Source organism: Vibrio porteresiae DSM 19223 (assembly GCF_024347055.1).
Taxonomy (GTDB): domain Bacteria; phylum Pseudomonadota; class Gammaproteobacteria; order Enterobacterales; family Vibrionaceae; genus Vibrio; species Vibrio porteresiae.
This window is the reverse complement of record NZ_AP024896.1, coordinates 461,372-692,057: the sequence shown is the minus strand read 5'-3', so window position 1 is coordinate 692,057 and position 230,686 is coordinate 461,372. Positions and strand designations below refer to the sequence as shown.

At 46.0% G+C, this 230,686-nt stretch carries 196 protein-coding genes and 5 tRNA genes (2 of these 201 cut by a window edge); 67 read left to right on the top strand and 134 right to left on the bottom strand.

What is annotated here, in order from left to right; all coding sequences use genetic code 11:
• Nucleotides 1–1,035, bottom strand: the 5' portion of a protein-coding gene (locus tag OCV11_RS19685) for a microcin C ABC transporter permease YejB (protein ID WP_261897716.1). It extends 48 nt beyond the left edge of the window; the window shows 1,035 of its 1,083 coding nt (coding positions 1–1,035); the start codon lies at nucleotides 1,033–1,035; the stop codon falls past the left edge of the window.
• An 8-nt stretch (nucleotides 1,036–1,043) separates the two neighbouring features.
• Nucleotides 1,044–2,861, bottom strand: coding sequence for an extracellular solute-binding protein (locus OCV11_RS19680; RefSeq protein ID WP_261897715.1), 1,818 nt, complete (start codon nucleotides 2,859–2,861; stop codon nucleotides 1,044–1,046).
• Nucleotides 2,862–3,134: 273 nt separating this feature from the next.
• Here OCV11_RS19680 and OCV11_RS19675 point away from each other — a divergent pair, with 273 nt between their 5' ends.
• The gene (locus OCV11_RS19675) at nucleotides 3,135–3,923 is read left to right on the top strand and encodes a siderophore-interacting protein (protein WP_261897714.1); all 789 of its coding nucleotides are present in this window, start codon (nucleotides 3,135–3,137) and stop codon (nucleotides 3,921–3,923) included.
• Nucleotides 3,924–4,000: 77 nt separating this feature from the next.
• On the opposite strand, the gene OCV11_RS19670 is transcribed toward OCV11_RS19675, so the two are convergent.
• Together OCV11_RS19670 and yjjG are read right to left on the bottom strand one after the other, a co-directional pair.
• On the bottom strand, nucleotides 4,001–4,684 hold the full coding sequence (locus tag OCV11_RS19670) for a UTRA domain-containing protein (protein WP_261897713.1): 684 nt from the start codon (nucleotides 4,682–4,684) through the stop codon (nucleotides 4,001–4,003).
• A gap of 45 nt (nucleotides 4,685–4,729) precedes the next feature.
• Nucleotides 4,730–5,404, bottom strand: a complete 675-nt coding sequence (yjjG, locus tag OCV11_RS19665) for a pyrimidine 5'-nucleotidase (protein WP_261897712.1) — start codon at nucleotides 5,402–5,404, stop codon at nucleotides 4,730–4,732.
• A gap of 230 nt (nucleotides 5,405–5,634) precedes the next feature.
• On the opposite strand from yjjG, the gene OCV11_RS19660 reads away from it, so the two are divergent.
• A complete protein-coding gene (locus tag OCV11_RS19660; RefSeq protein ID WP_261897711.1) occupies nucleotides 5,635–6,555 on the top strand; it encodes a LysR family transcriptional regulator in 921 nt (306 codons plus the stop codon).
• On the opposite strand, the gene OCV11_RS19655 is transcribed toward OCV11_RS19660, so the two are convergent.
• Nucleotides 6,548–7,510 (bottom strand): transposase, encoded by a 963-nt coding sequence (locus OCV11_RS19655; RefSeq protein ID WP_261897710.1) that lies wholly within the window; start codon nucleotides 7,508–7,510, stop codon nucleotides 6,548–6,550. The two genes, OCV11_RS19660 and OCV11_RS19655, sit on opposite strands and share 8 nt — an antisense overlap.
• A 268-nt stretch (nucleotides 7,511–7,778) precedes the next feature.
• Between OCV11_RS19655 and OCV11_RS19650 the strand changes: the two genes are divergently transcribed.
• The 6 genes from OCV11_RS19650 to eutC all read left to right on the top strand — a co-directional run bounded on the left by OCV11_RS19650 (nucleotide 7,779) and on the right by eutC (nucleotide 14,741).
• Nucleotides 7,779–7,955 (top strand): hypothetical protein, encoded by a 177-nt coding sequence (locus OCV11_RS19650; RefSeq protein ID WP_261897709.1) that lies wholly within the window; start codon nucleotides 7,779–7,781, stop codon nucleotides 7,953–7,955.
• Between the two features lie 30 nt (nucleotides 7,956–7,985).
• Nucleotides 7,986–8,636 (top strand): isoprenoid biosynthesis glyoxalase ElbB, encoded by a 651-nt coding sequence (gene elbB / locus OCV11_RS19645; protein ID WP_261897708.1) that lies wholly within the window; start codon nucleotides 7,986–7,988, stop codon nucleotides 8,634–8,636.
• A 326-nt stretch (nucleotides 8,637–8,962) separates the two neighbouring features.
• On the top strand, nucleotides 8,963–10,111 hold the full coding sequence (gene yiaY / locus OCV11_RS19640; RefSeq protein ID WP_261897707.1) for an L-threonine dehydrogenase: 1,149 nt from the start codon (nucleotides 8,963–8,965) through the stop codon (nucleotides 10,109–10,111).
• Nucleotides 10,112–10,380: 269 nt separating this feature from the next.
• Nucleotides 10,381–12,129, top strand: a complete 1,749-nt coding sequence (locus tag OCV11_RS19635; protein ID WP_261897706.1) for a formate--tetrahydrofolate ligase — start codon at nucleotides 10,381–10,383, stop codon at nucleotides 12,127–12,129.
• A 336-nt stretch (nucleotides 12,130–12,465) separates the two neighbouring features.
• The gene (locus OCV11_RS19630; RefSeq protein WP_261897705.1) at nucleotides 12,466–13,869 is read left to right on the top strand and encodes an ethanolamine ammonia-lyase subunit EutB; all 1,404 of its coding nucleotides are present in this window, start codon (nucleotides 12,466–12,468) and stop codon (nucleotides 13,867–13,869) included.
• Nucleotides 13,866–14,741 carry an ethanolamine ammonia-lyase subunit EutC gene (eutC, locus tag OCV11_RS19625; RefSeq protein ID WP_261897704.1) on the top strand — a complete coding sequence of 292 codons (876 nt, stop codon included), beginning with the start codon at nucleotides 13,866–13,868 and terminating at the stop codon, nucleotides 14,739–14,741. Before OCV11_RS19630 ends, eutC begins: the two co-directional genes overlap by 4 nt.
• Nucleotides 14,742–14,914: 173 nt before the next feature.
• Here eutC and folE read toward each other — a convergent pair whose 3' ends face one another.
• The gene (folE, locus tag OCV11_RS19620; RefSeq protein ID WP_261897703.1) at nucleotides 14,915–15,568 is read right to left on the bottom strand and encodes a GTP cyclohydrolase I FolE; all 654 of its coding nucleotides are present in this window, start codon (nucleotides 15,566–15,568) and stop codon (nucleotides 14,915–14,917) included.
• 191 nt (nucleotides 15,569–15,759) lie between these two features.
• Between folE and moeA the strand changes: the two genes are divergently transcribed.
• The 3 genes from moeA (at nucleotide 15,760) to OCV11_RS19605 (ending at nucleotide 18,696) form a co-directional block, all read left to right on the top strand.
• Nucleotides 15,760–16,992, top strand: a complete 1,233-nt coding sequence (moeA, locus tag OCV11_RS19615) for a molybdopterin molybdotransferase MoeA (RefSeq protein WP_261897702.1) — start codon at nucleotides 15,760–15,762, stop codon at nucleotides 16,990–16,992.
• A gap of 17 nt (nucleotides 16,993–17,009) precedes the next feature.
• Nucleotides 17,010–17,762 (top strand): molybdopterin-synthase adenylyltransferase MoeB, encoded by a 753-nt coding sequence (gene moeB / locus OCV11_RS19610; RefSeq protein WP_261897701.1) that lies wholly within the window; start codon nucleotides 17,010–17,012, stop codon nucleotides 17,760–17,762.
• 100 nt (nucleotides 17,763–17,862) lie between these two features.
• Nucleotides 17,863–18,696, top strand: a complete 834-nt coding sequence (locus OCV11_RS19605; RefSeq protein WP_261897966.1) for a sulfurtransferase — start codon at nucleotides 17,863–17,865, stop codon at nucleotides 18,694–18,696.
• A gap of 84 nt (nucleotides 18,697–18,780) precedes the next feature.
• Here the strand turns inward: OCV11_RS19605 and OCV11_RS19600 are convergent, their stop codons facing one another.
• Nucleotides 18,781–19,776 carry a sugar-binding transcriptional regulator gene (locus tag OCV11_RS19600; protein WP_261897965.1) on the bottom strand — a complete coding sequence of 332 codons (996 nt, stop codon included), beginning with the start codon at nucleotides 19,774–19,776 and terminating at the stop codon, nucleotides 18,781–18,783.
• 461 nt (nucleotides 19,777–20,237) lie between these two features.
• On the opposite strand from OCV11_RS19600, the gene tal reads away from it, so the two are divergent.
• Nucleotides 20,238–21,188: a transaldolase gene (gene tal / locus OCV11_RS19595; RefSeq protein ID WP_261897700.1), complete on the top strand. Its 951-nt coding sequence runs from the start codon at nucleotides 20,238–20,240 to the stop codon at nucleotides 21,186–21,188.
• A 75-nt stretch (nucleotides 21,189–21,263) separates the two neighbouring features.
• On the top strand, nucleotides 21,264–23,303 hold the full coding sequence (gene tkt / locus OCV11_RS19590) for a transketolase (RefSeq protein ID WP_261897699.1): 2,040 nt from the start codon (nucleotides 21,264–21,266) through the stop codon (nucleotides 23,301–23,303).
• An 85-nt stretch (nucleotides 23,304–23,388) separates the two neighbouring features.
• On the opposite strand, the gene OCV11_RS19585 is transcribed toward tkt, so the two are convergent.
• A complete protein-coding gene (locus OCV11_RS19585; RefSeq protein WP_261897698.1) occupies nucleotides 23,389–24,315 on the bottom strand; it encodes a ketopantoate reductase family protein in 927 nt (308 codons plus the stop codon).
• A gap of 348 nt (nucleotides 24,316–24,663) precedes the next feature.
• Here OCV11_RS19585 and OCV11_RS19580 point away from each other — a divergent pair, with 348 nt between their 5' ends.
• Nucleotides 24,664–25,389, top strand: coding sequence for a helix-turn-helix domain-containing protein (locus tag OCV11_RS19580; RefSeq protein ID WP_261897697.1), 726 nt, complete (start codon nucleotides 24,664–24,666; stop codon nucleotides 25,387–25,389).
• Between the two features lie 185 nt (nucleotides 25,390–25,574).
• On the opposite strand, the gene OCV11_RS19575 is transcribed toward OCV11_RS19580, so the two are convergent.
• Nucleotides 25,575–27,017: a carbohydrate porin gene (locus OCV11_RS19575; RefSeq protein ID WP_261897696.1), complete on the bottom strand. Its 1,443-nt coding sequence runs from the start codon at nucleotides 27,015–27,017 to the stop codon at nucleotides 25,575–25,577.
• A gap of 647 nt (nucleotides 27,018–27,664) precedes the next feature.
• Between OCV11_RS19575 and OCV11_RS19570 the strand changes: the two genes are divergently transcribed.
• Nucleotides 27,665–28,342 (top strand): tRNA (adenine(22)-N(1))-methyltransferase, encoded by a 678-nt coding sequence (locus tag OCV11_RS19570; protein ID WP_261897695.1) that lies wholly within the window; start codon nucleotides 27,665–27,667, stop codon nucleotides 28,340–28,342.
• Nucleotides 28,343–28,458: 116 nt separating this feature from the next.
• On the opposite strand, the gene OCV11_RS19565 is transcribed toward OCV11_RS19570, so the two are convergent.
• From OCV11_RS19565 to OCV11_RS19545, 5 genes are all read right to left on the bottom strand, one after another.
• Nucleotides 28,459–29,262, bottom strand: coding sequence for a DODA-type extradiol aromatic ring-opening family dioxygenase (locus OCV11_RS19565; protein WP_261897694.1), 804 nt, complete (start codon nucleotides 29,260–29,262; stop codon nucleotides 28,459–28,461).
• A 311-nt stretch (nucleotides 29,263–29,573) separates the two neighbouring features.
• Entirely contained in the window at nucleotides 29,574–29,771 is a 198-nt protein-coding gene (locus OCV11_RS19560) for a hypothetical protein (protein ID WP_261897693.1), read from the bottom strand.
• Between the two features lie 102 nt (nucleotides 29,772–29,873).
• Nucleotides 29,874–30,986, bottom strand: a complete 1,113-nt coding sequence (locus tag OCV11_RS19555; RefSeq protein WP_261897692.1) for a hypothetical protein — start codon at nucleotides 30,984–30,986, stop codon at nucleotides 29,874–29,876.
• 218 nt (nucleotides 30,987–31,204) lie between these two features.
• A complete protein-coding gene (locus OCV11_RS19550) occupies nucleotides 31,205–31,648 on the bottom strand; it encodes a DUF2798 domain-containing protein (protein WP_261897691.1) in 444 nt (147 codons plus the stop codon).
• Between the two features lie 222 nt (nucleotides 31,649–31,870).
• A complete protein-coding gene (locus OCV11_RS19545) occupies nucleotides 31,871–32,950 on the bottom strand; it encodes a PTS transporter subunit IIC (protein ID WP_261897690.1) in 1,080 nt (359 codons plus the stop codon).
• A gap of 200 nt (nucleotides 32,951–33,150) precedes the next feature.
• Here OCV11_RS19545 and OCV11_RS19540 point away from each other — a divergent pair, with 200 nt between their 5' ends.
• The gene (locus OCV11_RS19540) at nucleotides 33,151–35,058 is read left to right on the top strand and encodes a RecQ family ATP-dependent DNA helicase (RefSeq protein ID WP_261897964.1); all 1,908 of its coding nucleotides are present in this window, start codon (nucleotides 33,151–33,153) and stop codon (nucleotides 35,056–35,058) included.
• A gap of 82 nt (nucleotides 35,059–35,140) precedes the next feature.
• Here OCV11_RS19540 and OCV11_RS19535 read toward each other — a convergent pair whose 3' ends face one another.
• A complete protein-coding gene (locus OCV11_RS19535) occupies nucleotides 35,141–35,344 on the bottom strand; it encodes a hypothetical protein (protein WP_261897689.1) in 204 nt (67 codons plus the stop codon).
• A gap of 162 nt (nucleotides 35,345–35,506) precedes the next feature.
• Between OCV11_RS19535 and OCV11_RS19530 the strand changes: the two genes are divergently transcribed.
• A complete protein-coding gene (locus tag OCV11_RS19530; protein WP_261897688.1) occupies nucleotides 35,507–35,815 on the top strand; it encodes a hypothetical protein in 309 nt (102 codons plus the stop codon).
• Between the two features lie 6 nt (nucleotides 35,816–35,821).
• On the opposite strand, the gene OCV11_RS19525 is transcribed toward OCV11_RS19530, so the two are convergent.
• Nucleotides 35,822–36,568, bottom strand: coding sequence for a mechanosensitive ion channel family protein (locus OCV11_RS19525; RefSeq protein WP_315972764.1), 747 nt, complete (start codon nucleotides 36,566–36,568; stop codon nucleotides 35,822–35,824).
• A gap of 270 nt (nucleotides 36,569–36,838) precedes the next feature.
• Here OCV11_RS19525 and OCV11_RS19520 point away from each other — a divergent pair, with 270 nt between their 5' ends.
• Complete coding sequence (locus tag OCV11_RS19520; RefSeq protein WP_261897686.1) at nucleotides 36,839–37,054, top strand: hypothetical protein; 216 nt, start codon at nucleotides 36,839–36,841, stop codon at nucleotides 37,052–37,054.
• A 475-nt stretch (nucleotides 37,055–37,529) separates the two neighbouring features.
• Nucleotides 37,530–38,642, top strand: a complete 1,113-nt coding sequence (locus tag OCV11_RS19515) for an iron-containing alcohol dehydrogenase family protein (RefSeq protein ID WP_261897685.1) — start codon at nucleotides 37,530–37,532, stop codon at nucleotides 38,640–38,642.
• Between the two features lie 157 nt (nucleotides 38,643–38,799).
• On the opposite strand, the gene OCV11_RS19510 is transcribed toward OCV11_RS19515, so the two are convergent.
• From OCV11_RS19510 to OCV11_RS19480, 7 genes are all read right to left on the bottom strand, one after another.
• Nucleotides 38,800–41,772 (bottom strand): ligand-binding sensor domain-containing protein, encoded by a 2,973-nt coding sequence (locus OCV11_RS19510; protein ID WP_261897684.1) that lies wholly within the window; start codon nucleotides 41,770–41,772, stop codon nucleotides 38,800–38,802.
• Between the two features lie 250 nt (nucleotides 41,773–42,022).
• The gene (locus tag OCV11_RS19505) at nucleotides 42,023–42,820 is read right to left on the bottom strand and encodes a PhzF family phenazine biosynthesis protein (protein WP_261897683.1); all 798 of its coding nucleotides are present in this window, start codon (nucleotides 42,818–42,820) and stop codon (nucleotides 42,023–42,025) included.
• Nucleotides 42,821–42,847: 27 nt separating this feature from the next.
• Nucleotides 42,848–43,246: a GNAT family N-acetyltransferase gene (locus OCV11_RS19500; RefSeq protein ID WP_261897682.1), complete on the bottom strand. Its 399-nt coding sequence runs from the start codon at nucleotides 43,244–43,246 to the stop codon at nucleotides 42,848–42,850.
• Between the two features lie 108 nt (nucleotides 43,247–43,354).
• Nucleotides 43,355–43,894 carry an MOSC domain-containing protein gene (locus tag OCV11_RS19495; RefSeq protein ID WP_261897681.1) on the bottom strand — a complete coding sequence of 180 codons (540 nt, stop codon included), beginning with the start codon at nucleotides 43,892–43,894 and terminating at the stop codon, nucleotides 43,355–43,357.
• A gap of 172 nt (nucleotides 43,895–44,066) precedes the next feature.
• Nucleotides 44,067–44,669 (bottom strand): histidine phosphatase family protein, encoded by a 603-nt coding sequence (locus OCV11_RS19490; protein ID WP_261897680.1) that lies wholly within the window; start codon nucleotides 44,667–44,669, stop codon nucleotides 44,067–44,069.
• Nucleotides 44,670–44,826: 157 nt separating this feature from the next.
• On the bottom strand, nucleotides 44,827–46,224 hold the full coding sequence (locus tag OCV11_RS19485; protein ID WP_261897679.1) for an APC family permease: 1,398 nt from the start codon (nucleotides 46,222–46,224) through the stop codon (nucleotides 44,827–44,829).
• A gap of 166 nt (nucleotides 46,225–46,390) precedes the next feature.
• On the bottom strand, nucleotides 46,391–47,530 hold the full coding sequence (locus OCV11_RS19480; RefSeq protein ID WP_261897678.1) for a tyramine oxidase subunit B: 1,140 nt from the start codon (nucleotides 47,528–47,530) through the stop codon (nucleotides 46,391–46,393).
• Nucleotides 47,531–47,797: 267 nt separating this feature from the next.
• Between OCV11_RS19480 and OCV11_RS19475 the strand changes: the two genes are divergently transcribed.
• Nucleotides 47,798–48,631: an AraC family transcriptional regulator gene (locus OCV11_RS19475; protein ID WP_261897677.1), complete on the top strand. Its 834-nt coding sequence runs from the start codon at nucleotides 47,798–47,800 to the stop codon at nucleotides 48,629–48,631.
• Between the two features lie 116 nt (nucleotides 48,632–48,747).
• Here OCV11_RS19475 and OCV11_RS19470 read toward each other — a convergent pair whose 3' ends face one another.
• The 19 genes from OCV11_RS19470 to OCV11_RS19380 form a co-directional block, all read right to left on the bottom strand.
• Entirely contained in the window at nucleotides 48,748–50,244 is a 1,497-nt protein-coding gene (locus tag OCV11_RS19470; RefSeq protein ID WP_261897676.1) for a DHA2 family efflux MFS transporter permease subunit, read from the bottom strand.
• 12 nt (nucleotides 50,245–50,256) lie between these two features.
• Nucleotides 50,257–51,462: an efflux RND transporter periplasmic adaptor subunit gene (locus OCV11_RS19465; protein ID WP_261897675.1), complete on the bottom strand. Its 1,206-nt coding sequence runs from the start codon at nucleotides 51,460–51,462 to the stop codon at nucleotides 50,257–50,259.
• A gap of 22 nt (nucleotides 51,463–51,484) precedes the next feature.
• The gene (locus tag OCV11_RS19460) at nucleotides 51,485–52,945 is read right to left on the bottom strand and encodes an efflux transporter outer membrane subunit (RefSeq protein ID WP_261897674.1); all 1,461 of its coding nucleotides are present in this window, start codon (nucleotides 52,943–52,945) and stop codon (nucleotides 51,485–51,487) included.
• Nucleotides 52,942–53,445 carry a MarR family winged helix-turn-helix transcriptional regulator gene (locus OCV11_RS19455; protein WP_261897673.1) on the bottom strand — a complete coding sequence of 168 codons (504 nt, stop codon included), beginning with the start codon at nucleotides 53,443–53,445 and terminating at the stop codon, nucleotides 52,942–52,944. The genes OCV11_RS19460 and OCV11_RS19455 overlap by 4 nt, the downstream gene beginning before the upstream one ends.
• A gap of 346 nt (nucleotides 53,446–53,791) precedes the next feature.
• Nucleotides 53,792–54,160 carry a DUF1294 domain-containing protein gene (locus OCV11_RS19450; RefSeq protein WP_261897672.1) on the bottom strand — a complete coding sequence of 123 codons (369 nt, stop codon included), beginning with the start codon at nucleotides 54,158–54,160 and terminating at the stop codon, nucleotides 53,792–53,794.
• A gap of 175 nt (nucleotides 54,161–54,335) precedes the next feature.
• Nucleotides 54,336–54,704 carry a hypothetical protein gene (locus tag OCV11_RS19445; RefSeq protein WP_261897671.1) on the bottom strand — a complete coding sequence of 123 codons (369 nt, stop codon included), beginning with the start codon at nucleotides 54,702–54,704 and terminating at the stop codon, nucleotides 54,336–54,338.
• A gap of 301 nt (nucleotides 54,705–55,005) precedes the next feature.
• Complete coding sequence (locus OCV11_RS19440) at nucleotides 55,006–55,425, bottom strand: YbaN family protein (RefSeq protein WP_261897670.1); 420 nt, start codon at nucleotides 55,423–55,425, stop codon at nucleotides 55,006–55,008.
• Complete coding sequence (locus OCV11_RS19435; protein WP_261897669.1) at nucleotides 55,406–55,972, bottom strand: hypothetical protein; 567 nt, start codon at nucleotides 55,970–55,972, stop codon at nucleotides 55,406–55,408. Before OCV11_RS19435 ends, OCV11_RS19440 begins: the two co-directional genes overlap by 20 nt.
• Nucleotides 55,969–56,499 (bottom strand): TadE/TadG family type IV pilus assembly protein, encoded by a 531-nt coding sequence (locus tag OCV11_RS19430; RefSeq protein ID WP_261897668.1) that lies wholly within the window; start codon nucleotides 56,497–56,499, stop codon nucleotides 55,969–55,971. The genes OCV11_RS19435 and OCV11_RS19430 overlap by 4 nt, the downstream gene beginning before the upstream one ends.
• The gene (locus OCV11_RS19425; RefSeq protein ID WP_261897667.1) at nucleotides 56,499–57,341 is read right to left on the bottom strand and encodes a tetratricopeptide repeat protein; all 843 of its coding nucleotides are present in this window, start codon (nucleotides 57,339–57,341) and stop codon (nucleotides 56,499–56,501) included. The genes OCV11_RS19430 and OCV11_RS19425 overlap by 1 nt, the downstream gene beginning before the upstream one ends.
• 11 nt (nucleotides 57,342–57,352) lie before the next feature.
• A complete protein-coding gene (locus tag OCV11_RS19420; protein WP_261897666.1) occupies nucleotides 57,353–58,297 on the bottom strand; it encodes a type II secretion system F family protein in 945 nt (314 codons plus the stop codon).
• The gene (locus tag OCV11_RS19415) at nucleotides 58,294–59,274 is read right to left on the bottom strand and encodes a type II secretion system F family protein (RefSeq protein WP_261897665.1); all 981 of its coding nucleotides are present in this window, start codon (nucleotides 59,272–59,274) and stop codon (nucleotides 58,294–58,296) included. The genes OCV11_RS19420 and OCV11_RS19415 overlap by 4 nt, the downstream gene beginning before the upstream one ends.
• Nucleotides 59,274–60,638 carry a CpaF family protein gene (locus tag OCV11_RS19410; RefSeq protein WP_261897664.1) on the bottom strand — a complete coding sequence of 455 codons (1,365 nt, stop codon included), beginning with the start codon at nucleotides 60,636–60,638 and terminating at the stop codon, nucleotides 59,274–59,276. The genes OCV11_RS19415 and OCV11_RS19410 overlap by 1 nt, the downstream gene beginning before the upstream one ends.
• The gene (locus OCV11_RS19405) at nucleotides 60,635–61,846 is read right to left on the bottom strand and encodes a hypothetical protein (protein ID WP_261897663.1); all 1,212 of its coding nucleotides are present in this window, start codon (nucleotides 61,844–61,846) and stop codon (nucleotides 60,635–60,637) included. The genes OCV11_RS19410 and OCV11_RS19405 overlap by 4 nt, the downstream gene beginning before the upstream one ends.
• A gap of 16 nt (nucleotides 61,847–61,862) precedes the next feature.
• On the bottom strand, nucleotides 61,863–62,504 hold the full coding sequence (locus OCV11_RS19400) for a CpaD family pilus assembly protein (protein ID WP_261897662.1): 642 nt from the start codon (nucleotides 62,502–62,504) through the stop codon (nucleotides 61,863–61,865).
• Between the two features lie 18 nt (nucleotides 62,505–62,522).
• Nucleotides 62,523–63,950 carry a type II and III secretion system protein family protein gene (locus OCV11_RS19395; RefSeq protein WP_261897661.1) on the bottom strand — a complete coding sequence of 476 codons (1,428 nt, stop codon included), beginning with the start codon at nucleotides 63,948–63,950 and terminating at the stop codon, nucleotides 62,523–62,525.
• A 56-nt stretch (nucleotides 63,951–64,006) separates the two neighbouring features.
• Entirely contained in the window at nucleotides 64,007–64,918 is a 912-nt protein-coding gene (gene cpaB, locus OCV11_RS19390) for a Flp pilus assembly protein CpaB (RefSeq protein ID WP_261897660.1), read from the bottom strand.
• Between the two features lie 14 nt (nucleotides 64,919–64,932).
• Nucleotides 64,933–65,496, bottom strand: coding sequence for an A24 family peptidase (locus OCV11_RS19385; RefSeq protein WP_261897659.1), 564 nt, complete (start codon nucleotides 65,494–65,496; stop codon nucleotides 64,933–64,935).
• A 19-nt stretch (nucleotides 65,497–65,515) separates the two neighbouring features.
• Entirely contained in the window at nucleotides 65,516–65,713 is a 198-nt protein-coding gene (locus tag OCV11_RS19380; RefSeq protein ID WP_068718075.1) for a Flp family type IVb pilin, read from the bottom strand.
• Nucleotides 65,714–66,043: 330 nt separating this feature from the next.
• Here OCV11_RS19380 and OCV11_RS19375 point away from each other — a divergent pair, with 330 nt between their 5' ends.
• The 3 genes from OCV11_RS19375 to OCV11_RS19365 all read left to right on the top strand — a co-directional run bounded on the left by OCV11_RS19375 (nucleotide 66,044) and on the right by OCV11_RS19365 (nucleotide 69,487).
• A complete protein-coding gene (locus OCV11_RS19375; protein WP_261897658.1) occupies nucleotides 66,044–66,712 on the top strand; it encodes a response regulator transcription factor in 669 nt (222 codons plus the stop codon).
• 9 nt (nucleotides 66,713–66,721) lie between these two features.
• A complete protein-coding gene (locus OCV11_RS19370) occupies nucleotides 66,722–68,098 on the top strand; it encodes a HAMP domain-containing sensor histidine kinase (RefSeq protein WP_261897657.1) in 1,377 nt (458 codons plus the stop codon).
• 150 nt (nucleotides 68,099–68,248) lie between these two features.
• Complete coding sequence (locus OCV11_RS19365; protein ID WP_261897656.1) at nucleotides 68,249–69,487, top strand: ankyrin repeat domain-containing protein; 1,239 nt, start codon at nucleotides 68,249–68,251, stop codon at nucleotides 69,485–69,487.
• Nucleotides 69,488–70,157: 670 nt separating this feature from the next.
• On the opposite strand, the gene OCV11_RS19360 is transcribed toward OCV11_RS19365, so the two are convergent.
• Nucleotides 70,158–71,255, bottom strand: coding sequence for a Fic family protein (locus tag OCV11_RS19360; RefSeq protein WP_261897655.1), 1,098 nt, complete (start codon nucleotides 71,253–71,255; stop codon nucleotides 70,158–70,160).
• A gap of 638 nt (nucleotides 71,256–71,893) precedes the next feature.
• On the opposite strand from OCV11_RS19360, the gene OCV11_RS19355 reads away from it, so the two are divergent.
• Entirely contained in the window at nucleotides 71,894–73,270 is a 1,377-nt protein-coding gene (locus tag OCV11_RS19355) for an IS4 family transposase (RefSeq protein WP_261892255.1), read from the top strand.
• A 194-nt stretch (nucleotides 73,271–73,464) separates the two neighbouring features.
• On the opposite strand, the gene OCV11_RS19350 is transcribed toward OCV11_RS19355, so the two are convergent.
• The 8 genes from OCV11_RS19350 to hutX form a co-directional block, all read right to left on the bottom strand.
• The gene (locus OCV11_RS19350) at nucleotides 73,465–75,579 is read right to left on the bottom strand and encodes an HlyD family efflux transporter periplasmic adaptor subunit (protein WP_261897654.1); all 2,115 of its coding nucleotides are present in this window, start codon (nucleotides 75,577–75,579) and stop codon (nucleotides 73,465–73,467) included.
• A complete protein-coding gene (locus tag OCV11_RS19345; protein WP_261897653.1) occupies nucleotides 75,576–77,051 on the bottom strand; it encodes an efflux RND transporter periplasmic adaptor subunit in 1,476 nt (491 codons plus the stop codon). The genes OCV11_RS19350 and OCV11_RS19345 overlap by 4 nt, the downstream gene beginning before the upstream one ends.
• 12 nt (nucleotides 77,052–77,063) lie before the next feature.
• Nucleotides 77,064–77,870, bottom strand: coding sequence for an efflux RND transporter periplasmic adaptor subunit (locus OCV11_RS19340; RefSeq protein ID WP_261897652.1), 807 nt, complete (start codon nucleotides 77,868–77,870; stop codon nucleotides 77,064–77,066).
• On the bottom strand, nucleotides 77,860–79,581 hold the full coding sequence (locus tag OCV11_RS19335) for a TolC family protein (RefSeq protein WP_261897651.1): 1,722 nt from the start codon (nucleotides 79,579–79,581) through the stop codon (nucleotides 77,860–77,862). The genes OCV11_RS19340 and OCV11_RS19335 overlap by 11 nt, the downstream gene beginning before the upstream one ends.
• Nucleotides 79,582–79,709: 128 nt before the next feature.
• Nucleotides 79,710–84,890, bottom strand: a complete 5,181-nt coding sequence (locus OCV11_RS19330) for a beta-propeller fold lactonase family protein (RefSeq protein WP_261897650.1) — start codon at nucleotides 84,888–84,890, stop codon at nucleotides 79,710–79,712.
• Nucleotides 84,891–84,908: 18 nt separating this feature from the next.
• Entirely contained in the window at nucleotides 84,909–86,498 is a 1,590-nt protein-coding gene (locus tag OCV11_RS19325) for a Tad domain-containing protein (protein WP_261897649.1), read from the bottom strand.
• A 227-nt stretch (nucleotides 86,499–86,725) separates the two neighbouring features.
• On the bottom strand, nucleotides 86,726–87,283 hold the full coding sequence (gene hutZ / locus OCV11_RS19320; protein WP_261897648.1) for a heme utilization protein HutZ: 558 nt from the start codon (nucleotides 87,281–87,283) through the stop codon (nucleotides 86,726–86,728).
• A 10-nt stretch (nucleotides 87,284–87,293) separates the two neighbouring features.
• Nucleotides 87,294–87,800: a heme utilization cystosolic carrier protein HutX gene (hutX, locus tag OCV11_RS19315; RefSeq protein WP_261897647.1), complete on the bottom strand. Its 507-nt coding sequence runs from the start codon at nucleotides 87,798–87,800 to the stop codon at nucleotides 87,294–87,296.
• A gap of 485 nt (nucleotides 87,801–88,285) precedes the next feature.
• On the opposite strand from hutX, the gene OCV11_RS19310 reads away from it, so the two are divergent.
• Complete coding sequence (locus tag OCV11_RS19310; protein WP_261897646.1) at nucleotides 88,286–89,701, top strand: alanine/glycine:cation symporter family protein; 1,416 nt, start codon at nucleotides 88,286–88,288, stop codon at nucleotides 89,699–89,701.
• A gap of 115 nt (nucleotides 89,702–89,816) precedes the next feature.
• Here the strand turns inward: OCV11_RS19310 and OCV11_RS19305 are convergent, their stop codons facing one another.
• The 4 genes from OCV11_RS19305 to OCV11_RS19290 form a co-directional block, all read right to left on the bottom strand.
• The gene (locus OCV11_RS19305; RefSeq protein WP_261897645.1) at nucleotides 89,817–90,893 is read right to left on the bottom strand and encodes a hypothetical protein; all 1,077 of its coding nucleotides are present in this window, start codon (nucleotides 90,891–90,893) and stop codon (nucleotides 89,817–89,819) included.
• A gap of 64 nt (nucleotides 90,894–90,957) precedes the next feature.
• The gene (locus tag OCV11_RS19300) at nucleotides 90,958–92,064 is read right to left on the bottom strand and encodes an extracellular catalytic domain type 2 short-chain-length polyhydroxyalkanoate depolymerase (protein WP_261897644.1); all 1,107 of its coding nucleotides are present in this window, start codon (nucleotides 92,062–92,064) and stop codon (nucleotides 90,958–90,960) included.
• A 625-nt stretch (nucleotides 92,065–92,689) separates the two neighbouring features.
• Entirely contained in the window at nucleotides 92,690–94,255 is a 1,566-nt protein-coding gene (locus tag OCV11_RS19295; RefSeq protein ID WP_261897643.1) for a methyl-accepting chemotaxis protein, read from the bottom strand.
• A 223-nt stretch (nucleotides 94,256–94,478) separates the two neighbouring features.
• The gene (locus OCV11_RS19290; protein ID WP_261897642.1) at nucleotides 94,479–95,087 is read right to left on the bottom strand and encodes an OmpA family protein; all 609 of its coding nucleotides are present in this window, start codon (nucleotides 95,085–95,087) and stop codon (nucleotides 94,479–94,481) included.
• A 213-nt stretch (nucleotides 95,088–95,300) separates the two neighbouring features.
• Here OCV11_RS19290 and OCV11_RS19285 point away from each other — a divergent pair, with 213 nt between their 5' ends.
• Entirely contained in the window at nucleotides 95,301–95,774 is a 474-nt protein-coding gene (locus tag OCV11_RS19285; RefSeq protein ID WP_261897641.1) for an FKBP-type peptidyl-prolyl cis-trans isomerase, read from the top strand.
• 81 nt (nucleotides 95,775–95,855) lie between these two features.
• On the opposite strand, the gene OCV11_RS19280 is transcribed toward OCV11_RS19285, so the two are convergent.
• The 8 genes from OCV11_RS19280 to OCV11_RS19245 form a co-directional block, all read right to left on the bottom strand.
• On the bottom strand, nucleotides 95,856–96,458 hold the full coding sequence (locus OCV11_RS19280; RefSeq protein ID WP_261897640.1) for a beta-phosphoglucomutase family hydrolase: 603 nt from the start codon (nucleotides 96,456–96,458) through the stop codon (nucleotides 95,856–95,858).
• A 220-nt stretch (nucleotides 96,459–96,678) separates the two neighbouring features.
• Nucleotides 96,679–97,209, bottom strand: coding sequence for a GNAT family N-acetyltransferase (locus OCV11_RS19275; protein ID WP_261897639.1), 531 nt, complete (start codon nucleotides 97,207–97,209; stop codon nucleotides 96,679–96,681).
• Between the two features lie 378 nt (nucleotides 97,210–97,587).
• Nucleotides 97,588–98,220 carry a response regulator gene (locus OCV11_RS19270; protein WP_261897638.1) on the bottom strand — a complete coding sequence of 211 codons (633 nt, stop codon included), beginning with the start codon at nucleotides 98,218–98,220 and terminating at the stop codon, nucleotides 97,588–97,590.
• Nucleotides 98,207–99,937: a nitrate/nitrite two-component system sensor histidine kinase NarQ gene (gene narQ, locus OCV11_RS19265; protein WP_261897637.1), complete on the bottom strand. Its 1,731-nt coding sequence runs from the start codon at nucleotides 99,935–99,937 to the stop codon at nucleotides 98,207–98,209. Before narQ ends, OCV11_RS19270 begins: the two co-directional genes overlap by 14 nt.
• Before the next feature lie 340 nt (nucleotides 99,938–100,277).
• Nucleotides 100,278–101,177, bottom strand: a complete 900-nt coding sequence (gene secF, locus OCV11_RS19260; RefSeq protein WP_261897636.1) for a protein translocase subunit SecF — start codon at nucleotides 101,175–101,177, stop codon at nucleotides 100,278–100,280.
• Nucleotides 101,178–101,179: 2 nt separating this feature from the next.
• On the bottom strand, nucleotides 101,180–103,006 hold the full coding sequence (gene secD, locus OCV11_RS19255) for a protein translocase subunit SecD (RefSeq protein WP_261897635.1): 1,827 nt from the start codon (nucleotides 103,004–103,006) through the stop codon (nucleotides 101,180–101,182).
• Between the two features lie 96 nt (nucleotides 103,007–103,102).
• Nucleotides 103,103–103,573: a hypothetical protein gene (locus OCV11_RS19250; RefSeq protein WP_261897634.1), complete on the bottom strand. Its 471-nt coding sequence runs from the start codon at nucleotides 103,571–103,573 to the stop codon at nucleotides 103,103–103,105.
• A 69-nt stretch (nucleotides 103,574–103,642) separates the two neighbouring features.
• Nucleotides 103,643–104,338, bottom strand: a complete 696-nt coding sequence (locus OCV11_RS19245) for an SH3 domain-containing protein (protein WP_261897633.1) — start codon at nucleotides 104,336–104,338, stop codon at nucleotides 103,643–103,645.
• Nucleotides 104,339–104,791: 453 nt separating this feature from the next.
• Here OCV11_RS19245 and OCV11_RS19240 point away from each other — a divergent pair, with 453 nt between their 5' ends.
• Nucleotides 104,792–106,708, top strand: coding sequence for a sensor domain-containing diguanylate cyclase (locus OCV11_RS19240; protein WP_261897632.1), 1,917 nt, complete (start codon nucleotides 104,792–104,794; stop codon nucleotides 106,706–106,708).
• 104 nt (nucleotides 106,709–106,812) lie between these two features.
• Here the strand turns inward: OCV11_RS19240 and OCV11_RS19235 are convergent, their stop codons facing one another.
• From OCV11_RS19235 to OCV11_RS19220, 4 genes are all read right to left on the bottom strand, one after another.
• Entirely contained in the window at nucleotides 106,813–107,790 is a 978-nt protein-coding gene (locus OCV11_RS19235) for a 2-hydroxyacid dehydrogenase (protein ID WP_261897631.1), read from the bottom strand.
• A gap of 223 nt (nucleotides 107,791–108,013) precedes the next feature.
• On the bottom strand, nucleotides 108,014–109,015 hold the full coding sequence (locus tag OCV11_RS19230) for a LacI family DNA-binding transcriptional regulator (protein WP_261897630.1): 1,002 nt from the start codon (nucleotides 109,013–109,015) through the stop codon (nucleotides 108,014–108,016).
• A 73-nt stretch (nucleotides 109,016–109,088) separates the two neighbouring features.
• A complete protein-coding gene (locus OCV11_RS19225; protein WP_261897629.1) occupies nucleotides 109,089–110,528 on the bottom strand; it encodes a 6-phospho-beta-glucosidase in 1,440 nt (479 codons plus the stop codon).
• An 8-nt stretch (nucleotides 110,529–110,536) separates the two neighbouring features.
• Nucleotides 110,537–112,438 (bottom strand): glucose PTS transporter subunit IIA, encoded by a 1,902-nt coding sequence (locus tag OCV11_RS19220; RefSeq protein ID WP_261897628.1) that lies wholly within the window; start codon nucleotides 112,436–112,438, stop codon nucleotides 110,537–110,539.
• 647 nt (nucleotides 112,439–113,085) lie between these two features.
• On the opposite strand from OCV11_RS19220, the gene glgC reads away from it, so the two are divergent.
• Nucleotides 113,086–114,300 (top strand): glucose-1-phosphate adenylyltransferase, encoded by a 1,215-nt coding sequence (gene glgC / locus OCV11_RS19215; RefSeq protein WP_261897627.1) that lies wholly within the window; start codon nucleotides 113,086–113,088, stop codon nucleotides 114,298–114,300.
• A gap of 191 nt (nucleotides 114,301–114,491) precedes the next feature.
• Here the strand turns inward: glgC and OCV11_RS19210 are convergent, their stop codons facing one another.
• On the bottom strand, nucleotides 114,492–115,394 hold the full coding sequence (locus OCV11_RS19210) for an AraC family transcriptional regulator (protein WP_261897626.1): 903 nt from the start codon (nucleotides 115,392–115,394) through the stop codon (nucleotides 114,492–114,494).
• Nucleotides 115,395–115,586: 192 nt separating this feature from the next.
• Here OCV11_RS19210 and OCV11_RS19205 point away from each other — a divergent pair, with 192 nt between their 5' ends.
• Nucleotides 115,587–116,735 carry an iron-containing alcohol dehydrogenase gene (locus OCV11_RS19205; RefSeq protein WP_261897625.1) on the top strand — a complete coding sequence of 383 codons (1,149 nt, stop codon included), beginning with the start codon at nucleotides 115,587–115,589 and terminating at the stop codon, nucleotides 116,733–116,735.
• A 265-nt stretch (nucleotides 116,736–117,000) separates the two neighbouring features.
• A complete protein-coding gene (locus OCV11_RS19200; protein WP_261897624.1) occupies nucleotides 117,001–117,456 on the top strand; it encodes a methylglyoxal synthase in 456 nt (151 codons plus the stop codon).
• Between the two features lie 94 nt (nucleotides 117,457–117,550).
• Here OCV11_RS19200 and OCV11_RS19195 read toward each other — a convergent pair whose 3' ends face one another.
• From OCV11_RS19195 to helD, 5 genes are all read right to left on the bottom strand, one after another.
• Nucleotides 117,551–119,137, bottom strand: a complete 1,587-nt coding sequence (locus tag OCV11_RS19195; RefSeq protein ID WP_261897623.1) for an RICIN domain-containing protein — start codon at nucleotides 119,135–119,137, stop codon at nucleotides 117,551–117,553.
• A 291-nt stretch (nucleotides 119,138–119,428) separates the two neighbouring features.
• A complete protein-coding gene (gene pncA, locus OCV11_RS19190; RefSeq protein WP_261897622.1) occupies nucleotides 119,429–120,052 on the bottom strand; it encodes a bifunctional nicotinamidase/pyrazinamidase in 624 nt (207 codons plus the stop codon).
• Between the two features lie 139 nt (nucleotides 120,053–120,191).
• Complete coding sequence (locus OCV11_RS19185; protein ID WP_261897621.1) at nucleotides 120,192–121,460, bottom strand: GGDEF domain-containing protein; 1,269 nt, start codon at nucleotides 121,458–121,460, stop codon at nucleotides 120,192–120,194.
• A gap of 51 nt (nucleotides 121,461–121,511) precedes the next feature.
• Nucleotides 121,512–122,876 carry a GGDEF domain-containing protein gene (locus OCV11_RS19180; RefSeq protein ID WP_261897620.1) on the bottom strand — a complete coding sequence of 455 codons (1,365 nt, stop codon included), beginning with the start codon at nucleotides 122,874–122,876 and terminating at the stop codon, nucleotides 121,512–121,514.
• 184 nt (nucleotides 122,877–123,060) lie between these two features.
• A complete protein-coding gene (helD, locus tag OCV11_RS19175) occupies nucleotides 123,061–125,124 on the bottom strand; it encodes a DNA helicase IV (RefSeq protein WP_261897963.1) in 2,064 nt (687 codons plus the stop codon).
• Between the two features lie 187 nt (nucleotides 125,125–125,311).
• Here helD and yccS point away from each other — a divergent pair, with 187 nt between their 5' ends.
• The 4 genes from yccS (at nucleotide 125,312) to OCV11_RS19155 (ending at nucleotide 129,843) form a co-directional block, all read left to right on the top strand.
• Nucleotides 125,312–127,468, top strand: a complete 2,157-nt coding sequence (gene yccS, locus OCV11_RS19170) for a YccS family putative transporter (protein ID WP_261897619.1) — start codon at nucleotides 125,312–125,314, stop codon at nucleotides 127,466–127,468.
• Between the two features lie 338 nt (nucleotides 127,469–127,806).
• On the top strand, nucleotides 127,807–127,968 hold the full coding sequence (locus OCV11_RS19165) for a hypothetical protein (RefSeq protein WP_261897618.1): 162 nt from the start codon (nucleotides 127,807–127,809) through the stop codon (nucleotides 127,966–127,968).
• A gap of 127 nt (nucleotides 127,969–128,095) precedes the next feature.
• Nucleotides 128,096–128,413 carry a hypothetical protein gene (locus tag OCV11_RS19160; protein ID WP_261897617.1) on the top strand — a complete coding sequence of 106 codons (318 nt, stop codon included), beginning with the start codon at nucleotides 128,096–128,098 and terminating at the stop codon, nucleotides 128,411–128,413.
• Nucleotides 128,414–128,619: 206 nt separating this feature from the next.
• Nucleotides 128,620–129,843 carry a hydroxymethylglutaryl-CoA reductase gene (locus tag OCV11_RS19155; protein ID WP_261897962.1) on the top strand — a complete coding sequence of 408 codons (1,224 nt, stop codon included), beginning with the start codon at nucleotides 128,620–128,622 and terminating at the stop codon, nucleotides 129,841–129,843.
• 111 nt (nucleotides 129,844–129,954) lie between these two features.
• On the opposite strand, the gene modC is transcribed toward OCV11_RS19155, so the two are convergent.
• Genes modC through modA form a run of 3 tightly spaced genes read right to left on the bottom strand, consistent with a single transcriptional unit; the run spans nucleotide 129,955 to nucleotide 132,537 of the window.
• The gene (gene modC / locus OCV11_RS19150) at nucleotides 129,955–131,061 is read right to left on the bottom strand and encodes a molybdenum ABC transporter ATP-binding protein ModC (RefSeq protein ID WP_261897616.1); all 1,107 of its coding nucleotides are present in this window, start codon (nucleotides 131,059–131,061) and stop codon (nucleotides 129,955–129,957) included.
• Nucleotides 131,058–131,768, bottom strand: a complete 711-nt coding sequence (gene modB / locus OCV11_RS19145) for a molybdate ABC transporter permease subunit (protein WP_373332848.1) — start codon at nucleotides 131,766–131,768, stop codon at nucleotides 131,058–131,060. Before modB ends, modC begins: the two co-directional genes overlap by 4 nt.
• Entirely contained in the window at nucleotides 131,758–132,537 is a 780-nt protein-coding gene (gene modA, locus OCV11_RS19140) for a molybdate ABC transporter substrate-binding protein (protein ID WP_261897615.1), read from the bottom strand. Before modA ends, modB begins: the two co-directional genes overlap by 11 nt.
• A 733-nt stretch (nucleotides 132,538–133,270) precedes the next feature.
• On the opposite strand from modA, the gene OCV11_RS19135 reads away from it, so the two are divergent.
• Nucleotides 133,271–133,639: a YgiW/YdeI family stress tolerance OB fold protein gene (locus OCV11_RS19135; RefSeq protein WP_261897614.1), complete on the top strand. Its 369-nt coding sequence runs from the start codon at nucleotides 133,271–133,273 to the stop codon at nucleotides 133,637–133,639.
• 150 nt (nucleotides 133,640–133,789) lie between these two features.
• Nucleotides 133,790–134,314, top strand: a complete 525-nt coding sequence (locus OCV11_RS19130; protein WP_261897613.1) for a hypothetical protein — start codon at nucleotides 133,790–133,792, stop codon at nucleotides 134,312–134,314.
• A 13-nt stretch (nucleotides 134,315–134,327) separates the two neighbouring features.
• Here OCV11_RS19130 and luxQ read toward each other — a convergent pair whose 3' ends face one another.
• From luxQ to OCV11_RS19100, 6 genes are all read right to left on the bottom strand, one after another.
• Nucleotides 134,328–136,892: a quorum-sensing autoinducer 2 sensor kinase/phosphatase LuxQ gene (gene luxQ, locus OCV11_RS19125; protein ID WP_261897612.1), complete on the bottom strand. Its 2,565-nt coding sequence runs from the start codon at nucleotides 136,890–136,892 to the stop codon at nucleotides 134,328–134,330.
• 14 nt (nucleotides 136,893–136,906) lie between these two features.
• Nucleotides 136,907–138,004 carry an autoinducer 2-binding periplasmic protein LuxP gene (locus OCV11_RS19120; RefSeq protein WP_373332847.1) on the bottom strand — a complete coding sequence of 366 codons (1,098 nt, stop codon included), beginning with the start codon at nucleotides 138,002–138,004 and terminating at the stop codon, nucleotides 136,907–136,909.
• Nucleotides 138,005–138,234: 230 nt separating this feature from the next.
• Nucleotides 138,235–139,383, bottom strand: coding sequence for a conjugal transfer protein TraF (locus OCV11_RS19115; protein WP_261897610.1), 1,149 nt, complete (start codon nucleotides 139,381–139,383; stop codon nucleotides 138,235–138,237).
• Between the two features lie 88 nt (nucleotides 139,384–139,471).
• The gene (locus OCV11_RS19110) at nucleotides 139,472–139,780 is read right to left on the bottom strand and encodes a GIY-YIG nuclease family protein (protein ID WP_261897609.1); all 309 of its coding nucleotides are present in this window, start codon (nucleotides 139,778–139,780) and stop codon (nucleotides 139,472–139,474) included.
• A 3-nt stretch (nucleotides 139,781–139,783) separates the two neighbouring features.
• Nucleotides 139,784–140,440 (bottom strand): YceH family protein, encoded by a 657-nt coding sequence (locus tag OCV11_RS19105; RefSeq protein WP_261897608.1) that lies wholly within the window; start codon nucleotides 140,438–140,440, stop codon nucleotides 139,784–139,786.
• Between the two features lie 21 nt (nucleotides 140,441–140,461).
• Nucleotides 140,462–140,668 (bottom strand): hypothetical protein, encoded by a 207-nt coding sequence (locus OCV11_RS19100; protein ID WP_261897607.1) that lies wholly within the window; start codon nucleotides 140,666–140,668, stop codon nucleotides 140,462–140,464.
• A 188-nt stretch (nucleotides 140,669–140,856) separates the two neighbouring features.
• Here OCV11_RS19100 and OCV11_RS19095 point away from each other — a divergent pair, with 188 nt between their 5' ends.
• Complete coding sequence (locus tag OCV11_RS19095) at nucleotides 140,857–141,171, top strand: DUF496 family protein (RefSeq protein ID WP_261897606.1); 315 nt, start codon at nucleotides 140,857–140,859, stop codon at nucleotides 141,169–141,171.
• Between the two features lie 383 nt (nucleotides 141,172–141,554).
• Nucleotides 141,555–141,803, top strand: a complete 249-nt coding sequence (locus OCV11_RS19090; protein ID WP_261897605.1) for a YgjV family protein — start codon at nucleotides 141,555–141,557, stop codon at nucleotides 141,801–141,803.
• Between the two features lie 164 nt (nucleotides 141,804–141,967).
• Here OCV11_RS19090 and tnpA read toward each other — a convergent pair whose 3' ends face one another.
• The 3 genes from tnpA to OCV11_RS19075 all read right to left on the bottom strand — a co-directional run bounded on the left by tnpA (nucleotide 141,968) and on the right by OCV11_RS19075 (nucleotide 145,147).
• Nucleotides 141,968–142,429, bottom strand: coding sequence for an IS200/IS605 family transposase (gene tnpA, locus OCV11_RS19085; protein WP_261893050.1), 462 nt, complete (start codon nucleotides 142,427–142,429; stop codon nucleotides 141,968–141,970).
• Between the two features lie 238 nt (nucleotides 142,430–142,667).
• The gene (gene glpK, locus OCV11_RS19080) at nucleotides 142,668–144,188 is read right to left on the bottom strand and encodes a glycerol kinase GlpK (protein ID WP_261897604.1); all 1,521 of its coding nucleotides are present in this window, start codon (nucleotides 144,186–144,188) and stop codon (nucleotides 142,668–142,670) included.
• 104 nt (nucleotides 144,189–144,292) lie between these two features.
• Entirely contained in the window at nucleotides 144,293–145,147 is an 855-nt protein-coding gene (locus tag OCV11_RS19075; RefSeq protein WP_261897603.1) for an MIP/aquaporin family protein, read from the bottom strand.
• Nucleotides 145,148–145,663: 516 nt separating this feature from the next.
• Between OCV11_RS19075 and glpA the strand changes: the two genes are divergently transcribed.
• Genes glpA through glpC form a run of 3 tightly spaced genes read left to right on the top strand, consistent with a single transcriptional unit; the run spans nucleotide 145,664 to nucleotide 149,837 of the window.
• On the top strand, nucleotides 145,664–147,313 hold the full coding sequence (glpA, locus tag OCV11_RS19070; RefSeq protein ID WP_261897602.1) for an anaerobic glycerol-3-phosphate dehydrogenase subunit A: 1,650 nt from the start codon (nucleotides 145,664–145,666) through the stop codon (nucleotides 147,311–147,313).
• Nucleotides 147,313–148,614 carry a glycerol-3-phosphate dehydrogenase subunit GlpB gene (gene glpB, locus OCV11_RS19065; protein WP_261897601.1) on the top strand — a complete coding sequence of 434 codons (1,302 nt, stop codon included), beginning with the start codon at nucleotides 147,313–147,315 and terminating at the stop codon, nucleotides 148,612–148,614. Before glpA ends, glpB begins: the two co-directional genes overlap by 1 nt.
• Nucleotides 148,611–149,837 (top strand): anaerobic glycerol-3-phosphate dehydrogenase subunit GlpC, encoded by a 1,227-nt coding sequence (gene glpC, locus OCV11_RS19060; protein ID WP_261897600.1) that lies wholly within the window; start codon nucleotides 148,611–148,613, stop codon nucleotides 149,835–149,837. Before glpB ends, glpC begins: the two co-directional genes overlap by 4 nt.
• A gap of 73 nt (nucleotides 149,838–149,910) precedes the next feature.
• Here glpC and OCV11_RS19055 read toward each other — a convergent pair whose 3' ends face one another.
• The gene (locus tag OCV11_RS19055) at nucleotides 149,911–151,008 is read right to left on the bottom strand and encodes a ketoacyl-ACP synthase III (RefSeq protein ID WP_261897599.1); all 1,098 of its coding nucleotides are present in this window, start codon (nucleotides 151,006–151,008) and stop codon (nucleotides 149,911–149,913) included.
• A 297-nt stretch (nucleotides 151,009–151,305) separates the two neighbouring features.
• Between OCV11_RS19055 and trxC the strand changes: the two genes are divergently transcribed.
• The 3 genes from trxC to OCV11_RS19040 all read left to right on the top strand — a co-directional run bounded on the left by trxC (nucleotide 151,306) and on the right by OCV11_RS19040 (nucleotide 155,004).
• Nucleotides 151,306–151,740, top strand: a complete 435-nt coding sequence (gene trxC, locus OCV11_RS19050) for a thioredoxin TrxC (protein WP_261897598.1) — start codon at nucleotides 151,306–151,308, stop codon at nucleotides 151,738–151,740.
• A gap of 184 nt (nucleotides 151,741–151,924) precedes the next feature.
• Nucleotides 151,925–153,085, top strand: a complete 1,161-nt coding sequence (locus OCV11_RS19045; protein WP_261897597.1) for an MFS transporter — start codon at nucleotides 151,925–151,927, stop codon at nucleotides 153,083–153,085.
• A gap of 326 nt (nucleotides 153,086–153,411) precedes the next feature.
• Nucleotides 153,412–155,004: a BCCT family transporter gene (locus OCV11_RS19040; protein ID WP_261897960.1), complete on the top strand. Its 1,593-nt coding sequence runs from the start codon at nucleotides 153,412–153,414 to the stop codon at nucleotides 155,002–155,004.
• A 138-nt stretch (nucleotides 155,005–155,142) separates the two neighbouring features.
• On the opposite strand, the gene OCV11_RS19035 is transcribed toward OCV11_RS19040, so the two are convergent.
• Both OCV11_RS19035 and katG read right to left on the bottom strand, forming a co-directional pair.
• Entirely contained in the window at nucleotides 155,143–155,556 is a 414-nt protein-coding gene (locus tag OCV11_RS19035; RefSeq protein WP_261897596.1) for a GNAT family N-acetyltransferase, read from the bottom strand.
• 162 nt (nucleotides 155,557–155,718) lie between these two features.
• A complete protein-coding gene (gene katG / locus OCV11_RS19030; RefSeq protein WP_373332846.1) occupies nucleotides 155,719–157,830 on the bottom strand; it encodes a catalase/peroxidase HPI in 2,112 nt (703 codons plus the stop codon).
• A 427-nt stretch (nucleotides 157,831–158,257) separates the two neighbouring features.
• On the opposite strand from katG, the gene acuI reads away from it, so the two are divergent.
• The gene (gene acuI, locus OCV11_RS19025) at nucleotides 158,258–159,244 is read left to right on the top strand and encodes an acrylyl-CoA reductase (NADPH) (protein WP_261897594.1); all 987 of its coding nucleotides are present in this window, start codon (nucleotides 158,258–158,260) and stop codon (nucleotides 159,242–159,244) included.
• 63 nt (nucleotides 159,245–159,307) lie between these two features.
• Here the strand turns inward: acuI and acuR are convergent, their stop codons facing one another.
• Both acuR and OCV11_RS19015 read right to left on the bottom strand, forming a co-directional pair.
• A complete protein-coding gene (acuR, locus tag OCV11_RS19020; RefSeq protein ID WP_261897593.1) occupies nucleotides 159,308–159,955 on the bottom strand; it encodes an acrylate utilization transcriptional regulator AcuR in 648 nt (215 codons plus the stop codon).
• A 123-nt stretch (nucleotides 159,956–160,078) separates the two neighbouring features.
• Nucleotides 160,079–161,239, bottom strand: coding sequence for a mandelate racemase family protein (locus OCV11_RS19015; RefSeq protein WP_261897592.1), 1,161 nt, complete (start codon nucleotides 161,237–161,239; stop codon nucleotides 160,079–160,081).
• A 161-nt stretch (nucleotides 161,240–161,400) separates the two neighbouring features.
• On the opposite strand from OCV11_RS19015, the gene OCV11_RS19010 reads away from it, so the two are divergent.
• The 3 genes from OCV11_RS19010 to OCV11_RS19000 all read left to right on the top strand — a co-directional run bounded on the left by OCV11_RS19010 (nucleotide 161,401) and on the right by OCV11_RS19000 (nucleotide 165,610).
• Nucleotides 161,401–162,114: a FadR/GntR family transcriptional regulator gene (locus OCV11_RS19010; RefSeq protein ID WP_261897591.1), complete on the top strand. Its 714-nt coding sequence runs from the start codon at nucleotides 161,401–161,403 to the stop codon at nucleotides 162,112–162,114.
• 144 nt (nucleotides 162,115–162,258) lie between these two features.
• Complete coding sequence (gene ercA, locus OCV11_RS19005; protein ID WP_261897590.1) at nucleotides 162,259–163,416, top strand: alcohol dehydrogenase-like regulatory protein ErcA; 1,158 nt, start codon at nucleotides 162,259–162,261, stop codon at nucleotides 163,414–163,416.
• Nucleotides 163,403–165,610 (top strand): sensor domain-containing protein, encoded by a 2,208-nt coding sequence (locus OCV11_RS19000; RefSeq protein WP_261897589.1) that lies wholly within the window; start codon nucleotides 163,403–163,405, stop codon nucleotides 165,608–165,610. The genes ercA and OCV11_RS19000 overlap by 14 nt, the downstream gene beginning before the upstream one ends.
• 27 nt (nucleotides 165,611–165,637) lie before the next feature.
• Here the strand turns inward: OCV11_RS19000 and OCV11_RS18995 are convergent.
• From OCV11_RS18995 to OCV11_RS18975, 5 genes are all read right to left on the bottom strand, one after another.
• Nucleotides 165,638–165,711: transfer RNA gene (locus OCV11_RS18995), tRNA-Cys, on the bottom strand.
• A gap of 12 nt (nucleotides 165,712–165,723) precedes the next feature.
• A tRNA-Leu gene (locus tag OCV11_RS18990) sits at nucleotides 165,724–165,810 on the bottom strand.
• A gap of 265 nt (nucleotides 165,811–166,075) precedes the next feature.
• The gene (locus OCV11_RS18985) at nucleotides 166,076–167,185 is read right to left on the bottom strand and encodes an ABC transporter permease (RefSeq protein WP_261897588.1); all 1,110 of its coding nucleotides are present in this window, start codon (nucleotides 167,183–167,185) and stop codon (nucleotides 166,076–166,078) included.
• Nucleotides 167,182–168,111, bottom strand: a complete 930-nt coding sequence (locus tag OCV11_RS18980; protein WP_261897587.1) for an ABC transporter ATP-binding protein — start codon at nucleotides 168,109–168,111, stop codon at nucleotides 167,182–167,184. The genes OCV11_RS18985 and OCV11_RS18980 overlap by 4 nt, the downstream gene beginning before the upstream one ends.
• Nucleotides 168,104–169,057, bottom strand: coding sequence for an HlyD family secretion protein (locus OCV11_RS18975; RefSeq protein WP_261897586.1), 954 nt, complete (start codon nucleotides 169,055–169,057; stop codon nucleotides 168,104–168,106). The genes OCV11_RS18980 and OCV11_RS18975 overlap by 8 nt, the downstream gene beginning before the upstream one ends.
• A 184-nt stretch (nucleotides 169,058–169,241) precedes the next feature.
• Between OCV11_RS18975 and OCV11_RS18970 the strand changes: the two genes are divergently transcribed.
• Nucleotides 169,242–169,907 carry a TetR/AcrR family transcriptional regulator gene (locus OCV11_RS18970; protein WP_261897585.1) on the top strand — a complete coding sequence of 222 codons (666 nt, stop codon included), beginning with the start codon at nucleotides 169,242–169,244 and terminating at the stop codon, nucleotides 169,905–169,907.
• A gap of 17 nt (nucleotides 169,908–169,924) precedes the next feature.
• On the opposite strand, the gene OCV11_RS18965 is transcribed toward OCV11_RS18970, so the two are convergent.
• Entirely contained in the window at nucleotides 169,925–170,260 is a 336-nt protein-coding gene (locus OCV11_RS18965; RefSeq protein WP_261897584.1) for a GrlR family regulatory protein, read from the bottom strand.
• A 197-nt stretch (nucleotides 170,261–170,457) separates the two neighbouring features.
• Between OCV11_RS18965 and OCV11_RS18960 the strand changes: the two genes are divergently transcribed.
• On the top strand, nucleotides 170,458–171,321 hold the full coding sequence (locus OCV11_RS18960; protein WP_261897583.1) for an oxidoreductase: 864 nt from the start codon (nucleotides 170,458–170,460) through the stop codon (nucleotides 171,319–171,321).
• Between the two features lie 79 nt (nucleotides 171,322–171,400).
• Here OCV11_RS18960 and OCV11_RS18955 read toward each other — a convergent pair whose 3' ends face one another.
• Nucleotides 171,401–172,690 carry a right-handed parallel beta-helix repeat-containing protein gene (locus OCV11_RS18955; RefSeq protein ID WP_261897582.1) on the bottom strand — a complete coding sequence of 430 codons (1,290 nt, stop codon included), beginning with the start codon at nucleotides 172,688–172,690 and terminating at the stop codon, nucleotides 171,401–171,403.
• 155 nt (nucleotides 172,691–172,845) lie between these two features.
• Nucleotides 172,846–173,487, bottom strand: coding sequence for a hypothetical protein (locus OCV11_RS18950; RefSeq protein ID WP_261897581.1), 642 nt, complete (start codon nucleotides 173,485–173,487; stop codon nucleotides 172,846–172,848).
• 560 nt (nucleotides 173,488–174,047) lie between these two features.
• Here OCV11_RS18950 and OCV11_RS18945 point away from each other — a divergent pair.
• Together OCV11_RS18945 and OCV11_RS18940 are read left to right on the top strand one after the other, a co-directional pair.
• Nucleotides 174,048–175,196, top strand: a complete 1,149-nt coding sequence (locus OCV11_RS18945; protein WP_261897580.1) for a S1 family peptidase — start codon at nucleotides 174,048–174,050, stop codon at nucleotides 175,194–175,196.
• A gap of 90 nt (nucleotides 175,197–175,286) precedes the next feature.
• A tRNA-Gly gene (locus OCV11_RS18940) sits at nucleotides 175,287–175,361 on the top strand.
• A gap of 1 nt (nucleotide 175,362) precedes the next feature.
• Here the strand turns inward: OCV11_RS18940 and OCV11_RS18935 are convergent.
• From OCV11_RS18935 to OCV11_RS18925, 3 genes are read right to left on the bottom strand one after another with little or no spacing between them, the layout of a single operon-like run.
• Nucleotides 175,363–175,686: a DUF3861 domain-containing protein gene (locus tag OCV11_RS18935; RefSeq protein WP_261897579.1), complete on the bottom strand. Its 324-nt coding sequence runs from the start codon at nucleotides 175,684–175,686 to the stop codon at nucleotides 175,363–175,365.
• 17 nt (nucleotides 175,687–175,703) lie between these two features.
• Nucleotides 175,704–176,432, bottom strand: a complete 729-nt coding sequence (locus OCV11_RS18930) for an SDR family oxidoreductase (protein WP_261897578.1) — start codon at nucleotides 176,430–176,432, stop codon at nucleotides 175,704–175,706.
• 10 nt (nucleotides 176,433–176,442) lie between these two features.
• Nucleotides 176,443–176,865, bottom strand: coding sequence for a GlcG/HbpS family heme-binding protein (locus tag OCV11_RS18925; RefSeq protein ID WP_261897577.1), 423 nt, complete (start codon nucleotides 176,863–176,865; stop codon nucleotides 176,443–176,445).
• Between the two features lie 208 nt (nucleotides 176,866–177,073).
• Here OCV11_RS18925 and OCV11_RS18920 point away from each other — a divergent pair, with 208 nt between their 5' ends.
• On the top strand, nucleotides 177,074–177,694 hold the full coding sequence (locus tag OCV11_RS18920) for a TetR/AcrR family transcriptional regulator (protein WP_261897576.1): 621 nt from the start codon (nucleotides 177,074–177,076) through the stop codon (nucleotides 177,692–177,694).
• Nucleotides 177,695–177,981: 287 nt separating this feature from the next.
• Nucleotides 177,982–178,494, top strand: coding sequence for a cytochrome b/b6 domain-containing protein (locus OCV11_RS18915; protein ID WP_261897575.1), 513 nt, complete (start codon nucleotides 177,982–177,984; stop codon nucleotides 178,492–178,494).
• A gap of 80 nt (nucleotides 178,495–178,574) precedes the next feature.
• On the opposite strand, the gene OCV11_RS18910 is transcribed toward OCV11_RS18915, so the two are convergent.
• Together OCV11_RS18910 and OCV11_RS18905 are read right to left on the bottom strand one after the other, a co-directional pair.
• On the bottom strand, nucleotides 178,575–180,143 hold the full coding sequence (locus tag OCV11_RS18910) for a putative bifunctional diguanylate cyclase/phosphodiesterase (protein ID WP_261897574.1): 1,569 nt from the start codon (nucleotides 180,141–180,143) through the stop codon (nucleotides 178,575–178,577).
• A gap of 187 nt (nucleotides 180,144–180,330) precedes the next feature.
• Nucleotides 180,331–180,753: an MAPEG family protein gene (locus OCV11_RS18905; RefSeq protein ID WP_261897573.1), complete on the bottom strand. Its 423-nt coding sequence runs from the start codon at nucleotides 180,751–180,753 to the stop codon at nucleotides 180,331–180,333.
• A 387-nt stretch (nucleotides 180,754–181,140) separates the two neighbouring features.
• On the opposite strand from OCV11_RS18905, the gene OCV11_RS18900 reads away from it, so the two are divergent.
• Nucleotides 181,141–181,707 (top strand): porin family protein, encoded by a 567-nt coding sequence (locus tag OCV11_RS18900; protein WP_261897572.1) that lies wholly within the window; start codon nucleotides 181,141–181,143, stop codon nucleotides 181,705–181,707.
• Nucleotides 181,708–181,774: 67 nt separating this feature from the next.
• On the opposite strand, the gene maeA is transcribed toward OCV11_RS18900, so the two are convergent.
• On the bottom strand, nucleotides 181,775–183,364 hold the full coding sequence (maeA, locus tag OCV11_RS18895) for an oxaloacetate-decarboxylating malate dehydrogenase (RefSeq protein WP_261897571.1): 1,590 nt from the start codon (nucleotides 183,362–183,364) through the stop codon (nucleotides 181,775–181,777).
• A gap of 13 nt (nucleotides 183,365–183,377) precedes the next feature.
• Nucleotides 183,378–184,661 carry a 2-hydroxycarboxylate transporter family protein gene (locus tag OCV11_RS18890; protein ID WP_261897570.1) on the bottom strand — a complete coding sequence of 428 codons (1,284 nt, stop codon included), beginning with the start codon at nucleotides 184,659–184,661 and terminating at the stop codon, nucleotides 183,378–183,380.
• A gap of 247 nt (nucleotides 184,662–184,908) precedes the next feature.
• Between OCV11_RS18890 and OCV11_RS18885 the strand changes: the two genes are divergently transcribed.
• Nucleotides 184,909–186,513 (top strand): ATP-binding protein, encoded by a 1,605-nt coding sequence (locus tag OCV11_RS18885; RefSeq protein WP_261897569.1) that lies wholly within the window; start codon nucleotides 184,909–184,911, stop codon nucleotides 186,511–186,513.
• Nucleotides 186,506–187,186 carry a response regulator gene (locus OCV11_RS18880; RefSeq protein ID WP_261897568.1) on the top strand — a complete coding sequence of 227 codons (681 nt, stop codon included), beginning with the start codon at nucleotides 186,506–186,508 and terminating at the stop codon, nucleotides 187,184–187,186. Before OCV11_RS18885 ends, OCV11_RS18880 begins: the two co-directional genes overlap by 8 nt.
• A 60-nt stretch (nucleotides 187,187–187,246) precedes the next feature.
• Here the strand turns inward: OCV11_RS18880 and OCV11_RS18875 are convergent, their stop codons facing one another.
• Nucleotides 187,247–188,374: a hybrid-cluster NAD(P)-dependent oxidoreductase gene (locus OCV11_RS18875; protein ID WP_261897567.1), complete on the bottom strand. Its 1,128-nt coding sequence runs from the start codon at nucleotides 188,372–188,374 to the stop codon at nucleotides 187,247–187,249.
• 308 nt (nucleotides 188,375–188,682) lie between these two features.
• Here OCV11_RS18875 and OCV11_RS18870 point away from each other — a divergent pair, with 308 nt between their 5' ends.
• On the top strand, nucleotides 188,683–189,942 hold the full coding sequence (locus OCV11_RS18870; protein ID WP_315972763.1) for an aromatic ring-hydroxylating oxygenase subunit alpha: 1,260 nt from the start codon (nucleotides 188,683–188,685) through the stop codon (nucleotides 189,940–189,942).
• Between the two features lie 169 nt (nucleotides 189,943–190,111).
• Here OCV11_RS18870 and OCV11_RS18865 read toward each other — a convergent pair whose 3' ends face one another.
• The 21 genes from OCV11_RS18865 to OCV11_RS18760 all read right to left on the bottom strand — a co-directional run bounded on the left by OCV11_RS18865 (nucleotide 190,112) and on the right by OCV11_RS18760 (nucleotide 215,296).
• On the bottom strand, nucleotides 190,112–190,351 hold the full coding sequence (locus OCV11_RS18865) for a hypothetical protein (protein WP_261897566.1): 240 nt from the start codon (nucleotides 190,349–190,351) through the stop codon (nucleotides 190,112–190,114).
• 72 nt (nucleotides 190,352–190,423) lie between these two features.
• Nucleotides 190,424–192,025 carry a BCCT family transporter gene (locus tag OCV11_RS18860; RefSeq protein ID WP_261897565.1) on the bottom strand — a complete coding sequence of 534 codons (1,602 nt, stop codon included), beginning with the start codon at nucleotides 192,023–192,025 and terminating at the stop codon, nucleotides 190,424–190,426.
• 101 nt (nucleotides 192,026–192,126) lie between these two features.
• Nucleotides 192,127–192,918, bottom strand: coding sequence for an electron transfer flavoprotein subunit beta (gene etfB / locus OCV11_RS18855; protein WP_261897564.1), 792 nt, complete (start codon nucleotides 192,916–192,918; stop codon nucleotides 192,127–192,129).
• Nucleotides 192,908–194,146, bottom strand: a complete 1,239-nt coding sequence (etfA, locus tag OCV11_RS18850; protein WP_261897563.1) for an electron transfer flavoprotein subunit alpha — start codon at nucleotides 194,144–194,146, stop codon at nucleotides 192,908–192,910. Before etfA ends, etfB begins: the two co-directional genes overlap by 11 nt.
• A gap of 9 nt (nucleotides 194,147–194,155) precedes the next feature.
• The gene (locus OCV11_RS18845) at nucleotides 194,156–196,120 is read right to left on the bottom strand and encodes a (Fe-S)-binding protein (RefSeq protein WP_315972762.1); all 1,965 of its coding nucleotides are present in this window, start codon (nucleotides 196,118–196,120) and stop codon (nucleotides 194,156–194,158) included.
• Between the two features lie 11 nt (nucleotides 196,121–196,131).
• Entirely contained in the window at nucleotides 196,132–198,195 is a 2,064-nt protein-coding gene (locus tag OCV11_RS18840; protein ID WP_261897562.1) for an NADH:flavin oxidoreductase, read from the bottom strand.
• 97 nt (nucleotides 198,196–198,292) lie between these two features.
• The gene (locus tag OCV11_RS18835) at nucleotides 198,293–198,823 is read right to left on the bottom strand and encodes a DUF5943 domain-containing protein (protein WP_261897561.1); all 531 of its coding nucleotides are present in this window, start codon (nucleotides 198,821–198,823) and stop codon (nucleotides 198,293–198,295) included.
• 55 nt (nucleotides 198,824–198,878) lie between these two features.
• Nucleotides 198,879–199,856 carry a dipeptidase gene (locus OCV11_RS18830; RefSeq protein WP_261897560.1) on the bottom strand — a complete coding sequence of 326 codons (978 nt, stop codon included), beginning with the start codon at nucleotides 199,854–199,856 and terminating at the stop codon, nucleotides 198,879–198,881.
• A gap of 170 nt (nucleotides 199,857–200,026) precedes the next feature.
• Complete coding sequence (gene gbdR / locus OCV11_RS18825) at nucleotides 200,027–201,163, bottom strand: choline metabolism transcriptional regulator GbdR (protein WP_261897559.1); 1,137 nt, start codon at nucleotides 201,161–201,163, stop codon at nucleotides 200,027–200,029.
• A gap of 340 nt (nucleotides 201,164–201,503) precedes the next feature.
• Nucleotides 201,504–202,883, bottom strand: coding sequence for an L-serine ammonia-lyase (locus OCV11_RS18820; RefSeq protein WP_261897558.1), 1,380 nt, complete (start codon nucleotides 202,881–202,883; stop codon nucleotides 201,504–201,506).
• Between the two features lie 174 nt (nucleotides 202,884–203,057).
• On the bottom strand, nucleotides 203,058–203,927 hold the full coding sequence (gene purU, locus OCV11_RS18815; protein WP_261897557.1) for a formyltetrahydrofolate deformylase: 870 nt from the start codon (nucleotides 203,925–203,927) through the stop codon (nucleotides 203,058–203,060).
• A 47-nt stretch (nucleotides 203,928–203,974) separates the two neighbouring features.
• On the bottom strand, nucleotides 203,975–204,643 hold the full coding sequence (locus OCV11_RS18810; protein WP_261897556.1) for a sarcosine oxidase subunit gamma: 669 nt from the start codon (nucleotides 204,641–204,643) through the stop codon (nucleotides 203,975–203,977).
• Entirely contained in the window at nucleotides 204,636–207,653 is a 3,018-nt protein-coding gene (locus OCV11_RS18805; protein WP_261897555.1) for a sarcosine oxidase subunit alpha, read from the bottom strand. Before OCV11_RS18805 ends, OCV11_RS18810 begins: the two co-directional genes overlap by 8 nt.
• On the bottom strand, nucleotides 207,650–207,955 hold the full coding sequence (locus tag OCV11_RS18800) for a sarcosine oxidase subunit delta (protein ID WP_261897554.1): 306 nt from the start codon (nucleotides 207,953–207,955) through the stop codon (nucleotides 207,650–207,652). The genes OCV11_RS18805 and OCV11_RS18800 overlap by 4 nt, the downstream gene beginning before the upstream one ends.
• 15 nt (nucleotides 207,956–207,970) lie before the next feature.
• Nucleotides 207,971–209,224, bottom strand: coding sequence for a sarcosine oxidase subunit beta family protein (locus OCV11_RS18795; RefSeq protein WP_261897553.1), 1,254 nt, complete (start codon nucleotides 209,222–209,224; stop codon nucleotides 207,971–207,973).
• Between the two features lie 28 nt (nucleotides 209,225–209,252).
• On the bottom strand, nucleotides 209,253–210,518 hold the full coding sequence (glyA, locus tag OCV11_RS18790) for a serine hydroxymethyltransferase (protein ID WP_261897552.1): 1,266 nt from the start codon (nucleotides 210,516–210,518) through the stop codon (nucleotides 209,253–209,255).
• 326 nt (nucleotides 210,519–210,844) lie between these two features.
• A tRNA-Cys gene (locus OCV11_RS18785) sits at nucleotides 210,845–210,918 on the bottom strand.
• 200 nt (nucleotides 210,919–211,118) lie between these two features.
• Nucleotides 211,119–212,198: an extracellular catalytic domain type 2 short-chain-length polyhydroxyalkanoate depolymerase gene (locus OCV11_RS18780; RefSeq protein ID WP_261897551.1), complete on the bottom strand. Its 1,080-nt coding sequence runs from the start codon at nucleotides 212,196–212,198 to the stop codon at nucleotides 211,119–211,121.
• A gap of 247 nt (nucleotides 212,199–212,445) precedes the next feature.
• Nucleotides 212,446–212,859: a GFA family protein gene (locus OCV11_RS18775; RefSeq protein ID WP_261897550.1), complete on the bottom strand. Its 414-nt coding sequence runs from the start codon at nucleotides 212,857–212,859 to the stop codon at nucleotides 212,446–212,448.
• A gap of 133 nt (nucleotides 212,860–212,992) precedes the next feature.
• The gene (locus tag OCV11_RS25005; protein ID WP_315972761.1) at nucleotides 212,993–214,360 is read right to left on the bottom strand and encodes a family 43 glycosylhydrolase; all 1,368 of its coding nucleotides are present in this window, start codon (nucleotides 214,358–214,360) and stop codon (nucleotides 212,993–212,995) included.
• Nucleotides 214,361–214,738: 378 nt separating this feature from the next.
• Nucleotides 214,739–215,296, bottom strand: coding sequence for a DJ-1/PfpI family protein (locus tag OCV11_RS18760; protein ID WP_261897549.1), 558 nt, complete (start codon nucleotides 215,294–215,296; stop codon nucleotides 214,739–214,741).
• 494 nt (nucleotides 215,297–215,790) lie between these two features.
• Here OCV11_RS18760 and OCV11_RS18755 point away from each other — a divergent pair, with 494 nt between their 5' ends.
• The gene (locus OCV11_RS18755; protein ID WP_261897548.1) at nucleotides 215,791–216,213 is read left to right on the top strand and encodes a winged helix-turn-helix transcriptional regulator; all 423 of its coding nucleotides are present in this window, start codon (nucleotides 215,791–215,793) and stop codon (nucleotides 216,211–216,213) included.
• Nucleotides 216,214–216,478: 265 nt separating this feature from the next.
• Complete coding sequence (locus OCV11_RS18750; protein WP_261897547.1) at nucleotides 216,479–217,792, top strand: DUF4990 domain-containing protein; 1,314 nt, start codon at nucleotides 216,479–216,481, stop codon at nucleotides 217,790–217,792.
• 74 nt (nucleotides 217,793–217,866) lie between these two features.
• On the opposite strand, the gene OCV11_RS18745 is transcribed toward OCV11_RS18750, so the two are convergent.
• Nucleotides 217,867–218,628 carry a transporter substrate-binding domain-containing protein gene (locus OCV11_RS18745; RefSeq protein WP_261897546.1) on the bottom strand — a complete coding sequence of 254 codons (762 nt, stop codon included), beginning with the start codon at nucleotides 218,626–218,628 and terminating at the stop codon, nucleotides 217,867–217,869.
• A 124-nt stretch (nucleotides 218,629–218,752) separates the two neighbouring features.
• Nucleotides 218,753–219,646, bottom strand: coding sequence for a LysR family transcriptional regulator (locus OCV11_RS18740; protein ID WP_261897545.1), 894 nt, complete (start codon nucleotides 219,644–219,646; stop codon nucleotides 218,753–218,755).
• Between the two features lie 210 nt (nucleotides 219,647–219,856).
• Here OCV11_RS18740 and OCV11_RS18735 point away from each other — a divergent pair, with 210 nt between their 5' ends.
• From OCV11_RS18735 to OCV11_RS18725, 3 genes are all read left to right on the top strand, one after another.
• On the top strand, nucleotides 219,857–221,272 hold the full coding sequence (locus OCV11_RS18735; protein WP_261897544.1) for a coniferyl aldehyde dehydrogenase: 1,416 nt from the start codon (nucleotides 219,857–219,859) through the stop codon (nucleotides 221,270–221,272).
• Nucleotides 221,273–221,363: 91 nt separating this feature from the next.
• Nucleotides 221,364–222,041, top strand: coding sequence for a type 1 glutamine amidotransferase domain-containing protein (locus OCV11_RS18730; RefSeq protein ID WP_261897543.1), 678 nt, complete (start codon nucleotides 221,364–221,366; stop codon nucleotides 222,039–222,041).
• A gap of 389 nt (nucleotides 222,042–222,430) precedes the next feature.
• Entirely contained in the window at nucleotides 222,431–223,420 is a 990-nt protein-coding gene (locus OCV11_RS18725) for an LLM class flavin-dependent oxidoreductase (RefSeq protein WP_261897542.1), read from the top strand.
• Nucleotides 223,421–223,534: 114 nt separating this feature from the next.
• Here the strand turns inward: OCV11_RS18725 and hxpB are convergent, their stop codons facing one another.
• A complete protein-coding gene (gene hxpB / locus OCV11_RS18720; protein WP_261897541.1) occupies nucleotides 223,535–224,200 on the bottom strand; it encodes a hexitol phosphatase HxpB in 666 nt (221 codons plus the stop codon).
• A 116-nt stretch (nucleotides 224,201–224,316) separates the two neighbouring features.
• Nucleotides 224,317–225,684, bottom strand: a complete 1,368-nt coding sequence (dalD, locus tag OCV11_RS18715; RefSeq protein WP_261897540.1) for a D-arabinitol 4-dehydrogenase — start codon at nucleotides 225,682–225,684, stop codon at nucleotides 224,317–224,319.
• A 223-nt stretch (nucleotides 225,685–225,907) separates the two neighbouring features.
• On the opposite strand from dalD, the gene OCV11_RS18710 reads away from it, so the two are divergent.
• The 4 genes from OCV11_RS18710 (at nucleotide 225,908) to OCV11_RS18695 (ending at nucleotide 228,770) form a co-directional block, all read left to right on the top strand.
• Nucleotides 225,908–226,861 (top strand): sugar-binding transcriptional regulator, encoded by a 954-nt coding sequence (locus tag OCV11_RS18710; protein WP_261897539.1) that lies wholly within the window; start codon nucleotides 225,908–225,910, stop codon nucleotides 226,859–226,861.
• Between the two features lie 237 nt (nucleotides 226,862–227,098).
• Nucleotides 227,099–227,485 (top strand): beta-galactosidase, encoded by a 387-nt coding sequence (locus tag OCV11_RS18705; RefSeq protein WP_261897538.1) that lies wholly within the window; start codon nucleotides 227,099–227,101, stop codon nucleotides 227,483–227,485.
• Nucleotides 227,486–227,532: 47 nt separating this feature from the next.
• A complete protein-coding gene (locus OCV11_RS18700) occupies nucleotides 227,533–228,249 on the top strand; it encodes a DUF554 domain-containing protein (protein WP_261897537.1) in 717 nt (238 codons plus the stop codon).
• Between the two features lie 26 nt (nucleotides 228,250–228,275).
• Entirely contained in the window at nucleotides 228,276–228,770 is a 495-nt protein-coding gene (locus OCV11_RS18695) for a GNAT family N-acetyltransferase (protein ID WP_261897536.1), read from the top strand.
• Nucleotides 228,771–228,775: 5 nt separating this feature from the next.
• On the opposite strand, the gene OCV11_RS18690 is transcribed toward OCV11_RS18695, so the two are convergent.
• From OCV11_RS18690 to OCV11_RS18680, 3 genes are all read right to left on the bottom strand, one after another.
• Nucleotides 228,776–228,849 (bottom strand) — tRNA-Cys (locus OCV11_RS18690).
• Between the two features lie 169 nt (nucleotides 228,850–229,018).
• Nucleotides 229,019–230,464, bottom strand: a complete 1,446-nt coding sequence (gene viaA, locus OCV11_RS18685; RefSeq protein ID WP_261897535.1) for an ATPase RavA stimulator ViaA — start codon at nucleotides 230,462–230,464, stop codon at nucleotides 229,019–229,021.
• A gap of 9 nt (nucleotides 230,465–230,473) precedes the next feature.
• Nucleotides 230,474–230,686, bottom strand: the final stretch of a protein-coding gene (locus OCV11_RS18680; protein WP_261897534.1) for an ATPase RavA domain-containing protein. Its footprint extends 1,431 nt past the window's final position; only the last 213 of its 1,644 coding nucleotides appear in the window; its start codon lies off the right edge, out of view; the stop codon is at nucleotides 230,474–230,476.

The following is a 230,686-nucleotide window of genomic DNA, read 5'->3' as shown; positions in this document are numbered from 1 at the left end:
GTCCGAAATAATGCTGAGTATCAAACCCAATAAAGTCATGATGTAGAGCGAGCTAAATACCAGTGGATAATCACGTTGAATGGTCGCCTCAAATCCCAGTAGACCAATGCCATCAAGGGAGAACATCACTTCAATCAGCATTGAACCGGTAAAGAAAATACTGATAAACGCCGCTGGGAAACCCGCGATGATGATCAACATGGCATTACGAAACACATGCTTGTATAAAATAGCACCTTCATCCAACCCTTTAGCACGAGCGGTGACCACATACTGCTTATTGATTTCGTCCAAAAATGAGTTTTTGGTCAGCATGCTTAACGTGGCAAAACCGCCAATGACCATCGCCACAATCGGCAGGGCCATATGCCAGAAATAGTCACCTATTTTCTGATACCAGGTCATTTGAGCGAAATTATCCGAAACCAGACCGCGCAGTGGGAACCAATCGAAATAGTTACCGCTGGCAAACAGAATGATCAAAATGATGGCGAATAAGAAACCAGGGATTGCATAGCCAACGATCACCAAGGCGCTCGACCAAACATCGAATCGCGAGCCGTGATGAATCGCTTTGGTGATCCCCAAAGGAATCGACACAAAATAGATGATTAACGTGCTCCATAGCCCCAAAGAAATAGAGACAGGTAAGCGCTCTTTAATCAAATCAATCACGTTGCCACCACGAAACAGACTCTCACCAAAATGAAACGTCACGTAGTTTTTGAGCATGTCGGTATAGCGCTCTAAAATCGGCTTATCAAAACCAAATTGCTTTTTGATTGACTCAACCACTTCAGGGTCTAAACCGCGTGAGCCTTTGTAACCCGATGGTTTGGCTTCATTACTTGGAGCAACTTCCTGACCACCGCCAGTAAAGCGCTCCATTGTACCGTTACTTTGCCCTTGGATTTGTGCAATGGCTTGTTCTACTGGGCCCCCCGGAGCAACTTGAATGATAAAAAAGTTAATGGTGATGATCGCCCACAATGTTGGGATCACCAGCAATAAACGACGAAAAATATACGCAGCCATGAGTTCCCCTATTGACGTTTCGCAGGCAGTTTTTCAGCCTTAGCTTTATCTACCCACCAAGTATCGATAGCCAAAGAGTATTTCGGCATCGTTTTTGGACGATCAAACTTATCCCAAACCGCAACACGATATTCGCTCACATGCCACTGCGGGATAATAAAGAAATTCCATTGCAACACCCGATCAAGCGCACGCCCTAGCGATAATAGCTTCTCAGGATTTTCTTGATTCTTAACGATGCTATCAGTCAGTTCATCAATAGCAGGGTCTGCAACACCGGCCCAATTGTACGTAGAATCTATATAGTGAGAGTTCCAAGGGAACAGCAGACCAGAGCTAGGATAGGCATTGGCATAATAAGTAGATAACACCATATCAAAATCACGATCACGCAGGCGCTTAGTGTACTGGGTTGTGTCGATGGAACGAATACGCATATCGATACCTAACCGTTTCAAATTGCGTTGCAACGGAATCGACATGGTCTCCTGCACTGGGCTATAAATCATGATCGAAAACGTAAAGGGTTCACCCGTTTTCTCATTGACCATCACGCCATCACGTACCACCCACCCTGCTTCTTTAAACAGTTCAAAGGCTTTACGCATTTGAGGGCGGATGTAGCCTGAACCATCGGTGACCGGGGGCTGATATTCTTCAGTAAAAACCCGCGCTGGAATTTTGTCTTTGTAAGGTGCTAGCACTTCCAGCTCTTGCTTTGAAGGTAAACCTTTGGCTTCATAATCGGTATTGGAGAAGAAACTGCGCGTACGGGTGTATTGACCGTAAAACAAGTTTTTGTTCATCCACTGGAAATCTAACGCATAGTTGATGGCTTCTCTTACGCGAACATCTCGAAACATCGGACGCTGTGTATTAAACACATAGGCTTGAGTCGCGGCTGGCGCTTGATGCGGTATCTCTTCTTTGACGATATAGCCTTTGTCGAAATTAGGACCGTTGTAGGCGTTCGCCCACAGCCGAGCTTGCCCCTCTTGACGATAATCAAATTCCCCAGCTTTGAAGGCTTCGAGCATCACAGTGTCATCGCGGTAATAGTCGTACTGAATCTTAGCGAAGTTGTTACGTCCAACATTGACCGGCAATTTAGCGGCCCAATAGTTAGGATCCAGCTCATAAGTAATACGCTGGCCCATCTTGTAGCTAGCGATTTTGTAAGGACCACTGCCAATTGGCGCTTCTAGCAAGGGTTCAGCAAGATTTTTCTCTTTCCAATAGTGCTCTGGCAAGACTTGGGTCGATTCAGCAAAGGCAAACAACTTATCGCGATTGGGCTCAGCCATTTCAATGCGCACCGTGAGAGGCTTAATCGCTTTGACTGATTTGATGTCTTTGTAATAGACCCGAAATTGTGGCACACCTTCGGTCATGAATTTGCTGAAGGTAAATTCCACGTCTTTGGCGGTGATGGGAGTGCCATCTTGAAAACGCGCTTTGGGATTAATATCGATTTCCATCCAAGTGTAATCGTCAGAATAACGAACACGCTCGGCAATCAAAGGATAGTAAGAGTCAATCTCGTCATCTGAACCTTTAAAAAGAGAATCATACAGTTGGCTGGTATCTGCCGCGGCGACACCACGAGAAGCAAAACGGTTAAAGTTATCAAATGTGCCGATTTTACCAAAAGTCACTTTACCGTATTTAGGCGCATTGGGATTGACGTAATCGAAATGGGTGAAATTATCAGGATATTTCGCGAAACCGAAACCAACTAGATGTTGACTTTCAATCACTTTGGCGTGAGCTGACTGAGCGGCGGTGGCAAGCAATACTGTAAGCAATACTGGAGCAAATTTCCCCATTACGCCGTCCTTGAGATTTGATTGGAATAACAATTCATTCTATTTACAATGTGTTAAGGTAATATCCAAGTATAGAGGCTAATCTGGTCTCTTAAGCAACTCGACACACTGGATATTGCCAAGTTTTGTCTTTAAATCCCAGTTTTGCGATCTACACTAATGAAATATCACATTTTCAAGTAAATGAATGCAAATAACAATGATTATCATTGTTATATATGTAATTAAACGTTACTGTGTTTGACGCACAAGAAGTAATAATAACAGGTAATTATGCAAGCGAAATCGACTCAACGACCTAAATATGAACTTACAGTCACTGCGACTGAGCAATTGTCCGCTAACTACCAACGTGTCACTCTTCAAGGTGATAGCATCGCCCACTTCGGAGCCGACTGCGCTGGCGATTACATCAAACTTCTCTTTACCCCCGAAGGCAGCACCGATCTATCGACCTTGCCACAAGACGCTCGTCCCGTCATGCGCACTTACACCATTCGTCAATTTGATGCAGAAACCAACAGTATGGACGTCGATTTTGTACGCCATATTGTCAGCGACATGAGTTGTGGTTTTGCTGCTCGTTGGGCGATGGAGTGTCAAGTGGGTGATACCATTTCCATCGCTGGACCTGGTAAAAAACAAGGCATTAACGAATACGCCGACTGGTTCTTCTGTGCAGCAGATATGACCGCTCTTCCCGCTCTTGCCAACACGCTAGCTCAACTTCCTCTAGAAGCCAAAGGCTATGCCGTGATTGATATTCTCGATAAAGACGATCGCCAAGAGATCGATGCTCCCGATGGCATTAATGTGATTTGGAATATTCAGCATCCTGAGCACACTCTAGTTGATGTAGTGAAATCTCAGCCTTGGCTTGATGGCCAATGTGCAGTGTGGTGTGCTTGCGAGTTTGATTCAATGAAAGCACTACGCCAATATTTCCGTGATGAACACGACATCGATCGAGAGTACATCTACCTCAGCAGCTATTGGAAAAATGGCGTGAGTGAAGATGGGCACAAAATGCTAAAACGCAAAGACATGGACGAGCATAACTGATTCAGCTTTGCTCTAGTTCGATATAAAAAAATGGCCTGCGGGCCATTTTTTATTCTCAATAATGCGATGAAAGAGACTTATCCTTCAATCGTCACCACATCGTGACGCCAATATTCAACATCCGCTCGAATAACGCGCTGCTGTTTATCGATAAAGCGACGTTCGATAACCAAACACGGCGTACCTTCCGTCGCTCTAAGCAGTTGAGCAATGTTGCCTTGCAATGATTTCACCGCCAAACGAAACGTCACTGTGGCTAACAGCAAAGGCAATTGGCTTTCCAACTGAGCAAGCGGTGATTCCTCGTCATTGCCCGCAGCAGCCCCCACAAATTCAGGTAAAACATAGCTATTGAGATAACAAACAGGTCGACGTTCAAGATAGCGAACCTGTTCTATGGTTTGAGCTTCACTAAAAGGCGCTAACGCGAGTAAACGGGTGGCCGTCTTCGTGGCTAAACTTTTTTTGACTGACAAGGTTTGCCAGCTGCCTTCCCGATGCTGCGCTTGCGCCATTTGCATAAAAGAGAGCCCAATCGTTGGGTTGTAACTCAGTGGCTCAGGTGCAATAAACCAGCCGCGGCGATCTTCTCGATAAATCGCGCCTTCCGACTCAAGCAATGATAGAGCTTCACGAAGTGTGACTCGCGTGGTCGAAAACGCTTCGGCCAATTGACGCTCAGAGGGCAGCTTTTGCCGCGCGGACAACGTTCCAGCGTCAATCTGATCTAAAATCGCTTGCTTAATTTTTACGTATTGCACTATTTGCTCTCTTTAGTTGGAACCCGATTATGAGCAGAAAACCGATTAAGCCAGTAGCAACGCTTGTAACTCGTCGAGTGAACTCACTTGATAGTGAGGCTGAATATCCTTCGGGGTGTCAGCTCCATGGAGATTTAACCAACAGGTTTCCACGCCAATATTGAGACCACCAAGAATATCCGATTGAGGATTATCTCCAACCATCAATACCCGTTTTTTATCCGGATTGCCCATTTTCTCTAACGCATGGGCAAAAATACGTGGATCCGGTTTCGCAATACCCACCTCTTCAGAGATGATGATATGTTCAAAGTGAGGAGCAAGACCGGTACGTTCTAGGCGAACCATCTGCAAATCAGCAAAACCATTGGTAATAATCCCCATGCGCACCTTCCCTTTCAGAGCATCGATTAGTGCTTGAGCTCCCGGGAGTAAACTACAAATATCCGCCATCGCCTGCATGTAACTGCGATTGAGCTCTGCTGGGGTGGTTGCAAGTTTTTCAGCCCAGTCCACAAAGCGAGTATGTTTGAGTTCATCTGCAGTAATATCACCGTTTTGGTAAGCAACCCAAAGCGGATGATTCACCTTTTGATACGCTTGAAAAGCCTCATCCGTCAGCTCCATGCCTTTACGCTCTAACATCAGGGTTAATCCGCGACGACTATCGAAGTGAAATAGTGTTTCGTCTGCATCAAAAAGTATCCAATCGTACTGCATGTGTCTCTCCTCTCTAAGTATGGCTTAGTTTATACTGTTTCCTACAAACACTTAAGTCATTGTCTGAGAAACTTTTTGTTTCCACATAATCAACAATAACCACTAACACCCATTCAAAGATTACCGCTACACTCCCTTAACTGGACACACACCGTATTAACCGGACACACACCATATCCAAAACGTTATGGTGTGTGTCCACTTAACAATTCGTCAAACAGGAGCTACTGATGTACAACAACTTTCCAACGATTCCACTCTTTGTCGCTGTCGTGGAAAGTGGCAGCTACTCACGTGCAGCCGAAAAGCTGAATATCACAAAATCAGCCGTCAGCAAACGCATTAGCCAATTAGAAGACGAACTCGGAATTCGTTTGATTCAAAGGACAACTCGACATATCAGCCTAACCGAAGCTGGCGAGCGTTATTATGAGTACGTATCTCAAGCATTATCCTTTGCCCAACAAGGTGTTGACGCTGTTTCAGAGCTGCAGGGAGAACCGCGTGGTAAACTCAAAATAACCGCACCAATGTCTTTCGGTGTTCGTCATATAGCGCCTTTTCTTACTGAGTTTTTACAGCGCTACCCTCATATTGAGCTTGATCTTCAATTCGAAGATCGCATGGTGGATTTGGTTGCTGAAGGATATGATCTTGCGATAAGGATCGGCCATCTCTCTGATTCAAATTTGATTGCTAAGCGATTGGTCACCTGTCACAGCATACTATGTGCATCGCCAGACTATCTAGCTGCGCATCCAGTGCCGTCTGAACCTGAACATTTAAGCCAACACAATTGCATTAAATACTCGTATTTTCGTGGTGGAAACGAATGGACTTTTTGTAAAAATCAACAGGAATTCAAGGTATTGCCAAAAGGAAATATGTCGGTAAATAACAGTGAAGCGATACGCAGAGTTCTGCTCTCTGGATTAGGAATAGGGCAACTGCCCACGTTTATCGTCGGTAAAGATGTCCAAGAAAAACGCTTGGTGCCAATCATGTCACCTTATGCATTGCCAGTACATGCTGTATATGCTGTCTACCCAGAGCGCAAACATCTCCCACAAAAAGTGAGTTTGTTTATCGCGTTTTTAAGTGAGAAATATGGACAGGCTCTACCTTACTGGGATGAAGGTGTTTTTAGCTAATTTGAAAACCCGTTATTCGCTGTTTATTTAGCGTTTTCTTCGCGTGCTCAAGCTTATGCGCAGCACCAACCCAAATGTTGGTTTCCTGCTCCAGTCTTGTACACAGAGTCAAACACTGATAATCACAAAATGCTAATCGAGTCAGGATATTCGGGGTCGAAGCAGCAATATAGCCCGCCGAAGATTCTCGCGCATGCCGACCAACCCAATCAACCAGTTCTAAATAATCCAGCAATCGAAAGGGAATACCGCTTGTGTTATCTGCTTCTAGATTTCCTACAAAATTAGCGAGGCCTTGTACCTGTGTTTTGCCCTGCTCTAACGCATCTAACCTTGCTCGAAGAGAGGTATGTTTTGCCTCTTCTGGCGTGCTCACCATCTCGGCTCGCACAGGGTTGAGCTCCACATATGCCATCGCACTTAATAACGCCTTCTCATCAAGTAACGCCTGAGATTTAAAGCGACCTTCCCAAAAACGGCCCGTGCAGTCATCCTCTTTGTTCGCTTGGACTGCAATCCCATAGTTTAGCTCTTTCATAAACCAACTCAGAGAACAAAGACGTTCACGCCACTCTGTTATCGTTTCGTCGCACCATGTTTTCTGAGCGTCAGTGAGTAACTCCCCCGCTAGCCAATTTTTGATCATCAAAGGCATTTTATGCTCGACACACCAACGTTCAACCACGTCGCGATCACTTAAGGCCAGCGCTTGCTGCTGGTTTAAGCTGACCACCAAATGGTAGTGATTACTCATCACCGCATAAGCATATACATCAACACAATAATAGGTAGCTAGAGTCAAAATACGTTGCTCAATCCAATCTCGACGATGCTCGAATGAACGACCAGTTAAAGCATCTTCACCACAAAGAAATGAACGGCGCACACAGCGAGATACGCAATGATAATAAGGTGTGACGTCTGGACAAACCAAACGAGATCTTGCCGTAGCCATAGACATTACCTTAATAGAGATAGGATTTACCCACTTTCCCGACAAAGCGCGTCAACACCAATCGCCTTGAAATAGTTTTGCGAGACATTTCAAAAGATAAAGGCTTAGTTGTGGTGCCTGTCCGCTTAAAAAGGTGTCTGTCCGTTTAAAAAAGTGTGTGTCCAGCTAACAGAAAAACGATTTGGTATTTACTGATGTAAGACAAGGCGGGACTAAGCATATGATTTTATAAAGGGAGGATTGAATTGTGGATACTCTAAGGACAGCTATGAAACACTTTCTACCCTCATCTGCTATATTGACCGCATTTACTATGCAACGCTATTCGAGTGTCGATGAATATTTGGCAGCTCAAGAGCAATCTGAACAAAAATCTCAAGCTCAGCAAACATCTCAAACTTCCACCAGCCAAACTAAAATCAAAGATGAACACGAACCCAACTAATCCACTTAACTAATAAAGAGGAGCGACTCAATGAAAAAAGTAGCAGTGATACTCAGCGGATGCGGTGTATTCGACGGTGCAGAGATCCACGAGTCAGTATTGACCCTACTCGCCATCGAGCGCAATGGGGCCACTTGGCACTGCTTCGCCCCTAATATAAATCAGCATCATGTGCTTAATCATATTACTGGCGAAGAGATGGCTGAAACACGTAACGTCTTAGTCGAATCGGCTCGCATCTCCCGTGGCAAAATTGACGATGTGGCCCATCTCAAAGCGCAGGACTTTGATGCTCTGATCATCCCTGGTGGATTTGGCGCCGCAAAGAACCTATCTGATTTTGCGCTAAAAGGCGCCGCCTGTGAGCTCAATATCGATGTGGCAAAGGCATGTCGCTCATTTGCAAAAGCGGGGAAACCTGCCGCCTACTTATGCATCGCTCCTCATCTTATTCCGAAAATCTACGAATCAGGGGTAGAGGGAACCATAGGTAACGATAAAGAGACTGCTGCAGCATTTAATAAAATGGGTGGACAACACGTCAATTGCCCAGTGGATGACTTCGTCTACGACCAAGAACATAACGTACTATCGACCCCCGCCTATATGCTTGCTGAGAATATTTCTCAAGCAGCCTCCGGAATTGATCGTCTTGTAACAAAATTAATCTCGCTTTCGTGATAAATTTTGTGTGCCAAAGCCTTACACCACGGGGCTTTGGCGTTAATTTTTGTGTCTAAATTACCCCATTTGTGAAATGTAAAATTACTGCATTAGTTATTCCAATTTCGTAAAAATTCATGGGGTGAACATCTGTGTACAAAATTCCATCAGCCCAACCTATAAGTCACTATAATCAATACGGTTATTAATGTGATCCAGCTCAAGAATGAGCATCAATTTGAACGTGCTTCAAAGATTTTTGCGCCAGATCAAACACCCTCTGTGACAAACTGTGCAACTCTAAAGCCAGATATTTTGAACATAATTATTATTGGAGTTAACTCATGGCGAGTGCATTTTTTATTCCTACAGTAAACCTAATGGGCGCAGATTGTCTTGTTGATGCAGCGGATGCGATCAAATCTAAAGGCTTTACCAAAGGTCTGATTGTAAGTGACGCAATTCTGAACAAAATCGGCGTAGTTAAACAAGTTGCTGACCTACTGACTGAACGTGGCGTAGCAACAGTGGTTTATGATGGTACTCATCCAAACCCAACTGTGACCAACGTAAACGAAGGTCTGGCAATTCTTAAAGAAAACCAATGTGATTTCGTTGTTTCTCTAGGTGGCGGTTCACCACACGACTGTGCAAAAGGTATCGCTCTTCTTGCTTCTAACGGTGGCAAAATTGCTGACTACGAAGGCGTTGACCGTTCTCCAAAACCAATGCTTCCACTGATCGCAATCAACACCACTGCAGGTACTGCGTCTGAAATGACACGTTTCTGCATCATCACTGACGAAGTTCGTCACATCAAAATGGCCATCGTAGACAAACACACTACTCCACTGATGTCTGTTAACGATCCTAAACTGATGCTTGCTAAACCAGCTTCTCTAACTGCAGCAACTGGTATGGACGCACTGACTCACGCAATCGAAGCTTACGTTTCTATCGCTGCAACACCTATCACTGATGCTGTTGCAATCAAAGCAATTGAAATGATTCAAGCGAACCTACGTGAAGCGGTTAAAAACGGTCAAAACCTAGAAGCTCGTGAAGCAATGGCATACGCACAATTCATGGCGGGTATGGCATTCAACAATGCTTCTCTAGGCTACGTACACGCAATGGCTCACCAACTAGGTGGTTTCTACAACCTACCTCACGGTGTATGTAACGCAGTACTTCTTCCACATGTACAACGTTACAATGCAACTGTTGCTGCAGACCGTCTACGTGACGTTGCTAAAGCAATGGGTGTTGATGTTGAAAACCTATCTGCAGAACAAGGCGCGGCAGCAGCTATCGACGCTATCGTATCTCTATCTAAAGAAATCGGTATCCCAGCTGGTCTAACTGAACTTGGTGCTAAAGAAGAAGATATCCCAACTCTAGCAACCAACGCTCTGAAAGATGCTTGTGCTATCACTAACCCACGCCAAGGTACACACGCTGAAGTTTGTGAAATCTTCAAATCTGCATTCTAATTGCTGATTTGCTTAGACTTTGATAAAAAGGTGCTCTCGGAGCACCTTTTTTTATGCTAATAGGTCATCTATCGACTCTTTAAAATTCAACTAGTTGAATAATAAAAAGAGGATAAATAGCCGCTTAAGTTTGATTCATCGCAGTAAAAACGACAAAAGTTCTATGGTTTTCTCTCACTGTGGGAGTTTTGCTTTACATGCGAAAAATAAAGGTTATTATCCGACGCAAACGTTTTCCTCACCACTTTCATAACTATGATGAGGGTTTTATGCAGTCAGATATCGAAATTTGCCGCACAACACCACTACAACCCATTGATGACATCGCCCATCAAGCAGGCTTACAAACCAACGAGTTTCAAAGCCAAGGCCGCTACAAGGCCAAAGTCTCTCTAGATGCCCTACACCGTTTAAAAGATCGCCCGACAGGCAAACTTGTGGTTGTCACTGCCATGACACCAACCCCGCTTGGCGAAGGAAAAACAGTGACAACGATTGGACTGGCGCAAGGTTTAGCCAAAATCAACCAATCGGTCTTTGCTTGTATTCGTCAGCCTTCCATGGGACCAATTTTTGGTGTCAAAGGTGGTGCTGCAGGTGGTGGCTATGCGCAAGTTGCGCCAATGGAAGAGCTGAATTTACACCTTACTGGTGACATTCATGCAGTTACTGCAGCGCATAACCTTGCGGCGGCGGCAATTGATGCACGTATCTATCATGAACAGCGTAACGGTTATGCAGACTTCACTGCTCGTACTGGTCTAAAAGCACTGCGGATTGATCCAAGCCATGTGACTTGGAAGCGTGTGATGGACCATAACGATCGCGCGCTACGTATGATCACCATTGGTCGTAATGAAGATGGGAAAGCGGTCAACGGCTTTGAACGTGAAGATGGCTTTGATATCTCAGCTGCGTCAGAGCTGATGGCGATTTTGGCGCTTTCTACTGATTTAAACGATTTACGTCAGCGCATCGGTCGCATTGTTGTCGCTTATGACCTTGATGGGCAGCCCATCACCACTGAAGATCTGCAAGTGGCAGGTGCAATGACAGTTACCATGAAGGACACCATCCAACCAACGCTAATGCAAACACTCGAAGGTGTTCCCACACTGGTTCACGCAGGTCCTTTTGCCAATATTGCCCATGGCAACTCTTCAATTATTGCCGATAACATCGCGACTCGACTGGCGGATTTTACCGTTACCGAAGGTGGCTTTGGTTCTGATATGGGCTTTGAAAAAGCCTGTAACATCAAAGCAAAAGCAGCGCATAAACATCCTGACTGTGCAGTGATTGTCGCTACCTTACGAGGCATCAAAGCCAACTCAGGTCGTTACGATTTACGTCCAGGTCAAGCGATTCCTGATAGCCTATTTGCACCAGATTCTGCCGCGCTCACTGCCGGTTTTGCCAATTTGCAATGGCATATCGACAACGTGACCCAATATGGTGTCCCCGCAGTGGTAGCGATTAACCGCTTCCCGCAAGACAGCGAGGAAGAGCTACAACAATTAATGGCTATGATCAAAGCCCTACCACAAGGTGTTGAAGTGGCGATCAGCGAAGCGTTTAGTCGCGGCGGTCTAGGCGCTACACAATTGGCGCATTGCGTCATGAAACAGTGCGAAAAAACAGTCCAGTTCACGCCACTTTACCAGAGCGAAGACTCTCTGGATGATAAGTTGCATGCCGTGGCGCTAAAAGGTTATGGCGCTGGCTCAATCACCTACTCAGAGAAAGCCACAGCCCAGCTTAAGCGCTTTAACGAGCTAGGTTACGGTCACCTTTCGGTGTGCATGGCGAAAACCCCGCTTTCGATCACCACAAATTCGGCCATTAAAGGCGCTCCATCAGGCTTTGATGTCACTATCCGTGAACTCAAGTTGTGCTCCGGCGCCGGATTTATCTATGCCCTCTGTGGCAGCGTAATGACGATGCCAGGACTGCCAGACAAACCCGCCTTTATGTCGTTAGACATTGACGAGCAAGGTAATATTGTCGGATTAAGTTAATCACTAAGTACAATACCAAGTGCAGTAGAACCTCATCTACTGCACTCTCTTCTCAATGTCACACGCCCTCTCCTCTTGAATCCTTTGAGTGCAGATATTATCTATCTACCGCCACATGCCCAAATAGAGTGCAGCCGCTTCCCTAATATGTAGCAAGGCTCGTATTCGACTGAATACCTATCTTATTAAATAACAAATAACCACATTTAACCTGTTGGTTTTTATTATAAAAATTCTTTTTCATTGCAGCCTTGAAACAGGGACATTTTTTGCATAATGAAGATCAACAGTGCAAAGGCACTCGCCAAATAATCAAACCGAATTTGCGAGGGATGTATGAGTTCGGAATATCGTTATCAATTGGGTAGTAAAACGTTTCGTTTTCGCTCCTTAAAAGAAGTGATGGCTAAAGCCTCACCTCTGCGTTCAGGAGACCAGCTCGCTGGCGTTTGCGCCGCGTCTGCAGAGGAGCGTGTCGTTGCTCAAATGGTATTGGCTGATCTGCCTCTTAAAACTTTTCTAAATGACTTGGTGATCCCGTACGAAAAAGATGAAATCTCGCGGCTGATCATTGACGAACACAATGCTAAAGCATTCATGGAAATTGCCCATCTCACGGTAGGTGATTTTCGCAATTGGTTATTACAAGAATCCACCACTTGTGTTGAACTAACGCGTGTTGCTCCGGGGATTACGCCAGAAATGGCAGCAGCGGTCAGTAAGATCATGCGTAACCAAGATCTGATTTTGGTCGCGAAAAAGTGCCAAGTGACTACTGCATTTCGCAACACCATCGGTTTGGCTGGGCATATGTCGACTCGACTTCAACCTAACCACCCGACTGATGATATGAACGGTATTGCCGCATCTATTTTCGATGGGCTTATGTATGGTAATGGTGATGCCGTCATTGGTATCAATCCAGCAACAGACAGCGTCAGCCAAGCAATTAAGCTTATGAAGCTGATGGATGAAGTGATTCAACACTACGAGATCCCAACGCAATCGTGCGTATTAACTCACGTCACCAACACAATTGAGTGTATTGAACAAGGTGCGCCAGTGGATTTGGTGTTCCAATCGATTGGTGGAACAGAAGGCACCAACAAAGGGTTTGGTGTCAGCATCGATGTGCTGCAACAAGCTTATGATGCGGCGAACAGCCTACAACGTGGCACGGTTGGCAACAACTTTATGTACTTTGAAACCGGCCAAGGTAGCGCGCTTTCTTCAAATGCGAACCATGATGTTGACCAACAAACGTGTGAAACCCGCGCTTATGCGCTCGCTCGTAAGTTCAAACCTTTATTGGTTAATACCGTTGTCGGTTTTATTGGCCCTGAGTATCTGTTTGATGGAAAACAAATTATCCGCGCAGGCTTAGAAGATCACTTCTGTGGCAAGCTGCTTGGTCTACCAATGGGCTGCGATATTTGCTACACCAACCATGCCTATGCCGATCAAAACGACATGGACAACTTGTTGACCTTGCTTGGCGTGGCCAACTGCAACTTCATTATGGGCATCCCGGGTTCTGATGACATTATGTTGAACTATCAGACCACCTCGTTCCATGATGCCTTATATGCACGCCAAGTGCTTGGATTAAAACCTGCCCCTGAATTTGAAGCTTGGCTACGTAAAATGCAGATTTTCAGTCAAGATGGTCGAACTCAGCTTAGTGATCATATGGCACCCGCATTTAAACAGCCGCTTAGCCTGCTGCAGGAGGCGGTATGAACTTAGACAAAATGATAAGTGGTAAATTGTCCGCTGAGCACTCATCACCAGAATTAGTACACCATGACCCGTGGGATACACTGCGTCAATTTACCCAAGCGCGGATTGGTTTAGGTCGCGTGGGCACCAGTATTCCGACCAGTGAACTGCTGCGTTTTCAACTCTCTCATGCGCAAGCTATTGATGCCGTGCATGTACCGCTGGATGAAGATGCCTTAGTGACTCGTTTGGCTGACAAAGAAAACTTGCGCCCTTTACTACCTGCTTTTCATTTGCACAGTGAGGCAAGCGACAGAGTCACTTACCTACAGCGCCCAGATTTGGGCCGTAAGCTGAGCGAACAAGGCATCACTGAGTTAAAAGAGCACAGTGATTCACGAGCTAAGCCTTACGATTTAGCGATTGTGATTGCCGACGGTCTGTCGTCTTACGCCATTGCCAATCATGCAGCACCGTTTTTGGATGCACTGTTAAATCAGTTAAATGCCGACACCAAACAAGCATGGGACGTCGCCCCGTTTGTGATTGTTCAACAAGGCCGCGTTGCCGTTGGTGACGATGTATGTGCTGCGATTAACGCCAATGAAGTGCTGATTTTGGTAGGCGAACGTCCTGGGCTCAGTTCCCCAGACAGTTTAGGTTTGTATTTAACCTGGAACGCCTATCGCGGCATTGAAGAGTCGCTACGCAACTGTATTTCGAATGTGCGCCCAGAAGGTTTACGTTACGACGCAGCGGCACACAAATGTTTCTATCTTCTTTCAGAGTCTCGTCGTCGTCATATCACGGGCATTGGTTTAAAAGACCGCTCCGACGACCATACCATCGAGCATAAAGCTGAAAGACAGTTTTCTCTCGTTTCTCCGTCCTAAAATATGAAACGATAGAAACCAAAAGCGCCTTCCTTACGGTCGGCGCTTTTTTCTTGATTCGTATAAAACTGAATTGGTTGCAGATGAGGCTCGGACAATCTATCAACAGAACCTGTTTACAGAAGAACCTAACCATAGAACCAATGCAAAGCTCTACTCGCTTTGCATGAGCATTAACGCAGCCCGTGGAGAAATTCTGAACGAGTCGCAGGGTTGCTCTTAAAAATGCCACCTAATGCTGTGGTGGTGGTTTCGCTGGTGGCGTCCATCACACCGCGAGATTTTACGCAGTAGTGAGTTGCATCCATGGTCACAGCAACATCATCGGTTTCAAGCAAGGTTTGCAGTGCCACCAGAATTTGCTGGGTCATACGTTCTTGAACTTGTGGACGTTGCGCAAAGAAACGCACGATACGGTTGATTTTAGATAAGCCGATAATTTTGCCACGTGGAATGTAAGCCACCGCCGCTTTACCATCGATAGTCACAAGGTGATGTTCGCAAGTGCTGGTCACAGTGATGTCTTTCACTCGTACCATTTCGCTGACACGCATCTTATTCTCAATGACGGTGATTTTCGGAAAGTTCTTATATTCCAAACCAGAAAAGATCTCATCAACGTACATTTTTGCAATACGTTGTGGCGTTTCTTCTAAGCTATCGTCTGTCAGATCCAATCCGAGAATATTGAGTATTTCACGCATGTGATGCTCAATTTTTTCTTTTTTCTCTTCACGCCCCATATCATTAGGCGTCATCGGAGTCTCAAGACCACGACGGGCAAGCGCTTCTTTAACCAACTTCGCTGAATCGCTCAGATCAGACATTACAATACCTCTTAGATAACCCCTTTCGGATGGCTGACAAGGATACTCGGATTTTTTAATAATTACACCCATATTTTATAACGGGTATTGTACAAACCAATGATTTAGCGATTACCGACGCTCTTGCTTCTCTCTGCGCTTTTTTATGTGTTAAAGTGCACGACACAAAAATAACACCATAGGATTCAATCATGGGATGTTGTGACGCACCGGGCTTAATGCCAATCGAAGACGCATTGAATAAGATGCTTTCCCTCGTATCACCTATTGACGTTACCGTCGATTTACCTTTGCCAGATGCGCTCGGTTTTGTGTTAGCGCACGATCTGTTATCACCAATTAATGTACCGCCTTTTGCCAACTCGGCGATGGATGGCTACGCGATTCGCACCGCAGAGCTTAATGGTCAACCCTTGCCAGTAGCGGGCAAATCCTTTGCTGGTACCCCATTTACGGGTGAGTGGCCAGCTAATACTTGCATTCGCATTATGACTGGCGCTCAAGCTCCTGAACGCGCTGATGCAGTCATCATGCAAGAGCTCGCGCAAGTCAGCGAACAAGGTGTGCTGTTTACGGTCAGTGAAGTGAAACCGGGGTCGAACATTCGTCCTATTGGTGATGATATTTTGCAAGGGCAAGTGGTGCTAGCAAAAGGCACTCGCCTTACCCCACGTGATATTCCTATGATCGCCTCTCTCGGTATCGCGACTGTTACTGTGCTACGCAAACCTAAAGTCGCGTTTTTCTCGACAGGGGATGAACTAAAACCTCTGGGCAGTGAACTGGAAGCGGGTCAAATCTACGACAGCAACCGTTACGGCATCAAACCACTGATTGAACATTTTGGTTGTGAAGCAATTGATCTTGGCATCATTCCTGATTGCCCTGACAAGCTCAAAGCGACCTTTGAAGAGGCACAAGAGCTTGCGGATGTCGTCATGACCTCTGGTGGTGTCAGCGTCGGTGAAGCCGACTACACCAAAGATATTTTAGAAGAGCTTGGCGAAATCGGATTTTGGAAACTGGCAATAAAACCGGGCAAACCTTTCGCTTTTGGTCAATTACCTCAAGCCTTGTTCTGTGGACTGCCTGGCAACCCTGTATCAGCATTCATCACCTGTTATATCTTGGTGCAGCCGATGCTGGCGAAATTAGCCGGACACACAGAGTGGCGACCACAACCTTCAATTCCCGCGACAACGCGTTCAGCCTTTAAAAAGCAGCCAGGTCGCACCGATTATCAGCGCGGTATCTATTCCATAGAAAACGGTCAATTTGTGGTCGAAAGCACAGGTAACCAAAGCTCAGGTGCGTTTCGCTCAATGAGCCTTGCGAACTGCTTTGTGGTTCTAGAGAGTGAACGCGGACGTGTTGAGGTAGGCGAAACCGTCAATATCGAACTGTTCAACTCTACCCTTTACTGACATTAAGGATCATTACGATGGATATTCTCAGTGATGAGGAGATGCTGCGCTATAACCGCCAGATCATCTTAAAGCAGTTTGATTTCGATGGACAAGAAGCCCTCAAACAGAGTTCAGTATTAATCATTGGCGCAGGCGGTCTCGGCTGTGCCAGCAGCCAATATTTGGCGGCGGCCGGTGTTGGAAAAATCACGTTAGTGGATTTTGATAAAGTCGAACTATCGAATTTGCAGCGCCAAGTTTTGCATCACGACAGTGATATTGGTCGCTTTAAAGTGGAATCGGCTGCCGATGCGCTCAATGAGATCAACCCACACATTAAAATTCAAACCATTGCCCGCTGTGTCGAAGACCAAGAACTGGAAACCTTAATCCATCACCACACGGTAGTGTTGGATGCCAGTGACAATGTCGCAACCCGCAATCAACTCAATCGTCTCTGCTATGCCAGCAAAACACCGTTGATTTCTGGTGCGGCGATACGCATGGAGGGTCAAGTGAGCGTCTTTACCTATCAAAATGAAGACGAGCCTTGTTACCAATGCTTAAGCGGACTGTTTGGAGAAAATGCACTCACCTGTGTTGAAGCGGGCATTATGTCCCCAGTGGTTGGCATCATCGGTGCAGTGCAAGCGATGGAAGCGATCAAAGTCATCGCGCATCTTGGCACGCCACTGACCGGTAAAATTTTGATGCTGGATGCGATGTCGATGTCATGGCGTGAAATGAAATTAATGAAACTGCCTACCTGCCCCGTTTGTCATCACTAAACTTGTAAACAGTCACTGAACTTAGCTGACACTTAGTTCTGTCACTAGTGAAATTGGATAATCATCAATAAGGATTTACTCAACCATGGATCGTGAACAAATGAGCCCCCTTGTTTCCGCCGCTTGGCTTAAAGATCACCATTACGATGCCAATGTCGTCATTTTGGATGCCAGTATCGAGTTTCAGATTCCTGGGGAAAGTGCTAAAGACACTTTTAATATCATTACTCGCGCACGTCGCTTCGATTACGACACGGTATTTTGTGATAAAAACAGCGCACTTTCGCACATGATGCCCTCTGAGCAACGTTTCAATATTTTGGCACAAGACTTAGGCATCAACCAAAACTCGGTGATTGTGGTCTACGACAACAGTGGTACGTTCGCAGCGCCTCGTGCGTGGTGGATGTTTCGTGCGATGGGACATGAGCAAGTCTATGTTCTGGACGGTGGACTCACCGAATGGAAAGCGATTGGTGGTGATACCACCCAGCAGTATGAGCCTGTAGCGACTCAAGGTAACTTTCGTGGTCAACTGCAGTCTGGTTATTTCGTTGATGCTGACTATGTGCTGAAACAGATTGCCAATGACGCGAGCTTAACAGTCGATGCCCGTGGTAAAGCACGTTTTCATGGTGAAGTAACCGAACCTCGCCCTGGTGTACGCAGTGGTCATATTCCAAGTGCCGTGAATTTGCCCTTTACGGAGCTAATGAATGGTCATCGCTTCAAGCCGGTTGAAGAACTTAAACCCTTAGTGGCGGCGGTCTTAACCGCGAATAAAGAAGAGTATCTTTTCAGTTGTGGTTCCGGTGTCACTGCTTGCATCGTATTGCTTGCGGCAGCCCTATGCGGCTATGAGCATTTGGCCGTATACGATGGTTCATGGACAGAATGGGGCCAACGCCAAGATCTACCGCTAGAAACTCTCTGACCCATTTCTAAGCGGTATGCTACAAAGCGCCACTGTCAATGTCATTCACAGTTTGGCGCTTTGTCTTAGCCCTGTTTAAGTGACTCAATCTCCCATCAAACGTGCGCTGTGCATCTGCTCAGCTAAGTTCAATACAGTTAACGCATTACTCACACTGGTCGCGACCACATCCACAGCTCCCGTACGCAGCGCACCTAATAGCGCCAATGGTTTACTGTTTTCCGCCGCAATCGCAATCACTTCAGAAATCGGACGAAACTCTTCGATGCTCATTCCAATGACTCGATCACTCATGACCGTTTTAGCGATACGTCCCTGCACATCAAAAAAATCGTGCCCTGCAAAATCGCCCACCACACCTTGATGTAAGCGTGCTTGTACCACTTCATCGGGGGTAAACCACCCCAAATCTACCATGTAGCTGTTTTCGCTCATATCGCCAATACCCACTAGGGCCATGTCGGCTTTACGCGCTAAATCAAGGGTTTGCTTTACAGTACTGTTTTGCATAAACACCATCTTTTGCTCAAGGTTCTCAGCATAAGCAGGCGCATAAAGAGTCTCGGAAGTACCGCCATATTTTTTGGCTAACTGGCGACATATATGGTCTGCGTTAAACGTACTCCCACGGGGGTGAATACCACCAATCCCACTAACAAAGGTACAGTCACGGGGAGTAATAACCCCCATATGGTGAGCGACGGCAGATACGTTTCGTCCCTGCCCAACGGTCACCACCATGCCGCTTTTAAGCGTTTGGGAAAGATAGTTAGAGACCAAACCGGCCACTTGTTGGCGTTGCAGCTCTTCCGTTGGCTGATCAAGAGCAATCAAAGCACGCTTAATCCCGAAGCGTTCCATCAAACGTTGCTCAATTTTGGCACTGAATACCGGATGGTATTTCACGGTAATCTCCACGATACCTTCATCTCGGGCTTGTTTTAACAAGCGCCCAACTTTGGCGCGTGAAATGGAATACTTCTTGGAAATGTCTTCCTGCGTTGCACCGTCTTGATAATAGGCCACGGAAATTTCAGTGAGCAGATCACTGTCTTCTACTGATATCTCCGGTTTGGACATGTTCATTTCTTCTCTTATCCTTAGTGCATCACTGCAGCAAATTTGATGAGCAAATGTAATCGCTTCAGACAAAAGTAACAAACATTTATTACCAAAACATTTGCTCACTTGCGTTACATTTTCTCACGCGAGCTTTGTCTGCACAGTGCTAGCTAATTGTTAACAAACAGAAACAATCGTCAAGCACTGATTAGCATAGCGTCAGGGAAAGAATAAATAGGTGACCAATGTCGTCAAATCGACGAAATCTCGATTGACTTTCACTATGGATGGGTTAAATATGGAGGCATCATTTACTCAGCAATCGATCATATGTTCATGAGCATCTGTTATCGGTTGATACAAGAGAGCAGTGAATTACGCAATGCGGCGTCATTACTGCGTAACGAATAACGAACATGCTTGCAAATGCCCAGCTCAGTGCTGTGGCGGCCCTAGCCTAACGATAAAGGACGAAAGAAATGAGCAACAAATTAGAGCAACTTCGTAAATTGACTACTGTCGTGGCAGATACTGGTGAAATCGATGCAATCAAAAAATACCAACCAGAAGACGCAACCACTAACCCTTCTCTGATTCTTAAAGCCGCTCAAATCGCTGAATATGCACCTCTTATCGACCAAGCAGTGAAAGCAGCAAAAGAACTCAGCTCTGACAAAGCACAACAGCTTGAAGATGCTTGTGACATGCTGGCTGTGAACATCGGTAAAGAGATCCTGAAAACTATCCCAGGTCGTATCTCTACAGAAGTAGATGCACGTCTTTCTTACAACACTGAAGCAAGTGTTATCAAAGCGCGCAAACTGATCAAACTGTACAACGATGCTGGCATCAGCAACGACCGCATCTTGATCAAACTGGCTTCAACTTGGGAAGGTATCCGCGCAGCAGAAATCCTAGAAAAAGAGGGCATCAACTGTAACCTGACTCTTCTATTCTCATTTGCGCAAGCACGTGCTTGTGCTGAAGCTGGCGTATTCCTAATTTCTCCATTCGTTGGTCGTATCATGGACTGGTACAAAGCGAAAGAAGGCCGTGACTTTACTCCTTCAGAAGATCCAGGCGTACTGTCTGTAACTAAAATCTACAACTACTACAAAGAGCACGGTTACAAAACTGTGGTTATGGGTGCAAGCTTCCGTAACATCGGTGAGATTTTGGAATTGGCAGGTTGTGACCGCCTAACTATCGCTCCTTCTCTACTTAAAGAACTTGAAGAGTCTGAAGGCGTGGTTGAAGAAAAACTAAAAGATTCAAATGGCAATGCAGCGCGTCCTGCAGCAATGAATCATGCTGAATTCCTATGGGATCACAACCAAGACCCTATGGCTGTTGAAAAATTAGCTGAAGGTATTCGCAATTTTGCGATCGACCAGGGTAAATTGGAAACTATGATCCAAGCTAAACTGTAATAGCGAACGGAGCGAGGCGTAGCCTCGCTTTATTTTTGTTAGGTTTAGCCTCAAACAAAGATTCTGAAGAGCCGCGTGTCATTAGAGACGGCTCTACCTAACCTACTTAAATCGAGACATCACATGAATCGTAAACAACTTGCAAATGCTATTCGTGCCCTGAGTATGGACGGGGTACAAAAAGCCAAATCTGGTCACCCAGGTGCACCAATGGGTATGGCTGATATCGCGGAAGTACTGTGGCGTAGCCACCTAAATCACAACCCACAAAATCCAAAATGGGCTGATCGCGACCGTTTCGTACTTTCTAACGGTCACGGCTCAATGCTGATTTACTCTCTACTTCACCTCACTGGTTATGACCTATCTATTGACGATCTGAAAAACTTCCGTCAACTGCACTCAAAAACTCCAGGTCACCCAGAATACGGTTATGCACCAGGCATTGAAACCACAACTGGCCCTCTAGGTCAGGGGATTACGAATGCTGTTGGTATGGCGATTGCTGAAAAAGCCTTGGCTGCACAATTTAATAAAGACGGTCATGAAATCGTAAACCACCACACCTACGCCTTTATGGGCGACGGCTGTATGATGGAAGGCATTTCTCATGAAGCTTGCTCTCTAGCTGGTACTCTTGGCCTTGGCAAACTTATTGCGTTTTGGGATGACAACGGCATTTCTATCGATGGTGAAGTTGAAGGTTGGTTTGCTGACGATACACCAAAACGTTTCGAAGCGTACGGCTGGCAAGTTATTCCAGCAGTCGATGGTCATGATGCAAATGCTATCAATGCCGCCATCGAAGCGGCAAAAGCAGATACCACTCGCCCTACTCTGATCTGCTGCAAAACCATCATCGGTTACGGTTCACCAAACAAATCAGGTTCACATGACTGCCACGGCGCACCTCTAGGTGACGACGAAATCAAAGCAGCACGTGAATACCTAGGCTGGAACTACGCTCCATTTGAAATCCCTGCTGACATTTATGCAGAATGGGATGCAAAAGAAGCGGGTGCAGCGAAAGAATCACAATGGAACGACAAGTTTGCTGCTTACGCTAAAGCGTACCCAGAATTGGCAGCAGAATTTAAACGTCGTATGGAAGGTAAACTACCAGAAGGCTTCGAAAAAGCAGCGAATGAGGTGATTGCCAACCTGCAAGCGAATCCTGCAAAAATCGCTTCCCGCAAAGCATCACAAAATGCTCTGGAAGCTTTCGGCAAACTACTCCCTGAGTTTATGGGCGGCTCTGCAGACCTTGCGCCATCTAACCTAACCATGTGGTCTGGTTCTAAATCACTGACTCACGAAGATGCATCAGGTAACTACATTCACTACGGTGTGCGTGAATTTGGTATGACTGCGATCATCAACGGAATTGCTCTACATGGTGGTTTCATTCCTTACGGTGCAACCTTCCTGATGTTTATGGAATACGCTCGTAACGCAATGCGCATGGCAGCACTGATGAAAGTGCAAAATATCCAAGTGTACACTCACGACTCGATTGGTTTGGGTGAAGATGGTCCAACTCACCAACCGGTTGAACAGATCGCTTCATTGCGTCTAACGCCAAACATGAGCACATGGCGTCCATGTGACCAAGTTGAGTCTGCAATGGCTTGGAAACTCGCGATTGAACGCAAAGATGCGCCATCTGCACTGATTTTCTCGCGTCAAAACCTAGCACAGCAACCACGTACCGCTGAGCAAGTAGCCAATATCGCGAAAGGTGGCTACATCCTAAAAGACAGCGCAGGTACACCTGACCTTATCTTGATTGCCACCGGTTCAGAAGTTGAACTTGCTGTAAATGCGGCGGCTGAGCTAGAAAAAGAAGGCAAAGCGGTACGCGTCGTCTCTATGCCATCAACAGATGCATTCGACAAACAAGATGCAGCTTATCGTGAAGCCGTGCTTCCTGCTGCAGTGACGGCTCGTGTTGCTATCGAAGCTGGCATCGCTGACTTCTGGTACAAATATGTTGGCTTGAATGGCCGTATCGTCGGTATGACCACCTTCGGTGAATCTGCACCAGCAGAGCAACTGTTTGAACAGTTCGGCTTTACTGTGGCAAACGTGGTAGCGAAAGCAAAAGAAACACTGTAATCGACTAGCACATAAAAATGCTAAGGCCCGCACTGTTTGCGGGCCTTTTTTTTATATTTCTGATTATCTGGATATAAAATCAGACTTAGTCGTACAGCTCGTACGCTCCTTCGATGGAATGAATCAGAGCAACAATCAACGTGTTGTAAGGCGTTGGTACACCATACAGTTTTGCTTGCTCGACAATCGCACCATTGATGGCATCGATTTCCATTTTGACGCGATGCTTACGATCTTGATACATCGAAGAGTAACCATCACCGGCAATTTCACACACCGATTTCACCATATCGAGCGCTTCACGGCGATCAAAATAGGTTCCATCCGCTTCGGCAACTTCAATCGCTTCATAGATTAGTCGCTTAGCAAAATCCCATGCGTGCTGGTTTTTCACCATATAACCGATAGGCGTTTCAGTAATCGCGGTAAAGGTGTTGATCGAAAGATTGACCAGCAGCTTACTCCAAATGATGCGTTGAATATCATCTGCCACCACTACCGCAAACCCAGCCTCCGCGAGGGCTTTCTCCGCTACACTCACATTGCCTGTAGCGTTATGGTTACTACCGATGGTGGTATCCCCTTTCGCCGGGTGCTTAATACGACCTTGACCCAGATTCACTGCATTGTGTTTACTGGTGCCAATAATGATATTTTCAGGTTTCACGTATTGGGCGATTTTGCGATCGTTACCGGCACCATTTTGCAGAGTCATCACTAATGTCGACTCACCAAACAGCGCACTGTTTTGCTCTAATGCCACATCGGTATAAGTAGACTTAACAAAAACAATCACCAAATCCACTGCATCTTGATACTCACCGGAAACCGCTGCGGTCACATTGGGAAAGTTAACACTTTCACCATTGGCTTCATCGAGCGTAATCCCTTGCGCTTTAATCGCTTCAACTTGTGAAACCGACGTATCAATCATCACTACATCGTGTGAACGACTTAAATACGCACCATATAGGCAGCCCATTGCCCCTGCGCCAATGACAGCAATCTTCATGTAACTCTCCTTGCCGTTAACCTTTGTTAACGCCTCAACCAATCCTAATCTCCCCATCATTCAATTGATTAGGGAGTGGGGTAGCTTCACCAGTGTGAATTGAAGCGGAGTATACAAACGAGCGTGGCGTTTCACCAAATGGCAAAAGTTTCGTTTAACGAAACTTTATTGTGGTTAATTCTCTTATAAATAGAATTATCGGCACTATTTTGCTACATTCAGCCTCAATGTGATGAAAGTCGCAAATAAAACAGGGAAATAGACCGTAATACGAACCTCTAGAGGTAAGTAAAAGGGTTTGAGATTGAACTTAAGCGTAACGCTCTTACGCAAGGACAGTTAACCGACATGGATGAACACCTGAACATTAATCGCCACGTAGGCAGTCGTATTCGCAACTATCGCAAAACACGTGGGCTCACTATCGCCCAACTGGCCGAACGAATCCACAAGAGCCGTGCGACAGTTTCCAAGTATGAAACCGGCGAAATCTCTCTGGATATGCCAACGCTGTTTTCACTGGCGGGCGCGCTCAACATTACCCCCAATCAACTGATTGATTATCGTGTCACAGCAAACATAGAGACAGTGAAGCCTCACTCCACCATGACCACGTTTCATAATGCGGATCAACTCTACTTCTATTTTTATGATGGCCGCTATAACCGTGTTAAAGATGGCGTTATCAAAATTCTGCCAGACAAAGAAGGCAATCAGCATACCGCGACCCTAACGATCAGTGTGGTGACTCCCAATGGCCGCAGCAGCGAAATCTACTACATTGGCAGTGTCACCTACAGTGACCGACTGATTCGCTTCTCTTTCATCAACCAATACAACACATTAGAAGAGTGCTTGTTGTACATTTTTAACCCACTTGAACTGCGTGACAGCACCTATGGGCTTTTGTGCGGCATCTCCTCATCCGATATGCGACCATGCGCGATTAAATCATTTGTGACATTGTCACCACAAACCTACTCCGAAGAACTCAAAGAAGCTTTGCTCCTGACCAAAGCCGAACTCAAAGCCTCCAGCAAACTGAATATGCTGGTCGTCGACAATCTGCTGTGATCCCCCTTAACCGGACACACACCATAACTTGTGATTCCCTTAACTGGACACACACCGTAAGTTTTTCTATAGATCAGTGAGTTAAATAAAACACCGCTTAACAGGACACGTGCTTAAAAGGACACACACCGATAAGGTGTGTGTCCATCTTACGTCTTCATACGCTCGGGTGATAAAACGAATCGCTAGAACCAAGTCTCCATCTGTACGGCAAACACGGTTTCACTATTTTCACCCATGCCACAATCGACACCGTTAATATAATAAGAGCCTTCAAACTTGTCACTCCAGTTAATATAACTCACGGCAAAACGAATTTGAGGACGGTCAAAGAATCCAGCGACATTGGAAATTTTAAACGTCGGAGCAATCGTTGCTTTATACACATTCCCAGTCATATGCTTTGATGTATTATCCAAATCCAAATACTGATATGTTCCTTCATAAGCAATTTCAAAATTTGGATTAAACTCTTGCGCTAAACGAACGTTGAACACAGCCCATTTATATTCATCACCTTTTAAATAACGATCTTTTGTCCATTCTGACAATAATGATGGTGCTATACGCCAATTATCAAATATCGGTGTAGCGCCAACAGTATAAAAACGGACAGAGTTAGCATCTTTTAATAAGTGGTTATCTTCACCGATACTTTTTGTTTCTGCCCCCATGGCATGACCATACATCATACCAGTACGTGACCAACCCTCTTTCAAGCCATAAAAACTATCAGTTTTATAGCCAATCATGGTATGTAAACCATACTGAGCAACATCATTACGGTTAACGGCACTGTCGAGAGATGCACGCTGATCATTCTTATTTGCCGCAATCGCGTTAAACATGATCTCCCAGTGGTCATCGATTAAGTTATTCCAAGTAAAGGTGTACCCTTCTAAGTCATAACTGGTGCCACTATCCGCATCAAACTGATTACCTATAAGAGAAAAGTTAGAACGCCAATTATCGCCCATTTTTACATCGTAGATACCTACCCCAGTCCCAGTCAAAAAGATAACGTGCGTATCAATAAAATCGATATCAAAGTTCTCACGGTCGTACCGTTTACCGGCCCAAAGTGTCGAACCAGCAAAAGCGTCGCTGTCTTTAAATGCGGCAATATCAGACATTTCCAGATACAGTTGACGGACGTTAAGGCTGCTAGAACTGGCGCTTACCCAGTCGGTTTCCGTTTCATCACCCGCAGAAAGCATGACTTGATACATAGATTTTGTACCATCTTCTGCTTGTTGATAGTGAGTCAATCGAGAATCGACATAGTTGTCATCTTCTAAGCCCAGACGACCGAAATAAGCACCTAAGCCAGAAGCGATCGACATTTGGGGGCCAATGGTATTACTTCTGCCGCCATGAGCGCCTTGGAAGTTTTGGTTAATATTTAATCCTGCACGAGCATAGCCATGAAATTCAAAACTTGACGCTTTATCGTTCGCTTCTTTGGCCACTTGTTCGTTTTGATTTACTTTTTCCTGTGTCGCCTTTAATTGCGCTTCTAATTCACTCACTCGTTGTTCTAGTGTTTGATTATCGGCAGCCGATGCTTGCTGCAAGGGAAATAAAGCACAGCTAATAGCCAAAGCAAGTGATATTTTATTATTCTTCATCCTAACACTCCAAATATAACCACTGATTTTATTTTTACTATCCAGCCATGCAGTATAAACCTTGAAATAAGGTCAGAATTAAACCTCAACATCACAGGACTTATCACTGCAAGCGATCTTTGAATAATAAAAACTCCTTATTTTGATTAATTATACTTAAATGTCATTCAACAAAGATTTATTCATCACTTTGAAATAAATAAAACATTGGTTCGATCACGCCAAGTGATTAATTAACGTTCATAAACACAACATTAGGCGCAATTAATAAAGATATTCTCTTCTTGTTAGTTCTTCTGGAATGAATTAAGCATCAGCGTCATTCTATTATTTAAAATCCATATAACTTACCTAGCATTTAATAGATTTTCATAACATTGGTAGTGAGCTTGGTCGACCTAACAAGTCTTAGCGCTTGTCTCTTCACGTATGCCTCTTAACTGGACACACACCATAAGCATTATCGTTAATCGGACACACACGACACTAAGGTGTGTGTCCGATTAAGAAAATACGGTGTGTGTCCAGTTAAGAACTATCCGGTTAAGAAAAATCGCACTCGCCATCGACTAGGCTATGAAAATCCGTACAATGCCGAAGAGAAAAAACTGGCCACTTCCGCCGATAAACCATAGGTAACCGTATCCGTGAAATTGAGTAAACGACTGCAGCAGATTGAAGCACTTATCGCCCCTCGTTATGACCATATTTGGGATTGTTGCTGCGACCACGGTTTTCTTGGCGCGGCATTACTGAAGAAGCATCTACACGCTAACGTACATTTTGTGGATATTGTTCCAGACCTAATGGCTACCCTGCATAATCGGCTGCTGCATTTTTTCGGTGATGATACTCACCGCTGGCATACCCACTGTTTGGATGTCGCACAGCTACCTTTAGACCAATTTTCAGGTCGTCACTTAGTCATCATTGCAGGAGTCGGTGGCGACTTAATGATGGAATTTATTGAGGCACTACAAGCAAGGTATGCGGATATCTCTTTTGACTACTTACTCTGCCCGGTTCACCATCAGTACGCGCTGCGCCAAGCTCTGATTAAGCAAAGCTTTAGCCTACATGCAGAATGTTTGGTGGAAGAGAATCACCGCTTTTATGAGATGCTGTTGGTGTCAAACCACACAGAGCAAGGTGAGGCGATTCATCCCGTTGGCAAGCATATTTGGCAAGCTCAATCTCCAGAGCAACAGGCATCGATTAAACGCTATTTAGAGAAAACTCTTCAGCATTATTCACGTATCACTCAAGGTCTAAATCAACCGGGAATGGATACGCTAGCAGCCTACCAAGCTATTGAATTAAAATGAATTGAATTAAAATGAATTGAATTAAAGTGATGACAATACTTACCGCTGGCGAGTAAGTAACAAAAAAGCACGAGGCTTCAGGACGCTCGTGCTTTTTTTGAATTCAGCAATCAGGGTTAGTCTTGCCAGTAATACATACTCGCTTTTTTGCCTAAAATCGTCAGCTCATAAAAACGGTCAGCTGGTTTTTGCGCCATACCGTAACAAACATGCAGTGGCAGTAAATGTTCTTCACGAGGTTGGCAAAAACGCGCTGCTGGTGCTTTAGCCCATTCCACCAAACGTTGTGTGCGATCCGCTTCACTTAGCTCTGGATTAGTACAGGTATCGATAAGCCAATTTTCAAAGGCTTGGTTAGCTTCACGAATCTCTGGCATATCAGGCGCAAAGAAAGCACGCATGTTATGGAATGAGAAACCCGAGCCAATAACCAGTAAGTTTTCACAATCCAATTCACGTAACGCAGCACCCAAATCTAGGTGGCTTACCACATCTAGGTTACTCAGCTGTGAAACTTGAATACAAGGAATGTCGGCGTCCGGGTACATCACTTTTAGCGGCACGAACAGACCATGGTCATAGCCTCGCTTTTCGTCCAATTTAGACTCAATACCAAATTGGCTTAACTTTTCTTGGACTTGTTTGGCCAAAGCGGGATTACCTGGCGCTGGGTAAGTAATACTGTAACTCTCTTCTGGAAATCCATAGTAGTCGTAGATAAGCGCGGGATTTGCACCAGAGGTGATCGTGACCACTTTCTCTTCCCAGTGAGCGCTGACCACTAAGATAGCGTCAGGTTTTGGAATCGATTGAGCAATCGCTCGTAGTGTATCGACCATTTCTTGGTGACCTTCATCTCCCAATAAAGGCATCGGGCCACCGCCGTGAGATAGGTATAAATATTGACGTGTTTGAGTCATAGTAAATTCCTTTAAGTGAGAGGTGAATAGCCCTCTGAAGTATGGGCTTATGCTACCGCCACTTATCCTAATAACACAACCAATATAAACATCGAAATATTAGACCTAATCGTTCTAAAAACAAGACTTTACTTAGTATATAGCGAGAAATGTTCGGCGAAGGTCCATCACAAAATATAACTTAAAAATTGACTAATTTATTTATAACAAAGTTAAGCAAATAAAAACCATACCTAAATACAGGCAGACAATAACCACATATCGTTCGATAAATAAAAATTATAAACTTAATAAAAAAGAGAAACTAATGACTACTTATTCGTAGGAAATAAATAATTAAAGCCTTTTACTAATTGCCAATAGATCATCTGAGACATCCCAGCAAGTGCTGTAATCACGACACTATCCATAGTTTCATCGAATAAAAACAATAAGTAAGCGATACCACTCATCCAAGCAACTGCACCATAGCAATCAAAAGAAAACCATTTATTATGACTGTCTTGCATTATGACCCCTTATCTTTGCCAACATGATAGTTATAAAAACAAAGAGATGAGAACAGCAACATCCATCACAAATAAAAATGAGCGTATGGATGTTGAATCATTCTAAGCACAATTATGGATCATTTTTTCGATATATTTTGTGGCACCGTCAAAATAATAAGTAATTTCTCGTTCACCAAAGAACTGATTCCAACGGGTCTGTATCACATTTCGCCTTTGTTCATCGGTTGCCAAATCAACCACGCGTATTTTGGCATTCTTACGTGTCATCCGTGACAACAGTTGGCGCATTTCAAAATCGGCACTAGGCAGAGAATAACCGATAAAAACCAGTTCACTCGCCTCTGCTATCTCAATCCCCGCATTTTGCCAAATGACTTTATATTGCGGATTATTCAAATCCTTAATAAAGGTCGGCATGATCAAATTGGCGAACAGTTTGTGATTACCACGTTCTTCTGGGAAGTTCTCATCGCAATGACGGCATGACTCAGCATTAGCCCAGTAACTACTTAAATCATCGTTAGTAAATTTAGCGTACAGACGCATGCAACGTGGGCACTGTTTCCAGTTCAGTGAACCATGGGGTTTAAGCAGTTTAATGTTATAGCCACCGCGCCCAAGGACTTCTAAACCGGGTTTAATCGAAGAATCATCATCATCGTGAGCACTAATATAGCAGCAATAATCCACTACACCATCAGTCTGGTTTTGTTGAATCGCTTGATATAAGGCGTTATCTAAAAGAGCGTCCCAGTTCGTGCTGATCACGCTAACTGGATCGGCAAAGCGGTACTGGTTATGAGCGCGAATTTCACACGCTTTTACTAAATACGCGGCAAAATCATCGATGTACTGGCGTGCTGCCGGATTTGCCTCGCGAATCACCGATTGAATCGTTTGACCAATGACATAAAACGCCGCTTTGCGCACATCAGAAAGCTGTTTGACACTGATACCACGAAACTGTGAGTTTTCCGATAAACAGCGATCAAGTGGCGTAAAAACATCCTCTAAGTCGACAAATTTATGGTTGTTATCATGGATGTGCAGTTGGGTAGTCAAAAATTCTTTAAACAGCATGAACATACGTTGATCGCGAAAATGCTCATGACTTTGGGCTTGTAAACGAAATGCCTCTGAGATGATTTTCTTCTGGGTTGGTGCGCCTGCTTCAGCGGAAAAACCAGCTCCCAATATATAAACCGTTTTCATCTAACCACTTTCCTTGCTTCATTACTGCTCTTTTAATGGTGTAATCAGACTCTTATTTATGCAAATAACTTGATGTTATAACCAAATAGTTCTTTCAATTGCGAGAGATTTTCTTATCTTCAAACTGACTGTTGAGAAAAGTTGCAAAAAAAAGATGACCTCATTGTAAGTCATCTTGTTTATAAATTGATGGTACATAAGTGGTTTAAACCACTTTTTTACAACGCTGCTAATGCACGCTGAATACGGGGTTTGACGAAAAAGACCATCGTCATGGCAATCACGTACCCGAGCGGAAGTGCTTTGACTAGGGTAAGCGCCCAGATGGATAAGAATTGACCAACGCTGCTGGCGTGCATTGTCGATAAGGTGGTGATCGCAGCCAAAATGGCTTCAAGAGTGATCGCGATACCCGCACATTGCAGCAGTTTCTGCTGTAATAAAGACCAATGTCCGTAGCGCTTCTCAACGATACGTCCGATGTTCATGATCAAAATACCCGCTATAGGTAAAATCACTAAGATAGAAAATACCCAAGCATGCCCCCAAAGTTGGAAAAAGTCTTCATGATAGCCGTGGTTAATATAGGTCATGAATAAGGATAGTAGCGATACGATCAGTATCGGAGCGGGCAAAGTGATAGCCAATTTCTTAAAGTTCATTTTGTCACACAAATAATTAGTTGATAATGTCAACCTTATCCAAATTAGATGACAATATCAACCATATTAATCGCAATGATACTCTGTATCTGAGCAAGGTCGGGCTACCACAACAAGGAGGTCGTTACTGATAAGTGGAGGGAAATGAGCCAAATAAACCCAATAACATATTGAATAACTGGACTTATTTGGCTTTAAGAGAATTTAGTCACTGGTGAGGAGTTAATCGAGTTTTAAATCGCCAACTTTAACCCACCCGATTTTCTTCAAGATCTGATTTACCGCTAAAGCAATCACCGCCGGGAGAACAACACAGATGAGTCCAAGGGAGATCCAATCCATACTGGTGATGGCCTCTTTTTGCCCGTTCGCAATGTCAGTCAGCCAACCTGAATAGACACCAATTGGACCAACTAGACCGCATGTTCCCATGCCAGATGCTACCGCTGGACCATTCATTTTCAGTTGGAATAACGTGGTTGCTAGTGGCCCAGTGATTGCCGATGCCACAATAGGTGCAATCCAAATACGCGGATTTTTCACAATATTCGCCATCTGCAGCATCGAGGTGCCAACGCCTTGAGAGACGACGCCACCCCAGCCATTTTCTCGATAGCTAATTACAGCAAAACCGACCATCTGTGCGCAACAACCTGCCAACGCTGCCCCACCAGCTAGACCAGTAATACCAAGTGCCGCACAAATCGCCGCACTACTGATAGGCAGAGTTAAGGCAATACCGATGATCACTGAAACCACAATGCCCATCAAGATTGGCTGTAGTTCGGTCGCCCACATGATGAGTTGCCCAACAGAGCTCGCGGCTTTACCAATCGAAGGCGCTAACAGAAGAGCCAAGATCGCACCAACAAAGATAGTAATAAAAGGTGTGGCGATAATATCGACTTTTGTTTCGCGAGAAATCATTTTCCCCGCTTCAGCTGCACCGATCGTAATTAGCAACACGGCGAGTGGACCACCAGCCCCTCCCAGTGCATTCGCAGCACCACCAACCGCAACCAAAGAGAAAAGCACCAAAGGTGGCGATTTCAAGGCATAACCGATCGCAACGGCCATCGCAGGCCCTGTCGCTGCTGCTGCATAGCCGCCGACAGTCACTAGAATATCGATTCCCAATTTCGCACCAATCGTTTTCATGATGGTGCCAATCAATAGTGACGCAAACAGCCCGTGTGCCATCGCGCCTAAGGCATCGATAGCGTATCGTTTGACTGAAAATTCGATCTCTTTTCTCTTTAGAAATTGATTAAAGCGAGACACAGTTTCCTTGTTCTCAAGCATGATGACTCCCGAAAAATAACGTAATCCTATGTGGAATAAGCAATCGAGTTAGTAACATTATGTTATTAACAATGCGTTTGTAACATAATGTTATAAACAAGAACAGCAAAATTTACGACTTAGACGGTTTTTCTCACATTGGAAAATCTATGCATTTTAGCGTAAGGTCTCGCGTAGTTATTTTTCCGTTAGGGCTTGTCTTGATGCTGCAAACACTGAAAACGTATTTTGGATTTGATTCTCTTCGCCCCGGCCAAGAAGAAGTCATCAATAACGTGATTAAAGGCCAATCCGCTGCCGCTATTTTTCCAACAGGTTCGGGTAAATCGCTCTGTTATCAGCTCCCTGCGTTACATCTCCCCCATCTTACTTTGGTGATCTCGCCGCTATTGGCGCTCATTAAAGACCAGTTGGCGTTTTTACATAGCAAAGGAATTGCCGCTGCGAGCATCGATTCCACCCAAGATCACCACACCACGCAACAGATCATGCAACAAGCTCGCCGTGGTGAACTGAAGATTTTGATGATTTCCGTTGAACGGTTGAAAAACGAACGTTTTCGTCAGTTCATTTCTCAAGTGCCGATCTCAATGCTCGTGGTGGACGAAGCGCACTGTATCTCTGAATGGGGCCATAATTTTCGCCCTGATTATCTGAAACTACCCCACTACCGTCAGCAGCTAAACATTCCTCAAGTCTTACTGCTAACCGCCACCGCAACACCGCAAGTGATTGCCGATATGAGCAGTAAATTTGGCATTGCACCAGGCAATATCACAGTGACTGGGTTCTATCGTTCTAACCTGCATTTGCATGTATTGCCGTGTCGAGAAGAGGAAAAATTCAACCAATTACACTCTCTGATGCAGCGTTCACCGCAAGCACCCACCATTATTTATGTGACGTTGCAAAAAACCGCTCAAGAGGTAGCTGAACGTTTAACCCGACAGGGTATCGCCGCGACGGCTTACCATGCAGGCCTGGGGCATGAACTGCGCGAAGCGATTCAACTGCAATTTATGCAGGGTAAATCGACCTGCATCGTGGCAACCATCGCCTTTGGTATGGGGATCGACAAAGCCGACGTGCGTCAAGTGATTCACTACGATATGCCCAAGTCGATAGAGAACTACTCTCAAGAAATCGGCCGTGCTGGTCGTGATGGTCAACCGTCAAACTGCGTGATTCTTGCCAATACCGACAACCTCAACGTACTGGAAAACTTTGTCTACGGCGACACACCGGACAAATCTGCCATTGCTTACGTACTGGACGATATTTTAGCGGCAAAAGGCAACTGGGAAGTGATGATTTCACGCCTATCTAGTGATGCCAACATCCGCCAATTGCCGCTTAAAACCTTGCTGGTTTATTTGGAACTTAACCAAATTATCGAATCCCAATACACCTACTTCGCGACGTATCGTTTTAAACTGATTCGTCCTATCGCGGAGATCGTGGGGACTTTCCAAGGTGAACGACAGACGTTTGTACAAGCCATCTTCGATTGTTCTGTGATGGCAAAAACTTGGTACAGCATTGATTTTGAAGCTCTTTGGCAAAGTTACCACGCGGATCGCCAACGGGTCATCGCAGCAGTGGATTACTTTCATGAGAAGGGTTGGATCGATCTTGAAAGCACCTTAGTGACGGATGTCTACAAAGTGCTCACCAAACCATCGGATAAACAGCGAGTGGTGGACGAACTGTACCAGCTGTTCGCTAAGAAAGAACAGGGCGAGATTCAGCGTATTAAAGAGATGATCGCTTTTTTCGAAAGCTCCGACTGCTTAAGCCATCGCCTTGCGACCTACTTTGCCGATCATAACGCGCCCACGCATTGTCAGCACTGCTCAGTGTGTGAAGGTCATGTTGCACACCTTAGTGGGCGAGCGCTTGCCCCACTGGATCCTGACAAGATCAAACGCTGGATAGCGCCATTTCAACAAGCCACCAGCCAACCTCTTTCAAGCGCCGCACTGAGTCGCTTTTTATGTGGTATCGCAACGCCGCTCACAACCAAAGTAAAGGCGAGCAAAATGGAAGGATTTGGCCAACTCGAACACTATCCGTTTGCAGAGGTACGCCAGCAAATTGAGCACCTTTAGCTCAGACAACAGCGAGCGTTATCCAATAAAGCTATCGAAAAAAAGTGATAGAAAAGCAAAGGGAGGCAACGCCTCCCTTTTCTTATGAATGTGATTTTTTCTTCGGTATCAGAGATTCAAATACCACATCGTAATCATCAAAATAGTAATCACGGCTGTTGTAGATAATCCCCCCTTCAGCGTCGAGCGGTAAGCATCTGTATCCTTCAGAACACTCTTCCATCACAACAAAGCGGCGGGATTGATCTGTCAATTTAACAACGATATCTCGTACTAATGCTTTCATGGTGGCACCTCCTCGGCAGTTACTTACATAATAGTCAAAGAGCGTGAAATTGGGGCTCAGTTCTCATCCAATGAGAAATAAAATGTCATAAATAGAGAATATACAAACTATCAAGGTGTTATCGCTTATACTTCAAGAAAACCAATTGATTGGAGACCACCGATGTCTGATGCTGATTTGCTTACTCAATGGCTAAAAGAACATACCAAACTCTCTTGGCAGTTGACCGATAAACCGGCACTTACTGCCAGCCACGATTCAGAAATGCTAGACCGCAATAATGGCGTACAGATGCGTGATTTTATCCTCAGTTATTATCAACGTTGCCAACTGCCCCATTCTCCCAAAAACTACGCACGTTCTCTGACCAAAATAATGGACTTTGGCTCTGATCAGAAAGTCGCCAAACAAGCCTTAATGGATCATTTGGTCGACTTACTGAAAAAAGAAAAACGCGCAGCCGACAAATAAACGTGATTATCGTTTGATGTAGATGTCCTGTTGTGGGAACGGAATGGTGAGTCCCATTTCGTCCTGTTTAGGTTTAATACGCTTTTGGATATCCCAATACACATCCCAGTACTTCTCTGATGGACACCACACTCGTAGCTGCAGATTGACTGAATTATCCGCCAATGCGTGAACAAGAAGCTGTCGTTCAGGCTCTGCCAATATATACTGCGTGTTATCTGCTATATCATTGAGTAGCGTAAAACCATCGGCTATCGAATCTTTATAAGCAATACGAATCGTGACATCCAAACGACGTTTGGCATTACGATTAAAGTTCTTGATGGTCGAACCCCAAATATTACTGTTTGGGCTAGAAATATACACCCCATCCGCCGTTTCAAATATTGAGGTAAATAGGCCAATATCCACCACAGTGGCAGAGTATTTATCAAACTCGATAAACTCACCTTTTTTCATCGGTTTTAAAAACAGCAGCATAATTCCCGCAGCGATATTACTTAAGGTATCTTTCAGTGCTAAACCAATCGCGATCCCCGCCGCACCAAGTAAAGCAACCAAACTTGAGGTGTTGATACCAAACACACTCAAAACCATCACGATAGCAAACACATACAGCGAGTAGGCCATCACGTTGGCAATCAAGCGGGCGACAATCTCATCGTTATTACTGATCTTTAGCATCCCACGATACACGCCTCGTTTAATAAGGCGAGAGCACAACGCGACAACAATCACAATAGCCAAAGACATGGCCACTTTTTCCAATATTAACAACAGATATTCTTGATGAACCGTAAAAAATTTCAGCACAGTTTCCATTATTTTTTGCCACTGACCAACAAGACAGATCCTAAGTATAGTTGGCGCAATTCACCCACTCTGGTTATTACTTAATAAATATCTATCCATCGATAAATAAAATAATTAAATCGAAGTTATTCATATAAAAAATAATAACTATTTAGCAATAAACCAGCTATACATAGGTTATCGCTGCCATTTTATACAGGAGATCGATTCATGAGCGATCCGAAAGGCTTAGACCCAACTTATGCCAACATTCTTGCTAACTACCATAGCTGTAATGACCTTGATAAACGCCTTAAAGAGACCTGCGCAGCCTTAACGCTGATACAGCATACCTTTCAAGCAGATTCTGGAGGTGATCTCAATACCCTGAAAAAGCAGATTCCAGAGATAGCGGAAGGTATTCGAGACGCACTGGATCGTAACTAAAGCAGGATGGTAACTAAAGCAGGCTGGTAACTGAAGCAGTCTGTTAACGAAAGCTGGAAAGTTTCCCAAGCCAAACAAACGATATTTCAGATGAGGGAGGTGTGATAGTTTCCCCCCTCTTTTCTGTTCACATGACAAAAATGACAATCTTTTCTGAATATTAAACTTTATGCGTATTTAAACGGTATTTGCTCATTTCTCAGATTTTCTCGCTACTAATTCCCCGTTTTACTTAGCTAACCATCTAAACGACATTAAACACAATAGCAATAATAATCATATAGTTAAAGCGATATTTAACTCTGTCACTCTTTTCATTTGCATAAGAACAAGGTAGTGTCAAAGCAGCCCACAATGCAAAATGACAAACAGGGACACTCCGCTACTTTCATCGCTCATGAAGAGCTGCACGCCGTTTGTGAAAAAGGAACGTAGTGAAGAAATTAGAAGAAAAGAACGGGAAAAGGATCATTTCATGTCAAATCAAACCATCTATCTGCCTAATTACACCGTCGGTGAAGATGCCTATCAAAAAGTCAGCGCCATGACAGCCCCTTACGGCCACAAAGCCGTGGTGATCGGCGGCAAAACGGCCATGGAGAAAGCCAAACCAGCACTACTTAATGCCATTGAAAACTCAGACACCGTGTTACTTGATTTTCTCTGGTACGGCGGCGATGCCACCATGGAGAGCGTCCACCAGCTACAAGACCACCCTAAGGTTCAAGAAGCACAAATGCTGTTTGCGGTCGGTGGCGGTCGCGCTTGTGACACTGTCAAAACATTAGGTGCATTAACCGGTAAACCGGTCTTCACCTTCCCAACCTTGGCTTCTAACTGCGCAGCATGCACGTCACTTAGCGTGATGTACCACCAAGATGGTTCGTTTGCAGAATACTTCTACCAAAGTCACCCACCAGTCCATACCTTTATCAACACGCAAGTCATTGCAGAATCTCCCGAAGCCATGTTCTGGGCGGGGATTGGCGATGCACTCAGTAAAGAGTACGAAGTGGAATATTGCTGTCGTGACAAAACCCTAACTCACCTACCAGCGCTGGGTTTGGGCATTGCCAAAACCTGTACCGACCCGCTACTCAAACACGGACAAAAAGCACTGGAAGATTGCCGACACAACCGAGTGTCTGCCGAGCTTGAAGAAGTGGTCTTAACCATAGTGATGCTAACGGGCATCGTCTCTAACTGTGCAGTTCACATCAGCGAAGATATTGCGCCCAAAGATCAGTATTACTACAACAGTTCACTGGCGCACTGCGTTTACTACGGAAGCTCATTACTCCCAGCGTGTGAATCCCATTTACACGGTGAGATCGTTGCCTTTGGTGTGCTTTGCCTACTCAAATACGACAATAATGACGCAGAATTTGATCGCATCCTCGCTTTCAATAAAGCGCTAGGATTACCGATCACCATGGCAGAAATCGGCATGACCGCAGCCGACCTACCTATCGTTGCAGACAAAGCCGCGTCAGTAATTGAATGGCAGTCTTGCCCTGGCACCCCAAGTAAAGAGCGGTTTATTGAAGCTATTTTGGCGGCCGATAAAATTGGTCAACAACGGCTATAATCTCCGTTATTTCGAGCCATCTCCTACCTGTTACTTGGCACAGTATTGGTCGGGCTTGGCTGGGGATTTCAAAAAATCACCCAAGCACGTCAGTCAGAGCAGAGTGATAAGGGAAACGAGTCTAAAACGCAATAAGAGAGGCGAGGCTAACCGCGGGTTAGCCTACTGTCTCTCCTTCAGACACCACCGCTTGGAGGTGTGTCTGATGAAATATCACTTGATTACGTCTATCACATTTGGCTTTTAGTAACGCCTCATCGGCCAAAATGACCAGCGAAGAATAGTGGTTTACATCATCACTACTAGCAACCCCAATACTGACCGTGACGCCTAAGCCAACGCAGACATCAGAAAAATCTGCTCTGGCGACTTTACCGCGAAGCTGTTCGAAAAACACGGCTGCTTCTTGCTCATTTCCTTTAAATAAGACGGTAAACTCTTCGCCGCCCCAGCGAGCGACCAACTCAGGTGATTGTGCGTATTCAGATAATAAACTTGCCACCCGCGCTAACACTTGGTCACCACGCAAATGGTTATAGGTATCGTTAATTGCTTTAAAATGGTCGATATCAATGATGGCAAGGAAAATGGATTGATGGACACTTTTGGCATGCTTAAAGCGTTTTTCAATCTGGATGTTAAAGGCGCGGCGGTTATAAAGTCCGGTTAAGGCATCCTCGTTAGATAGCTTTTTAAACCGTTCCGCTTGCTCACGCAATTCCGCTGTTTTTTCTTCAACCAAATGGATGAGGTTCTCTTCGCTGCGTTTTAGCTGATTCACACGCCAACGCATCAGGCTATAAACAGCAAGGATGAGTAGCAGACCCAAGCCAATTTTCACACTGGTACGCTGCCAAAGAAGCGGCTCAATATCGAAAGCGTAAACGGCTGTTTCGTTATTCCACTCTTGATAAGGATAGCGAGCGCGCACCATAAACTCATAATGCCCCGGCGGCAAATTGGTGTATTCGGTATAGGTATCACGGCCACGATGTGTCCACTGCTTTTCAAAACCGACCAGTTTGGTTTGATATTCAAGGGAGCTGGCGCTCACAAACGATAAACCAATGTAGGAAAAACTCATCCTGTTGGTGCCAGCCGCGATGGTATGTTGCACATCAGGGTTAAAAATCTGCCCATCGGCTGCCACATTTTCAATCACGACAGGCAAGGTTTTAACCGACATCGATTGTTCTAGAGCATGCAGAGAAATAAAACTGAGCCCATTGGCTGTCGCAACATAAAAACCCTCCCCGCTCACTGCTGAAGCAGGATTTGATCCCCCGTTGGCTTGAGTGCTGCCCATACCGTCAGTGACATCAAAATGTTGATAATCAAGGTGCTTTGCTTTGCCATCTGCAATCGCAACCACTTGTTGATAACTTAGTAGCCACACGCCCATATTGCTGGTTAGCCAAACTTTATCGCCTTGTCTTTTAAACTGGAAAAACTTATCAATCGGTAAACCATTAGCACGGCCAATATTGGCAAGCGTGCCGTCTTGTTGACGATAACGAATAATGCCGCGATCCGTTGCCATCCACACAAAACCATGTTCAACATAAAAATCAAATACATATTGGGCTTCATCTAACGGTGTTAAATCCAGTGAATGAACGACACCTTTATCGATATATGCCCCACCCACACCGGTACCGACCCAAATTTTGCCGGTTTCATCTTCGGCCAATGCCATAATGAAATTGCCCGGTAACCCCTGCGCTTTGGTGTAAATAGTCACTGTGCCATCGGGGCTGCGTTTAGCCAAACCACGCATGGTTCCAATCCATAAATTGCCCAGTGAATCAGGCAATATCGATCGAACTTCTTCTGAAGGGAGCCCTTGAGCTAAGCTCATATACGGGCTGAGCTGGTTATCTTTCCAGTGCATCACACCGTGAGCATGGGTGCCCACCCAGACACCACCCTGGTTATCTTTGGCTAATGCTAGTACGGACAATTTATCTTGGAAACTTGGTTTAACGGCATCACTCGCTTTACCTCTACTTACCAGACTTAACCCTGTTGCCGAGCCGACAAGTAACTGGTGATCATCTAAGGCCAATGCAGTTCGCAGATAATTCCCAATTAGACCATTTGAGCTATCGATATTGATAAAGGGTGCATGGCGAATATTGGCTAAACCATTAGCCGTTCCAACCCAAATATTATCGTCCTGGTCTTGAAACCACGAAAGAATGCGGTGGTGAGATAAAAAACTGGAAGCAGGGAAAGATTCTAATGAACGCCCTACTTGCTTACGCAATAGGCCATGATTGACGGTACCAATCCAAAACGCACCATCGTTGTCTTGTTTTACCAAAGTTAAATCATACTGCGCGAGTTGAGGATCAATGTTTATCCAATGAACACCATTCCAAATCCAAGCACCATTATCACTGGCAACAAACAGTTGGTTATTTTTACTGGAAACACTGTTCGCGTGTTTAAACGGTTGGTTAGGCAGTAATCCAACCTTTCCATCGCGATAGAGATAAACGCCCGCATCAGTAGCACTGTAAATATCGCCGTTATCCGCCTCGACAATACCGTAGGCATTGGTGTCTTCAATCACCATCTGTTCCGGTTGATATTGTCCATGCGCGATAAAGTGGCGAACATAAACCCCTTTACCAATGATGCTAAGCCAAAGGCTATGGTGCCTATCCACCAACATCCCCGTCACTAAGCTTGCACTAGAGGGTTGCCCAATCCATTCAAACCCTAAACGCTCAGCCACACTGCCTCGCGCTCCACCTACCCATAAGCGATTATTATTGCTAGCAAATAGAGAGCGACTTGCTGAATCTGCCATATGTGTTTTGGGTGAGCGATTAAACAGATCAAAATCTTTACCGTTAAAACGAACTACCCCTTCCCATGTAGCAAACCACATATACCCGTCGGTAGTTTGGGCGATATCGTTAATACTATTGTGCGGTAGCCCATTGCTGGTGGTCCAAACGGAGGTGTAATAATCACTGAGCCGTTTAGCTGTATGCGCCGAAACCAAGGTCGAAAACAATGGCAATAAACAGAATAAAAAGGAGCGAAAAACGATGGAAAATCTAAAGAAGTCATGACAAGAAAAACGCCTTGTCTCTAAAGTCCATTGCTGCGCTAGGTGCATAGAATAATGTCTCAATAAAAAAAGCTAACACGTTCCAATTCAGACACATTTTCAGCTCAGCCATGAGACCTATGCATCCTTGCTTTCAAAACGTCATACCGTTTTATAATAAATGAACTACTGCATGATTTCATTAGAAAAATGACACTCAATGATTCATCATCCATTGATATAATTATCCAAAAAACGGCCTAACTTAAGTCCATTTATTCGTTATTTTTACCTAGAAAAGTTGAAAAGATGGCTCCCCTTATCCAGCAACAAAGAGTCTCCCTTTCATATACAACACCCCATTTCCAGATACCACTACGCGGTCGTCACATAACTTGCAATGGAGTACGCCACCGCGACGCGATGCTTGATACGCTCGAAATACGCTCTTATTCAATTGCTTTGCCCAATAAGTCGTGAGTCCCGCATGAATAGAGCCGGTTACCGGGTCTTCATCGCCCCCGTTGGCAGGCCAAAAGTAGCGCGATACAAAATCATAATCATCGCCCGCCGCCGTCACCACCACATCATACGGTGCTAACGTTTTTAGCAGCGCGGAATCGTATTGAACCTCGCGAACGTCTCGCTCGTTTGCTAATACCACGACATAGGCTTGACGATTTTTCAACACACTGATCGGTCGACAAGATAGCCCGTCAAATAATGCTTGCGGTACATCTGCCACCGGTTCTGGATTTTGTACGGGAAAGCTCATCTCTATTTGCTGAGCGACATTCAAACGCACCACCAAAGTTCCGACTTTGCTGGTCACAAACTCGATAGTCTCTGTCACCCCTAGATGATGAAATAACACATAGGAGGATGCGAGCGTGGCATGGCCACAGAAATCAATCTCAGTGATGGGAGAAAACCATCGAATTGCATAGCGGTTATCTTCTAACGGTTTGATAAATGCGGTTTCGGAAAGGTTGTTTTCAATGGCAATGTTTTGCATTAATTCCACCGCCGGCCAATCACTCACGGGCACGACGGCGGCAGAGTTGCCCTTAAACTGTTGGTCAGTGAACGCATCCACATAATAAATGTCCATTTCCATCGATAAATTCTCCATGCCACGCAGCACTTAATTAGGGATTAGCCACTTTTGATGGCTGATTTTAGGTAGGCTAACATGCTCATATCCTAATGATAAATAGAATTTTTCTGCGCTGGATGTATCAGTAAAGAGCACTAGCTTTGCAAAGTGATGCTGACTGTGCTGCTCGATCTCGGCCATCATTTGGCCGCCAATACCAAGATGACGATAGCGATTGGCAACATACAGATGACGAACTCTTCCCACCATGCCTTTGCTATCAGGTTGAATGTTAACACCACCAATACCGACCAACGCTCCTTGATATGTGGTGGCAAACAGCGCCTCCCCCGCACAACAAAAGCGATTTTCTCCGTTTTGGAAGTGATTCACTAAGCGTCTTAAAAAGCGATAACCTTGCTGCTCACTTTCAACCACTAATGTCATTAGTGAATCCGGGAGCTCCGTTATTCGTTCAATCTTCACATTATCATCCATACAACAGTGGCACTCCAAGCCATAACACCAGACTAAGCGGAAAATAGGCAAAATGTATCAGACCCTTTCCAGCTTTTCGTGAGGCTTATGAGGGTAGATAATCTCAATCACATCACCTTGATTTATCTTACCGCCTTGGGTCACTATCCCCATTACGCCCGCTTTACGTACAATCTCTCCATCGCTATCTCGCCCTAACACCGCGCGCAGCAAGCCTGTTTGGAATGCCTCAATTTGTGGGCAGGGATTACGCAGCCCTGTTATCGTGACCACTGCTTGACTAGGAAACACCAATTGGGTTCCTTTGGGAAGTGAAAGCAGATCAATCCCGCGCGTTGTGATGTTTTCACCAAGATCAGCTGCTGCCACATCAAACCCTTGCTCTTTTAACTCCTCAAACAATTCACTATGAATGAGGTGAACTTGACGCAAATTGGGTTGGGTTGGATCAGCCTTAACTCGGGAACGATGCTGAACTGTTTTCCCACAATGGGCATCGCCCTCCACCCCATCGCCAGCAATCAGAGTAATACTGTGCAGTACCTGCTTTGAAAAAGTATGTTCATCACTTTTACTGACTGAAATAACTGTCGCCATAGCTTCTCCTTTCTATGTAATCCATACCCCAGCATCAACACGCTTAGGTAGACATGCCAACTGTGCCCACCTGAGTTTTCGCAGCGATTTCATCCTGCCTGTTTGGTTTTGCTGATGATCCCTTTGCACTTTTCAATTTTGTATTCATTGAACATCATCGTGAAGGGTGAACTTAATTGATCACATCATCGCTAAAGCAATCAACTCGAGTGAGCGCGCCGTTTTGCACCATAAAGAAAGCATCTTGCGGTATCTCTTGGCGCCACATCTCGTCATAACTTAAATTGGCCAGCATCGCACGCAGCGTTAATCCGGTTAAACCATGACTCACCACCACAATATCTTTATCGGCCGGTAACTCATTGAGCCAAGAGGTCAGGCGCTGCTGAACATCCGCTAAGGTTTCACCGTTGGGCGTTTTTACCAACCAATCACGTTGTTGTAAGAATTCAGGATAACGCTCAGTTAAGCTGTGAATGGATTGCTGTTCCCAATCCCCCAAGAAATACTCTTTGATTCGCGGTTCTTTGATAATGGCTGAATAGGGAATTTCTAATGCATCACAAACGATTTGCGCGGTTTGAATGGTTCGTCCGAGTGGACTGGCATAAACATAGAATTGATCTGGGGAAAGATACGTTTTTAGGGTAGCGCTAACGTCTTCAACTTGAGTAATGCCATGGGGTGTTAATGGCGAATCGCAATGGCCTTGCAGTTTTCGCTGTGAGTTAAATACCGTTTGCCCGTGCCTGAGTATAAATATCCGTTTATTCATCTGCTTACCTGCTAGGTGTGAGGATCTTTATGTTACCTGACACCTTGTATAACAGCAATCGCAAGCCAAACTCATCTTCGCTTTAGACAACAAACCCGCATGAAGCGGGCTTGTTATCCATTGCTTGTTGTCTATCAATGCTTCGTCACAACAGCACTTAATCCATATCAGGCGTGAACAGCCCACGCTTCATGTAAAATTTCACCCACACGACAGTGATCGCGCTAATTAACGCTAAGATACCGCCAGTAATCGCAAACACCAGATGAGTCATTTCAGGAGATGGCGAATTGTTCAGAGCGACATACGCCATAGCGATAATGCCAACGATTTGTGGTATCGGATAAAATGGCGTGCGATAAGGGCGATGTTGTTCAGGTAAGCGACTGCGCAATACCATTACATCAATGTGCGCGATGATGTAAGCCAATAGCCAACTGGTTGTCGCCGCGATAACCAAGACAATCAGTGAGTCCATATCCACCAAAAGGAACGGAATCGAAGTGCATACAGCGATGGTAACAATACCTACCCAAGGTGCGTTAAATCGGTTGACGGCTTTAAAGATCGGAAATGCCTGCTTCTCTTCTGCCATACCATGCATCATTTTCGGAATAGACGCTAAGATGGTATTCACCGTACTACACGTTGCGGCTAAGCCCATCAGGGTGGCTATCGCAAGTCCCGCTTTACCGAACACGGCATGAACATAATCAAGATAAGGAATCGGACCATCGACCAGTTCGTGAACGTTGAGATATTGGCTCGCACCATAAGAGAAGGCCAAAAAGATCAGAAAGATCAGCAACAATGACCAATGCATCGCCCGAGGAATGTTCTTCATTGGGGATCTAACTTCATTGACCATCGGACAGATAAATTCCACTCCCACCATTAACCACATGGCTAACGCGATAAGACCAATAAAGCTACCATCGGCGATCCCATCAAAACTCCAAGTCACCGTCTCCCCGGTAAGATGAGGATGAGGCTCGCTCGCCCCAGTTACAGCGCAGATGCCAACCAACACCAATGCGGCGACTAAGATAAAAGCCAATGAGTTTTGCACTTTAGCAAACACATTCGCGCCAATAAGATTGGTCACACACAGAACACCCAATATCACCAAAGGCACCACTTTGGCGGGAAAGACCCCAGGCATCAATTTATCCAGCATGGCATCGACCAGAATCATTTCCACAGGCAGAGCCAACACCGCCACCACAACGTAACCTGCGAACACAGAAACAATCGCAGGGAAATGACCAATCGCCTTTTTGGTGTAGGTTGCTAAAGTCCCCTCTTGAGGAAACATCAAAGAGAGTTCAGCAAAACTCATCGCATTAAACTGCGCCAAAACAAAGGCGCAGATCAATGCAGCAATAAACCCCAAACCACCGAGACCAATGCCTTGAATGGCGGAAATCATGGCGCCTTGCACAATCACCAGACCAATACAGATCCCCATCATGGTGAATATCCCCATTTTGCTTGGCGTTTTGCTGGGGCTTACTTCAAACATAGTCAGCTTGGCTGACGAGACAGCTTTATTCATGTTACGCATCCTTTTGTAACAAACCGCCCTGCTTAAGGCCTATGTTTTGCCACTACATCCTATAGGTCAGCAAAACATTGCAACACGTTGGCCCAATACAGGTAACGGTCTATTGAATAGATAAATTGAAAACGACTCAAGATATGGTGTGATACAACACACGCGATCAGTTAAGGGCGGGTGTCTCCCAAAGGTTAAGCGATACACCGATGCCTTTTTCTAAGGCGTTACGATAGATTTTGGTGCCCCACGCAACGTCCTCAACTGGCATGCCACCGACTGACATGATGATGATCTCCTCATCACTAATGCGTCCTGGTGCGTCACCTGCGACGATTTTGCCAATGTCTTCTAGGTCATCGAGGGTAATGGTGCCTTCAGCAATCATGTCCATAAAACGCACGCCTATGATGGGAATATGATGATGGGCAGGTTTTGGCGCTTCTTCATACCACGCTTGGTAAAGCCCTGTATTGTCGAGAACTTTACGGATATCGTTTTGTTCCATTCCCGCGTCTAAACGGCAGTAAGCTGGCATCGCGAGAAAGGCTCCCGGCTTAACCCATTCGCGTTTCACTTCGGGATAAGTGCTTGGGTCACCCGTTTCGCCTGAATTGCAATACGTGACAATGTCACTACCACGCACCAACTCTTCGATGGTATCAACGACTTGCACTGTGGTGACTTGTGGGTAGGTTGCCGCCAACCACGTCATGAAACTGTCTAAGCTTTTTTGCCCACGCCCTTTGATCTTAATCGTATCAACGAGCGGACATTCAGAGATAAACGCTGCAACGGCGGTTTTGCCCATCACACCTGGGCCAAGTAGACCAATGACCTTGCTATCTTTACGTGCTAAGTGACGCGCACCCACACCTGGGACAGCGCCAGTTCGGTAAGCAGAAAGTAAGTTTGCAGACATGTACGCGAGCGGCGCACCAGTCACGACGTCATTTAAAATGAACATCAGAATCGATCTTGGCAGACCTTTTTCACGGTTAGCGATGTTAGAGCCGTACCATTTCACGCCGCAAGTTTGAAACTCGCCGCCAAGGTAAGCAGGCATCGCCATCAGACGACGGTCAGCGGTTGGTTTTGGCATCAAAGGAAAAGGGGATTCTTCTGGGAACGTAATCATCGCCCCGTGGGAGTCGTTATTTGCGCCCGCCATGCGATAGTCGCCTTTATAAAGCAATTCAAACATCTCTTCCATTGCATCAATGCATTGCGGCATGTTGGTCACACCCGCTTTGATCATGTCTGGTTCAGAAAGATAAATAAAATCGATATGAGTATTTGCTGACATACATCCACCTTGTTCGTCATTAATCAATACCAAGATGCCTCATCCTCAGTGTGCTGTGTTCACTTGATAACAGGGGGTGATATTGCAGCACAGACATCTTTCGAGTCCTGAGTGTGACAAGGGAATATCAAGCTGTATTGAATTTTTGCGACATGACGAATTTGTTTTGAACAGGTCGCGATCTGGCGTGTTGTTTGCTTAGTGAGATGTTAAATGGAACAAACAAGAGCCGAAATTTGGCTTAAGTAAGAGCAAAGGAAATGCATTATGGCGGAATTTGTCACGCGCGAACATGTGGCGGGGATTCACTCAAAACAGCCTTGGTTTGTCTTAAGTGCCGAGCAATTTTTTGCTCATAAACCGCTAAATAATCCGTACGTTTCGCATTTTTACAGTTTCAAAATTGGTAACGAGTTGGGCAAAACCATCGCCATTCCCGATGGCTGTATTGACCTATTGTTCGACTGTGATGGAGACTCCCCTATCGGCCTCGTTTGTGGCACAACGCTGCAAGCTCGTGAAGTCACCTTTACACCACATCATCACTACTTTGGCGTGCGCTTTATTCCCGGCATGGTGCCAGATTTTCTTAATGTTTCCGCCCCTGAATTGATTGAGCATCAGTCACGCTTTGTGGATGTGGTCAGCGACAGCCAATTCATTTGCGAACAAGTGATTCGCGCCCAGAGTTTCTTAGAGCGGGTCGAGTTAATTAATGGCTTTCTGGCTCTAAAGCAGTTGCACTCTCCCTCACGACTCACTTCGCAGATTGTCGCTAAAATCTGCCAAGAGAAAGGCAATATTCAAGTGCAAGATCTCGAGCGTTATTCTGGGTATACCCGGAGAACGTTAGAGCGCCAATTCCAACAAGATATTGGCCTAACGCCTAAGACATTTATTCGCGCCATTCGCTGTCAATCTGCGGTCTATAGCATCAATCATCTTGATACCCTCACCTTTTCCGATTTGGCCTCTGGTTTAGGCTTTAGCGACCAAGCGCATTTTCTTAGAGAGTTTAAAAAGCTGGTTCACGTTACACCATTGGTTTACCAGCAGCAGGTGCGACAAAATACCTATCTTGAACATTTGCAGGTGTGCTAACTATTGGTGCATGCGCACCAGCTTTGGTCAGCATAAAGAGCCAAAAAACAATAAAAAAGCCCAACCTTTGAAGTGAACTGACTCCATAAAGTTGGGCTTTGCTTGTTTAAGCAGATTTAGTGACCGGCAGCTGCCTTCTTGGTAAAGAAGATAAATGGAACCAGCACAATAAACAGCCCCATTAGCAGCGTAAAGAGGTCGATGGTCGACATCATGTAAGACTGCGTGGTAATGGTGCCATTCATTCGTTCAAGGTACGACAAACCACCCTGCTGAAGATCGCCCGACACCAATGGATTGTATACCGAGATGTGTTCTGACATCACCGAGTGGTGCAAGCTGGCGTTATGGGACCAATACCAAGTAGTTAGTGACGAAGCGAAACTCGCACCTATGGTACGAATAAAGGTCGATAACGACGCCGCATCCGCGATATCAGGGCCATTCAAATCCGACAGCAAAATCGTGGTCATTGGCATAAAGAACAGCGAAATCCCAATCCCCATAAAGAGCTGAATGATCGCAATCGAGCCAAAGTCGACTTCCGTATTAAACCGAGCACGGGCGTAACAGCTGATCGCAATCACCACAAACGAACCTGCCGCTAGCATCCGCATGTCCATCTTATGACCAAAGCGTCCCAGCACTGGGGTCAAGAAGAGTGGAATCACCCCCATCGGCGCACAAGCCAACCCCGCCCAAAGTGCGGTGTAACCCATTTGACTTTGTAACCACTGTGGCAAAATCAAGTTGATACTAAAGAAGCCTGCATAACCTAAGGTCAGCAGAATAGTACCAATACAGAAGTTTCGGTTCTTAAACAGTTTCAGGTTGATGATTGGGTTATCGTCAGTCAGCTCCCAAATCACCATGAAGATCAACATGATGACGGCAAAAATAGAGCCACCGATGATCCATGAATTGGAGAACCAATCCAAGTCGTTACCTTTATCTAGCACCACTTGTAATACGCCAACACCCAGCGCCATGGTCGCCAAACCAATCACATCCAGTTTTACTTTCTCTGGTTTGTGTGGGCGGTCTTTGAGCTGCTTCAACACTACCATGACGGTGAAAACACCAATCGGTAAGTTGATAAAGAAGATCCACGGCCAGCTATAGTCGTAAGTTAACCAACCACCGAGGATAGGACCTAGAATCGGCCCGACCACTGCCACCATACCAATCAGGGCAAGCGCCATATGTCGTTTATCTTTGGGGAAAATCGACATCAACAGCACTTGGCTCATCGGAAACAGCGGCGCTGCCACCAAACCTTGCAGGGTACGAAATACCACCAACTCGCCCATGGACTGGGAGATACCGCAAAGGAAAGACATCAAACTAAAGAGCACCAAAGCACCCACATACAGATGCACTTCCCCCACACGGCGACTTAACCATGCAGTGATTGGCAAGCCAATCGCATTACTCACAGTAAATGAGGTAATAACCCAAGTACCTTGGCTTAAACTCACCCCCATATTACCGGCTATGGTCGGCAACGACACGTTCGCGATAGTCGAGTCGAGTACCTGCATAAACACGCCCAGTGAAATGGCGAAGACACACAACGCCATGTTCGCTGGTCGAAATTGTTGCTGCTCACTCATCGCAGATCCTTATTACTCTTTGGCCAAGTAGTTTTTATCGCTGGCATCATTTTCAGCAATGATGCGGTCGATAAGTGGGTCCACACCAGCAAGCGATTGGCTGTAAACATTGGTGCTGTACAGCGCTTTGTCTGGCGTATTTTGTGATAGCAATGGACCAGAGGTATCAGAGGTATTTACTTCAGCAATCATTGACAGACCAATACGCAATGGATGTGCAGTCAGTTCTTCATCATCCAATTTGATACGCACTGGCAGACGTTGAACCACTTTGATCCAGTTACCGGTTGCGTTTTGTGCTGGTAATACCGAGAACGCGCTACCCGTACCGATACCTAAGCTTTCGACTTCACCGTGGAACACCACATCGTCGCCATACAGGTCAGAAATCAGATCCACTTTTTGACCAATGCGCATATCTTGCAATTGCGTTTCTTTAAAGTTCGCATCCACCCACACATCATTCAGTGGCACCACCGCCATCAAATCAGAGTTTTGAGAAATACGTTGACCTACTTGAACATTACGTTTTGCTACGTAACCCGATACTGGCGCAACAAGTACGGTACGCTGTTGTTCCAAATAGGTTTTCTTCACTTGAGCAATCGCTGCTTTCACCATAGGGTGTGATTCCACCGTGGTGTTGTGCACCGCTGCTTCACGAGCTTGCAATTGTTGTTTTGCCGCCGCCAAATCTTGATCAGCAGAGTTCATCACATCGCGAGCATGGCTTAATTCTTCACGAGATAAACCGCCCGCTTTCACCATATTTTTACGACGATCGTAGTCGCTTTGCGCTTGTTCTAACGCGATGGTTTTGGTCTTAACAACCGCTTTGGCTTGTTCAAGGTCGTTAAACAGCGCACGTACTTGGCGTACTGTTTGCGCAAGGTTTGCTTCAGCACTTTCAAAAGCAATTTTGGCATCCGCATCATCGAGGTAAACCAGTGGCTGACCTTGTTTTACGTAGTCACCATCTTCCACATCGATACGTGTCACTGTACCGGTGATTTCCGGGGTGATCTGTACTAAGTTACCGTTTACATAGGCATCTTCAGTGCTCTGCTCTCCCACTACATAATTAAAGTAGTAAAAGCCTGAACAAGCGGCCGCGACGAGTAATACGCCACCAAAAATGGCGAGACTTTTTTTGCGTTTGCTTTTGTTGGACAAAGACACGTTGTCTGCAGACGCGTTTTCACTGTTATTCTGTTGCATATCTAATTAAACCTCAGAAAGCTTATTTGGTTGTGGTCGCTTGGTCATTCTGTTGGGATGGATTGGCTTGCGCGTCATAGAAACCGCCGCCCAATACATTCACCAAGGTCACTTGTTTTTCTTGTTGCTGGTTTTGCAAAGTGGTTAGCGCTGATTCTGCTTGTAGCAATTGGCTTTCCGCCATCAACACTTCCAACTGACTGCCCATACCAGACTGATAACGTTTTTCGGTAATGTGGTAGCTTTTCGTTGCTAAGCGCACACTCTCTTTCGCGTCGTTTAGCTGCTGCTCAGCCGACTTAAGTGCCAACACAGTATCGGCGACATCACCCAGAGCATTGACCAAGGTTTGATTGTACTGAGCAACTGCAGCATCATAATCTGCTGTATTTTCAATCAAGTTGGCTTTCAAATCGCGCGTAAAAATCGGCAGTGAAATGGCTGGGGCAACGCGCCACTGACGGCTGACATCTTCAAACATGGCATCGCCTAGCACCGCTCTAAACCCTGCCATCGCGCTCAAATTCAAGTTCGGATAGAACTTGGTTTTCGCTGATGCAATGTTTTTGCTCGCCGCTTCAACGCGCCATTTTGCCGCCACAATGTCTGGACGGTGAGCGAGCAAATTGGCTGGCAATTCGGTCGGTAGCGTCAAAGCGGTATTGAGTAAAGCACTTGGGCGCTCAATCGTATTGGCTAAATCAGGACCTTCACCAACCATGGTCGCTAACGCATTCTTAAGCTGTTTGATAGCCAGTAAACGCTGTTTAACCGTTTGTTGTGAGGTCGCCGCATTACTTTGTGCGGTATACAGGCGATCTTCCGACGTTAAGCCATTATCCAGCAAACGTTGCGTAATGGTCACAATACCTTGAGTACGCTCTTGGTCTTGCTGAGCGATGTCCAATAAACGGTAAGCATTAGCAAGCTGAATGTAGGTACTGGCAATGCCACTAGAGAGTGAAATACGCGCGGCTTGATGATCCACTTGCGCAGCACGTTGTGCATCGACACTGGCTTCCCAAGCATCACGCTCACCGCCCCACAAATCGACGTTATAACTGCCGCTTAAACCGAGGTTATATACCGTACCGTATTGATTCCCTTGGTAACTGTAATCTTCAGAACGAGACAAACGCGAACGGGTAGCACCTGCGTTTGCTGCTAACTGAGGATCAAACTGCGCATCCGCCGCCATTACCGCTGCCGACGCTTTATTGAGATTAGCGTTAGCAAGTTGCAACGTTGGGCTATTTTTCAATGCACGTTGGATAAGTTCGTTGAGCTGAGTATCGCTTAACACTGTCCACCAATCACTTTGTGGCCAGGTCGCTGCGGATAGATCAGTAGACGCGAGGCTTTTGCTGTGTTCCAACACACTCTTATCGTTGAGCTGATTGGTCGGTTTAATGTCGCTTGGCGCGGCACAACCGTAGAGCATGGCAACAGAAATCACAGCAGCCAGAGGCGTTAATTTGTTCATTTTGTTCCTTTTAATAATTGCGCCAGACACTCTTCATCCATATAGGAGGTGACGATTTTCTTTAAACAATGACGAAGCTGAGCTTTTTCTTCTTCATTTAATGCTTGCTCAAGTTCATCTAATGCATTCATCGCCAGTGGCATGGCTTCGGCTACGAGTGCTCGCCCCTTGTCGGTGAGATACAGCAAAAACGAACGGCGATCTTCAGGATCAGGCTGACGTTGAATCAGGTCTTTCTTCTCCAAGCGATCCACCATACGGGTGATGCTGCTTTTATCGACATTCAACATCTTGCCGATGTCTGAAGGGCGGTAACTTTGAAACTTATAAATTTGAAACAGTACTTTCGCTTGAGTTGACGTTAAATCTTCCGACAAAGCGGGATACGCCAAATATTGGTCAAGCAAGCGATCTTTAACATGACAAGATTTTGCGAGCAAAAAACCAATATTATCAAGGATTAATGGAAAGCACTCTGGTTGTTCAGACGTTGTTGACATTGCTCATCACCATTTAGTTGTCATCCCAATAGTTGCTACTGCAACCAAATATAGTGATTTGGTTCATATAAGTCAATTAGCATTTTGTGATATTTGCACAACAAATTGTGATACTAAACAGAACACATAAGGTTAACGTCATGGCAATGTGCGAAGCGGATAAAATCATTGGGGGCAGCCGCCAATGAGGGGCTAACTATTTAGGAAAATCACAGGAACAGACAGTGCGAAATGAAATCGTGGCAAAAGACAATAACAAGATAATTCGTAAGCAGCTTGGCGTATATTGAGTCAGAAACTGGCTAAGCTAAATGCTGCTTACTTAATGAAAACAATAGACAAATGTCTACAAGTAACTTGCCAGCCACTCTCTGCCCATCGGCGTCGCCAATACGACATAGCACCCGATATTAACGATGACAGTGAACCAAAGAATACTTTTAAACGGCTGCTTTTGCGTCTTGTGGCGAAACACTTGTTGCCCTAATAACGCGCCCGGCCAACCACCTAGAAGCGCCAACAAGTGCAGTGTTTTTTCTTGAACCCGCCAGTCGTCGCGTTTAGCTGCCCTTTTGTCTTTGAAGTAACAGAAAAACGTGATCACACTGAGCACCGCATAACCCAGTAAAACCCAGTAAGGCTGCTCAAACCAATAGGTCACCGCACCAACCAAAACGAAAAACAGAAGGCTCACTAAGCCATTAAACGAGAACATGAGGACCAAACCTAACCTTATTTATTCTGGCAGGCAATGTAGCTTGTTTTGAAAGATGAGGCAATGACGGCCGAGATTGGAAATAGGATGAGAATTTTTACATAATAAATCGCTTTTGAATAACACCAGAAATAGCTTCTGGCATTATTTCATCGAACACAGATTTAGCTTTTATTTATACTCTTTTGAGAAAGTTAACTTGCTCCACAACTCTAATCAATTCGCCTTTATCATTAGATTTGCATAATCCCGATTCGACTGCTCCTATTTCATGGTTATCACACAAGGTCACTCTCAGCTCGTATTTCTTCGTTAACAAATAGCTTAATAAAAAGAATACCGGAACAGCAACTAAGGCACTGAGTGGATAAATCATAAAGAATGAAAAACCAAATACGACAGCAATCAATAAGGCTCGTTTCATCTTCCGTAAGCTGTTGTACTCAACAACACGGATGTCCATAACCCTTTCAATCTTAAGCGGTATCGATGAATGCTTACAATAAATAGCTTCTGAATCAATCCACACTAATTGCCCAGACATAATCTCTCCCAGCACCATAACTCATTCGCAATAAGTTCAGTCACATTAGCCTGTTCGCGTATTGCTTATATTTTTTGAAGAAATTCATTTTAGGCGTGAATAGTTGATTTATGTAATAGCGTAAATTGCAAAGTTACTTTACTTATTTATCGCTATAAAACACCGACGCTTAACAATTAACTAGTCAGTACTCATTATTGGGATTTTTAAAATGAAAAGTAGAACACAACCATATTAATATTAGCTATAACTTTATTAATTACTACTTATTTTCTATCAAGCTTAATAATTTTGTAAATCATTATTTATCCCGAGTCACTAATGGTCGAGTCTCTGGGCGACGCCAAATAAAAAATGCGCCAATTCCCATTCCGAGCGCCGCAACCGCAAGCCACGAATAAGCAACTTCCATGACCACCAGCAACGTAAAACACGCTAGCATAGAAAGAGCGGAATGCACTTTATTGCGTCTTGAAATAACTCCCCCATGTCGCCAGTTATCGATGATGCGGCGAAAGTACGGCACTGACATAATCCACTGATGAATGGTCGGCGACCCTTTGGCTGCCGCCCAAGCCGCCAGAATAACAAACTCCGTTGCAGGTAATCCCGGCAGCAAAATTCCCAACACCGCCATGGCAAGACTGGCAAGGGCCAAAAGCTTATACAGCCACATGGAGAGCGCTGAACGCTTATTAACTTCAACTGTCATCGTCTTCATCGATTCCTAACTCCCCTGCCAGAACCTTATCCACTTCAATGGTTTTTTCTCGTGCTCGGTTTGATGCCACCACTTGAATGGTTTTAGGTGACAATATTGACGCAAAAGGTGTTAACCCCTCAGACTGACGACAAAGCTGCACCACGATCACTGCGTTTTGGGCATCTTCGCTATCCTCTTCTGGCATGTCAGCACTGAACTTTCCACCAGCACTAAGCTCAGGACAAATACCGTCTAACGATCCACGTTTTAACGGGAGCCACGCCATACTGCGATCCAACTTCACATTGTAGATATAGAGTTCATACTCGCCGATATCCGCTTCTGGCATGTTTCGCGTAATCAATAAATTCAAGTCCTTAGCACTGATATAACGTTGGATAGAGATAATAGAAGCTAAGTTGTGAGACATTCGGTCATAGTGACTACGCAGTTGGCTGACCGTATAAAGATCGCCAATAATCGCCGCCGATCCCACGAACATGCCCATCATCAGCGTCAATTCAATCAGCGCCAGTCCTTTGGCTTTACGTAAACTGCCTCTCATGATTCATCCTCATCGTCATCAATGACCAAATCACCTAATACTTGTTGGAATTCATGCTGATAAGATGTTCCCAAATTGAACAGCGAAGGCAATGGAGTGATAAACGTTTGGTGCAACGTCAAGGTCAGGTTTAACACCGGCGAATTGGTATAGTCTGGCGTTTCCTCACTATCACTGCTGTCATCACTGCTTTGAGTTGATGAGCCTGAAAACTCACCCAAATTGGAAAACGTGTGCACTTCTAACGAGATGTTCTCTTCATTCACCAAGCCATACGACTGGTTCACGATCTTATCGGTAATCAGCTGGTTAAGCTGATTTTGATTAAGGGCGTAAAAGTTGTCCTCAAAGCGCAGTTGTTGTACCGACCGTTCCAGTGACGTGTTCACGGCGATGATCACCAGCGCAATTCTGGCTAACTCAAAAAACATCACCAAAATAAACAGCAGCACTGGGAAAATCAGCGCGGCTTCAACCGACACGATTCCCCTTTGTTTGCGCTCAAACACACGCAGCGACCTTGCCATCAATGTTCCTCCGCCAAATTCACTGGCGTTTGACTGAGTGCAGCAATTTCTATGCTGAGCGGTGTGCCTTGCTCGACACGCTGGCGCAGCTGTTCAAATTGGGCAATGGCTCGTTCAGTTTGCGCCGTCGGCAATTCACTGCTTAACACTTGGCGTGCTTTATCGGTTCGCTCACCCAAAATGTAAGCCAATGCTAAATTTAACTTACCCGACAATGGCAAGGTATTTTGCCGTGCTTGCAGCAATTCAATGGTGCGATGAATATCGCCACTGACCATATAGGTCATAGCAAGATTATTGAGAACCATAGGATTATTGGCATCGACCTTCATCGCACGTTGCAAATAAGCCAACGCATCAGATGTGCGCCCTTGATAATTGGCAATCACACTTAACCCATTTAACGCCGTTGCGTTATTGGGATTATGACTTAGCACCAGCTCAAAGTGACGCTGCGCCTCTTCTCGTTGTGCCAATTGCAAATAAGCTCGACCCAAGCCAAGTTCAATCGCTTCACTTTGCTGCGGTTGAATGTTCTTTCCTAGCGCTTGTTGCGCTCGTTGGTAAAGATGAACCGCCGTTTCCGGTGGAACCACTAACGCTGCCACTGAGGCGTATTCCAGTAAATACGCATCACTCAGTTCGTGCTTATCATCCATCTTTTGATACACCTCATAAGAGGCTTTATAACGGCCGTTATCACGCAGTAAATGCGCCAGAGTCAACGCCTCTTGCGCTTCCCCCTGCAAAGGTTTAGACGCCGCATTGAGGTTGGCGGGTTGAGTTGCGCAGCCGCTCAGTAGTGCCAATACAAGGCCAGTTAATACCAGTTTAGTGTTCATTGTTATGTTCCTTAATTGGCCAAAATCCGCACGATACGCACCATTGCAGGCGCCCCCATCATCGCGATCACTGGTGGCAAAATCAGGGTCATTAGCGGCACACTTAACTGAGCCGGTAACTTACCGGTTTTCTCTTCCAGCTCTAGCACCAAGGCTTTGCGACTCTCTTCAGAAATGGTTTTCAACGCTTGAGATAATGGTGTGCCGTAACGTTCCGCTTGTACTAATGTCGCCACCATGGCGGAAATGTTGTCAACGCCACAACGCTCAGCCAGATTCGTTAGCGCTTTACGGCGATCGGTCAGAATCTGCATTTCCATGTAGGTGTAACCCAATTCTTGCGCCACTTCAGGGGCAGAGAACATCAACTCTTTGGAAATCACTTTCAGAATACGCGCGAGCGGCAGGCCGGCCTCAGCACAAATCACCATCAGATCAAGGGCATCAGGCAAGTCATTTGATAGGCGTTCACCACGGCGTGCGGCGCGCACTTTTAGCCACAACTCAATGAAAAAGCCACTAAGGAACATCAGCATCAAGCTCCCCGCAAGACCTGTTAGCGTAAGGCGATGCCCCACATCCAAGCCAAAGAGCAAAAACGACATCACCAACACCACACCAGTGGCGTATTTACTGGACGTGAGCAGACCAATAAAGCGGCGGTCTTGAAAGCCTGCCATCGCTAATAGGCGGTAGGTTTTCATCCGGTCAGATTGGGTGCCCGCCAAACTCTCACCGGCTTTAGCAAAACCGAGCAAAAAAGGGAAACGTTCAAAAAGCGGTTGATTCACTGCGCGTTGCAGATCTTCATCTTTGCTTTGTTCTTGTGACGCAGTGGTGTTTAAACGTTCTGACAAAGTGACCTGCTTAGAAAAATGGTAGATGCCCATCAGCACTAGCCCTACCGCTAAACAGATCAATCCCAAGCCAAGAAACAACACGTTAGATTCCATCATCGCAGCACTCGCTTAATCATAAAGTGAGTAATACCCAACCCAAGAGCCACGCTGCAGACCGCGTAGATCAAGACACTATTGCCGGTGGGATCATTAATTAAAAATTCAAAATCTTTAGGGGAGTTAAACGCCATGTACGCCAAAGAGAGCGGTGCAAGTAACGCCACAATGGTCGCAGAAGCACGAACTTCCGATGTTTTGGCTTTGATTTTTAGCGCTAACTCTTGGCGATCGCGCAGGGTTTCACTCAGCTTTTCCAAAGTGTCACTGAGCTTGCCGCCCGTTTCTTGGTTAATCACCAAAATCACCACGAAAAAGCGATATTCGTTTAAAGGCACGCGCGCAGCAGAGTCACGCATCGCTTCACGCAGCGGAACCCCGACTTTGAGCCAGTTATCAATCAACATAAATTCGGTGGCTAACGGGCCAGGTAAGTTGCTCGCCACCATAGCAAAGGTATTGGTGACAGGCACGCCCGCACGGGCAGCGCGAATAATCGCATCAATCGCTTGGGGCAAATTTTGCTTAAATTCATGAAGATGGCGTTTCATCGCACGAAAATAGGCAAACCACACTAGTGTGACAAAGAAAATTACCGTTAATCCCAACGCCAGCAGTAAAGGTGACGTAGAAGATTTCGCTACAAAGATGGCAACCATAAACGATGGCGCCAGCAGCATCATTGCCCGTTTTTTCCAGGCGTCTTGCCAGCCCAAAAGCGACAAATCCATCCAAAACCGCTGCGCTGCTTTGCCAATCAAAGGCCAAGAAGAAAAACGATCCGCTTCGATAAAACGTCGGATTTCATCTTCTTGTTCACTCTTCTCTTCTGTCTGCGGGCCAATGACTTTCTCCCTCAATTGCGAGAAAAAGGCAGTGCGCGATTTCTTCTCGTTGTGCGCTACCACAGCGTAACGCACACTTAAAATCGAACTGAAGATCAGCACAAACAGGGCTAATGTGATGAGATCCCACATTATTCATACTCCCTAAAATAGTGAGCATGTGAGCTGTAAAAACTGGGCTGCAAACCCGATGAGACATAGTTACCAATCACTTTGCCGTGACGATCGATTTCATGAGTGGTAAAACCAAACAGCTCTTGCGTTTGAATCACATCGTCTTCCATGCCGCACACTTCAGTAATCGACACCACGCGACGACCACCATCACTCATGCGCTCAACTTGGACGATCAAATCCACCGCGCTGGCAATTTGGCGACGAATCGCCTCAAGCGGCAGTTGCATGTTGGCCATCATCACCATGTTTTCCAAACGCATGATCGCATCTCTGGGTGTATTGGCGTGCACAGTACAGAGTGAACCATCATGACCGGTGTTCATGGCTTGCAACATATCGAAGCTCTCTCCACCACGTACCTCACCCAAAATAATCCGGTCAGGACGCATACGCAGTGCATTTCGCACCAAATCGCGCTGGTCGACTTTACCTGCCCCTTCGGCGCTCACTGGGCGCGTTTCTAAACGCACCACGTGGATTTGTTGCAGTTGCAGCTCAGCGGCATCTTCAATAGTGATAATGCGATCTTCATTACTGATATTTTGCGATAACGCATTGAGCAGCGTGGTTTTACCCGCACCAGTACCACCAGAAATAATCACGTTTAAACGCGCTTTCATCGCACGTTTTAAGATAGTGATCATTTCCTCGTTCATCGCACCTTTGTCGGCCAAAATTTCGAGTGACATATTGCGTCGCATGAATTTACGAATCGAAATAGTGGTGCCATCAAGCGCCAAAGGATGGGTAATGATGTTCACACGGCTGCCATCTTCTAAACGCGCATCCACCATCGGATGGGTTTCATCGATACGACGCCCTACTCGCGCAGCAATACGCTGGGCAATGTTGAACACATGCTCTTCATCGATAAAATGAATCGGTGTCAGCACCAATTTGCCAAAGCGCTCAACAAAGACCTGTCCCGCACCGTTGACCAAAATATCGTTGACTGAATCGTCGGCCAACAGAGGTTGAATCGGCCCAATACCGATCATCTCGTTGAACATGGTCTGGCTAATGTGGCGCTCTTCTTCTGCAGAAAATTGCAAGCGATGGGTATCGCAAATCGAGCGGATCAAATCGTTGATCTGCTGCTGCAATTTTTCTGGCTTCATCGACGCCACTTTCATCGGGTCGATCTGCTCGTAAAGATAATCGCGCACCACACGTAAGTGGGCATTGGCTGCGGCAGACTCGTTACTCGCTTGCTGCGAAGTACGCTCTACCTTCGTCAGCCCACTCTCTTGCGCAGGCTGGCTTGACTCACTTTCTGGTACAGGTTCGCGCACTCTATTACGCGGCATTTTCAACATCATGATGCTTTCCTCTCAAACACAGTTGAGAAGAGCGCTAAGAGATTACGCTTCTCTTTTTTCACGCTTGGACGACCACACGCCAAATCCACCAAATGTGCTAATGCCGAGCTGAATTCACCTAACTCAGAAACCTTTAACGGGCCTTTAAGCAGCTGCTGTTCCAATACCTTACCCGCAGTTGGCAATTGAAGATCGATACGGCGACCGATGAATTTTTCAAACTCTTCACGGCTGATCGATTGTGACGTTTCTTGACGTAGATTCGCCACGATAACAATGCGCTGACCGTCCGTTTCATCGCCGATATTTTCCAACAGGCGCAAGGTATTACGCGCTGCAGTCACAGTGTAATCGACCACGATAATGCGGCTTTGCGCGCAGTTAAGTACCTCAAGCGCACCTTGCGGTTGGCTAGCAGGCAAATCCCACACCACTTGATTAAACATTTGGCACAAGGTTGCGCCGAGTGTCAGTACGTGGTCGTCAGCTAATCGCTCCTCCGCCACTTGATAGTTTGGCGCTTGGTTAAGCAGCGACAATTTATCCGACACTTGGGTCATCGAACGGTGCAAATAGCGCACGTCCAGATTGTCTGATTTGAGAACGCCATCCAAACCGCCGTCTTGATTGATGCCCGCCAGCAGACCTAAACAGCCATTGGTACGGTCATAATCGACCAGCGCCGTTGAAATACGTGACTGATTAGCCAACATTTGCGCAATACCAAACGCGATCGTTGACGTTCCTAAGCCCCCTTTCACGCCAGTAACAGCAATTGTTCGACCAATCAATTGCTCTTCAAGTACGCCTTTTTTCATGCTGCTTAATGTCGCGGCGAGGCGATCTAAGGTGACTGGCTTTAGCAGGTAGTCAAAGATGCCTTGAGCCAACATATTGCGATACAAATCGAGGTTAACCTGCGAGCCTAAGGCGACGATTTTGCACGTTGGGCCAGTCACTTCAATTAAGCTGGCTAAGCTCTCTAATGGGTAGTGCTCCTGATCGATATCAACAAACATCGCCATTGGGATTGCGTTGTCTTTGACCCATTGTGTAGCCTTTTCAACATTGCCGAGAAACACATTTTCTGGCGCACAGTTAAGGCGTTGAAAATCCTCGGCGTACAAGGCCACCTGATCTTTTTGAGTCGTAAACAGGACAATCGAACCGAGCTCATCTGCTGTGTATTGGAGTTGTTGTTCACTCATGATGCTCACCTCGTGGTTAATCTTCGTTGAAATCGATATCGAGCAATTCTTTTAGCTCATCTTCTTGGTAACGCTTAACTGCTTGTAAAGCGGCTTCGCCATCGGCAGGCCCAAGTTCCTTGGCACGTAATAAATCGGCCGGATCGCTGACCATGCGTGCTAGGTTAGCGCGCGTTGCGCAGCCTAAAGGGCCAACCGCTTCATAGGGTTTTGTCGTCCATGTGCTGGCATCGTGAATCCGGCAATCTGGCACGGTAACCACCAATGCCTGCGACTGTACGCGCAAGTCCCACTGCGCCTTATCGGCTTGATAGGTCATCGGCAAAATACGCACATCAATTGCGCCAGCCTGTTGCAGTGCGGCATGCAATTTGTTGGCAAACTGCTGGCCATCATTGGAATAAGGTTGAATCGTGAGTTGCTGCTTGGACAATCTGCCCTGATTGGTCAGCAACGAGTTGAGATTTTGCATCGATTCAGGGCTTAATCCCTTGTGTTCAGTGAGTTGCAAAGAGACGGCTGATACCGTTGGTGCGACTTTAATCGGGTAGTTTTTCCCGGTCGCAACGGTTTCATCACCTTCACGCCAATGGTTGATGGTCTGCTCACATCCGGTCAGCAGAACACATGCAATCGCTAAAGAAATGGTTAAACGCATAATGTCACTCCCAGATGATTAAAATAGGTAGCCAGCAGAGGCTTTTTCAGGAATCGAGTTATCCAGCGGTTTAATGCCTTTACCCGGAGTTTGCAGCTCACCCGCTTGAGTTGGGCTGACCACATACGCGGTGGCGATGATCACCAGCTCAGTCTCTTCTTTTTCGTTAGATTCCGATTCAAAAAGACGGCCTAGCATCGGGATATTGCGCAAGCCAGGGACACCATCAACAGTTTGGTTGGCGTTAGAACGCAGCATGCCTGCCAGAGCAAAGCTCTGTCCGCTCGCCAGTTCAACGGTGGTATCCGCACGGCGCACTTTAAACGCAGGGATAACATTACCCGCCAATTGCACAGCCCCATCATCAGAGAGATCGCTCACTTCTGGGGCAATGTGCAAACTAATGCGATTTGGCGACAGCAGGGTTGGTGTCATCCGCATGATCACCCCGTACTGTTTGTAATCGATAGTGATGTTGTTGTTGGTCATGATGATGATAGGCACTTCACCCCCCGCCGCAAAGCCAGCGGTTTCACCGGACATGGCTGTTAAGTTCGGCTCAGCCAAAATGCTCGCCATACCATTCGAAGAGAGCGCCGTTAATACGCCTGCCAATTTGCCGCTATGAGAAACACCACCTGCCATTGCGTTGGTGACTGTGCTACCGGAAAAGACGCCCGTTGTGGCATCAAACAGAGAGGTACCGGTATTGCGGATAAAGCTGTTGCCGTTATCGAGCAAGGCTTCCCAACTAAAGCCCAATTGTGAGCTCAAGCTACGCGCCACTTCGACAATACGAACGCTAATATTGATTTGCGCCGACAGTTCCACTTTCAATTGGTTGACCACGCGCACCGCAGTCCCTTGACCGCCAGGCGCCCCTTGGCCACCTTGACCACCGCCGCTTTTATTATCGGATGAACCACCAGTAAAAGCAGTAATCGCGTCAATCACTTGCTTTGATTGTTGGGGAGTTTGTACTGAGCCGCGAACAATGATGCCGTTTTCAGTCGAACGCATCAGCTTAACGTTGGCACCTTCGATTTCGGTATTGATCTGTTTGGTTAACGCTGGCAAATCAAAATCTGCTTGAATCGCGGCAGCGAGAACCACTTTGTCCTCATCGTTAAGCGCATATAAGGTGGTGGTGCCTGCGCTTTCTGCATAAACAAAAATGGTATTGGTAGATGGCGTATGAAAACTGGCCACTTTTGGATCAGCAATAAGAACGCGTGTCACCTTTTCAGGCAAGGTCAGCAACGTGCCATGTTTTACGGTCAAGGTAATCTTGTCCGTTACTTTGGCTTGCGAAAAAGCCTGAGCTGATGACATGGTCTGCGGCGTGGTTTGACCCGCAGAAGCTGCTTGTGCCACAGTCATTCCGTAGCATGCGTTGAGCAGCACAAAAGCCGTAAAGAGTTTTCTCGAAGAGTGAAAAGTCTTCATTAACGTTATTTCCTTTTATTCACAAGGCTGTGATAGAGATGGGTAGACTAAGCAATCTAGTTAGAGACTTGGGCTGCTTTCATGACTGAACCTTGATATTGAATGACGGTAGGCGCTGGACTCTGTAATTGTTTATAAACATCGGTCGTATCACTTAAGGTCGTCACATCGCTTGCCGCGAGTTCGACGGTGGAAGCCTCTTCCGTCGCTGAATCGTTCACAGCGCGAATCACCAATTGCAACTTGCCAAGCTCACGCGCAACCGTCAGACGTTCTGCTTGTTTTGGCGTCACTTCTAACGTCACTGTTTCTGGATAAACTGCTTTTTCTTTGGTCTTCTCTTTATCTTCTTTCATGCGCAGAGCACTGCGCTCTTTGTTATTGAGCGCCAATACTCGCACGTTAGTGACTAACGTTTGAGAAGCAACGAGAGGAAAGCTCACTGACGCATTGTCTTGACCAGAATTTTTTCCGCTTTGCTTATCCTCAAGCCCCAAAATCACATCGACATGATCTCCAGCTTGCACAAGACCAGAGCTACTCGAAACCGCATCAGTCGGTATCGCAACCGCACGTTTTCCTGGTGTTAATACCGATGCAATAAAGCCCGGCTGACCTGGTTTTACCACCACGTCATACGAGAGCAGTTCACCTTTTGGCACCAGGTGATTGACAGTCGAACCATAAATTTCAGTGAGGCCACCCGACTCTTTTTTGAAATAAAATTCACCCGGATATTCTCGGTCAACTTGCTTCCAGTACACATCGTTTGCACCAATAAAATCACCTGGGTGAAGGTCGCGACCTGCCGTTAACACAGGGGTATAAATCGGAGCTGGCTCAGAGGCGATATCCACTTTAGGATGAACTGGCTTGGCCGGAGTAACGGTCATTCCTCGGACGATAAACGCGCCACCTAGGGCGAATACCAGTGCACCAGAAACAAACAACACTGATGAAATTTTCATAGAAAAAACAATCTCTAATGAGTTAAAGGAGTAGTTAGGGAGACAATAGCTCCAGCGGCTATAGCTAAGCCGTAAGGCAAACCGGCGGTATTGGGTCGTGTATACGCGGCTTGTGGCACTGGAATTCGTAGCCAAGGCATCATGGTGGAGAGTTGCAAAATCCACTTCGCCCCCGCCATTTCGATGATGCGGATAAAGGGCATGAGCAATGCCAACACCCCACCAGCGAGCGCTGTGATGAGCAAAAATGCGACCTGATTATTGCCACCGACCAAAAGGCACAGTACCGCCATCAACTTGACGTCCCCTGCGCCCATTTGCCCAATGGCAAATAAGCCAAAACCGATGCACAACACAGCCACTGCACCAACGAGCGACCAACCAAACTGCGCTGCGGCATGCGCCAGCGAAAGCGAGGCATAACTGCCCAGTCCAACGAAAAACAGCACGCCATTACCAAGCGCCAACAACAAAAGAAACAAAATTAAGTGGTTATGGATTTTGCGATAAAACAGGTCACTAAAAACGACCACGCCTAATGGAATTAATAAGCTTTGCAGCACCAATAAATTATTCATAACCACGTTTGCCTAGAACTTATTTGCCATCGGTGGTTGCGGTATCGGTAATTTGGTCTGCAATTGAGGCGAAACGCTCTTTCAATGCCGTCACAAATACACCATCAGAACCAAAAATAACGCCGATGGCTGCCGCCATTGCTGCGGCCAAAATGCCATATTCAATCGCCGTTACACCACTTTCATCAGCGATAAATTTTTTCAGTTGAGCTTTCATGTTTTCACTTCCTATTTACAAATGACAGGGAGAAGCCCCATTGTGTGGGTATCTCTCTTTTCTCGTATTAAGAGTTATTCTCATTTGCATTTCAACACGGCAAACATTAAGAATGCTTAATAATGGAAGTAACAGTCTTTTCTAATACTCTGTTTTTGCTTAAGTTATTACTCTAATAATGGCTTAATAGTGGACATTTCAAGCCCTTAGATCCCAATACCAAAAATAATTAAAATCGTTATACAATAACAGTTGATATTGAGAATGGTTATCATTAATATTGTTCGCGTTTTGTAAATCTGTGTAAGTTTTGTCAACTAAGGAAAAACCATGCGTGTTCTCATCGTTGAAGATGAAATCCCTGTCAGTCATTGGATCAGCAGTAAACTGCAATCTAACGGGCACACATGTAAGCTCTCTGATAACGGAGCGCAAGCGTTAGCATTAATTCAAAACGAAGTGTTTGATGTGGTGGTATTGGATAATATGCTGCCTGAAATGACTGGGATTGAAGTATTAAATAATTTGCAAAATACCCCTCACCCACCGGTATTAATTCTCTCGGCAAATGATCAAACATCCGACCGAATATTAGGTCTCAAATCGGGCGCAGATGATTATTTGGGCAAACCTTTCGACTTCACTGAATTATTGCTCAGACTCGAACGACTCTACCATCGTTCGCAAAAAATCACCTCGCAGCACACCACGCAAATTGGCAGTGTGAATATCGATGTAGAACAGCAAAAGGTGACAAGAAACGGCAAAAATGTATTGCTCACCAGCAAAGAATTCAAACTGTTGCAAGTGCTGCTGGAACATCGTGGCAAAACGGTGACCCGCAACATGCTGCTTGAACGTGTGTGGGGCTATAACTTTGATCCACAAACCAATATTTTGGATGTGCATCTCTCCAAATTGCGTAATAAGTTAAATAGCAATGAGGATGCTGAGCCACTTATTCGTACTATTCGTTCGAAAGGTTATTCACTAGGATAAACGTTCTCTATGCCTGTTCGTTTAATTATTCATAGTAGCAGTTTTCGTCAAGCTGCTTATGTCGCTTTCTTTTGTCTGATTATTTCATCAGCTTCTATTTTATTAAGCGACAAATTATTAAAAAATGTGATGCATGATCATGTGCAAAATATGATCTTAGATGACATTAAAAATAAGCAAAATATGAATCTCTTCAGTAGCAGCCAGAAACTGGCTGACTACTTAAATCAACGTGAATTGACCAATCAATACGATGAACTCATCACCTACGCCTTTAATCCCATTGGCGACCTACTCTATGGTGACGCGCAGATTCTCACCGTCGATGAACTAAAGAGCATTCTCACTCGTCAACAAGCGCACATCTCAACGCTCAGTTTTCATAAACCACAGAAAGAGCTGTATGGTATGGTGATTCCCATTGCCGATGGTGGCTCATACTATGCCTCCTACAATATGTCGCCGATGCTTAATAGCACGCGCATTATTCCTCTGATGACGGGCGCGGTATTATTTACGGTATTACTCTCTATTTTATTGATTAGTTTACCTTTTAGTATCAAAAACTTGCTGCGCGTGAACCGTATTTTGAAAGTGATGGGCGAATACGCCAAAGGCGATCACCATGTGCGTATTACCGATGCGGGTTATAACGACGAATTTGGACGGCTCAGCAGTGAGACCAACTTGCTACTAAGCCGTACGCAACTGCTGATGGAGCAAGTGAAAACCGCCAACAGCCACATCGCCCATGAGCTAAAAACGCCCTTAACGCGTCTCAAACATCGCCTCATTAATACCTCTGAAATGGTCGATGGCTCTGCCCTTGATGAGCTGGATGCAGCAGGTTTGGAAATCGACCGCATCCTCTATCTGTTTCGCGCCATCATGCAGTTGTCTGAAATTGAAAATGGCCAACTGTCACTGCAACGAGAGTCGATTGACGCGCAACATTTGCTGTCTGAAGTGCGCGATTACTATGAGCCGTTATTGGAAGATAAAGGCATCGAACTGAAAATTAAAGTGGCGCACAAGGCTGTGTTTTACGCCGACTACGCCTTGATTTTTCAAGCAGTGGCGAACCTTTTGGATAACGCCATCAAGTACGCGCCACAAAGCTCGATGATCAAACTGCAAGTTGAGCAGCAGCTCGAAACCACCTATATCCATGTGATTGACGAAGGCCCGGGGATTCCAGACGACCAACTAAGTTTGGTGCTCAAACGCTTTCATCGCCTTGAGCGAGTAAAAAGTATCGAAGGTTTTGGTCTCGGCCTACCCTTTGTTCAAGCGGTCGCCGAACGACATCAAGGTCGCTTTACCCTAGTGAATGGTCAAACTGGACTGATTGCCACCATCAGTTGCCGTGCGATGCCGATGGCTTAGTGGGTGTCGCCGATAATCGATTTGTCGCATCAATGAACTAACTTCACTGGTGATGGTCAATGTCACTGGGCTGTGCAAAATATACAACAAGATTAATATATTATAGCCCAATAAATTACTCTAATCATCACTGACAATAAGGTGTTATTCATGGGGCTCAACATCCGGTTTTTTATTACAGTTATTATTTCAGGGGCGATTGGTTATGGTGTTTCCGCCAGTCTGCACACAGCCCCAGACACGACTGCGCCGCCACATAATAGTCCTTCTGATATTGCCCAAAACAGCGTGACCGATAGCAGCGGATTAACACTTGCCGATATAGCTCAATTTCATTGCCGCATTCCCCTGCCGCAAGAGAAAATAGAGCAGCAAGATTCTCTCGCGAAAAAAGCTGCAGTAACGTCAGAAGAAAACTCATCAGCAGAACATCACTTGCGCGGAATGGACATCATTACATCAGCTCTGAGCCAATATGGCTATCGCGCCGAATCACTGACACCACAGCAATGGCGCAATTTCGTTGCTGAGCAGTCAACAGATTATTGGACTACCGCACTTGATGCGGGGTCCGAGCTACTCAATCTCGCGGTTATCAAGCAGAACACCGCCATGATCAAACGGTTACTTGCCGACCATGTCGACGTAGAGTCAACAACGTTGCTCGGCGCATCCCCATTTCAAACAGCAGCAAAATACGCCAACCTCGACGATTTCAAATTGATGGTAGGCAAAGTTAAGAATTTAAATGACGAGCGCTACGACCGGCTCATTAAATGGATTAAAAAAGAGAATCAACCCAGCTTGGCTCAAGCAAAAATTGAGTATTTGTTTAACCAAGGCTATGTGTTCGACAATATGAATTTGCAAGTGCTGCCACTACTCAGCTACAGCGAGAATTTAACAACGCCCGAGTTAGTTAACGCATTATCCAACATCAATCCTAATGCCCCGATATTCAATGGCAGAAACGTGATGCTCACAAAAATGATTGTCGAAGGTGCCAATGATGATACCGTCACCTCCCTTCTGCCCTACTTTGACGCGGAAAATTTATCGAGAGAGGTTTCCGCGAGCCTATTAATTTCTTCCGTGTTATCAAACCGAATTCAACACAGCTCCACTATTCGTGCTCTGATTGCTAAAGGCGTTGATGTGAATGCCTACAATTATGGGCCACCAAGTATTCTTATGAGCAGCATATTGGCCGTTCAAAGAGCAAAAAGTGACGCCGAATTTGAGATGCAAAAACAGAAAATCGCCGCCCTCATTCAAGCCGGTGCTGACCGAAAGTACATCGATAATCAAGGCAACAGCGCCCTCTCGATTTTGGGAAAAATCACTGCCAAACCGGAGTATAAGCAGCAAATAAGGGCATTATTGGATTAGGTGTGGTGGTATTCAGAACGAGGCAGAATTTGATAAAACAACCTATTCAAATCACATTATGATGCGAATAGAATCTGTATTCGTATCATTGGGGCGAATTAAACGGGACACACACTTTTATATTGTTGTTAATCTGACTTTTAACGCTTAACAACTGGTCAAACATCGATTCGAGATACACGATACTTCGGCGCACATTCTTTGGCTTCCCCCCTCTAACTCCCCCCTGGTCTAGCCGCATCGTTTAACGGTACTTTTATGCAGGGGGGAGAACTGTAGGATGCTCGTGGATATATCGCATATAACAACAGATAAATCATGATGGTGAACTCATAAATCATAGCGTACTCGATCCGATTCTCTCCCTTGGTTTTAGGGGGAGAACTGTAGGGTGCTCGTCGATATATCGCATACAACAACAGCTAAATCATGATGTTGAACTCATCAATCACAGCGCGCTCGATCTAGTTCTCCCCCCTTGGTTTTTAAGGGGGGAGTTAGAGGGGGGATTATGCGCAGAAGTCTATTTTTACCTCGTAAGACAATGAATTTAAATACATTTATTAAACCACCATTTAAAAACCAGCCGTCATTCTTCAGTTTCTCCACGCACCAAACCGAGGACATACTTTACCAAAGTAGCGGCCGAGTTCGTTTATTATCAACGTCGTTATGTCGGCAGCTGATAGCGCGTACTGCGACCGCCACCAGTTTGAACTAAGCAGCCCTGCTCGACTAACGCCGAAAGATGACGTGTCGCCGTCGGTTTACTCACTTTAGCCACACTCGCGTATTGAGACGTATTGATCCCATCAGCAAAATCACCATCAAGCAGTCGGTTAAGTACTTTGACTTGTTCTTGAGTCAACTGAGTTTGATCAATACGTCGCCAGTAATTGGTTTTAAATACCGTTTGGTCAATCTCTTTTAGCACATCATCAAAGGTTTGATTAAGCGTATCAAAGAACCATCTCAGCCAAGCGGTGATATCCACACCGCCTTTTTGCGTTTGTTCCAAGATGTCGTAATAGCTTTTGCGATTGGCTAAGATACCCACCGACATAGCGTAAAAACGCACTGACTGATGCTCCGCTTGGGCTAACGCCAAATCGGTTAATAGCCGTGTAATACGACCATTACCATCATCTAATGGGTGCAAAGTAACAAACCACAGGTGCGTGATTGCCGCGCGAAGCAAAGGATCCAATGAGGTATCGGTTTTCGAAGCGTTGAACCATTGAATAAATTGGCTTAGCTCATCATCTAAGATGTCGCGACTCGGTGCTTCAAAATGAACAACTGGTCTATCGATACGCCCTGATACCACTTGCATTGGTACATCACCTCGCAGCTGTCCACCAATTACAGGATTAAACAGCGTGTACCCTTCTGGAAACAATCGTTCATGCCAATGCAGAATCCGTTCTAACGTTAGCGGCTCATCAAGGTTATTAACCGCATCTAGCATGATCTCTGCCAGCCCATCGGTTTGCTGCGTGGTTGGAAATGGACGCTCTTCTGTTAGTCCGAGTTTGTTAGCAAGGGATGAGCGCACGGAAAAGGCATTGAGTTTTTCCCCTTCAATCGCGCTCGAGTGAACGATATTCGCTAATAAAGTATCGAGCATACTTTCTTGTTGATCTTGCGCCTGACTCAGCATTTTCCCCAGCAGAATCCCTTGGTTAAGACGAGTTCGTCTCACCATCGGGTCTATTTGGGCTGTATCCCATTGAAAGTTGGGCCAGTTAGCCTGTTGCCAGATCCACATAAGAGCACCTTGATTTGAAAAAATAGATTATTCAAATCACATTATGATGTGAATAAGTCGCTTAATCAAATCATATTATGATGCGAATAGAGTCTGTATTCGTATCATTAGGGAAAATTAAACGCACGAATTAAACGGGACACACACTTTTATATTATTGTTAACCTGGCTTTTTACGTTTAATAACTGGTCAAGCATCGATTCGAGATACACGATACTTCGGCGCACATTCTTGGGCTTCCCCTCTAACTCCCCCCTGGTCTGACTGCATCGTATAACGGTACTTTTATGCAGGGGGGAGAACTGTAGGGTGATCGTGGATATATCGCATATAACAACAGATAAATCATGATGGTGAACTCATAGATCATAGCGTACTCGATCCGATTCTCTCCCTTGGTTTTAGGGAAAAAACTGTATGGCGCTCATAGATATATCACGCATACCAACAGATAAATCATGATGTTGAACTCGAAAATAACAGCGCACTCGATCTGGTTCTCCCCCCTTGGTTTTTAAGGGGGGAGTTAGAGGCTGACTTTCCTACACAAATCCCTCGATAAAAATTGAGGGATTTTTTTGAACTTTTATCTCACTGATTGATCTCAACAAAAACTGACAAGTTGAGGTAGGTTACTATGTTTTCAGCAGATACAGAGCAATGGGCCAGAGATACCTTTCACCACTCCGAGTTAGGCGATCGCCGTCGCTCCAAGCGCCTAGTACAACTTGCCTCTTCTTTGGCTAATCATTTAGGACAATCACTTGTGCAATCTTTGAAATCTCCCGCTGATATTGAAGCTGCTTATCGCTTTACTCGCAATCAAGCCATTGACCCTCAAGCCATTGCCGAGGCTGGTTTTGCCGCAACGGTCGAAAATACGAAGCACTATGAGTGCTTACTGGCGTTGGAAGATACCACTTCACTTGAATTTTCCCATTCAACTGTCCGGGGAGACATGGGGCATACGACCTCGAATAATTACTCCCGAGGGATGTTCGCCCACTCCGTCCTTCTTTTTGCACCACACGAGCAGCATGTCGTTGGTCTTATTGAACAAGAGCGCTGGACTCGAAATATCAAAGATTACGGCAAGAGTCAGAATCATGCGAAAAGACCGTATCTTGAAAAAGAGAGCTACAAATGGGAACGCGCATCTCGAGCTATGGAAACTCGCCTTGGCGAAGGGATGAGCAAGATTATCTCCGTGTGTGACCGAGAAGCCGACCTTATTGAATATTTGGCTTACAAAACATCTAATCAACAACGTTTTGTCGTTCGTTCGATGCAAAGTCGCTGCATATTGGAGAGTGAAGATAAACTTTATCAGTACAGCGCGTCCTTAACTGATGCAGGTATGAGAACAGTTCAGGTCAGACAAAAAGGCGGCCGTAAGGCACGACGAGCTGTGTGTGAAGTTCGCTACGCCCCCATTACAGTGAAGGTTCCATCCAACAAAAAGGGAGAACCTGTAGAGCTTTATTATGTAGGCTGTCAGGAGCGTGAACAGGAAAAAGGTCTCAACTGGCATATTCTCACATCAGAGCCAGTCCGCTCAAAAGAAGAGGCCGAACGAATATTAGATTATTACGAAAAGCGGTGGCTAATTGAGGAGTTCCACAAAGCGTGGAAGAGTGGTGGAACTCAGGTTGAAAACTTACGAATGCAAAGCAAAGAAAACTTGGAGCGAATGGTTGTCATACTGGCTTTCATTGCCGTTCGGTTGCACCAACTTCGTTATCTTGGGCTGAACAAAGAAGAAGCCGAGAAACAGAGTTGTGAAATGATATTGAGTCCTCAAAGCTGGAAGATCCTGTGGTCAAAACAGGAAAAGAGAAAGCCGCCAAAGAAAGCACCGAGTCTCTATTGGGCATACATTAATCTTGGGAAATTAGCCGGTTGGTATGATTCTAAACGCAACGGGCGAGTTGGCTGGGAACGGCTTTGGGAAGGATGGTTTATTTTGCAAACCATCCTTGAAGGTTACTTGCTTGCCAAGTCTCTAGATCTTTGAGATGTGATCAAGAGACAGGAGTTAGAGGGGGGATTATGCACAGAAGCCTATTTTTACCTCGTAACACACTGAATTAAAATACATTTACCAAACCACCATTTAAAAACCAGCAGTCATTCTTCAGTTTCTCCACGCACCAAACCGAGCACATACTTTACACAAAGCCTATCATTACGAGCGGTATCACTGGCACCTTACATAACCGACTCGCGGATTAGGACTTTCATGATGGCTTGCCACACACGGCTGAGAATACTTTGTCCTTCTCCTTCGATGGTGACTTGGCCGCGCATTTGAAATGCAGGGGCATTAGTGTCTTGGACTTGCAGCGTCGCTAGGTAAAGGGCTTGCTTGGGTATCGGTTGATGGGTTTTCCGATCAATGGTTGCAGCAATGGGGCCAAGATAAGGAGAGCTGAGTTCAGGGTGAGCGCTGAGGTTATCAATCGTGCCAAGTGATAGTTTGGATAGCTGCAGTGCAACTGGCGGTTGATTGAGATTTTCAGCCATAAACACGGCAGTTGCACCAGCGTTTAGACGCGCGTATTGATGTTCATCGATATAGGCATCAACGCGGCTCTCTTGATTGCTGATGAGTGTCGCTAATACTTGCCCTGTCGCAAGCCAATCCCCTGCCAGCAGGTAGGGATTCACATCGACGACTTGCCCTGCAAATGGCGCACGCACGGTTAATTCGTCCAGTAATGTTTGCTGCTGAGCCAGTCGCTGAGTAATAACCACCAGCTCATCGCGGATGATGGCTAAATCCGCTGAAGCTTTTTTATCAAAAGGATAGGATTGCAGTTGTTTGAGCAAACTCTGCTGGCGATAGGTCAGCTCGGTGATGCTCTGCAAAAGTACAGGAGAGCTTAGCCGAAACAGCACCTCACCCGCTTGCACTTGCTGGCCCGATTGAATCTCGATGGTTTGCAGTTGGGCATCTTGCGCCACAAACAGTGTTTGCTGTTTGGCTAACCACATGGCAGGTGCGCTGATAGTTTGATGCCACGGCACAACTAAGCCAATCAGTAACAGTAGACTCGTGATAAGTGTCAGTTTGGTATTGAGATTAAAGGTCATTTTTTGTTTTTGGCTCAACCAATAGCGAATTTCATAAACACAAGGACGAACCAGCAGATACGCGATCTCGACCATAAATAGCACCACACCTAAGGCTTTGAACACCAAGTGATAAATCCCAAGGGCAATGCCAAAATAGAGGGTTAAACGATACAGCCACATGGCAAAGGCATAGCTGATAACTAACCGTTGGCGCGCCTTGCGCATTGGTTCTGGTGCTGCATCCTGCCATCCCCACAACCATGACCGAATTTTCCATTGCGCCATTTTGGTTGCGCGCTGCTGCAAATTTGGCATCTCTAACCAATCAGAGAAAATAAAGTAGCCATCAAAGCGCATTAAAGGGCTGAGGTTAACCGACAACGACAACAATAGCGATGTGGTAGCAAGGGTGAGTAACACGCTGCGCGCGATCCCCGGATCAAAAAAGTTCCACAGTAGTAGCGCCCATGCAGCAATCACTGCCTCGGTGAGCATGCCAGCAGCGCTGATCAGCAGACGCGGGCGCTGCTGTTTTAGCCGCCATGCTGTAGTGACATCGGTATAAAGCACTGGCCAAAACAGAATGAAGTTCACCCCCATGGTTGCCACTCGCCCATGGTACTTTTTGCAGACAAACGCGTGTCCCAATTCGTGCAGCACCTTCACGACAATCACCGTAGTAACGGAAAGCACGATGCCAGAAAAAGAAAACAGATACGAAAACCCAGCGCTAAACTCTTGCCACTGATGAGACGCTAACCACAGCCCTATCACCCCAACGAGTGCACTGAGTTGAATAAACTGACGGGACAATAAAGGCCGCACCCAAGGCAATGCTTGGGTTAACCACGCATCCGGTGAGCAGAGCGGCACGCGAAACGACAGATGACGTTGAAACAGCCATTGCCACCATTTTTGAGCACTTCGCCGCTGTTTATCTTGTTCGATAAGATCTTCACTATCAGCCTGCACCAATTGGTTGTGTTGCAGAAAACGAATAAACGCCCCAAGCTGAGTGGCATTGGGGCTTAAGGTCGTGGTTTGGCAAATGCGTTTAAGCAGATCCTCTGCCGATGACTGCCAATGAGCTAGAAACTCGGTTTCTAACCAACCCAGTTGAAAGAACTGCCCGCGAACGGGATCTTCCAGAGTCCAACGCGGCGCGCCATTGTCTGCGGCTGGCGCGGCATGCAAACGCAACTCTTGACGCAGTGGAGGTAAGCACTCAGGTAAACCAGCGCTCATCATAATCCGCCCCACCACATGCGTAAGTGCGACAAAGGACGACGCATTAGGTAATAAATCAACGAGGTACGCTCACCATAGATTTTCGCCATGCCTTTTAGTCCCATGGTGGGCGAGTCTTGCTCTGCGTCCATCTGCGCTTTGAGTTCAAACGCATACTGACCATCGTTTTGCAGAGTTGAGCGATAAGCAACGGTGCTTAGCTTGGCAGGGATAGCATCCGTTGGTCGGCTATTAAGAAAAAAGCGCACTTCATCGCCTTGGCTAAGCGCCATTCGATCTTCAACCGCGAGTTGAATTTTAATCGCGGTATGAGTGGGATCAGCAATGTCCATTAAGGGTTCACCTAAGCGAATAGGACGTCCGACCCAATCTCCCTGATCGTCAAACAGAGCGATACCATCTTGCTGTGCCACTAACCGAGTTTGTGCAACTTTCTCTTGCAGATAGGCCACTTGAGAATGAGCAAGAGCCTGTTTTCCTTCCAAAATGGCAAGGCTGGCTTTACGGCTGGCATCGTAAAAAGATTGCTGCTGCGCCACCCGCAGTTCCGCACTGGCAATGGAGAGCTGTTGCTGAGCTTGAGCAAGTTGATCGTCGAGGGTTTGTGAATCAAGCTCTAGCAGCAGATCGCCCTTTTTCACTGCGCTATTGGGTTTAACCCACAGCTTTTTGACCACCCCATCTAATGGCATACGCACCGTCATTGGCGTAGCAGACACCACTTCTGCCGGAGCCAATACCGATTGACGCACTGGCAAAAACAGCGCCCCAACAGCCAATACTGCAACCAACCACCACAGCTTTTTTGGGCCCAGCATGGTGCGGCGCAAAGAACGCTCTTGCGTCGAACGGCCTTCAAACCACGCCCGCTTTCGACTTTGCTGCACTAAGGCTTGCCAAACAAAACCGACTTGTTCGCTCCAAAATGTGAGCAACCTTTTTTCTCTCAACGAGAGCGCTGTTGAACGAAACAGCCATAACCCTGCCACCAGCTCATGGTGTGAATTAAGCAATGGCACCCACACTGCCACTTGGGTAAAAGCCTCTCTGTTTAAGGAATATGTATTTGAGTCCTCTGGGTTTAAGCCATCAGCCTCAGCACTGAGTTTATCAAGCTCAACTTTGTGGATCTGTTTGCCCTGCTCTTGGCGTACAACCTGCTGACTTACTTTGGCTATCCACTGACTAAACGGCGCTTTCGGGTCGATGGTTGTAACCGCCGAAGCGCCGCACACCACTTGGCGTTTGGCGTCCCACAGCACGGCTTGCTCATAATCGAGCAAGGTTTTGGTTTGATTGAGCACCACAAAATGAAGCTGTTTCAGTGTCTCGGCCTCGCGCGCTTTTTGCTGCAGTTGTAGCAGTGTCAGCAGAGCTTGCTCAATCTCGTTGCTCTGGGGTGAGGTGCTCGATTGTTTTGCGGTGGTAGAGTGTTGAGAAGTGATAGTGTGTTGCGAGTGGGTCGTGCTCATCACTTGTTCCTATTACGACTGCGGAGTGAGCGTCATCTGCGCACTTCCGCTCATACCTGGCATCAGAACCAACCCTTCATGGGCCTGAATCTCGCCAAACACTTTAAACGATTGGCTTAGCGCATCGATCACACTGCCTAACCGAGTCACTTTGGCAGGATAGGTTTGACCGGTTTCATCCAACTGGACGGTAAAGGATTGACCAATTTGCAACGCGGTTACCCAACGCGATGGCACAATCATTTCTACATCGTATGCATCTGTACTGTAGATATTGAGTAACTTAGTGCCTTCACTTACAAATTCGCCCGGTTCGACCATGCGTTCAGACACCCGACCGGCAAAGGGCGCACGAATCGCACAGCGTTTCACCATGATATCGGCAGCGCGCTGCTCTGCCTTGGCTTTCGCAAAATCGGCACTCGCCTGCCCCACTTCCAAAACGCTATTGGATTCGAGGGTATTTAGCCGTTTTGCCACTTGGTATTTTTGCTGAGCCAGCTCGCTTTGCGCCAAGGTTTGTTGGTATTTAGCTTGATACAAATCGCACTCGATACTTGCGATTACCTCTCCTTTAGCAAAGTGTTGTCCCTCTTTAAACGGCACACGTTGCAAGCGCCCAGCAAGTTCACTGGACACCACTAGCTGCGCTGCCGGTTCGAGTTGAATGCGAATGCTGTCAGATGGCTGCTGGCTTGGCACAACACTTGGTACATCGCTTGGCATATCACTGGCAGCGGCATGAAAGCCAATCCCAAGGCAAACGCCGCTAAGCAAAGCGGCGCTGCATCCTTTGGTCAATAAACCCTTACTTGGCATTCGTTTCCTCCACTGGGCGGGTATAGTCGTGGATTATCGCCGCTTTCAGTGAACCTAACGAATCATAAACCGAGACATACTCAGCAGGCTTGGTGCTGTTGCTCACGGTCGCCTCCGCTGGCACATGTTGACTAAGCAAAGTCGGCTCGTGAGTGGTCACTTCCCCTTGTTTGACCAGCGCAATCACCTGCTGTTGCTGAGCGGTTAACGTGCCCTTGGTCAGCAGCTGGTTTTGCTCCGCAATCGCTTGAGAGAGTGTGGCAACACTGGCGTCATGAATGGTTTTTGGCAGTGGATCTAACCCTGCTGCTTGGTAAATCGCGCCATAGGCAGTGTAAGCCTGTGCCAACTGTTGGTCGCGATGGCGAGTGATCAGCGCCGTTTCGGTGAGCATTTTGATCTGCTCTAAACGCGATTTCAGGTCACTTTGGAAAGCACTTTGGGTTTGCTGAGCGATGCCTTGCTGCAAACGCAGTAGCTCTGCAGCTTGCGCATATTGCGTTTGCGCTTGGCTATATTGTTGCCACGCCAAGTGAACTTGAGTAAGTACCGCCATGCGCAGCGCCTGACGTCTTAGCTCTGCCACTTCTTCTTTGGCTTTGCCCGCCTGTTTAATCGATGAATAGGAGAAGACATTCATCAAGTTCCAACTCACGCGCACTCCAGCATCGGCCCAGTGTTGATTAACCAGATAACTGTTGCTGTCGTAATGACCGCCGACAAACAGCGATGCGCCCGGTAGAAGGTGAGTCAACTGTGAGCGTGTTTCTAGCACCGCATTACGTGCTTTGTAGATCTCTTCATTGATTTCAGGACGATTAACCATCGCCAAGGTTTCTAAATGATCCAGTTGATAACCCACTGCTGGCAGTTGTGTTTTTGCCGTAGCAATCGGTGCTAATGTAAACGGAGTACCTGGGGCTAGGTTCATTAAGCTTGCCAGTTCGGTTTTCGCCATCACCAATTCTGCCGATAGATTTTGTAGCTGGGCAATCATCTGCAGCAGGCTTTTTTGATACTGCATCGCTTCAATTGGCGCGACCAAACGCTCTTGTTCCGTTAACTTAGCTTTGGCTAAGGCTTGTTTGGCCTGCGACAATGCTTGATTTACGGTCGGCTCTAGCTGCTGCGCGGTCGCTGCTGCCCAGTAGGCTTTACGCACTTTTTGCATAATGTCGGCGACCACGGCGCGTTTTTGCTCTTCAGCCGCCAACACATTGTTGCCTTGGGCTTTGGCACCAAAATAGCCGATACCAAAATCGAGTACGTTCCAGCTCAATGATAGATCGCCATTGGACACATTGCGGTCTTGGCTGGTGGATGCCTCAAGTGATTGAGTGCCAGTAGAGACCGATTCGCTGGATGACGCAGCTTGGTTATCACGGGTGCGCCAACCGGCACTTGCCGCAATCGAAGGCAATAGATCATAGCGCTTACTGTCGAGCAATTGATTTTCGTAAGCGTGTTTCATCAGCGCTAAACGCTCTTGTAAGTTGTATTTCACTGCACGCGCCATCGCCTCTTCTAGAGTAATGGCATGCACAATCGGCTCTTGCTGTGCAAACATGGCGAGCTGATCTTGCGCCAACAGTGCACTTTTTTCCTGATCAGTCACCGCTTCAGGCGTTAATGAACAGCCAGATAAAACCACTAGGCTGGCAACAGAAAGACTTAATGCGCTCTTTTTAAAATAACGAGTTGTGTTTTTCACTACGGGTTACCACTGCTGATGAAGCCACTTTCCTTTTTGCTTGTTTAGAACGGGAAAGCTGGCCTCGATTAAAGGTGAATAAGAGTGCGCGGCGCGCGCTCTTATTGCGGATTCAATTCGGCAAAGTGTTAGCTCAGTTCTGCCAATAGACGTTGATTCTCCACGGCCATCGCTTGCTGACTTACCTGTTGGGTTTGCTGCCCTAAGGTCATCTGTTCAGAAACGGTGTGTTGCATGCTTGCCTGCACCGATTGGCTATCAACCGGCACGCTTTGAATTGGTAAGGTCAGCTCTTTAACCTGACCATTGGCATCTTGCGTAGTCACGGTGATGGTTGGATTCGACAGTCGGTTGGCTGCCTCACTATCGACCGTGAGCACACCCGTTTGCGCGTTATAGCTGATGCCATCAGGGAGCGGCTGGCCGTTTTCGCCAGTCACATTCACCACTTTCAACCCTGACAGAGCAGGCAGTTCGAACAGATCGCGTTGCACTCTAGAACCATCCTCTTCACTTGCCGACAACTCACTGTTTGCAGAGCCATCATTTTGCTGCAGCTCTTGCCACCAAAGTTCCGTTGTTGAAACAGTACTGGCTGAAACCGTGTTTAACGCTGCATTAAACAGCTCGGAAACACTGACAGAGTTCACTTGTGGCGCATCACCATTTGCGATCAATGATTGCGCTTGTGGTGCGCTATTTACACCATTCATACCCGCGCCCATCATGGGCTCTGAGGCAAACGGCTCTTGCGCCGAAAAATCATGAATGTGAGTAAATCGCTCATTGCTGGCAGAATTGTTGCCATCGGGTTGTTCAGGTGAATTAGGATCGCTCGGCGTGCTCGGGTCCGTCGGTGTTGACGGTTCACTTGCTGCGCTCACCGCCAAGACAAAACTAAAGGTCGTGCTCATGCCGCCACTGTTGGTCACGGTGACCGTTATTGAATAATTGCCCACTTGCGTTGGTGTGCCGCTTAATGTGTGGGTAGTGGCATCAAAGCTTACGCCATCTGGCAAACCGGCTATCTGCCAAGTAAGCGCCAAATCTTGAGGATCCGTGACACTATCTTGGGCGAATTGATATTGGAACGCTTGGCCTTGCTCAGAACTTATCGAAGCTTGCTCAAAATTGACCAGCGGCGGTTCGATAGCCTCCACGACCGTCATTGTCCAACTGTTGCTGTTTTCTGCCCCTTCATTATCAGCCGTGGTTAACGTAAAGGTGAGCTTCTCACCACTGGTGCTATCAGCGCTAACCGTATACTGCACCGCATGTAATAGAGTATTAAGTTGGCTTTGACTCACATTACCAGTAATGGTGAGCGCCCATTGCCCATTGGTAAAGGCATAAGTGGCGACGGTTTCCCCGTTGAAAGTGATGGTGCCATCACTGGCAGAAAAACCTGAGCTGCTGTCGAGAGAAAGGTTATCTGCCGACAAGTTGGCATCGCTGCTGGTGAGGGTAAAAGTAAATCCCGCGTATGAATCGCTCAACGCACTATCAGGATCGGTCACCTCAACGGTCGGCATCATAGTTACCGTTGCTCCAATAGCCATATCAGGTTGATAAGGGGTAACACCAAAATAGGCGAAATCTGTTTGTCCAGCTAACACATGTCCGTCACGAGTTACTTGAACGTGGGCAGTGTTATCTGAGATTGATGTGCTTTCGATCAGCGTCAATCTACCATCGGCAGTTGCATAACGCAGCAGTGCTCCCTCACTGGTGGTGACATATACCACCCCTCCATTAGGTGATATTGCAATATCGACAATGTTGTTCACTTCTGCTGCCCCTCCGGCAGTAAATGAACCGTCATTAGTATTCAAATAATATTGGACAATACCATTACTGGTTGCTGCGTACACAGACTGCCCATCAGAAGACACCGTCAATTCTTTCACATCTCGGCTAATTTCTATGGTCGCTCCGTTCGCATCAATACTGCCGTTTTGCACGTAGCCAATCCAGTGCATACCCGACTCATCGAATTTATATGCAATCAAGCTTGGAGTTGACGTGCGCGTGGTGACAAATAGATAATCGCCAGCTACCGCTAAAGTATTTACCTGAGAAGCATATGGTTCTGCAGAATTATTACTGTAGTTCACTACATTACTTAACGTACCAGTACTACTATCTACCTGATATACATAAAGATCAAAGCTCGATCGAAAGATAAAGTAATCACCATTGTCAGATAAAATAAACTGCCTCATCGGTTCATAAGCAGAAAAGGTATTTATGTCGATAGCGACCACTTGTTGTGCCGTTAAAGCGCCTTGACTGTCAGAGGTATAAACAGTGATCTCACTATAACGAGATCCGTATTCACCTGTTTTGGTGGTCACGACAAAGAGCTGCGATCCATCCTCATTGGTCAACAAGGTTTCTGCAGCGCTATCGCGAGTAAATGTGGAGAGATAGCTGAGCTGCCCAGAGGAACTATCCATCGCATACACAGCAATGTGTCCTTCATTATCCGCCACAAACAAACGGTTACCCGATTGCGACATAACACTTTCCGTGATATCAGTCATATTCTCAAATTGGTTGAATTGAGTGATCGAACTGAGCAATCCCTGATTGTACAAATCCCCTAACGATGTACTCGGTGCATCGTTAGTATTAATAAATTCAACGTTAGTTACCCACGTTGGTGCATCTTGACCAAACGAATCGGTGATCGTTAACGTAATATCTGTCGTTTGTGCCAACGCATTAGCATCATTGGTATACGCAATCAAAGCCAACACTTGATTGACATCAGTTGCATTGGGAGCCGTTTTATACGCATCAGTAAAGGTGATAATAAGACCATTATCGGTAGATTCCACCGTTGCAATCACCACATCTCCCTTAGTGATTAGCGTCCCTTGATAATGATATGTCTCATTAGAAACAATCGTTATTTCGCCCTCGGTATCAGTACTATCTTTCACAACAGAAACAATAGTACCAGCGTAGTTTCCTTGACCACCATTACGCGCATCCATCTCAGGATCTGAAACCGTTACCCCATTGAACAATACCTGTGACCCGCTATTTTCGGTATAAGTTAGATGGGGGTTATTCCCGGTTAACACTGGTGGTTGGTTCTCATTAGGCTGAGGAGTAATTGTCACTGAGCTATTGATTGACGTTTCACTGCTCGTATTCCCTTGCTCAACGACTTGCAAATTAAAGCTCACTGAGCCTTCGCCCGTCAGCGTCGTAGTCCGGTAACTAATACTATTGATGGTATTCGCGGCAGCTTGAGGATCTGAATTGAGAAACAACACCACTGTTTTGCTGCCGTCTTTATTATCCATTACCTGATGTACTAACCCATTTACGGTCGACAGCGCACCGCTGAACTCTGTTAATTTTATGACATTACCATCCACGTAAAGTACATCACTGTCATTAGCCCCATTAATGGTAATGATCGCTTTCCACACCAATTGACCCTGCTCTACCGTATCGATAGCGACATCTGAAAATAGCGAGATGTAATCATCACCAGAGGTATAGTTTGTTTGCGTGTTCGAGCCTGTGAGTATAGGAGCATCGTTAACGTCAATAATATTTAATGTCACATTAAACGTGCTTTGCGCGCCGTCACCATCTGCCACAGTCACATTCATGGTGACGTTAGCACCTGCTGCATCTGGATCATCACTGGTATTGGTGTAGGCAATTTGTCTTAACACCATCTGCGCCGTGGCTTGAGAAACCGAAGCGGTGAAAGTGACTGAAGCCCCCGCTTCACTGGCGCTCCAGGTACCAATGACGACGCCGTCCAGCAGCACGTTATTGCCATCAACCGTCAGTCCATTGCCCGCCAATAGCGAGTAACTGTCATTGCTATTTTCTACCGCTTCAGCGCGGCTGATGCTGATGGTAGCACCGTTATAGTCCCCGAGTTGATCCAGCTCTGAATCACTCACTAACCCGTTAGGCAAAATGGCAACAGGATCGTTACCTTCGGTGTAGATGGTTGCTGCGGTTTGATATTGAAAAATACTAAACGCATTCGCTGTAACCGTTAAGATCTTACCGTTGGCATGGACCAAATTGGTGATATCACCATTGAGTTTTGCATTACTAGAATCCATGGCGGTATTTGAACTCAGTGTCCCATCGCCGTTCAGACTATATGCCGTTACAGAACGACCAAAAGTAAATAGGGTTGACCCATCTTCACTAAGAACTAACTGGCTCACATCACTTGCAACAGCCTCACTTTTGGTTAGTGAATAGCTGTGCTCAGTAGTAGATGATGTGTCTTTAGTAATCGTCAGAACTTCCCTAGTCGCTCCATTAACGTTCAACAGATAAATGACACTTGCATCTTCATTTATTGCAACTGACTGAATATAGTGTTTATCTCCAAGGTCCGTGACACTACCTAAATAGGTCATCGTTCCATCGGTAACAGAAAAAACGCTCAGCACTTCAGCATCGCCGTTACTGCTGCTAGCAAAGAGTAACGAACCATCTGATGAAAAGTTAATGGTGGTGTTGCCTCCAATTCCTTTGACGCCATTCTCCCCGTTGGTTTCTGAATCCAACACCGTAAACGTGACACCATTATCAGAGGACTGAAACGCATAAATAGTACTGCCAACCGATGCATAGAGATAACCGTTGTTCTCTTGTAGATCTCTGATTGTCCGACCATTTAAGGTCGCACTTAAATCCGTTTGACCAGAATAGGTTAACTCTCCACTTGAACTATCGCGGCTAAAGGTCAGTAGGGAGTTATTGGTTTCACTGTAGACATACAGGTGAGATTGATCGCTAGAAAGCTGAACTCGCGATACACCATTAACACCATTAGTCAACGATTCAGCCAAATCACTACTATGTAGGTTTTGTACAAGTTCAATCGTGCCATCTTCAGCAATCGAAAATACCGTCACGACAGAGTGGTCATAGGAAACTGCATATGCATAGTTGCCATCAGCAGAAACCACTACGCTATCGACTTTATCAGTAAGATATTCAGAGATGGTGTCATCATAAATTTCTTCTGAAGAGTAGCCGGAGGAAACAATGTTATCTTGAGTGGTACTAACTTCTGGTGCACTGTTATCACTACTTTCATCACTGGTTGTAGTACTGCCAGCGTCTATCGCTTGCGAGGTTACACTGGTGTCCGAATTAACTTCACTTGACGATTCTGTTGCATCAGTGCTCGTCACCTGTGAAGTGGTTGTACTGTCAGCAACTTCTGCCGCCGTGACAGCGACATCACCATCAAACACAATTCGTGGCTCTAACATAAATGCGTGGAGCGATGACTCTGTTGGGAAACCTTTCATATTTCTTCCTAATAAAAATCAGTTAATCAGGCGAACGTAGTAATTACGGCGAATGTCTTTGGCGATATCTTCTAACGCGCTTTTAATCTGTGACTCGCCTTCGGCAAAGTTGGTCGCATTGGCAAAATACATATTGCCCGCTCCTTCAGTGCAAATAAGCATTCCTGGACCTGCTACCTTGTCAAACAGCACCCGACCAAACTCCGTCGGATCACCAGGGCGAACCCCTATAAAATAAACGTGTATGTTTTTGGATCGAATACTGCGGCAAAGATCAACGAAACGCTGTTCAACACCGCTGGTTGAATCTGGTCGATTGGGATAATAGTTATAACTGTCCGTATCAAACCAATCTCCAGTGGTATTCGCTAACATGATGATGGCTTTGTAATTGGAGTTATCTGAACCAAAGTCCAACGGCAATTCGTTATCGCCCCAACCATTACTACCACGCATTTGCGGTGATAACGTTGCAGCAGCCCAACTGAGTGCGATGGTATAGTTCACGTTAAAACGCGTAGACATCTGATCGAGGCGTTCGTCAACCTTTTCAGTTTCGTTAGTCAGTGGCAATAATGGGGCATTTGGGCACCCCCTATCAGCTACAATCCAACGTGTATCAATGGCAAGAGTATCAGGGAAATCAGGGTTGGGTCCCTGCCAAGAAATAGGCGGCGCACCTGGACTACCATTTTCTGGCAAATCGTGACGGTAGTAGACGTTAAACTGTCCTGATGGGGGTTGATCCCAAAAGAAGTTTTCTCCGCGTCCTAAACCTCGATAAAGACACAGTAAGTTAGCAGCCCTATCAGGAAAACGCTCATCTGCCAGACTATTGACTTTCCCTGTACGAAACAGACTGCGCAGTTCACTAGGGTTAAGCGCTCCTGGAGCGGCCCAGCGAGTCAAACGACCAGAATCAGCAGCATCATAAACATTGACTGATTGACTATACGGTATTAGTGACATCCAGCGTTTAACATCGTCAAGGTTTTGATCGTTGCTGGTATTGATAAAATCTTTGGCAAATTGTTTGCCGATTCGCTTTAGAGCCGCTATGTCTGAGCCAGTTTCTGTAATTGTGTTGGGTAACATCATCGCCACTTCGGTCGGGCGAGACATCACTTCTACCGTAGAGAAGATGGTTTTGTCCTCGACTTTAGTGCCAAGCTCTGGGGCTTCAAATGAGGTAGTGACACTCACTTTGTAAGTGACTGCCCCATCACTGGTTTCGCCTTTCTGCACTCGCACGGTACTTAGATCGACTTGCTCAGCAAGACCAGAATCCAAACCCAAGTTTTGCCCGATGTAGTTTCTTGCCAGTGTGGTCAGGTCGCTATTTTTGCCCGTATTGCTGCTCGCCAATTCGGTATAACCCACTGCCATCGCAGCGGCATCGGTGGCACGCTTGAGCTGTGAAGCACTGTCGATCATCCGTGATGTATCAAAGCTATAGACACTTGCCAGCAACGCGCCAATAAATACCAAAACAGGAAATGGCATCGCAGAGCCAGACTCGCACTGGGTAAACTCAGCTAACTTAATTTGAAGTTGGTTGACCGTCACTCGGCCTTTCATACGCTCGCGCACAAACGAAGCAATAGACATCAATGCAGCACACTTTTATGGTGAATAATTGATGAAGATGATAAGCATTCTCAACAAAAAGCGTAGTCTACAATCATTAATATTCGTTAATAATTGTTTTAACGCATTGGCTTATCGAAGGATTTAGGCATAACGAGAAAAAGGGAACCTGGTTCCCTTTTATGTACGGTTTCACTTTTATGCTGGCAATATGTTAAGTCGCGTGACATTGCCACTAAGCATATCCGTTAGGCGTTTTGTAACGCGTCGAATTCAGGGATAGAGGTCATAGGTTGGTGGCCTTCATCAAGATGCACCACATCGACAAGATCCGCGTTAGAGACTTGATACGCTTGACCAAAACCTTTGACATACAAACCATGTTCGGTCGTGAATTGATACAGTTTAAAGTCTTTCATCTGGCTCACTTTACCGATGATGTCGCCAAAACGAGCATCAAGTTGAGTCAAGACACGTTGCCACAGCGGTGTGTCACGTTCAACTTGGTTAGCATGGGCAGCAAAAGTGAGGCGTTTACGCGCATAAAGCTGCTTAGAGTGACTCTCGTCTTCAATCATCATCATCGACAATTTGGGATTTTGTTTCAGGTTACGCGCATGTTGGGCGATTTCTGAAATCAGCACAAAGTAGCCCTGCTCGTTGAAAACAAACGGAGCATAACTCACGGTCGGTTCACCACTTTCATCAACCGTCGCCAGCTGTAATGTGCGGCATTGTTGACGAAATTCCACGATCTCCGGTTCTAAGCGAGTTTGTAGACGCTGCTGTTTTTCATTGGTATCCATAAATGTGTCCTTAATTATTCAAATCATTTTTTAATGCAACAAAGGCACTGACCTGCTCTGGCAGCAGTTTGCCCTGCTCGTCACGCCCCAAATACACTTTAAATACGCACTCCCCCGCCTGATTAAAAAAGCCAAAGTAGTGACTTTCTCTGCCCATAAACGGCTTGCTGACCAAAGCGATATTGTCGATAAGATCCAACTTGAGATGACCATGTAGCTGGCCTGGCTCACCAAGCAAATTGAAATAGCCCCGCGCATTTTTGCCCGCAGGCAATGGCGCTTTAATCTCAAAAATGGAACCACCGGAGTGCACGATAACGGTGACGGTTGTGTGCCAATCGGCGATGGTTTCCAGCAATGACTGAGCCAAAGTGCCAGGTAATACCGTCACCTGTTCGGGTAAATAACAGCGAAGAATTGCCAGTTCATTGGTATTGAGTGACTGGGCAATCTCGTGGGGTAATTGATGCGGTTGTTGCTCAAGTATGGCGTTAACTTGAACGGCCAAATCGTCCATAAAAGTACCTTAAAGGGCTGTAAAAACGGCCTGCGTAAACGGCACATGATGCCATTGCAGTGGATGATGGGAGCATAATGAATACGAGAAGCGTTCTCAATAAAACGCCCAGAGAGGACCATTAATATTCGTTAATGTATGGGAATCGACGTGTCACAGTTGGTGACATAAAGGGATGGATATTTGTTCAGATTTGAAGTTTCACTCCTGAAATATGGCTATTCTCCCAGCAAATCTACGCAAACATTTGCTTAAAAACCCCACCCATAGTAACTATTTATGCAGACACATTTTGAAAATAAACGTTTAAAATAAGCGCAATCTTGAGTATGATTCGCTGCCTGTTTGCATGAGGATGTAGGTTTATCCCTATTCTATCTCAGTAATGCAGTAGGAAAAGGAGATGCCAAAGAAGTCATGACGTTCACAACAATTATGAGCATGACTTTTCGCAAGCAGGCTATTGAACATTTCAAGGAGAACAAATGGAATTTTTAGAATCCTTCTTTGGGTTAGTTGGAGACTTGACATGGGGCGCGTCTCTAATCCCGTTTCTAGTAATATTTGGGTGTTTCTTCACCATCGTTACGGGCTTCGTTCAGTTCCGTTACTTTAAACGCATGTTCCGTGTGTTGAAGAAAACCAATCAGACAGACAATCATAAAGCCATTTCAGGCCGTGAGGCACTGCTCCTTTCTATCGGTGGTCGCGTTGGCGGCGGTAACATCGCTGGTGTAGCAGTCGCGATTACGTTAGGTGGTCCTGGCGCTGTATTCTGGATGTGGGCAATTGCCCTTGTCGGTATGGCAACCAGCCTTGTGGAATGTACTTTGGCGCAACTTTACAAACGTAGAGACGGTCACGAGTTTCGTGGCGGTGCTGCCCGTTCGATCATCCATGGTCTTGGTGAAAACTACCGCTGGCTAGCCACTGTTTATTCCGTGTGCTTGATTGCCTCTTTTGCTCTTGGCTTTAACGCTTTCCAAGGCAACACAGTGGCAGGCGCAGCGCAAGACAGTTTAGGCATTGATCGTATTTATACTGCGATTTTCCTAGCTGTGATTGTCTGCTTCATTATCTACGGCGGCATCAAACGTATCGCTAAATCTGCTGATATCGTTGTTCCTATTATGGCGGTGGGTTATGTTGCGATCGCGCTTGTGATTATTGTGATGAACATTACTCATATCCCTCATGTACTTGCTGATATTTTTGCCAACGCGTTTGGTTTCAAAACAGCGGTAAGTGGTGGTATGGGCGCAGCGATTGCACAAGGTTTACGTCGCGGCTTGTTCTCTAACGAAGCCGGTCTAGGTTCAGCACCAAACGTTGCTGCTACTGCTGACGTACCACACCCAGTAAGCCAAGGTATCGCACAGTCACTTTCAGTGTTTATCGATACTATGGTGGTGTGTTCATGTACCGCATTCATCATCCTACTTGGTAACGTCTATGTACCAGGTGCAGAAGGGATTGATGGTGTTGTTCTGACTCAGCAATCCATGGTAGGTCACCTAGGCAGTTGGGCACAATATTACCTAACAGCCGCCATTTTGTTGTTCTCATTCAGTTCTGTGGTTTACAACTACTACTTGGGTGAAAACGCGCTGACCTTCATGACGCAAAAAAGCTGGCCGGTTCATGCGTTACGCTTAGCCGTAGTTGCTATCGTATTCCTAGGTGCGATTGCACCGGGCGCGACAGCGGTATTCTTCTTCTCTGACCCACTAATGGGTGTTCTGGCGGTGATTAACTTGCTTGCTTTGATCATGCTGTTCCCAACAGCGATGCGTCTATTGCAAGACTACCGCAAACAGCTAAAAGAAGGTGTTGAAGAGCCGGTATTTAACCCAGAAGAGTTTGCTGACTTAGACATCGACCACACAGCGTGGAAGAGCTAAGCCGCTCGTTAACTTAGGTTGCTTGCCAATTCACTGCCCCATGAGGGAATTGGCAAAAGTGATAAAGACAATAAAGCCAGTCAAGTGACTGGCTTTATTTTTACGACAGAAAAACTCAGTGTTGCGCTGAGGTATCGCTCGGAGCCGCGGTTGGCGCTGGGCTTTTTTCTGCTGGAGCGGCACTGGCTTTAGGCGCAGTGTCAACTTTTGCGACAGGCTCTGCTTTAGGCGCAGCGGCTGCATCGACTTTTGGTGTAGCCGTTTTCGCGGGTTCGCTCACAACAGGTTTCACTGTTGTGGCCGCTGCTGGAGCAGCGGAGGCTGGCGTTGCAGCAGGTTTAACATCAGCAGCTTTGGCTGTCGCTGGTTGAGCGGCGGCGGGTTTCACTTCTGGTGCTTTGGCTTGCACAGCCGGTGTTACCTCTGGGTTTTTCACTTCTGCAGCTTTTGCTTCTACCGCTTTTGCTGGAGTCGCTTTCTTAGTGGCTTTTGCTTTCGCTTTTGGCGCAGCAGGCTTAGCCACTTTAGCTTGTGGCTGAACTTCCTTTTTGGCAGCTGGAGCCAACTCAGCTGTCGCTACTGACTTTACCGCAGTGGCTTCTGCTTTAGGCTTTACCGCTGTTGTTGGTTTTGCCTCCTCTTTCTTCGCTACGGTTTTAGGCGCAGCTTTAGGAGCAACAGATGTTGAATCCTCAGTCACACTGCTTAGCTGTTTATAGCTCCAAGCATTGAGTCCAGCTTGAAGGTCGGTAAAAGCACCAAACCAGTTTTCCTGTTGTGTCTTTAATGATTCCATTAAATTCAGTTGGTTATCAATCAACTTAGCAATCATATCTGGTGATGATTGACTGGTTTGAGCAATTTCCAACGCTTTACCTGTTCCTGCCACAATCGCATCAAAAGCACCGCTTTGACTGCTGGCTAGTCGTTCATAAGTCGCCTTCATCAAAGCTGCTAGGCTTGATTCGGTGGCTCCCCATTTGTCTGGCTGAGTAAACAGCAACATAGTGTAATTAGGAATAGAATCCAGCATTCCAGAAGTAAGCCAATCACTCCATGACTGGTTGGCAGAGGCCCCTACTGGATTGGCTGAAAAGAAATTGCTGATCTGTTTGACATAGGATTCTTGAAACTCAGTCCATTGTTCCACGGCTTGAGTCACGTTCATCCATTCACTTGTACTAGACGCCATATTTAATCTCCATTGTCGATTTTATTTGGGTTAGGAGCGCATTCCCCTAGCCCGAATAGTCATCTCACTCACGGTTCTCTGCTAACCTCTGTACCATGCTATAAACTGCTTTAATTTGTGGTGCATTGGCACTGAAGTAGTCACCGCTAGTTGGATTAGAAGGTATTGAATATCCCCAAAAATCCCAACATCCTTTCGGATTGTAGGGCTCTGTACTGGTCAATTTTTCTGATGGATGCACCTGTGGATAGAGCATAATCAGGTTATTTGCATCGGCAAAAGCGTTATAACCAGTACCATCATAATATTGGTCGCCAACGCCTTTAACAGTGGCTCCCTGTTCACAGCCATGAAACACCACGTGAACTGAACATGCCGTACCTTTTTGACATTGAGCAGGTATGTAGACATATCCAGTGTCATCCATGCTGGTAAATGGTTGATCTTTTATGAATTCTTTTTGATTAAAGGGCATTGCCTTAGCCTGTTCATTAACAGGGGCAGCCTTAAAAGATGGGTAGATTTGCGCCAATATATCCTCGGCTTGAGGAATATCGCAGTCGTTGATGTAAGGAGGCTTTGTCACCCCACACGCATTGTCTTGGTTATTTTCAGTGATAAACGCATGACCGGCAGCGACCTTTTTGACGTAGTTTATCTGATCGTCAGGCACACCCAATTTCTTGAAAAAGGCGTAGGTTTGGTCCATCACGATCGTGCTAACTGTATGATCTTCGGTGCCACTAAACAGATACAAACGTGCTTTTGTCACATCGCTCACCGGGTCAATTTGATGAGCTGAAGCGAGCTGATTGGTTTTTTTAATCAGTAGTGGGGTGTTAGGACCAACATCGGCAGTTAATGGATTCATGCAAGCGGTCATTGCATTGGTCAGTCGTGGGCCGGGATAGGATTGAGCACATAAATAAGGACCACCGGCCACAATTCCAGCCCCCACCATATTGGCAGAGTGAGCCATAAAGAATTGGCTGGTCATAAAGGCTCCAGACGAAAGTCCAGAGACCGAAGTGTTATCAATGTTTGCGCCTAACGCAGGCAAACTTTGCGATTGAGCACTACTCGTTTGAGCCCAAGAAGCGCCCATAAACAGCAATACTGTCGTTACTGCAGAACCTAAACGACACTTCCAAAAGCGACGGTTTTTCTTCATTTCCTTTTCTCACTCACCAAACCCTGATCCACAGGGCACGAGATGAAAACAAGGCTACGGTCTTCCTTTCGTTTTAGACGTGAGTCGGCTAAAAAGACGAGATTTTAAAATGAGAGACGACAATAGCCTCTACTGTTACCGCTCTATATCTCTATCTCTGCTTTTTCTCTGGCTTTTGTCTCATACGCTATGGGTGTTGCTTTACAAATACTTTGCCCACGGTTAGCTCTGTGACCCGAAAACAAAATACCAACAAACTGCCAAAGCGTCACCCGCACAAGTTATAACCTATGCTAGGTGTGTTTCAATTATCAAACTTTAGGGAGAAAGATCGATAAGGCCTTACCCTTAATGAGTATAGGTGAATTTATAATAAATCAATCTCAGTGCACTAAATTGCGTATTGAGATTGCATTTTAAAATAGATAAAAACGTTCATTTTCATAATGTTAAATTAATTTATTTTTTGAAAAAATTTCCGTTTTCACCACCAAACCTCTTCACTCGTTATAACAGCTTGCCTTCAACTGAGCGGAAGATCTGAGAGCTAAGGACAAAAATAGGAAAAAACGAGCGCCAGTGCGGCGCTCGTTTTTCAGGCAAAGTAACCGATGACTGACGCGTTTTAATGTTCTTCAAAACGCTCAGCTAACTGGCGAAACTCATCCACTTTTTTATTCATCACTTGACTAAATTGATGCACGGATTCGGTCGCCACGAGGTTTTGCTCTGCCGCAGAGGCAATCGAATGGATATGGGTATGCAGCTCACCGGTTAAGTGACGCTGATTTTGCGCCGAATTCGCCATAGAGGAGATGTTATGATGCAACTGCTCTAATAACACCGTCACTTGTTGCAGACGTTGTTCGCTTTCAAGGGCATCCGCGCTGCATGCAGCGGTCTGCTGTTGGCTACTTTCTATCTCACCGCGCCAATTCTCTATGGTATGGAGCATAGTGGTAATGCTGGATTCAATTTGCTGAGTCGCCTTTTGGGTGCGCGAAGAGAGTGCGCGAACTTCATCAGCAACAACGGCAAAACCGCGACCTTGCTCTCCTGCTCGCGCCGCCTCAATAGCCGCATTAAGAGCCAATAAGTTGGTTTGCTCAGCGATACCACCGATTTCATTCATCAGCGTACTGACTTGCTGCGCCTGATCATTCAACTTAATGGTGGTCTGCGTCGCACGCTGCGCTTGATCGGTCAGATGTTCCAGATTGCGATGGGTTTTATCAATGCTCTCTTTGGTGTTTTGGCACTCACGATTAACATCATCAATCAAGTGGTAAGCCTCATCCGCCCCTTGAGAGACGCTCTGTGCTGCCTGCTCCACCTCATTGGTAGCGGTCATCACACGCTTAATATCACGAGTTTGCTGACTCACTGCATCGTGCACTTGGGTCGCCGTTTCATTCAGTTCTGCAGACAATTTATACAGGGGCTTAGCGGAATCGACAAAACGTCCGAGCACCGTCCGAATCTTGGCCGAAGCCATCTTAAGGTGATAGTCAGCGTAAGAGAATGGATCGTCTCCTGAGTAGATCAGCCGACTTAAACTGTCGTATTGGCTACGCAGACGCAACAGTTGTTTGGGCGTATCTACCAACTCTTGACGAAAGAACAGTACGATTGAGGCCAGTGGCAGTAAGCTTAAAGCCCAATGGAGCAAATCACTTTCCAACCAAATGTGGACTGAGAGCGGCACCAATAGCGCGATTAATAGCAGCACATAACGCAACGTCGCATTGATACGCAACGACGGATGACGTTTGCCCTGCTCAATCGCGCACAAATCGCGATACGCCTTGGCCGCAGTATTAACCCAGCTGCGCTGCGCCTTAACGCGTACCGATTGATACCCGGACATTTTGCCGTTTTCATAAATCGGCGTGACGTAGGCATCGACCCAGTAATACCCACCGCTTTTGGTGCGATTCTTCACAATACCACGCCACGGATGGCCTTTTTTAAGATGCTCCCACATGTCGGCAAACGCCGCTTTAGGCATGTCTTTATGGCGCACAATATTGTGATTGTGGCCGAGCAGCTCTTCTGGGAAAAAACCTGCAATCCGGCAGAACGTGTCGTTGCAATAGGTGATCACACCACGTAGATCGGTGGTTGACACCAATTGTTCGCCTTCGGCTACCGGAACTTCTTGATCAATATAGGTGTTATTATTGGCCGACATTACTTATCCAGTTGTGTTGATTCCGCCCTTATTGCTAATAACCATAGTTCAATTTGCTACTAACGGATAAGCGTGAGCGTGCTTAATCCAATGAAGTGCGAACTAAAACAAAAAATCCCGAACAATTCGGGACTTCTTCGCAATTCAATTAGTGAGTGATTTATAACTGGCTTATGAACACGGCAAATAAAGGGCACTGCGAATAAAGGACACAAATACTAACTTACCCTTCATCAACAATAAACAGTAATTCAACACGGCGATTACATGCTCGACCAGTAGAGGTCTTATTGGTGCACTCAGGAAGGTATTCGCCATAGCCTCGAGTATAAATTGAGTCCTTTGGCACCTGCATTTGCCTTAGCATACGTTCAATAGATTTAGCACGGCGCTCAGATAAGCTGTCGTTTAAGCGATAAGTGCCCGTGGTATCCGTGTGACCATTGACCACAATAGTGATGGCCGGATGGTGAGCTAGGAAATAGCTTAAATTGGTCATCCATGGATATGAGGCCGGAGCCACTTTATCTGAGTTGGTGTGAAAGCGAATGGTATCTTCCACATACACCATCATCGATTTGCCTGGAATGACCTGATAATCAATGCCTTGATTAGAAAGAAACTGTACCAACTGTGCGTAGTTGCTGCGAATAACAGGCGTGCTGTTTGCTGGCGAATCGGATTTCACCACACCCCAATCGGGATTACGCACCAAAACGTCGTCTTTGGGCGCTACATCAAGCTTATTGTTTCCCCCCAAGAGTTTATCAAACGTTCCGCTACTGCTACACGCACTTAAAAACAGAGTGAGGAAAAGGGATACATACTTCATCGAACTCATCGCTCATTGATGGATAACATTGTTTATATCGGCGAAACTTAAAAAACTTTATGAAAAATGATCGAATTATCAATCAGTACTGTGGAATTTGACACATTTATTCCCTTTACACTGAGTTGGCAATCATTACACTGCTACTCAAATTTAGCCAATTTTATGCAAACTGGCGAATCTTATACCCCTTTTTGAATGAGTGATTACCTTATGTCTAAAATCTTGCTCCCGCTTATCATTCTTGTGTTGGCGGCGTTTTTCATTTATCGCACGTGGAATAACCATAAACTTGCTGAAGAGAACTTTGCCAAGGGTCAGGCATTCTTAGCAGAAAATGCCAAGAAAGAAGGGATAGTCACGACCGCAAGTGGTTTGCAATACGAAGTGCTGCAACCGGGCACTGGCACTGAACATCCTAAAGCCACAAGCAAGGTGAAAGTACACTACGAAGGAAAACTGCTCGACGGCACTGTCTTTGACAGCTCTTACAAACGTAATGAACCGATTGTGTTTGGCCTAAACCAAGTGATTAAAGGCTGGACTGAAGGCGTGCAGTTGATGGTCGTGGGTGAAAAAACACGTTTTTATATTCCAAGTAACTTGGCGTACGGCAAAACAGGCAGTGGTCCGATTCCACCAGCCGCAACCCTGATTTTTGATGTTGAGTTACTCGATATTCAATAAGCTCACGTAACTCTCAATCAGATAACCTATGAAAAGGGGCACTAATCAGTGCCCCTTGCTATTGGTGTTCTTCTCGCATCACTAGGCTGGAAATGGGTGAAATTCTAACCCCTTATCCGTCACCATGACACAATCCATCCCGCCAGCATGAGCGGCTTGCATACCCAATAAGGTATCTTCAAATACCACACATTGTGCTGGAGTTAGCTTAAGCTCTTGGCAAGCTTGCAAAAAGGTATCTGGATTTGGCTTATGATTAACCACATCGGTTGCGGTCACTAACGCATCCAATTTCGGTAATAGCCCCGTGCGAGTCAGCAATTGGGTCGCCATACCACGTTGACTGCCCGTTCCTACCGCGATTTTCTTTTTGCCAAGAAAGCGGTTAAGCACTTCATTAGTGACGGGAATCAAATCGCCTTGGTCGCTTAATTCGGTGAAGATACGCATCTTGTTTTCTGACACCGTTTTGGCATCCAGACTCAAGCCGTAACGTTGGTTAATCTCATGGACGATTTTGAAGCTGGGCATTCCCCCCATGCTATGCAGCCACGCACCATCAAAAGGGAAATTGAACTGCTCTGCAGTGATTTTCCAAGTCGCAACATGGGCTGGCATGGTGTCAATCAAGGTTCCATCCATATCAAAGATCAGTCCTTGATAACGTTCAAAATCAATACTCATTAACACAATTACCTTATAACAGCTGACGAGGGCTTCATCATTACACGAACAAAACGGGGATTCAACAATCCCGACTGCCCTACCCCTACAGCCCTAATAAGGTTTGAAAAGAAAACGGGGACGAACAAAACAAAAGCAGCCATCACAATCACACCGGCGATCCATTTGCCTAGTGTGGTGCGTATGACTGCTTACGAAATCGGTGCGGTTAAAAGGGGTATTAATGTACGGCTTGTGCCAGCGCCTTTGGTGTTTCCCAGGTATAAATAAACTCGGGGATAGTGCCACCGCAAGGTGAATGCCATTGACGCTCTAACTGATGAATACCACCAATGTGATCATAAAAATCCACTGCTTGGTAGTTCTTTTCCATCACTTCAATGTACACACCGGAATCAGGGAAGTAGTGATCCACCCATTTCAGCGCTTCTTGAATGAGCTGTTTACCAATACCACGTCCACGATGCTCAGGTGCAACGTGCAGCGATTCGATAATCGTGCCTTTTTCAAAATCGTGATTACCAAACACACAGATAAAACCAAGCAATACGCCGTGCTCTTCTGCGAGCACTATGTGTTGGTTAAAAGGGGGATTGGTTAAGCGGGTTTGCCAGATTAACAAACGGTCTTCTAGCACTTCGTGTTCAAGGTACTCTTGTCCGAGTATGCCTTGATAATGGGTCTGCCAGCTTAATGCATGAAGCTCAGCAATCCGTTCATAATCTCGGTATTCAGCTGCTCTAATATCCATTTAATGTTCCTTAAAACGTCCTGTAAGGATTAAAACCAGACTCCATACTATTCAATAAATCGCAAAATGCAAAACTAACCGTCAAATAAACTTAGATCAAAGTTGATAAAAAGTGAGATTCACTATCACAGTAAATATTTACGAAAGATTATCCTAATATTTCACGCCCATTTCCTGCACCTAGTTTGATAGCGTAGCACGAAGAATAAGCTGTTGATTTGCCAGAATTGATCCCCCGTTATATGCAAAAAAGCGGAGCGGGACGCGGGCAGCCATCGCCACCAATAAAAAAGTAGAACCTCAGCTGCCACTGAACGTTCTACTTTTTATTGTTCCATTTTCAGCGAAACCGTTCGCGTCTAACCTACTTTGATTAGGCTATTTAAGATCGCCAAACCGCTCTAGATAGAGAACCGTTGCTGCCGTGCGCGATGGCACTTGCAGCTTTTTCAGCAGGCTCTTCATATGCACTTTGACCGTCGATTCAGAAATAAACAGGCGGTCGGCAATTTGCTTATTACGAAACCCTTTGGCGACTTCACTGAGAATCTGTGTTTCGCGGTCAGTCAGTAGGTCAAAAACATCACGGCGATCACGACGCTTACTCAAATAATTAAGCACGGTGTCGCTGTACGCTTTTGTCCCCGTCGCCGCATCTTTAAGTAACTCAACCAATTGTTCTGGTTCAGTATCTTTCAACAAATAGCCATCCGCACCGACTTTGACCAAGGCTTCAATGTCAGCGGCGTTATCTGACACCGTCAGAATAACGATCGTCGAAGTACATCCATTCGCTCGCAATACCTTGAGAGTATCCAGCCCTGATTTGCCTTTCATATTGAGGTCTAGCAGAATCATATCAGGCTCGTCTTTCTCCACCATTTCAATGGCTTCGTCACCACTGCTGGCTTCTGCGATAACATCAAACTCGGGTTCAATGCTGAGTAGCTGTTGAATGCCTCGGCGCATTAACGGATGATCATCTACCAGCATTACTCTACATTTGGTCAAGGGTATTCTCCTTTTCTAATTGGTACGTTATCGTCACTTTACAACCTTCATTCGGTTTGGACTCAATGAGCAAATTCCCGCCTAAACGCTGTGCTCGCTCGTGCATGATGTTCATGCCGTAGTGATTTTTCTGTGACACTGCTTCTGCAAAACCGATCCCATCGTCTTTCACGTAAGCGACCACCTGCCCCTCTTTCTCTGCGCAATAAATCACAATGCGGTCTGCGCGAGCGTGTTTAATGGCATTAATGGTCGCTTCCCTAATTAACTGTAGTAGATGCACTTGTTGATGAGCATCGATGTCCAGAGAGGAAAGCTGATTGACCAAGACAATTTCCGCACTGGTTTGTGAATCAAGCTGCTCGGTCATCTCCTTTAACGCTTGACCAAAATTGGTCTCTTTCAACGTTAAACGGAAAGTGGTTAGCAGCTCCCTTAACTGTTTGTAAGCGTTAGATAATCCCGTATCAATATCGGCAATCACCACCCCTGTTTTATCTTGCACACTCGGATCATCGATACTGGCCATCACACGTTTAAGCAAAGTAATCTGAATCTTCAAATACGATAACGACTGAGCTAATGAGTCATGCAATTCGCGCGCTATCGTGGCGCGCTCTTCGAGCAATAACAGTTGCTCTTGCTGCTTTTGATAGCGGTTATAGTAAATACCGCGCGACAATACTCGGCAGAAACTGTTAATCAATGAGCGATCAGGACAGGGTAACCCCTCTTTCCAACGCAATTTGCCAAGCACTTCACCATCAACGGTTAGATCCGCTTCATTAGGATAGCTATCGCACTCCTTACCATCATGCAGCTTTATTCCATCAACCCCGGCATCGGCAATCTCCATTTCCACTGACACAATGCCTTCAATGGTAGAGAAGTGATGGACAATCGCTTGAAAGTTTTCCAATTTAATTCGTGAGCTAGAGAGCTCTTGCGACGATTGGTAAAGGATTTGCAACGACTGATTGGCCTGCCTCAGACGTCGCGTTTTTTCATCCACTGCCAATTCCAACCCGCGATATAACTTACCTAGCTCGCTCGCCATGCTGTTAAAGGTTTCCGCTAATATCCCCAACTCGTTGGGGAAATTAGATTCGATTTTGATATCGAAAGAGCCGAACTTTACCTCTTCACTGGCTTTCATCAACAAACGCAGCGGATGAACAACGTATTTGCGCATGTAACGTACGACTATCAATGAGCTGAGCAAAATACCACCTAAGCAAAACCCACCAACCGCTGCCAAGGTGCGCAGTTTCTTCTCATTAAACTGCTGTAAATGCAGAACAAAGCTGTCTATTTGTCCTGCATAGGGTTCCAACAATCGCTGCGCCTCATCGCTTTCTTTACTGATCACTAGGCCTTTGACACTTTTCCAAACCATGATCAGTTGATGGTATTCATCGCGCAGTTCAGGCGGTGAATTCCACGTATCCACTGACCGTAGCGCAGGTCCATATAAAGAGCGCTCAAATTCACGGATGTGCTGCAATGTCATGCCGTTGTTGTCTTTTAAATCGACAACCAGTCGATACGCTTGCATACGCATCGACCCTGCCACATTGATAGACTCAGCATCCGTCAAAGATGAGGATAGGGTGATCACTGCAAATAAGATGATCAAAAGTCCGAAACCGATCACCCACGACATCGCCTTAGCAACAAAGTTAGTCACTGGCTTTGGCTTATTGAGCGCACTCGACAACTTCAACTCTCCTTGAAATTCTATCCCTTTCGTTGCTGTTTCATCTCATTAACCAGTCGACCTGCGATAAGCCAAGTTCCCGACCAATCCTAACGTTAATTACTTAGCGTTAATCCTAAGGGGTTATATAAAGAAATAGGCTATAAAACGGTTTTTGTGTATAACAAGCCGCTGTTTTCTGATTAAAAAGTGTGAATCTCGCGCAAATATCGGTAATACATCACCTTTTAGATCTCACAAACCACCTCGTGATATTTGAAAAATGGAGTGTAAAAACAAAAAAAATGAGCCAGCATTGCTGACTCATCGTGTATTAAATTACCTATTATTGACCACCAGACTAAGGTGCCATATCCACTTCGGTGGGCAAGTAGTGTTGCGCGGTTAAATGGCATTTTTCGGGCAGCACAGTACCAATTGAAATAGAGGACCAAGTACCCGAAATAACACCGATAAACATCGCGGTGGCGAAGCCTTCTAATGAAGCGCCGCCCATTAGCCATAATGCCGCGATAGTGATCAAGGTAGTGCCCGATGTCACCATAGTTCGAGAGAAGGTCGCCATCACGGCCTGATCGTTGATTTCCGGCGTCGGAGTATTACGTTTCGCCAAAAGCAGTTCACGAATACGGTCAGCGATGATGATGGAGTCGTTTAGGGAATAACCCAAAATCGCTAGCACGGCAGCCAATGTGGTGAGGTTAAACTCCATTTGAGTGGCAGCAAAGAAACCGAGCACCAATACCACATCGTGGAACAAGGCTAAGATTGCGCCACTGGCTAGGCGCCATTCGAAGCGAAAACAGAGATAGCCTAAAATACACAAGGTTGAAATCAGCAGCGCTAAGCCCCCTTGGTTGACCATATCGTCACCCACTTGTGAGCCCACCATGCTATTGCTGATCACCTGTACGTTTTTCGCAACAGGGCTTAGCAAACTCGCCATATCGGGAGTCTGTTGCTTGTCACCAGCGGCATAACGAATCAACCAACGCCCTTCACCGCCTGATGGCGTCACCGACGTTCCTTCACCTAACACCGGCGTTAATACATTGAGTAACTGGTGACTATCAACCGAGGAATCGACGGTCACTTCCGTCACCATACCGCCGGTAAAATCCAAACCAAGATTGAGCCCTTTGACGGCAAAAACCCCCAAGGACAAGACGATTAACGCGATCGAAACATACGAGGTAATGTAACGAATGCGACGGATATGTGTTGTAAAAAATGCTTTCATGATTAAACCCTCACATCACGACGTGTATCTCGACCCCAAATGAGGTTAACGAGTGCTCTTGAAGCAAATACCCCAGTAAACATACTGGTCATCAGACCCAAACCAAGAGTTAAAGCAAACCCTTGAATTGGCCCATTACCGATGGAGTACAGCACCACGGCAGTGATCATGGTGGTAAAGTTAGCGTCCCAAATGGTCGCAAATGCACTGCTAAAACCTTGATCTATGGCTTGAGCAAACGAACGGCCTTCACGCAACTTGTCGCGAATACGTTCAAAAATCAGCACGTTGGTATCCACAGCCATCCCGACAGTCAGAACCAACCCCGCAATCCCGGGTAGGGTCAATACTGCCCCTGGCAACAGAGCAATCAAGCCAAGCAAACAGAGCATATTGGCAATGAGGGCAATATTCGCTACCCAACCTAAACGTCGATACCAGAGCGCCATGAAGGTTAAAGTTAAGCCCATTCCCAAGGCCAGTGCAGCAAAGCCATTACTGATGTTTTCTGCACCAAGCGAAGCCCCAATGGTGCGCTCTTCAATGATGGTGACAGGAGCCGTCAGTGAACCGGCACGCAGTAGCAGTGCCAGTTGCTGTGCTTCATCACTAGAACCTGCGCCAGTAATACGGAACTGACTGCCAAGCTGAGATTGAATGGTGGCAACGCTAATCACACGTTCGCTGCGCACCGTCTCGCCACGTGAGTTGGTCTTATATTCACGGTAGACAGTCGCCATCGGCTTGCCGATGTGGGAAGAAGAGAAACGACTCATCGCTTCACCACCGGAGTGATCCAGAGAAATGTTCACCTCTGACATGCCCATGTTATCTAGCCCAGCTTGAGCATTGATGATGTGATCACCCGTCAGAACCGGTTGGCGAGCCAGCGGCACTGAACGTCCCTGCTTATCAGCAAGCGTGAACGTATCGTAGCTAGAACCATCGCTGACGACTTCATAAAATGCCAAACTCGCCGTGGCACCAATCACTTTCTTCGCTTGTGCTGGATCTTGCACACCTGGCAATTCGATACGAATGCTGTGTTCACCTTGACGCTGTACAAGAGCTTCAGTGATCCCAAGCTCGGCAATACGATCACGCATGATCTTAAGGTTTTGTTTTAACGTACTTTGTTGGAAAGTCTGTTTATTCTGCTCGGTTGGCGTAATAGTCAAGGTATCGGAGCTTCGCACCACATTCCAACCTGAATAGTTTTGGGAAACGAATTGGTTAACCGCATCGAGTGCCTTATCGGTATGACTGATGACCTCAAGTCCTTGATTAGGCTGAGATGAAACGCGCACTTGGCGCAGGTGCTGCTGACGTAAGGTGGCACGAATATCGTCGGCTAGCGCATCACGTTGTTCGTCAAAGGCTTTGTTTACATCGACATTAAGTAGGAACTGAACCCCACCACGCAGATCAAGTCCCAGCTTGATCGGCTCAAAACCTAGCTTGGCAAACCATGCAGGTGCAACCGATAAGTAAGAAAAGGTGATGTTATCGTTTTTATCCAGCACTTGATCCAATGCTTTTCTTGCTAGGGTTTGTTGGGTTTCGTCGGTAAACAAGATCGACTGCTTACTGCCTTGCGAAGAAATTTGCTCTGCCGGAATACCCTGTGAAGCGAGGAAGTTTTTCATCGCTACTACGTCATTGAGACGAGCACTTTTTTGCGCATATTCAATTTGGATTGAAGGCTGCTCACCGTACCAAGTTGGAATAGCACTTAACGCTAACACCACAACTGTTACGATCAACACCAGATATTTCCATGCGGAATAGTGGTTTAAGACACGTTTGGTGCCTGAAGATGCTTTTTTCATATTGTTCTCCTCAGCGTCATCAACGATGCGCCGAGTCAGTAATAACTCAAAGTGACAATGTCACTTAAACCAGTAATAAAATGGGGTTACTGACAATTAAGAGAACTGCGCATTAAGTGCGACGTAGAGGGCATTACTCTCTTTCCATCCCGATAAGCGATGGTCAGAAAAGCCATGTTGATAGGGAGTTTGTGGCAATCGTATGGCAACAAACGAGCTGCTTGGCGTCTCAGCAATCAACCAAACCAGTGAATCTAACTCACTAAAACCAAGTGGCTCATTGTTATCATCGGTATTGTCATTGGTTGCAGAGCGCAAGCCCAATGTCCAACGTCCTTGATGAATAACTGCCTCAGATGAGGGGCCAGCATTTTGAGTCGAATGAGGGACAGAATGAGAGCGGTTGAGAACTTTGCCATGAATGTCATGAGCAACTGCGTCATGAGAAACAGCAAGTGCTGGAACATAGGTGTAAGCCGTATTTAACTCGACAGCAGTCCACTTCTGCACTGGCAAAAGCAGTGCTAGCAAGGAGAGCAATAAGAGAGAATACCAACGCGACAACATAGACACCTATGGAACAAGAAGAGGCATCAGTGTAATGACCAATGCCCCACTCCACAAGCAAAACTTCTGTTAAGGTTTGGCGTCATCAGGGCCGAATACAGTAGCGTTTTGCGCATTGAGATAAATCTTATTGATTCGCTTCATCCCGCCACAATACACAAAGTAGACATCTTCTTTGCTGAAATTCACTGAGCGAACCCAACCACCAGTTTCCATAAAATCATCCGGCTTACAACGTTGCTGCTGCAGCAGTTGATCCGTGGTTTTAATGAATGTCTCTTGGTATTTGCCAATATCATCGGATTTATCTATGTAGCCTAACAGGGTTTTCCGGCGCTCATCGGCACTGATTTCAGGCTTTTTGGTCACTAAGCCGTCAAGAGGAATCCATTGGGCTGTGGCTGGCTGATTCTCTTGGTAAACAAAATACTCGGTGATTCTTCCCCAGCCATGCTTTTTCTCTAAAAGGTGAACCTGGTCGCCACGATACATTGAGCCTTCAATAAACGCATTGACGTCAGGTTTACTGCGAACCGGCAAAGTAGCCTCGTCCACGTAGTAATCCATGATATCGGGGTTTTGAATATCCATTTGCGCTTGATTAACTTGTGGGTCGACATTTTTCTCTTCCGCAGGTTTGGGACCAAAGGTCACATACATGTCAAAAATCGAACCATGCATCGGCGCGTAATAGAACATATAGTAGCCAGCACCAGCACCTACTATGCCCAAAAGTAATAACACTGGCATGATTAACTTTTTCATCCCCACGAGCTCCTTACGCTGTTCTGAGGAAAAACTAACTATAAGTATTGGTCAGAGTTGCGTAACTGTCTAAAAATGCATCATAACCCTAAGCAAATTAACGCTTTTTTGTGAAGTGTCTCGGTTATATCACTGGCTAATATGCACCTTATAGACTATTATTTGTGCCAGAAGAAGTAGGGTTATTCGGCTTAAGTTTACATTGTAAATAATCGCTTTTTCTCTTTGGTAACAACAGGATTTCCCGATTGAAACTTGGATTCATACTCCCTAGAGTGGGCACAAAGATCAGCTACTTAGCCGTAAAAACGATAGCCACCCTGCTATTATGTTAATTTTTTGTCAGAAGCGGCTTAGCGTATTCATTTCTTTGAGGTCAAACACGTTAAAGCGCGTATAAACGGCTTATGAATCTTTCGGTTTATGATTCACCTGACAAAAAAGTAGGTCATAGTGTCTTCTGATAAATTACAAATATCATCTGATAGAGTAAAAAACGTCGCCCAGTTTTTTTTCATCTGGGGAGTGTTGAGCCTAGTGCCTGTGCTCTATTTCTATCTTCAATATCGCGACGTCAATAATAAAATCTACAGTTTGGTACAACAGGAACGTGGGATTAACTTGGAGTTTGGTAAACAGGAAATCATCTCCACTAGCCGAGATATGCTCAAAAGCTTCCATGTTCTCTCAAGCAGCATTGTCCTACAAAACGCGGTTATCGCCCCGAATGAGCTCAATTCAGCCGTGTTGCAAGATTTTTGGCGTTCCGTTTTATATGCACAAGGATTACTATCAAGGCTGCGTTTAGTAAATCTACAAGGCCAAGAGTTGGTCGATGTGTTCAACAATAATAGTAATGTGTCCAGCACACCGCTTAACCGCCTACCCAACATCGCTAATTCCGCACTATTTGACCGGGCAAAACTCACGCAAGATGACAGCATGAGTATCTTTATCGTTGATGGCAAAGAGGACAACGCAACCCTCTCGTCAACCAGCCCTGTACGCTTTGTAACGCCGCTAGTAGTCAATGGCCAACGACGTGCCTATTTTATCGCGGATATGAATATCGATTATATCTATGACAAAGTCATCAATGCCAACCCAGTCAACAAACCTGAGCTCGTTGATTCAAAGGGAAATTATCTAATTAGTTCCACCCACGCAGGGCGATTAGAGTCTGAAGGTGCCAAACAACCAGCCGATAGTTTTGCTAAATTGCAACCGGCGATTTGGCAGGAAATCCAATCGATGGGCTCCGGTGCCTTTAAATCCACCTCAGGCTGGATAAGTTTTGTCAAAGTGCCACTGCATATGGTGGATGGCGCGCTAAATGATATCTATCTAATTGATACTATAGGAAATGGCGATATTGCCCAGGCGGAGCGTAACCGTTACTCTACCCTCACTTTTCAATTGGCAGCGATTCTCTCCATTCTGGCTCTGCTCTCGATCGTATTTCTCAATTGGAACCGTAAGCACGTCAAAAATACCCTCGAGAGTAAGCTGGCTCTTGCCGCCATGGAAGGAATGTCGGCGATCATCATCACTGACAAAAACAATAAGATCATCAAAGTTAACTCGCAATTTTCTCGTTTAAGTGGTTACCAATTAGATGAAGTGCGTGGGCAGACCCCGTCTCTGTTTGCTTCGGGTAAACACAATGCAGAGTTTTATCAGAAAATGTGGCAAGACTTGCAAACCGTTGGGGTCTGGGAAGGTGAGATTGTTAACCGCCGCAAGGATGGCCGCTTACTAACCGAGATTTTGCGTATTCAAGCCATTACTGATGATAACCATGTTATTCAGTTTTATGTGGCCTCTTTTGTGGATATCACTGAACGGAAAATTTTGGAAAATCGCCTCCGTGAACAGAGTGAAAAAGACGCCCTCACCGACATACCAAACCGCCGCAAATTCGACCGAATTTTCCGCGGGGAGTGTTATGAAATTCAACGCTATCCAAAACAAAAACACTCCTGTTTTGCTATTTGTGATATCGACCATTTCAAAGCGATTAATGATACTAAAGGTCACGCCTACGGTGACCACGTTATTCGCTCGGTCGCCCAAACGCTAAAAGAAGGGTTACGCGAGTCTGATTTTCTTGCCCGTATCGGCGGTGAAGAGTTTGCGGTTATTTTGCCGCACACTTCTATGGGGGAAGCTCAGACAGTTCTGGAACGTTTACGACTAGCGATATACGACAAACACCATAAGCAAGTGACAATCAGTATTGGCTTTACTAATGTCTCGGCGATTGCCGAAGATGTTTATCAACGTGCTGATATGGCGCTCTATGAGGCGAAAGCATGTGGACGCAATAAAGTGAATTTCCTGACAAGCCAAGAACACGTTGATTTGGTCTAGCAAGGTTCGATTTGAGCTATTCCAGTAAAAACGTATCCAGGGAAAAGTGCCCAGTAAAAAAGCCTTGCAGTGCAAGGCTTTTATCATATGTCAGATATTCAGTTCTATTGGTTTAATTGACGAAGATTGGCGCAGTTTTGGCTCAAATCACCGTTTAGCGCGTTAATCAAATTATCAACGGCACATTGAGCCATCGCATAGCGAGTTTCATGTGTCGCAGAGCCAATGTGAGGAAACAGCACGACGTTATCAAGGCCAATCAGTTCGCTGGAACTTGGCAGAGGTTCTTTCTCATACACATCCAGACCTGCCCCTTTGATGACATTATGCTTTAACGCTTCAATAAGAGCCGCTTCATCCACGGTTTTACCACGACCACCGTTAATAAAAAAGGCGCTCGATTTCATTTTGGCAAACGCTTCTTTATTGAAAAGCTTATCGGTTTGTTCAGTATATGGGAGAACTGAGCAGATAAAATCTGAGGTTTCAATCAGTTCCTCAAAAGAGACTTTTTTCGCGCCAAACTCTTGTTCAGCCTGAGGTTTTGCACTGGTGTTATAGTATTGGATATTCATACCAAAACCATGATGACCGCGACGAGCAACTGCACTGCCTATTCTTCCCATGCCTAAAATGCCCAGCGTTTTACCATGCACATTCGATCCGAACTGCTCAACACCGACACTCTTGGTCCATTCGCCTTGACGAACAAAACGGTCAAGCTCAATGGCGCGGCGAGCCGTACATAAAATAAGTGTAAAGATGGTATCTGCTGTGGTTTCGGTTAAGACCGTAGGCGTATGCATAACAGGAATAGAACGAGCACTGAGATAATCGAGATCAAAGGCATCGGTACCGACTGAAATGGTCGAAATCGCTTTCAACTGGGTAGCGCTATCTAATTGCTGAGCCCCCAGCGGTAATCCCGCACCAATAAGACCATCAGCGGTGGATAGCTCAGTGAGAAAATCCACTTGATTAGCATTTTTTAAATCAGCAAATTCAATAACATCAAATGCATCACGTAAACGGGCGAGTTCAGCCTCTGGCAATGTGCGATATAGGATAACCTTCTTTTTCATACCAACTCCTGGAGAGATGAGTTTCAACGTAGGATGAGCTTCCCATCGCAAGCACACAGCTTAATCGGATGGGAAAAATATGGGAATCGGTACGATAAACCGCATCCCATTTCAGCAGGCGTTGGGAGAGAATAAAAGATCTTATACGAATAAAATATCGACGCGGTCACTCTTTGTCCATAAAGGAGAACCATGATTACATGATTACATGATTAATGTGTCGTTAAGCATGTCGTGAGGCAACCGAATTACGAATGATCAGCTCGCAATTGAGATCCAAATCTTGCGACTGCTGTTGCTCGCCAATCAGATAGAGGATGCCTTTTTGCAGCATACGATCAAATGGAATCGACACGGTAGTTAAGGTCGGCGTCACGTAGTTACTCATCGAAATATTATCGAAGCCGGCAATCGAGACATCCTCAGGAATTTTATAGCCCATTTCGTAAAGCGCTTTCATCGCGCCAAACGCCATCTCATCGTTGCCCGCCAAAATCGCGCTCACTTGCTGACCTTGAGCAAAGAGTTGCTTGGTGGCTTGATAACCGCCCTCTGGTAGCCAGTGACCGGCACTAACCCAATCTTCGCGGTAGGCAATGTGATGTTTTGCTAACACATCGCGATAGGCAGCAAAACGGCACTCACCAGAAGCCGAGCCTTCGACACCTTGGATAAAACCGATCTCTTTATGGCCTTGGCTAATGATGTATTCCATCATTTGCACCGCCGATTGATAGTGATCGGTAACAAACGCGCATTCTGGATGTGAGGTTTGATGACGGTTAATAACAACGATCGGTGTTTCAGAGGATTCAATGATATCCGCCATCTCATCTTCGTTAAGAAAGGATGGATAAACCACGATACCAGCGCACTTCATATCAAGCAGGAAATTGATCGCATCACGCTCTTCTTGTGCAGAGTGCTTACCATCAGCAAGAATCAGTTGATAACCATTTCGTTCACTGAACGATGCGGCGTTGTACACGATAGTAGAGAAATAAGGTCCGTTATACAAAACGTTAGTCATAACGAAACCAATGTAACTGGTCTTTTTGGTTGCTAATTGACGCGCCAGCAAATTAGGGCGATAGCCTGTCTCTTCAATCGCCTTATACACAGCCTGTTTCGCTTGCTCACTAACCACCGCATTGCCGCTTAGAATTCGCGACACGGTAGATTTAGAAACCCCCGCCTTTTTGGCAACGTCTAACATAGTAACCATAATAATTCTCTAGCCTAGTTATCGTGTTAAAGATAGTGAGCCAGCAACTAGCTGGCTCACAAAGGCGACAATATTAGAGTTTCTCACCATTGGTCGCAATCACATCTTGATACCAATAAAATGATTTTTTCTTAGCACGTGCTAATGTCCCTGTATTGTCATCGTGTTTATCGACATAGATAAACCCGTAGCGTTTTTTCATTTCCCCTGTTGTAAAGGAAACCAAATCGATACACCCCCAAGGGGTGTAGCCCATCAGATCAACGCCATCAATGCTGATCGCTTTGCCCATCTCTTCAATATGAGAGCGTAGGTAATCGATACGATAGTCGTCGTTGATTTCTCCGTTTTCTTCCACTTTATCGACCGCGCCAAAGCCATTTTCCACGATAAAGAGTGGCACTTCGTAACGCTCGTACAATGTCGCTAGGACATAGCGCAGACCCACAGGGTCAATCTGCCATCCCCAATCACTGGCTTTAAGGTAAGGGTTTTTCACTGAGTGAGCACCACTGCCATCCACACTGTTACTGTCGTTGTTTGTGATTGCAGAGTTGACGGTATTTGACATGTAGTAGCTAAAACCAAGGTAATCCGACTTACCCTCTTTTAGCACCGCTTCATCGTCCTCTTCCATTACAATCGTGTACCCTTTGCGCTGCCACTCTTTTTTGGCATAGCTTGGATAATGGCCTTTCACCATCACATCAGAGAAGTAGAAACGATCATGCATCGACTCTTGGGCGAGCATCACATCATCAGGATTCGATGAGTAAGGATAATAAGGCACCATAGAGCACATACAACCCACCAGCAGATTCGGATTCAGCGCATGGGCTTGTTTCACCACTTTCGCTGCCGCAACAAACTGGTGATGCACCGCTTGATACATGGCTTCTTCAGGACGTTCTTGTTCTGACAACACGATACCAGAGCAGGTCCAGCCAAAAATATCAGGATGGGTGTGTTTCTGGTTGTTGATCTCATTGAAGGTCATCCAGTACTTCACTTTGTGCTGATAGCGTTCAATGACGGTCATGGCGTATTTAACAAAAAGATCCACCACTTTACGGTTTAACCAACCGCCATACTCTTTGGCAAGATGGTATGGCATTTCAAAGTGACTCAGCGTAATAACTGGCTCAATGCCATATTTCAATAGTTCATCAAACAGGTCATCGTAAAATTGCAGCCCAGCTTCATTGGGCTGCGCTTCATCACCATTGGGGAAGATACGTGTCCACGCAATGCTGGTACGGAAACATTTGAATCCCATTTCAGCGAAAAGTTTTACGTCTTCTTTGTAATGACCATAAAAATCAATCGCTTCATGGTTTGGGTAAAATTCACCGTCCAACACACCGTCGGTAATGCGACGCTGTTTGCCATGGGCACCTGCGGTTACCACATCAATAATGCTGACGCCTTTTCCCCCTTTATCCCAGCCACCTTCAAGCTGGTGTGCGGCAACCGCACCTCCCCACAAAAAACCATCGGGAAAAACGTTACTCATAACAACTCCTATGCGATTTGAATTACGGGTTCGCCCATTTCGATTGGATGTTCTTCTTCATCCAAGATTTGCAGTTTGAACTCGTCACTATTAAGAACAATAAATGGGGTCGTCACGTCGTAGCCTGCTGCTTTCACTGCTTCCAAATCGAAGCGAATCAAAGGCTCACCTGCTTTTACGACTTGATCAACCGAAACTAATGTGTCGAAAAATTCCCCTTTTAGCGCAACCGTATCTAGCCCAACGTGAATCAGTAGTTCCATGCCGTTTGCACAGGTCAAACCCACCGCATGTTGGCTTTCAATAACCGAAGACACAACCGCATCACAAGGGGCAGTCACTAAACCTTCTTCTGGTTTAATCGCGACCCCGTCACCAAGCATTTTTTGCGCGAAGGTTTCGTCATTGACGGTTGAGAGAGGAACCACAATCCCTTTGACTGGACTGGCTAATACCACTTGTTGTTGGCTAGCTGAGGTCACTTCAGGCTGTGGACTCACACTTTTGGCACTGGCTGGTGCCGCTTCATTGGTGGTTTCTTCTTTTGGATCATCAAAACCAATCACAAAAATCAGCACAGTGGTAACAACGAATGTCACACCAACGCCCGCCAGCATACCGATGAAAGAGAATGGGTTTTCAGGGGTAATCGCGTTCACTGTTGTAATAATGCTAGATAGACCGGCATATACGTAATAGTGAGTATCGAACAAGCTCGCCACCAAGCTACCTGCGGCACCACCGATACAACCGCAGATAAACGGTTTTTTAAAGCGTAAGGTAATACCGTACAAAGTAGGTTCAGTAATACCGAAGATTGCGGTAATCCCTGCTGAATAACCGGTCTTTTTAATAATGGTATTTTTAGATTTGTAAGCACAAACAAACGCGGCAACCATTTGTGCAACCACAGCACAAGTTTGGAACACTTGGAATGAGTCTTTACCAAATTGTTCGTAGTTGGCAAACACCAGCGGTGTGGTACCCCAGTGAATACCGAAGATAACCAAGACTTGCCAGAAACCACCCACTACTGCAGCAGCAACGGGTGGCGCTGCGTTGTAGAGCCAGTTGTAACCAACCGCAATGTAAGCAGCGGCAGCACTGGTAACAGGGCCAATCACAACCAAAGTGACAGGGACCATGATGATCATACACACCAATGGGGTAAACAGCTCTTTCACAACATCAGGCAAAATTTGCTTGGTGTAACGTTCTACATAAGAGAGTGCCCAAACCAAGAAAATGGGAGGTAGAACAGAAGAAGAGTAAACGGTTTTTGCCAAAGGTAAGCCAAGGAAAGTATAGGCTTCGCCTGAAGCGATTTTACCGGCAATTTCAGCCCAGCTTGGGTTGATCAATGCACAGCAGCACAATACCGCGATGTAAGGGTTACAGCGGAAATATTTCGCCGCGGTAAAACCGATGAACACTGGAAGGAATGAAAATGGTGTCCAAGATAAAAAGTTCAGCACTTCAAAAGTACCAGACGCCACCACATCTGGGAAAAAGTGTTTAGTAACAATCAAAGCCCCTTGCAGAATACCGGCTGAAGCCAAGATAAACAGCAAAGGTGCAAAAATCGCGGACATAGACGCAATGACAGCATCAAGCACACGTGTTTTTTGTTCGCCAGAGCTTAGGAAGCTTTTATCAACCAAATTGCCCATATTGGCAAATACATCAGCCACGTGGGTTCCCAATACCACTTGGAATTGGCCACTGGCGATCACCACTGTGATAACCCCTGGCATCTGTTTAATTTTATCGGCTGCACCTTCTGGAACTTCTTTTAAAATCAGGCGCAAACGTGTTGCACAACGGGAAAAGTCTTTCAGGTTATCCTGTCCACCCACCTCTTTTAATATATCTTTTGCGAGTTGGGCATAATCTCTAATAGCTGAGGCCATGCGTTCACCTTTTGTTTCAATTTGTAGGATTTATTGTTTTTTTGCAACCGGTTTCAGCCTAACGCACAAAAACAGCTCCGCAACCGGTTTCAGAGCAAAGTGTGCGCCTTTTCAAACTCTGTCCACAGAGAAGCAGGTTGAGATCACAAGTTACCAAGTTAATGGGAAAATGAGTTGACCGGTAGAATGTTAAGCGGGTCACCTTCTGCCCAACATCGGTTCAATGCACCGAATAGGTTAGCGATTGTTATTAATAAAACCATACAGTTAGCTACAATCGTCACAGGATCTCATTGCGTTCTCACAAGAAGCGAAAAAGACAAATGAACCGTGAGACAAGGGCACGAAATAATAAACAAGTTTAATAATGTGATGCCATTGGTAGTGCAATTCATCGCACTCTTACATACAGTTATAGGTGGGCATAAAACATGCTCTACTGATTGATGACGCAAACAAGAACCGCCGCAAATTTGCAATCTCATCTTCAACAGAAGAATTTGCTGAATTTGCAGAGAAACACTTCGTTTTGATTAGCCATATCTGATATAACTACAGCAAGATATGAGACTAGTTTCAACTAGTTAAGCATACCTCAATCAACCTTTTTGGCTGGTTACAATTGCATAATTTCAGGGAGAAATAAGATGCAAGATACCCTAACTGTTGTTTTAGCCGGTGGTGTCGGCTCCCGACTGTCGCCTCTCACGGATGATCGTGCCAAACCCGCGGTTCCATTCGGTGGTAAATATCGGATCATAGATTTTACTTTGACCAACTGCCTACATTCCGGTCTGCGACGCATATTGGTACTCACCCAATACAAATCCCATTCATTGCAGAAACACCTGCGTGATGGCTGGTCGATCTTTAATCCCGAACTGAACGAATACATTACTGTGGTGCCACCGCAAATGCGTAAAGGTGGCAAGTGGTATGAAGGGACTGCCGATGCGCTGTTCCACAACATGTGGCTACTAAGTCGCAGTGAAGCAAAGTATGTGGTGGTGCTATCAGGCGATCACATTTATCGCATGGACTATGCTGCGATGCTTGAAGAGCACAAAGCCAAAGGGGCGGGTCTGACGGTCGCCTGTATGGATGTACCGCGCGCTGAAGCCAGCTCATTTGGGGTGATGGCGACCGATGAGTCCAATCGTATCGTTTCCTTCATTGAGAAACCGTTGGATCCACCTTCTATTCCTAATCAACCAGATCGCAGTTTGGCATCCATGGGCATCTATATTTTTGATATGGATGTGCTGCAAAAAGCGCTGCAGAAAGATTCGGATATCGAACATTCAAGCCACGACTTTGGCAAAGACATCATTCCCGATCTGATTCCCGAACGAAATGTCTACGCCTATCGTTTTGGCGAAAAAGGGCGTGTGAATCGCGACTGTTACTGGCGCGATGTCGGCACCATTGACTCATTTTATGCAGCTAACATGGATCTATTAGAGCCGATTCCACCGATGGATCTCTATCAGAAAAATTGGGCAATTCGCACTTACGAACCACAATATCCGCCTGCTCGTACTGTCTCATCAGCCACAGGGAATGAAGGGATTTTCATCAACTCCATCATCGCTGGTGGCGTGATCAACTCTGGCGGCTCAGTACAACACAGTATCATCTCCTCTAATGTTCGCATTAACGATGGAGCAACGGTACTGGATAGTATTTTGTTTGATGACGTCACCGTCGGTGCAGGATGTCAGTTACGTAACTGCATTGTCGACAAACACGTCAACATTCCGGCTAACACCACCATTGGTTTAGATAAAGCTCAAGATGCCAAACGCTTTTACATCTCAGAAAAAGGCATTGTGGTGGTGCCAGAGAGCTATCAATTTAAGTGAAGCTCAATTTAAGTGAAGCCGGTCGTTTAGATAAGTGATTCACTGCTAACAAAAAACAAGCCCACGAACGATTAAGAACGTGGGCTTGGCTTTATCAGGAGCACGTGAATGCTCTTTTTCGGGGGTAATGAGAGTATGGTCGGAGTTAGTGATTTGTAAAAGAGTAAACTTTTATTGTTCTTCTTCCCCTTTTAACACGTTGAATCTAACTCGACTTTTTGCCCCTTCGGCGTTTCATTAAATAGGCGCTTAAATTCACGATTAAATTGTGATGCGCTTGCATATCCCACCTGTCGCGCCGCTTCGTTGACCCGCATTCCCTCTACTTGAATCAATTCACGAGCTTTGTTTAACCGCACCTTTTTCACATACTGCAAGGGCGATTCCATGGTGACACTGCGAAACGCTTGGTGAAAGGCAGAAACGCTCATGTTCGCTTCGTGAGCCAAATCGAGCACAGTTAAATTGTGCGCATAATCGCTATGCACTTTAGCCAGAGACTTAGCCACTCGTGCATAGTTGCCTTCGTAGGCGGCAAGATCAAACAGTAAATGCCCTTCACTGTCGGTCAATACGCGATACAAAAGTTCGGCGGTTAATCCCTCGGCTAATACGTGCGCTTCCGTTGGATCTAATAGCGCCAGCATAATTCGCTCACAGGTACAAATCATCACATCGCTCATCGCCACCGATTTCACACCGCAGCAATCTTTGCGTTTACAGGGAGCAGCCGTACCATGCTGCTCTAACAAAGCAACTTGGCGCATCAGCAGCGCATGATCAAACCGGACACTCAAGCCCAAGATAGGCTCTTGCTCTGAACCAAACGACTCACACTCTAATGGCATCGGCACACCTGCCACCAAGTAGTCGTTAGGGCCGTAAGTCACTTGTGAACCATTGCCGACCGTAATTTTCTTGTACCCCTGCCCCAAAATGAAGGTACCCGATTCGTAGAGAAAGGGCTTTTTCCCTTGCATCTTGGTACTGCGATAAAAACGAATCCCAGGAATAGCCGTATCAACAGCCCCTTCCAGATCCTGGAGATTTCGCTGCTCAACATAGCGGCTCATCAATTCAACCAGTTCACTCATACGCTCCCCCTCAATTTTGCTAGGCATACGGTCACATATTTTGTAGGAATAGGCAATTTTATTAGAGGATCTCCCCTATTAAGACATGACTGTGCGGATTATTATGCAGTCATAATTAAGTTCTGTGTGCCTTATGGGCATCATAACGATAATTGGGAAACATCCCCATTTACATAGCAATTGGAGTGTCAGATGCAATTTACATACTTTAATCCAACTCGCATTCATTTTGGGCAAGGGCAAATTGCCGCAATTACCAATGAAATCCCAACCGACCAAAAAGTATTGGTGATTTATGGCGGTGGCTCAGTTAAGCGCAATGGCGTTTATGATCAAGTAGTGAGTGCTCTCAAAAACCATCATTGGCAAGAGTTCTCTGGTGTCGAAGCCAACCCAACTAAAGAGACGCTAGACAAGGCCGTTGCCATTGTAAAACAAGACGATATCGACTTTATCCTTGCCGTTGGCGGCGGTTCAGTGATTGATGGTTCCAAATACGTCGCGGCAGCAGCGCACTATGACGGTGACGGCTGGGATATCCTGACCAAAAAACACGACGTAACGACCGCAGTTCCTCTTGGGGCGATTTTAACTTTGCCTGCCACTGGCTCTGAATCCAATGCTGGCGCAGTGATCACCAAAAAAGAGACCGCAGATAAACTGGCTTTCCATGCCAAAGTGGTGCAACCACGCTTTGCCGTTATGGACCCAGATGTGATGAAAACACTCCCTGAACGCCAATTGGTGAACGGGATTGTCGATGCTTGGGTGCACACCTGTGAGCAATACATCACCATGCCAGCCAATGCCATGGTTCAAGATGGTTATGCAGAAACACTGCTACGCACACTTAAACAGGTCGGCGAACAGTTTGCAGATCGTGACAACGATGCATGGCGCGCCAACCTCATGTGGGCGGCAAACCAAGCACTCAACGGTTTGATTGGTACTGGCGTACCTCAAGACTGGGCAACACACATGATTGGTCATGAACTGACTGCCCTTTGGCATGTTGATCACGGTCGTTCATTAGCCATTATTCAACCATCGCTACTGCGTAACCAGATTAAAGCCAAACGCGCCAAACTTGAGCAAATGGGGCGTAACGTATTCCAATTGCCAGCTGGGGCTGATTTGGCAGAACGTACCATTGATGCGATTGAAGCGTTCTACCATAGCTTAGAGGTGGCGACTCAATTTGCCGATCATGGCATGACACACGAAGAAGCCGTGGATACGGTGGTAAAACAGTTGGAGCACCATGGCATGACCGCTCTGGGCGAAAACCGTGCTATTACTTTGACTCAATCTCGTCAAATTCTGGAAAATGCGCTCGCCTAACCGACCGCTTTCCCTATCCCTATTCAGGCGCCCAAATTGGGCGCCTTTTTATTGGATCACTGTTTTAGGCAAATCCAGCTAGGTTATTGACCTTATTGATTCGTTATCATTAAGAGATGATCGACAAGGTCACTGAAATAGTGTTTTAATTCTTATAGCATTCAACGATTAGCAATCCAAATAACTTAAGCCCAAGCGCTCAAGATGAAGACCCAAGTACACTTTAGATGTGCTGGTCGATATCGTGAGACACCAGGAAAACACCATGAAAAAGACCATACGGACACTGAACGCTCACAAGCATATCGCTTTAGTTGCGCATGATAACTGCAAAAGCGAACTTCTGCGTTGGGTAGAAGAGAACAAAGAAAAGCTACAACAACACTTTCTTTACGCCACCGGCACCACCGGTCGCATGCTCAGTAAAGAGACAGGACTTGCCATTCAAAGTATGATCAGTGGCCCGATGGGCGGCGACCAACAAATCGGTGCACTGATTTCAGAGTGTAAAATCGATGTCTTAGTGTTCTTCTGGGATCCTCTCAATGCCGTACCGCACGACCCAGATGTCAAAGCGCTATTGCGCATCGCCAGCGTATGGAATATTCCCGTTGCTACCAACCGCGCTAGCGCAAAGTTCATCTTCAATTCTGATCTCATTAACCAAGAAGTGGATATCGAAGTTCCTGACTATCAAGCGTATTTGGCCGATCGCACATAAGCGTTCTAATTCGCTACACTTCTTGCTTACACCAACAGCAAAACAAAAAAAGGGCTCATTTCTGAGCCCTAAACACATAGCCAAACAGCCAGTACTAGTCTTGTGGACCTGTACCGCCGTCAACCTCACTACCCAAAGCGCTGGTTTCCTCTAATGTGTAGTCGTACATATCGACGTCAGAGAAGACCGTTGAACCACTGTCCTTGTACTGGTCGGTTGAAGAAACGCCAGTATAGGTGTTACCTGAAGCACTGAAATACGCACTACCGATGTTCCAGTGCGGTTTAACACTATTTTCGAAGTAGTTGTTTTCTACCAGAATTTGCGCGCTGTCATCACCACCGATTGAGAAATAAGTGATGTCTTTCCAATAGTTATTGAATAGGTGCACGCGAGCATCTTCCCCTTCAATTTTAGGGTTACGCCCTGCAGCGGTATCCCAGAAGTTATGATGGAAAGTGACTTGAGAATCCGAAACTAAGTTTGTGTACCAATGTTGGCTTGCACATACTTGTGAGTTATAGCCGTAAAAACGGTTCCAGCTGACAGTGACGTTTTTGCTGCTATCGACATCCACATAACCATCACTGATATTGCTAAAGGCAACGTGGTCGATCCACACGTGACTACTGTCGTTCACCGTAATACCATCGCCCGCTTCGACCAATGAAGGGTTAATGGTGCTGATCGCCAAGTTACGGATGATGACGTTTTCTACGCCACTCAAATAGAGGTTGGCACCAATGATTTTCGAATCGCTGCCTAGCCCAATTAAGGTTTTGTTGGATTTGACATAGATGGTCGATTCATTACGTGTGACATTGACCGTGCTGCTAGAAGTGCTGCCATCAAAATCACTACAGCTTTGGCTACTAGTTGGAATGCGATACCAAGTTTTGCCGCTGTCACCCCAGTTAGAACAGTCCAAAGCACAAGCCGCGACTGTCCTGTCTGACGTGCGACAATCAATCGATGTACTTGCCGGAATCTGAATCACTTGAGCGGATGAAGAGGTCAACGCTGAGGTTAATGCCGAGCAGCTTGATACTGTCACGGTACTACCCGCAGCACCACCTGTCGTGGTGGATAAACCATCGTCACCGGATTGAGCAGCAAAGCCAACGAGATCGGAATCAGACGAGCTGCTACAAGAGCCAGAAACAGGGTTGATGTACCAACGTTGTGAGCTTAAAGATTCATCTGAGTTTTGATAAACGTTAGACCCGTTGGTGGAACCTGCCACCGTCAAAGAGAGTTGAGAGTTTTTGTTAACGATTTTAAAACCGCCATCGGAGTCCGTTTTGATCTCCCAACGCTGATTGTCACCATCCCAATCGGTATAAGTATCCACGTTGGCACCATCAGAGGTCGATGAATTTAACACTTCCACCAGCTTGCTGTTATAAACCGACTTAATTTCCCAATAGTTATCGCTCTGCTTGGTCAATACAAACTGCTGGTTGGTCGGTTCCCAGAACTCATAAGTAATCACGTTAGGGACAGTACTGGTGTCATTGGTATTCACATCCAACGCTTGGCTAGAGCCTTTATTGATAATGTAATACGTACTACCAGACGTGGGCATTGTGGAACAATTTTCCGCCAATGCAGACATACTCACCACGGCGAGAGCGACTGCGCTACACGCGCGCCATAACGCTCTTTGACTTGTTATTTTCATCGTTTAACTCCTAAATAATTTCGATATCACCTGCTGCCCGCATAAAATTGAAACGATATTTTAATTGCTTTTAAAAAGTATTTTAACTTCATATAGGTGAAGTGGTTTTAATAGAAGAGATGAATTGGAAAGTTGATCGCAAATATAGCTAACGAGAATAGTAACAGACATATTTTGAGGGAATTAAAGTCATATCACGGGTGTTACACCCGTGATAGAAAGCGGAAATAAAAGAGGAAACTCACTTAATAATAGATGAGACTTAAATCAATAAAATCAGTATATTAATGATTACTTTTCAGCCAAAACCTCGGCACTAGTCACAATATGGCAGCCGGCATTTTTCATCTCTTCTAATGCGTTATTAGAATCCTCAGGATGAATATTCACACCGCGGCAAGCATCACTAATGACAAACGTATTAAACCCACAGGATACAGAATCAAGTGCTGTAAATTTCACACAATAATCCGTTGCTAGACCGACAATATAAATATCAGTGTAATTATGTTCACGTAAATATTCTTCTAAGCCTGTTGCTTGCAGGCGTTGATTGTCAAAAAAGCCGCTATAGCTATCAATACCTAACTGAGTTCCTTTAAAGATCACATGTTCAATATTGCTCCGGTTTAAGCTCGGAATAAAAGCCGCTCCAGAAGTGTGCTGAACACAATGATCTGGCCACATCATTTGTGCCATACCATTAAGGTCAATCACTGAGCCTACGGGTTCACCATGCGTTGAAGCAAAGCTGGCATGACCGACAGGATGCCAATCCTTGGTCGCAATCACATGCTCAAAATGGGGTAAGAGGCGGTTAATCACCGGAACGATGTGATCCCCTTGGGGTACCGCTAAGCTACCACCGGGGGCAAAGTCATTCTGCACATCGACTAAGATTAGAGCTTGAGTCATTTTGATTCCTTTTCCAGAGTCATTCCTTGAGTGATGTTGCTCATCACTCCATCACTACCTGATTTCGTCCTCGCGCTTTGGCTTGATAAAGAGCTTGGTCAGTGCGATTAAACAGTGACTTAACTGTATCGCCAGTTTGTCATTGAGTCACGCCAATACTGACCGTGAATCCAGGTAACGGTGCTGTTTCGGATGTTTCTACCGCCACTCGTAATGTTTCAGCGAGCTGTAACGCCGCTTGTCCGTTTTGCAATGGCAGCAAAATGGCAAACTCTTCCCCGCCAATTCGAAACAGCTGATCGCTAGAGCGCAATAAGCGGGTCAACAAACCACATAAATGCTTAAGGACCTTATCCCCTATCGAATGTCCGTATTGATCATTAATTTTCTTAAAGTAATCAATATCCAATAGAATCAAGCTTAATGGACTTCCCTGCCGAGCTAATTCCACTTGCAGTTTGAATTGCTCATCCCACTTATGACGATTGTATGCTCCAGTCAGTTTATCGCGAGTAGCTAACATCAATAGCTCCTGCTCGACTTGTTCACGATTGGTGATCTCTTGCGCTAGACGCACCATCATATGCTTCAGCTCTACTTCTAGTTGGCTAAACTCATCTAAAGCACGTGGATCATCGCTGATCAAATCACCGTATTCAGCGGTTTCACCATGTGTGATCGATTCATCTAAGTGCTGGATATCTTGTTTGATACGGGCAATGCGCAGCATAAAAAAGCGCACTATGTAGGTTGTCAAAGCAATACCCAATATCGTTGCGCACACCCCTAACGCGATGTTAATCCAATAAAACTCCTGCTCATGTTTTTCCGTATAACGGCTGGTGTCATCGGTGAGCTTATCGAGCCCTTTTAAGATCGCTTGCACTGAGCTTTCTAACTGATTAGCGAGGTCTTCCAGAACAATCTTTTGCTCCAAAGGCGTTTCTTGGTCATCTAAAACGTCACCGAGCACCTGCTCAAACTGGTTACTACGTTCATGATAACGTTCAATTTCCTGCAGCAATTGTCGGTGCTCGCCCCGCTCAAAGCGAATATGGTTTTGCTCAAGATTTTGCATCACGAGCTCAACGGCTTTATCCAGCAAATCTTTGATCTGCTTTTTCTGATAAGCGTATTCTTGGCTCGGAGATAGCTTGTGCTTGTCAGCATGCTCTTTAAGTTTGAACTGCTCTAGTAAGATATGTTGCTCCAATTGCAACATCTCGATACGCCCCATAATTTGATTGAGGGGCACATCAATGTAGGCCACTTCCTTCATTTCCGAATCAATGACCCGCAGTTTATAGATAGAAAAAACAATCACTATGAGCAAAATGGTTAACAACACCATAAAGATGCTGCTAATACGACGACTTAATGATGAATTATACCAAGCAATAAATTTCATAATGAGCAGTTGAAGTTTGATTTAAACACATGATTAAAAAGCAGCCGATGGCTACTCAAGAATCACTTGGTTACGACCTTGACCTTTTGCATGATAGAGGCATTGATCAACGCGATTAAATAGCGTTCGCACACTATCTTGAGCCTGACATTCACACACTCCCATACTGACAGTGTAGGCAGGGATTCCCGGTTCAGCACTCTGCTCAATTTTGACTCGGATCGTTTCGGCAAATTGCAGTGCCATCTGGCCATTTTTGAGTGGGAGAATAATGGCAAACTCTTCGCCACCAATACGAAAAAGCATTGAGGTATTATCCAGTTCACTTTGAATCAACTGACATAAATGGGTTAAGACTTTATCACCAACAGGGTGACCAAATTGGTCGTTAATTCGTTTGAAGTAATCAATATCCAACAGCACTAAGCTAAATAGCGCCCCTTGTTGACCGAGAGAGACTTGCCACTTGAGCTGATCATCCCATTTATGACGGTTGTATGCGCCAGTCAACTTATCATGGGTGGCCAAACGCAATAGCTGCTGCTCGACTAACTCTCTATTTTCAATTTCCTGAGCTAGACGGCCCATCACGAGTTTAAGCTCTTGTTCCAATGCAGAAAATTCATCCAAGTAATCTGCAGAGTCTGTCACTTGAGGAAAAGGAATCGGAGTCCCCGTCGTTAAAGAAGAATCGATTTGCGCAATGTCGTGTTTCATTCGGGCAATACGTTTATGGAAAAACTGCACAATATAGCCAGTGAGCAGAAACCCAATAACCAGTGCACAAATACCGAGTGCCATGTTAACCCAAAAGAATTCCTGTTCATGCTTTTCGGTATAACGGCTAGCATCGACGGTGAGCTGTTCAATTTGGGTTAATATTTGTTGAACCGACTGTTCCAAGTTGTTGGCCAACTGTTCAAGATGCTGCTTGCTACTCTCACTGATTGTTTCGTTATGCAGCATATCACCTAGTGCCGTTTCAAACTGATCGCTGTGGTGATGATACGCTTCTATTTCATCGAGTAAGCCCTGATGCTGCTGCTTTTCGAAACGAATGGAGTTCGCCTTCAGATTCTGGGCAATCAGTTCCACCGCCTGATCTAGCAAGGCTTTCATCTGTTGCTTTTGATAAGCGTACTCTTGATCTGGGCTCATTTTCCCCGCAGGATCACGTTCTTTGAGGCGAAATTGCTCCAGCAAGATGTGCTGCTCAAGCTGCAACATCTCGACCCGTTCCATAATTTGGTTGAGGGGCACATCGATATACGCCACTTCTTTCATTTCCGCATCAATCACACGTAACTGATTAATGGAGAAAGCAATCACGATCAGCAGAATCGTCAACAACACCATAAAGACACTGCTGATCCGACGGCTCAGGGAAGCGTTGTACCACTGTAAAATATTGATCACTCTTTTCTGTTCACCTATTGCATTATGAGCAGTGGCATCTTAGTTAGATTTCGCAACTCATTGGTTATAATGATGCTTTTTACGCATTAAATTAGCCATCCATAATATACAGGTAAAAAAAAGGAAGATGAAATAATTCTCTTCCTTTCTATAAGCCTAAATAATTGATGTATAACTCAATTAACTATTTCTGTTTGATCACTGGATAATCGCCATTCACCAATTCCTGAACAAATACCGAACCTTGTCCACTGTGGGTAATCCACACTTTTTCCTTGGCGCGAGTCAGCGCTACATAAAATAGACGACGCTCTTCTGCAAACGGAAAATCATCCTGAGTCTGATTGAGTGCTCCATCAAGGTGGACCGCTTTCACTTTCGCAGGAAACTGTCCTTCATCGACACACAACAGAATCACATAATCGGCCTCTTTGCCCTTACTCGCATGACAGGTCATAAACTCCATTTTTAGCGAGAGATAACGCTGTTGCCAATCTTTCAGCAATTCCGGTTTGTGATAGTGGTTACGACCCAGCAATAACACCGTTTTTAAGCTATCCGCTTTACGATTAAGTTGGTCGAGAATCTTTTCCACATTCTGAGTCGGAGCAAGATAAACGGCTTTTTGCTTTTGCTCTTTGACACTATTGAGGGTCTTTTCGAGCTGGTTCGGGTTTTGCGCGATAAAGGTATTCGCTACCAAACCGATCTGCTCGTTAAAGCGATACGTCGTATCTAAATGATGAATCGTAGAATGAGGGAAACGTGCCGAAAAACGCGTAGTGAGATTAACATCTGCCCCGGCAAATTGATAAATAGCCTGCCAATCATCCCCAACCGCAAAGAGATTGCACCCTTGTGGCGTTTGCTCAACTAAGGCTTGAATCAGCGCCAAACGCTGCGGCGAAATATCTTGGTACTCATCAATCATGATTAACTTCCAAGGGGATGGGAACTTGCCTTTCACCACATAGTCAGTGGCTCTGCTGATCATGATGTTAAAATCGATTTGATCATTTTCTTTCAGCATCTGTTGCCACGCCTGGTAGCATGGCCAACACAAACTAAGTTCACTATTAAGTCGCGCATAATCGGGATGTTCAATCAGCCGCTCTTGGAGCTCTTTCTTTTTCAAGCCCAACTGTGCCAACTGATCAAGCTGCTGCGCTAACCAAGCAATCAGTTTCGGGTTTTCCACTTGACTGCCAAGTTCGTCATCACCGGTTAAATAGGCAATAGGCCAGCTCGAAAGATGTTTTTGCCAACGCTTGAAGTTAGTCGGCGTCATCCAGTGGCGTTTTAGCCAATCGATGCACCACGCCTTTTTCTGATTCTCCTCCAATGCGAGCGGCGACAAGGTAACCCCGCTGCCTTCTACACGATTAAGAATCGACAAACCCAGTTGGTGGAACGTATTGACGCGAACGCCTTCACTTTGCTGACCCACTTTGGCTCGAATGCGCTGCTCCATCTCTGTCGCGGCTTCTTTGCCAAATGCTACCAGCAAAATGTCTTCTGGCTGGGCTAACTGACTCTGGAGCAGATAAGCCACACGAGCGGTCAGAACACTGGTTTTGCCAGAACCTGCACCGGCCAACACTAGGTTATGGTCATCATTGAGTAACACGGCTTGTTGCTGACTCAAGTTGAGTGGCGAAGATTCGATAGATTCAAACAAAGGTGCCCAAACAAGGCGTTCTTGTTCTAGCCAATGTTGATTGCGCTCCCCTACTTGGGCAGAGGTATTGAGCAACCATGGCATCATCTCCGTCATCGAGCCAGGTAAGCGTTGATAGGTCTCTTCGATAGACATGCCAATCTTATCGAGATCACTTAACACTGCATTCGCCCAATTATTGGCAAGTGAATGAGGTAAGAAACTAGGAATGGATTGAATTCGCGCCAATTCTTGTTGCCATAACGGCACATATTGACTAAGTTGCTGGCACTGTTTGTCGTGCCACTGTTGGTAAACACTGACAACATGATTAGCAAAGTCGCGACAATCGGGCCAAGGCAATCCTTGAACCAACCACGAACGTTGCACACCCGACTCTTCGTGGGCAAAAAATTGCAGCGAGCCCCACAGTAAACCATGGCGCAGCTTTACGCAGCCGTTCCAAATATGAAAGGGGATACGCTCTTCTGTTTGCCGTGACGACAAAATCAGGATCTCTTTGTCTAACTCAATTTGATGATATTCGTTAGAAATAAAAAACTGTGCAGTCTTGTTTGCGCTTAGCTGCATTGGTAATAACTCGTCCATTGGAATCGGTCTCATCATACCTTAATCACTTATGAGAATGAAAAAATAATGTCAATATTCACCGAGTTTTGATTTCCACTTATCTCACTCTTTTTTTATCTCGATCAGACAGTTATTCTTATTACCTGTTAGAATCCCTTTTTCACTCTGATTGACTGAATAAACTATCGTGCCGATTGCAAACCGCTTTAAGCTCTACTGGGCTAACAAAACCCTTAATTACTGTGCCTTAATTTTGGTCACCCTATTAGCCGTGGTGATTCCTTGTTGGCACTACAACCTAAATACGTGGGTCACTCCGCTTATTTTAGGCGTCATAGCGGCAGCCTTATCGGAACGCGACGACAGTTTTTCAGGTCGCCTCAAAGCCATCGCACTGACGTTTGTTTGCTTTGCCATCGCCTCATTTTCCATCGAAATCCTGTTTGATCACCCATTGTGGTTTACCTTAGGTCTGTTTACTTCCACCTTTGGTTTTATCATGCTGGGGGCGATTGGGACACGTTACGCGAGTATTGCGTTTGCTTCGCTTTTGCTTGCGGTCTACACCATGTTAGGCGCCGATCAAAGTACCAATATCTGGTTCCAACCGGTGTTATTACTCGGTGGTGCTGCTGGTTACTTCTTGCTGTCGATGATTTGGTACATTGTTTGGCCAATGCAGCCAGTACAACAAAGTTTAGCCTCAGTATTTCAACAGTTAGCGAACTATCTTGATGCCAAAGCGCAGCTGTTTTATCCAACATCGCAATTTGCTCCACAACCGTTTCGGGTCAGTGAGGCCAATTTGAATGCTGCTACCGTTAACGCTCTCAATCAATGCAAAGCGATCTTCTTAACTCGCGCTAAACGTGGCCATGTGGATAGTGCCAGTGACCGTTTTCTAAGCATCTATTTTTTAGCGCAAGACATTCATGAACGCGTGAGTTCAACGCACTATCGTTATCAGGAATTGGGCGACCATTTTGGACGTTCTGATATTCTATTTCGTTTTAAATATTTACTGGAAACCCAAGCGAAGGCGTGTCGCGAAGTCGCTGAATGTGTCCGGTTGGGTCAATCATACGATCACAGTGGTGACTCGGTACTGGCGCTCGATGAATTACAACTGTCACTCGATCATCTAAAAGAGCAAAAGCGCCCTGAATGGCGTTCACTGTTGGCGCAGTTAGGTTATCTCTTCAATAACTTAGTTACCGTAGAAAAGCAGCTTAACAACATCAGCAACCCCGATGCCAATAAGCTTGAAGAAGAAGAACTGGAAGATAACGAACCTCATTCACTGAAAACTATGTGGGCTCAGTTGCGAGCCAATTTCCACCGTGATTCACTGCTCTTTCGTCACGCGCTACGTATGTCAGTTGCTTTAACGCTCGGCTATCTCATATTACAGGGACTTGGATTGGGGCGCGGTTATTGGATTTTGCTCACCACGCTCTTTGTGTGTCAGCCAAACTATGCGGCAACACGGCAAAAAATCACGTCACGAATTATAGGGACCGTGATTGGCCTCTTAATTGGTGTGATGCTACTGACGCTCTTTCCGTCCCAAGAGAGCCAACTCGCCTTTATCGTTGTATCTGGGGTGATGTTCTTCGCTTTTCGCTTAAACAACTACGGCTTTGCCACCGGGTTTATTACGGTTTTGGTGTTGTTCTGCTTTAACCAACTTGGGCAAGGTTATGCAGTGGTGATTCCGCGTTTGACGGATACCTTGATCGGTTGTGCTCTTGCCGTTGGCGCAGTGGCTTTTATTTTGCCTGATTGGCATTCCAAGCGATTACATAAAGTGATGGCGGATGCGATTGAAGCCAATAAACGCTACCTTGATCAGATCATTGGCCAATATCGTATCGGTAAAAATGACAACTTAAGTTATCGCATCGCAAGACGTAATGCCCATAACCAGGATGCCGCCCTCGCGGCTGCGGTAAATAACATGCTGGCAGAACCTGGGCGCTATCGCGCGGCATCGGTGGAGAGCTTTCGTTTTCTCACCTTAAACCACGCGTTATTGAGTTACATTTCTGCTTTAGGTGCGCACCGCACGCGAATCGATGAAAGCGTGCATAAACTGGTACTCGATTCACATCTCGTGATCCACCAACATTTGGATGTGCTCTATCAACAGCTTTTTAATCATTGTGAACAGTGTGATACATCAACTATCGATGATGCAGGTCTTGAACAGAAACTCGCCGAATGGCGTGATGAAGATGAAGGCAATGCGCGTCTGGTTTTACAACAACTGCATCTAATCTATCGAATGCTGCCAGAATTACATTCACTTGCCGATAAATTTGCTGTCCGCATTGAACGTATATAATCCTAATTCCTACCTTTCAAGCCCAGTAAAATCATAACATTTGACTGGGCTTGCATCCTTTTAGCCCATTTTTAACAAAACGCGGACAATTTTTAAGCAACTTGTTATAGGATGTTAACTCTAATAAATGAGAAAAGGCGTAAAAAACCTCTATATCCCGTATTTTGGGTATAGTGCAAAGATTAGGCATTTTACATAATAGGTGTGATATCAATTCAGACGCCGTTGTGTGAGTATAGACCATGACAAAGTTAACAACAGAAAAGTGGCCAAAATATAATAAAACAGATTATACGCCATCCGCATCTAGCGCTTTTTTGCTGTTTGGAGAAGACCGTATGTCAAGTACACAATTTGAATACATGAAAGAGCAGCTCAAGCTTTTGTCACCACAGCAGTTGCGCTCTTTACAGGGTGAAATCAATCATTCTCTGGAAAGTAACCAAGGTGAGTTACTCACCGATGAAGAACGCCACATGTTGGCGAGCCTTTTTTCTTAAGTGACTCGCTTACGTAAAAAGACTGAGCACAGTGAGCATGGAACGCTAAGTGCGTAAAAAGAGATGTCGCGGGATTTGCTAAACACTCGCGCCAGACATACACTTTAAACGTAACGAGGTGATGATTATGTCAGTTTCATCTGTAGGTTCAGGAAATAACGGTTATGCCATTCTTCAACAATCGAAGAAAATGGCAGACGAAGCAGCGCAAGAGCTTTCGCAAACCCAAGCCCTTGAACAAAAAGATCAATCCTTGCGATTTAATCGGGTCGATTCGGCTCAGGAAGATGCTTTGGAAAAAGCTCAGGCACGCCAAGCACTTCATCCTGACCAAGTAGACTCATTGATTAAGCTCAATCAAGCACAGCAATACAATCGTGCTGGCGTTACGGTCGTACAAAAAGAGCGTGACATGCTAGGCAGCTTACTCGACTTACGTGTATAAATTAACGGCTCAAAACGGTTTGAGCCGTTTTTATTTGTGCGCTTCACCCACCTATTAACTACCCCACTTCAAATTCTCTGTTGTAACAGTTCCCTACTTTGTAACTTAGTGAAGTATAAATAATTGTGATTATTGCGCTGATGAGTACAATGCAGGCAAATAATGACGATGAACACCGCATGAAACCAATACGACCAATCACTCCAATGACTCATCTCGAAAGTGATCAACTAAGTAGTGCCCTAGCACCAAAACGACATACTCCGTTGAAGAAACTGGTGGCCAGTGGGCGTCTCACCCCTGAGTTAGTCGAAAAACGGTGGCAGGTCCTTGGTGATAAAGAGCTGCAATCGGCCTTACTTGATCCCACCACTACTGCTCACATGGCTGAGTATCAAAACAATATTGAGCATTTTATTGGCACCGTAAAAGTGCCCGTTGGCGTCGCAGGACCACTTCGCATCAATGGGCTTCATGCTAACGGCGATTATTTTGTTCCCCTCGCCACCACTGAAGCGGCGTTGGTTGCGTCATATCATCGCGGTTGCAAACTGATCACGGCTGCCGGTGGTGCCTCTGCCATGCTGCTAAGTGAGGGGGTGACTCGTAGCCCAGGTTTTGCCTTTGTATCCTTGATTGAGGCTGGACAATTTGTCGCATGGATTACTACCCAATTTGACCAGTTTAAACAGCTAGCGGAAAACACCACCCGTTATGGCCGGCTCAATGACATCAACGTCAATATCGAAGGCAATCATGTCTATTTGGTGTTTGAGTATTTTACCGGCGATGCGAGTGGGCAAAATATGGTGACCATCGCCACTAACGCCATTTTTGATTACATCATGAAGATGTCGCCCGTGGCACCAAGCTATGCCTTTTTGGATGCCAATTTATCCGGTGATAAAAAGCCAAATGCCCATACATTACGTAATGTCCGCGGTAAAAAAGTGACCGCTGAAGTTCACTTACCGCCGTACCTAATTGAGAAATACCTCCACACCAGCGTGGAAAAAATGGTGCAATTTGGTCATATGACAACCACAGGTGGGCTATTAAGTGGTTCGATAGGAATTAACGCTCATTATGCCAATGCGTTAGCGGCATTCTACATAGCCTGTGGTCAGGACGCCGCTTGTGTTGCGGAATCAGCAGTAGGGATGACGCGCTTTGAGCAAACCAAAGATGGTGGTTTATGCGCTAGCGTGACCTTGCCTAATATCATGGTCGGAACCGTTGGAGGTGGTACATCTCTGCCCTCACAACGAGCATGCTTAGAACTACTGGGCTTGCACGGCTCAGGAAAATCGCGCGCTCTGGCTGAAGTGGTTGCTGCACTCTGTTTGGCTGGAGAGCTTTCCATCGTTGGCGCATTCTGTGCTGGGCACTTTTCCAGAGCCCATCATAAGCTTGCTCGCGGCAAATCATGATTGACTAAGTCTTGACCATATTTAGTCATACTTAGCCCCAAAGTGACAATAAAAAGCCGACTCAACTGCACAGCATAAGTCGGCTTTAAACATCAATTTGCGATAATGAATTTAACGGCTCACCGCCACATCTTGCTGAGAAATGCTGACCCCTTTGATCTGAGCAAACACATCCATGCCCACTTTCAAACCCAAGTCATCCAGTGCCCATTCGGTAATGGTTGCCCATAAATTGCAATTGGGTGCTAATTCGAGTTTCACATCGATATAGCGTCCACCTTCGTCCTGCTGCCGATGCTCTATCTGCTGCACTCGCGCTGGCAAAATATTACGAATTGACGTGGCTGTAGGTCTTTCAAGCATCAAAGAGACATCGGTAGCACGGATTTGCAAACGCACTGCACTGCCCACCTCTCCTTTTACCTGTCGTACCCATAGGGGCACTTCGGGGGCAAGGCGCAACTCAGTAATACTATAGCCATGATGCTGCTGCACAATCTCGCCGGAAAACAAGGTACTGTGCTCACTTAAGTCGTGCCAAGGACGCATGGTTTCTGAACTCCATACCGCCTCTACTGCTCCAGCGTTCACCACCTTCCCCTCTTGGATCAGCACAAGGTAATTAGCGAGACGTAATATCTCATCCAAACTATGAGTCACATAGAGGATTGGGATCTGAATGCGGTCTGCGAGCTGTTCCAAAAACGGCATCACTTCTCGCTTGCGTGGCAAGTCCAGTGACGCCAGCGGTTCATCCATCAACAAAATGTCGGGTTGTGATAACAGAGCACGACCAATTGCAACGCGCTGTTTCTCGCCACCGGATAAGGCACTGGGATAACGTTCGAGTAACGGGCGAATCGCCAGAAGGTCAACAACTGAATCAAAGTAGGCGGCATCAAATTGCTTAATACCGTAACGCAAATTACCTTTTACCGTGTAGTGAGGAAAAAGGCGCGCCTCTTGAAACACATAACCGACGCGGCGTTTCTCAATCGGTAAGTTAATCTTACTTTGACTGCTAAACAACACCCGTTCAGAAATACGGATCTCACCTTGGTCAGGACGAATCAACCCACTAATCACGTTAATAAGCGACGTTTTCCCTGCACCTGAACGACCAAATATCGCGGTGATACCACGATTTGGCAGCGCGATATCAATATCGAAGAAGGTTTCACCTAACTGCTTTTGAAATTGTAAGGTTAAGTCACTCATCGAGATGCTCCCAAACGCAATTTCATTCTGCGGCTCACTAATTCAGAGATAAACAGCGACACCAAAGCAATCACAATAGAGATGATGCATAAACGTGCCGCGTCCATCTCAGCGCCAGGCGTTTCTAAGAAGTTGTACATCGCAAGCGGAATAGTTTGTGTTTCACCAGGAATATTGGAGACAAAACTGATCGTGGCGCCAAATTCCCCTAAGCTGCGGGCAAACGAAAGCATGACACCCGTAATGATGCCGGGAATGGTCAATGGCAACGTAATGGTGAAAAACACTTTCAAAGGTGAGGCACCTAAGGTTCTAGCCGCTTGTTCGAGCTTGGTATCGACACCTTCGATACTTAAACGAATTGACCGTACCATCAAAGGTAAAGCGATCACCGCACAGGCTAAGACTGCTCCACGCCAGCTAAAACTAAAAGTGATACCAAACCAATCGGCAAACCACTGACCGATAAAACCTTTACGGCCCATACTAATCAGTAGTAGATAGCCAACAACGACTGGAGGAAGCACCATAGGCAAATGAATAATGCTATCGAGTAACCCTTTGCCTGCAAACTCTTTACGGGCCAGTAACCAGCCGAGCAAAAGCCCGACTGGCAGCAGCCATAACACCGTAAACCCAGCCACTTTAAGGCTGAGCAAAAGTGCTGTTAGTTCATAATCGCTGAGAAAATGCAGATTATTTGGCAGCAAATTTTTGGCTTCCTAGCTCAGTGTTAAAACCATATTTATTCAATACTTTTTTACCATCAGCAGATTGAATGTAGTGAACAAAATCCGCAGTTTCAGCATTATCGCTGATTTGCGCTAGTGGGTAATGAATCGCTGTATGCAAACCTTCATCAAAGGTGCTCACAATTTTCACTTTATCAGTCAATACTGCATCGGTTTTGTACACCATACCAAGGTTCGCTTCACCGCGTTCAACCAAAGCAAGCGCTAGACGTACGTTATTCGCTTGAGCCAGTTTAGGCTCAACGGTATTCCAAACACCAAGATGTTCCAACGCTTCTTTAGAGTACATACCCACAGGCACAGAGCCAACGTTACCCACTGCCATGCGGCTGTCAGACAACAACTTAGTCCATTGACCTTTATCTTTCACATCAAAGGCTTTGATGTTGGCTTTTGCAGGTTCAATCAACACCAATTGGTTACCCGCAACCAAGGAAACTTTATCGGCGGTGATCACTTTTTTATCGACTAAATATTGAACCCATTTTTCATTAGCAGAAAGGAATACGTCAGCTGGTGCACCAGATTCGATTTGGCGAGCCAGTGAAGACGATGCCGCATAAACAGTTACCACATCAACATTTTCATGAGTTTTTTCATAAGCAGCAGCCAGGTCGTTAATGGCATTAGTCATTGATGATGCTGCATAGACGTGGATTTCATCTTTAGCGAAAGATGGGGCGGTTAACAGCGCAGCGCTGATAAAAAGTGCAAGTTTTTTCATGTCTTATCCGTTATGTCTAACCATAAAGCATCGCGCCTGATCAGGTCGAAATGCTCTCTGCTAAAAGAAGGATCGCTTATGCCTGAAGGTAAAGTGACCATGTCGTTGGTTCGAACAGGCTCCTACCCAAAAATGTGATGAAGGGGTAAGTCTAAGGAGTCGAAGATACCGTGTCGGTCAGTACCAAGTATCTGATAACACAGGCTCATTACATCATTTTTTTAGGACAATTCAAGCGAAATCAAAGTTTGCGAATCCGACTATCTTGACCTTTTCGCGTGTTAACTCTCTGTCTCGCCATCTTAAAAATGAACAAAAAGCAACCAAACAAAGCCATTTACAAGGGCAATAACAGTACTTAATGCAGGGTTACTGGCGTTTTATTAGCAAAATGAGCTAGCCCTCTCGTGTGTTTGCAAAAATGAAAAATGCCAGTTTCCAAGATGGAAATGTTCAAATTTATGACACAGAGCACAAATATGACGAAACAAGTAATACTGCTTTCATAGCAAACATTAACCGCTTCTGTTTCTGGAACCGTTTCTTCTCAAGCACCAACGACTCAAACCACTCCTTATCGCAACCATCCAGCCGCTAAATGAACTGCAGATGAACCCCACACTCACGCTAGATTCAATAAGCCTATGTTTTTATATCACCACTTCGCTGAACCAGCGAAGGCAAGATCATCGATAACCCAATAACTTAACTCAATAAGAGAAAGGACGAACTCATGAAAAAGACCACTTTACTTTTGACCTGCGCACTACTGGCCGCACCTACCCTAAGCTTTGCCGACGACCGAGACGATCGTCGCGGTATTGATTACAACGGACCCGTTGAGATAACCCCGGTCAAAGCACTGCTCGACGATGACAGCTTTTTCTCTGATCGTGATGTTGTGGTGGAAGGACACCTGGTAAAACGTTTACGAGAGGATCTGTTTCTCTTTTCCGATGGAAAACATGAAATTCGCGTTGAGTTAGATGATGACATGCACTTGCCAGGTCCAATTGATGCAAAGACCAAAGTGCGCCTATTTGGTGAGTATGAGAACCATCGTCAGCCAGAAATCGAGGTGGATTACCTTCAGGTAATGTAAATGTCAGTATTTTTTTAAGTTATTTGGCATTCATCATTGATTTTGTGGCTGTAATCACAGGAAAATAGTCTAGAGTTATATTTTGGCCTGTAAGTTGCAGGTCTTTGAATTATCTTTAGGTTTTATACACAATCAGGATGAATGCCTATCATGTTAAAAAAATCGTGTCTGGTCGCTCTTTTCTCTACGGCGTGTGCATTCTCAGGTGTAGCATCGGCAAACAATTTCGATTACAACTTTCTTGAAGTCCGTACTACTGCAGGTCCACAATCGTCAGGTGTTGAACTGAGTACCTATTACACTGATAACTCTCATTTTGTCGTTCGTGGTGATTCGCGTTTTAACAAAGATTGGGATTTAGCTGCAGGTATGGGATTTAATGGTCCATTTGGCGCATTCGCTGATGTTTTTGGTGAAGCACTTCTTCACCAGATTCGTGAAGATGACGAAGATGGCGGCAAGGATACCACTGAAGTTGAAATCAGTGTGGGTACGCGCCTTTGGATCGCTGAACAATTGGAAGGTAGCGTGCGTCTGGGTCGACTCGGTGAAAACACCGTGTTTGTCACTGGTCTTCGTTTTCATTCAACTGATCAACTTTCAGTTGCTCTAGAAAGCCGCAATGCCGGTATCTGGGGTCCACAAATTGCGCTTAGCGTGCGCTTTGGCTTTTAATTAGCTACAGCACTTACCCAGTCACTTGGCGCTGCTGTTTAAAATAGACCAGCGCCTGATTTAAGCTGGTTTCTTTGAGTGGTTTTACCAAGACGTATTCCGCACCTGCAGCGATAAAGGCATCCCGGGTTGATTCCATGCCATCAGCTGTACACGCATAAACCGCCGCAGACAGTTTAAGCTCTTGTTTGATCACGCGAGTTGCATCGATCCCACCAAGATAAGGCAATTGATTATCCATTAAGATCAGATCAAACTGCTGCTCTTTTGCTTTCTCAATCGCTTGAACGCCATCGGTCACCCACTCTACATCCAAACCGTATTTTTTACAGAAAGCGCGCGCAATAAAGGCGTTGGTGTGGTTATCCTCTACGAGCAGCACTTTTAACGGCTCATCAAACAGGGTGAATTTCACGTCAGCTTCTTTAGCATCAATTTCACGCTCTTCTACTTGAGCCACAGGCAGAGGAATACGCAGATTAAACTCTGTCCCCTTACCAAATTCAGATTCGACTCGAATGGTACCGCCCAGCATTTCAATCAAACTATTGACGATCGCAAGGCCTAAGCCACTGCCACCATATTCACGTGTCGTCGTTGATTCTGCTTGGACAAACGGTTCAAAGATAATGCGCATATCTTCACTGCGAATCCCAATACCCGAGTCTTTAATTCGTACTTTGAGTGTCGATTGGCTTTCCGTCACCAGCAGTATTAAATCAACATCAATTTCGCCGTAATGGGTAAATTTCACCGCGTTATTGAGCAGGTTAAACAAAATCTGGTTAATACGAACCTGATCGCCAACCACCATGACATCTTCAACGATGTTGGAATTGAGTTGCAGCGTGATGCCCTTCTCTGCGCATAGAGGTCGGTAAATACGTTCAATCGCATAAACAACGTCAGACAAACGGAACTGACTCTTCTGAATGCGGAACTTACCTTGCTCAATACGTGAGAAATCGAGAATATCGTTCAGTACCGCGAGGAGATGCTCACCACTGCTGCACAAGACATTCACCTGCTCAACTTGCTCTTTGTCATTCACAGTACGTTTAAGCAGTTGTGACACGCCTAAAATACCGTTGAGCGGAGTTCTTAACTCGTGACTCATTTTGGCTAAGAAATCGGCACGCAGACGCGCCGACTCTTCTGCTTCTTTACGCGCTATACGGCTCTGTTTTTCCGCTTCTGCAATACTGGTAATGTCATAACCTTGAGCGATGATCGACTCAATTTTGTCATTCACTTCAATCGGCGACAAGTTCCAGCGGAACATCTTACCGCCCAGTTCCGTATTCACCTCTTTGACGATGTTACCTTGCGCAGCCTCAGCAATTTTGTCCCTCAGTTGTCGCTCTAACCCATCCAATAATGGCTTGTCTTCTTCAAACTGATGCAAAAATTGCTGTTTGGCCGATGGGTTCATCTTGATCATCTGCCCATCGGTAGACCACAACACAGTCGGCGATACGGTGAAGTTGAACAAATCTTCAAATTGTTTTTCTTGTTCAGAAAGACGCGAAAAGGTGTGCTCTAAGGTACGACCAAAGTGGTCAAACTCATAAATGGTTGAACCAGGAAACGGATTGCGTCGCCCTTTATCCGCGACTTGATGGGTGTAGGTCATCAAGCAGGCAATTTCCGATTCGATGCGTCGTTGAATCCACCAACGAGTAATCAAAGCCACAATTACCATCGCGACCAACGCAAATATCATCCAGAAATAGTAGTTATCTCTGAGTCTGAGTGCGTTTTGGTTATTTTGTACGGAATAGACAGTCAAATAGGTTGGTACACCTTCCACCTCTAACGAGGCTCGGCTCACCATATTCCGGTTATAGAGGGTGTCACTTTGACCCGATTTGATCACATCCGCTTCGCGATAGGGCTCATTACCATTGAGTGTTGAAGCGATGACCTTTTTACCCACCGTGAGTACCAAGTTTTGCGAATTACTGCCATCGCGCATGGTCTCGATTAACGCATAGTTATTATTGAGCACCACCGCAACATACAAAAAGCCGGCTACCTCTCCAGTTGCTTGATTAATCAAAGGAGAACGGCGCACCATGAGATAAATCATATCGAGTTGCGAAGGTGAAGAGATCAAGTGCCAGTTGCTGTTAAAGGCCACACGACGAATCACCTTAGTCATATCATCTTGGCTAAGCCCATAAAATTGCGCATTGCCATCGTCCCAGATGAGTCCATCCATCGTGGTAATAAAGCGGATATCAGGTGTGTTAGAGAGTTCAAGCTGATCAACGCTGAGAAAATATTGATCAATGGTCTGGGGATCGCGCGATTGCAGTGCCTCAACCAAGTTTTGACTTTGAGCACTGCTGTCTTGGTGAATCTGAACGGTTGCTAAACGAAAGTTAAATAGGCTTTGTACTAAATTAGTGGTTTGCCCTGACGTGCGCAGTACCTCCTGCGACATCAAACGACTGCTGATTTGATAACTCTGGAACAATACACTTAGAGTCAATGCACCAAGCACCACAACGATCGCAAAACTAATGAAGTTCGCGATACGTCTTTTGGGTCTAATTGGGCCGGTTATCACACTCACTCATAGGTCCTTAATTAGCGATCTGAATAACGAAACGCCCATTTCTCTAAGCGCTTAACGCGTTCAGGGCTATCGTCTTTCGTTACGACTTCAAAATCGCCGGAATAGACAGTTGGAACAGGCTTATCTTCTAAGTCCCATTTCACCGCTTCAGCCATGGCAACGCCAGTATCATCGTTCATACGCATTACGGTCACCGCCATATCGCCTTTCGCAATCGCTTTTAATTCCGCTGAACCACCACCCCATCCGTTGATGATGATATCTTGGCGTTTTAACTCTTTCAGCGCCTTTATTGCGCCTAATGCGATATCCGTTGAACAGGCGTAAATAAACTTCACTTTAGGGTCATTTTTTACAATATTGAGGGTGGCTTCGTAGCCACTCGCCTCTGTCGCTTTGGTGTAGTAAGACGACGCCAAGCGATAACGGCCTAAAGTTTCCATCGACTGGATAAACGTATCACCGCGCGCTGCACTGATATAACCTTCTGAATAGTACAAAACGGAGTACTCACTGCCCATAGGTTCAAGGCTGCGGTAGTAATCCAATAAACGGTAAGTGCCCAGTTCATGGTCAAAGCCAACATACATCATGGGTTGACGTTTATCCCACGCTTTGATGGGTGTCGTGATGTTTTGCAAAATCAGTTTGGTTTTCGATGACTGCAAAACGTGCTCGATAAACTTGCGATGACGAGTGGTATCTAGCGTAAATATAACGTAATCAGAGTTGCTTTTTATCGCCTCCATAAGCGATAAACTCAATTCACGCGCATCCACATTAGGGCGGGTAAATACTTGATTAAGCTGATATTGAATACCAAGTTCTTGCATTCTCAGCTCAAATGCTTTGATGTTGCGAACCCAGTAATCGGAAATCTGTTGGCCAGGAAATACCACTGAAATAGTGATGGGACGAGTCTGTTTAACCGTTAATGGCACAGGATCACGACGTACCGTATTCACCATCTTATCGGTTAACATCTGCTGCTCAGGATTGCGGCTCAGGAACTCGCGATAATGCCAATACCCTTTAAGCACTTGGGATGCTTCCGCAAGCTGAGGAATAATGGCCAAGAGAAATAGAAAAATGGTGGTTGTGCGTTTTATCATTCAGCTCTCATTATTATGACGTTTTGTGAGCAGTTCTAAAAACAGTAGCCATAAGAAAACAAAGGGGAAAACCTTTACAGTAAAGGGCTAGCGTCTCGCGGATTATGAAACATATAGCCTGTAAATGATAGTGCGGACAACAAAAAACTTTATTATCCGCACCCTACGATAGAGCCTAAACTCTAGATTGTTTAGAAATGCATCACACTTATTAATAAAAACATAACTTAGAAGGTAAAGGCTAAGTTAGCAGATAGCCCCAACTGATTTTCTCCGGCGTACAAACCAGCAAGATCAATACTGACAAGATCACCCGGACTGATACCCAAACCAAAGGTAAACGCATTATCTAGGTTACTTTTCATATCCACTTCGTAGCCAGCGCGAAGTTGTGCCCAGCCCCAAGCATCGCCTTCAATACCAAAACGCAAGAATTGGGTATCGTCATTGCTGCCCTTAAAGCGTTTTTGTGCCGTCACATCCGCATCTACCGCAGCGGTAAAGAATTGGGTCACATAAGCGCCCGACACGGTAACCTGCGTGTTAAGTTTATAAGTATTGCTCCCGTCGTACGTCTTTATTTCCTGACTAAACAAATCCTTAACGGCGACTCCTGCACGAAAACTCTCTTTAAGCCAAACCGCACCTAAATCCAAGTTGAAAGCCGATTTGGTTTTCTTGCTTTCGTCATAATCACTGAGGTCGAAATCTTCAACCGTGACACTGTCTTGATAGGTACGCAGTTGTTGTATCTTTGGCGATACACCAAAGGCAAATGTTTGGCCACTTAAGTCCAATTTTTTCGCCATGGATAAACCTACTTCGGTATAACCAAAGGCCGTCAAATCGACACTTGAGTTTTGATACCGCGTTTGCACTGCACTTGGAGTATCTCCACCATCAGCAGCAATATCGGTTTCAGCAATCACTTCCGCATACGCGCGAGTAAAAAGGTTAAACGAAATCGCATCGATAGGCAGTGCAATCGCTGCCCCTAAACTCGCCGACACAGTCAATGGCTTATTATTGTCGAGGTCATTGAGGTAGTTGTTCAGTGTTGTCGCATTCGCTGTAGAACTATTGTCTTTAAAATCATCAATCTGGTCCTGCAGATCATCCACTGTCGACAGTGTATCATCGGTATCTCGCATCGTTGCCCCCACACCTGGCAGCAAAATACCAATATGGTCATTATCGCGATAAACGGCAGCGAGCGCTGGGTTATAGAAAGGAGCGAGCAGATAATCGGCGGTGGTCACACCGGTATTACCCATCGCATTGCCACGAGCATCAGCAACACTGGATGCCGCGTGTACGGAAGTAACTGCCCCTAGCGCAAGAGCTAAGGCAGCAACGATTGGAGTAGGTTTTATCATAATTGCTAATCACCTTAATTAGATTGACTCATCATTAAAAGTAATAGCAATTTGCAAGCTGCCAGCGAAAGTTCCGTGACAGAATGGGTTAATGTGAAAGTGATCTCACTTTATTTTGCAGAATTTTGAACAGCCCCTCATCGGTAATGAGTTGCTCTTTTTGGGATTTAGTGAGTTGTTTGATTCGCCATTCGAGTTTCAGCGCTTCGCTTTTGCTGTCGCTGACCGGTTGACTCCACGCCAAAGCAAGTGGTCCCTTTCCTTTCAGCGCTTTTGCGCCACGGCCATTGCTGTGCTGCGCAAAACGGCGTTCAACATCCGTAGTTATGCCGCAGTAGAGTGCGTTTTGATGGGTGCGTACAAGATACACCCACCACTGTTTTACTGGCTCTGTCACGCGTTATTGATCAAGTAATTGCTGCACTTGCAAAGTGAGCGCTTCCACTTGCGCACGCAGTTCAGCCACTTCTTCACGCAGCGCTGCAACCTCATCGTTACCACCCATATCTGATGGCGAACTTGAAGCCAGTGCCGTGACATCAACCTCGCCACAAAACAGATGTTGATAGCGAGATTCACGCTTACCCGCTTCACGCGGCAGTTTGACCACCAGCACGCCACTCTTATGGTCTTGGGCCAAATGTTCCAATACCGCTTCGACTTCTTTTACATCGGTAAAAGTACACAAACGGTTAGTTCTGGTGCGCAGTTCGCCAGGTGTTTGTGGGCCGCGCAGCAACATGCAACAAACAATCCCCAGCTCTTGCTCGGTCAGCTGTAAATCACCAAATTGGGTATTACAAAAACGGTGCTGATATTTGCGTGTACGGCTTGCAAAGGCGCTTTCGTCACTCACCAAATGACGAGCAATCAGCCCTTCCACTGCATCTTGAACTTCAGCTTCGCTCAAAGACATCACTGGTTCACGGTTACTCTTTTGGTTACAGGCCGTGGTTAAGCTATTTAAAGAGAGCGGATAATAATCAGGAGTGGTGATCTCTTTCTCGATGAGGCAGCCAATGATGCGGGCTTCAATGGCGGTTAACTCGATATTCATAGCGTTATCCTTATTGTAATTTTAATGTTCCAGATTCAAATTAAGCTTGATGATGCGGCCGTTGCCATCGACCATGACAATTTTGGATCGATTAAGCTCTATCTCGGTCAGTTCGAGACGTTCTCGTTCAATCACATAAGCGCAACCTAATTTAGTTGTATTTGAATCTTGTTGTTGCTCTGGTTCTTGATTATCTTGTTTAGTAACAACGATGTCGGAATGAAACATAGTGAAATCGTAGCTTCGTCATAAATTGCACCCATGATATAGCGCATCATTGAGGAAGTACAATCCACCTCACTTTAACTGTCTAATATTTAGCCAAGCCGCTAAACGGTTTGATCTAAAAGCTGTTATGAAACGGCACTATGTGTTTTAATCGTTGACAGTAGAAGAAATTATAGGAAAAAGGACCTATGAATAGCGTATTTGAAATCGTAAGCCTTGCTCGTCGCAAAAATAAACTTCAACGTGAACTACTAGACAATGAGAAAAAGGTTCGTGACAACCGTAAACGTGTTGATCTTCTAGAAAACCTCATTGACTACATCAAGCCTGATATGACTCAAGAAGAGTTGATCGCCATCATCAAAAACATGAAATCAGACTATGAAGACCGTGTTGATGATCACATCATTAAAAGTGCTGAAATCTCTAAAGAACGTCGTGATATCAGCCGTCGTATCACTGAATTGACTGAACAAGACAAACTGGCTCAAGGTAAAAAATAACCATTCCCGCTCAGCCAGCGTTGTAAAGACTTAACATCAAACCCGCCTAGTGCGGGTTTTTTTGTCATTGCGCACGTTGCATGGCGAATAAATACCCATGCAAAAACAACTAAACGTTTGCGCAATCGCTTACACTAACATTACATAAAATCGTGTCTTTAATCACACTTTCTGTATTGGTATAGTGCGCCCCGAACCATCGCACCTATTGATCTTTGAGAAGATTGATAGCAGCTAGACCATTCGAGGCATGGAACGCTCCCGTTACCGTCGGTGCAATAACCTTGGTTAAACACTTACAGTTGGGGTACCTCGAGATTCTCAAGCAGAGAAGATTGGTCCGATAGTGACATTTTTTATTCGGACAATTGAAGGGGCTCTACGTGGATATGAATACCATCGAAATCATGGGATACGCAGCATCTATCATGGTTGCGCTATCGCTAACAATGAAAGACATTGTGAAACTGCGCATCATTAACTTTATTGGTTGTGTACTGTTTTGTATCTATGCCAGCATAATCGGTGCTTGGCCAGTTGTGGCAACCAATGCTTTCATCGCAGTCGTCAACATCTACTACCTTGCTAAGCTAAAACAAGCGAATAAAACTCAAATTCACAGCGCGGCATAACGTTTTTCGTTAACGTCAGCACTGCGCTTGTTAGCACCACACTACATGTGATACCCAAAAAAAAATATCCTCCGGCATAGCCGGAGGTTTTTCATATGCGCCTATAAGGCTCTCCTACCAGCAGCGCCCTAGCAGGCGCATCGTGATCTGACATTTGCATATGACTATTTCTTGCGACCCGTAAACGGGTTACCTGAATATGGGATCGACAGTTGCTCTCCCATTTTATCTTGATCTAATTGATGCTTGATGTAACTTTGGATCTGGCTTGTATTTTTGCCGACTGTATCAACGTAATAACCCCGGCACCAAAATTCTCGATTTCGGTATTTGAACTTCAAATCCCCAAATCGCTCATAGAGCATCAAACTACTTTTACCTTTTAAATATCCCATAAAACCTGAAACACTCAACTTCGGTGGGATTTCTAAAAGCATATGAACATGATCTTTACAGCATTCAGCCTCGAGTATATTCACGTCTTTCCATTCACATAGCTTTCGCAAGATTTCTCCAACTGCTCGACGTTTTTCACCGTAGAACACCTGCCTTCTATATTTGGGTGCGAATACTATATGATATTTACAGTTCCATCTTGTGTGAGCTAAGCTCTTCTCGTCCCCCATATTGGGACCCCCTTTCAATTTCTGATTAACTCTTGTAGTTGCCAGACCACAAGGTATTTCTAACAAATTGAAAGGGGTTTTATAACTGACTTATAGCTATAAGCTCAACGGAACCCCCCAGCCAAGCTGGGGGTTTTCTCTGTACAAGAAAAGCCACCGCGATGTAGCGGTGGCTTTTTGTTGTTACAGACAATCTTTAACGATAAAAATGACGCTTCGCGTTTTCATCGCACTATGATTATTCGTCATCTTCTTCTGAAATTCTCGCCCAAGCCTGAGCGCATTTCACCGCACGTTTCCAGCCTTTGTAACGACGTTGACGTTTCTCTTCATCTTGATGCGGCATAAAGCTGCGATCGATTTCCGCTTTACCTTGTAACTCGTCTAAGTTATCCCAGAAACCCACAGCAAGGCCGGCAAGATAAGCGGCACCAAGGGCTGTGACTTCGGTGATTTTTGGACGATGTACTTCGGTATCCAACACATCCGCTTGGAACTGCATCAAGAAGTTATTGGCGACCGCACCGCCATCCACTCGTAGAGCCGATAAACGAATGCCTGAGTCTGCTTGCATTGCATCCAACACATCGCGGGTTTGGTAAGCGATACTTTCTAGTGTAGCGCGAATAATGTGGTTTTCATTCGTACCACGCGTCAAACCTACGATAGTGCCACGGGCATAGGCATCCCAATACGGAGCGCCTAGTCCAGTAAACGCAGGCACGACATACACGCCATTTGATGTGTCAACTTTGGTCGCGAAATATTCAGAGTCACGCGCATCACTGATGAGTTTCATTTCATCACGTAACCATTGAATAGAAGCGCCGCCCATAAACACCGAACCTTCCAGGGCATACGCTGGCTCACCTTTGGGACCGCAAGCTAAGGTGGTCACCAAGCCGTTGCGAGACGTCACTTTGTCTTGTCCGGTATTCATCAACAAGAAACAACCTGTGCCGTAAGTATTTTTCGCCTGCCCTGCTTTAACACACATTTGACCGTAAAGCGCTGCTTGTTGGTCACCCGCAATCCCTGCAATCGGAATACGAGTCCCCCCTTTACCACCAATGTTGGTTTTGCCATAGACTTCAGAGGAGCGTTTCACTTCTGGCATCATGCACAGTGGGATATCCAGTGCTTTGAGCAGTTTTTCATCCCAATGCAGGTTATTGATATTAAATAACATAGTACGAGATGCGTTGGTGTAATCGGTGACATGCACGCGCCCTTGAGTCATCTTCCACACCAGCCAAGTATCGACAGTACCGAAAAGCAACTTACCCGCTTCTGCATCTTCGCGAGCGCCTGGGACATTATCCAAGATCCATTTAATTTTGGTGCCGGAGAAATACGGGTCAATCAACAACCCTGTCTCTTCGCGGATATAGGCATCCAGCCCTTGCGCTTTTAACTCTTCACAGATAGGCGCCGTACGACGACATTGCCACACAATCGCGTTGTACACTGGCTTGCCAGTCTCTTTGTTCCAAACAATAGTGGTTTCACGTTGGTTAGTGATACCAATCGCTGCCACTTCATCACTGCGAATGCCCGCTTTGTTCAGTGCTTCAATGAGCGTTGAGCTTTGAGTTGCATAAATTTCCATAGGATCGTGTTCAACCCATCCAGACTCAGGGTAGATCTGAGTAAATTCACGCTGAGAAACACTCACAATATTGGCATCGTGGTCCAACACTACAGCTCTTGAACTGGTGGTTCCTTGGTCGAGGGCGACAATATATTTTTGCTCAGTCATGTTGTTATCCTGTCAGTTTCACGTTTTGTTCTGTTCTTTAAATATGGCCATCTATCGATAAGTATGGCTGCAGCTTTGAAAGAAGGCTCTACAGCTTCTTTCTGTTATACGTGGGCCTGCTCGTTAGAAGAGACCTCATCACATTGATTGGGGATCGTGCATCCCACACCTTGGCTTGGCAGATAAGCCGCAATAAATTTCGGATACGCCCAAGCACCAAAACACGCACCAAAGATCGGGCCGATAATAGGGACGATAAAATAAGGAATGTCTCGGCCACCAGTCATGGCGTAATCCCAGCCGGCCAAATAGGCGAACAATTTAGGGCCAAAGTCACGTGCTGGGTTCATGGCAAATCCGGTCAATGGACCTAATGAACCACCAATAATGGCGATCACAATACCAATCAGTAGCGGGTTCATCGCGTTACGATGCGCGCCGTTATTTTCATCACCCAGAGCTAAGATGGTAAACATCAAGACCGCTGTGATACAGAATTCGACCGCAATGGCACCGCCAAAGGAGATCGAAGACATAGCATACGTAGAGAAGATACCAGCGGTTGCCAGAGCGGCCTCACTGCTACGTGCAAAATGATGATTCACTTCATAATCAATAAATAAGTTATGGTACAAGCCATAAATTAAGGCTGCGGCACAAAATGCTCCGGCAACTTGTGCCAGAATATACGGAATAACTTTACGCTTATCAAAGCCTTGAAATAGTGTAAGTGCAATTGTTACAGCAGGGTTTAAGTGTGCTCCGGAAACGCCAGCGGTACAGTAGATCGCTATCGCAACGCCAAAGCCCCACACAATACTGATTTCCCATTGGCCAAACTGTGCGCCAGCCAAAACCATGGCAGCGACACAACCCACACCAAAAAAGATCAGCAAGCCCGTGCCAATAAACTCTGCAATACACTGTCCGAGTAGGGTATGTGGTTTTTTAGTTGTCATCGTAAGTGTCCTGTGAGTGGATTGAACTGGTTTGTTCACGGTATATCATGCCCAAACCCAACTCATTCGAAAACTAACAACCATCAATAATGAGCATTCGAGCACGAAATTGTTAAAATTAGGCATCCATTTTGTTAAATGCGTCATCCTTTCACACTAACACCGGATATTGACTGCTCACCCACGCTCACCCCACTCTTCACTCAAAGCTGTTTTACTAATATAAAACAGTGAGTTAATTAGAATAACCTCATTTTAATGCACAAAAATGCATAGGTTCACTTAACCAAACCTATGCTTTAAAACACACATCGATTAACATTTGAGCTACATCATTTGTTACTTACAGACGTCAAAATCCGCCTAAATATGTGTCAAATTCGACAACGATCGCCTTTTCAACAAGTTCTCATCAAACAAAAATGTTCGTTCGAGCTTTTGTGAGCTACACAGCGAACCCAATCATGGAGAAATGCCACACTTAACCATAATAAATGCAAGGTTAAAGGCAGCTCTATGACGCAACCCACTTTTTTTGAAACCGATGTCGTGATCATCGGTGGCGGCGCCACTGGTACAGGTATCATGCGCGACTGCGCTCTGCGCAATATTCGCTGCATTTTGCTGGAACGATTCGATATTTCCGCTGGTTCTACTGGTCGCAACCACGGCCTGCTTCATTCTGGCGCTCGCTATGCGGTAACCGATCCCCACTCCGCACAAGAGTGCATTCAAGAAAATCGTATCTTGCGCCATGTTGCACGCCATTGTGTTGAGGAAACCGAAGGGCTGTTTATCTCTCTTCCCGAAGACGATCTCAGCTATCAAGAAGAGTTCATCCGCGCCTGCCACAAAGCGTCGATTCCTACCCAATTACTCAGTGCCAAAGAGACATTGACGCTCGAGCCGTGTGTGAATCCACGTTTGAAAAGCGCAGTCAAAGTACCCGATGGAACGCTAGATCCATTTCGTCTCTGCTCTGCTAATGTGCTTGATGCTCAGCAACATGGGGCAACTTTACTCAATCACACTCGTGTCATTGGCATGATTCGCCAGCAAGATCGCATTGTTGGAGTGAAGTGCGAGAACCAGCTCACACACCAGAAATTTGATATTCATTGCCAGCAAGTGATCAATGCCGCCGGTATTTGGGGACAGCAGGTAACAAAAATGGCTGGCGTGCCACTCACCATGTTTCCAGCCAAAGGTTCGCTGCTTATTTTCGACTATCGATTGAATAACCTCGTGATTAACCGCTGTCGAAAACCAGCCGACGCGGACATTCTTGTTCCCGGTGACACGATTTCCTTGATTGGTACCACGTCAGAACACATTGATTATCAGGACATTGATAAACCTACGGTGACAACCAAAGAAGTCGAACTCTTAATGCGCGAAGGGATCAAATTGTGTCCGAGCATGGCGAATGCGCGCGTGTTGCGCGCCTATGCAGGCGTGCGTCCTTTGGTTTCGGTCGATAATGATGGCAGTGGCCGTAATATTTCCCGCGGAATTGTGTTACTTGATCACCAACAACGTGATGGACTTGAAGGGTTAATAACCATCACAGGCGGCAAGTTAATGACCTATCGTTTAATGGCTGAGCAAGCGACGGATTTGGTGGCGCACAAGTTGGGTAATGCTGTGCCTTGTCAAACGCATATTTTGCCCCTGCCTGGCTCGGCTCATGAACCTATTCCTACCCAAAAGTCGGCCAGTTCTATCCCGATTTATCAAGCTGCAGTCGATCGCCATGGCAGTCAAGCCAACCAGTTTCTAACCAGTGAGCCTGAGCAGCAGACGATCATTTGTGAATGTGAGATGGTCACCGCTGCTGAAATTGGTTACGCCATCAATCAACTCCATGTGCAAGACCTTGTTGACCTGCGCAGACGTACTCGCTTGGGAATGGGGCCATGCCAAGGTGAACTGTGTAGCTATCGTGCGTCGCAGCTGTTTTGCGACATAGGTCAACGTGATGGTAATCAAGCGAGTCATCTGCTTGAGCAGTTCTTGCAAGAGCGCTGGCAAGGTACACAACCTATCTTTTGGGGTGACGCCCTAAGAGAAACGGAATTGAGTTACTGGCTATACGAAGGGTTAATGGGAATTTCTGGCTTACCAACCGCTCTCCCTACCACGAAAAACAAACAAGGAGCGCACTGATGATTCACTATGATACAGCAGTGATTGGTTCGGGCATTGCAGGTTTAACCGCGGCCATTTACAGTCAATCTCACGGCAAACGCACGGTCTTAATCAGTCAAGGACAAAGCGCCATGCACTTTGCCTCTGGTTCGTTTGATGTGCTAAGCCGCTTACCCGATGGTGCGCCAGTAAGCCATCCATTTTTGAGTATGCAAACTCTGTTTCAACAACGTCCAACCCATCCTTATCACCGGGTCGGCATTGAGGCTGTTCGCGCCAGTCTTACTTGGTTTTGCAAGATGCTCGCCAGTTGTGGGGTTCCATTAACCCATCAAGCTGACGATGCGAACCACTACCGCATTACGGCCTTAGGAACATTAAAACCCACTTGGCTTTCTCAGCCTTATGTTTATCAGCATCGTAAAGCGGTACCGTTTAAACGAGTGGTGGTGATCTCGGTAAAAGGGTATCGCGACTTTAGCCCACAGATGATTCGCGATAACTTGACGCTGCACCCCGACTTTGCCACTACGCCAATTGAAAGTGCGCTCATTACACTTCCGGTGCAGCCCACTAGAAATCACAACTGGCGTGCGCTCGATTTGGCGCATCAATTGCGCATTGAACAAAACTGGCAGCATTGGTGTGAAAGTTTAAATGCACTTGCAACGCCAGATGATCTTGTCGTGATTCCAGCAATACTGGGCAATGGTGATGGATTAGTGCAACTTGGCACCTTACATAAAACCACCGGGCTCACTTTTAACGAAGTGGCCGCTATGCCACCCTCTTTGTTGGGTATTCGTATTGAGGAAGCGCTGACACGTGAGTTTCGCCGTTTAGGTGGCACATTGCTGCGCGGCGATTGTGTCACTGGCGGTGAATTCGAATACAACAAGCTAATAAGCCTTTCTACATCTCATTTGGGCAATACGAAAATTCATGCCGAGCACTTTATGATGGCAACCGGTAGCTATTTCAGCCAAGGATTGAAGGCTCAGTACCATAACATTAGTGAACCGGTTTTTGGCCTTGAAATGGACTCCAACTATCAACAAGGCGCGTGGTATCAAAATCGCTTTGCGGGTAATCATGCCCACCCATTTATTGCCTTTGGCGTCAAAACGGATGCCAATCTCCATCCCTATCGCGACGGTAAAATTGTCTCCAACCTTTATTGCTGTGGCGCGATGTTAGCAAATTATGATCCTGTTTTTGAAGGGTGTGGTGGTGGAGTTGCCATTGCCACTGCTTACCATGCAGTAAGACAAACGCTTCCTACTCCCCTTGCGATTGAAACTGGTGAGGCCACGTTATGAGTACGCTTTATTCCACTCAAGCACCGAAAAATCTCTCTTTTGAACAGTGCATCAAATGTACCGTGTGTACCGCGTATTGTCCTGTGGCAAAGGTCAATCCATTTTATCCTGGCCCAAAACAGAGCGGGCCAGATGGTGAACGATTACGCTTGAAAGATCCTGCTTACTTTGACGACACGTTGAAGTATTGCACCAACTGTAAACGCTGTGAAACCGCCTGTCCTTCGGGAGTTAATATCGGGGATCTCATTGCGATTGCACGCGGTCGTTATGGTCGCCATCCAACCAGCCCTAAGACAGTGCGCGACTATGTCCTTAGTCATACTGATTTAATGGGAGCGGTAGCCGCACCTTTGGCTCCTTTGGTTAATACCATGACCCATTTCGGATTAGTGAAAAAAGCGATGCACTACACCCTAGGGGTAGACAAGCGTAAACAGCTACCTAACTACGTACGTCAAACATTTCGTCATTGGTTTAAGCAATCTTGTTGTGACCAAAGTCAGTTTGATCAGCAAGTGCTGTTTTATCACGGCTGCTTTGTTAACTATAACCAGCCGCAATTAGGCAAAGATTTAGTCAAAGTGCTCAATGCGATGGGTATTGGCATGCAACTGCTCGAACATGAGAAGTGCTGTGGAGTCCCTTTGATTGCCAACGGTTTTCACGAAAAGGCGCGGCAAAATGGTCTCTATAATATGGCCAATATCGAAAAAGCTTTTCAAGACAACGAAATGCATCTTGTCTCAACCTCATCGACCTGCGCTTTTGCCCTAAAAAGTGAATACCCGCATGTGCTAGGCATCGATAACAGCGCTATCAGTGACCGAATTGACTACATCACCAAATACCTGCTTACGCAGATCATGAATGGTCGACAGTTAGCCCTTAAACCTCTGCCATTAACGGTGATGTATCACACGCCATGTCACCTAGAACGCAGTGGTAATGTCATTTTCACCTTGGAGTTACTGCGTTTAATTCCGCAATTGAAACTGATTCAACTCGATAGCGAATGTTGCGGCTCTGCCGGGACGTATGGTTTCAAAACCGAGAACTACGCCACATCAATAGCCATTGGTTCTCATCTGTTTAATTCCGTCAATTCGCAGCCAGCCGATTACGTGATCACCGATTGCGAAACTTGCCAATGGCAACTTAAGGAGAACACCAATAAGCCCGTTTTACACCCGATCTCTCTACTCGCCATGGCACTGGCTTAGTCATGCTCAGCTCATGATAAAAGCACACGGAAAAACAAGCACGGTTGAGGCAAAATACTTCAACCGCGTCTTATTACTGCTCGTTGTCACTCAAACTGCGGTAAACCTGACACGCAGATAACGCAGGTTGAATCAATTCAAGGGCACTAGCATCACAGGGTGGTAACGAGGCATCGCTATTAGCAATAGGTGTCACCCGGTTACCCCAACGTAATAAGCTTGCGCCCCAAGTGAGACCAGCTCCAAAAGCCGTCAAAACCAAATTAGCATTAGGTTCTACCCGCCCTTGTTCCAACGCTTCGCATAACGCAATCGGCACCGTCGCAGCTGAGGTATTGCCATAATGGGCGATATTCACAAACGCTTTTTCAGGTGGTAAATGCGCTAAATCACACAGGGTTTGAATGATGCGCAGATTGGCTTGATGAGGAATCAAGAGATCGATCTCTGGAAAACCCATTCCCTGCCGGCTAAGGACTTCCTGCACCGCCGACCCCATCCCTTTCACCGCGCGCTTAAAAATCTCTTTGCCGACAAAGTTAAAATCCCAAAAGCCGTTATCCGCCGCGAAACGATCCATCGCGGTGCCAAATGCGGGCACGGCCAAGATATCCCGACCTTGAGCATCACAGCAAAGTTGGCTTTGCAGTACGCCACACTCATGGGCACTGCGACTTAACACTACCGCACCGGCACCATCACCAAAAAGCACCGCTGTGTCTCGCTCAGTCCAGTCAATAAAAAAAGAGAGCCGCTCAGCGCCTATCACAAGCGCATGGCGATAAGGGCCAGCTTGTACTAAGCGAGTGGCAGTTTCTAACGCGTAAACAAACCCAGTGCAGGCCGCATTCAGATCAAAGGCTGCGGCATTCAACCCTAAGTTTTGGCACACTTTGGACGCCACATTGGGAATTAACGTATCGGGGCTGCACGTTGCCACAATCACCAGTTCTATCTCTTGGTTGACTAAACCAGCACAGGCGATCGCCCGTTGCGCGGCAACGGTGGCAAGCGCAGAGGTATCAACGTGACTGATACGCCTCTCCTCAATACCAGTACGACTCACAATCCAATCATGAGTTGTGTCTAGAAAGGTGGTCAAATCCTGATTGGATAAACGCGCTGGTGGTAAACACTTGCCCCAGCCAGTCATCTCAGCATAGCGATTCATCTCTTCTCCTTGTCACGTTGGTAGCGCAGAGGTATGTCTCTCTTTCTAGCTCTTGTTCGATAAACGTGTGTTGTTATTAAGATAGGCTCTTGTTAAATCTTCTCACTGCCCCAAAATAAGGAACCTTACATTCAACTTACGTGTTACGTGGGGATCGCCACCGCATTGACTCCATCAAGTACCTAAGCTCAACTATGGTACTTATGACTAAAATATAACCATGCGGGCGATCATTACCTTACACAGTATAAGCAGTATCATACAGAGCTGCCGACTTGAGAAAAGAGAGAAAGAAAAGTGTCTACATTTACAACTCGTTGCCCATCGTGCCATGGGCTAAACCGCGTTCCTAATGAACGCATTGCAGAGCAGCCTCACTGCGGGAAATGCCAAGCACTGCTGCTTGATGGCTCACCCATTGAAGGGACGTTAGAAAACTTCACGGCACTTTTGCAAAGTCCTCAGCCTGTTGTCGTCGACTTTTGGGCACCCTGGTGCAATCCGTGTGTCGGTTTTGCGCCCGTGTTTAGCGATGTCGCTCAAGAGCGCGTTGGTGAGGTGCGTTTTGTGAAAATTGATACCGAAGCTCAGCAACAATTGGCGGCTCAATTTCAAATTCGCAGTATTCCGACCATCATGTTGTTTAAAGAGGGACAACGTGTCGATGTACTCAATGGTGCCCTGCCAAAAAGTCACTTCAATCAATGGCTAGATAGCGCACTCAAAAAATAATCCATACCGAAAAGTTGGCATTTTATTCTGCAATTTGCCAACTTTCCTTTGCCCATCTAAGACATTTCACCTCGATAAAAATCATTAATCGACAAGGTCAGAAATTTTCGTTTTACGTTTGTATACGATAGATCCATAGTCCCCGCGATCTCCCTGTTTCCGTTCCGATTTCGAGGCTACACCGTTGAACAATACCTATGCCGTTAGCGCATCTCCACGCATATCCATTCCGGTTATTGCGTTGACCCTGTACGCCATTGCGTCAGGTTATTTGATGAGCTTAATCCCATTAATGCTACCTGTTTATGGTCTAGACAGTTCCATGGCGAACTGGCTGGCGAGTGCGTTCTATATAGGGCACTTCTTGGGCGCAATGTGCATGGAGAAATTTGTTCATAAAACGGGGCACCGCAATGCCTTTATGGTGTGTTTAGCTGTACTCTTCGTATCTAGCTTGGCACTGCCATGGGTCGTGAACGATATCGCTTGGTTATTCTTCCGCTTCGTTGCCGGGATTGCCGTGGCTGGCGTCTTTGTCGTCGTTGAATCTTGGTTGCTACACGGTGATGAAAAAGGCCGCGCGAAACGTCTGGGCATTTATATGGTCTCTTTATACGGTGGTACCGCGGTAGGTCAGCTTGGCATCGCTTCAATTGGTGTTGATGGTCTTGCTCCTTTTGTTGCTATCGGTGCATTACTCCTTATTGCGACCTATATTTTACGTTTTGCCAAAGGTGCGCAACCATCGGTTGGTAGCGGCATCAGTTTGTCTTTACGTCAGATTTCTAAATTAAGTCACCCAGCCATCATCGGCTGCTTAGTCTCAGGTCTTGCAACTGGCGCGATTTACGGTTTGATGCCGCTTGAATTGGAACAACGTGGTATCAGCCACACCGACCTTGGTACTTTAATGGCAATTGTCATTTTAGGTGCAATGGCGATTCAACCTATCGTACCTTGGCTATCCAATATGATGGGACGTACCCTTCTGATGGCGCTACTTTGCCTATTAGGCGCAGCCGCTGCAGTTGTCAGTATGATGAACCCTGATCTAGCGACCCTATCGATTTGCCTATTTATGGTTGGTGTATCAACCTTTGCTCTTTACCCTATTGCGATCAATTTGGCGTGTGCTAACCTCGATTCCAGCTATATTGTTTCTGCAACTCAAGCCATGTTGTTCAGCTACAGCGTTGGTTCAGTATTAGGCCCTATGGCAGCTGACTGGTTTATGCAAGGACACCAAGGCATGATGGCTTACTTGTTCATCACTTTGATGGCAACGTGTGTCTACATGCTAATGTCGAGCGTCAAAACCAAACATCAATGGGTTGCTGGCAAATAGCCTAAACAGATTCCTTTACAGACCAAGAGCACGAGTTTTACTCGTGCTCTTTTTTTATCCCTGTCGATGCCCTTCTTACTCATCCTCCCCTGCTAAATTCATAGACATGAAATCATTCGTCCACTTATCTTTTTAACACAAACATCACTCACCCATTGCATAACAAGATGACTAATTAAGCTCAAAACTTGCTTTTAGCTGCACATATTTGATAACATTTACGTCACAAAACAGTTTGTACTCTAATTTTTATGCTGAATACCCTTTGTTTAAAGCGGCATAAAAATGGGCACAATACATCGATGACTAAACAAAAAGTGGACTATATGGAAAGTGTGTCGAAAAAATACAGTATCGAAACCACTGACTATCAGGTGGGACAAGATAATGTGCAGAAATGGGGATTTGATGTACACAATCCCGTGTTTGGAATCAGTGCTGGCTTAATTCTAGCGTTTCTTGTCGCAGTGCTCGTGGTTGATCCCGCCACTGCCAACAATGCCCTTAATCAGATGAAAAACAGCATCATGGACGATTTTGATGGTCTGTTTATGTGGGCAACCAACGCCTTTTTAATTTTCTCTTTTGCATTAATGGTTTCTCCTTATGGCCGTATTCGTCTTGGCGGCAAAGAGGCAAGACCCGATCACTCCACTGCTTCATGGCTAGCCATGCTGTTTGCTGCTGGGATGGGGATTGGTTTGTTGTTCTGGGGTGTGGCAGAACCAACTGCTTACTTTACCAATTGGTACGGTACCCCATTAAATGTTGAACCTTATACGCCAGAAGCGAAATCGCTTGCGATGGGAGCCACCATTTTCCACTGGGGTATCCACGGTTGGGCGATATTTGCGGTTGTTGCACTCTCGCTTGCCTTTTTTACCTTTAATAAAGGCTTGCCTCTCTCAATGCGTTCGGCGTTCTACCCTATTTTTGGTGATCGAGCATGGGGCTGGTTAGGTCATGTGATTGATATTCTTGCCGTGCTTTCGACATTGTTTGGTTTAGCCACCTCACTAGGTCTTGGTGCACAGCAAGCTACTAGTGGGATTAACTATGTGTTCGGTACTCATGGTGGTATTGGCCTGCAATTAATCGTCATTGTGTTTGTCACTTTGATTGCGATTGGATCGGTGGTGCGCGGTATTGACGGTGGGGTCAAAGTTCTAAGTAACATCAATATGATGTTCGCCGCAGCATTGTTTGCCTTTATTGTCGCAGTGACTTATGACACCGCGTGGGACTCATTGGTGAATACCTTTACCGGCTATGCCAAGGTAATTTTACCCTTGAGTAACCCACATGGCCGTGAAGATGAAACTTGGATGCACGCTTGGACCGTCTTCTACTGGGCTTGGTGGATCTCTTGGTCACCATTCGTCGGTATGTTTATTGCGCGAGTATCACGTGGCCGTACAGTGCGTGAATTTATGCTGGCAGTGGTCTTTATTCCGACCCTAATTACCATGATTTGGATGGGCATCTTTGGTGGTATCGCCTTAGACCAAGTAGCTAACCATATCGGTGAACTTGGTACCAAAGGCTTGACGGATATCTCACTGACTCTGTTTTATGTCTACGACCAATTGCCAATGGGCAGTGTGATCTCGGTGATTTCCATTGCGCTGATTTTGATTTTCTTTATCACCTCATCGGATTCGGGTTCACTGGTGATCGACAGTATTACCGCTGGCGGTAAAGTGGATGCGCCTATTCCACAACGTATTTTCTGGGCAAGTATTGAAGGAGCCATCGCGGCCGCTATGCTGTGGATTGGGGGTCAAGATGCGCTGCAATCGGGTGTGGTCGCGACAGCGTTACCGTTTGTGTTCGTGCTACTACTCATGTGTGTCAGTTTAACCATGGGACTACGGACCGAATACAGTGCTTACCGCGCTCCAGCGTTAGAGCAAGCCTAGTCATGCTCTTTAAGATGGATTGAGATGAGCTCAATCCATCCTAAAGCTAACTGAGCTCAACTTGAGTAATCTAAATGCGCCTTTGGGCGCATTTTTTATACAACCAATTGAATTAGTTAAATTTAAATAAAAACTTAGTTAGCTTAGTGATTTAGTCAAATAGTAAAGCGACGTATCAATAGGATAATTTTCCAACACCATCTGACACTCATACCCCTGTTTCTCGTAAAAAGGTTTGGCTTGAAAACTGAGAGTGTCAACTAAAGCCATGCGACATCCCATCTCTTTCGCTTGCCGCTCTAACTTAGCCAGCAGCTGCGCGCCAATACCTTTACCACGTAGCTCTTCTGCTACCCAGAAAAACTTAAGTAACAGCCAGTGACCTCGCACATTCGCAATAACACCCGCTTTTTTCACATCGTCTACAAGGTAATAACAAGCTAAAGGATCGTGAGATATCCCCTCTAAATGCGGTCGATTAAACTCAATTAATGCCGCATGAATCTCTGCGATATCCTGCTCTGATGGTGACACATCAACAATATAACTCATCCCTGGTTGTCCTTTTCTTGCTATTCCAATCCGCTCTTGCGCTATTGTTGTGATAAAAAACTGTTGTGATAAAAAAACGCCCTAGAAAAGGGCGTTTAGTGATGACGCGTTCGCGGCTTGTATCACTCAAAAACAGCGACACGAGCAACAAGTACTCCAACGTTAACTGAGATCGTAACGGTCCGCATTCATGACTTTGACCCAAGCTCGGACGAAATCACGCACAAACTTTTCTTGGTTATCATCTTGCGCATACACCTCAGCGTAGGAACGTAAGATGGAGTTCGATCCCAACACCAAATCAACGCGGGTTGCGGTCCACTTGGTCACGCCAGTAACTCGATCAAACAGGGCATAATGCCCCTCATCGACCGGTTTCCAACCATAACTCATATCGGTCAAATTCACAAAGAAATCATTACTTAACACACCCACTCGATCGGTAAGCACCCCATCAAGTGTACCTCCATAGTTAGTGCCCAATACACGCATCCCACCGATTAACACCGTCATTTCTGGCGCTGTTAAGCCCATCAGTTGCGTGCGTTCAAGTAACAGCTCTTCAGCAGGAACACGATAGTCGTGCTTTAACCAGTTACGATAACCATCATGAACCGGTTCAAGCACAGCAAATGAGTCCACATCGGTCATCTCTTGAGTGGCATCGCCACGCCCAGGATTAAAGGGAACCGAAATAGCAACACCTGCCAAATTGGCAGCCTTTTCTACCGCCGCACAACCGGCCAAAACGATTAAGTCTGCCATACTGACGGGCTTCGCGGCTTTACTTTGAATCTGCTCTAGCGCGCTCAGCACTTTTTGCAGACGTTTAGGCTCATTACCTTGCCAATCTTTTTGCGGAGCAAGACGGATACGAGCGCCATTGGCTCCGCCACGATAATCTGAACCTCGAAATGTTCTCGCACTGTCCCAGGCCGTAGCAACCCAATCCCCAAGCGCAATATCAAGGCTTAGGATCGCTTGCTTTAACTGAGCGATTTCATCATCGGTTAAGCAGTAGTCAACACTGGGAATAGGGTCTTGCCACAGCAGATCTTCCGCTGGAACGTCAGGTCCCAAATAACGACTCTTAGGCCCTAAGTCGCGGTGCGTCAGCTTAAACCACGCCCGGGCGAAGGTCTGTGCAAAATACTCAGGATCTTGATAAAACTTATCGGCAATCTTGCGATATTCTGGGTCCATTTTTAGCGCCATATCCGCATCGGTCATGATCGGATTACGCTTAATCGCTGGGTCTTCCACATCGGCTGGTTTGTCTGCTTCTTTGATGTTAATCGGCTCCCACTGCCACGCGCCAGCAGGGCTTTTTGTTGAGGCCCACTCATAGTTCAATAGCAGATAAAAATAGCCGTTATCCCATTGAGTTGGATTGGTTGTCCATGCTCCTTCAATTCCACTCGTGACAGCGTCACGCCCAATTCCACGGGTTTTGTGATTGATCCAACCTAAACCTTGCTCTTCAACAGGTGCTGCTTCTGGCTCAGGGCCTAAATTTTCTGCTTTGCCATTGCCGTGACATTTTCCCACGGTGTGACCACCAGCAGTAAGCGCCACGGTTTCTTCATCATCCATCGCCATACGAGCAAAAGTCTCACGCATGTCTTTAGCGGTTTTTAGAGGATCGGGATGACCATCTACGCCTTCAGGGTTGACGTAAATTAAGCCCATCATCACTGCTGCTAACGGGTTTTCCAGATCACGTTCACCAGTATATCGGCTCTTCGGTTTGTCACTGGTCGCGAGCCACTCCTCTTCTGCGCCCCAATAGATGTCTTTCTCTGGATGCCAAATATCTTCACGGCCACCCGCAAAACCGAACGTTTTCAATCCCATGGATTCATAGGCCATATTACCGGCCAGTATCATTAAATCTGCCCACGAGATTTTGTTGCCATATTTTTTCTTAATTGGCCACAGCAAGCGACGCGCTTTGTCTAAGTTACCGTTATCAGGCCAGCTGTTTAGGGGAGCAAAGCGCTGATTACCAGTCCCTGCCCCACCACGACCATCGGCAACACGATAAGAACCGGCAGAGTGCCACGCCATACGAATCATCAAACCGCCATAGTGTCCCCAGTCTGCAGGCCACCATGATTGGCTTTGGGTCATTAACGCTTTAAGGTCCGATTTTAGCGCAGAAAAATCGAGCGAATTAAACGCTTCTGCGTAATCAAACTCATCATCCATCGGATTGGTTTTCTTGTCATGTTGAGCAAGAATGTCGAGGTTGAGTGATTTTGGCCACCACTTCATATTATCTTGTTGTAATGAGGTATTTGCTCCGTGCATTACTGGGCATTTACCAGACGACTTGCTTTGACTCATGGGAGCCTCCGTGTAAGAGTCATGGGTGTCTAACCAAACTACCCCTTAAGTTTAGGCGGATTGTCAGAGGTGATCGAATGTTGTGTTTTTTATGAACACGGTCATACTCTTAGCTCCGAAAAGACGCCACTCCCCATTAAATTGATGCAGGTCAAAACCCTCTTTCGTATTTGTTAGTGTTGGCAAATTATCCTTGCTTCTTAATAACGCGCCTTTTATCCTGCCATTAAATATTAAACGATCGGTCTAAATTAAAATGTAGTCAGTTTTAAGTGATGCATTTTCTATGCAACCCATTTTTAAACTGTATAGCTTGGCCCGATTACTCCCTATTTAGCCATAAGGTAGACACTGTATGTTCAAAGCCCTTTATATCGATAAAGTTGACGACCAATATCAATGCCAATTTAAACCGTTGGAAGAGAGTGACTTTCCAGAAGGTAACGTCACTGTAAACGTCGAATACTCTACTCTGAACTACAAAGATGGTTTGGCGATCAGCGGAAAATCCCCAGTGGTACGCCGTTTTCCAATGGTGCCTGGGATTGACTTTGCAGGCGTGGTTGAATCGAGTGAGCATCCTCACTTCGCTGCAGGCCAACGCGTCTTTATCAACGGTTGGGGCCTAGGAGAGAAACACTGGGGCGGTTTGACAGAGAAAGCCAAAGTCAATGGTGACTGGTTGCTCCTCATTCCTGAAAGCATGAGTAGCTACGATGTGATGGCAGTCGGCACTGCGGGTTACACTGCAATGCTTTGTGTGCAGGCATTACAAAACAACGGCATCACGCCACAATCAGGTAAAGTGCTAGTCACTGGTGCGAACGGCGGCGTAGGCAGTTTTGCCGTGGCATTCTTAGCAAAATTGGGCTTTGACGTGATTGCTTCAACTGGCCGTCCAGAAGAAGAGGCTCGTTTACGCCAATTAGGTGCCAGTGAAATCATCGATCGCAACACACTATCACAACCGGGTCGTCCACTGGGTAAAGAGCTTTGGGCTGCTGCCATCGATTCTGTGGGTAGCCATACTCTAGCGAACGTGTGTGCCTCAACTCAGTATGGTGGCGTGGTCGCTGCATGTGGTTTGGCCCAAGGTATGGATTTTCCAGCCAGCGTAGCTCCGTTTATTTTGCGTGGCGTAACGCTAGCAGGTGTTGATAGCGTGATGTGTCCAAATGAGAAACGCCGCACGGCTTGGGAGCAAATTGCCAAATTGGTCGATAAAGAGATGCTCAGTACCGCAAGCTCAGTGATTAGTTTTAATGAGGTGATTGATACTGCGCATCAATTGCTGGAAGGTAAAGTGAAAGGCCGCGTGGTGGTTGATATTCATCGCAACTAAAACAAAGCTTAGCGCTAACTTATGATGACTCAGGGTTGCCATGCAACCCTGAGTTTTTTCTTGCTAGCGTTGTTCGCCTTGGCTGACGCTCCAACGAAAATAGTGCCAAAAATCATCCAAAGGCTGGGTAGAACGAAATAACTTCGCGCGCATCACTGCCCCTTCCCATCCAGACCAAAATAGCGCCGCTAAATGTTCATTGGTTTCGCGGGAATGCAATTGCTTCTGTTCACGAGCTAACGCAAAGCAGCACTCAACACGCTGTTGCCAATCCAGAATGATCTCTTGAAGTTGCACGGCTAACGCATCGGAAAGCTGAGGCACTTCTTGCATCATATTGCCAACCAAACAGCCGCGACGAAATTCAAAGCGTTCAATGCCTTCTTTTGCATCATTGACAAATAGCCCAATTCTATCAAGAGGCGCAATGTCGGGACGGGTTAGATGCTTATCTAACTTATGCGCGAAATAGGTGCCATACGCGGCTAAGACTTGCGAGCCAAACTCTTCTTTGTTTTTGAAGTAGTGGTAGAAAGAGCCCTTAGGAACTTGAACTTTTTTCACCACTGCATCGACGCCTGACGCCGTAAAGCCAAACTCAGTGATCATTTCTAAGCCACTGCGAATGAGGACCTTTTTGGTATCCGAGTATTCACGTTCGATTTTAGGTGGACGTCCACGTCGACGTTTTAAGGGTTGTTGTTCGCTCACGTTCTTCTTTGATGTCTTTGTTGTTTCACACAATTTTACAGATTTTGCGATCAAGATACCACTCAGTGTCTGGCCGTGAGCACAACCAGACACTTTATTTCCCATCACTGGACAATATCTGTTCTAGTCGTGCACCGCGAGGGTATGCGCTTCGATGTAATTAAAGTTGATGTCCTCTCCCAAACCAGGCAAGGATGAGAGATGAACAAAGCCGTCACTGTCCATCGGATCCGCTAGCTGATTGAGATAAGAGATACCTTCATCATAGTCCAAGAATGGATGAAGTAGTCCGCGTTCGTACCACTGGCAATTTTTAATCGCGGCACAGACAGCAAGGTTAGCAGCGCCATTACCGTGCACTTCACAATTCATCCCAAAAGATTCCGCCAGATGTGCCACTTTCAGTGTTGGCGAGATGCCACCCACACCCGGAACACCAGCACGCAAAATATCACTGGCTTGGGATTTTACCCATTCGGCGCGCGTATGATGCTTGCCCGATGCGGATTCTGGACCAATCACAGGAATCGCGAGCTGCTCACTAAGCCACCGATAAGAAGAGATGCTCTGTTCATTCATTGGCTCTTCGAACCACGCAAAATCGAGCCGCTCCAACGCCTTACCAATTTTGAGCGCTTCAGTCCGGCTATACCAATGGTAACCATCGATCATCAAAGCGATATCGGGACCAACCGCTTCACGCACCGCTTCACACGCTCGAATATCCATCGCGACACTCGGTGCAAAAGAGACTGGCGGCATCCAAGTATGTAACTTAATCGCTTTGTAGCCTCTTGCGACTAACTGTTCGGCAAAGCGACCATAATCTTCAGGGGTCGCTAATCCGCCAGCCAGCTCATCACCACACATGGTGCTGCCATACGCTGGTACTTTATCGCGGTAGGCACCAATTAATTGATACACCGGCACATTTAAAAAGCGTCCCGCCCAATCCCACAGTGCTTGATCAACCACAGCTAAAGCACGATCGGTTAACTGCCCTGCACTACCGCGTTGCCAAAGCTCTAGCTCATGCCATAGTTTTTCACGGAACATGGCATTTTTACCAATCAACACCTTTTTAAAAAACGCATTCAATACATGAGGACGTATCACCTCCACGGGCGCAAACGCATAGCCTTTGTTGCCATCTTCCGTTTCTATGGTCAACATAGCTTGTTTAGCCATACCACCTTCAGGATGAGGATGGGAGTGACCCGCACTGTCGGCGTGTCTGTTGGTGAAGTATTCAAATACGGTTACGGATACTCGGGTGATGATCATAAACGCCTCTTGTCATACAAGTTAAGAATGGGATGCAGTTTCTTGTGCTTAAGTCTGCAAAAGAAAGAGTTTGCGATAGCTCTTAGTTTGTCACGCCAACGCTTTCCTGCTAAGAGGGGGAAACGCTAAACTTGTATGACAACCTCAATTGGAGCGCAATTATGTCGGCACCTCCACGCCGTGCCCACAGTGTGGTGCTCGAGCTGAAAAATGCCATCGAGCAAGGCGAATACCCACCTGGTTCAAAACTGCCATCAGAGCAGCAACTCGTGCGACGTTTTGCTGTGAGTCGCACAGTGATTCGTGAAGCCATCGCTGACTTGCGGGCCAGCCAATTGGTGGTCACGCAGCAGGGTAAAGGCGCTTTTGTATGTGACAAACCGATCAGCGACGTACTGCAATTGGCCACCACAGGCGCGACACCTGATCTTGAATTGACTTATCTTATGGAGCTACGTATTGCGATTGAATCGGAGACCGCCTACTTAGCCGCGCAAAAGCGTTCACAGCGAGATGTTGACCAACTGCAAAAACACCTGCGCGAGATGCAACACGCAATAGATGCCCAAGCACCGTCGACCGGCATGGATGCCCGATTTCATTTTGCGATAGCTGCCGCGGCGAAAAACCCCCATTTTGTTGCGCTACTCACCTACGTTTACCAGCGCCTCAACCATAAAGATCCGCTCATTCCAGCGACGCGCAAGCAGCAAGCACTCAAAGAGCATGAGCATCTTTGTCATGCGATTGAAAGAGGCGATCCAGATGCCGCTCGTTCAGCGATGCGCCTGCATCTTTCCGGCACCAAAGCGCGCTTACTCAATGCAATTCAGCAGCCTTATGCATCCAATACTACTAAGGGAGCAACTGACTAATTTGGCGATCTAACTAACATTTTTTCAGGCCATTTTTCGCGGCAAAACTTGGTATCTCAATTCAAAGCTGAACTACACTTGGATCAACGTTGAGTCGCCCAGATTTGACTCGATCTCCTTTAACGATATTGAAGAGGATGAGCCATGGCTTTGTACGAAATGCGCAAGTTTGTCGCGCCTGAATTTATCTTTGGTGTTGGAGCGCGGCATAAAGTGGCGGTGTATGCTCGTAATATGGAAGCAAGACGCGTGCTGATCGTTTCAGACAAAGGGGTGATTCAAGCCGGCTGGGTACAACAAGCGATTAATGATTTAGCGGAAGTGGGGATTGAATCCGTCGTCTTTGCTGATTTAACCGCGAACCCTAAAGATCATGAAGTCATGCGTGGCGCGCAGTTTTATGCCGAAAATGAGTGCGATGTGATTGTCGCTGTAGGTGGCGGCAGTGTGATTGATTGTGCCAAGGCGATCGGTATTGTTTACACCAACGGCGGTGAAGTCTCCATGTTTGAAGGGATCGACCAAGTGGATATCCCCGGACCGCCGCTGATTTGCATCCCAACCACTGCAGGCACCTCGGCCGATATTTCCCAGTTTTGCATTATTACCAACTCTGACATGCGCTATAAAATGGCAATCATCAGTAAAACAGTGGTGCCAGATGTAGCGTTGATTGATCCTGAAACTACCACCACACTCGATACCTATCTCACAGCGTGTACAGGCGTCGATGCGCTCACTCATGCTATTGAAGCTTACGTTTCTACTGCGAGTTCGCCCATTGTCGACGTGCATGCAATGCACGCCATTAAACTGCTGTGGGAAAACATTCATCGAGCCGTGTTTGAACCCGCTCATATTCCAAGTCGAGAGAACATGTTGCTCGGTTCACTCCAAGCAGGGCTGGCATTTTCTAACGCGAGTTTAGGTGCTGTGCACGCAATGGCGCACTCCCTTGGCGGTTATCTTGATATTCCCCATGGTGAGTGTAATGCGCTACTGCTCGATCATGTGGTGCGCTTTAATATGCCCAAAAGTGGCGAGCGCTATCAAAACATCGCCCAGATTATGGGCATTGATACCCGTGGCATGCAGCAAAAAGTCTTGGCGACGCGTATCACCGAAGAATTTTCCAATTTGCGCCATCAATTGGGGATCAATGAAAAACTCTCCAACGTGGGCGTGCACTCCTCTGACATTCCAGAGCTAGCAAATCATGCAGTCAACGACGCATGTATCGTGACTAACCCTCGAATAGCCTCTTTAGGGGACATCAAGGCGATTTACAGTGAAGCAATGTGACGACGAACAGGAAAAAAAGGCGCTCGATCAGCGCCGAGAAAACATCATCGGTTTAGGGGATCGCTCTTTTCGTAAGAACTACTACCCTCAGCTGCGACGTAATATGGATCGCCTCGAGCGATTCAAAACACTGCTTGATCATACCCCAGATATGGTCATGCTTATCTCGCTGCCTGATGGCATAGTGAGCGATGTGAATCAGGCTGTATGCCGCCTGTTTGGTGTTGCTGAAACCGCCTTAGTGAACAAACCACTTCGTGACTTTCCTTGGAGTGGCGTAACCGATTTTATCGATGACATTCTGCGTGATGACGGTCAAGAGTGGCACGGGTCTGCGGTGATTGAGCAGAAAACCGCCGCCGATGAGTTCGTATGGCTTGAACTGAGTTACCAGAAAGCCACGTTAGATAACCATCAGTTTTGCGTCATAGTCGGTCGCGACGTCACAGAGCGAGTGGCTCAAAACGCCACGCTAAATACCCTGCTTTCAGAGAAGAACGCACTGCTCGATAACGCCCTAGTCGGGATGGCATGGGTGAAAGACCGTCTGATCATTGCCTGTAATCAACGCTTTGAGCAGATGCTTGGTTACCAGACAGGGGCTGTGATTGGTCAATCCACGCGTATTCTTTATGACTCCGATGAAACCTATCACGATTTTGGCAGTGAAGCCTATCGCGTACTGTGCAATGAAGATTCCTACACCGGAACGATTCAATTGATGCGCGCCAACGGTGAAACTGTGTGGTGTGAACTGACAGGCAATGCGATTGATAAAAGCAATCCACACAGTGGCAGTATCTGGATTTTTAACGACATTAACCATCTGAAACTCTCAGAAGAAAAAGCCGTGTATATGTCGCAACACGATGCACTGACTGGTCTACCGAACCATCGCTTATTATCGGACCGTCTTGAACAAGCTATGCTCGCAGCCACCAAGCAGCGCTCATCCATAGCGATTCTGAGTGTCGATTTAGATAACTTTAAAATCGTCAATGACTTACTTGGTCATACCCATGCTAATGAACTTTTAGTGCAAGTCTCCAAACGTTTGCAGCAAAGCGTCAAAGAGATTGGCACACTATGCCGCCAAGGTGGCGATGAGTTTGTCATTCTCTTTCCTAACCTAAGCGATTCAGACAAAAGCGTGGCTCGTATTGGTACGGTATTTAACGCAATGGAGACGCCGTTTAACATTGAAGGACAATCGATCAACCTAACGGTATCGATTGGTGTCGCGCTCTTTCCAGAAGATGGCACTGACTTTGAAACTCTATTGAGTAAGGCAGATTCTGCCATGTATCAAGCCAAAGAAGATGGCCGTAATACCTATCGTTTTTATCGCCAACAACTCAACGATTCTATTGAAGAAGAGCTGACCATCGCCTTCGGTTTGCGTAAAGCCTTAGACGAACACCAGTTTGAACTTTACTACCAACCGAAAGTGGAGATTCGTACTGGTGAAATTAAGGGGGCGGAAGCGCTCATTCGTTGGAAACACCCAACATTGGGGATGATTTCCCCGGCTAAATTTATTCCCGTCGCGGAAGAGACTGGGCTCATCATTCCCATCAGCGACTGGGTACTGCACACCGCTAGCCAAGCCGTTGGACGCTGGCGCGATCTTGGAATGGACAATGCCCTCGTCGCGGTGAATCTCTCCGCGGTACATTTTGCCCGAGGTAATGTCAGCGAAAGCATTCACAACGCGATTCTCAACACCGGTATAGTGCCGCAAATGCTGGAACTGGAACTGACTGAATCGATCTTGATTAAAGATCCGGAATACGTGCTCGACGTGGTGAAGCAGTTAAAAGAGTTTGGCTGTCGCCTATCGATTGATGACTTTGGCACTGGCTATTCGAGCCTTGCCTATTTGAAACGTTTCCCCGTCGACATTCTTAAGATTGACCGAGAGTTCGTCAAAGACATCGCCACCAATCAAGAAGATGAGATCATCGTGAAAACCATTATCCAGATGGCAAAAGGGTTTGGCATTACGACCGTTGCTGAAGGAATCGAAGATCAGGCAACCTTGGATAAGCTGCAACGCTTTGGTTGTGATCGTTCCCAAGGGTATTTCACTGGTCGTCCGATGCCAGAAAAAGACTTTATTGAGTTCATGCTAAAAAATCGCGCTGAGCAACCTAAAAAAACACAGGTTAATCCGTCGAGTGATTATTCGATTTAGCAGGATAAGGGAATGACTGAGGAAATATGGAGGCGCGTCCCGGAGTCGAACCGAGGTTCACGGATTTGCAATCCGCTGCATGGCCACTCTGCCAACGCGCCAATAGGAAAAGATGGTGCCCCGGGCCGGACTTGAACCGGCACAGCGCGAACGCCGAGGGATTTTAAATCCCTTGTGTCTACCGATTTCACCACCGGGGCACGCAAAATTCTTTGCGATGGAATACACCATCTTAGATACCGGACTGGCGTCCCATATCTTTTAATTCTTTAACAACATTGAGTGTTTGTGTTGTCTGGTTAGCAGCGCTTTGCCCTGCGAACGACGCACACTTTACTCGAGATAAAATTCACGTCAACAACAAATTGTATCTTTCTGATTTAAGTGATGAAAAATCACACATTCGTGTTTATGTTACATACACGTTGCATGTTTTCTCATCACTTTATCGAGAAGTGACTGTGATCAGTCGAGCGATTTTTTAAATCGTTTCGCGGCTAACCAAACACCACACACCGTAAAAATTGCCAACCATAGCGTGTCTTTCCACATATCAAGTAGATCCGCGCTGCGTAGCACTATGCCGCGAATGAGGCGCATGAAGTGCGTGGTCGGTAACGCTTCAGCCACCCATTGCGCCACGCTGGGCATGGCTTCATAAGGAGTGATAAAACCCGACAGCAATATCGACGGCAGCAGAATAAACATCGTCATCTGCATCGCTTGAAGTTGCGTCATCGCCATAGTTGAAATGAGCAGTCCCACGGTCAAACTTGCCGAAATATACAAAAGAGCCCCTAAGAAAATCTGATTTAAAGCGCCATTGATTGGCACATCAAACATGAAGTGACCTAGGGTTAATATGATCACGGTTTGAATCAAACCTACAAAAATGTACGGCACAATCTTGGCGATCATCAGCTCTAGGGATGTGACTGGCGTGGTAATCAAGAGTTCAAGATTACCTTGCTCTCTCTCGCGCACCACCGCCACACTGGTAAACAGCACCATTGTCATACTGAGGATAACCGCCAGTAAACCGGGCACAATGTTCACCGCCGAGCTGCGACTAGGGTTATAAAACAGTGCCACGTTTAACGTTTCAGCCTCTTCGCGGTTCACTTGCGTATTGAGTGTTTCAGGAAATAGCGTAAAAGGTAGCGACCTTAAACCCAAAATAGCAGAACTGATCGTGCTATCAGAACCATCCACCAGCCATTGCCCTAGGGTTTGAGCGTGGGCTAATCGATAATCCACATCCGCAGGAATCACTAAAGCAACCCGAACCTCCCCGGCTTGTATCGCCTGTTGCGCCTGCGCTGCTGAACGATAGTGATGCGTAAAATCAACCACTTGTGAAGCGGACACTTGCTGCTGTAATTCACGACTGGTTTGATTCTGACTCATATCAACAATCCCCGCGGGAATATGCCGCACATCCATGTTGATCGCATAGCCAAACAGAGTCAGTTGCACTAAAGGAATCACCACAATCATGGCAAAGGTGATTCGGTCACGATAAAGCTGACGAACCTCTTTGACAATGATGGCTTTCATTCGCGTCCAAGAACTCATTGCCGTCCCTCCCCGGTTACCGATACAAACACATCTTCAATTGTGGGCCTAGCGACGGTCAATTCGGCCTGGTGCAACTCAGGGAAAGTGCGCTTCATCCAATCAATCGGGTCTTGAACATGTTGATAAATAAGCACGCGAAGCCGCACACCTAACTGCGCCGCGGAGCGAATTTGGTCAGGATAATGGAGCAACTGCGTTTTTAAACTGCGCAATCCCGGCGCTTTCACTTCAACAATGTTAACTCCCATTTGCGCCATTAACTCATCGGGTGGACCGTCAGCGCGCATCTTGCCTGATTCCATAATGGCGAGTCGATGGCAACGCTCCGCTTCATCCATGTAATGGGTGGTAACCAAAATCGTGGTCCCCATTTCCGAAAGATCAAACAGCTTTTCCCAAAAATCGCGGCGATTTTCTGGGTCAACCGCTGACGTTGGCTCATCCAAAAACAGAAGCTCCGGACGATTCATGGTCGCGCAGGCTAGGGATAAGCGCTGTTTCTGCCCGCCACTCATACCTCTCGCGCGTTGATTTTTAAGGCTATCTAAACCATAGGTTGCCATTTGCTCAATACAGCGCTGCGCCAACACCTTTGGGTTCATACCAAAAATCGTGCCCATAAACTGCAAGTTTTCATACACCGAGAGGTCATCATAAAGAGAGAACTTTTGCGTCATATAACCGATTTTCAGTCGCAGCAAATCGGCATCTCGGGGAATCTGATATCCCAATACCTCAACTTGACCTGACGTTGGGTGCAATAGCCCGGTTAAGGTACGGATTGTGGTCGATTTACCGCAGCCATTTGGCCCTAAAAAGCCATAAATACACCCCTTGGGAACACTCAGAGAAATATCGTCGATGGCAGTAAACTCGCCAAACCGTTTAACGATGTGTTCCGCTTTGATGGCTAAATCACTCATGCTGACCATCCAAATCCACTTGCACTGGAATACCCGCAGGAAGTGCGCTGGCAGATTCTGGCAAATCAATTTTGGTGAGAAAGACCAAACGCGATCGGTCACTGGCACTCATACTGCGATAAGTAGTGAAAGAAGACTCTTTGGAAATCCAGCGCACTTTGCCCTGCAGCGGTTGAGCAACGCCATCGACATGCACCGTCACTTGGCTGCCAACGGGATAAGTCGCTACCAAAGGTTCCGGTAAATAAACTCGAGCGTAAGGTGTTGTCTCTGCAGCAATAATGGCAACAATCCCATTGACTGGTACACGTTCCCCTTGGTGATAAGGGAGTGAATCAACAATCCCATCACGCGTTGCGGTAATCGTTAGCTCTGAAAGTTTATGTTGTTCGAGTTCAAGATTGGCTTTGGCTGCGGCTAACTCTGCACGCGCGACTTCAATGTCTTCAGCTCGATAGCCGGCTGATAATTTTTTCAAGGTCTGTAGTGCCGAATTGTACGACGCTCTCGCTTCATCACGTTTTGCTAACGCATTGTCTTTCTCTGCTGGCGAACTCAATTTACGAGCAACCAACTCTGCAATACGGCGATACTGTTTCTCTTCGTTATCTAAGCGAACACGGGCATTTTCCACATTAGCTTGTGCCGAAGCGACATCCTCCGAACGCTCACCATTGAGCAGTTTGGTGAGCTGAGTTTGCGCCTGCACTTGTTGCGCAGTGGCTTTCGCCACCAAAGCACGTTGGCTGATTGACGACAAAGTAAGCAATTCATCACCTTGATGAACCGTTTGCCCCTCTTGTACCGATATTTTTTCAATTATTTCATTGGCCGTAGCGGTTAGTGAAACGCGGTCTCGCTCTAAGGTTCCAAGAGCTTGTGGCGTTTGTTGTGGCATACAACCCAAAAGAGCCAATAAAGGCAAAATAATCAACCCATTACGCATAATTGTATTCTCATCAGTCTGAGTATTCCCCCTTCTTCTCCCGGTCAAAACACACTCGTGAATCACGAGTTTTAGGCAGCCCCAAAGAGGAGAACAGGACACATCAATTGCTTAGTTTAAATTGAATTTAAATTTAAACTAATTTATCTTAGGGTAAAAATCAAGCAGGCTGAGCAGAGAAAATATGACAAGACGTAAAACATCAACTCGGGTTGATGGAGAAATTACTCGCCAACGAATTTTGGATGCAGCAGGGAAGCTCTTCGCGATTAACGGTTTTGCAGAAACCACCAGCAAGTCAATTGCTATGGAAGCAGATGTGGATTTAGCATCAATTAACTATCATTTTGGTAGTCGTAATGGACTGTATCAGAACGTACTTGCAGCGGCGCACAGCAGCATCATCAACATTGAAAGATTGAATCAGATTACTCAAAACGAGCAATCGGCACAGGAAAAACTGCGCGCTTTCATTGAATTATTGTGTAATGCCACACGCAGTGGCCATGAATGGCAAGCGCAAACTCTAGCCAGAGAAATCCTTGCTCCTACCTCGAACTTAGCGGTGTTATTTCAAAAAGAGTTGGAGCCTAAGTTGATGATCATTCGAGAACTGTTGAGTGAAGTCACCGGAATCCCCAGTGACGCACCACAATTGGCCCCCTGTATGCTCAACGTGATTGCTCCATGTATGGTGTTGTTGGTCGCAGGTCAATCAGTACCTGGTGCCATGCAAGAAACAGCAAACCTTCCTCAAGAACAACTTATTGAGCATATGTACCACTTTGCTTTATCCGGCTTACTTGCCATGGGCGAACACTACCGACTCACCCATTTACAGCAAGCCTAAGCGTTATTTAATTAGGGTTAAGCCGCTTGAGCAAGGTACTGACCTTCAATGGTCAACCTTGCTTGAGGCCAGTTAAAAATACAGCCAGTGGCAGTAAAATTACCATTGCCAAGCAGTTTGGCTTCCAACGTCAGCTGAAATTGCTCAATAGCACCAAAGATGGAATCGACTCGCTGATTCCACTGTTTTACTTTGAGTTCAACCTGCCATTTACCTTGTCGATTAACCAAGTGACCAGAATAGATGAATCCGCTATCCCCACCATTAACGGTGCCATTCTTAACCACCAAAATCCCTTGACCACAGATGTATTGGCTCGACAAAAATGACACTTGGTAGATACCCTCTTTCATATTTTTTCCTTTGAGTTAATACCGGACAGAAAGAAGATTAGCAGCGCACTAAGATGAGCGATTTTCATAAACTTACAACTTTGATACCCAAGTAACCTAGCTGCAGTAGGCTGATCTCAGTATTCAATGAGATATGGGATGGCCGTACGGCTAATTGGGTATATACTCCCACCCGTACATAAATTAAGGATTCGATTATGACCGACATAGCACAAGGCGGTACCTTTTCGTTGGGAGACAAAACGGTCTTTCGCATGGGTTACGGCGCAATGCAACTCTCTGGCCCAGGCATCATGGGCGAACCTAAAGACAGACCACAAGCCATCGCAGTATTGCGCGCCGCTATCGAAGCAGGCGTCAATCACATTGATACGTCAGATTTTTATGGCCCTTATACGACCAACCGTCTTATCAAAGAAGCGTTGCATCCTTATGCAGACAATCTCACATTGGTCACCAAGATTGGTGCGCGTCGTGATGCCAGTGGCAATTGGTTACCTGCGTTTTCACGTCAGGAAATCATTGATGCCGTGCACAGCAACCTGACTAATTTGGGACTGGAACAGTTGGATGTCGTCAATTTACGTGCGATGTTCTCAGCTCATGGTCCTGCTGAAGGCTCGATTGCAGAACCTTATTCGGTACTCGCTGAAATGCAGCAACAAGGTTTGATTCACCACTTAGGTATCAGTAACGCGACGTTAGCTCAAGTGCAAGAAGCACAAGCGATTGCGCCAATTGTCTGCGTGCAAAACCAATACAATATCGCTCTGCGCGATGACGATAGCTTGGTCGACTGGTTAGCCCAGCACAATATTGCCTTCGTACCTTTTTTCCCATTAGGTGGTTTTACACCGCTGCAGGTACAAGCTGTCGATACCATTGCTGGTGAGCTTAACGCCTCATCAATGCAAGTGGCTTTGGCTTGGTTACTACAGCGCTCACCCAATATCTTGTTGATTCCAGGCACGTCGTCTCTTGTTCATCTACAAGATAACTTAGGTGCAACGCAAATTCGCCTCTCTGCCGATCAACTCGCACGCCTTAACACTATCGGCTAATTGGGTTTTATTTCGGTATCAGACTAAAAGCGAAGGGCTGGTAACGACCAGCCCTTCCTTTTTGCAGTAAGTGCGTGAACTATTGCTTTTCAATCGCCCCTAAATCTGGCGCAGAGCCTAAGTAATCAATACCACTCACGGCAACACCTGCATCAATCAAAGCGGTATCGGCTTTGATATGAAATAGCGCATTATTGGGTAGCGCACCGTTCGCTTGACGCTTCGCCGTGGCTAAACTGGTATTGAGATTCTCAAATAAACGGCGTGTTACTGTGATATCGCTATCCCACGAGTTATTGCTGGTATTGGCATTTTTAACTGTGATGCTACCATCCAACGAGAGGTTATTACGAAAATAGTGCTTCTCTCCTGAGCTCAACGAGTTACCAAAACCAAAATTGATGCCGTTGTTGTAAGCGGTATTATTGACCACTCGAACGCCACCCGCATTGTTATTTTGATCAAACCCTTTGCTTACATTATCAAAGGCGATAGAACGGTAAATTTCATGATTACCAACAGCTCGATTACCACCAAGTTTAAAACCATTACCATTGCCAGCGAACGCTGAATCGCTCCAATAATCAATACCACTTAAAAATGCCCAACTCTCTTTAATGATGACTTTCTGGTCGGTATCGTAAAGATCAAACGCATCGTCAGAGTTTTTCCATGCACGGCAACCAATAAATTCATTTCCAGCGCCTTGCTCTTGTTTGGCGCCGAAACCATCAGCCATACTGCCATGTTTTTTAGGGTCATAGTTTAAGTAACTATCGGCATTAAGAACTAAGTTATACGCACCGCCCTTATTGATTTCTAAACCGGTATTTCGATTATCATAAAAGGCCATATTCTCAAAGGTATTATGACTGCCGGTAACGTAAGCACCATGATACCCAGCATGAGTGATATCGATGCCACGAAAATACCAGTAGCTGCCAGTCACGTAAAAACCAAAACCATTTTGAACCCATTGGTCGGCAGGAAATTGGAAATCAAAGACTGCTCTGCCACAATTGGCCGTAACAACATAAATAGGGGAAGATGCGCTACCTGATTGACCAAAACGCAAGGTGTTTTTTTCCCCTTGCTGGTAATCAATCGCATAAGTGCCCGCCTCTAGCAGGATCATTTCTCCAGCTCGCACTGTGGATAAAGCGGTCTGAAAATCCATCGCTTGCGCAGAGTTAGCCCCACTATTACTTGCAAGTCCAGTCGGAGAAACATAGTAAATTTGGGTAGGAGAGAAACTTGTACCATCTCCCTCACAGCGGGTCGCCATCGTTTCAGAGAGTGACGCCCACGCGCCAGACGAGCAGCTTAATAGCAGCGAAGTGAGCAGGGTCGCTCGAATTATCTTATTCATTCTGGTGGTATCCTTTTTATTATTTTGGAGGAGAACCAATTATAAATAGTCGATTAAAAACCGCTCAATTTTATAATTAATATTTACCATCAAGATCAAAAAATAAATTTCTAACAACCAATACAGTACAGTGAATAGCTATTTCGCACGTAATACTATTTAAACTTCACCACATCATTTTCTAAGCCTTCAATCATTTCAATCGTATGTTTAGCTGCTGATATCCACAAATTAATTGCATAAATATAGAATTCAATATTAAACAATACTTGTCGAGTTTTTTCATCAGATACGCGATTCCAATTATCAATTTTCAAATTTTCTTCTGCAAATTTCCTCGACGGAGAAGAAGCATGCATATCGAGTAAAACACCGAGTTTTTCGTTAACTGTATCAATATTTAGATGAGAGATATGAGGTTGAAAAATACAATCGCATAACACTTTAGGGAGGATTTTTTCCGCATACTCGATGGTATCAATATTCATTTGATAAAACATTTTACGAATAATAATCCATTGATTTTTCGATTTATTATGCAGTTTAGTACCACAATCACCCTGGTCTTCCTGAGATTCAAATAAAATCTCATTTGCCTGATCAGCAAGATGACATGCCGATGCAGCCTTAAGTTTAGGTAAATGATCGTACGCTTGATTTAACAGTAATACGACACCGGCCACATCATAAGTTTGATCTAATGCGCGTTCATAACAATTCCGCAAAATGTCTTCATTTGAGAGCTTAATTTCAGATTTAATCCGATTTATTTTCTCTTCGAAATATTTTAATTCCACTCACACCACCAAATCCAATGAAAACATTATAATTTTACAGATCTCTAATAAAAGATAGAGATAGTATTTGTCATCTGTTTAGCCGAATTATATCGGCTAACCACACAAAGATGAATAAGAGAAAGTTATAATTCGCCCCAGCCAACGGTCAGGACTTATTACGTCCCACAGCTAGTCATGATATGTCCGATAAGTTCCAAATATCTCAATATTTAGAGAGATTCGTACAATAAAATTGTCTTATATTTAAGATAGTCATGCGATTTGAGTGTTTTTTTATTATCACGAACTCACTCCATGTGCAGTTAATGTCATATTGATAGGATTTATTACATTATTCTTATATAGAATGCGAGAGACAGCTTATTTTTTCTCCTACACTCATTGGACGAATGTTTTACTCTCTAGCCACTTTAACCACTGACAGATTTTATCTAACGCCACAATGGATTCGCTTAAGCGACCTTGATGGTTCGTCTGCTCAGATCGGACACAATGGCTAAGTAGGGTTAGCGGTCGTGATCTTATCTGATGCAGTCCAACATGAGAGTAGTATTACCATGACGTTTAGACATATCCGCCGCCTAAGCATACTTCTGATAAGTTCATTGATTCCTTGGGATCTATCCCACGCTGATGACAGCTATGAACCCACCATATTAAATGGGGTTTCAACCAGCCTATCATCTATTCCATATCAAGCGCGCTTGTCGATCTACAAAAGTACCAGTAGCGGTACTGTTGCCTATTTGTGTGGCGCTTCGTTGATTGATGACAGTGTGGCCATCACCGCTGCCCACTGCGTTGATAGTGATAGCTCTGAAACCTTAACCAGTGTCACTGTTTACTATCTCGATTACACCACGCCAAGTAGCCCAACCTATACCTCAGTATCGATTCCAGCCAGCAACGTCAGCGTACACTCTTCTTGGGATGGCACGTTAGCTACCTCCAACGACATCGCGGTTCTTTATGATTCAGGTGCATCCTTTACCAATGCCAAAAAGATTAAAATCGCGACTGCTGCTGAAATGACGGCGATGTTCACTGAGTTTTCTAATAGCTATGTTGCTAACCAAGATAATGATACGAATGTACAAGCCAGCGGATATGGTAAAGATGAAAATGGTTCATCAGGTTCGCTTGCTCGAGTACTACTGGCTGGCATCCCTAGCTCGACCTGTCGCAGCTTAAAAGCCAGCTCCGTTAGCGCTGATGATTATCTTTGTGTGCAAAGCCCCGTGCAGAGCGTTAACTACGGGATTTGTAGCGGTGACAGTGGTGGTCCATTGGTATGGCGTAACCCTAGCAACGCATCAGACAGCGATTATGGAGTGCGCCTTGTTGGTGCCGCCTCTTATGTCACCACCTCTGGTGGACTATGTAAACTCAACGGCTCTTACTATTACGGAGCTTACAGTAACATCAACTATTACAAATCCTTTGTGAATAGCGCAGTCGATACACTTGCCTCAACGTCTGGCTATGATTATGAATCACTCTCAATTAGCTATGCCTTTGACAGTGATCCTATTTTATCCGCTAACACAGGGACGGACTCTACTACCCCAGATTCAGACTCCAGCTCCAACGATAGTGGCAGTGGCGGCGGCGGTGGTGGTAGCTTAAGTCTCATCACCTTAATGTTACTTACTCTGTTGGCGTTACGTCGCCATACTCGATGTGCTATCGCCATTAAAATGCAATGATTACTTTTTAACCAAACAGCAATGTGCGCCTGAATATTTGTGAAATTGTACTTTTAATTCAGTTCATTAGGAGTATATTAATTCGCACAGGCGTACATCGTATAATGGTTATTACTTTAGCTTCCCAAGCTGAAAATGCGGGTTCGATTCCCGCTGTACGCTCCAATCACTGATGAGTCTCTTCTGATTTTCCTTGCTGACCTACTAGTTGTTTAAAGGTCCGCATAAATTCACCAAATGGTCGATTAAGATCTTTGAATAACGTATGGTTGCGATGTTCTAACATCACCTCGCCCATCATCTTAATGCCCATTAGGAGATGAATAGACTCTTGTTCACTCAAGCCTTCGATGGTACCCACTTTAGCCAATAATCCATGCAATTCATCATGACACGGAAAACCGAAGGCGATGTTCTGTGCATTGCTAGGCACATTTCCCTCTTTGTTTGCCACAGGTGTGATATCAACATGATACAAATGCTTTTTCATTCTCATTCCTCTTTCTGTTAACCAAGCATAATTCCGCCATCGACAGCAATGTGCTGACCAGTAATAAAATCATTTTCCATCAAGTAAACATAAGTACTGGCTAACTCATGTACGGTTGCCGTGCGCCCCAGTGGGATAGTTTGTTCAAAATGAGTTTTAATTTGTTCAACCTGAGTTGTCGGCATATCACGCCAAAACGTCGTTAATGTCCAAGTCGGTGATACCGCATTCACCCGAGCTTTAGGTGCTAACTCGACCGCCAAACCTTCGACTAATGCATTGATACCAAGATTCCCGACATAACTAGCACAAGCATCTTGAGCACGACCACCAGTACCGGACGTAAAGACCATCGCCCCACCTTGGGCAATCTTCTCTGCAGCGAGCTGACCGATTCTTACATTAGTGAGAAATTTAGAATCCATCACATGGCGAATAGTTTCGATGGGAGCACCAATAAAGCCACCGCCCATAACATCGCCCACCATAGAAACGAGGTAGTCAAATGTGGATAACGAGCTAAACCACTCTTCAAGAGCCGCAAAATCATGTGCATCAACACAGTCGGTCAATACTTCAGTATCAAATTCGGCTTCTAATCCTGCTTTAGCCGTGGCTAGTCGGTCTAAATGACGTCCAACCAAACGTACATTTGCACCTTTGGCGAGAACAAGATGGGCAACCTCTAAACCAATGCCTGAACTGCCACCGATAATAACCACTTGTTTATTTGTAAGCTCTGCCATAGTAATACTCCTATTTAATCAACGAATTTGCTGCACAGTTAGCGACAAACGAGTCATTTTCACCGTGAGCTCCGCTCACCCCAACTGCCCCAATAAATTGCCCTTCGAGCAAAAGAGGGACGCCGCCTTCAAGGGCTGTCGCCCCTGGAGTAGAAAGAAAACTTGGGGAGCCTTGATTAACAAAATCTTCAAACTGCTTAGAAGGAGCTTGCAGCAATGCAGCAGTTTTGGCTTTTGCCAAGGCAACGGCTGGGCTAATGCCTATTGCAGCATCGTCTTTTTCTAACGCCACAACTTCACCAGCATGATCCACTACAGCCACACAAATATTCCATCCGTGCCGTTGCGCCGCATCCTGTGCAACGCGAATCACATGGCGCGCAGCATGCAGTGAAACTGTCGCGATGGTATTTAGGTAAGTATTCTCATTCATTGTTCTGACTCCATCCATAACACAATAACTAAACCAATCGGTTTAGTTGATAACGTCAATCTAAATCTAATGATTTAATTGATCAACAATAAACCGATTATAATTTTTGAACCGATTAGTTCAGTTAAATTGAAGATGTTTATTCTTGAGCATCAAGAACGTGGTCGGTATAGTGGAGCGACAACAAACGGTAAGAGCGAAGTGAGCATTGACAACTGAAGATGTAAAGTTAGAACGAGTTCTGCAGGGGGCTACTGAGGTATTTTTGCAGCAAGGCTATACGGCAGCCACAACGGATATGATCCAAAAATCAGCTGGCGTTTCTAAGGCGACGGTTTATACCCGCTATCCGAACAAACAGGCATTGTTTACGGCAGTTATAGAACGCCAGTGTAAGCTGTTAACACACAATATCATTCAATGCCTACCGCAAAGTAAAGACATCCTATCGACCTTGACTGATATTGGCACTCGCTACTTAACTTTATTGCTCTCTAAAGAAGGGTTAGCCCTTTATCGGACGATCGTCGCAGAAACTCCCCGTTTCCCAGAATTAGGCCGGATTTTTTATCAGTCAGGCCCTAAAGTCGTGTTAGATCAGGTGACCAAATACATCACCCAAGCAGCCAATGAGGGACAATTAGCCGTCCAACAGGTTGGCGCACGCAATGCGGCAGTGCTGTTTTTGAGCCTTTTACGTGGCGAAAGTCAGCTGCAATGTGTCACTCATCCCGATTTTCATCCGACCGAAGTTTTGATTGAAGAGTGGGTGAATCAAGCCATCATCACTTTTCGCCAAGCGTTTTTCGTAGGTGACCCAAACGCCTAATACGAATTGATAAAGTCTGCTACCTCTATCATCACCTCTCGACCCAAAGCAAATGAAAGTGGTTTCTTAAGCTACTCTTAAGAGTAGCTCACTAAGATACCACTAACGTTCTAGACCTATCACCGCAATGGTTCGCTGAAAATGCCACGGTGATGGGCAACTTATGAGCTAGGTCTGTTTCCCTTTGCGTGATGGATGCTCGGATAAATCATAAGCACCTTGTGTGAACCCGAGATGCCGAGGATTCAATCACGCGATAGGATCATTGCATCAATTGAGGTATCACTATGAATAAGCCCTTCGTTTGGGATTGGTTAGTTCGCATCACCCATTGGACTGTCGCCCTCTTGTTTTTTGCCAACTATTTCGTGACAAAAAAAGGCAGCGAAACACATGAATGGGTCGGCTATTGTATTCTTGCTGCCATTGCCGTGCGTTTAATTTGGGGATTAGTCACCCACTCTCCTGCTCGCCTCAGCGCTTTTTTACCTTCAGTGAGTAAAGCGATTGAACATTTAAAAGAGGTCAAAAAAACCCGTCAAGATACGCACATTGGTCATAACCCAGCAGGGGCGATGATGATTTGGCTTATGTGGACGTTGTTAATCGTTACTGGTTTGACCGGTTGGGGAACACAAGTTGAGATGTTTGATCAGTTTGATTGGCTCGGAGATGTGCATGAAACTCTGGCTAATCTCACCATGACGGCAGTCACTATTCATGTGTGTGCAGTGATTGTTATGAGTCACATAACCCGTCACTCTTATCTGACAGGCATGCTACCATTTAACAGAAAATAGAAAGTCGCGTTAGGCTTTGCTACTGCCTTCCCCACAACGCAGAGAACGCTTTGCGCCGTGGGGATAAGCCGACAAAAACGTTACTCGCTCAAACTGTTTTCAATACCAAAAAAGCGTGGCTCAATTTTATCGAGTGTCGCTGGGCGAGCGAAAAGGTAGCCCTGCATTAAATCACAACCGAGTTCGAGCAGCTTATTCATCTGCTCTTCAGTCTCTACCCCTTCAATCACTATCTGCATATTAAGCTTACGTCCCAGAGCGACAATCGACTCAACAATGTTCTGCTCTCTCACACCATCGACAACGCCAATCACAAATGATCGGTCGATCTTTAACTTATCAACTGACAATTCATTAAGACGACTGAGTGACGAATATCCCGTGCCAAAATCGTCGATCGCCACATGGATGCCCTTTTTGCGAATGCGATGCAGTTTTTCGAGCAGCAATTCGTAGTTATCAATCAGGGTTGTCTCTGTCAGTTCCAACTCAAGCTGGTGAGGTTTAAACTCGGTTGTTTTCACCAATTCAAGTAATGACGGGATGAAGTTTTCATGCTGAAACTGATGTCCAGAAATATTGATGGCGAGATATTGATCATCCGCTAGTTTATCTTTCATTTCCGTTAAGGAGCGGCGCAGAACAAAATCCCCTAACTGGTTAATGAGACCATACTCTTCTGCAATGTTGACAAACAAAAATGGCGGAACGGAAGCGCCTTGAAAGTTCCAACGCACTAATGCTTCAAATCCTTTGCAAATGTGCTTTTGTTGGTCCCAAATCGGCTGATAGACCATAAACAGTTCGTTATTTAAGATCGCTTTAAATAACTGGCGCGATAACATTTCGCGGTACTCGCGACGCTGCCCCAACTCTTCACGATATAAATACCAATCGATCCCCGCCGTGGTTTTCGCTTGCTCTAATGCCAAATACGTAGCGCGTAACAGATCTTCTGGATTATCACTGTCTTTCGGGAATAGCGCGACCCCCATAGAAAAGCGGATATTAATGATGTATTTGCCGATGACGATAGGTACATTCTCGGTGCGGCGCAATTCGGCAACATAGTCTTCAACCGCATGCAATTTGGTATCACAAATATCACATGCCAAAAATTCATCGCTATTAATTCGCGCCACAAACCCCGACTGTTCATTGCGTAACTTCAACCGCGTCGCAACATGTTTTAACACCATATCCGCCGTTGCCCGTCCGTATAGATGGTTAATCGTGCCGAAATTATCGATATCTAACAGCACCGCGATCACATAGCGGTCTGCTGGGCAATGCGTCATCAAATTAACTAATTGACGTTTCGCCATCCGAGAATTAGGTAACTGAGTCAGTGAGTCAAAATCGGCTTCACGGTGTAAGCGGCGAGAATAGGTCTGCATATCCCAGTAACGACGTAAGCCGAAGAGACAGCCGCCAACACCAATGAAGAACATAACGATAAACAGTTCATCGAGTTGCCAACTTTCTTGTTCACGACTAAATTCGTTAAATGATTCAAAGGCGTCGTACTGAATTGAGAAATAAGAGACAAGCAAAGTCACCACGAACCAAATCAGCAAATCTTTCAAAGCGCTGGATTGGCGTATGGTGTTAATCACAAGGTGAGAAGCTTCTCTAAGATGGATGGTCATCAAGCCTCCGAAAGGTAAACGCCAACATCAAAACTATCATTAAGTTAAACACTTAGATGTTGATCTGTCTAGTTCAGTAGCAAAACCTTATACATCCAAGTTACTTTTAAACTATAAATGCGAGCTACTTCACTCACCACATGGCGCATAAGCCATTTATCACAGAAAATGAGAGCTATTTTGTCCTTTAGCTTTGGATAAGTTTAAGTGTCGCCAACACCATCACTGCAATATTCGCTACTACGCCTAACACAAAAAAGTAGCTGCGGGGACTTGGGTTTCTCTCAGTGGCAATAGCGTAATAGAGCGCCATATGACCGACACGAGCGATAACATAAATCCATAGCCAAAACGATAACCAAAAGATAGAGGCATCCACTAGCCATGCGAGGGCTGTCGCCCCCAATATCATCGGCGCATTTTCCAGAGAGTTCATATAGGTACGATGAGTACGAAACACGAGTGAATCATGACTTAGGTTTTCGGGTAACTTCCCTGGTATCGCTCCTGGTTGACGAGCTTTCACCATAGTCGCCACCACCCATTGCACAAAATAGATGATGACCAAAGCCCACAAAGCCCATAAAAACGCTGAACAATCTTCCATCATTGGTTCCACTCTCCCATCAAGCTTCATCGTGTGATGCACACAAAAATAGAGGTCAATTTAACGTTATTTGACCGTTAAATCTCATTATAAAATACGATTAACTGCGCCTTATTTTCCCAGCTATTTAGCTATGTTGCACTTCATTTTTAACACCTTAATAACATCAAACTTACTCATATATGAAGATCTTAGCCGATTTGAACCACACAATGGTGAGGTTGTTAACGGAAATATCAAAACGTCTTGGTAGCACAATTAAACAAGAATCTGTGAAAGGTGTGTATCAGTACCTCATCGATAGAAATAAGAGGTTTTGATCTCACTGATTAGCGCAAATGGTGTGCCTTGACTCATACGCAACCTCACTAATCAATTAGGAGCGAAACGATGAAAAAGATCTATCCTGCGTTAACGGGCATGTTTGTCTTAGCCTCAGTAAGTTTCTCCTCTCTGGCAGCGCCCGGCGGCAACGACAGTGGCATCTATGTCGGTGGTAACTTCGGCTACGTTAAAGTCGATGGCGAGGACGATTTTGACGACGATAACAAAGTCTACCAAGGGTTACTGGGTTATCGCATCAACCCTTATATCGCCATTGAAGGGAGTTACATCGATTTCGGTAAATATGGTAGTAGCTTAGCCCATGCTGAAACAGATGGTTATACCGGTGCGTTAAAACTGACAGCCCCAATTGGTGACCGAGTCGAACTCTATGCGAAAGGAGGACAACTTTGGTACAAAACCGATTACAACATCGCCGGAGCAAAAGGCGATCAAAACGACGAAGCCGTCTTTGCTGGCGCGGGGGTAGGATTTAAAGTCACTGATAATCTGGTGCTCAATGCTGAATACACATGGTATGACGTCGATCTAGATGCCTCTGATGTTCAAGATGGCAAAGACACCAACACCGATTTCAACCAAGTCACCGCTGGGGTTGAATACCGCTTTTAACCTCACCAAACAGAGACAAAAAAAGGGCCGTTTGGCCCTTTTTCATTGCATAAAACAGGTTAAGTGATTAACCGTTAAAACGCTCTAACGCTGGTTGCCAGAAAGATTGTTCAATCTTTTCTGCAAGCTCAGTTTCGCTTAGATTGTTAAACGATTGAGCAACACCTTCAGCTACAGCTTGTTTTGCTACGGCAATCGCGATGATTTTTGATACTTCCATCGTCGATTCAATCGCAGGTAGCACTTCGTAGTGAGAAGCGATTGAACACTCATAATCACCCAATGCGTTTACTGCAGCCATCAGCATCTCTTCAGAGATAGTGGTTGCATTAACAACGTGCGCACCAAGGCCAATGCCAGGGAATACGTAGACGTTGTTACATTGAGAGATAGTGTGTGATTTATCACCGTAAACAACAGGAGCAAACGGGCTACCAGTTGCAACGATCGCTTTGTCACCTACCCAATCAAAGATCTGAGCAGGAGTCACTTCACAAGAGCTTACTGGGTTAGATAGCGGCATGATCACTGGCATAGTGGTTTGTGCCACCAATGTGCGAATCACTTCTTCACTAAATAGGCCAGCAACACCTGTAACACCAACGATAACGTCTGGTGAGTAGTGTTTGATCGCATCTAGAAGTTCAAGTTTTGCTGCACCTTCTGGGCGTTCAGACGCTGGACGAGCCAGTTCAGCTTGCATTTCGTTTAGACCAGCGAAATCATCGTAAATGATGCCATCACGATCAACTACGTAAACGCCGTGTTGTTCATCGAAACCGAAAGTACGACGAATCAGATCCGCGATACCACAGCCAGCTGAACCACCACCAACGATAAATACGTTAGCTTGACCAGACTGTTTACCCGCTTTTTTCAGCGCACGTTTGATGGTTGCAACGGCAACTGTTGCAGTACCTTGGATATCGTCGTTAAAACAACGGTAAGTATTACGGTACTTTTTCAGTAGAGGGTAAGCGTGGTTGTTACTAAAGTCTTCAAATTGAATGATCGCCTTAGGCCAACGTTTTTCTAGGGCAGTCATCACTTCTTCTAGGTATTGGTAGAAAGTCTCGTCATCAACACGATCTTCTTTATCACCTAGGTATTGTGGGTCTGCTTTCAATTTTGGATTGTTAGTACCGACATCGATACACACTGGTAGAGTACGCTCTGGAGCGATACCACCCACCGCTGTGTACAGAGACAGCTTACCAATTGAGATGCCCATACCGCCGATGCCTAGGTCGCCCAAACCAAGAACGCGAGAACCATCAGTGATAACAATAATGTCCACTTCTTGTTGAATACGTTCGATTTGTTGGCTTACAGAACCACCTTCACGGCAAGAAAGGTATAGACCACGTGGTGCGAAATTCAGATAGCTATATTGCTGACATGCGTCACCAACAGAAGGAGTATAGATATAAGGTAAGCTATCGCGAATGTTTTCACGAACGTAGTGGTAGAAAAGACGCTCGTTCTGATCCTGTACGTGACGCAGCATCAGGTATTTGGACAGATTGTTTCCTGCTTGATCAACTGAGAAACGAACCTGAGCAGTTTGACGAGTGATAGAATTGAGTGACTGGTCCACTGGAGAAAGCGGGCTAATGCCCGCTTCTGCTGTGGCCGTGAAGTCATATGTCTGTGACATTACGAGGCCTTAATTATAGAAATAACTGCAAAATAAAGGTGGCTAGAATCAGCATCAAAGCACCACCAAGACGTGAAGAGATTTGTGCGAAAGGCATTAGGCCCATACGCTTACATGATGCAAGAACAGCTACGTCACCTGTTCCGCCCATGTTTGCCATACATAGTCCGCCAGTAATTGCAGCTTCAATCGGGTAGAAGCCCATCATACGACCCACTAATGCACTACCTACTACAGCACCCATTACTGTTGAGAATACCATCAGTAGATTTGACAAATTCAATGCAGCGATGATTTGGTCAAGGTCAGTGTAAACAACACCGATACCAACAAGCAGAGCTGGAGTTAAGTTATCCAGAACAAACTTAGACCAAACGTGCGCAGCGCGTTCAAGTTCACGTGGTAGGAGACCAGTTACTTTTACAACAGCAACGAAGATGATCATCAATGCAAACGGGTGCATTTTGATCACAGTGCCAAGTAGCGTACCTACTAGGAACATAGTGATTGCTAGAATTGCACCTACACCGAGTGTTTGTACAGTTAGCGTGTGTTTCTCATCCACTTCTTCAGGTTTGTTTGCTTGACCGATGATCAATTGGCCATTACCTGTGAGTGATGGGAATGCGTTACCTACTTTATGCAGGATACCGGCAGTTACGATCGCAATCGCGTTACCAATAGCCAATGCAGGTACCATTTTTGACATTAGCATGTCAGTATCCATGCCTGTGCTGCCGTGCATGATCTCAACAAGAGGAACCGCACCAGCACCCATACCACCGCCCATGATAGGTAGAGCGATCAGCATTACTGAGTTGAAGAAACCTTCACCAAGCATTGCACCAACAACGCCAGCGAATAGGAAAGCACATGCTACACCACCCAGAATAACTGGAATGTATTTTAGTGCCGCTTTTCTTAGTGTTTGGCTATCCATACCTAGGATAGAACCCGTTACCAAGCTTGCGATAAAGAAGTTTAGGAAACCACCGCTCTTCATAAAAGTAGTCACAGTTTTCACTGTTTCTGCAGGAACGTAACCGCTGTGGAAAATGTAAGAAGAGCCGAAGATAACAACAATGGCACCGCCACCGAAGTATTGGTTTACGATAGGCGTTTTGTTACCGATAGTGTTAAGCAGATAACCAACAACGGCCATCACACCAATGGCACCAATCATGCCTGAAGGCATTTTATTTTGAATCGTTGCGAAAAGAATAATAATTGCTGACAAAGCAAACACGACATTCATTGCGAGTTTGTCCTTGGCAGAGATAGCAGTACTATTAAACATAACTTGCTCTCATGTAGGGTTGTTTTAAAATTTTCGCGGAGTTTAACAAGTTCAAGCCGTCTGCATACTGAGTAAGGTACTAATGTAACTATCCGATGCTTTTGAAACTTTTGTTCATGCGCATTGCTGCGTTTTCGCGCACATTTGGCGTATTTTTCTTTGACTCGGGCCGAAATGCTCCTCAAAATACCGCCTTTGGCGCGTTAACCTCGCTTTTAACGAATAAATACCTCGGAAATACTGATAGATGAAACTGAAAAGCCACTTGGCCATTTCAACGATAGCGACCTCTTCCATCATCGTTATCGTCGTCACTACTGTGATTTTTTTCCTGCTTAAAAATCTCTATCAGGAAGGATTACAAAACCGAGGTATTGAACTTGCCAAAGTTCTCGCACAAGACGCGCGAGTTATCGATGCGGCAAAGCTCAGCAATCGAGGGGGAACGCCCGATCTTAATCACTATATCGAGCATATTCGTGGGCAGACTAGCGCCTCTTATATCGTGGTGGTAAACCAAAATGCGATTCGCCTCTCACATAGCGACCCACAAAAAGTAGGGCATCACTTTGTCGGAGCCGATATTGAACGAGCGTTGAGTCAAGGAGTGGCATATAGCACCGTTGCTAAAGGTTCACTTGGCGATGCGATTCGCAACTTTGTACCGATTATTGTCAATGGGCAAACGATTGGTGCCATCTGTATCGGTTATCTTTCTGAACGTGCTTCCGCCATTCTGTTAGAGCAATATGGTCACATTGGGGTGATGATTGCCATCGTCTATTTATTGACAATCAGCATGGTGACGCTCTTTGTGTTTAAAATGAAGCGGACCTTTCTTGATTACGAACCGGAATACATAGTCAACAAATTCAGTGAGCATGAGTTAATTCTTAACTCCATTCGCGATGCGATCATTGCCGTCGATACAGATCTCAATATCACCACTATCAATAATAGTGCGATGAAGCTGTTTGCGATCAATAACTATGGTCGCCGCGATTACGTTAACCAAGGCATTTCCCGTTACTCACTCTCTTTAAGTCATCTGGTGATTTCAGCACAGCAGCGTTTTCATCAGGGTGAATTTACCGTGGGCAAATTCTCGTTTCGTGCCAACATCTATCCTCTGCAAAGTTCTAAAGGGCAGATTGGCCATGTGATCGTGTTCTTCCCGAACCTCAATCAATCACAACTCGAACGTGAATTGGTTTATCTGAAAAATTATTCTGAGCTGCTGCGCAGCAAAACCCACGAATATTCCAACAAACTCAACACGCTTTCCGGTATGTTACAGCTCGGCCGTCACGATGAAGCGATTCGCTTTATTCAACAAGAGACGGATCAGTACCAGAGTGTGATTAATGCTATCGTGCGCAACATCTCTAACAGTGCAGTCGCGGGTCTACTCCTGGCAAAATTTAACAAAGCAAATGAGATGGGTGTGAAATACACCTTAGACCAAGACAGCATGTTGAGTAATTATGGAAAAACCGTCTCTGACAAATTAGTCACTATTATTGGCAATTTGATAGATAATGCCCTGCTCGCTGCATGGCAAAACCGCAGTCAACGTGAAGCTGAAGTATACATTTATTTGAGCGATAGAAGTCGCCACCTGATCATCGAAGTCCAAGATACTGGAGCAGGAATCGATGATGCTATTTTTGACCATATATTGGAATTTGGCGTTAGCTCTAAGCAAAGCGACGAACAGCATGGTATTGGTTTATACCTTGTTGGTCAGTTGGTAGATTACTTTGAAGGTACTATCGACTGGGAGCGCACAGAGCAAAACACCACTTTATTTAGCCTGTACTTAGATAAGAAAAACATCGAGCAATATGACTAAAATCAGTGTAATGATCCTTGAGGATGACTTAAGGGCAAGCTATATGCTGGAATCAACTGTGAATCAAGACAGTGACTTCTCTGTGGTCGCTGTCAGCGAAAGCTATGCACAAGCATTGCTGCAATACTCTATCTATCAACCTGCCCTGATTTTTGTCGACATTACCCTACCCGATGGTCATGGCATTGAGTTTATCCAGCGGATGCGCAAGCAAGGGGCGCAATGTGATTTTATAATCACTACCGCCGACCGTGAGACCTCTACCGTTGCCAAAGCAGTGCAATTAGGGGTGAGTGATTATCTGGTCAAACCGATTCGCATTTCTCGGGTGCATCAAGCGTTAAACGATTACAAACTCTATCGTCAGCAACTACAAAGTAATACCACAGTAGATCAAGGCGATATCGATGCTCTGCTGCGTAAAACCCCACAAAAAGAGGTTCGCCAAACCCCCAAAGGCATTGATGCAACCACCTTAGCGACATTAAAGACATTGCTAATGGAATCTCGCTTTGAAGAGTTTTCAGCTGAAGACATTGGTGAGCGTATGCAAGTTAGTCGCATCACAGCGCGGCGCTATTTGGAATTTCTGGAATCAGAAGGGATTGTGAATCTCGTATTGAACTACAACACCGGCGGTCGCCCTCGCCGGCTGTATCGCCTCGTGTCATAATTGACATTCGGTCGCTATTGATTTGAGGCATCGCCCATTCGACGCTGCCTCAATCACCACTTAATATTCAATTACAACATTGCCATCAGGCACACTGCAACACGACAGAATGTATCCCTCTGCCACATCTTCATCAGTAATACCACCGTTGTGATTCATTGCCACATTACCACTGGTTTTCTTGACTTTACACGTTCCACAGATGCCCATACCACATGCTTTAGGAATGGTTAAACCCGCTTTTGCTGCGGCCGCATGCACCGTTTCTCCCGGCGCAATTTGTACTTTCTTGTCACTATTTAGGAACACAACATCAATCAGATCACTTGGTGTCAGTGCCTCAGCCTCTTCTGCTGCAATCTCTGCTGATTGTACTGCCTGCTCTTCAACATGATCAGGTGTCGCACCAAACACTTCTTCATGGTAATGGTCCATGTCAAAGCCGAGTTTGGCTAACATACCTTTTACCGCGCGCATATAGGGCGTTGGGCCACAACAAAAGATTTCTCGTTCGTGTAAATCCGGGGTAATCATCAGTAGCTTGGTCTCATCTAAATAACCCCGATAGCCACTCCATTTTTGCCCCGATTCCAATTTTTCACAGATCACATGCAAGTGCAGATTGGCAATACGAGACGACATAAATTCCAGCTCCGACTGAAAAATCACATCCCGTGGCGTACGCGCACTATGAACAAAGGCAATATCCACATCGGTGTTGGTGTCATACACCCAGCGCGCCATCGACATCATGGGCGTCACTCCGACCCCACCCGATAACAGCAGCAGTTTTTCTGACGGAAAATCGATGCTGTTAAATGCCCCAACCGGACCATGCACCGCCAGCTCGGCCCCCTCTTCGAGGTGATCGTGAATCCAATTCGAGACCACACCACCGGGCACACGTTTCACGGTAATAGAAAAACTGTACGGCACTGAAGGAGAACTAGAGATGGTATAAGAGCGAAACACCTGTTCACCGTCGATCTCCAACTCTAACGTGACAAACTGCCCAGGTTTAAAGAAGAACATCAATGGCTGATGCGCCATAAAACAGAAGGTTTTGGTATCCCAGGTTTCTTGAATCGTTTTCACACAACGAACTGCGTGACGACCGTTGTCCCAAATCTGAGTTTCTACAGGAATAAACGAACCACTACTAACGACGGGATGGGTTGGGGTATTCATATTCGGCTTCTCCGCAACGGTATAATGTAAAAGCGTCCCTCCATGGGTTAGCTGTATTGTTGGTTGATATCCATTCGCCGAATTATCTATTCACGACATAGCCTTATCTAAAACAGTCATCATCAAACAACTTTCTTCTTCCGTGTCTTAAATAGACTAAGTACATGTCGCGTTTAGACCTCTTCTCTCTATACCAATAATGGCAGGATAGCCGAAGGCCAATTACCCATAAAAAGTAGGTGGTTGACTAAGAGCAAGGAAGCCCTATCAGGGCATATCGTCCACATTTTCGAGAAGAAGATAGAGCAATGACACAAAACGATATACTCAACATGACATACCCTAGTTTGGAGATCGCTCGCGCAGAGATGAAAAAACTGCTGACCGAGCGCCAGCCAAACTATTCGTTACCCCGTCCGCTTTACAATGATCCCCTGCTGTTCAAAATTGACGTTGAAGAGATTTTTCAGAAAGAGTGGTTATTCGTTGGAATGACCAGTGAAATCCCAACCAAAGGGGATTATTTCACTGTGGAAATCGCGCAAAACCCCGTGCTCATTGTGCGTGCCGCCGATGGCTCAGTAAACGCGTTTCACAACACCTGTCGTCATCGAGGCTCACGTATCTGTTTAGAGCATCGTGGTAAAGTGGCGAACATGGTGTGCCCTTATCACCAATGGACTTACGACACCAAAGGTAACCTGCTGTTTGCAGGTACAGAAATGGGCGATGAGTTTGATATGCAAAAGCACAAACTCAAAGAAGTACACTGCAAAACCGCTGGCGGCTTTATCTTTATTTGCTTAGGTGATGAACCCCCGACTTCCGATTTCGATGAGTTCCTAGCGACGTTGGATGAGTATATGGAACCGTACGATGTGGAAAACACCAAATTGGCGGTCGAATCCAACATGTATGAACAAGCAAACTGGAAGTTGGTGATTGAGAATAACCGTGAGTGTTACCACTGTGGCGGCAGCCATCCAGAGCTGCTCAATACGCTACTGGAATGGGACGATACGACCGATCCACGTGCGACGCCGGAGTTTCTTAATTATTGTGAACGTCTCTCTTCTGAGTGGGATGCCGAAGGCATTTTGCACGAACACAAAAGTTTTGGTCAGCGTAACCGCTTAGTCCGTATGCCGCTCAAAGAGGGAACATCAGTGATGACTATTGATGGCTCACGTGGCTGTCAAAAAATGCTCGGCCGGATTAAAAATGCCAACCTTGGTTCGCTGCGTATTCTCCATCTGCCTAACTCATGGAACCACATGCAAAGTGATCACTTTATTGTGTTCCGTGTGTTACCCATTTCCGCCCAAGAGTCGTTAGTCACGACAAAATGGTTTGTGCACAAAGACGCGATTGAAGGCGTTGATTACGATCCTGAAAACTTACGTCGCGTGTGGGATGCGACCAACGATCAAGACCGTAAACTCGGTGAGGAGAACCAACGTGGTATCAACTCACTCAGCTATCAGCCAGGTCCCTATTCCCCCACCTATGAGTTTGGTGTGATTGATTTTATTAATTGGTACAGCGACAGAGTTAGCGAAAAGCTATAATCGCAGCTATTTTTCATCGCATTCTAAAGCCTCGTCTCTCGAGGCTTTTTTCATTCTCATGAGAAATCTAACTGACGTCGGTTCGCTCTTTGATAACAACAAATGGAAATCAGCCCCATAAAAAACGGTCTCCCTGGAGACCGCTTTGGCTTTTATGAATTGGGATAGGCTATGCCACTTGTTTTTTATTCAGTGCCCAAGTAATCACATCTTCTACATCTGGAAGTAAAATACCATCTGAATCCACAGCATATACCGCATCCCATAGAGGGGTATTATTCGGTGTTGCCTTCAACCAATTTTCAATACTGTTTTTTACACTGTCAGGGGCGTTGGAATGACATTTTATCCCTAGGTCAGATAGTGTATTAATAAAATCCACCATATCGACTAAATCAGCATGCATCATGACTCTTTCTCCTTATCAGGGGGAATATTCCCCCTTTTCCCTATTGGAAGTGGCTTTTTTTCTTTCGCGTTATTATCGATACAGGTGTTTCTCTGTAATCAGTCCTTTATATAGGCTCCAACACATGAGAATCAGCACCAAGGTAAACGGTAATCCCGTTGCGATAGCACCTGCTTGGAGCGCAGTTAACGCTTCAGAACCACCACCAAACAGTAACGCTGCAGCAATAATGCCTTCCATTACCGCCCAAAACACACGTTGAACGACGGGAACATCCTCTTTACCTCCTGCAGTAATGCTATCGATTACAAGCGAACCGGAGTCAGATGACGTGACGAAAAACAACAACACCAACGCAATTCCAACCACAGAGAGCAAGCCACTCATGGGCAAATGATCAAACATCTGGAACATTGACAGTGATACGTCACTGATACCATTCGCTAATTCACCAATCCCATGTGTAGCTTGTTCCATTGCTGTCCCCCCCATGATGCTAAGCCAGATCATGGTGACTAAGGTTGGAACCAACAGAACTGCAATAATAAACTCTCTCACTGTACGACCTTTCGATACTCTCGCAATGAACATACCGACGAATGGAGACCAAGACACCCACCAAGCCCAGTAAAAGACAGTCCAACCGTGAAACCATGTCGTATCATCGCGTCCAATCCAGTTGGATAGAGGCACAAAGTTTTCCGCATAACCGACAGCGATATTACCAAAGGTATGCACGATGCTTAATGTAGGACCAACCACCACTAAAATGGCCACCAACGCTGCAGCAATAAACATATTGATGTTACTAAGAATCTTCACACCACCATCTAAACCGCGCACAACAGAAATCACCGCAATGCTGGTCACCACAATAATGAAGCCAATCTGAGTGGTTAAACCACTTGAGATCCCAAATAGATGACTCAACCCTCCAGCGGCTTGCTGTGCACCAAATCCTAACGACGTAGCTAAACCAAAGATCGTCGCTAGTACCGCAAGAATATCGATAAAGTTACCGATAAAGCCCCAACAGCGTTCACCAAAGATAGGAAAAAATGCTGAACGAATCGTGAGTGGTAGTTTCTTGTTATACGAGAAGAAGGCCAACGCTAGACCGACCACGGCATAAATTGCCCAAGGGTGTAAGCCCCAGTGGTACATGGTAGCGCTGAGCGCGAGTTGTTTGGCTTCTTCAGTGCGAGCTGGCACATTCAGTGGCGTACCATACCAATCGGTATAATAGGCAACTGGCTCGGCGACGCTCCAGAACATCAAACCAATTCCCATGCCCGCAGCAAATAACATACAAAACCACGATACATAGGAAAAATCAGGCTTAGCCGTCACACCGCCTAAGCGAATCTTCCCGACAGGCGACAACAGTAGGAAAGCACAAAATAGGATAAAGATGTTACAACCGACCATAAAGAACCAATCGAAATTGTCAATCGACCAAGTTCTAGCCAACATCAAGCTATCTTTGGCTTGATCTGGAAAGCTTAATGCCAAAATAACAAAGAGAATAATTAGACCTGCACTGATGCCAAATACCGGATTATGAATATCCATCCCCATAATCTTGACGTTATCTTGGCCAGTACAATAATCCGTATCATAATTCACCTCAGATACAGGTTTATATCTCTGTGGACTGCTTGCTATGCTCTTCATACGTTCCCTCTTTATAAACGCATAATCATGTCATTAGGTTACATATCAACGGTTCCAGAACATCCTTATCTGACTCGTCTATGTCATTGGTTTATCTAAATTTAATGAACAACTCCCTCTTCAAGTAATAAGTCGAAAACCGTCTGTGCCATTTCAGCGATAGGTTGATCTTTAATGACCTTGCCACTTGAAGACTCTGCTTTTGCTGTCGCAGCCTTAAAACGATCTGCGGCACTTTTTGCTTTCACCACTTTCAAACGCTTCGCCTTAGGCTTAGCGGGACTCTCCTCCCAATGGGCTTTTTCTATATCCAATGCCACATCATCCACAGCTTGAGCCACGATGCCGCAATGTCTTGCTCGGCCAAAGGCACTTTGCCTTGGCTCTGGTGCGGCTAAATCAACACTCGCGACAAACGGAAGCGACACACTGATCGCTCGCCGTTGACCGCGCGGTAGTGCTTGCAGCACCTGCGCTTTGCCATTTTCGACCGACAAAATCTCCGCAATGCCCATCACAATCGGGCACTGCAGTTGATACGCAAGAAAAAAAGGCAACATGCCAGAGGATTCACCGAGCTCAGCGCGCATACCGGTGAGCACGATGTCTGGCATGTTGTCCCGAAAATAGGATGAGAGGGTGGTCAATGCATCTTGCTGTGCATCTTGTTCAAGCACACGCAGTTGCGATAACCCCATCCCACAGTAATAGGCCAGTGCCGGGTCATGAGGGTTACCAGCATGCACCACTTCCACCGCACTGCCTTTAAGATTCAGTGCCAATTCAATCGCACGAGCATCTGTCATCGAGCGGCGAGCTCGTCCAGTTTCTGGATGAGCCCCAATAGACACGAGCGTGCTGACTTTCAATGTCGAAGTTTGATTAAGCGGCATCTTTTAGCTCCTCTGCTTGGTATTTTTGGATCAGTGCCATCAAGGCACGCAAAAATGCATTACTGTCGGCAATCACACTCAAATCTGCGCGTTTGACCATGTCACAACCAGCATCGGTATTGATTGCAATTACTTTGTCACAGGCACCAATCCCTTGCAGATGTTGAATTGCTCCCGAAATGCCCACCGCTACATACACCCGAGCGGTAACCCAACTTCCTGTTGCGCCCACTTGGCGATGACGGGGCATAAATCCATCATCCACCGCCACGCGGCTTGCTCCTTCCGTCGCCCCCAGTGCGGCTGCAGCTGCATGAAAGGTTTCCCAATCATGGATACCGTTACCAGCAGAGAGGATAAATTCCGCCTCCGTTAATGGCACCGCTTGAGGGTCAACAGCCACCGCGCCAAGATCACGCACCGCACTGGCATGAGTCAGCTCAACCGCGAAATCCATTAGCATCGCTTCATGACGAGTTTCATCGACAGGTAGAGCACATTCAGGCGCGAGCAACAGCACGCGCGGCGTACTGCGTTTAATATCGTGGCGGCCACCTGACGCACGACACACCGAAAATTCTGCATCCACCGACCAAGCTTGCGTAGCAGGACGTTCCCCAACCAACGCGCACAACCTCGCTCCAATTTCAAACCCACCTTGGATACTGTCAGGAAAGAGCCAATGTCGTGGTACATACGTTTGCTCTATTTGTGCCAGTACGTGAGCTTTCGCTTCAGGGTCGTAGTGTTCAAAGCGTTCACCGCAGACCACAATCAGGCGATCAGCCCCCGCGAGATCAAAGTGTTCTTCTTTGGTTTCACCAAAGGCCACCACCATGACAGCCCCCTGTCCAGGGTATTGCTTAACCAATTGATGAGCTTGGCCCAAAATATCTTTGTCATGGCTGGTTAAACGCCCACCCGTCAGGTCAGGCACCACGACCATATAAAAGTCTGGAGCCTCCACTTTGTGCAGTGGCAAGACCGTTTCGCTTGGCCCCACCGCACGTAAACGTTGCACTGAATTGCCCGTTGCCTGATTAAGCCGATCAATCCGCTTTAGGCCATTAGGCCCAATAAAACCGACCCGATGCGGATAACGACGCAGCAAGCCATTTGGACCGCGCTCTTCAATCACGGGCACGCACAGCGTTTGGTGTTCTGGATGAAGACGATTGCGCAATATCCACTCTGTGTGGGGATCACGGCGCACAATAAATTCACTCATACCTTGCTCCTACGACAATTCAGACTCTAGCGAAGGTGCCCAGACTTCAGCCTTTGGCGCAGGGCCTTGCTTCTCCAGCAGTACCTCTGCCACCAATTCGGCGATGTCTTTCACTTCAGGGCGAGGACCCACAACCCCTTCCAACATAGCGGTACACTGCTGACATCCTACGGCGACCAATTGCGCCCCTGTTTCACGAATATCGTCCATGCGCATATCCGCAATCCGGCGTTCTCCCGGAATATCGGTAATCGGTGCGCCACCACCACCGCCGCAACAACGAGAACGAAATCCAGACCGTTCCATCTCGGTCAGTTGAATACCGAGCTGTTTAAGTAGCGCGCGTGGCGAGTCATATTCACCGTTATAGCGACCGAGATAACAGGGATCGTGATAAGTGACCGTCCCAGCATCCAGTTGGCCTAACTCAATCAAGCCTTGTTCTGCTAAGCGGTTAATAAAGGTGGTGTGATGCCAAACTTGGTAGGTTGGCTTCGCATCAGCGGGATAAAAATCGGGATACTCATTTTTTAGGCAGTGGAAGGCATGAGGATCCGTGGTGACAATGCAGTCAAATTCGTATTTCATTAGAGTTTGAATATTGCGTTTGGCAATGCGTTGAAAAGTCGCATCGTCGCCTAATCGGCGTGCAACATCGCCACTGTCCAGCTCTTCATTACCCAAAATGGCGAAGTTAATTTTGGCCGCTTTTAAGATCTGCACAAACGCTTTGAGAATACGTTGACTGCGCATGTCAAAAGCGCCATCAGAGACCCAAAACAGCACATCGGCTCGTTTCACATCTGCCATCAAATCCAACTCTTGGTCCGCAGCCCAGTTAGCGCGTTTATGCGGCGTGTGACCATTGGGGTTATCGGTGAAAATGATGTTTTCGATAACATCAACCGCTTTGGCCGGAGTCGCCCCTTTTTCTAAGGTGAGAAAGCGGCGCATGTCCACGACGGCATCCACATGCTCAATCATCATCGGGCACTCTTCAACACAGGCGCGACACGTCGTACAAGACCATAAAGTTTCCGCATTGAGCACACCATCAACGATAGGACGATGCGCATTCCCTTGTGCGTGCCCCACTTCTTTACCTGGATAAGGGCTACCGGCGTACTTCTTATCCGTGGTGCTTGCCAGCCCTACGACCATGTCTTGCACCAGCTTTTTCGGGTTGAGTGGTTGCCCTGCTGCAAACGCAGGACACACCGTTTCACAGCGACCACATTGTACACACGCATCAAACCCAAGCAGTTGATTCCATTTGAAATCTGCTGGATTTTCAACACCGAGTTTTTTGTCTTCGAGATTGAGCGGCTTAAGTCCGGTTGAACGACCGCCCCCAAAGCGTTCCGGGCGCCGGTGAAATGCCAGATGCAATGCACCAGCGAAAGCGTGTTTCATTGGTCCTCCCCATCCCATTCCAAACAGCATTTCACCCACGCCCCAAACCATCGCAGCCAACAAAACCAGCGTGACCAGCACATTAAATACTGTGCCAGACAACACACCAGAAGCGGGTAATGTGGCGATAAAGAAACTGACTGAGAACATCAGAAGGCTTTTGGGTAAGCGCATCCACGGCCCCTTGGAGAGGCGACTTGGCGGATGGCGACGACGACGCGCCACAAACAGCGCGCCGCTGAACATCATGACCAACGAGGCCATTAAAACCCACGAGAGAATGTGGGGGGCGAGCCCAAAACCATGCACGGCAATGATCAGTAACATCGACAGTACAAATCCGCCTGCAGTCGCCACATGGGTATGCGACATCATTTTGTCGCGGTCAACAACATGATGCAGATCCACTAAATAACGCCGAGGCATAGAGGCCAATCCTTTGAGGAACGCCACTTTTTCAGGTTGTCCCTGACGCCACAAAGCGATGCGCCGCAGCATGCCAATGACGGTCAGTAGTCCAACCGTCAAGAGCAGATAAGGAATCACCGATTCAAGCAACATAGGCACCTCCCCTACAAGTCTTTACACAAGCGAAGTGCGTCATAAATCGCCGCATGCGTGTTGCGTTGTGAAACACAATCCCCTAAACGCCACAAAATCATGCCACTTGGTTCTTGGGTTAACACTGGCTGAGGTTGGGCGGCAAACAACGTTTCGTTATCAATTTGCCCGCGATTAACCGACTCGGCTTTCAACTCGTAATACAACGCTTCATTAGGGCGAGTGCCATTTTCCACTACGATTTGATCCACCACGCGCTCCTCTTTGCGACCGGTATACTCGTTTTCCAGCACTGCAATGAGGTTTTCCCCTTCGCGATAGACCTTAATCAGCCCAAGATCCGATGTCATGATGACGTCTTTTTCGTAGAGGCTACGGTAATAGGTGGGGAACGTCGTGCCGCCGATACCAACACCCGGTTTGATATCGTCCGTCACCAATTCCACTTTCGCCCCTTTGGACAACAGGTAATCCGCCGCCGACATCCCAGAGAATTCACAGATCGAGTCAAAAATCAGCACGTTTTTACCGGGTTCAACAGTGCCATTGAGAATATCCCAGGTGGAGACCACTAGACCTTCTGCCGCCCCCCAATCTGGATTTTGCTCAAGATAAGGAGTGCCACCGGTCGCCAAAATGCAGATATCCGGATTGAGCTCGCGAATCATATCAGCGGAAGCCGTGGTGTTGAGTAGCACTTCGACACCTAACCGGTTGACTTCCATCGCTAGCCAACGCGTAATCCCCGCCATCTGATCGCGTTGCGGTGCTTTAGCAGCAATGTTAATTTGGCCACCTAACTCCGGCGCTTTCTCCAATAACGTGACTTTATGACCTCGTTCCGCCGCCACACGTGCCGCTTCTAAACCACCAGGACCACCACCGACAACGACCACATTGCGAATAGGACCTTTCGATTTTTCAATGATGTGCGGCATCCCCATGTGTTCTCGTGAGGTGGCTGCGTTTTGAATACACAGCACATCAAGCCCCATGTATTGACGGTCAATACAGTAGTTCGCACCAACGCATTGACGAATTTGATCCGTCTGACCCAGTTTGATTTTGGTGATCAAATGCGGGTCAGCAATGTGCGCACGGGTCATCCCCACAAAATCCACATACCCTCCTTCAAGGATACGCTTAGCCTGATTCGGATCTTTGATGTTTTGCGCGTGAATCACTGGCACTGACACCACTTCTTTAATTCCCGCCGCTAAATGCAAGAACGGTTCTGGTGGATAGCTCATGTTAGGAATCACGTTCGCCAGTGTATTGTGAGTATCACAACCTGACCCAACGACACCAAAATAGTCCACCATGCCTGTGGCATCGTAATAAGCGGCAATCTGCTTCATGTCATCGTGTGTCAAACCATCGGGATGAAACTCATCGCCACTGATGCGCATCCCCACCACAAAATCTGGCCCGACCGCTTCACGAACCGCTTTCACGACTTCCATACCAAAACGCATGCGGTTTTCAAATGAGCCGCCCCACTCGTCGGTACGCTTGTTGACGCGAGGTGACCAGAATTGGTCAATAATATGTTGGTGCACAGCCGACAGCTCGACGCCATCTAAGCCGCCTTCTTTAGCCCGGACCGCCGCTTTGGCGAAGTCGCCAATCACACGCCAAATATCTTCGACTTCGATGGTTTTGCATGTCGCACGATGCACTGGTTCACGAATGCCCGAAGGCGACATTAAGTTTGGCCAATTTTCCCCATCCCAACGCGAACGTCGTCCCATGTGAGAAATTTGGATCATGATCTTACCGCCATGCTTGTGCACGGCATCGGCCAAATTTTGAAAATGAGGAATAATGCGATCGGTGGAAAGGTTAACCGAACTCCACCAGCTTTGCGGACTATCGATAGACACCACGCTGGAGCCACCACAAATACACAAGCCGCAGCCACCTTTGGCTTTCTCTTCGTAATATTTGACGTAACGGTCGGTCGTCATCCCACCTTCCGTGGCATACACTTCTGCGTGAGCGGTGCTGACGATACGGTTACGAATGGTCGTTTTATTAATCTTTAATGGTTGGAACAGAATATCGAACTGGGACATGCTTCACCTCTGCACCAGCCTTACCTTTTCAATCAAAGCGTAAGGCTGTCTTCCTTGACAATGCTTACTTTACTAATCGTTATGAATGCGTTTTTTATTAGAGAGGTGTGACTTCAAATCGTCCAACATCACACCCTTCTTCAGCACCACTTTGAGTTTGAACGGCTTGTGTTTTCACCGTCAGACCCATGCTGTGCGCAATTTGATCCATCGCGCCAGCGAACCAGCCGGTGAACATGTAATCCACTTTGCGATTGACTTTGCCGTATTGGTAAACAAAGCAGGAGTGCTCTAAACGCACACGAGCCTCGCCTTTCTCAATATCCAAATGCTCGGTGATGAAAAATCCCCAACCACGTTGTGATAAACGCTTCATGTAGTGATCAAAAATTTCACGGCCGACTAATCCGTGCTCTTTCGCCTCTTTTTCACACCAGTAGTAAGCCGACTTATAACCGGCTTTGTAGAGGATTTCTGCATAGCGTTCGGCGCCTAACTCCTCTTCAATGCCAATGTGGTTATTAACGAAAAAATGGCGAGGCACATAAAGCATTGGCAGTGCATCGGTGGTCCAAACACCGGTCTCATCGTCCACGACGATCGGCAGTTCAGGTGCATGTGTGGTCATATCGAATTCTCCCTTTCCATAACATGATGTGCTCTTTACTGAGCCAATAGTGCGGCTATTCGCCCCACACTTCGCCTAAAACACGTAACCAGTTTTCACCCATGATTTTGCGCACTTGCGATTCACTGAAACCGTGCTTCAGTAGCGCAGCAGTTAGATTAGGAAATTCGCCCAATGTGCGGATGCCTTCTGGGTTGATGATTTCACCGAAATTGGTCAAACGACGCGCGTAGCCTTTGTCGTGTGTCAGCCATTCAAAGAAAGGTTGGTCTTGACCTTGGGTAAAATCGGTACCGATACCAATGTGGTCTTCACCAACCAGATTAAAGATGTAAGCAATCGCCTCAACGTAATCGTCTATCGTGGAGTGAATGCCGTTTTTTAAGAAAGGGGCAAACATGGTCACGCCAACAAACCCACCATGCTCGGCAATGAATTTGATCTCTTCATCGGATTTATTGCGTGGATGATCTTTTAAGCCGCTCGGTAAGCAGTGCGAGTAACATACTGGTTTTTGTGAGGCGAGAATCACCTCTTGGGACGTTTTCGCGCCCACATGAGAGAGGTCGCACATCATACCGACTTTATTCATTTCCGCGACGATTTCATGGCCAAACCCCGATAAGCCACCATCACGCTCATAACACCCTGTCCCCACCAGGTTTTGGGTGTTATAACACATCTGCACGACACCGACGCCGAGGTCTTTAAAGACTTGAACATAACCAATTTGGTCTTCAAAAGCGTGGGCATTTTGAAATCCCATCATTACGCCAGTTTTGCCTTCCTGCTTGGCGCGGCGAATATCAGCGGTACTGTTAACTTTTAAGACTAAGTCACTGTTTTCTTCCAACAGATTGTTCATTGCAACAATGTTATTCACAGTGTGTTGGAAGCCTTCCCACACTGATACGGTGCAGTTGGCGGCAGTTAATCCACCTTCACGCATATCTTGAAACAATGCGCGTTCCCACTTTGCGATGACCAATCCGTCAATGACGATGGCATCATTATGCAAATCCGTTGCGTTCATCTACTCACCTATTCTCTCTGTTTTCTGTTAGTACCAGAATAGGTATTCACTCGTTTTAAAACTGTTCTGAAAACGGCATTTGAAATCCCCTTTGCGCAACTTATTACGTCATTTCTATATAAAAAAACACCGCCCCAAAGAGCGGTGTTCTTTTAATGATGAATCAGGTATTAAATAGAAACAGAGCCATAAGTTGGTTCATATTGCGCTTCAAAAAGTGCCTTAGAAGAGCGCCACAGAGGAATTTTATCATCTATGAGTTGCATCACTTTACCGTTATTGATTACTGGTGCTATTGGATTATTTTGTGCCAATACACCCACTTGTGACCCGATACGCTCAGCCTTGGGTGAAATGCCAATATGTAGGCGATAACACTTACTAAAATGTGGTGAAGAGACAAATCCACACGCGGTAGCAATATCAATAATCGACATAGTTGTTTGACGTAATAATTGTCTAGCGCGATATAAACGCAGTTTGAGATAATATTTCGATGGTGAACATTGTAAATATTTCTGAAATAGTCGTTCCAACTGACGACGCGATAATCCGACGTAACTGGCTAATTCATCTAATTCAATCACTTCTTCGATATTCGCTTCCATAAGAGTGATCGTTTCAACCAATTTAGGCTGGGCCGTACCCAACATATGTTTGAGCGGCACACGTTGATAATCGTTTTCTCCACGCACACGATCGCAGATAAACATTTCGGAAATACTCGACCCTAATTCTCTACCAAAATCCTTTTGAATCATAGTGATCATCATATCCAAAGGCACTGAACCACCACTGCATGTCATGCGGTCACGGTCAATAACGAATAGATGATTTAGACAATTCACACGCGGATGCCGCTCCTGAAGCGTCGCTAAACATTCCCAATGAACACTACAATTGTAGCCATCGAGCAATCCAGCTTCAGCTAATAAGTAAGGCCCGGTGCATACTCCACCAAGGCGAATATGTTTACGTGCTAATGATTGCAGCCAACTCACTTGCTTTCTTGTATAGCTGCGCACAATATTAACTCCGCCCACCACAATTAAGGTATCTAATTGAGGCGCTTGGCTCATGGACATATCGGGAGTAACCGTGATGCCATCACTGGCTTTCACCCCTAATCCATCTTCACTAATAATATACCAGTCATACAAAGTCTTACCGGTTAATTGATTCGCCATACGCAGCGGATCGACCGCAGACGCTAACGCTAACATCGTAAAATTATTCAACAATAAAAAACCGATACGATTGACTTCCTTATTCACTCGTTCATCGAGTATATTTAGCGACTCTGACATGGCACACTCCATTGCATTATTAAGATTGTGGAGATCTTTTTTTATAACATCACTATTCAGCATTTATTGATAACGTTGAGCATAAATAGTTTTGCAATTAATGCGCCTAATCTTCGTTCCCTGTGAATTTTTTGTTACTAATTAAACCAACCGCACATCTTGACATTCATACCACTAAAGAATCATAGAGTTACCTCTCTCTTTCCCTACTGTTTTTTTCTTTACCCTCTTCTGGATCGATGAAAAATCCACCCAAATCGCACCATGTTTGATCGATTGCACTATTTAGTAACACATATAAAACACTAAGCGCACCAAGTTAACCTTTTTGCTTATTTTTTTAACATTCAATCGCATTCACCGCCAACCCTCCACGGGAAGTCTCTTTGTACTTATCTTGCATGTCTAATCCCGTATCACGCATGGTTCGAATCACTTTATCAAGTGAGATAAAGTGCTGACCATCACCACGTAACGCCATGTTCGCTGCGTTTATCGCTTTTACTGCGGCAATGGCATTGCGTTCAATACAAGGCACTTGCACTAATCCTCCGACCGGATCGCAGGTCAAACCTAGGTTATGTTCAAGGGCAATTTCCGCGGCATTTTCAACCTGTTCAGGTGTGCCACCTAACACTTCAGCAAGTCCCGCTGCCGCCATTGCACTAGCGGATCCCACTTCCCCTTGGCAACCGACTTCGGCACCGGAAATGGACGCATTCATTTTGCACAGGGAGCCCACCGCGGTTGCCGCAAGGAAAAACGTCACCACATCTTTGGGTTTCGCTTTGGTATGAAAACGCATGTGATACATCAATACCGCAGGGATAATGCCCGCTGCACCATTCGTGGGCGCCGTCACCATTCGCCCTCCTGCTGCATTTTCTTCATTCACGGCTAACGCAAACAGATTGACCCAATCCATGCCACTTAATGTGGAGTAAATTACGTCGTGTTCAGACGCTTGAATTAGGGCATTATGCAGTGACGCCGCACGCCGCTTCACATTCAGCCCTCCAGGTAAAATACCCGTGTTTTCAATGCCATTGGCAATGCACTCTTGCATCACTTTCCACAACTGATAAATCGCGGCTTTGACGTCTGACTCACTGCGTAAAGCGCATTCGTTTTGCAACACTACATCGCTGATGCGTAACTGTTCTTTGGCACAGATATCCAACAGCATTTGGCCACTGCGGTAGGGATAAGGAAGCGTGGTTTGATGTTGCTCTTGCGCCAAGTCAGCAACATCTTGCTCATCAAGGACGAAACCACCACCAACAGAATAGTAGGTTTTCTGCTTGAGCATGTGTTGCGCATGGTCGTATACCGTCAGCATCATGGCGTTTGGATGGTAATCAAGCACTTGGGCGTCAAACAGGAGGTCACTTTTCCAGTCAAAATGAACGGCCCTTGTATGAGCAAGAAGTAGCGAGTGCGTTTCGAGTACCGCTTGAATTGCAGGATCAATGAGCGAAGGATCAATCGTATCGGGCTGATACCCCATTAGGCCCATCACGACGGCTTTATCCGTACCATGCCCAACCCCTGTGGCACTTAATGAGCCAAACAGCTTAATGTTGATCGTCTCTACCTGTCCAAGCAGGTCATTTTTCTGCAACTCCTGGACAAACAGATAAGCCGCTTTCATTGGCCCGACCGTATGTGAACTCGATGGACCAATACCCACTTTAAACAGATCAAATACACTGATGCTCATAGCCGCTCCCCGACAAAAGATATCCTTATTTACCTCACCATTATCGATGAACAAACGATAGGGAGAGAGCTTCGAAACGACATTTGTACCACTAATGTCGACCTGGCTTACACTTCAGGTAAACAAAAGGGAGGCTCGCCCTCCCTGATTCAATGATAACGATGACCTATAAGCTCAGTTATCGAACACGACTGTGCGTTTACCGCTTAGAAAGACGCGTTTTTCGACGTGATAGCGAACCGCATTGAACAACGTAATACGTTCAATATCCTGCCCTTTGGAAATCAGTTGTTCTGGATACAGCGCGTGATTCACTGGCTGAATCCCTTGGGTAATGATGGGGCCTTCATCAAGATCGTTATTCACATAATGTGCGGTCGCACCAACCATCTTCACCCCCTTTTCCCATGCCTGATGATAAGGTCGTGCGCCTTTAAAACCAGGCAATAAAGAGTGATGAATATTGATCGCTTTACCATCCAGTTGTTGACACATTTGTGGCGAAAGCACTTGCATGTAGCGCGCCAGAACCGTCAAATCAATCTGGTATTCATCCAGCAAGGCCAGTATCTGTGCTTCCTGATCGAGTTTGGTTTCTGGTGTGATAGGCAAATGGTAATACGGTATCTCATGCCATTTGGCAAGCGGTTCTAGATCGGGATGATTCGAGATGATCAGCGGGATCTCGATGTTGAGTTGCTCAGTGCGGACACGAAACAACAGATCATTTAAACAGTGGTCGTACTTCGAGACCAAAATCGCCACGCGCTCTTTCTGTGTCACCGGGGACAAGTTCCACTTCATGGCAAAAGTGTCGGCACGAGTGGCGAATTCATCGTTAAAGTGAGCGACAGAGAAATCTGCCGTTGCTGGCGTGAACTCAATGCGTAAAAAGAACATCCCTTGGACTTTGTCATCAAACGAATGAATTTCGTTAATGTAATTGCCCGATTGCGCCATGTACCGAGTCACAACATCAACAGTCCCCAGTTGACTCGAACAACTACCGGTAAAAATCCAAGAACCTGAATGGGTGGTATGCATAACCTGCTCCATAGCAAATAGCCGAGCGCATGCGCTCGGCTTTCCTATTATTTTTCGATAACGAGGCCAAATTCCTTACCGGCATCCATCAACCAACGCCAAATGTAATCGGCAAAACTGCGTCGTACGATTAAGCGCCATTGGTTTTCACCACAGTGATAATAGGTGGCTGAACTTTTCGCGAGTAACGACCCCACGACTTTTCCGACCGGGAATACTGTCGGATGCACATCCAGCGAGGTGCTTTTTTTCAGCACATCCAACACATTCACCCCCGTTAGTTCAATAACGGTTTGCCCACCACTTTGATTGACGATAGAGAAATGGCCCGTCAGTTTTTCACGCAGCGCCACTTCAATGTCGTAAATCATGTCGGCTGACGACAGCACTAACCATTCATCAGGGCTGAGCCATAAAATGCTGGTAACGTCATTCGTTTCAGCCGTCAATGGCTTAGTGGGTAAGGCTAATCCCAGCACACGAGACACCCCCTCAACAAAGGCTGCGTTTTCTGCGTTTCCACGGATAATCAGGTGCCCCATCAACGCCAACTCTTTCATCACAACACCCGATTTATTGGTGGTGGGTTTCACCACATGATGCTTCAGGTTATCAAAAATCGGCGAATGCGCAGGTGCTTCTGCGTACTGGTCCATTACGGCCACTAAGTTGGCAGGTGTTAGAGATTGCTTTGCAGGTGAAAGTACATCAGACATGTTGACGTTCTCCTTTTGGATCAAAAAAGACAGGGCTACAAATTTCCGCTTCAATGACACGGCCATCGACCAATGGGTAGTATACTTTCTCACCCATACGATTTTGCCCATCGATGATAAAGCCCATCGCAATACTGCGATTTAAGTTGGCACTCCAATAACTCGAGCTCACGTGCCCTAACATGGTCATAGGAATAGGCTGTTTCGGGTTAGCCACGGCTTGTGCGCCTTCAGGAATCACCACTTTTGGATCGACTGTTTTTAACCCCACCAGATGTTTACGCGCAGAACGTGCGTTGGCTGCGAGTGCCATACCCCGTTTACCGATAAAGCTGAACGGTTTGTTTTGACCTACACACCAATCCATCCCCAAATCGTAAGGCGTAACAGAACCATCGGTATCTTGACCGGTGATAATGAACCCTTTCTCAGCACGCAAAATGTGCATGGTTTCCGTGCCATACGGCGTCAGCTGATATTTTTCACCGTGTTCAAACAGCTTATCCCACACATGCTGCGCATAGTTCGCTTGCACGTTGATCTCAAAAGAGAGTTCACCGGTAAAGGAGATTCGGAACACCCGTGCCGGAACGCCCGCCACTTTGCCCTCTTTCCAATCCATGAACTTAAAGGTCTCTGCGCTTAAATCAATATCCGTGAGTTCAGCCAAAAGCTTACGGCTGTTTGGCCCACCAATGGTCATCGTTGCCCAATGATCCGTAACGCTATTAAAGTACACTTCCAATTCAGGCCATTCAGTTTGATGGTAAAGCTCTAGCCATTCGAGAACATGCGCTGCCCCCCCCGTGGTCGTAGTCATCAGAAAATGGTTTTCGCCCAAACAAGAGGTCACCCCGTCATCGAACACCATGCCATCTTCGCCACACATCACACCGTAGCGGCATTTACCGACACCCAATTTTGCCCAAGCGTTGGAATAAACACGCCCAATAAACTCACGCGCATCTTTACCTTGAATATCGACTTTGCCTAAGGTTGAAGCATCCAAAATCCCCACACTGTTGCGCACAGCTTGGCATTCACGATTCAGCGCTTCCTGCATGGTTTCACCTGATTTGGGGTAATACCAAGGACGCTTCCACAAACCCACATCTTCAAATTTGGCACCGTGGGCGACATGCCATTCATGGATTGCGGTATAACGTAGTGGATCAAACAATTCATCACAGTTACGGCCAGAAATCGCACCAAACGTCACAGGGGTGTAGTTAGGACGGAAAATGGTCGTCCCTGTTTGCGGTATGGTTTGACCCAGTTTTTTCGCCGCAATCGCCATCCCATTGATGTTGCCCATTTTGCCTTGATCGGTCCCAAAACCGAGCGCGGTATAGCGCTTCACGTGTTCAATCGACTCAAAACCTTCCAATGTTGCCAGCTCAATCGCTGAGGCGGTGACATCATTTTGATAATCGACAAACTGCTTCGGTGCGCGCGACGTCGGTTTGGTATGCGGAATATGGAACAGTGCCATCGGCTCACCCACTTGCTGTTGCGCCACTTTCGGGCAACTGGTCGCGCTGTTGGTGTAGTTAAGACGAGTAACGACACTTTGGCCAACTTCGTAACCTTGCTCAATGACCTCAGCGAGCGTTTGCAATCCATTGATGGAACCTGCGGTAAGTTGACGCTGTTTGCTCTCGCCCGGCACAAAGCCGATCGCCTTTTCATCCCACACCGGACGGCTGCCTGTGTGGCAAGACAAGTGCACTACTGGGCTCCAACCGCCAGAACTCGCCACGGTATCACAAGCAATCAACTGCGGTTTACCGACCACCTCATCGCCCGCTTCGTTAATTTTTGCGACCATGACACCCTGCACGCGTTTTGTGCCTTTCACATCAATCACGGCGCTGCCCGTGAGAACGTTGATGCCTAACTTACGCGCTTCATCAATTAACTCCCCTGCGACATGAGCACGAGTATCGACAATGGCACTGACCAGTTTTCCTGCGTTAAACCAATCGATCGCAGTTTGGTATGCGTTATCGTTGGTGGTCATTAGCACCAAACTTGAACCTGGAACCACGGCATAACGGTTGATGTAGGTAGAGACCGCCGATGCCAACATGCATCCGGGTACGTCGTTATTGCCATACACTAATGGGCGTTCATGTGCGCCAGTTGCCAATACAACCCAGTTCGCACGCACACGGTGCAAACGCTGTCTGGCTTGGTCGCGGCCAACAAAATCTTTAAGGTGATCCGCCAAACGTTCATGAATGGTAAGGAAGTTGTGGTCATGGTAACCATTGACAGTAGCACGGCTGAGCATCAATACATCGGGATAACGCGCCAGTTCATCGACCACACTTGCCACCCACTCCAGAGCCGGTTTGTTATCGATAATGTCATGGCTGGCCAATAAACTGCCGCCAAATTCATTTTGTTCGTCCGCAATGATCACGCGAGCCCCAACACGAGCAGCGCACAAGGCCGCCATTAATCCAGCCGGCCCTGCCCCGACCACCAGCAGATCACAATGCTGATTCATGTGGTCGTAAATATCCGGGTCTGCTTCGGTTGGCGAACGGCCTAAGCCCGCTGCCTTACGAATGTATTTCTCATAGGTTGGCCACATTTTGGCGGGCGACATAAAGGTTTTGTAGTAAAAGCCCGGCGGCATAAGATTGGCCCCGACTTTACCGACCATGCCCATTAAATCGGATTCAACATTTGGCCAACCATTAGTGGAAGTGCAGACCAAACCGTCATAAAGCTCTTGCTGAGTGGCACGAACGTTGGGAATTTGTGTTGCTTCCGTCGCCCCTAATTGCAGGATAGCGTTTGGCTCTTCAGGGCCTGCAGCAATGATGCCGCGTGGTCGGCTGTATTTGAAACTGCGCCCGACAATATCTATCCCGTTAGCAAGTAACGCGGAGGCAACAGTATCTCCTTCAAAACCTTGATATTGTTTACCATTAAAGGTGAATGAGACCGGTTTTGTACGTTCAATACGCCCACCGGACACTAATCGATTGGGTTGGCTCATAGTTCCGCTCCTTGGATGGTATGTTCGACGTCTTCGGGTTTCACTCCCATTTTGTACACCTGTTTGATCTCATAGGTCGCCGTGTCTCGCGCGATGTTGAAATACTTACGGCATCCTGCCGAGTGGTGCCACATTTCATGATGCAGCCCCTTAGGGTTGGTTCGAAAGTGCAGGAACTCGCCCCACTCTTTATCAGTACAGTTATCAGGATCGAGTGGGCGTTCTATGTGCGCTTCGCCGTGGGGATGAAATTCCTCTTCACTGCGCATTTCCTGACAGTAGGGACAATAAATATGAAACATTTCGCTCTCCTTAGCTTAGTGGGCCACCGCCGAAGCCCCATGTTCATCAACCAACGATCCATCATGGAAACGGAACATGGAGAAAGGCTTGGCTAAATCATGTAACTCACCTTTGGCGAGCGTCGCAGCAAACACATTTCCCGATCCGGGTGTCGCTTTGAAGCCCCCCGTCCCCCAACCACAGTTGAAGAACAGATTTTCCACGGGCGTGTCCGTAATGATCGGACAGGCATCATTGGTGGTGTCGACAATTCCGCCCCATTGGCGGTTCATGCGCACTCGGCTAAACATCGGGAACATTTCCACAATGGCTTGAATGGTGTGTTCGATGGTAGGGAAAGAGCCCCGCTGACCATACCCGTTATAGCCATCAATACCGGCCCCAATCACCAAATCGCCTTTGTCCGATTGGCTAACATAACCATGCACATGGTTCGACATCACCACGGTATCAATCACCGGTTTGATCGGCTCAGACACCAACGCTTGCAGTGGGTGTGACTCTAATGGCATTTCAAAGCCCGCACGTTTGGCCATCACACCAGAGTGACCGGCCGTAACACAGCCAACACGATCCGCTTTAATCACGCCGTGACGATCGGTCTTCACGCCGACCACCGCGCCATCTTCAATTTCAAAACCTAGCACTTCCGTCTGTTGAATCAGATCCACGCCCATGCTGTCCGCACCGCGAGCGAATCCCCATGCCACCGCATCGTGACGCGCTACCCCAGCGCGAGGTTGCCAAGAAGCGCCCATCACCGGATAACGACGGTTTTGCGAAATATCCATCGCGGGTACAATTTCTTTCACTTGTTTCGCATCAAGCACTTCGCCATCAATACCTTGCATTCGGTTGGCATTTACGCGGCGCTCAATGTCACGCATATCTTGCAGTGTATGCCCCACGTTCAAACAACCACGCTGCGAGAACATCACGTTGTAGTTCAAATCTTGTGATAAGCCTTCCCACAATTTCAAAGAGTGTTCAAACAGGTTTGCCGCTTCATCCCACAGATAGTTAGAACGCACGATGGTGGTGTTACGTGCGGTATTCCCGCCACCAAGATACCCTTTTTCAATGACCGCAATATTGGTCATACCATGCTCTTTCGCCAGATAATAAGCCGTTGCTAAGCCGTGACCGCCACCGCCCACAATGATGATGTCGTATTTTTTCTTTGGCTGTGGGTTACGCCATAGACGTTGCCAGTTTTCGTGATACCCAAAGCTGTGTTTTAACAGCCCAAATCCAGAGTAACGTTCCATACTTGTTCTCCTAGTTTCCTTTCCAGGCTCAGCGGTACACAGGGTATTCTGCGCATAACGCAATAACCTGTGACTTCACTTGTTCGATCGTTGTTTCTAAGGCGTCAGGATCGGCAAGGACATCCAAAATGTCGGCAATCCATCCAGCCAGTAAGGTGCACTGTGCTTCTTTAAAGCCACGTGTGGTGATCACCGGAGAACCAATGCGTAATCCTGAGGTGACAAACGGGGATTGAGGGTCATTCGGTACGGCATTTTTATTGACGGTAATATTGGCGCGCCCTAATGCCGCGTCTGCCGCCTTGCCCGTCAAACCTTGCTTGACCAAACTCAAGAGGAATAAGTGGTTATCGGTGCCGTTTGAGACGATGTCGTAACCGCGCCCCCCAAGCACTTCCGCCATGGTTTGCGCATTGATGATGACCTGCTCTTGATACGCGGTGAATTCGGGTTGCAGCGCTTCTTCGAACGCCACCGCTTTGGCCGCAATCACATGCATTAATGGGCCCCCTTGACCACCGGGGAACACGGCAGAGTTGAGTTTTTTCTCCAGCTCTGGATTCTCCATCGCCAAAATTAAGCCACCGCGCGGACCGCGCAAGGTTTTATGGGTCGTCGTCGTGACCACATCGGCCCAAGGCACAGGGTTGGGATAGAGACGTGCAGCAACCAGTCCCGCCACATGAGCCATATCGACAAACAGATAAGCATCGACTTTATCGGCAATCTCTCTGAATTTGGCCCAATCGACTTTGCGAGAATACGCAGAGAATCCAGCGACGATCACTTTAGGGCGATGTTCCAATGCCAATTGTTCCACTTGGGCATAATCAATTTCGCCAGTATCGGGGGTAATACCATATTGAACGGCATGGTAGATTTTTCCGGAGAAGCTCACTTTCGCCCCGTGCGTTAAGTGGCCACCGTGGTCCAAGCTCATACCCAAAATGGTATCGCCCGGTTGGCAAAGTGCCGCATACACGGCGGCATTCGCTTGCGAACCTGAGTGAGGTTGCACGTTGGCGTAATCAGCACAAAAGAGACGACAGGCACGTTCAATGGCCAACTTTTCAATCTGGTCAACAAACTGACAACCACCGTAATAGCGCTTCTCTGGATACCCTTCAGCATATTTGTTGGTTAATACCGACCCCTGAGCTTCCATAACACGTGGGCTGGCGTAGTTCTCTGAGGCAATCAACTCAATATGCTCTTCTTGGCGCTTGGCCTCTAACTGCATGGCGGCCCATACGGCATCATCAAAACCCGCGATCGAATCTTCTTTCGTAAACATCTTCTCTCTCCATGCTGACTTGCTAAGTGAAGTCGCGTTCTCCCTTGGTGTAATTCAGATGTTATACATTGAACTGGAGCGAGAACTGTTTGTTAGCGTCTAGGGAAGGTCGATTTGCGACATACACGGATATCACACAGCCAATTTGGTGAGTTATCACGACATATCTGCACATTCGCCAAGTAAACAGTAATGTTTATAGGCCAACGGAAATAGAGAACGGATGTAACAATCCAAGCCAAAGTGCAGAGCATCATGACAACATGGAATGATTAGGTCGATGGGGAAATTTCAGGCATAAAAAACCAGCCTAAGCTGGGAGAGAATGGAGGCGCGTCCCGGAGTCGAACCGAGGTTCACGGATTTGCAATCCGCTGCATGGCCACTCTGCCAACGCGCCTTTGTTGGTTACTTGCGTAACGCTGTTACCGCGACTTTTCCGTGGCAACGGCGCGTACTTTACTGATTTATCAGACTGGGTCAACCATAAATTGCACTTTTAATGCCAAACGGTTAATTAATGTGCCCAAGTGATGGTTATCAAAGCAATTTGATCACTATCCACTCAAGCACATTATCTTTGCCGTCACAGCGCTTTGGTTACTCGCCTACTTGAACTAAGGTTCGTTGGCTCACCAATCTATCCATCATTTTTTTAACTGCGACCATTTGCGGCGCTTGTTTGGTGTAATAGTTATAAGGAGGAACATTGCCTGAGGTATACCCCCAAAAGTCCCAGCACCCATAAGGGTTCATCTGCTCTTTCTTCACTTGAGGAAACAGTACCACAACACGGTTGGCGTCAGCCGCTTCCATATACCCCGTCTCTTTCACGTATTCCGTGCCCATCATGCTGGCACTTTGTAAGCAGCCATGAAAGGCAACATGGACGCGGCACTGCTCGGTTTCGCACTCTTTAGGCACATAGAGATAACCGTGATCATCTAAGCTCACATCGATGTTGAAGAAAGGACGCTGGTCAAACTGAATAAGTTTGCCGGAGAGCTTATCTTCAGTCACGGCGGGATTGAGGTGTCCGTAGATCTGCTGCAAAATTTGCTCTGCTTGATCAAACTGACAGTCATTGATGTAAGGCGCTTTGGTTAAACTGCATTGCACATCTTTTTTATGATCAGTAATAAAGCCGTGCCCTGCTGGCGTACTGTCATCAAAGCGAATTTGGCTGCTTGGCACACCCAACTGTTGATAAAAATCGACTGCCGCTTGCACGACGCCGGGAACCACTACCTTATCGTTTTTACCGGAAAAAAGATAAATACGATCATCACGCAAATTGGACGGTGCATCGATAAGGCCATCTTTGGCTTTCACTTTGGCAAGATCCACCAAATAGTGGACATCCGGCAAAGTGGTAGAATATTTGTCAGGATTCATGCACTGACTGATCGCGTTAAACAGCGGCGCAGCATACACATTCGCGCCAGCACAATCCCATGGCCCACCAGCAACAATCCCCGCTCCGACTAACGATTGAGAATAGGCAACATGGAACTGTGCCGCCATAAAACCACCCGAAGACAAGCCAGACACCGAGCTTTGGTCAACAAGTGCACCTAACTCAGGCAAACGCTCCTGCTCAATAGGGTCAATACCCCACGCAGCCTCTGAACTGATACATAGGCCAGTGAGTACAGCAATTAAAGCCAATTGATTCATCATACTCTCCCTTAGTGCGGGCAATAATTGAACCCGCCAATACTAAAACTGACGCATATCTAAGGAAAAAAAAGTGAACTCCCTTGCGAAACGTGTTGAATAGAGAGAAAAAAAGACAGCGTTGATATGGCAGATTTAACCACGATCACAGTATTTTTTATTAGTGATGAAGGGTAACTGAACCTATTGAAAAAATTCAGTAAATAGAGAGCCAAAAGCGAGATGAACGACACTCATCTCGCCGTTAGATTTAAGCTTGTTTCACGAACGTCGGCACATTATCTGGTAAGGTGAACCACGGTGCCTTTTCTCCCACCCAAATATGCGCTTGCGGAGTAAAATAGTCGGCCACCGAACTGTCCGAGGGTTTGAGCTTCAGTTTAATAATATCCGGTTGCTCTGGGTTCCAATGATAGATACGTACCCCACACCCGGTGCAAAAATAGCCTTGGTTCACGTTACCGCTTTCAGCAACACGCTGAGTCGATGCCATATCACCACTAAATTGCACATCTTCACGGGCAACAATCGCGGTGACACTAAATGGCGCACTGGATAACGCTTGGCACGCTTTACAGTGACAGGCCATCACCTTTTTTGGTGCTTTCAACAAACGATAATGAACTTGACCACAAGGGCAAGAAACCTCGATGGGAAAAGACATAATGATTTCCTTGACTAAGAGTGTGAACGATTATTAAGTTGGAACGGTGCGGTAAGTCAACAGAAAATATTCAACAGGTTAGTTGATCTTCCGATCAACTAACCTTGTCCTTAGGTAAACCGAGCTACGGCAATCAGTAGGTTGGCCAACCGTCACTATCCCAGTTCAACTTGCTGATTAGGAGTTTTGGCGTCCCACTATCCGTGGCATCGTAAGCGTGTCTTACAATCACATCGGTATTGAGAATATCTTGACCGCCGGGTCCAACCCATTGTGAGTTACCTGAATCAAGAATCGACACGTAACCACTGGTCATCGCTAGCCCAGATTTGCTCACGTAAGGTCCAGTAATGCTGGTAGAGCGACCATAGGCAATACGATACGTACTGTCTACGCCACTACAACATTTGCCAATGGAAACAAATAGGTAGTAATAACCTTGCCGATAAACGATGGTCGGCGCTTCAATCCCACCAGAGCGCTCCGCTATCGAATAGATGGGACCGAAAGGTTTCATGGTTTCGGGGTTAATACGCGTTAATTTAATACCGGAGAACCAAGAACCAAACACCAACCAAGGGGCCCCATCTTTCGCTACCACCAAGTCTGGATCAATAGCGTTGTAGTCATCGGATGCGGTGGTATTGATCACCAAACCATCATCTTCCCAATCGCCAGTCGCAATGCTGCTCGCAGAAGTTAACCCAATCGCCGAGGTATTATCGCCAAACGAAGAGATCGCGTAGTACATCCATGCTCGGCCATTATAAAAGCGCAGATCAGGTGCCCACACATCAAGCCCATCATTGAGCGGCACGTAGTTTTGCCACCAGCTTAAACCACTGGGAAAGATCGATTGCGCATCCTGCCAAGTCAATGCATCTGTGGAATATTTTCCAGCGATGCCATCACCGGTCTGAAATACCCACCAAGTGCCATCTTCATACGCAAGAGTGGGATCGTGAGTGACTAAACTGCCACTGAGGTTCCAATGATCCGTAGCGCCTCCCGTTTCTGATGGATCATAAGGGGTCGATTCGACACTTTTTGTTTTGGTTAAGCTCCATAATTGAGCGTCATTTCCGGTGTAAGTCCATTGCTCAACGTTTGCACCATCGCTAGTGTCAAAGTTATACAAGTCCAGCGCCTTACCACTGTTGACGTTAATAAAGCTCACGTAGTTGCCATTGGTTGTTATCGTCCACAACTGTGTGGTACCGCCACTGTACTCCCATTGTTCAACGTTACCGCCATTTTGGGTTGAGTACTCATACACCTCGAGTGCTTTGCCACTATTTAGGTTAATCAATGAATATTGATCATCGCCTTGATTAGTGATGAGCCATTTTTGCGTGTCATTACCCGTTGACCCCCAGACAGCCACATTCGCCCCATCGGTAGTTAAGGCACTGGTTGTCTCGAGATATTTACCACTGACTTTAGAGGTAATGGTATATACCCCATTATCGAGTGCAAAAGCATGAACACTTATTCCTATCATGCTTAAACATATCGTATTAAATACTGTTTTCATCCTATTCTTCCGTTTGTCAATTATGCATAAACAGAGTAACGCCAAAATCTGACTACTTTTTTATTTTTAAAATGAAATTATTAATTTTTACCAACAGGTATAAATACCGAGTAATTTTAAAAATAGTTATATTAATTAGAAAGAAGACAGGAAAGTTTTCAACATAGCAATTAAAATCGCAGTAGAGACAAATAAAGTCAGTAATGAAGACATATAATGACCCAAATTGAAGCAGGTAATAATAAGCCTTTTGGAGGAATTTCTAAATTAATTAATCGTTTATTAGTAAATATAACGAAAATAAAAAACGGGCTAAGCAGCCCGTTTTTTCAATGCGTAATGCGATTAAAACAGTGCAACGAATTGTTTTAGCATGGCAGAGTGTGCTGGCCATGCTGGAGCGGTGACCAGTTGTCCATCGGTTACCGCTTGATCAACGGCGATGTCTGCGTAAGTTGCGCCAGCCAATTCCACTTCGGGACGGCATGCTGGGTATGCTGAGACTTTTTTACCTTCAATCACGCGTGCCGCAGTAAGAATTTGTGCACCATGACAAATCGCCGCTACAGGTTTATTTGCAGTAAAGAAATGTTGAACGAATTCAATTACTTTCGTATCTAAACGCAGGTATTCAGGTGCACGACCACCTGGTAGATACAGCGCGTCATAATCGGCAGGATTCACTGCAGAAAACGTAGCATTCAAAGTGAAGTTATGGCCACGCTTTTCTGAATAGGTTTGGTCACCTTCAAAATCGTGGATAGAGGTTGCAATCGCTTCACCCGCTTTCTTGTTCGGACATACAGCATCAACTTCGTGTCCCATCGCGATTAACGCTTGGAAAGGTACCATGTTTTCGTAATCTTCTACAAAGTCACCGGTAATCATTAGAATCTTAGCCACTGAATATCTCCGTGTTAGTTATCTTACAAATATCATAAAAATGGGCAGCGCCATTGCGGTTGCCACCTACACTATGCACTTATGTTCATTTCGGCCCTGTTCTGCAAGGTCTTACTCAAGGTGGCAAAAACACCTTAGCTGAGAAATCTAATATGCACAGTGTTTGTGATAATTTGTCGATAAGGTTGGAATCAACATCACGTAACTCATTGATCCATCTACAATCGACGCGATGATAGAAACATAGATAGAAGAAATAGGTCAAGGTGAAACTGTGGAACAAACTGATTGCGCATCAGCTCTTGTCACAAGATCACATTATCGGTCATCGCACTGTTTATCTCTTGAACAAGCGTCAAATCGAGGCTTGCCATCAACACCCTGGTGACAGCGTCACAGTAATCAGAGAAAAATGGAATCATTGAGTGACCACTTAATAGCAGCGAGGTATACTGATGCAGTCATTTTCTTCACTTTCTGTTAGGAATGGAATCATGTCTTCCGTCACCAAATTGCCCATAAAGCATCATCGTTCCTCTCTCCTTGAACAAGTCAAACAAGGCAATGTTCTAGAGAAAGAGTGCCCTTCTCGGGAAATTTTACGCGATGTCACCAACCGCTGGGGTGTGTTAACCATTTTGGCGTTAACAGGTGATACGCTGCGTTTTAGCGAATTACGTCGTAAAATCAGTGGCATAAGCGAAAAAATGTTGTCACAAACCTTACAAGCTTTAGAAGCCGATGGTTTTGTCAATCGAATTGCCTATCCTGTCGTTCCACCACATGTTGAATACTCATTAACACCGCTTGGCGAAGAAGTGTGCGTACGCGTGCAAGAATTAACAAGTTGGATTGAAGATAATCTACCGACCATATTGCAACATCGTCGTGAGTATCAAGCGCAAAACAACGACTAAATATCACTATCACCGCTGTTGAAGGTATTGGGAGCTACTTCCCAGTACCTCGTTTTCACTCCTTCTAACTAACCTAACTGTTTAGCATCCACATCCTGTATTGCAACAAATACGTTATCCAGACTTCATATTATTGTCATAGCCAAGAATTGTCATTAATACAAAAGTGATAGCGATCCAGAAATTGAAACATCGGTTCTTAATTGTTCGACCTTGTTTATTTACTATTCTATCTTATAAAAAACAAATAACTTTTAGGTCAATTATGAAGATAAAATTACTATCACTAACTGTGCTTTTAGCGTGCAGCAATATTTCTATTGCTGCCGATCTCTATATTTCACCTGATGGTTCAGACAGCAATTCAGGCACACTGTCTTCGCCATTAAAGACCATTATGGCGGCACAAGAAGCAGCCTCATCTGGCGACACCGTTTATATTCGTGGCGGCACTTATTATTTAGATGATTCGAATATTACTCAGTATCAAAGCATTCGTGCCATCGTCAATAATATTACCAAAGACAATATTACCTATATCAACTACGGCTCAGAACGTCCGGTGTTCGACTTCTCCAATGTTAAACCCGCAGCCTATCGCAACACGGCGTTTATGATCCGAGCTGATAACTGTGTGTTTAAAGGGTTTGATGTTGTCGGTGTGCAGGTTACTATCGATGATGAACATACGCAATCCGAAGCGTTTATGGTCAATAAAGGCAGTGGTAACCGCTTCGAAAACTTGGCAATTCATGACGGGATGGCGATTGGTTGGTATCTCGTTGCGGGGAGCAATAACTATGTGCTCAATGTGGATGCCTATAACAACCAAGGCTTAAACAGTTACTCGAATGGCAATGTCGATGGCTTTGGCGTTCATCCTACTTCCTCATCCTATACGGGTAATGTCATCAGCCATTCTCGTGCTTGGTTTAATAGTGACGACGGCTTTGACTTAATCAACGCTGATGCTGCCGTCACCATTGAATACAGTTGGGCGTTTTATAACGGTTATGATCAAGACTTCAATAAAGTGGGCGACGGTAATGGCTTTAAAGCTGGCGGCTATGGCAGTAATGGCAGCACGCCACCGAGCGTGATTCCCAAACACACCATTCGCTATAACCTAGCGGTACGTAACCGCTCCGCAGGCTTTTACGCCAACCACCATATTGGCGGACAAACGTGGATCAACAACACCTCGATTCGTAACCAAAGTTCGAACTACAACATGTTATCGACCCTCGATGATAACGACACCGATGTGGATGGCTACGGGCACTACATGCGCAATAATCTAGGGTTTGATGGCTATAACGAAGTGATCAACCTGGGTGACAGTACCGAAAACGACATTAGCTACAACTACTTCAACCTGCCCGTGACCATTACCTCGAAAGATTTTGTTCGTCTCGATGAAAGTGAGCTGATGTACGCTCGTCAGGCTGATGGCTCACTACCCGATATCAAATATGCGCGACTCAAAGAAGGCAGTGACCTGATTGATGCAGGGACGGATGTGGGTGATGACTATAATGGCACCGCACCTGATCTCGGTGCGTTCGAATCCGATTACTAACTACGCGTAATCAAAGCCAATAGAAACGAAAAATGCAGCATAACCGCTGCATTTTTTCTAATTAGAGCAATAAGTTACATTAAATGGTTTTGTTCCATTAATGTCTTATCTGTTCCTTTAAGCTTCATATCATCCATCACAAAGTTCACGGTATTCAGCAAACGCTGTTCGCCTTTTGGGATCAGATAAGTGAACTCACTTTTAGTAAATGGATTGTCTTTACGTACCACATCAAATTTTGGATTAGTGGTATGGTAGAACAGCGCTTCTGGTGTTTCGGTGATCATCACATCCACTTTGCCACTTAATACGGCTTCAGGGACATCAAGGTTATTTTCAAACGTGACTTGAGTTGCTTTGGTCAAGTACTGTTTGGCAAAGGCTTCGTTGGTGCCACCAATGTTGTAACCTACGCGCACATTTGGCTGGTTTACTTTCTCTAACGTATCAAATTTCATTGCACGTCCAACACGCACTAGGAAGAGCTTGCCAAAGGTCATGTAACCTTGTGTTTGCTCCGCAGCCAGTTGGCGATCGATACGACGCGTAATCCCGCCCATCGCAATATCGTATTTACCTGAGCTGAGGTCCGAGACCAGCCCTTTCCAAGTGGTCGGTACAAACTCCACTTTGACATTGAGTTGCTGAGCAAGATATTTGGCGACATCAATATCGTAACCACTGTAATTGGCACCGTCATAGTAACTAAACGGTTTGTAATCTCCTGTCGTACCCACGCGGATTGTGCCCCGCTGTTGGATATCATCAAGAAGATCGGCATGCGCAGCCAGTGACAGCAACGACAACAATAAAACCACACCACGTTTAAGAGACATATTTCTTCCTTGGATAACTAATCACGCTGCCCATAATTTACAGCGAGTCGTTTATACCACGATTTACCTAAGTAGCCGAGAGACAAAAAGAAATATTATCTCGCTTTAGTCACCATGACATTGATTAGTCTTGCGCAGGTTTTAAACTCCACAGCAAGGTTTGCCGCGCATGCGCAATGCGTGGTTGACGCAGCGCACTTGGTGCCCATGCCATGTAGTAACTCAACTGCGTGTTTCCCACAGGCGCTTTAATGAGGTTTAACTCACCAGATCGTATCTGTGTCTCACACAGAAAAGCAGGCATAACGGTCCAACCAAAGCCACTAATAAGCAGACTGCGTAGCGCCCGCAAATCTTGGCTCACCACGGACGGACTCGCCATATCTAAGCGGATCTTGTTTTTATTAAGCCAACTGTCCATCACAGAAAGTTCTAAGTTGTAAGTTAACATAGGCTCTTGCAACAGTGCATCGGCGAAGTTATCGGCTTGCTCTAGCCGCGCAACCACTTGGGGTGAAGCAACCGCATACACAGGCACCGTCATTAAGGTTTCACTGCGCAGGCGTTTATCGGTAATCGGATGGGCAGTAAAGCCCAAATCGCAGTGCCCTTCCACCAGCATGGTATGGATCATATCGCCATCACCACTGTGCATACGCACGCGAATCCCCGATTCGAGCAAAGGTAATAACTTAGGTGATACGACTTCCGCGAGAAAATCGGCATGACCAATCACCTGCAAAGCCCCTTCCATATTCATGCTGCGCGCGCGAGCTTGTGCCAGTGCGTTTTCTACCGAATCCAATTTGTCGCCGATGTCATTGGCCAGTTCATCCGCCGCGGTGGTGGGTGTCACGCCACCAGTCTCACGAATAAATAGACGCCGACCTACCGCCACTTCCAAGCCATTGATGTGCTGTGACACCGCTGGCTGAGTAAGATTTAAGTTGCGCGCAGCGGCACTGATTGATTTCTGACGATAGACTTCAACAAATGTTCTCAATCTAATCAACGACATAAAATACCCATAAATTTATTTATACCCCTCCTAAAATACCCTTGTTAGCCAACAAACGCCAGTTCCTTTAATCTACGCAGCAAGTCAGCCAAGCAGGGTAATCCTGCTGGACAATGAAATGAGTATTGCTCTGTTGATTCGTTTCACCGCTCACATGAGATGAACCATAAAACAAAGCAACAAACACAGCCTTCAATAAGGAGAGAGCAAATGTCAGCCACTCAAGCTCATAACGAACTGCGCACAATTCTAACCACAATGAAACGCGCTTCGATTCAAAATGGCCCTGCAACCCTAGCTATGCGCCAAGACCGTCTGCAACGTTCCATTCGTTTGATTAAAGAAAACTACTCTGCTCTAGCACAAGCGATGAGCGACGATTTTGGTCACCGCAGCACCTATCAATCTCTGCTCGCCGACATGGTGACCACAGTCAAAATGCTGCAACACGCTCATGATCATGTTGAGCAATGGATGCAACCTAAAGTGATTGAAGGGTTAGACGGTCCAGAAGCGTGGATTGAGCAACAACCACTGGGTGTTGTTGGCATCATCAGCCCTTGGAACTTCCCGATTAACTTGGCGTTTGGTCCATTGGCAGGTGTGTTTGCCGCAGGTAATACAGCCATGCTTAAACCATCAGAATTGACTCCACTCACCTCTGAGTTACTGGCAGACCTGATTGGTCGCTACTTTGACCCGATGGAGCTAGAAGTGGTGCTCGGTGATGCGGATGTGGGTCGTCAATTCAGCGCACTGCCTTTTGACCACTTAGTCTTTACTGGTAGTACGACGGTGGGCAAACACGTGATGCGCGCTGCGGCGGAAAATCTCGTTCCTGTGACGTTGGAATTGGGCGGCAAATCACCGGTTGTGGTTGACGAAGCTTTTGATCTCAGCACAGCGATTGAGCGCACCTTAACCATCAAAACGTTTAACGCGGGTCAAATCTGTCTGTCACCGGATTACTTGATGATCGCTCAAGGTAAAGAAGAGCAACTGGTCAGCAGTGCTAAAGCGTTTATCGAACAGAGCTTTGCTCAGATTCAAGAGAATGCGGATTACACGTCGATCATCAGTGATCGTCACTATCAGCGCCTCATTCACTTACTCAATGATGCGCAAGAAAAAGGCGCAACCATTGTGAATTTAGGTCCACAAGATGAACCAGGATTTGATGCTCAAACCCGCAAAATCGCGCCACATTTAGTGCTCAATGCCACCCAAGAGATGGCCATTATGCAAGAAGAGATCTTTGGTCCGTTGCTGCCGGTGATGACTTATGACCACTGGGCTGACACCATCGATTTCATTAACCAAAATGACCGCCCATTGGCTGCGTATTTCTTTAGCGACAATAAAGAGCATCAAACTCAATTTGTGCAAAACACCACATCAGGTGCCTTAGTAATCAATGATGTGATGACTCATGCGTCAATTGATGACCTACCATTTGGTGGTGTGGGTGCATCCGGTATTGGTGCTTACCATGGTGAACACGGTTTCCGTCAGTTTACTCACGCTAAAGCCGTAGTACGCCAAAGCGAAGATGGTGCTTCAAACCTACGTTTACGTGCACCATATCAAGATAATTTAGGATTACTAAAAGCCTTTTTGGACGCTTAACCCAATATTTTAGGCTCACAGCTAATGCCCCCATTAGTGACTCCCATTAGTAACTCATAGATAGATAGAAAGATAAATAACGAGGAACAACATGAAAATTTTAATGGTACTGACTTCACATAGCGATCTTGGCAACACTGGTGCAAAAACAGGCTTCTGGCTTGAAGAGTTCGCCGCACCTTACTACACCTTTAAAGATGCTGGCGCTGAGCTGGTGCTGGCATCACCAGCAGGTGGTCAGCCACCGCTAGACCCAAAAAGTGATTTAGCTGATTTTCAAACGGAGCTAACACATCGTTTCAAAGCAGACCCAGAGGCACAACATGCGTTGGCCACTACCGTCACTTTAGATTCAGTCAAAGCAGAAGATTTTGATGCTGTTTTCTACCCTGGCGGTCACGGTCCTCTGTGGGATTTGACACCATCACAAACTTCGATTGCGCTTATCGAACGTTTTAACGAGTTAAATAAACCAATGGGTTTTGTATGTCACGCTCCGGCAGTACTGCGTAACGTGAAAGGTACCGATGGTCAGCCGCTCATCAAAGGTCGCACGGTAACTGGCTTTACCAATGGCGAAGAAGCAGGCGTTGAGCTTACCGATGTGGTGCCATTTTTGATTGAAGATGAGTTCATCGCTCTTGGTGCTGATTATCAGAAAGGCCCAGATTGGGCACCGTTTGTGGTCACTGATGGGCAATTGGTCACAGGTCAAAACCCAGCCAGTTCCGAAGGCGTTGCTAAAGTTCTTCTGACTAAACTGGCTTAATCATTCGGTTTTGTGAGACACGTTTGTGCTTCCACTTCACTCGAATATCATTTTGCTATGAAGTTGAAGCCCACTCTTACGCCTTGTGCTTGAGTCGCGCAGGGCGTAATCCACTGCTGGTGCCACGCTACCAGCAACAGCCTATAACGTAGTAAGCCTTATTAATCCAAGGCGTTAATCAACGAATAGGTGTTCGACATCAATATTACACTGCATGTCACACTGCCTAACCCAACTCATTGGTTAGGCAGTTTTCTTTTTGTGCTACTTATCCGCTGCTTGCTTGCGTTTAACGCTCTCTTTGATGGCGCTCATCAAGAGACTCATTTCTACACGAACAATATCATGGCATACTGCCCGTACAGACAATAAAAAGGAGAATCAAACGAATGACGTTTCCTCCCATTTCCGTGCTCGATTTAGCCCCTGTCATTGAAGGCGCTGATTACGGCCAGACATACCAACGATCTGTCGAACTTGCTCAACATACAGAACAACTTGGCTACCAACGTTTTTGGCTAGCTGAACACCACAATATGCCGGATATTGCCAGTGCGGCTACATCACTGCTGATTGGGCATATTGCTGCGCATACCAAAACGATGCGTATTGGCTCTGGTGGGATTATGCTACCCAATCATGCCCCATTGGTCATTGCCGAACAGTTTGGGACACTCAATGCCCTTTATCCTGGGCGGATTGACCTTGGACTAGGCCGAGCTCCGGGCAGCGATTACGCCACGATGCATGCACTGCGACGCGATCCTGAAAGAATGGATCCGGAATTTGATGAATTGTTAGAAGAGCTGCAATTTTTTATGGGGCCAGTTTCTGCGGGGCAACCCGTCGCGGCCTATCCGGGTTCTTACTCTAACTTGCCAATATGGTTACTGGGTTCAAGTACTTATAGCGCGCAATTAGCGGCTATCAAAGGAATGCCATTCGCCTTCGCCGCCCATTTTGCGCCGGATGCGATGATGCGTGCGTTAGCTTTATACCGAGAACGTTTCACTCCATCAGAAACGCAGGCAAAACCCTACGCGATGATTGCGGTTAACATCACCGTGGCAGAAACAGACGAGCAAGCCCAATACTTGGCGACCACGGAAAAACAGAAGTTTCTAGGCATGATCCGCGGCAAACGCACCAAATTGCCCAAACCAGTCAACAGCATGGAGCCACTTTGGCAACACCATGAAAAACTGCATGTTGAAACCCAGCTGCGCGAATCAATCATTGGTTCCCCTAGCACCGTGCGTGCACGCCTTAACGATCTGGTCGAGCGTACGCAAGCAGATGAAATCATGGTCAATAGCTTAGTGTATGACCAAGAGCAAAAGCTTAAGTCTTATCAGTTACTGGCCGATATTATCCGCTAGAAAACCAATCAACACTTGTGGCGAGTCTCGACTCGCCCTTTTTTACTCTTACCAGCACAATATCTCAGGTTGACCATCCTGCTTTATTTAGCGCTAACTAGTTACCGACAACGCTTACAAAAACAGTTGCTCTTCTTGCCCTTCGCAATAAGTCACCACTTCATCAAGATGATAGAAATGAGCATCCCCAATCATGAACTTTTCTGCTTGGCACTGCTCGCAAACGACAAACGTGGTCATCTGAGCGTTTTTTGCTGCCAACACTCCGTTGTAACTGTCTTCAATCACGATGCATTGGTCGGTCGGCACATCCAATTTTCTCGCCGCCGTTAAGTAGACATCAGGGTGTGGTTTACCATGCTTTTCATGTTCGGCGCTGCAGGTGATATCGAAGTAATCCCAAAGGTCGAGCTTATCAAACACCGCTTCAATCACACTTTGATTGGAGGAAGTGGCTAGCCCAATTTTAAGTTTCAGTTCCTTGAGATACTCCAGTAGCTCGTACACGCCACGCATGGGTTTACCTTGTGCGGCGATCAACTGGTGAAGATGCTGCAAAATACTGACTTCGAGATCTTTAGGATCAATGTCTAACTCGAACAATTCACACCAGGTTTGTGCGATGGCATCAACTCGTTTACCCATCGTATGTTGTTCGCACTGCTTGGGGGTAACGTGAACTCCATACACCGACAGAGCAGCATCTTGCGCTCGTTGCCAAAGCGGCTCAGAGTCAATGATGACTCCATCCATATCAAAAATAACAGCTTGTTTTTTCATACTCTTTTTCTAATCTAATTCGCAGCATTGCACACTGCCAAGGTGATAAAAATAAACAGCTGGTCGAACAAATTCCTTCACTCGACCAGCTTAATGATCGCCTCTCAAGTTACTGGCTAACTTAACAGGGTATAAACTGATTGAATTTTCTTGCGCATCAGTTGTTCAAACTCAGGACGATTAGCCAATTCACCAAACAGCGTCGGGTTAGTGGCGAAAAGATGAATGGGATCATCCGCTTCGTACATTTGGTGCAAACTCTGTTTGTCCAACACGCCATCGTAGTATTCGTAAGGTAATCGACCTTTATGCCACTCCTGCATATAAACATAGAACATGGCAGGAAGAACCGCTGTAGCGCTTGGTTCAACGCCACGGGCATAACATTCACGCAGCGTAGGGGTAATCATCGCTGGGATTTTAGAAAAACCATCTGCAGAAACACGTTGGTTGGTATCTTTGATGTGCGAGTTGGTAAAGCGATCCAACACTACGTCACGGTACTGCTCTAAATCCAGAGCTTGATCACCCAAACATGGGATAACGTCACGAGTCACATACTTATAGGCTATTTCACGAATGAAGCCCGTTTGGGTACTTTCGTGAATGAATTTTTGCCCAATCAGAGTACCGGTCCAAGCAATACATGCATGAGAAACATTCAGGATGCGGATTTTCGCCTCTTCATAAGGCTCCACGGATTTCACCAGCTCAACCCCAACTCGCTCGAAGTTAGGTCGGCCAGCAATAAAGTTATCTTCCACCACCCATTGGATAAACGATTCGCACATCACCGGAGCGTTATCTTGCATACCCGTTTTTTGAGCAACACGCGCAACCAAACTGGCTTCTGGTTTGGGTGTAATGCGATCGACCATGCAGTTAGGGAAGGTCACATTGTCTTTAACCCACTCTAAAACCGTTAAATTTTGTGTGAGCTGCAGGAATTCGTTTAGTCCATCACGGAAACGATCACCGTTATGTCTCACGTTATCACAGCTGAGCAACGTTACTGGACCAGCATGGTTGGCAATACGACGTTCTAGGATGTGAGCAATCGTACCGTAGATAGTTTCATGCCCACCTTTAAGGTCTTGTTTCACACTCGCGTTATTGATGTCGAGGTGATAATCCGTATCGAGATAATAACCAGATTCGGTAACAGTAAAGGCAATCACTTTAGTTTGAGCTTGCGCACCTTCGTTGATCAATGGTTCCAAGTCTGGTTGCCAACGCAGGAGCTTTTTAATCGATTTGATCACTTCGTGATGACGTTCACCACGAGGAGTGACGGTTTCTAGAATGTACTCACCATTTTGCTTGATGAGTGCATCAACCGTATCTTCACTGTCATTACGAATATTGCCTGCGGCGATGGCCCAATCGTGTTCGCCAGCACGTAGTAATTGATTGAAATACCATGCTTGATGAGCACGGTAAAACGACCCAAGTCCGATATGTAGCCAAGTATAGAGAGAGTTCATTATTGTTATCCTCTTTTTGAATCACGGCTTGATGCTACAAAAACCCCTACCGCATTTATGAGTCTTTAATCACACTAACATAAACATTTGCCCATCAAAGGAACAAATGACCAATTTTGTGATTGCAGACAAATTTCTTCCGCGCGACAATACCTTTCATCGCAATGAAGCCAAGCGCCAATAAAAGCTTCTGCTGTCGCGTAGCAAAAGGAAGGAGTGAGTATTGAAAGACGAAGAAACACGGATCGACCAAATGGTTCGAGCCGCATGGATGTATTACATCTCAGGCAAAAATCAGAGTGAGATCGCCTCCTTGTTGGGCACCTCCCGCCCTGTCGTTCAGCGCTTATTAGCCAGTGCTAAAGAAGAGGGCATCATTTCTGTCAACGTGAATCATCCCCTCGCCTCTTGTTTAGACCTCGCACTGGCACTGAAAGAGAAATTCCGATTTGGCGAGTGCGAAATCGTCCCAGCATCAGTGCTCGATTCCAGTGAGGAAGTATTAGAGAGCGTGACTTTTGGCGGTTATCAATTGATGCAACGCCTTCTCAGTCCGCAGCCTGGCAAAATCATCGGTATTGGCTCAGGCATGACGCTAAAACGAACCATCAACCGCATTGAATTTAGTCATGAAAGCTGTGAGTGTGTTGCGCTCATCAGTGGTATGGCGAAAGATGGTCACTGTAACTACTACGACGATGTGCCCCTGCTGCTCGCACAAAAAATTCAAGCCAAATATTATCAATGGCCCGCACCTCGTCATGCACTCTCCCTAGAAGATCATCAAATCTGGCAGCGTCACCCTATCTATCGCAATGTCTTTGGGAAAGCACACAAAGCCGACGTCATTTTTATTGGCGTGGGTGGCATGGGTAAAACGGGACCTATGCTTCATGATGGCTTTATCACCTATCAAGAGAGCCAACAACTCGAATCCAGTGGCGCAGTTGGCGAGATTTTAGGTCGTTTTATTGACTCGCAGGGGGCAGTGCTCAACTGCCACAGCAATACTTTGATCACCAGTTTTGATATTCGCGAGACCGATTGTCCGCGCATCGCCATTGCCTGTGGAGAAGAGAAGAGAGCAGCCATTTTGGCGGCCATTCATGGTCAATGGATCAACGGGTTAGTGACCGATGAACTCACCGCAAAATGGTTGCTACAGCAAACACGTTAGCCGATTTAACTTCGGTTAAACTTTATGCATCAATGTGATTTGCTCCATGGATAGCCTAGCGAAAACCCTTTACTCTTAAGCGGCAGTTGCAAGAGCGCATTATCATGATGCGGATTTGGATCTCATCCTTTTATGCAGCTCACTCAGGATTGTAACTGTAAAGGCAAAACCTGAAGCGTAAGCGAACATGCGTCTACGTTTCAGGTTTTTTTTCGTCTAAAGGTTAAGAGAATCACAATGATAAAAACACGCTTACCTCTACTTACCCTATTAATTAGTAGTAGTTTTACCGTTCATGCTGTTGAACCAAGCCATGTGGATACCCCTTATTTTGGTGTGGCATACTACACCGAGTACATGCCCTTTGAACGTCTAAGCAAAGACATCGAAATGATGAAAGCAGCGCACATCAATGTTGTGCGCATTGGCGAATCGACTTGGGCAACCATGGAGCCCGAAGAGGGGCAATTTGACTTTTCTCCGTTGGATAAAGTACTCGATGCGATGAATCAAGCGGGCATCAAGTCGTTAGCTCACCGACATCAGCGTTGCGCAAATGTGAACATTAGTTCACAATACCCCCGTCGCACCGTCATTCAGCCGCGACACGCCATTCTCGTATAACACCGTTTATACAACCTAGTAAAAAATACATTCAAGGATTTAATTCAATGGTAGGACCATTTGTTAATGCGTCGGCAATCATTATTGGCAGCGTTTTGGGTACGTTGTTTGGTAATAGAATTCCCACCAAAATGAAAGACCGAATGCCCATGGTATTTGGCTTAGCGTCGATGGGGATCGGTCTCTCCATGGCCATCAAAGTACAGCTTCTGCCGGCCGTTGTGTTATCGCTGATTTTGGGAGCGGTGATTGGTGAATTAGTGCACCTCGAAGAAAACATTAAGCACATGGCTAACGCGCTAAAATCGCTGATTACACGCTTTGTCTCTCCGCCCAACAGCTCAATGACTCAAAATGCCTACATGGAACGTTTTATCTCGATCATGATTCTGTTTTGTGTCAGTGGTACTGGGATCTTTGGCGCAATGAACGAAGGGATGACTGGCGATCCATCCTTGCTGATTGTGAAATCGTTTCTCGACTTTTTTACCGCTGCCATTTTTGCGATTTCATTAGGCCTGCCTGTTGCCACCTTAGCCATTCCACAAGTCATCGTTCAAGTGGTACTCTATTTTTCTGCTAATGCCATTATGCCACTTGCCACACCAACCATGATTGGTGACTTTTCTGCTGTCGGTGGAATGTTAGTCTTTGCTACAGGTTTTCGTATTTGTGGCAGTATTGAATTTCCGTTGGCAAACTTATTGCCATCGCTTGTCATCGCTATGCCTATTTCTGCGGCATGGTTACATTTTGCTGGATAAACGAATCACTTATACAAGGAGTCATTGTGACCGCTATTCGCCCCGCGACCGAGCTCGATATTGATCGTATCGCCGCGATTGAACTGATGGGTTTTCCTCAAGAAGAAGCTGCATCACTCACCTCATTTCAACAACGTTTTGCTTCGTTTCCTGAATGTTTCTTTGTGGCTATGAAAGACGACCAAGTGGTGGGCCATATTAATGGTTGTCGCTACCATGCCCCTGAACTGCCAGATATTCTTTATGCAGATGCTCGCCAGCATCAGCAAGATGGCGCTTATCAAACGGTGTTTGGGTTGGCTGTTGATCCTCACTACCAACATCAAGGCATAGCTCATCAACTGCTTGATCACTTAATCGCGGTGAGTAAAGAGCGTGGTGCTAAAGGATTAGTACTTACCTGCAAAGATCCACTGGTAGGCTTTTATGAACAGCACGGCTTTGTTTGCCAAGGGGTATCATCATCAACACACGGTGGTGCTATCTGGAATGACATGCTGCTTGAATTAGAGCATGCTTAAGAGAATGGAGGCGCGTCCCGGAGTCGAACCGAGGTTCACGGATTTGCAATCCGCTGCATGGCCACTCTGCCAACGCGCCTCAATAGAGTCTCTCGCTACGAGAGAGCTGCTACCTTAATGATTATTTTCTCTGAGTCAAATAAAAATCATCATCAAGGCAGCTGATTGCTGGCATCTTCAGCAGTAGCGTTCAAAGGTTCAGCAATTTGTACGTACGTTAAGCACCTGATCTTATTGCCACATTTTACCTACCAGCGTTTTATCAAACGTCCCATCCAACTTGGATGATAATGCCAGCAGTGATCAAACATACTCACTAGTTCTGGGTTACCAAATCGTGACAAGCAAACAGCATGGAAGCGGTTATGCTGACGTTTCAAACGTTCTATTTGTTCGATCACTTGATCCGGCTGCTTAGGCGCAATGAAATCTGACACCAACACCAAATCCGCATTCCGATAACGAACATTTCCCATTCGCTCTATAGCGTGCAAAATGACGGGTTCAAAATCGGTTCCGCCATGAAAGGAGTAACTCAAAAAGTCACTGGCTTCACGCAAACCGTCTTGGCGTGTCAGTTCGTAGGTAATGAACTCTGTTGAGAACAGCATCACATAGCAGTCGCGATCCTCTGCTAATGCAATTTGCATCAAGGCGTATGCCAAAGCTTTTGCACACTGCTCAGGAAAACCGCTCATAGATCCCGAAGCATCCAAACAGAGAATAAACGGACCTTTCTCCACATCAGCATGTTTGCGATCTGGCTTACGTGTTTTTACCTTGCGTAGCGTACGGGACTTACCTTGGGTCTGATAGTTCATTAATCTTTTATCAATCAATCTCTTATAAAAGACCACTTCCAGTTCAGGGTAAGTCAAAAACAGCGTTTCGTTGGGTAAGATTTTATTTAAATCGTCACTTTCATGAACCCCAACAATATCGTCAGTCGCCAGATCCGATTGCTCTTCGACCCAAGAGACATCTTCCGTGGGAGCATGCTGCAAGCTGGGATCATCGACTTCGCTCGCCATTCTTCCTAATTGATCGGCAATTTCCTGTAACCCTTTTTGCTTCATCAAGAAATTGGCGTGGCGTTTCATCACTGATAAATCGGTGCGACTCAATTTAGCAGAGGCCATATCCCATAGACGACCAATGCTCTGTTCATCACCCGATTCCGTCACGCTTTTCATGTTGCGCATGGTTTCCATACGCTGGTACAAGTCTGCCAATAATTTCTCTTTATTGGCTTCGAGTTCCAGGACTTGTGCTTGGCGAATGGAATCTTGTAAGGCTTGATACCATTCAGCACAGAAGAAGTGAGCAAACATCGGGTTATCTTGCCCCTTGTTTTTCTCCATCAACTTATGTGCTTTTCGGTAGAACGGCGAATGCCACTCTAACTGACTAACGAGCTCTGGCATCTTTGCAAAAAACTGCTCCTCATCCCAATGGATAACCTCTTGGTACAGCGCAATTTCCTGCTGTAGACGTTCAGTTTGACCCACCTTGGTGATGCGATCTCGCACTTGGCTGCGCCATTTGAGCAGATGCTTACGTACTGAGGTCCCCACCCCACGGTGCTCAGCCATCATCATGACCTGCGAGCGCCCCATTAAATCGTTCACCGCCGCATCAATGATGCCGGAATCTGCGATCATCAAGGCTAAGTTCAATCCATCCGCACCTAGCATGTTTTAACCTCAAGCAAAGAACTGCTCCAACTGACTTAAGCGTAACACGGATTTTTCGCTCTCTTGCTCGGCTTGTTCTAACTGGGACATCAATTGCACAATGCGCGCTTCCATCGCGGTTGGTAACGCTGGATCAATAAAGCTGTGTGGTAATGCCGCATGGAATTTCTGTCTTACTCGTTTCAAATGTTGATCGGCGGCAGCAATTTCGGCTTGTGCATG

Bases quoted from the DNA above. Each gene is read 5' to 3' on its own strand.
- glpB (WP_261897601.1), top strand. From the start codon at position 147,313: ATGATTCACTATGATACAGCAGTGATTGGTTCGGGCATTGCAGGTTTA.
- OCV11_RS19370 (WP_261897657.1), top strand. From the start codon at position 66,722: ATGCCTGTTCGTTTAATTATTCATAGTAGCAGTTTTCGTCAAGCTGCT.
- OCV11_RS19285 (WP_261897641.1), top strand. From the start codon at position 95,301: ATGTCTAAAATCTTGCTCCCGCTTATCATTCTTGTGTTGGCGGCGTTT.
- glgC (WP_261897627.1), top strand. From the start codon at position 113,086: ATGCAAGATACCCTAACTGTTGTTTTAGCCGGTGGTGTCGGCTCCCGA.
- OCV11_RS19530 (WP_261897688.1), top strand. From the start codon at position 35,507: ATGTCTGATGCTGATTTGCTTACTCAATGGCTAAAAGAACATACCAAA.
- OCV11_RS19035 (WP_261897596.1), bottom strand. From the start codon at position 155,556: ATGAGTTATATTGTTGATGTGTCACCATCAGAGCAGGATATCGCAGAG.
- OCV11_RS19210 (WP_261897626.1), bottom strand. From the start codon at position 115,394: ATGAGTGAACTGGTTGAATTGATGAGCCGCTATGTTGAGCAGCGAAAT.
- OCV11_RS19300 (WP_261897644.1), bottom strand. From the start codon at position 92,064: ATGAAGAAAAACCGTCGCTTTTGGAAGTGTCGTTTAGGTTCTGCAGTA.
- OCV11_RS18745 (WP_261897546.1), bottom strand. From the start codon at position 218,628: ATGTCTCTTAAACGTGGTGTGGTTTTATTGTTGTCGTTGCTGTCACTG.
- OCV11_RS19660 (WP_261897711.1), top strand. From the start codon at position 5,635: ATGTACAACAACTTTCCAACGATTCCACTCTTTGTCGCTGTCGTGGAA.
- OCV11_RS19435 (WP_261897669.1), bottom strand. From the start codon at position 55,972: ATGAGAGGCAGTTTACGTAAAGCCAAAGGACTGGCGCTGATTGAATTG.
- OCV11_RS18915 (WP_261897575.1), top strand. From the start codon at position 177,982: ATGAATAAGCCCTTCGTTTGGGATTGGTTAGTTCGCATCACCCATTGG.
- OCV11_RS19245 (WP_261897633.1), bottom strand. From the start codon at position 104,338: ATGAAAAAGTTAATCATGCCAGTGTTATTACTTTTGGGCATAGTAGGT.
- tal (WP_261897700.1), top strand. From the start codon at position 20,238: ATGAGCAACAAATTAGAGCAACTTCGTAAATTGACTACTGTCGTGGCA.
- OCV11_RS19655 (WP_261897710.1), bottom strand. From the start codon at position 7,510: ATGGCTACGGCAAGATCTCGTTTGGTTTGTCCAGACGTCACACCTTAT.
- pncA (WP_261897622.1), bottom strand. From the start codon at position 120,052: ATGACTCAAGCTCTAATCTTAGTCGATGTGCAGAATGACTTTGCCCCC.
- OCV11_RS19165 (WP_261897618.1), top strand. From the start codon at position 127,807: ATGTCAAGTACACAATTTGAATACATGAAAGAGCAGCTCAAGCTTTTG.
- OCV11_RS18820 (WP_261897558.1), bottom strand. From the start codon at position 202,883: ATGAGCATCAGTGTATTTGATCTGTTTAAAGTGGGTATTGGTCCATCG.
- OCV11_RS18835 (WP_261897561.1), bottom strand. From the start codon at position 198,823: ATGACCACACATGCACCTGAACTGCCGATCGTCGTGGACGATGAGACC.
- OCV11_RS19360 (WP_261897655.1), bottom strand. From the start codon at position 71,255: ATGTGGATCTGGCAACAGGCTAACTGGCCCAACTTTCAATGGGATACA.
- OCV11_RS19055 (WP_261897599.1), bottom strand. From the start codon at position 151,008: ATGAATCGCTATGCTGAGATGACTGGCTGGGGCAAGTGTTTACCACCA.
- glpA (WP_261897602.1), top strand. From the start codon at position 145,664: ATGACGCAACCCACTTTTTTTGAAACCGATGTCGTGATCATCGGTGGC.
- folE (WP_261897703.1), bottom strand. From the start codon at position 15,568: ATGTCTGATCTGAGCGATTCAGCGAAGTTGGTTAAAGAAGCGCTTGCC.
- glpC (WP_261897600.1), top strand. From the start codon at position 148,611: ATGAGTACGCTTTATTCCACTCAAGCACCGAAAAATCTCTCTTTTGAA.
- OCV11_RS18905 (WP_261897573.1), bottom strand. From the start codon at position 180,753: ATGATGGAAGATTGTTCAGCGTTTTTATGGGCTTTGTGGGCTTTGGTC.
- OCV11_RS19340 (WP_261897652.1), bottom strand. From the start codon at position 77,870: ATGCCAAGTAAGGGTTTATTGACCAAAGGATGCAGCGCCGCTTTGCTT.
- secF (WP_261897636.1), bottom strand. From the start codon at position 101,177: ATGAAAGCATTTTTTACAACACATATCCGTCGCATTCGTTACATTACC.
- OCV11_RS19015 (WP_261897592.1), bottom strand. From the start codon at position 161,239: ATGATCATCACCCGAGTATCCGTAACCGTATTTGAATACTTCACCAAC.
- OCV11_RS19200 (WP_261897624.1), top strand. From the start codon at position 117,001: ATGAAAAAGACCATACGGACACTGAACGCTCACAAGCATATCGCTTTA.
- OCV11_RS19280 (WP_261897640.1), bottom strand. From the start codon at position 96,458: ATGAGTATTGATTTTGAACGTTATCAAGGACTGATCTTTGATATGGAT.
- hxpB (WP_261897541.1), bottom strand. From the start codon at position 224,200: ATGAAAAAACAAGCTGTTATTTTTGATATGGATGGAGTCATCATTGAC.
- hutX (WP_261897647.1), bottom strand. From the start codon at position 87,800: ATGGACGATTTGGCCGTTCAAGTTAACGCCATACTTGAGCAACAACCG.
- OCV11_RS19220 (WP_261897628.1), bottom strand. From the start codon at position 112,438: ATGGCCTCAGCTATTAGAGATTATGCCCAACTCGCAAAAGATATATTA.
- tnpA (WP_261893050.1), bottom strand. From the start codon at position 142,429: ATGGGGGACGAGAAGAGCTTAGCTCACACAAGATGGAACTGTAAATAT.
- OCV11_RS19445 (WP_261897671.1), bottom strand. From the start codon at position 54,704: ATGTCTGGGCAATTAGTGTGGATTGATTCAGAAGCTATTTATTGTAAG.
- modC (WP_261897616.1), bottom strand. From the start codon at position 131,061: ATGAGTGACTTAACCTTACAATTTCAAAAGCAGTTAGGTGAAACCTTC.
- OCV11_RS19535 (WP_261897689.1), bottom strand. From the start codon at position 35,344: ATGAAAGCATTAGTACGAGATATCGTTGTTAAATTGACAGATCAATCC.
- OCV11_RS25005 (WP_315972761.1), bottom strand. From the start codon at position 214,360: ATGATAGGAATAAGTGTTCATGCTTTTGCACTCGATAATGGGGTATAT.
- OCV11_RS18735 (WP_261897544.1), top strand. From the start codon at position 219,857: ATGTCAGCCACTCAAGCTCATAACGAACTGCGCACAATTCTAACCACA.
- glyA (WP_261897552.1), bottom strand. From the start codon at position 210,518: ATGTTTACGAAAGAAGATTCGATCGCGGGTTTTGATGATGCCGTATGG.
- OCV11_RS19225 (WP_261897629.1), bottom strand. From the start codon at position 110,528: ATGAGTAACGTTTTTCCCGATGGTTTTTTGTGGGGAGGTGCGGTTGCC.
- OCV11_RS19450 (WP_261897672.1), bottom strand. From the start codon at position 54,160: ATGTTCTCGTTTAATGGCTTAGTGAGCCTTCTGTTTTTCGTTTTGGTT.
- OCV11_RS19440 (WP_261897670.1), bottom strand. From the start codon at position 55,425: ATGAAGACGATGACAGTTGAAGTTAATAAGCGTTCAGCGCTCTCCATG.
- OCV11_RS19095 (WP_261897606.1), top strand. From the start codon at position 140,857: ATGAATAGCGTATTTGAAATCGTAAGCCTTGCTCGTCGCAAAAATAAA.
- ercA (WP_261897590.1), top strand. From the start codon at position 162,259: ATGGCTTTGTACGAAATGCGCAAGTTTGTCGCGCCTGAATTTATCTTT.
- OCV11_RS18885 (WP_261897569.1), top strand. From the start codon at position 184,909: ATGAAACTGAAAAGCCACTTGGCCATTTCAACGATAGCGACCTCTTCC.
- OCV11_RS18945 (WP_261897580.1), top strand. From the start codon at position 174,048: ATGACGTTTAGACATATCCGCCGCCTAAGCATACTTCTGATAAGTTCA.
- OCV11_RS19350 (WP_261897654.1), bottom strand. From the start codon at position 75,579: ATGATGAGCGCTGGTTTACCTGAGTGCTTACCTCCACTGCGTCAAGAG.
- OCV11_RS19290 (WP_261897642.1), bottom strand. From the start codon at position 95,087: ATGAAGTATGTATCCCTTTTCCTCACTCTGTTTTTAAGTGCGTGTAGC.
- OCV11_RS18775 (WP_261897550.1), bottom strand. From the start codon at position 212,859: ATGTCTTTTCCCATCGAGGTTTCTTGCCCTTGTGGTCAAGTTCATTAT.
- OCV11_RS19010 (WP_261897591.1), top strand. From the start codon at position 161,401: ATGTCGGCACCTCCACGCCGTGCCCACAGTGTGGTGCTCGAGCTGAAA.
- OCV11_RS19205 (WP_261897625.1), top strand. From the start codon at position 115,587: ATGCAATTTACATACTTTAATCCAACTCGCATTCATTTTGGGCAAGGG.
- gbdR (WP_261897559.1), bottom strand. From the start codon at position 201,163: ATGTCAGAGTCGCTAAATATACTCGATGAACGAGTGAATAAGGAAGTC.
- moeA (WP_261897702.1), top strand. From the start codon at position 15,760: ATGGGATGTTGTGACGCACCGGGCTTAATGCCAATCGAAGACGCATTG.
- acuI (WP_261897594.1), top strand. From the start codon at position 158,258: ATGTTCAAAGCCCTTTATATCGATAAAGTTGACGACCAATATCAATGC.
- OCV11_RS19550 (WP_261897691.1), bottom strand. From the start codon at position 31,648: ATGAACTTTAAGAAATTGGCTATCACTTTGCCCGCTCCGATACTGATC.
- OCV11_RS18960 (WP_261897583.1), top strand. From the start codon at position 170,458: ATGACCGACATAGCACAAGGCGGTACCTTTTCGTTGGGAGACAAAACG.
- OCV11_RS19235 (WP_261897631.1), bottom strand. From the start codon at position 107,790: ATGAAAAAGAAGGTTATCCTATATCGCACATTGCCAGAGGCTGAACTC.
- OCV11_RS18795 (WP_261897553.1), bottom strand. From the start codon at position 209,224: ATGGAACGTTACTCTGGATTTGGGCTGTTAAAACACAGCTTTGGGTAT.
- OCV11_RS19415 (WP_261897665.1), bottom strand. From the start codon at position 59,274: ATGTGGGATCTCATCACATTAGCCCTGTTTGTGCTGATCTTCAGTTCG.
- OCV11_RS19495 (WP_261897681.1), bottom strand. From the start codon at position 43,894: ATGGCGACAGTTATTTCAGTCAGTAAAAGTGATGAACATACTTTTTCA.
- OCV11_RS18780 (WP_261897551.1), bottom strand. From the start codon at position 212,198: ATGATGAATCAATTGGCTTTAATTGCTGTACTCACTGGCCTATGTATC.
- modA (WP_261897615.1), bottom strand. From the start codon at position 132,537: ATGAAAAAACTTGCACTTTTTATCAGCGCTGCGCTGTTAACCGCCCCA.
- OCV11_RS18860 (WP_261897565.1), bottom strand. From the start codon at position 192,025: ATGAAGAGCATAGCAAGCAGTCCACAGAGATATAAACCTGTATCTGAG.
- OCV11_RS18900 (WP_261897572.1), top strand. From the start codon at position 181,141: ATGAAAAAGATCTATCCTGCGTTAACGGGCATGTTTGTCTTAGCCTCA.
- OCV11_RS19230 (WP_261897630.1), bottom strand. From the start codon at position 109,015: ATGGTTACTATGTTAGACGTTGCCAAAAAGGCGGGGGTTTCTAAATCT.
- OCV11_RS18975 (WP_261897586.1), bottom strand. From the start codon at position 169,057: ATGCGTAATGGGTTGATTATTTTGCCTTTATTGGCTCTTTTGGGTTGT.
- OCV11_RS18930 (WP_261897578.1), bottom strand. From the start codon at position 176,432: ATGGCAGAGCTTACAAATAAACAAGTGGTTATTATCGGTGGCAGTTCA.
- OCV11_RS19330 (WP_261897650.1), bottom strand. From the start codon at position 84,890: ATGAAAGGTTTCCCAACAGAGTCATCGCTCCACGCATTTATGTTAGAG.
- OCV11_RS19410 (WP_261897664.1), bottom strand. From the start codon at position 60,638: ATGATGTTGAAAATGCCGCGTAATAGAGTGCGCGAACCTGTACCAGAA.
- OCV11_RS19480 (WP_261897678.1), bottom strand. From the start codon at position 47,530: ATGTCAGCAAATACTCATATCGATTTTATTTATCTTTCTGAACCAGAC.
- OCV11_RS18830 (WP_261897560.1), bottom strand. From the start codon at position 199,856: ATGAACGCAACGGATTTGCATAATGATGCCATCGTCATTGACGGATTG.
- OCV11_RS18805 (WP_261897555.1), bottom strand. From the start codon at position 207,653: ATGAGCCAACCCAATCGATTAGTGTCCGGTGGGCGTATTGAACGTACA.
- eutC (WP_261897704.1), top strand. From the start codon at position 13,866: ATGAACTTAGACAAAATGATAAGTGGTAAATTGTCCGCTGAGCACTCA.
- OCV11_RS19400 (WP_261897662.1), bottom strand. From the start codon at position 62,504: ATGCGTTTAACCATTTCTTTAGCGATTGCATGTGTTCTGCTGACCGGA.
- OCV11_RS19425 (WP_261897667.1), bottom strand. From the start codon at position 57,341: ATGAACACTAAACTGGTATTAACTGGCCTTGTATTGGCACTACTGAGC.
- secD (WP_261897635.1), bottom strand. From the start codon at position 103,006: ATGAAAAAAGCATCTTCAGGCACCAAACGTGTCTTAAACCACTATTCC.
- viaA (WP_261897535.1), bottom strand. From the start codon at position 230,464: ATGCTAGGTGCGGATGGATTGAACTTAGCCTTGATGATCGCAGATTCC.
- OCV11_RS18845 (WP_315972762.1), bottom strand. From the start codon at position 196,120: ATGTTGCTTGAATCGGTGATTCCTTATCTGCTCTTGACGGTTGGACTA.
- OCV11_RS19385 (WP_261897659.1), bottom strand. From the start codon at position 65,496: ATGAATAATTTATTGGTGCTGCAAAGCTTATTAATTCCATTAGGCGTG.
- OCV11_RS18955 (WP_261897582.1), bottom strand. From the start codon at position 172,690: ATGAATAAGATAATTCGAGCGACCCTGCTCACTTCGCTGCTATTAAGC.
- OCV11_RS18810 (WP_261897556.1), bottom strand. From the start codon at position 204,643: ATGTCTGATGTACTTTCACCTGCAAAGCAATCTCTAACACCTGCCAAC.
- OCV11_RS19470 (WP_261897676.1), bottom strand. From the start codon at position 50,244: ATGAGTGAGCAGCAACAATTTCGACCAGCGAACATGGCGTTGTGTGTC.
- OCV11_RS18910 (WP_261897574.1), bottom strand. From the start codon at position 180,143: ATGACCATCCATCTTAGAGAAGCTTCTCACCTTGTGATTAACACCATA.
- OCV11_RS19650 (WP_261897709.1), top strand. From the start codon at position 7,779: ATGAAACACTTTCTACCCTCATCTGCTATATTGACCGCATTTACTATG.
- OCV11_RS19310 (WP_261897646.1), top strand. From the start codon at position 88,286: ATGGAATTTTTAGAATCCTTCTTTGGGTTAGTTGGAGACTTGACATGG.
- OCV11_RS19455 (WP_261897673.1), bottom strand. From the start codon at position 53,445: ATGTCAACAACGTCTGAACAACCAGAGTGCTTTCCATTAATCCTTGAT.
- OCV11_RS19510 (WP_261897684.1), bottom strand. From the start codon at position 41,772: ATGCACCTAGCGCAGCAATGGACTTTAGAGACAAGGCGTTTTTCTTGT.
- OCV11_RS19195 (WP_261897623.1), bottom strand. From the start codon at position 119,137: ATGAAAATAACAAGTCAAAGAGCGTTATGGCGCGCGTGTAGCGCAGTC.
- OCV11_RS19115 (WP_261897610.1), bottom strand. From the start codon at position 139,383: ATGATAAAACCTACTCCAATCGTTGCTGCCTTAGCTCTTGCGCTAGGG.
- OCV11_RS18750 (WP_261897547.1), top strand. From the start codon at position 216,479: ATGAAGATAAAATTACTATCACTAACTGTGCTTTTAGCGTGCAGCAAT.
- OCV11_RS19130 (WP_261897613.1), top strand. From the start codon at position 133,790: ATGTTAAAAAAATCGTGTCTGGTCGCTCTTTTCTCTACGGCGTGTGCA.
- OCV11_RS19305 (WP_261897645.1), bottom strand. From the start codon at position 90,893: ATGGCGTCTAGTACAAGTGAATGGATGAACGTGACTCAAGCCGTGGAA.
- OCV11_RS19430 (WP_261897668.1), bottom strand. From the start codon at position 56,499: ATGGCAAGGTCGCTGCGTGTGTTTGAGCGCAAACAAAGGGGAATCGTG.
- OCV11_RS18800 (WP_261897554.1), bottom strand. From the start codon at position 207,955: ATGTTTCATATTTATTGTCCCTACTGTCAGGAAATGCGCAGTGAAGAG.
- OCV11_RS19585 (WP_261897698.1), bottom strand. From the start codon at position 24,315: ATGAAGATTGCTGTCATTGGCGCAGGGGCAATGGGCTGCCTATATGGT.
- OCV11_RS18725 (WP_261897542.1), top strand. From the start codon at position 222,431: ATGACGTTTCCTCCCATTTCCGTGCTCGATTTAGCCCCTGTCATTGAA.
- yjjG (WP_261897712.1), bottom strand. From the start codon at position 5,404: ATGCAGTACGATTGGATACTTTTTGATGCAGACGAAACACTATTTCAC.
- OCV11_RS19605 (WP_261897966.1), top strand. From the start codon at position 17,863: ATGAGCCCCCTTGTTTCCGCCGCTTGGCTTAAAGATCACCATTACGAT.
- OCV11_RS19680 (WP_261897715.1), bottom strand. From the start codon at position 2,861: ATGGGGAAATTTGCTCCAGTATTGCTTACAGTATTGCTTGCCACCGCC.
- OCV11_RS19525 (WP_315972764.1), bottom strand. From the start codon at position 36,568: ATGTCTTTGGCTATTGTGATTGTTGTCGCGTTGTGCTCTCGCCTTATT.
- purU (WP_261897557.1), bottom strand. From the start codon at position 203,927: ATGCATACCACCCATTCAGGTTCTTGGATTTTTACCGGTAGTTGTTCG.
- yiaY (WP_261897707.1), top strand. From the start codon at position 8,963: ATGGCGAGTGCATTTTTTATTCCTACAGTAAACCTAATGGGCGCAGAT.
- OCV11_RS18700 (WP_261897537.1), top strand. From the start codon at position 227,533: ATGGTAGGACCATTTGTTAATGCGTCGGCAATCATTATTGGCAGCGTT.
- etfA (WP_261897563.1), bottom strand. From the start codon at position 194,146: ATGAGTGAATTTATTGTGCGCCGTGATCCCCACACAGAGTGGATATTG.
- OCV11_RS19630 (WP_261897705.1), top strand. From the start codon at position 12,466: ATGAGTTCGGAATATCGTTATCAATTGGGTAGTAAAACGTTTCGTTTT.
- OCV11_RS19555 (WP_261897692.1), bottom strand. From the start codon at position 30,986: ATGAAAACGGTTTATATATTGGGAGCTGGTTTTTCCGCTGAAGCAGGC.
- OCV11_RS19100 (WP_261897607.1), bottom strand. From the start codon at position 140,668: ATGTTTCATTCCGACATCGTTGTTACTAAACAAGATAATCAAGAACCA.
- OCV11_RS19395 (WP_261897661.1), bottom strand. From the start codon at position 63,950: ATGAAGACTTTTCACTCTTCGAGAAAACTCTTTACGGCTTTTGTGCTG.
- OCV11_RS19355 (WP_261892255.1), top strand. From the start codon at position 71,894: ATGTTTTCAGCAGATACAGAGCAATGGGCCAGAGATACCTTTCACCAC.
- glpK (WP_261897604.1), bottom strand. From the start codon at position 144,188: ATGACTGAGCAAAAATATATTGTCGCCCTCGACCAAGGAACCACCAGT.
- OCV11_RS18865 (WP_261897566.1), bottom strand. From the start codon at position 190,351: ATGATGCATGCTGATTTAGTCGATATGGTGGATTTTATTAATACACTA.
- OCV11_RS19160 (WP_261897617.1), top strand. From the start codon at position 128,096: ATGTCAGTTTCATCTGTAGGTTCAGGAAATAACGGTTATGCCATTCTT.
- OCV11_RS18840 (WP_261897562.1), bottom strand. From the start codon at position 198,195: ATGTCCCAGTTCGATATTCTGTTCCAACCATTAAAGATTAATAAAACG.
- OCV11_RS19600 (WP_261897965.1), bottom strand. From the start codon at position 19,776: ATGTCCAAACCGGAGATATCAGTAGAAGACAGTGATCTGCTCACTGAA.
- OCV11_RS18755 (WP_261897548.1), top strand. From the start codon at position 215,791: ATGTCTTCCGTCACCAAATTGCCCATAAAGCATCATCGTTCCTCTCTC.
- OCV11_RS18740 (WP_261897545.1), bottom strand. From the start codon at position 219,646: ATGTCGTTGATTAGATTGAGAACATTTGTTGAAGTCTATCGTCAGAAA.
- OCV11_RS19560 (WP_261897693.1), bottom strand. From the start codon at position 29,771: ATGCAAGACAGTCATAATAAATGGTTTTCTTTTGATTGCTATGGTGCA.
- dalD (WP_261897540.1), bottom strand. From the start codon at position 225,684: ATGAACTCTCTCTATACTTGGCTACATATCGGACTTGGGTCGTTTTAC.
- helD (WP_261897963.1), bottom strand. From the start codon at position 125,124: ATGCAGCTAAGCGCAAACAAGACTGCACAGTTTTTTATTTCTAACGAA.
- OCV11_RS18935 (WP_261897579.1), bottom strand. From the start codon at position 175,686: ATGAAAAAGCATTTGTATCATGTTGATATCACACCTGTGGCAAACAAA.
- hutZ (WP_261897648.1), bottom strand. From the start codon at position 87,283: ATGGATACCAATGAAAAACAGCAGCGTCTACAAACTCGCTTAGAACCG.
- OCV11_RS19475 (WP_261897677.1), top strand. From the start codon at position 47,798: ATGGCGGAATTTGTCACGCGCGAACATGTGGCGGGGATTCACTCAAAA.
- katG (WP_373332846.1), bottom strand. From the start codon at position 157,830: ATGAAGTGGTGGCCAAAATCACTCAACCTCGACATTCTTGCTCAACAT.
- OCV11_RS19465 (WP_261897675.1), bottom strand. From the start codon at position 51,462: ATGCAACAGAATAACAGTGAAAACGCGTCTGCAGACAACGTGTCTTTG.
- OCV11_RS18985 (WP_261897588.1), bottom strand. From the start codon at position 167,185: ATGAGTTCTTGGACGCGAATGAAAGCCATCATTGTCAAAGAGGTTCGT.
- OCV11_RS19105 (WP_261897608.1), bottom strand. From the start codon at position 140,440: ATGAATATCGAGTTAACCGCCATTGAAGCCCGCATCATTGGCTGCCTC.
- OCV11_RS18875 (WP_261897567.1), bottom strand. From the start codon at position 188,374: ATGAATACCCCAACCCATCCCGTCGTTAGTAGTGGTTCGTTTATTCCT.
- cpaB (WP_261897660.1), bottom strand. From the start codon at position 64,918: ATGAAAATTTCATCAGTGTTGTTTGTTTCTGGTGCACTGGTATTCGCC.
- OCV11_RS18705 (WP_261897538.1), top strand. From the start codon at position 227,099: ATGATAAAAACACGCTTACCTCTACTTACCCTATTAATTAGTAGTAGT.
- OCV11_RS19250 (WP_261897634.1), bottom strand. From the start codon at position 103,573: ATGTTGTCGCGTTGGTATTCTCTCTTATTGCTCTCCTTGCTAGCACTG.
- OCV11_RS19325 (WP_261897649.1), bottom strand. From the start codon at position 86,498: ATGTCTATTGCTTCGTTTGTGCGCGAGCGTATGAAAGGCCGAGTGACG.
- OCV11_RS19380 (WP_068718075.1), bottom strand. From the start codon at position 65,713: ATGAAAGCTCAACTGAAAAAATTTATCGCTGATGAAAGTGGTGTAACG.
- OCV11_RS18880 (WP_261897568.1), top strand. From the start codon at position 186,506: ATGACTAAAATCAGTGTAATGATCCTTGAGGATGACTTAAGGGCAAGC.
- OCV11_RS19185 (WP_261897621.1), bottom strand. From the start codon at position 121,460: ATGAAATTTATTGCTTGGTATAATTCATCATTAAGTCGTCGTATTAGC.
- OCV11_RS19520 (WP_261897686.1), top strand. From the start codon at position 36,839: ATGAGCGATCCGAAAGGCTTAGACCCAACTTATGCCAACATTCTTGCT.
- elbB (WP_261897708.1), top strand. From the start codon at position 7,986: ATGAAAAAAGTAGCAGTGATACTCAGCGGATGCGGTGTATTCGACGGT.
- etfB (WP_261897564.1), bottom strand. From the start codon at position 192,918: ATGCCGCTTAATCAAACTTCGACATTGAAAGTCAGCACGCTCGTGTCT.
- OCV11_RS19565 (WP_261897694.1), bottom strand. From the start codon at position 29,262: ATGACTCAAACACGTCAATATTTATACCTATCTCACGGCGGTGGCCCG.
- OCV11_RS19580 (WP_261897697.1), top strand. From the start codon at position 24,664: ATGGATGAACACCTGAACATTAATCGCCACGTAGGCAGTCGTATTCGC.
- maeA (WP_261897571.1), bottom strand. From the start codon at position 183,364: ATGTCACAGACATATGACTTCACGGCCACAGCAGAAGCGGGCATTAGC.
- OCV11_RS19375 (WP_261897658.1), top strand. From the start codon at position 66,044: ATGCGTGTTCTCATCGTTGAAGATGAAATCCCTGTCAGTCATTGGATC.
- OCV11_RS18925 (WP_261897577.1), bottom strand. From the start codon at position 176,865: ATGAATGAGAATACTTACCTAAATACCATCGCGACAGTTTCACTGCAT.
- OCV11_RS18890 (WP_261897570.1), bottom strand. From the start codon at position 184,661: ATGTTTAATAGTACTGCTATCTCTGCCAAGGACAAACTCGCAATGAAT.
- OCV11_RS18980 (WP_261897587.1), bottom strand. From the start codon at position 168,111: ATGAGTGATTTAGCCATCAAAGCGGAACACATCGTTAAACGGTTTGGC.
- OCV11_RS19345 (WP_261897653.1), bottom strand. From the start codon at position 77,051: ATGAGCACGACCCACTCGCAACACACTATCACTTCTCAACACTCTACC.
- OCV11_RS18965 (WP_261897584.1), bottom strand. From the start codon at position 170,260: ATGAAAGAGGGTATCTACCAAGTGTCATTTTTGTCGAGCCAATACATC.
- OCV11_RS19460 (WP_261897674.1), bottom strand. From the start codon at position 52,945: ATGAACAAATTAACGCCTCTGGCTGCTGTGATTTCTGTTGCCATGCTC.
- OCV11_RS19485 (WP_261897679.1), bottom strand. From the start codon at position 46,224: ATGAATAAAGCTGTCTCGTCAGCCAAGCTGACTATGTTTGAAGTAAGC.
- OCV11_RS19155 (WP_261897962.1), top strand. From the start codon at position 128,620: ATGACTCATCTCGAAAGTGATCAACTAAGTAGTGCCCTAGCACCAAAA.
- OCV11_RS19545 (WP_261897690.1), bottom strand. From the start codon at position 32,950: ATGCTTGAGAACAAGGAAACTGTGTCTCGCTTTAATCAATTTCTAAAG.
- OCV11_RS19515 (WP_261897685.1), top strand. From the start codon at position 37,530: ATGTCAAATCAAACCATCTATCTGCCTAATTACACCGTCGGTGAAGAT.
- OCV11_RS19040 (WP_261897960.1), top strand. From the start codon at position 153,412: ATGGAAAGTGTGTCGAAAAAATACAGTATCGAAACCACTGACTATCAG.
- OCV11_RS19500 (WP_261897682.1), bottom strand. From the start codon at position 43,246: ATGACATTAGTGGTTGAAAGTGAGCAGCAAGGTTATCGCTTTTTAAGA.
- OCV11_RS19575 (WP_261897696.1), bottom strand. From the start codon at position 27,017: ATGAAGAATAATAAAATATCACTTGCTTTGGCTATTAGCTGTGCTTTA.
- OCV11_RS19675 (WP_261897714.1), top strand. From the start codon at position 3,135: ATGCAAGCGAAATCGACTCAACGACCTAAATATGAACTTACAGTCACT.
- OCV11_RS19405 (WP_261897663.1), bottom strand. From the start codon at position 61,846: ATGAGTGAACAACAACTCCAATACACAGCAGATGAGCTCGGTTCGATT.
- OCV11_RS19635 (WP_261897706.1), top strand. From the start codon at position 10,381: ATGCAGTCAGATATCGAAATTTGCCGCACAACACCACTACAACCCATT.
- OCV11_RS19505 (WP_261897683.1), bottom strand. From the start codon at position 42,820: ATGGAAATGGACATTTATTATGTGGATGCGTTCACTGACCAACAGTTT.
- OCV11_RS19365 (WP_261897656.1), top strand. From the start codon at position 68,249: ATGGGGCTCAACATCCGGTTTTTTATTACAGTTATTATTTCAGGGGCG.
- OCV11_RS19420 (WP_261897666.1), bottom strand. From the start codon at position 58,297: ATGATGGAATCTAACGTGTTGTTTCTTGGCTTGGGATTGATCTGTTTA.
- OCV11_RS18870 (WP_315972763.1), top strand. From the start codon at position 188,683: ATGACACAAAACGATATACTCAACATGACATACCCTAGTTTGGAGATC.
- OCV11_RS19295 (WP_261897643.1), bottom strand. From the start codon at position 94,255: ATGTCGGCCAATAATAACACCTATATTGATCAAGAAGTTCCGGTAGCC.
- OCV11_RS19490 (WP_261897680.1), bottom strand. From the start codon at position 44,669: ATGAATAAACGGATATTTATACTCAGGCACGGGCAAACGGTATTTAAC.
- moeB (WP_261897701.1), top strand. From the start codon at position 17,010: ATGGATATTCTCAGTGATGAGGAGATGCTGCGCTATAACCGCCAGATC.
- OCV11_RS19135 (WP_261897614.1), top strand. From the start codon at position 133,271: ATGAAAAAGACCACTTTACTTTTGACCTGCGCACTACTGGCCGCACCT.
- OCV11_RS19275 (WP_261897639.1), bottom strand. From the start codon at position 97,209: ATGGATATTAGAGCAGCTGAATACCGAGATTATGAACGGATTGCTGAG.
- OCV11_RS19075 (WP_261897603.1), bottom strand. From the start codon at position 145,147: ATGACAACTAAAAAACCACATACCCTACTCGGACAGTGTATTGCAGAG.
- OCV11_RS18730 (WP_261897543.1), top strand. From the start codon at position 221,364: ATGAAAATTTTAATGGTACTGACTTCACATAGCGATCTTGGCAACACT.
- OCV11_RS18970 (WP_261897585.1), top strand. From the start codon at position 169,242: ATGACAAGACGTAAAACATCAACTCGGGTTGATGGAGAAATTACTCGC.